Below are 230,686 nucleotides of genomic sequence, written 5' to 3' on the forward strand. Positions count from 1 at the left end.
TGGGCGCAAGAATTATCTCTTCGCCGGTTCCGACCGTGGTGGGGAAAGTGCTGCGCTCGTCTACAGCCTCATCGGCACGGCCAAGCTCAACGGCAACGACCCTTATGCCTACCTGCGAGCCGTAATCGCGCGCGTAGCCGACCATCCCATCAACCGCATCGAAGAACTGCTGCCCTGGAATCTGCCAGAGCTTCGTCCGGCGGACTGATCGCAACGCACATCGTCAAGGCGGTGTTGCCCGGACGCTTACGCCCTATCTATGTACGCCGCAGCTTGCACAGCCCACCGGCGGCTTCCTTAGGTGGCGGAAACCCCCTTGGTAGGCGGTTACGACTGAGTGCTTACCTTCAGAACGCGACTGAGATATCTTGGTAACCGCTAAATTATGTGACACCAGAGCCAGTCGAATAATCGAGAAACGAATACAATGAGGATTGGCAATACAGGAAAAGCGCGTTGTCTGGTCTGCGGCACGGAAATCAGCTCGTATGCAAAGACATGCCCCAAATGCAGAACCCCTCAGCCTCACAAGACGCTCGAAGGCTCGTTACAAGGCTTTCTTATCATATGCATCATCACAATTGTGGCACTATGGTTATTCTTTCAAGTTTTTAACACCTGACTCACTTAACAGGCAAAGCAGCTCATACATTAGGGTAGCACCCACTAGTGCCGTATTTCCGCTTGAATCAAAAGGAGGCGCAACCTCGACGACATCAGCACCAACCAGAGGTAATCCACGCAATCCACGTAGAAGTTGGAGAGCCTCGCGAGTTGAAATACCCCCAACCTCTGGTGTTCCGGTTCCTGGAGCAAAGGACGGATCAAGCGCATCTACGTCGAAACTCACATACGCAGGTCGATTATCAATTACGCGGCTTATCTCCCGGAGAACTCCGGCAACCCCGAGTTCCATAAATTCCTCCATGAAGATCACGCGCATTCCCTTTGCCAACGAATACTCCCATCCTTCCGCAGTGTTCTGCGCACCACGAATTCCAATCTGAATTGTCCTTTCCGGATCAATTAGCCCCGCGTCTGTCGCCAGCCGAAACGGCGCACCGTGATGAAATTTCGATCCTTTGTGAACACCCCAGGTGTCCGTGTGCGCATCAATGTGCACCAGTCCAAACGGCTCGTCACGATAAAGCCCCTTAAGAATAGGATAGGTGATTGAGTGATCACCCCCCGCACTTAACGGCAATACATTTTCCATTCTAAGCGCATGATAAAAATCATAAATCTCTTCCGCGACCGCCTCTAGGTCATAAACTGAAGAGAAGGTCACATCACCCACATCTGCAATCCGGCGAACTGAGTACGGATCAAACTTGGTTACATGGTGAATTGTCCGCATCATGCTCGACGCATTTCGAATCTCCCTTGGCCCATGCCGCGCGCCCGGCCTGTTCGTTACCCCGCCATCAAACGGAACCCCCACCAATGCGATGTCACAGCTGTCCAGCGACTCAACCATCGGACACCTGAAAAATGTACTTGCCCCCTTATATCTAGAGTCCATCATCGGTACTGTCGTCCGCCCGGTAACAATGCACTTCTCTTCGTAAAAATCTTTAATGCTCACGAAACCTCCAGAACCCAAAACATTTGCCATCAAACTTCTAGACCAAATGACAAGCCACACAGTGCCCAGGAGCAACTTCACGCAACACCGGCTCCTCCTCGAAACATTGGGCAACAGCAACAGGGCATCTTGTATTAAAGTTGCAACCAGTGGGTGGCTGCATAGGGCTAGGTACATCTCCCTTCAACAGGCTTCTTCTCCTCCTGAGTCGCGGATCCGTCACCGGCACAGCCGCCAAGAGTGCTTTCGTATAAGGATGTTGAGGCCTGCTGAACACGCTATCCCTATCCGAAAGCTCGACAAGTTTGCCCAGATACATCACACCTATCCGATGGCTAATATGGCTAACCACCGCTAGGTCATGGGCTATGAACAAATACGAAAAGCCAAACTCTTGCTGCAAATCCTTCATCAAGTTAATAACCTGCGCTTGTACAGACACATCCAGCGCAGATACTGGCTCATCAGCCACAATCAACTCAGGATTGAGAGCGAGCGCACGAGCGATCCCCACTCGTTGTCTCTGTCCACCAGAAAATTCGTGAGGATAACGCTGGGCCGACTCAGGACGTAAACCCACTTTTTCCAGCAACCCTAGAACTTTGTCACGCCTATCAGACTTAGAGAACGATTCAGTAAAGTTATCTAAAGGTTCCGCGACTATGTCTTCTACGATCATCCGCTGATTAAGTGACGAATATGGATCCTGGAAAATTACCTGCATGCTTCTTCTAAACGGTTGCAGCTCCTTCCGAGATAAAGGGACAAGATCGACCCCATTAAGCTTTATTTGACCTCCTGTCGGTTCTAAAAGCTTTAAAATCAATCTTCCAAGCGTGGATTTACCACAACCTGATTCCCCCACTAAACCAAGAGTCTCGCTTCTGTTTAAGTCAAAAGAGACTCCGTCCACGGCATAGACACTACCTACCTGCAATCCAAGCAAACCGCCCTTTACGGGGAAGTATTTCTTCAATTCAGTAACCTCAAGCACGGGCATATCTTCTTTCTCTTTCACTTGCTCCACCTTGGCAGTGCGCGACTCTCCCAACACGCAACCTGATGCCCAGCTTCCAACTCCATTAACTCTGGCCTATTGGAATTACAATTTTCAACCGCAAACTCACATCGATCACTGAATGCACACCCAGGCGGAAGATTGCTAACCGCCGGCACAATGCCCCGAATTTCATGTAACCGCTGATCAATCCCACTCTCTTGTAAAGAGGAAAAACTCGGCATCGCCCGCATCAATCCACGCGTGTATGGATGAGCCGGATTCTCAAATAGTTGCATAACCCCTGCTTCTTCAACTTTTCGACCTGCATACATGACTGCAACACGGTCCGCTATCTCAGCGACAACCCCCAAATCATGCGTAATGAGAATGATAGCGGTGCGAAACTCGCTTCGAACCTCCTCCAGCAAATCCAGAATCTGGGCCTGAATGGTCACATCAAGGGCTGTTGTGGGCTCGTCCGCGATAAGTACGCTCGGTTGGCAAGAGAGTGCCATGCCTATCATGACTCTCTGCCTCATTCCCCCAGACAACTGATGGGGATACTCCCTTAGCCTTTTTTCCGCTTCTGGAATATGGACTCGCTTCAAAACTCTTCTCGCTTCGACCCATGCAGCCTTTCGATTCATTCCCCTATGGAGCATGACAGCCTCAACAAGCTGGTCCCCGATTGTAAGCACCGGATTAAGAGAACTCATTGGATCTTGAAAAATCATTGATATTTCATTGCCGCGAATTCCGCGCATTTCCCGGTCTGTCAAGGCAAGTAGATCCTGCCCTTTGAAAAGTATTCTTCCTGATGCGTACTTCACCGACATTTCCGGAAGCAAACGCATAATGGATAGGGCCGTTACACTCTTTCCACAGCCAGACTCCCCCACCACCGCGAGAATCTCCCCTGGGCGCAAAGACAAACTGACACCGTCTACTGCCTTAGCGACTTGACAATCATTAAAAAAATAGGTTGATAAACTCTCCACCTGTAAAATCGCATCATCCGTTGTTGGACAGCTTAAACAATCGTCTTGAAACACGTCATTATCCTTCGAATAGTTTTAACGGGAGAAGTCCGCCACTAAGAACCTTTTTTAAAACCAATTTTTTTGAAAAGCACCCCTCACATACGAGGTCGCATTCGCGGATCTAAATGATCTCGTAGTCCATCTCCAAAAACATTAATTGCGAATACGGTGAGGGCGAGAAACAGGCCCGGGAAGGCTATAATGTGCATATTATCCAAGAAATGGATGCGCCCTTCCGCCATGATATTACCCCAGCTTGGGATCTCCGGTGGTGTTCCAGCGCCCACAAAACTCAAATAAGCCTCAAATATGACCGCCTGAGCACATATGTATGTCGCTTGTACAATTAACGCAGGCATCGCATTCGGCAGGATATGTCGAACAAGTATACGTAATGTCGAACTCCCCGACGCGATCGCTGCATGAACATAGACTTGATCCCTAAGAGTTAAAACGATCGATCTAACCAAACGGGTAACTCGGGGAATTTCTGGAATAACTAACGCCAAAATCACACTCGGCACGCTGCTGCCCCACAATGCGACCAGTGCAATTGCCAAAAGAATCGCAGGTATCGACATAAGCGCATCGAACACTCTCATTACAATCGCGTCGACGCTTCTAATGAATCCGGCAAGCAATCCGAAGATTAACCCTATAGTAGTTGCAAAAAAAGCAACCGATACGCCCACAATCAGAGAGATTTGTCCACCGTGCAAAACACGACTAAACATATCCCGGCCGTACATGTCCGTCCCGAACAAATACGATGCAGAAGGCCCTTGCAATCTGTCCATAGGCGTCTGTCGCGTCGGTTCAGCAAGGCCCAGCCACGGAGCAGAAAATGATAGGAGAACCATAATCAGAAGGACGATGACCCCAAAGAGCATCGATGGATTCTTCGCCCAAGCGAACCAACGGGATCGCGCTACGACAGGCGTCTTATCTACGCCGCCATCGCCTTCCAACGATCTTATCAAGCCCATTCGATTAGTCACTCATTGTTGAGATACAGTATCGTTAATATTTAATCCTTGGATCAAACAATACGTAGCTCAGATCAATCAATAAATTGAGGAACACGTAAATTAAAGAGAACAAAAGAATCATTCCCTGAATGACTGGATAATCTTTTCTTAACACAGCATCCACAGTAAGCCTTCCCAAACCAGGTATCGCAAACACACTCTCAGTGACCACAACGCCGCCGATCAGCAGTGCGATACCGAGGCCGATTGTCGTAACAATTGGGACCATCGCGTTCTTCAGGCCGTGCCTTATCAGCACCTTGTGAGTCGGCAATCCCTTCGCGAAAGCGGTCCTGATATAGTCCTCGCTAAGCACATCGAGCATCGTGGCACGTGTCATGCGGGCTATAAGTGCAACAAAGACCGCGCCAAGGGTAAGCGCGGGCAGTGCGAGATGCATTAATGCACTTCCGGGGTCTTTGAAAATACTTCTGTAGCCTTGTGTGGGAAAAATCTCGAGACTAACTGAGCCAATGTATATAAGCACATAGCCAAGCACGAATGCGGGTACTGAAAAGCCCAACACTGCGAGCGACATAATGGTCTTGTCTATCCACGTGTTGCGCTTCCAGGCAGCGAGGACTCCCATCGGTATCGCAAATGTAATCGCGATCAAAATAGTAAGAAGTGTCAATATCAATGTGGGCTCAATTCTTTGAGCAATTAGTCGAGTCACATCCTGCCCTGAGTAGATCGATTTACCGAGATCACCCTGAGATACACTGTGTAACCAGGATAGAAACTGCGTATGAAGCGGTCTCTCCAGCCCAAGCGCTCTTCTTATTTCCTGAACCTGTTCTGGCGTCGCGAAGTTACCTGCTATTATCTCCGCAGGATCACCGGGGCTCATATGTAATAGCATAAAGACGAAGAACGCCACAAACAGCATGACGGGAACTGTCGCAAGCACTCTCCTAAATAAGTAGCCGTACATAGATAATTCGCTCCATGCCCGTCAATTCGGATTCACGGAAATCATTTTTTTTCGAGTTATTCAGGAAGAGATTTTATCGCTTTTATTAGTACACTAGCCCGTACAGTACACCCAAATATCCCGGTTTCTGTGGTAATCATATCAATCGCTTTCTGATGTTTGTCGACAGAGACGGCGCCACATGCATCTTCCACAACGAGGCAATTGAAACCCCTGTCAATTGCCTCACGCACTGTAGAGTGAACGCATACTTCAGTAGTAACACCCGCGATAATCAGGTTCGATATACCTCTACTCCGCAGATGTGTCTCCAGATCAGAACAGAAAAACGTTCCCGTTCCCGGCTTATCAATCACTCGTTCATCCTTTAGCGGAGCGAGTTCCGGAAGTATTTCCCAACCAGGTTCTCCGCGGATCAATAATCTCCCTAGCGGCCCCACGGCTCCCACACCATCACCATTCTGTCGGCTCCTCCATAGTTTGTATGACGGGATATCGCTCAAATCTTCGGCATATCCTTCCCGGGTGTGTACGATGTGTATGCCCTTGGAGCGAAAAAGACTCAGTAAGCTCTTCACCGTCGGAATAGCCGCCCGGATACTCGTAAGATCATAACCCTTTCGTGCCACATAGCCTTCGGGATCACAGAAATCTCGTTGCATATCGATAACGATGAATGCAACGCTCTCCCTTACCAGCTCCCCCTCATGTGGAAAAACAAACGGAAACGCCGACACTTTAGCCATGGAAAACGCCTTCCTGTGGAAGTCTCATTCCGATCAGCACGTCCCGCGACACCAATCGTGCTAGCTTGTTGAGGTCATATTCTTCTGTACCAATCGGCCGCATCGGAAGCACGAAGTAACGCATGTCTGCTGTACTGTCGACCACCCTAACTTGCGTATTCGACGATAGGTGAGTGCCAAACTCGGCAAGTACTTCCCGCGGCTCCCGTACGACCCTTGAACGATAAGCCTTGCTCTTGTACCAGGAAGGCGGTAACCCAAGGAGAGCGCGGGGATAACAGGAGCAAAGGGTGCAGACAATCACGTAATGTACGTCGTCGCTGGCAGGTAGAATTCTCAAGTCGTGTGATGCATCGTATTTGATACCCTCACCCTTGATGGTTTCTATAGGGTTGGACAACAAGCGATTGCGAAACTCATGGTCTGTCCAAGCCAGAGAAACTAGACGCGCACCAGCTTCTGATGAGCGACTCTCCATATCATCGATTTGCGCCCATATTTCAGGGTCTGATATTAATCTTCGTTCAATTAAAATATTGGACACTGCCTTTTCAAGGTAATCAAACTCTGTATTCCTTTTTTCATCATTACCTAAGGGATGCGTATGACTCATAAACCCCTCTCATTATTTTTGTTAGAGTTCGACTTTAGAAGAATCATCGCGCTCTAACCAGTGTTCATACAAATCGACTACCACGCTATCTACAGAAGAATTCCCCCACAGAGTCTCAACATCGAAAGCAACCGCATAGAGCCGCTGACTTCTGGGCGGCCTCATTTCTGCGATATCCTCTGCACAAGGATAAATAGAGTAACAGCAAACCACTATCCCACACTTTTCAACAACATAATTCGGAAGCCGAAGATGGCCAGGTCTTTTCGGCTTTCTTACCCTTACACGACTACCAGTAGGAATCATTCCGTGGCTCTTTTTTCTGTGCTTTTTAGCCGCTCTACTTCTTTTTCGATAGACGCAGCATCTAGAACACCCTTTTCAATCAAAAGTACGCAGACCCCATTCAGCCATTTTTCATAGTAAGATGCACTTTCTAATATTTCAGGCGGCAACCTCTCTATCGCGTAGCGGTGCTCATCCATCGTGAATAATTTGCGATCACCTTTCGTTAAGCAGAAGACTAAAGCATCGACACGTTTCTCACTGAGAGTCAGTGGCTTTTCCTTCTTGTCAATAGCTCCCGCCTGATGGCCTCCCAGATTGTGCGCACCACTAGGTTCCTTTAAGGCTTTTATCATTCGATGACACTCCGTGATAGCGTACAATTTCCAGAGCTCTTTACGCGTTTTCCGGAAATTCTCTCAGTTACAATCTTTCTATTAGCGCGAGCCGTCATAAGGGCAGACGACTCGCGCTACTCCCTAGCAATGGAGCAAGTGAACCTAATCCACCATCACATTCCAAAAAAACGGTACTGGTGAAGATATGAACCCCTGGAGGTTACTCCTATACGCAGAAGGCTGAACCCATTGACCAACAGGCAGATAGATGCCGAAATCGTAGAGTGCCTGATGTAACTGTTCAGTTATGGCAGGGCGCTCTTCATCGCTTGCGCGGGCCCAGTCCAGACGCAACTGATCGATTTCTGCGTTCTCTGGCCAACCGAACCAAGACCCATCGTCAGTAGTTACCGCGACATTGCTTATTGGGTTGAGTACGTCTGCACCGGTCCACCATGTTCCGAATAGCGACCACCCCCCCTCCTCGACCGGACCACGGTTCGTCCGAAGGGAGAAGACGCTTGCCCAGTCGGTGGCACGTAACTGCACATTCATCCCTATATCCCGAAGCGCTTGCGCTGTCACGGTCGCCAACGCATGCATTGGCGCAAGGTCTGTTGGATCGAGGATAACGACACGCTCCCCTTGATAGCCGGCCTCTTCGAGCAGCGCGCGAGCTTTTTCTAGATTTTTGCCATTCGAATTCTCAGCACCAGTCTCGACTCCATAGGTCGTACCGCAGACGAAAAACGATCCACAATGGTCCACGAAGTACTCTGGATTGCCGACCATGGTGTACATGTAATCCCGCTGATCGGTTGCGTAATAGAGAGCTCTTCGAACGAGTTCATTATCAAAGGGAGGTTGAAGGAAATTTGGTCGCAACATGGCGTGCGCGCCAATTGGATCCAAAACCTCTACAATAATATCGTCATGCCGTTCCAGTTGGCCGATCAGATCGATTGGAGGCATTTCATAGAAATCCACCTCTCCTCTTCGAAGTGCTGACACAGCTGTTTGGGCATCGGGAATGTAATACCATTCCACGCGATCGACATGAACGACTTTGCCACCCGCTGCTAGACTGGCAGGTTCATCCCGAGGAACGTATCCGTCAAACCGCTCATAAACGGCTCTGTTACCTGGCTCATATTCCGACTCTACGAATACGAATGGCCCAGAACCGATAACGTCTGTAATTTGCTCATTTGGAGAGACGTTTGCGAGGCGCTCCGGCATCATAAAAGGAACGTTGCTTGAGAGCTTTCCAAGCGACTCCAATACAAGTCCATATGGTTCGTTTAAGGTAAGAGTAAACGTGGCATCGTCTACAACGTCCAAGCTTGACGTAAACCGCATGAGCATCCTGCCCATTCCGTCACGCGCACCCCAGCGCCTTATGGATGCTACGCAGTCTCGGGCAGTCACGGGTTCGCCGTCATGCCATATCAATCCCTCTCGGAGCGTGAAAGTATACTGCAAACCATCATCACTGACGCTCCAGGTGTCTACCATCTGAGGCTGGACTTCCAAATTCTCGTCTAGTGCAAACAAGGTATCCCAGACCATATAACCATGGTTTCGAACTATGTATGATGTTGTCCATATTGGGTCAAGCTGACTAAAATCTCCGTTGGGCACATAGCGAATCACTTTCAAATCAGAAGCCACGCTATTTGATAGTGAGGCCCCCATTAATATAATTAAAAAAGCGAGTACAGTAGCGAGCCTATTCTTGCGCATGCCTTTATCCTTGTATCAGTACTTATTCTCGTAGTGACCAACTACAATATAAGAATCCCTACATTAGGTGAGGCGTGTTTTTCGAAATGACTTTTGACACGCAGACTTGGTGCATGCAAGACAGGTGCCATTCTGGAACCTGCCCGCCTGATAAGGTTTTTCCAGAATAGATCTATGCAGCGTGACAAGCCGTCCAGTCCGCAAGGAGGTGAAACCGCACCAAAAGCGGGCGACGCGCATCTAGTTGGTGCATCAAACTGTATGGCAGGTTTGAGTTCCTATGGATTGCGAGGTGCCTTGTGGGGATGGGTTGCATGGTCCGGGTTTGCGATACAGTGCCTCCAACCGGCTCGAGGATTAGTGGCCGCTCGAAAGTTCAAGGCGTCGCCTCTGCACATGGAGCGGTGGTAGATACGGGAGTTCTTAAACACCGAATTGCAAGCGGTTCGCATCCGTCTTGAGCCGGGTGATGGCTTGCATCCGATCAATGCATTAAGGCAGTTGTGAGAGGCCGCCGCGCACTGCGGCATATAATTCAAATCTACGTCCTCATAGAGGCACCCGGGTATGGCACGACAGCCTGGCAATCTTGACGCTCCATTACGCGTCGGTCTGATTCTGCAGGAGTGCTTCACGCTCAACGCTTTCGCAGGGTTTATCGATTGCCTCAGACTAGCGGCCGACAAGGGCGGACGCAGCCGCCCCATCAATTGCGCCTGGCAGATCATGGGGGAGAGCGCTATAACCGCGAGTTGCGGCATGCGGGTTGTACCAGACACCGACATGACTGATCCCCGAGCTTTCGACTACATCGCTGTCTGTGGGGGTAACGCCTACCTTGATCCGCGAGAAGGACGTGGCCTGCATTCGTATCTGCGCCAGGCGGCATCGGAGTCCGTGCGGCTGGTGGGTATCTGCACCGGCACCTTTACTCTGGCCCGCGCCGGCCTGATGAACGGCTATCGCGCGTGTGTCCATTGGAATGTCTACGACGACTTCCGCGAGGAGTTTCCGCATATACGTGCCGTACCAGACCGACTATTCCTGGATGCGGGAGCCCGCATCACCTGCGCGGGCTCCAGCGGCGCCACCGATCTTGCGCTCCACCTCGTACGCCGACACTGCGGCGCCGACAAAGCCGCCCAGGCCATTCGGCACATGATGCTTCAGGAGGCTCGTCCGGCAAGTCACCCACAGGCACATTTCTACGCCGACCTGGCTGATGTCCGGGATAGCCGGGTCCGCCGGGCAGTCCATTTCATGGAACAATCATTGAACGAGAAGTTGACAACGGCGCAAATCGCTGCCCACGTCAACGTGTCATCACGGCAACTCGAACGCGTATTTCATGCCGCGCTTGGGGTCGCGCCATTAAGCTATTTCCGTGACATGCGACTGCGCTACTCACGCTGGCTATTGCAGCACTCTGAAGCGCATATTGCCGAGATCGCCGCTGAGGTTGGATTCGCCGATGGTGCCCATTTCGCGCGGGCCTTCCGCGGACGATACGGCCAGCCTCCGCATGCGGCACGCAGTCAAACCACGTCGATGTACGGGGCCGCCGCCGCGGACGCTCCCCGGATCACACTATAATGAAGTACTGAACCTGTCATTCCACCCTGACGCCACGCCAAATGACAGCATGTCCATGGTGTCGGTTTTTTACAATTTCGTGCCGGTTTTATTCTCGTCACTGCAACGATAGCCCTCTAGCCTCGACAGAGTCAGGCTTTCACTGAGAGCCCACAGGACACCTTCCAGGAGGCGAGACATGCACAAGAAACTATTTCTGAACCAATTGTTTACCGGGTTGATGGGAGCATCCGTCCTCGCGTTTGCCGGTGGCACGGCCGCCGACACGATCAACATGCGGGCCAACACCATCGGAGCCGAGGGCGGTATCCAGATGGAAGGACTGCGCACGCTTAAACAGGTCGTGGAGGACCGCACAGGTGGTCAGGTCAATATCCGCCTCCACCACTCCGGTGCCCTCGGTGATCAGGAGAGTGATCTGGAGTCGCTGCGTGCCGGTACGCTGGACATTTCCACCATCGAAACACCCATTACCTCCGTCGATCCCGTGCTGGGCCTGCTATCCCTGCCTTATCTGTTCCGTGATCGAGAGCATGTAGAGGCAGTCCTGTCAGGACCCGTGGGCGACGAATTCCGGGAGAGACTCCAGGAGCGAGGATATCGAGTACTGGGTTTCTACGAGGGTGGTTTCCGACACATCACCAACAGCCGCCGCCCGATCGTGGAACCAGATGATCTTCGCGGTGTAAGGATGCGCACACCCGGCAGCCCTCTGCGCATCCGCATATTTAACCACTACGGTGCCGACGCCGCCCCGTTGCCGTATCCGGAACTCTATTCAGCACTCCAGACAGGCGTATTCGATGGTCAGGAGAACCCGTTGGTTGAAGTTCGGGCGAGTCGCTTCTACGAGGTTCAGGATTATCTTTCGCTCTCCGGTCACGTTTACACCGTGGGCTTCATTCTCATGGGCGAGGAACGCTTCCAGTCGTTACCGGAAGACGTTCAGCAAGCGCTGCTTGAGGGCGGCGAGGCCGGAGGTGCCGCAACGGTTGCCTTTGGGCGAGAAGCCGACGAGAGCGTGGTAGAGCTTGCCGAGGGGCGCGGAATGCAGGTGAACGACGTCAATCTGGACGCGTTTATCGAAGCCTCATCTGTCATCTGGGACGATGAGGCAGAGCGCCTCGGCGGAAGTGCCGCCGAGCTGATAGAGGCCATCGTCAACACCGAAACGCCATAAGGATATAGCACGCACCGGGGGCATAAACCCGGTGCGTGCATCATGCCTCCAGTCCACGGACAAGTGACATGATAGACCGCGTTTTCGAGGCGATCTCTGCGCTGCTACTGGCTGCAACAGTCGTGATCACCTTCCTCACGGTTATCTACCGCTACGTCATTCAGAGTTCGCTTCCGTGGTCCTATGAAGTGTTGCTAGGCCTGCTCGTGTACCTCACGTTCTTCAGCGGTTTCCTCGCACTGCGTCAGGGTGCTCATCTGCGGATCGACGTGCTGGTCTCTCACATGCCCATGCGCCCCCAAATGGTGATTTACCTTTTCAACCAGTCGGTGATCATCGGTGTCGCAGTAGTGATGGTGATATGGGGCACGGAGCAGGCGATGAACTTTAGCGACCGCACCTCGCTGATGCTCGACATTCCGATGACCGTGTTCTACGCGATCATCCCGCTCTCCGGCGCCGCGATGACTCTGGAGTGTCTGCGACAGATCATTGTCGCGGTGGGCGCATATAGGCGGGGCCAACCCCCCTATCCCGCTGCCAACAAGGCCTCCCAAGGAGCAGAACCGTGACCCTCGCGCTGGTGCTTCTGCTGCTGCTCGGCTCCATCGGTCTCGGCCTCCCCATCGCCTTTGCCCTGGCCGCAGTATCTATCTGCGTGCTGGCCTTCAGCGGCGCCGATCTCTCTATCGTTGCCCAGCGGCTTTACCGGGGAACCAACTCCTTCCCGCTGCTCGCGGTACCGCTTTTCATACTTGCGGGCAGCATAATGAACCATAGCGGCATATCGGCCCGACTAGTCGATTTCGCCCGCACGCTTGTGGGCGCAATGCGCGGCGGCCTGGCTGCAGTGAACGTGGTCACGTCCATGTTCTTCGCCGGGATGAGCGGCACGTCCATGTCGGACACCGCGGCCGTGGGTGGGGTCATGATCCCCCAGATGATCAAGCGCGGCTATTCCCGCGCATTCACCGCAGCGGTCACGGCTTCGTCCAGCACCATTGGAGTCATTATCCCGCCCAGTGTGCCGATGGTCATTCTTGCCGCCTACATGGGCATATCCACGGGGGCGCTATTCGCCGCCGGCATCGTATCTGGCCTCCTGCTCGGCGTTGGCCTGATCGCAGTCGCGTGGATCGTGTCGATTCGCCGTGGGTACCCGGCAGAAGAGCCGTTCCGGGTAGGACCTGTCTTCCGCACTTTCATCAGCGCAGCACCCGCACTCATGATGCCGGTCATCGTTCTCGGCGGCATTCTCGGTGGCATCTTCACGCCCACCGAGGCGTCGGCAATCGCGGTGGTCTACGGGATAGTCATCAGCATGACCGTCTACCGTTCATTGAGTATCCGGCAACTCTATCGCGCGTTCGTCGAGAGCGCGGTGCTCACCGGCGCGGTGATGCTGGTCACTGCCACAGCGCACGTGCTGGGCTACACATTTACCTACGCTGCGCTCGCCGACACCCTGCTGATACCGATCAGCCAGATGGACATGGGGCCGGTCGTCCTGCTGGTCGTACTGGCGGTGGTCTTGATCCTCATAGGCACCTTCCTTGATGGCATCGCCATGATGTTCATCGTAGTGCCACTGTTCCTCCCGGCGACCCAGTTGCTGGGCATACCTCCACTGCAGTTTGCCATGGTGGTGATGATCTGCTGGGGCATCGGACAGCAGACGCCGCCTGTCGGCGCTGCCCTTTTCATTACCAGTGTCATAGCCCGCGTCGACGTCCTGCGTATCACTTACGCCAACATCCCTTTCATCGCGGTGATGGTCGTCGTGCTCGCTCTTGTGATCGCCCTGCCCGAGTTGATCGTGCTCGGCGTACCCAATTGGCTGGGCCTTTAGCCCGATTCGAATCGAGGAATTCGCACATGCGCAAGAACCATTTCATCGACGTCATCTACACACACACCGAGGGTGAGCCTACCTGCATCATTCACAGCGGGATTCCCTACCCCTTCGGCACGGATATCCTTGAGAAGCGCGCCTTTCTTCAGGAAAATCTGGATTTCGTGCGCACCGGCCTGATGCGAGAGCCCCGAGGCCATCAGGACATGTTTGGCGTCTTTCTAACACCTCCGTCCACACCCGACACCGACGCCGGGATGCTGTGGATCGACGGCGAGCGATTTGTGGAGATGTGCGGCCACGGCACCATTGCACTCTCCATGGCGATGGTCGCCCAGAACCTAGTGCTTCCAGATCCATCCGGGCTTACACGTATCCGATTCGAAACGCCACCAGGCCTCGTCGTCTCAGAGGTGAAAAGTGAAGGGGAAGACGTGTTGTGGACGCGTTTTGAGAACGTTCCTGCCTTCGTATTAGAGCAGGACATTCCCATTGACTTACCCGGATACAGTGGACTGATGGCAGATATCGTCTTTGGCGGAAACTTCTTCGCCATCATCCGGATTCCAAAGGAGAAACGCCCCATCTGCCCGGAAAACGGCAGCGCCTTCTCCGAGCTTGGCCAGATGGCCAAGGAGCAGATCAACGCCAAACTCGACGTCCGTCATCCAACCGCGCCACACATAAGCAAGGTACATTTCGCTACCTTCTGGCACGAGGGCGAACACGCCGACTCGCTCTACCGGAACGTACATGTCTTCTCCAACGGTAAGCTGGATCGTTCGCCCGGCGGAACCGGCACCAGCGCGATGATGGCCATGTTCGAAGCCCGCGGCGGAATCGGTCTGCACGAGAAAATCCGATCGGAGGGTTTACTAGGCAGTGGACGTTTCGAGGGTGAGTTAGTGGGCGAAACCAAGGTTGGCTCTCTGCGCGCCGTGCGACCAACTGTGAAGGGCACAGCCGAAATCATTGGCTACGCCAAGTGGCTCATCGATCGGCGCGATCCAGTCGGAGATGGCTTCGTCATCTCATAGCAGATCGAAGTCGAATCCGCCGCACCTGTTGAGTCTCAGACACGCCCAATAGGCCGCCACCGCATTGCGTTGGCGGCGGCCTGTTTGATACAGGCACGGCGGAGCCAGCAATGGTATGAGTCGGGGAGCGATAGAGGCTTAACCGATCAGTTCGGCATGGGGTTCTACCCCGTTTCCACGGACGGTATGTGCCCAAGCGCACAGATCCGAGATCAACCAGGTGTTTAGGCTCTTCCACGACAGGCAGGTCGGGATGACGCCGAAGGCTGCCATCCCGCCGCAATCGCGGACTCAGCGACGCGGACTTCCGGCAATGGACGTGCGACACACGACCACGCTAACGCCTCTGAGCCTGGCTCCGGAATGCGGGCCGCATGCAGCCGGAGAATCGGGCTGGATTGGGCCATACGACCGCAAAGCAGCATCCATATACGCCAACGATGGAATGTCATGAAACCCCGATGAGAATTCATGGTGAACACGCAAGACTGCGTATAAAGTCTCGCGGTCTCAACCGAGACAGCCAGCATTTAACCTAGAAGGAGGTTGATCATGGCGACGGGGATCAAAGGGTTGGGGGTACTTTTCTGTGCTGGCATGGGTGCGATGTTGCTTGGCAGCATCAGCGCGCAGGCCCTCGCCGAGGGAGATCGCAGCAAGTACTGGATCGAGCCGAACAGCGGCGAGGTCTGGCGCCTGAACGGACAGTGTCTGACGGTCCCCGGGTGGACAGAGTCGGATGCGATTGCCGAGTGCCACCCCGAACTGGCAGACGCCGCGGCAGCGCCCCAGGCGCAGCCACGCGTCGAGACGCGTTTCGAGACGGAGAGTGCGTCGGCACTGTTCGGCTTCAATGACAGCCAGTTGACCAACCAGGGCCGAGAGGCCATGCGCCGCGCGGTGCGAACGGCAGAGGGGGAGCGCATCGAACGTGTGCGTGTGGTTGGCCATGCCGATCGTATCGGACGCAGCGATTTCAACGACCGCCTCTCCATGGCGCGTGCTCGGACCGTGAGCGAATACCTCGGCAGCCTCTCCACGCTGCAGGGCGTTGAGATCGAGCACGAAGGTGTTGGCTATCGCGTGCCGGTGGTGGACTGTGACGAACAGGCTCGCGACGCACTGATCGAGTGCCTGGCGCCCAATCGACGGGTCGAGTTGGAAATCACCGTGCGTCGGGAAGTGCCGGTTCAGCAGTAAGCCTGTCCAGGCAGAGGGACACTTCCCTCTGCCTGTTCGCTGCCCTTCGTCGTCAAGTTGCCAGTGCTCCGAAACGCGCCTACCCAGGGAAATTCTGTTCTATTCGCAGGTTCGCGCTCGAATCAATTCTGGCAACCTGGCCAGGCGCAGTGACGATTCGGTAGCCGTCGACCGGGCCGCCAACGCACCAGGGGCGACAACGGGCCGAGCCCACGCGGTTGGCATCGCATTTCGCCGGAGCCCGGTAACAAGTTAGTCTGTATCCAATTTCAACGCCGTTTTCGATTCGCGTGCGCCGGACCGACTCGCTTGACTTCAAATTACCTCCGTTCCGTGCTGCTGGCCGAAGCATTGCGACACCATCAACGTGGCGCCAGCTTGCTGCTGGAAGATACCGACGCGCGTGACCAGGCCTTTCGTCAGGACAGCGGTGCCTGCGGACAGCTGCTGACCTGGGTGGAATGCCTCGCCGTCACCCCACGCCTCAAGGCGGCCCTCCAACGGCTGCATCGAGGCTTAATCATTGCGCTCCTCACCCCTGTCCTCCTCGGGCTGGCTGCTGGCATGTCCAGCGCTGGCGTCGCTCTCGGCAACCCGGCTGCCGGGCCCACCAATCTGCTGACCCTGTTCGCCACGTTGATTGCGGTGCCCACGCTCTTTCTCCTGGCATGGCTGTTGATCACCCTGTTTACGTTGCGACGTGTCTCCGGCCGACCGCGCGATGGACAGGTCGGTTGGTTTGGGGATGCACTCATGGCCCTTGCCGCTGCCATTGCCTCACTGGGCCCCGCATCATCAGCCGAGCGGGAGGACCGTCGGGCGATCGCACGCGCAATGATCGCGATGACCGGGAGCGGCTCATTGCGCCGTTGGGCGTTCGGCCTTGTCTCCCACGGTGCCTGGCTGGCGTTCGCGCTGGGGGCGTTGTTGGTCTGCGCGATTCGTCTCACCGGCGAGCAACATGATTTCGTCTGGGGCACCACGCTGCTGGCTGACGAGCAGGCGATCAATCTGATTCAGGCGCTCGCATGGTTGCCAGACTTGCTGAACCTGCCCGCACCAACGCCGGACATGGTCGCGGCGGCACGTCTGGGTACGGAGACTGATGCCTCCGACCGACAGGTTTGGGGCCGATTCATCCTGGTGATGCTCATTCTGACCACGATAGTGCCCCGGCTGTTGCTGACCGTTGTGTGCGCCCTGCGGAGCCGCTGGCTACTAGGCAGGCTGTCGTTGAATCTCGGCCACACTTTTTATCAGCGGGCGCTGCTGGAGCTGCGGCGACACCCGCGACAGCCGGATGGACCACCCCCGGCGGACGTGCTCTACCGGCCAGGCGGCAGCATTGAGGCACGCAGCTTTGGTCCCGCAGAGTATGTTGCCGTGCTGGGACTCGAGCTGGATGACAGCGGGCGATGGCCACCCCCCGTAGAACACTGGCAAGGCCTCGATCTGGGCCACATTGCCAGCCGAACCGAGGCCCGCCGGGCTCTCGCCGACTTGGCCGCACTCAGACCCGCCCCGCGCTTCGTGGTCGTCATGGCATCCATGATCCGTAGCCCGGATCGGGCCGCGATGGATCTGCTCTCCAGTGTGGCCCGGGCTGCAGGCGTGCCGGTTCTCCTGTTGCTGCTGAACGGCGAACGCCTTGAGCAACGCGAAGAAGACCGGGCACAGCGCCTGCGGGACTGGGCCGAACGGGCGCGACGCTCCAGCGTGCAGGGTGTTCGCGAAAGCAACTGGGACGACCTCCCGTCGTTAACGCGCCACAGGCTGGAAGCCGCGCTTGGCGGCGATCGCAGCGCCAGTGGAACCACCACCCCATGAGCGACAACCCGCATCCCATCCACTTGCTGGTGGCCGGCCATACCAATGTCGGCAAGACCTCATTGCTGCGCACGCTTGGACGCAGCACCGGCTTTGGTGACGTATCGCCCTCACCATCCACCACACGGCAAATCGTGCCGATAGAGCTGATCAGGACCGAGACACTCACCCTGACTGCCTACGACAGCCCGGGGCTGGAAAACGCCGGACGCCTGCTGGAGCAGTTGGACGACCAGACCAAAAACAGCCGCGACCAGTCTCAGGCCATCCGTGACCTACTTGCGACACCCTCGGCACGAGAAGACTTCGAACAGGAATGCCGGGTGCTCGCCCAGGCCTTGAAGAGCAACGCCTGCCTGGCGGTGCTCGACGCCCGGGAGCCGGTGCTCGAGAAGTACCTGGATGAATTGCTTCTGCTTGCCCGCTGCGGGCGCCCCCTGCTGCCCGTACTCAATTTCACGGTCAGCCAGGAGAGCCTGGAGCAGGAATGGCGGGAACGCCTTGCCACCATTGGTCAGCACGTGGTGATCGCCTTCGATGCGGTGGTCTACAGCATGGAATCGGAGCGCCGACTCTACCGGGGGTTGGCAACCGTACTACCGGATGCGGAATCTTCTCTGGAGACGCTGATCCAGCAACGCGAGAGCGACAGCGACTGGCGACTCGAGGCCGCCACACACGCCCTCTCCGAGGGTCTCATCGAGATTGCGGCGTGCCAGGAGCTCGCCCCGGCAAATCAACCCAGGGCACTCGCCTCCGCGGTGGACCGACTCACGCGCTACGTAGAGGTGCGGGAACGGCGCATGACGAAGGAAATTCTAGAGGCATTCAACTATGCCCCAGACATCCTCGGCAACGCCCTCCATCCGGACTACACGGACACAGGTCGCTGGAGCCTGCCGCCATTCTCGCGGGAGGCGGCCCGCTATTACGGCATCCGGGCGACCGGGCCAATCGGTGCGGGTGCTGTCGTCGGCAGTACGCTGGATATTGCCACCGGCGGTACCCTGCTCGGCGCAGGCACCGCTACGGGAGCCCTTGCCGGAGGCCTGATCAGCGCACACAGGGCGCTGTTGCGAGCCGGACGCAAATTGCTACGCCAACAGGAAACAGTGGCGCCGAATGACACAGTGCTGAACCTCATCGCCACCAGAAACCTGCAACTCATTACAAGCCTGCAGAGCCGAGGCCATGCCAGTACGAAACTTTTGAATTTGCCGCAGCCGGGCAAGTGGACTGCATTGGGTGACAGCTTGCCTACGCCGTTGCGAAGGGCAAGGGAGATGCCAGCCTGGTCGGATTATCAGAGCACCGCGGAAACCCTGACCAATCAGAACAAACAGCCTTCGTCAGGCATCGCCGTGGCCATGCAGAGCGCACGCCTGGCGAGTCGAGACCAGGCCAGGGAACATGCCATCGCGCGCCTGAAGGAGCATCTCCTGGACACCATGGAATCACAGGCTGGCGCGGGGTCTACTGCCGGGCGGTGATATTGCGTATCAGGGAGCGCCCGTTCCAGACGGGGTTGGGTGTGAACCGCTCCGTGCAGTAACGGACAGTTCTTCCATACGAAATCGCGTACACATCACACTGTACGCAAGCCACTCTGCGCGCAGCGATGCGATGTCCCAGAACCGCTCAACCGATAACCCCGCGCGTAATGGATCCAGGGTATCACCATGACACTTGAAGCCGGCGTTCTATCGACTATCGGCAATACGCCCCTCGTCGTACTCAAAAACCTGTACCCGACGGCGTCGACGGTAATCTACGGGAAACTTGAAATGCTGAATCCCGGTGGGAGCACCAAGGATCGAACAGCGCTTCTGATGTTATCCAAAGCCATGGAAAACGGAGAAATCGATCACAATACGACGGTTATTGAATCAAGCTCGGGCAATATGGCTATCGGTCTCGCCCTGATCTGCCGATACTTCAACCTGAACCTTATTGTGGTGACCGATCCCAAGATCAACCAGCACACCATTGCTATCCTGCAGGCCTACGGCGCTCACATCGATCGAGTAACGGAAGCGGACCCCGGCGGCAACTACATCAACAAAAGGCTGGCCCGGGTCCGACACTTGCGCAATGCCATACCGAACAGTTACTGGCCCAATCAGTATTCGAACGCCCTAAACCCCCAAGCCCACCATCAAACAATGAGCGAGATCGTCGCTTCCTGTCCCGAGCCCCCCGACTACATTCTCGTTGCAACGGGTACATGCGGCACATTAATGGGCTGTGCCAGCTATGTACGCGAACATCACCTGAAAACGAAGATTGTAGCGGTGGATGCCATGGGGAGCACAATCTTCGGGCACTCCAAAGGCAGGCGGTTGATACCCGGTCACGGATCAGGCCGAAAATCCGATTTTCTTGACGAATCCTGCATTGAGTATGTCTTCCGTATGTCCGATCACGATTGTGTCGTAGGCTGTCGGCGCCTGCTCCAGCGTGAATCCATACTTGCGGGCGGCTCGGCTGGTGCTGTCGTCATGGCTGCCGAGAAAATCCAGCCTCTCGTACCGAAGCACTCAACCTGTGCGCTCATTTTCTCCGATAGTGGGGAGCGCTATCTCGACACGGTTTACAATGATTCCTGGGTTGAGGAGACGTTTCATACAAAACACAAAACGGAACCCGTCCAATCGGGACCGATCTGCATCAGTAAATCCCGGCCTGAAGTGGTGGAGAAGCACGACACCCTCGCCGCGCAACAAGCGACGTAAATGAGGAACACCAACGCCACGCGGAAAGTAGCGATACTCGGTGGTGGTCCGAAAGGGCTTTACGGCTTCGAGCGGCTAGCAGCTTGGCTGAATGCCAATCAGCCATCAGAACGAATCGAAATTCATATATTCAACAAATCGGCGTCTTTCGGGGCTGGCCAAAACTACAGAGCGGATCAACCGGCGTACCTCCTCATGAACAACCCGGCGGGAGACGTCAATATGTGGAGCAGAAAGAACCCGCCCCCTGTAGTCCCGGAACCGATGACCCTCACCGAATGGCTGCGCCGGGAAACAGGTCTGGACTACTCAGAAAACGACTATGCCACCCGCGCCATGGCTGGCCGCTATCTTTCACATGGCTTCACCTCCATCGCTAAGCACCTGCCAAGAAACGTCCATGGCAGATATATCGTGGGCGATGTTGGTGATATCGCGAAAACGTCCGGCCAATACTCACTGCGTGTGAGAAAACACGGAAGTGAACGATACGTCTGGCACAAAGATGTATATGACTACGTTCTATTGGCGACAGGCCACCCAGAAAAGCGCACATCAAAGACGTCTTTACTCTCTGAGTCCATTATAAAGGATAAAAATAAAATTATTCCGTACATATATCCCACTGAAAATGCTTTCTCATTGATCCCGCCAAACTGTAACGTTGGCATGGAAGGAATGGGCTTGACGTTCATAGACGCCACGCTGGCACTGACCGAAGGTAAAGGCGGCCGTTTCGAGCAAAACGAGCGAGCTGACGGGCTTTTATATATCCCTTCCGGAAACGAACCATCTGTCATTTACCCTTATTCCAGAACCGGCCTGCCGATGATTCCGCGCAGGAGCGTGGCGACAAATAGTTGTGAGCTACGATTCTTTACGAAGTCTGCTTTCAAGCAATCAGAGCTCTGTGAAAAACTGTCCTTTGAACATCAGATCTGGCCGCTTGTGAAGCAGGATATGATCTATGCCTACTACCGCATTGCTATCAGGAACATCAATCAGTCAGCAAGATTGGCAGACTGCGCGACCTTCGAGGACGTCGAGCGCGTTGTCTCGGAATATCATGACGATAACCCTTCCGAGCAGCGCTTCGACGTAGAAATGTTCGTCAACCCCTTGCTCGAGCCGACTCCACGAGAGTTCGCAACACACGATGATTATGTGCAGACGCTATACGGCCACTACCTGCGGGAGGCGCTGAAGGGAGAGATGTCCAGCCCGCTGGCAGCAGTTACGGCAGTCTGGCGAAAAGCATCTCCGTATTTCACAGAGTTGTACGCCTTTGGCGGTCTCACCCCCAAATCCCAACAATATTTCGATGAATCAGTTCGCGGCAAGCTCAATCGCGTTACTTTCGGCCCACCCGTTGAAAGCGCAAAGAAAATCCATGCACTAATGGATTCCGGGTTATTGAATTTTGAATTTTCCCGCAACCCGGACATATCTATTGAGAAAGACAGTGATTCCTTTATTATAACTTCCGGAACGGGCAAAAAGCGATGCGCCATTCATTATCTGGTGGACGCACGCATCCCCAAGTTCAATCTTTCTGAATATCCTGACGCCCTATTCCGGAATTTGATAGATCGTGGATTGATTACCGCCTACCAAAACAATATAGAGAATGAAGTTTATTGCACGGGGGCAGTCAATATTACTAGGGAGGGGTTTGTTATTGATAGGAAAGGCTCCATCGATCGGGGTATCGCCGTAACCGGAACACCAACCGAAGGAATTACTTTCGATAACGATACGCTTTCTCGAACTCAGAACAATTTCACCGATAATTGGGCGGAGTTCGTCAGCAATGAATACGCAATGCCCGCACGCAATCGATATGCAAACTGACAATAATTCGGAATTCCTTCCGCCGCTTACGGCTATTGCCGCCCCATGGATGACAGAATTCCTGAGCGATCCCGCATTCCTCGACGAACTGCTTCAGCAGCATGGCTCACCTATCAATATAATTCACACCGGACCTTTTGGAGAAAACTACAATTACTTAATTCAGGCTATCGATAGACATCAATTGCCTCGACTTATTTTTTTTGCTAGAAAAGCCAATCGGTGCAAAGCATTTGTGAAGGAATCCAAGCGCCTTGGCCTCGGAGTAGATACGGCAAGCTATCAGGAACTCAAAGAGTGTCTGGAGCTGGGATGCGACCCCAGGAAGCTTGTCATGACGGCTGCGGTAAAAGATGAACCGCTCATGCGCTTGGCGATTGAACATGATGTGCTGATGGTCCTGGATAACGAAGATGAGTGTCGACTTGCAAACCAGCTTTCAAAAGAACGGGGCAAATTGACAGACATTGGCGTTCGGATTAGTGGATTCCATGACGAAGGCGAGAAGCTTTACAGCAGGTTTGGCTTTGATACGGGCCATGTGCTGGAATTTATCACGTCTCGCATCGGAAAAGAGAAAGACTACGGGAGCCTGCGGTTTGATGGATTCCATTTTCACTTGAATGGGTATTCCTCAAGGATGCGGAGTGAAGCTCTTTTACAATCCATTCACCTTGCGGACAACCTGCTTACCCAAGGCATTAGAACATCGTTCATCGATATGGGCGGAGGAATTCCAGTTAACTACCTCTCCTCCTCATCTGAATGGAAAACATTCTGGAGCGAACTTGCAAAAGCAGTCCTGCGGGAACGCAGTCCGATTACATTCGGGAACACAGGTCTTGGATATGAGCTGATCAACGGTCGACTGCATGGAAAACAAAAGGTTTACCCGTACTATAACGAGTTATCAAAAGGGGATTTTCTTGACGCAGTGTTGTCGTATCAGAAAACGTCAGGTGATACACCAGCCTCGCTACTGCACGCCAAGGGAATTGAGCTTAGAATGGAGCCCGGCAGATCCTTGCTGGACCAAACCGGCCTCACAATGGCCAAGGTCGTTCACAGAAAAAGGGATTCCAATGGCGATTGGCTGATCGGCCTCGCAATGAACAAAAGCCAGCTTGGCAGCTCCAGCGCAGATTTTTTATGCGATCCGGTTTTGGTTCAGAATGATAGAGATAAAAGTCAGACGAGACCTACACCGGTCTTTTTGACTGGAGGATATTGCCTGGAGCAGGACATCATCCTCCAAAGAAAAATAGTGTTACCTTGCCTGCCTAAAACAGGTGACATTCTAGTTTTTCTCAATACAGCAGGATACCTGATGCATTTCTACGAAACCCGCTCTCATTTGTTCGAATTCGCAAAAAATCTGGTAATGGAAGAGAATTCAGGGGCGCTTGCGGTGTACTAGGGAGACACTGATTCATTCGCACGCTCGCGTTGGTATGCGTTCCCTGCAGCACCAGGCGGCGTTCACTTCAACCAGGCAAGCACGTCATCGGCATTACGATCGGGCGGAAATACCGGATAAAACACCTTCCTTATCTCTCCGTCCACAGCGATGAGCGTGAGCCGTTTGTAAAGTTCCAGGCCCGCAACGGTGAACGTTGGAACCCGAAGTGCCTCTTTTAGTTGTAGTGAAGCATCACTCAGCAGCTGAAACGGCAGGTGCAGACGGTCTCGCGCCTCACGCTGATAATCGGAGGTCTGGGCGCTCAGCCCAAAGACGTCCGCTCCTAACTTCTGGAGTTCCAGGTAATGGTCGCGGAATCCGCAGGACTGTGGGGTACACCCTCGCGCACCGGGAATGCCATCCCATCCATCTGGCAAGGGTACGTCGGGTCGCCCGGTCATTGGATAGATGTAGAGCACCCAACAACCCCGCAGGTCACCCAGATTGACGACAGTGTCGTCCGTACAGGCCAGTGCGACATCGGGAATCGCTGTCCCAACGAGATGCGCGGCGGCACCGTCATCAACCGGCCTGGGCAGGTCAGACGGTAGCTGGGATAGATTCGTAGTCATGCAACTCAGTATCTCAAAGCGGTCTGCCGATGTGTACCAGTCGGTGTAACTGGGCCCAAGCCAGGGTCGCAGACGTCACTTTTGCTACTTGATGGAAAGCGATGTCAACGGCTGAACAGGAGAAAGCTCGCGGCGACGTAGATCGCGTAGAGGCCGACCAGTGTGCCGCCTTCCAGGCGGCTGAGACGGCGTCCGGTATATAGAAATAACAGCAGCAGAACGGACGCCCCCAACATGACCCATTGGTCGAACTGCAGAATGCGCTGATGGACAGGAAGGGGCTGCAGTAGCGCGGACACGCCGAGAATGCCCAACAGGTTGAAAATGTTGCTGCCAAGGATGTTGCCGACGGCCACATCAGCGTGGCGACGAAGGGCGGCGATCACGGAGATCGAAAGCTCAGGCAACGATGTGCCGACGGCGACCAGCGTCAAGCCGATCACGGCCTCGGAAACGCCCAGCGATTCCGCAATTCCGACGGCCCCGATCAACAGCAGTTGGGATCCACCGATCAACAGCGCCAGGCCCGCGATCACCGCAACTGCGATGCGCACGGAGGAGACAGGAACGCTGGAGACTTCATCCGCCTCCGCCTTGCGAAGGTCTGCGGTCGGTGCGTCATCGGCACGCTCAGTGACGTAGGCCCAGACCAGGTAAGCCACCAGCGCCGCCACCAGGATTGCCGCATCCATGCGCGCAAGAGCGCTTCCGCCAACCAGAACAATAAACAGGACGGCAGCTGCGACGCCGGTCACAGCGTCCCGCCGCAATGCCAGCGGCCTCACCGCCAGGGGTGTGATCAGTGCGCAAATACCCAGGATCAGGAGAATATTCCCGATATTGCTGCCCACCACGTTGCCGATGGCAATATCCGGTCGCCCACTCACCGCCGCATCCACGGAAACCACCAGTTCCGGCGCGGAGGTGCCGAATCCGACGATGATCAGCCCGCTGAGCAAAGGGGAGACACCAAGACGCTTGGCGGCACCCAGCGAGCCACGGATCAACGCCTCGCCTCCCGCGGTCAGCAGGGCCACACCCAACAGCAGAAACAGAATGTTCATCGCCCACCCAAGAATTCGAGAACCCGCAACGTTTCAAGACGCCTCTCACCCGTGCGGTCTACCGCTCATCCCCTTTGCACTGCCAGGCGAGCATAGCGGGCGTGAGCAACATTGTGATGCAAGTGGCCACGGCGAGGCCGCCGACGATCGCGGTGGAGAGCTGTATCCAGAACTGACCCGACGGCGCGCCGAAGTACAGGTCCCGGTCGAAGAAGTCCACCGTCATGCCAAACATCATTGGCAACAGGCCCACAACGGTCGTGACGGCCGTCAATAACACCGGACGAAAGCGCTCCGTAGCCGCACGCAGTGCGGCCTCCGCCGAGTCGAGGCCACTGCCGCGATGGGCATTGTAGGCATCGATCAGCACGATGTTGTTGTTCACCACAATACCCGCAAGCGCCATGATGCCGATGCCACTCATGACGATGGAAAACGGCTCCTGACGCAGCACCAGCCCCAACAGGACGCCCGCGATGGAGAAGACGATGGCCGAGAGCACCAGCGTTGCCTGGAAGAAGCTGTTGAACTGGGTCACCAGCACCAGAAACATCAGCGCGATGGCGGTCAGGAAGGCGATAACGAGAAAGGTGACCGTTTCCTGCTGATCCTCCACCTCGCCGGCAAAGCGAATCCCCACGCTGTCGCCGAACCCGGTCTCGTCAATCGCCTGCCGCAGCCGCGCGAGTTCCGCGGTGACCGTGGTCCCGGGCGCGATCCCGGCCGAGACGGTCTGGACGTTGCGGGCATCCACCCGATTGATCACTGACGGGGCCGGGGCCGGCACCAGTTCGACGAAGTTTGCAATGGGCACCATGCCGTTGGGGGTAGACACCCGAAGCTCGGCGAGCTGGGCGAATGTGCGCTCCTCCACGGGGTAGCGCAGGCGGATATCCACCTCGTCCGCGGCGAAGTCCGGCAGGTAGGAGCCCAGCAACAGGCCGGTGGTGAGCAACTGCACGGTGTTGCCCAGCGTGGTGATGTCGACCCCGTAGCGTGCAGCCTGCTCGCGGTCGACCTGCACGCGGACTTCGGGCTGGGGCACCGGCACATCGCTTGCGATGTCGACGAACGTGCCCTGTCCCGCCATCAATGCCTGCAGCCGGGCGGCAGCCGGGGGCAAATGCGCCCGGTCGGCGGCCGAGAGTTCCACCTGGACGGGGCGGGCAGCACCGGGGCCCGCCTGCTGCTCCTCGACCTGGATGCCGAGCCCGGGAATCTCTGAAGTCGTCTCACGAATGCGGTCGAGGATGACGGCAGCAGGCTCACGAACACGCCAATCGGTGAAGTCGATCTGCAATGTGCCGATAATGTCCGGTGCCAGGTTGGCCGACAGTCGTGCCTGAACCGAGCCGATGGTTCGGGCATAGACACGATCCACCCCGGGCTGATCCACCACCCGGTTCTCCACCAGGCGCACCAAACGATCCGCCTCGCGAACGGAGAGGTTGCCGTCGGCCTGGATCTGCACCTGCGCCCGCTCCGGCTCGACCGCCGGGAAAAAACTGACGCCCTTGCCCAGGGTGCCGTAGATGGCGAACGACCCCACCAGTACCAGCAGACTCAGGCCAAGCGCGAACCCGGGGTTGGCAACGCAGTACTGCAGGGCGCGGCTGTAGGCATGCACCCGGTTAGGGCCTTGTTGTGGCGCGAGAGGCGACTTGCCGCTGGGCACCAGTGACCCGATCACGGGCACGAACACCAGCGCCATCAGCAGCGAGGCGGATAGCGTGACGATGACCGTCGCCGGCAGGTAGAGCATGAACTGCCCGGCCACCCCGGGCCAGAACAACAGCGGGAAGAACACCGCCAGGGTGGTGGCGGTGGATGCCACCAGGGGCCACAGCATGCGTTGGGAGGCGGCCAGAAAAGCGGCCCGACGACTCCTTCCCTCATCCCGGTAACGCTCGGCGAGTTCCACGACCACGATGGCGCCGTCCACCAGCATGCCGATCACCAGAATCAGCCCGAACAGCACCACGATGTTCATGGTGAAGCCGATGAGGTTGATGACCAGAATGCCGGCAAGAAAGGACGTGGGAATGGCGATGGCGACCAGCAGCGAGGCGCGCAGGCCAAGGGCGACGATCACCGTCAGCATGACAAGTAGCACCGCGGTGATGACGTTGTTTTCCAGATCCCCCAGGAGGTTTTCGATATCTTCCGCCTGGTTTTGCAGATAATCCACACGCACCTGGTCGGGCCAGTCGGGACGTGTCTCCTCCACCGCTGCCTTGACCGCCGCCACGGTATTGATGATGTTGGCGCGGGCCTGCTTCTTGATGTCGAGCCCGATGGTCGGCTGCCCCTGGATACGGGCATAGCTCACCGGGTCCTGAAAAGTCTGCCGCACCTCGGCCACGTCTCGTACGCGCACCACGGTGCTGTCGATCACCTGCACCGGCATGGCCAGCACATCGGCCATGGTCTGGATGGTGCCGGGAACCGACACACCGACGCGGCCGGAGCCGGTATCGAACGCCCCGGCGGTAACCAGCTGGTTGTTGTCCCTGACCGCCTGGCTGACCTGTTGCGCCGAGATGCCGTAGGATTGCATGGCCAACGGATCGATGATGATTTCCAGCAAATCGTCCCGATCTCCCGAAAGCTCCGCCTCCAGCACGCCAGACACGGTTTCCAGCCGATCCTGAAGCTGGCGGGCGATGCGGATCAGTTCGCGCTCCGGCACATCCCCGGAAAGCGCCACCGTGAGAATCGGGAACAGGGAAAGGTCGATCTCCCGCACCGTGGGCGGGTCGGCTCCATCGGGGAGATCCGGCGCGGCGTTGTCGGTTTCGTCCCGCACGCTCTGCAGCGCCGACTGCTGATCGAAGCCGGCGTGGAATTCCAGCTGGATGGTGGCGAAACCCTCGCCGGCCCTGGCTATCATGCGGCGCAGCCCCGGAAGGGCGTGGAGCTGTCGCTCCATCGGCTCCACCAGCAGACGGGCGCTATCCTCGGTGGAGATACCCGGGTAGCTGATCGTGACGATAAACGTCGGGATGTCGATTTCCGGTGCTGCCTCCTTGGGGATGGTGAGATAGGAATAGGCACCGGCAAGGCCGACAATCACCAGCAGCAGCATGACCGTGCGCGTGCGATTGAAAATCGCTGCCAGGGCACCGTGCACTACGAGTCCCCCGGTTGCAGATACTCATCCGGGGTGTCGCGCACGTCTACCTGCTGACCGGGGCTCAGCAGCCCGCGACTGATGGTGACGATACGGGCGCGCTCCGGCAGGCCGGTGATCCAGATCGCATCGGCCCGGGCCCGCACCACTTCCACGGGCGAAAAGGTGATGCGGTCATCCGCGTCAACGGTCTGCAAGCCGATGCGGCCCTGGGCGTCCAGGCGCACCAGGGCGGCAGACACCCGGTGGGCATCAATAGTGTCGGTGGGCACAACCACTTCCACGCTGAGACCGGCCGGCAGCGGGCGTTCGCTGTTATCCACTTCGAGTTCGACACGAAACGTGCGGGTTGCCGCATCGGCAATGGGTGATATGAAACGAACAATACCGCTTCGCTCCTCCCCACCTATGAAGCGCACCGCCGCCTGCATGCCCGTGGCGAGTCGCGCCACCGCAGCCTGCGGCACCCGGACCACGGCGATCAAAGGATTGTTGTCGACAATCCGCAGCACCTCACCGCCGGCAGCCACGTAGGCGCCCACCTCTGTCTCCACACGGCTGACCACCCCGGAGATCGGTGCCCGCAACGAGGTGTTGCCAATCTCCAGCTCAATGGCGCGCAGATCGGCCCGGGCGGCTTCCAGCTCCGCCAGCCGCATCTGCACGTCTGACTGGGGCGCGAAGCCGCCTCGTGCGAGATCGAGGGCACTGTCGTAATTGCGCTGCGCCGACGCCACCTGCGCCTGCGCGCGGGCCAGTCTGGCCTCGCGGTCATCGGTGGACAAGCGTCCCAGCACTTCGCCGGCCTCCGCCTGGTAGCCGACCACCGTCATGGCCTCGACGATTCCGTCGACGCGGGCACGAAGAGTGACCACCTGGTTCGGCTCCACGTCCCCGTAGAGGACGATTTCCCGCGTGATCGGAACCGCCTCGCTCCAGCTCGCGGCGACGGTGGGGATGCGCGGCGGTGGTTGCGCCGAGTCGATGGCCAGGTCGCGGCCGATCATGCCGCTGCCAATCCAGCCAACCACCAGCAGGATCAGCGCGACAAATACCAGTGTGGTGGGGTTGGCGATCCTGCCGAATAATTCGTGGGGCTTTGCCATGTGTTCTCCCTGAACCGGCATAGGCAGCAACCTCCAATGCTGCGCTGCGGCGCGGTCAGTGACAAGCGCACGGACACAGCTTCCCGGAAATTTTACCGCTACCGCGGCACCGACCGCCGTGCGGCGCTAACGGGTAACGAGGTGCATCCAGCGCTGGGCAAAAGCATCGGCATCACAGGGCCTGTCATACAGAAAGCCCTGGGCCTTTCGGCATCCGATGGCCCGCAAGCCGGCCGCCTGCTCCTCGGTTTCGACGCCCTCAGCCAGCGTCGAGAGATGTAGACCCTCTGCGAGACTCTGCACCGCCTTGACGATGGCGTGACCGCCTTTTTCGCGCTGCATGTCCTGAACGAAAGCCTTGTCGATCTTGACGATGTCCACCGGCAGCGTGGCCAGGTAGGCCAACGACGAATAGCCGGTGCCGAAGTCATCGATTGCGATGCTGAAGCCGGCCAGTCGCAAGGCGCCGATAACTCTCGCGGCCGATGCCGGATCGCGCATCAATCCGGTCTCGGTGATTTCCAGGCAGAAATCGGTAGGGCTAAGGCCATGATCCCGGGTTTCCCGCTCCAGCAGTGTCACGGTATCCAGGGAGTCGAGCTGCTCGGCTGCAATGTTCACGGCCAGGCGGCCAGGCAGCTTCAGGCCAGCGGCACGCCACTCCGTGACCTGACGACAGGCGGCCCGAAACACCCAGGCGCCAAGCTGCAACATCAGGCCCCGCTCCTCGGCCAGGGGCAGGAACCGACCGGGGGAGACAGCGCCGAGTTTCTCGTCCTGCCAGCGCAGCAAGGCCTCGGCTCCGCACAGGGTGCCATCGCCGAGATGGACCTGGGGCTGGTAGTGCAGGGTCAGGGCGCCGGCATCCAGCGCCCGCACGAAGCTGTTGGACAAGGCCAGGTGGTTTTCGAGGGTCTGCCCCATGTCCGGGCTGTAGACGCAGTAGTCCCGACGGGCACGCTTCGCCGCATACATGGCGATATCGGTATTCTGCAGCAGTTGCTCCGGTGTCTCGCCCTGCTCCGGGGCAAGGGTGATGCCAAGACTGAGGCCGAGGGAGAAGTACTGACCGCCGATCTCCACGGGTTCGCGCAGCGTCTCCGCCAGGCGTCGTGCGATCGCGATGGCGCTGTCCCGATCAGCGTCCGGGGAAATCACGACAAACTCATCACCCCCAAGACGTGCCAGGGTCTCATCCTGGCGAACGACAGCCGCGAAGCGCCGGGCGACAACAACCAGAACCTGATCGCCGACATCATGGCCGAAACCGTCATTGATCTCCTTGAAACGATCGAGATCCATAAAGAGCAGGGCCAGGCGTCGGTCTTCACGATGCAGCCCCGAAACGGCGTGACGCAGTCGGTTGAGGAAAAGTGCCCTGTTGGGGATGCCCGTGAGCTGATCGTAAAACGCTGCCTGATGCATTTGCGCTTCGGCATGCTTGCGCTGGGTCACATCGGTGTCGATCTGCAGGATACGCACCTGGCCCTGTGATTCAGGCTCGGGCGAGAGCGTCCAACGGGATTCGATGATTCGCTGCTCGCCGCTGCGAGTCACCTTCGTGATTTCGCCGTTCCGGTACTTTTCACGCCACACATGCTCCAGCCACGCCGCCAGCAACTCCGGCGGCACGCCGAGCAGCTCGCCCATGTTTTCGCCCAGGGCCTCGGCCTGCGTCCAGCCATAGAGCGTGGTCGCGCCCTGGTTCCAGTAGGTGATCAGCCCGTGCCCGTCAGTCATGAGTATCGCGTCCTGGGTACTCTCGAGCAGTTCGGCCTGCTGGCGGATCCGTGTGTCCGCCTCCTGGCGCTCGATTTCGGCACCCGCCCTTGCGGCAAAGATGCTGAGTACGGACAACACGAAATCACTGTCTATCATGGGTTGACGGAACACAACGAACAACGTGCCCAGGGCACTGCCGTCACTACGCAACAGGCGGCATCCGGCGTAGGCCTCGAGCAACTTGCCCAGTGACCGGTGGGCTTCGGGATATTTGCCACGAAAACCCTTCTCCACAAGAAGATGCGGCTGATCGGCAAGCAGCTCCTCGGGGTGCCCGCTGATGGGAAACTGCTGCAACGTGCAGGGCTGCTCGTCCAGAACTGCAGCAACGGCAGTTGCCATTTCGGCATCGCCTTCGGGGCGAAAACGCGCTACCACGACGCCGTCGGCACCGAGCACGCTCGCGACTTTCAGGACCAGGCGATCCAGGTAGTCCCGCCCAGTCTGCCGGGAAATGGAGTCGGCGATCTCGGTCACGGCCCTGTTCATGCGCCGCTCGCGCAGTTGCAACCGCCGTGTCGAGATACCAAAGGCGAGGTTTTCCGCCAGCTCCACGAGCAGCCGCTTTTCCTCGTTGGATATGGCGATCGCCGCCGTCCCGTAGAGCACAAAAACGCCGAATACACCCTGTTCGTTCTTCAACGGCAGGGCCAAAACGCTGGCGTAACCACGCGCAAGCGCCCGATCGCGCCAGGGCGACATCACTGAAGCCTCGGCGACACTGTCAACGAACTGGGGTTCGGCCGTGCGAATGGCGAGGGCGGCGGGACCGCTGCCCAACGGCTGCTCCGGGTCCCAGCTCAGCTGGATCTCGGAGAGATAGTTCTGCTCATGACCAGCGCAGGTGACCGGAGTAATGGTCCTGAAGTCATCTTCCAGCGGGTAGCCCACCCAGGCCATACGATAGTTGCCAAGCTGTACCGCCACCCGGCACACGGACTCCAGCATCTCCGCCTCATCCCGGGCATGGATCAGAAGCTGGTTGCATTGTCCGATCATCCGCAATGCACGGGTCGTTTGCTCGAGCGTGGTCCGTTCCCGGTCAGGCCCGGGGGATTCCTGCATGACAAGCCAGTGATCGGCGTAGCCAGGCACGGGACAGAGCTTGAGCGCGATCGGGCCAGGTTCGCCGTCCTTCCGGCGCAGCGTCATGTCCAGCGAGAACGTGCTGCCGCCCCCATGCAGTTGTGCCAGCAGAACATGGGCTGCAGCGGGATGCTCCTCGCTTGGGACGAGCTCATCGAGACCGCATCCGACCAGGTCTGCTGCAGCGCGACCGGTAAACCGTTCGAAAGCCGGATTGACGTACACGATCGTTGGCCAACGGCGTTCGTTCCCACCGCAGTGGAGGAAGAAAAACAGATCGGGGGACGTCGCAGTGGCTGCGAATAGCATCTGTGCGACGCTGTCCGGCGATAGCGCTGAATTCAAGCCGTCTGCCTCGCAGTTTGTCGCGCCTAGCGCGATAGGTGGCGATTATGCAAGGCCCGCTTCAGCCTGGCGAGATCTTCTTGCACCCGCGCATGGAGCCTTTTCAGCAACTCCGGTGTAACCACACGCTCCGTCGCTTCCAGTTCCGAGCAAAGCGCCGCCACTTGCTCCAGCCCCAAATTCGCTGCCTGACCTTTCAACGCATGGAGGCCCTGCCGGAACGCATGGCGATCCTGACGCTCCAACGCCGCGCTCAAATCAGCGAGCAAAACCGGCACTCGGCCTTCAAACACCGCGAACAACTCCTCAGCCAGGGCGTGATCACCTCCGAGACGCCCAAGCAGAGCATTCAGGCCCTGCTCGTGGAACACACCACCGTTCTCGCTCAAACCGCCATCAAGTTGCTCGAGGACACGGCGCAGCATGGTGCGATCGAGAGGTTTGCGCAGGCATGCGGCCAGTCGCCGACGTACATCCTGCTCAAGTTCATCCGGCGGGCTGGCCGTCAGCGCAATGAGGAGCGGCTCATCCGCCATGCCTGCCACAGAATTGACGACCTCGGCACCGGAACCATCAGGCAGGTTCATGTCGATAAAGACCGCTTCATAGCGATTCTTCCCAAGCATGGCCGCTGCCTCGGCAACCGACCCCACAGCGGTGACCCGGTGGCCATCGCGCTCGAGCATCTGCCGGGCAACAATCTGGCTCAGTGGGTCATCCTCCACTACCAGAAGGTTCAAGCGCCGTGCAGAGCTGATCGTAATCCCGCCCACCCCGGTTTCGGATGGATTGGTGTGCAGGTCCGGCAGCATCACCGTCATTCGGCAACCACCGCCCGGGGCGTCATCGACCGCGATGGATCCACCCAGCCCGAGCACCAGATATCGGGCGATGGCAAGGCCCAAACCCGCCCCCTCGCGTGTCGCCGCCTGCATGCCGGGCACTTGCTCGAATGGCTCGAAAATGCGTTCCCGGTATGCTTCTGGTATCCCGGGCCCCGTGTCACTGACCTCCAGATGCCAGCCATCGTCGGAGGGCGTGCGCGCAACCGACAAGGTCACGCCACCGACCTGGGTGAACTTGACCGCATTGCCGAGCAGGTTCAACAGAACCTGCTGCAAACGCGTGTGGTCGGTGCGGATCAGGGATACGGGTGTCGGAGCAATGGTCGTCTCGAAACGGAGTTCTTTCTGATCAGCGAGCGGCTTGATGAGGCTCGCCGTCTGTTCGACCAGTTCCGTCAGGGACATTTTCTCGATCTTCAGGTCAAGCCTGCCAGCCTCGATGCGCGACAGATCGAGCACGTCGTCCACCAGGCGCAACAAGAGTTGCCCAGCCTGTTTGGCTGTCTGCAGATAGTGCAACTGCTCGCGGTCAAGTCGGGAGTCTTCCAACAAGGAAAGCATTCCGATGAGTCCGTTCATCGGGGTGCGTATTTCATGGCTGATCTGCGCCAGGAATCGTGACTTCTCTCGACTCGACGCCTCGGCAACCTCCTTTCGCCGCCGGAATTTTTGCGCCAGGCGCCGATTTGCCTCAGCGTCACGACTGCTCCACGCCGCGTTGATTTCCCCTCGCGCGATCTCCGCGAGGTCCTCGAGCAGGCGCTGCTGTTGCTCATCGAAGTCGCGGGGCTTTGTATCGAACACGCAAAAAGCACCCACCAGGCTGCCATCTGGGGCAGCCAGCGGCACGCCTGCATAGAAGCGGACATGCGGAGGTCCCGTGACCACCGGGTTATTCCGGAATGCCGGTGACTGCAGGGCATCGTTCACCACCAGCAAACGGCCCTCACTCACCGCATGGGCACAGAACGACACATCCCGGGACGTTTCCCGCACATCCAGCTGGTGGATGGACTTGAACCACTGTCTGTCCTTGTCGACCAGCGTAACCGCGGCATGCTCAGTGCCAAGGATAGCGGCGGCGAGCCTGGTCAGACGGTCAAATCTCGGCTCCGGGGCGGTATCCAGCAAGCCAAGCGTCTGCAGGGCAGCGAGCCGGGAGGATTCATTCTGGCAGGACGGCGCTTGGATCATGGGCTAAAACGAACTCTCTGGCCTTCGGCGACGGGATGATGGTTGCACCAGTCATCCAAGGATCAACGTCATCTGCCGTCAGGATAGTCATTGGTTGGCCTGATTGATGCGAACGCAGTCACTGCGCAGCATCACCCAATCCGCAGACATGTGTCCTGGTCCACTGTCGCCCAGCCATCCCTGCTGATATGGTGGTGAGCTCAGCAATCAGCAAGGTATGTGCCGGTGTCCAGCGGCGACAAGTTTCTGAAGGTAGCCCGATCGGCGGCCCTCACGGGCATCATCGGGTTGGTTGCGGTCTCCACTTACCTCGGTAAACCCTCGCAAGCGACCAGTGATCCACGCCCGCCCCCTGATCTCACTCCGAGCTATGCATTGACCCTATCCGACGACAACCAGACGGTGGAACTGAGCGGTCGAATTGATTTCGGTGCAACGGCACACCTGTCTTATCTGCTGGAACACATGCCCGAGGTCACCCTGATCCGCCTCAGCAGTGGTGGCGGCCAGATTGCCGAGGCTCGGGGCCTCGCGAAGGTCGTAGAGAGACTGGCGTTAGCCACAACCGTGGCCGAGGAGTGTTCCTCCGCTTGCACACTGGTGTTCGTGGCGGGGCAGCAGCGTCACGTGGAATCCGGGGCACGGCTGGGTTTCCACCGCTACAGTGTGCGCTCGGCTACTGCCGCTCAGTACATCGACCCAGCCCGGGAAATTGCCAGGGACATGACCCTGTTCCGTCGCGCGAATGTAAAGGAAGCCTTCCTGACCCAGATCCTGGATACGCCGGCGGAGAGCATGTGGTATCCAAGCCGCGGCGAACTGTTGGCGGCCGGGATGATTGATCCCCAGCCTTCTGACCTGCGCAACTAACCCTCTTCCTCGATTTTCCAGATCTTGACCTCGGTACCCTGCCAGTTGGCCTGGGGTTTCACCACCTTGAAGGCTTCGTGAATGCCTTCCTCATCCACCGCCCGCTCCAAGGCGAGCAGGGTGTTCACCTCGTGTTCACACAGACTGACGGCATACTCGGCCTCTTCGCGGGCGAACGGTAAGGCGGATTCCAGATCCGGGGCGCCGTAGGCATCAACGAAATGATGGGCCAGGCGTTCGATGACGCTCTTGTACTCCTGTTTGGACATCTCGGCGACAGTCACAACGGTGGCGACGCCGAAACTTTCCACGCCCAGGAAACCATGCCGAAAGGCCTGCTTGCGCTTACCCTCCAGGTTGACCGGATCCTCATCGGAAAACGTATAGACGAAACTACCGGGAACGGCGGGTTCACCCACCTGCGCCGCAAGCTCGTAGACATGCTCGTCGGTGTCGTCCAGTCGGGCGACTCGTGGAAACTTCATGCAGCAACTCCTTGGCGGAGCATTCCGGGTTCAGCGAATCAAAAAGGGACGACAGGTTACCCTGTCGTCCCTGGTGGAACCAGCGTGCCGGACGCGTCTAGTGTCCGGGCTGTCCCGCAGCGCCTGCCGGCGGCAGACCCTGCTTCTGACGACGCAGTTCTTCCTCGGAGACCGGCTTCTCACCCTTGGCCATCAGATCTTCGTACCACAGATCGTGGTGCTGCTTGGCCCAGTTGGTGTCCACACGTCCCCGGGTCATGCCTTCCAGAGCACCTTCAGTTCCGGCAGTGCCGATGTAGGCATGCCCGAAGAAGAGGGCGATCCAGACGAGCGACGCGATGGCATGCACAACCTGCGACCAGGCCATGATTTCACGGGTCTGGAAGCCAAGGTTGGGGAACAACAGGATGGATCCGGAAATGATCACGACCAGACCCAGGGTGAACACGCCCCCCCAGAACCAGACCTTTTCACCACCGTTCATCTTGCCGGCCGACGGATGCTTTCCGCCAATGATGCCCCCACCCTGCTTGAACCACTGCAGATCGGTCTTGTTGGGAATGTTGTGCTTTACCCAAAGGACGATCATGGCCAGAACACCGACCGAGAAAGCCGGGCCCACTGCGTTATGGACGTTGTAGGCAAGCTGCGCATAGGCTGCAAACCCGGAATGCCCGAACACCGGAATCAGTACATAGCGCCCGAACAGCAGGCTCAAGCCGGTAATCGCCAGGACAATGAAACTCAGGGCTGTGAACCAGTGAAGGAACCGCTCATACGCCTTCCAGCGCACGACGGTCATCCCGGAACGTCCGCCCTCGATCTTGACCCGCCCGTTTATGACGAAGAACAGGCTGATCAGTGCCAACACGACCACCAGCGCCCAACCCCCATAAGTCACCATGGGGCCTGTGCGGATCTGCCGCCAGTTTTCACCGACGTTGCTGATCATCGTATTGGTCACGTAGGGGCCTGTCTGGGTAGTGAAGCCACCCTCCCCCACGCGGGCATCCCGCCACATGTCCGAACGAGGATTGGTTGCCCGATCCTCGGCAAAGTCGCGGTCGGGACCATAAACCGCACTGGCATGTGCGGCCAGATAGCCCATCGACGGAAGCGCAATTGCCAGCGCGATGATGGCAAGCAGGCTCCACATCATTGCCCGCCATCTACGCTGACCCTTCGCGGATGCTGATTGCGAACTCATAGGCGTCTCCTCGCTTAACGATCTGTCTGACCGGAAGCCCGGTCACGCAAATCGCTAGTACGGGCCTGCACCGCTTCTTCTGTTGCGCTTTCATCATGCTTGCCCTTGTAGACACCGGGCTCATACATGGTGACGTCGCCACATGCGGTTAGCAGGAACAGGCTGCCCGCCCCAAACAGGGCGAGAAAGCTCTTCTTAGGCATGTTCTTACGCTCCTCTATGGTGTTTTCATATTTGCCGGAACGACGCTCGGGGGCGCATGACGCGCCCCCGAACCATGCCATCAGGCATCCTGCCCGTAAGCAGCCTGCCAGCCCCAGGTCTGCGGCCGACCACCACGGGTCATGACCCGCTTGCGGTAGATGTCAGCGACGATGTCGCCATCACCGGCCAGCAGTGCCTTGGTTGCGCACATTTCGGCACACAGCGGCAGCTTGCCTTCGGCCACACGGTTGGTGCCGTACTTGGTGAGTTCGGCCTGCGAACCCGCCGTTTCCGGACCACCGGCGCAGAAGGTGCACTTGTCCATCTTGCCGCGAACACCAAATGCGGTCTGCTGCGGATACTGCGGCGCTCCGAACGGGCAGGCGTAGAAGCAGTAGCCACAACCGATGCACAGATCCTTGTCGTGCAGCACGATGCCATCCGCAGTGGTGTAGAAGCAGTCCACGGGGCAGACAGCAGCACACGGTGCATCTGTGCAGTGCATGCAGGCCACGGAGACAGACTTCTCGCCAGGCCGGCCATCGTTCATCACGATGACGCGGCGACGATTGACGCCCCAGGGCACTTCATGCTCGTTCTTACACGCGGTCACGCACGCCTGACACTCGATGCAGCGTTCCGCGTCACAGAGAAACTTCATTCTCGCCATGACGGCTCTCCTCTCAATGCGTTATCAGGCGGGGATGACCCGGCAAAGCGTGGTCTTGGTTTCCTGCATCATCGTAACGGCGTCGTAACCGTACGTGGTCGCGGTGTTGGTAGATTCACCACGCACGTAAGGAGCGGCACCGTCAGGATACTTGCTGAGCAGGTCCTGACCCTGGAAATGACCACCGAAGTGGAACGGCGTGAACACCGTGCCGCGACCCACGCGGTTGGTCACCATTGCCTTGATACGGATACGTCCACCCTCCGGGCCTTCCAGCCAGACCGTCTGGCCATCTCGTACGCCGGCGTCGTTGGCATCTGCAGGGTTGATCTCGACGAACATGTCCTGCTTCAGCTCAGCGAGCCACGGGTTGGAACGGGTTTCTTCACCACCGCCCTCATACTCGACCAGTCGGCCGGAGGTATGAACCAGCGGGAACTCACGGCTATAGTCGCGAGCCTGGACGGACTTCCACCGCGTGGGCAGGCGGTAGAACACCGCACGGTCCTCGTAGGTGGGGTAATCCTCGACCAGGTCGTACCGCGGCGTGTAGAGCGGTTCACGGTGAATCGGCACACCGTCCGGGAAGTTCCAGACGTGGGCACGCGCCTTGGCGTTACCGAACGGGTGACAGCCGTGCTTCATGGCGACCCGGATGATGCCGCCGGACAGGTCGGTGGTCCAGGCACGGCCTTCGGCCATTTCCTTTTCCTCGTCAGTCAGGTCATCCCACCAACCCAGCTGCTTCAGCATCTCGGAGTCGAACTGCGGATAACCGCCCTCAATCTCCGCACCCTTCGACCAGGAATCCTCGGCCAGCAGGGTTTCACCGTCGCGCTCGGTCCCGAAATTGGCGCGGAAGTTGCCGCCACCGTCCAGGACATGCCGGCTGGTGTTGTACAGCACGTGCGTGCCGGGGTGCTTCATTTCCGGCGTGCCGTAACACGGCCACGGCAGGCAGTAGGTTTCACCGTCCAGCGGTCCACCTTCGGCCTTCAGGGTCACCACGTCGAAGTGACGCTGGTTGGCCATGTGCTCCTTGATACGCTCCGGGCTCTGGCCGGTGTAACCGATGGACCAGGTGCCCCGGTTGATTTCGCGCAGCACACTTTCAGGCACCGGCATGTTGTCCCGCACTTCGATGTTCTTGAACATCTCATCGGCGAAACCAAGCTTGGTTGCCAGACGGTAGGCAAGTTCGGCATCCGTCTTGTGCTCATACAGCGGCTCGATGACTTTTTCCCGCCACTGGATGGAACGGTTGGACGCCGTCACCGAACCGGCTTGCTCGAACTGCGTGGCAATCGGCAGCAGGTAGGTGTTGTTCTTCCGGTCATGCAGCACGGCGCTGACCGTGGGGTACGGGTCGGCAATGACCAGAAGATCCAGCATCTCGAAGGCCCGCTTCATTTCCGGACCACGGGTCTGGGAGTTCGGGGCATGGCCCCAGAACATCGCCGCGCGGATATTGTCCTTCTGCGCGATGTTGTCCGGATCTTCCAGTACGCCGTCGACCCAGCGCGAGACGGTGATGCCACCGGTGTTCATGTTCTGAACCGTGCCGCCCCGGCCATCGTCGTACTCGGCCTGGTCGAAGCGGTTCTTCAGCCACTCGTAGTCCACATCCCAGACGCGGCACCAGTGCTGCCAACCGCCTTCGGCGATCGGGTAGTAGCCCGGCAGGTTGTCGGGGTTCGGACCCACGTCGGTCGCGCCCTGCACGTTGTCATGGCCGCGGAAGATGTTGGCACCACCACCGTCGACACCGATGTTGCCCAGTGCCAGCTGCAGGCAGTTGTACGCCCGAACGTAGTTGCTGCCGATGGTGTGCTGGGTACCACCCATGCACCAGACGAAGGTGCCCGGACGGTTGTCCGCCATGGTTTTGGCGATGTCGTAAATGGCCTCTTCGCCTACACCCGTGACCCGCTCGACTTCATCCGGCGTCCACTTGGCAACTTCCTCCCGAACACGGTCCATGCCGTAGACACGCTGGCGGATGTATTCCTTGTCTTCCCACTCGTTCTCGAAGACGTGCCACAGGATGCCCCACATCAGCGCCACGTCGGTGCCGGAGCGGAACCGAACGTAGGTGTCGGCGTGGGCGGCGGTGCGGGTGAAGCGCGGATCCATGACGACCAGCTTCGCACCCTGCTCCTTGGACCGCAGGATCATCTGCATGGCCACGGGGTGCGCTTCAGCGGCGTTGGAGCCGCACATGATGATGCACTTCGACTTGAGGATGTCGTTGTAGGAGTTCGTCTGCGCACCGTAACCCCAGGTGTTGGCCACACCGGCCACCGTGGTGGAGTGGCAGATACGCGCCTGGTGGTCACAGTTGTTGGAACCCCAGAAGGCGGCGAACTTGCGCTGCAGGTAGGCGCCTTCGTTGTTCGCCTTGGACGAACCGGCAAACCAGAATGCATCGGGGCCGGACTCCTCGCGAATCTGCAGGAGCTTGTCGCCGATCTCCTCGATGGCCTGATCCCAGCTGATGCGCTGCCAGCGACCGTCTACCATCTTCATCGGATACTTGATCCGGCGAGTACTGTGGCCGTGGTTACGCAGCGCCGCACCCTTGGCGCAATGCGCACCGAGGTTGATCGGACTGTCGAAAGCCGGCTCCTGACCGACCCAGACACCATTGTGAACTTCAGCAATGGTGCTGCAGCCCACGGAGCAGTGACCGCAGATGGTCTTCACCCGACGGACCTCGGACTCCGGAGCCACGCGCCGGGCCGCCTTGGCCTTGCGCACCATCGTCAGCGGCAGCGTGCCGGCAACAACGGCGCCACCCACCGCAAGGCCGGAGCCCCGCAGGAAGGTACGACGGCCGATGGCCTTACCCAGCAGACCCGGCGCCGAGATGGCGGACGCCGAAGTGCTCTTCTTCATCAGTTTCATGGTGATCCTCCTCTACGGAAAGCGATCTCCTGACCATTGCCCGGAGGCAACGATCAGAAGTCCGCCCTCGCGTAATAATCCCGAATATGCTGGGTCTCGTGGTAACCACGCACCTCGTCAGTCACTTCCGTTGAAGTGTCCTCGGGTGCAGCAGCTGCCGCAGTTCCCAACCCGGCCGTCACGGCGACTGCACCACCCGTGGCAGCCATGGTCTTCAGGAACGTGCGCCGGGCTTCAAGGCCCGTCTTGTCCTGCTTTTTCATCGCTGGCTCCTCCTCACCATGGTCATTACGCAATTGCTTACCCTCTCGAAAGAACTCCCTGCATAAACCAGACCGCCCTGTCCCTCAGGTCGGCATCGCAAAGTACCGCTGCTCCAGCCGGACAAACGCTTCTCCGAGACAACCGACCGCCTTGTAGAAACCGGCCGACGGCGCCTCCTGGAGTTCGTGGAAAAAGCGCCCCATCCAGCGGTGGATGTGACGCTCGAAAAACTGCTTCTGCCACTCGAAGTCCACATCATCATCACCGATGACGACGGCCATGACTTCACAAATAGCCGCGACATGATCTTCTGGCTCGCTGACGCCCTTCTGGCGTTCGATGCCCAGGGCATCCATATCCTGCCGCAACAGGATCAACGGCCGCTCCATGAGCGAGCCGGTTTCAAACCAGGACGCATAAGGCGTGATCTCACCCCCGCCAACACCAATGAACACATCCTGGTATTCCTGATCAAGCGCCTGCCTCGAGGCGCGCTCTGCAGCGATGCGCAGCGTCGACCACGCATTGGCGATCTCGTCGCGATTGCGTTCGGCCGTTGTTTCGTCGATGCCTTTCAGCAGCGCCAGGATTTCATCCGACGGCGGCCCTGCGAGCAGATTGCCCAACAGGTTCCAGGTGCCAGCACGCAGCGCATCCGCACTGCGGTCCTCGGCTTCTGTCCTGGCAGTATCAGTTCCGGTCATTGATTCGACACCTCATTGCGGCCCATACCACTTGGGCTTGGAGCCCGCTTCGAAATCATCCTTGAACAGGTCCACCACCCGGCAATCACCGCACATTTTCAGGCGGCGCAAGGCCTCATCACCCTGGAACATGTGGTGGCTGCCCAGCCGCTCGGTCATGCGATTGATCACACTAGGCGTGGCGAAGGGCTTGCCGCAGCTGATGCAGCGGAAAGGCTCTTCCTCGTTCAGCACGCGCAGTTGACGGCGCTCTTCGCGATCGTAGAGGAATCTCGGCTCAAGCTGGATCGCGTCCTCGGGGCAGGCCGTCTGGCACAAACCGCACTGCACGCAAAGGTCTTCGACGAAACGAAGCTGCGGCTTGTCACCCGCATCGGTCAACGCCCGTGTCGGACAGACCTGTGGGCAGGACATGCAAAGCGTGCAGGCATCTTCATTTACCAACACCTGGCCAAACGGCGCACCCGATGGCAGAGCCACATTGTGCTGCTGCTCCGGCGCGTGCTCGAACAGATGGTCGATTGCAAGACGCAGCGTGCCGCGCTTCTCGTTGAATGTGTCGAACGTTGCAGGCGTCACCCCGAGACCATCGAAATCTGCCAGTGCGGCATGCGCGTCGGCGGCATCATCAAGCCACCGCAACGCATCGGCGCCATACCCCATACCCGCAAGCAACGGCTGCGCATAGCTGATCTGCTCGCGCATCGCCCGACGAACCATGGGTGCAAGCTGCTCGGTATCGAGCAACACGACCTGCTCCGCCCCATAGGCGAATGCGGAAAACCACAGGTCCATGCCCGCTGCACCAACCTCGGCAACCCGCACGGGAATGACGCGGTCAGGCAGTTCTGCGGCGATCCGGCGAAGACGCTCGACGCCTGCCTCTTCGTCGTGGAACAGCAGGATCGGCCGCTCACCGCCGGCTTCCCGATACGCCGCCAGCATCGCCTTGACCCGGGCAATCTGATCCCGCGGGCCCGGATACGCATAGATGATCGCGCCGGTGGGGCAGACACTTGTGCAGCTGCCACCGCCCTGGCACAGGTACGGATCGACCTCGATGGCATCACCAATCGAGCCGATGGCGCCGGTGGGGCAGGCATCGAGGCAGCGGGTACAGCCCGTCAGGCCGCTGTCGCCATGGGCGCAGATGTCAGGGTTGTAGTTGAAAAACTTGGGCTTTTCGAACTCCCCCGTCATTTCCGGAATTTCGTCGAGCGCCCGTTGCAGCCGCGGATCATCGTCGCCGACGGGGTAGTAACCAAACGGCGGCACCTCAAAACCAATGGCCGCTTCAGGCTGCAGATCAACGACCAGGTCGAAGTAGGGATGACCGGAATCATTCAGCTCCGAGATGTTGAGCGCTTCACCCTGCGCCGGTTGCAGATGAGCCACGAAATGCCCCAGGTGCCCCTGCAGGCTTGCCAGAGAACCCCGCAACACCACTACGGCGGGATCGTCGCGGACGGCCGCGAGTTCGGCGGACAGGGTGGCGGCGTCGGCCGTTACCACAACGGTAACGCGCAGATGCTTCTGCAGGCTGGCGGCCGCGGCCAATGCACCTTCTTCCGGCCCAACCACCAGCACATAACCCGCCGAGCGGTAGCCCACCAGCGAGGTTGGTTCAACGTCCACGGCAAGTGCCGCCTGCAATGCGGAATCGCGCGCCGCCGCGTTCTTGCCTGACGCCGGCAACGGCACACCCACATAGACGGAAAGGAACTCAGTCATGTCACCTCAGTCATTCTTAATGGCAGGTTCAGATGCGGGCGACCCGGACCTGCAACCTGCACCAAAGTTCTTGCAATATACGGGCCGGAAAAATCCGACCATTCAGGCAGAAAACGGTAAAGCGTCTCGCACCGATCAAGTGCGCTGCGTCAATTCGCACCATCAGCCCTGCAAACGATCGGGGCGCTCTGCCTCGGCTTGTTCCAATTCCTGGCTGGTCGTCTTCTCTGCCAGCTCTTCTATGTCAGGCAACTTTTCGCCGCGGGACTCCGCTGCGATGCGTGCCTGAGCATCCTCTTCCGACATTTCCAGACCCTTTTCACGCAGTCGATCCCGCAGCTTGGTGGCCTCCCGGGCGATGGCGGACTTCAGGTCATGCGGAACGATGTCACCCATGGGCGTGAAGTTGGTGTAGTCATCCGCATACTCGGCGCAGAGACAGACCTTGTTGAATTTGGCCGAATGAAACACCCGGGCCAGGGCTTTCATGCGCAGGGCAGGCGAGATGTTTTTCGCCATGAACATGCTGACGTCGGAATCCTGATCCAGGCTCTCGACCTCGGGCATGTCCTCATCGGTGAGTTCGTCGTAAGGCTTTCCAGTTCGCGGATCAACCTTGACCTCCGGCTCTTCCGGCCCCGCGACTGCATCTGTATCGACGGACTCCGCCGCAGGCTCCTCCTCAAGCCGCTCACCCTTGCCAAGGGCCTGCTTGCGGCGGGACCAGCGACTGAAAAAATCAGGCTCTTCCACGGCGGTTGCCGTCGGCACGGCATCCGCCCGCCACTTGAAGCCGTCTTTCTCTGTGCTCACTTGGTGCCTCCACTCCAGTCATCGTCGGGGCTGAAATCCCCAACCGCGGCGTCGTAGAGCGCTGAACTTCGCTTCTTGCCGCGTTTCTTTTTCTTTCTCGGAACATAATGCTTGGCGGCGAACTCGGCGAGCCAGACGCCGACCTCAGGCGGCATGGGGACCGTCCTCACCGCTTCGTCCACGGACCGCAGATCCGTGGAGTCCATGGCCTGCGCCTCGCCCAGACTCACGGTCACCTCAACTGGCAACAGTTCGTTGTCGTCGGTCCAGCGGACAACCACGTAGACCACCGGCGTCTCCTCGGCCAGGTTGAGGAAGTAATCCTCTGCTTCGGAGCGCTCCAGCCGTATCCGCAAGCCGCGCCACATGAAAAGCTCACCGTCCGGCCCCGAACGCATGAGCACTTTCTCCCGGGTATCGGAACCGAAGCGTTCTCCTACAAGTACGCCGCCAATCTGCCAGCGCCGATGGTCTCCACGGGCCTCGCCAGCGGGAGCGCCAACCACAACCGCAACCGGCAGCTCCTTGAGCCCGGACCACTCGCTTTGTGATGGCTGCTCCATACGTGCTCTCCCAGAAATGACCCAGACGCAGACCGTCGATTGCGATCCGCTAAGCAAAACACATACCACTCGCTTCCATATAAGCTTGCCACGTTTACGGGCAGGACGTGTAGTACCTCTGTAGTGGCATGGCACACAATCCGCCCCCACTTGACTTTAGACAAACTCCGGACCAATCGACCCCTGGCCATGAGTCAAAAATAACCAGCAAGGGATAAATGGGTACATTATCGACCATGGTGCCATGCACAATTCCTGTGATCCGCACCGTTTTCACCACACGCTACAACGTTCGGCCTACGCCGTGCCCATAGGCATGGTTCTTGTATCCACACGCCCAACAGCCGACACTAGTAGGTCGGCATGACCGGATACCACATAACAATTCGCAGGGGCCCTGCAAATGAGCGAGCTGCAAAACGGAGAAACCAAACTCGTCGATCGATTCGGTCGGCACGTGACCTATGTTCGAATCTCGGTGACGGATCGCTGCGATTTTCGCTGCGTCTATTGCATGAGCGAGGACATGACGTTTCTCCCCCGCGCGCAGCTCCTGACGCTGGAGGAAATGGCCCAAATGGGCCAGGCATTCACCGAACTCGGGGTCAGAAAGCTCCGCATCACCGGCGGAGAACCGCTGGTGAGAAATAACGTGATCTGGCTCTTCCAGCAGCTCGGCCAACTCCCCGGCCTCGACGAGTTGACCCTGACCACCAATGGCTCGCAGCTAGACCGCCTTGCCCAGCCGCTGCGTGATGCCGGCGTACGGCGCATCAACATCAGCCTCGATAGCCTTGACGCCGAGCGTTTCCGGCGCATCACTCGCGTCGGTGACCTCGATAAGGTCATGCGCGGTATCGATGCCGCACTTGAAGCAGGATTCGAGAAGATCAAGATCAACACGGTCGCCATGCACAACCGCAACGAGGATGAAATTCTCGACCTTGTCGATTTCGTCCACGCACGCGGAATGGACATCAGCTTCATTGAGGAAATGCCGCTCGGGGAAATCTCCCACGACCGGGCCGAATCGTACATGTCCTCTGACGAAGTGAGAGAGCGGATCGAGACCCGCTACCAGCTGACGCCCACCACGGAGACAACCGGTGGGCCGTCGCGGTACTTCAGGATCCCCGGCTCAAGCAGCAAGGTCGGTTTCATTTCTCCCCATAGCCACAATTTCTGCGAGAGCTGCAACCGGGTACGAGTTACCACCGAGGGTCAATTACTCCTGTGCCTGGGTCAGGAACACTCGATGGATCTCAAGAAAGTCATGCGCAGTAATCCCGGCGATATGCAGGCCTTGAAGCAGGCTATCATCGACTCCATGGCGATCAAGCCCAAGGGTCATGACTTCAACCTGGACGTCAAGCCCGTGCTGTTCCGGCACATGAGCGTGACTGGCGGCTGACAGGGGCCGCGCAGACAGGGAGGCACGACAGATGGATGCGCCTGCCGCGCAACCGCAAACAGGACCAGCAAGCGGCCATTGTGGCGGCACCCGATTGCGGGACGAGGCTCCGCCGCGCTTCATGAATGTTCGCCAGGTGGCGGATTACCTCCACTTGAACGAAAAAAAAGTCTACGCCCTGGTTGGCGAAGGCAATATCCCGGCAACCAAGGTCACCGGGAAGTGGATGTTCCCCCGGGATCTCATCGACCGCTGGTTGATCGAATCCAGTTACGGTGGCGTTCTCACAGACCGGCTGGCACTCGCGGGCAGTGACGACCCGCTGCTGTACCGGGCGATCATGCAGTTGGCTCGCGACATTCGCGCTCAGGCCCTGGTCAGCTACACACCCACTGGAGCCACCCTCGGTCTGGGACTGTTGGCCAGACACCGGGCAGACATGTGTGCAATCCACTGGGGTCCGGCACGGGAGAGCCAGCATCGACATGCCGCGCTGCTTAACCAGTACCCCCAGCACCATGACTGGGTCCTGGTCAGGGTGTTTCATCGCCAGCAGGGACTGATGGTGCGTCGAGAGCATCTCGCCGAACTGCCGGAGTTGCTGGAAGCGCCGCTGCGCTGGGCCATGCGGCAAGAAGGGTCGGGCTGCCACCGCTTTCTGCAGGAAGCGCTGGCCAGCCGCCAGGTCGACCTTGTAACCATTCAGGAACGGGCGACCTGCACCGCCCTCTCGGGACGAGACGCCGCGGCTGCACTCGCCATGGGCCGCGCCGACATCGCACCCGGCAGCCAGGGTATGGCCACCGAAGCGGGGCTCGCGTTCGTGCCGGTGGGCTGGGAGTCGTTCGACCTTGCTCTGTATCGCGGTGTGTACTTCCGCAAACTGTTCCAGCAGCTTCTGGAGGAACTCCGTCAACCACGCTGTCGGGCTCTGGCGGAAGAGTTGGGTGGATACGACTTCAGCGAACTGGGCAGAATGGTCTGGGCCGCCTGAGCGACGGCCCGGACGACTCAGGCTTTCAGGTCCAGCGCCTCACGCACGGCCGTCTCGATTTCCCGCTGCGAGGTCACGCCCACCTGCTTAAGGAATTTGCGGATCTGCATGTTCAGTTCTTCCGGATTCATGACTCTCTCCTCACTGTTGATCTGTGGCAACATCCGCCTCCGGCGGTCAAAACGCTGACAATACGACCAACCTTTCAGAAGGTGCAGTTGCATGAGCACACCACCGCGACAAGACCCGAGCTGCCAGGATGATAACGATCCCTCCTCACTGCGCATCGAACAGGCCTGGGCACGCATTCGCACCGACATCGCGCCCATCAAGGGTACGGAGCGGGTCGCTACCCGGGACGCGCTGAGCAGGATTCTGGCCGAGGATATTCACTCCCGCGTCAACGTGCCGAGCACCACCAATGCTGCCATGGATGGATACGCCATACGCGGCGACGATCTGCAGGCAGACGGCTCGGCGCGCCTCGAACTGCTTGGCAAGGCCCTTGCCGGCCACCCCTTTAGCGGCCAGGTGACCGCCGGCGGATGTGTGCGCATTACCACCGGGGCGTCCATGCCGGCGGGAGCGGACACCGTCGTGATGCAGGAACGGGCCACTGTTGACGGCGGCACCGTCATCATCGACGCCGGGCAGGAAGTCGGCCAGAACGTGCGCCAGGCCGGCGAGGATCTTGCCCAGGGTCAGCGCGTGCTGGCAGCCGGCCAGCGGGTTGATGTGCCGGAACTTGGCATACTCGGGTCCATGGGGCTGGTGGAGGTGTCTGTCCGGCGACGACTGCGCGTGGCCTTCTTTTCCACCGGCGACGAACTGATTGGCGCTGGCGAGCCCGCCGGCGAAGGAAAGATCTACGATAGCAACCGCTACACTCTGTTTGCCGCGTTGCAGGCCCTTGGCGTCGAAGCGACAGACATGGGCGTGGTCGAGGACTCTCCGGAGGCACTGGAGCAGGCTTTCACGGAAGCGGCGGGCTTTGCCGACGCCATCATCACCTCCGGGGGCGTTTCCGTGGGCGAGGCCGACTACATCAAGCAGATTCTCAACAAGCTGGGCAGCGTCAATTTCTGGAAGATCGCCATGCGCCCGGGTCGGCCACTGGCATTCGGCCGCCTGCGGGACGCCTGGTTCTTCGGGCTTCCTGGAAATCCGGTCTCGGTGGTCGCCACCTGGTACCAGTTCGTGCAACCGGCCCTGCGCCACCTTTCCGGGCAGGACATCACCCCACCGCTGCGCTTCCGCGTCCGCACGGCGGACCGGCTACGCAAGCGTCCGGGCCGCACGGAGTTTCAACGCGGCATCCTCCGTCAGGACGACAGTGGTGAGTTGGTAGTGCACACCACTGGAAGCCAGGGCTCAGGCATTCTCAGTTCCATGAGCGCGGCAAACTGCTTTATCGTCGTGCCCCACGACAGCGGCCCGGTTGCTGCCGGCGAATACGTGGAAGTGCAGCCTTTTCACGGAGTCATGGGCTAGGGAGACATTGCGCTCACGCGCCGCCAGGGTCAGCTGGCGGCGCAGAAGCCCTGGTAGTCCACGTAGCCCGGGAAAGCCTTGCCATCACCACAATAGGCACAGTCCGGATCACGATCCATGCGCAGTTCGGTGAACCCGGCACTGAGCGCATCGTAATAGAGCAAGCGCCCCACCAGTGGCTCGCCCACGCCGAGAATCAGCTTCACCGCCTCGATGGCCTGCAGTAGCCCGATGATCCCGGGCAGCACACCGAGCACTCCCGCCTCGGCACAGGAGGGTGCCAGCTCCGGCGGTGGCGGCTCGGGATACAGGCATCGATAACAGGGGCCGGGCCCCTGCTCCCGCCCGGGCCAGAACACGGTCACCTGGCCTTCGAAACGGAACACGGCACCATGGACATTGGGGATGCCGTGCTTCACGCAGGCATCGTTGATGAGGTATCGGGTGGGGAAGTTGTCCGCGCCATCGATGACGATGTCATAACCAGCGAACAGTTCGTCAACGTTATCGCTGCTCAGATAGGTTTCGTGGACCTGCACGGTGACTTCCGGATTGAGGGCATGAATTCCCGCCCTGGCCGACTCCACCTTCGGTGTGCCCACACGATCCTCGGCGTGAATCACCTGCCGCTGGAGATTACTCCGATCCACCACATCGTGATCCACCAGACCAATGGTGCCAACGCCAGCGGCGGCCAGATAGAGGGCCACCGGTGAACCAAGCCCCCCGGCCCCGATGAGTAGTACCTTGGCATCCATGAGCTTGAGCTGCCCCTGCTCGCCCACCTCGGGCATGAGCAGATGCCGGGAGTACCGCTCCCGTGCGGCCGGGCTCAATGTCCTCGGTATCTCGAACGGCAGACCGTCGTTCTTCCAACGGTTGAATCCGCCCGTCACGGAGTAGACGTTGCGGTAGCCGAGGCGCTGCAGATCCTCGGCGGCGAATAGCGAGCGGGTGCCGCCGCCACAAAGGGTGAGTACCGGCTGATCGAGATCCGGCACGGCGTCCTCGATGCGCAGCTCGAGAAAACCCCGCCCCATATGAAGCGCACCCTTGGGGCTGCCGGCAGCGATTTCATCCTGTTCACGGACGTCGATCAACGCGGCCCCGTCCGCCTGCAGGCGCGCCGCCTCGGCAGGATCGATTTCCCTGATGCTGGCACGCAGGTTCTCCAGCCGCCGACTACTGGCCTGGCCCATGCCGCCGGCCACCGCCGGAATGATGGACACCACGTCACCATCATTGACGGCGGCATCCAGGCCGCCGAGGGATGCGATGTTGGCGTTGCCGACGTACACGTTGACGAAACGCCGCAGCTCGCCTTCCGGGGTGAGGATTCTCTGCCCAAGACCGACGTGACTGTCACGCAATCCGTAGAGTATGTCCCTTACGGTTTCACCTTCTGCTTGCACGGCATCGAGGCCATCGGCAAAAGGGCGCAACGGCGTTGGAATTCGGACCGTGATCAGTTTCAAGACTCGATAACCTCCTCCACGAAGCCGGCGCCGTTCAGTCGCCACGCTCGCAGGTCAACCATGCAATCAGCCCGCGTCGCAGCGATCAGGTACGACCAACCGCCCCAGGCCATTTCAAGATCAGTCCGTGAAGGTTCCGCCGTTCCCTCGGGGTGACTATGCCAGATACCCACCACCTGCTGCCCGGTTGCCTCGGCCCTGCGCTCGGCTGCCAGGTAATCCTCCGGGTCGAGGAGGAATTCGCGCCGCGGATTATCGGCGCGGTTGGCGCAGGTGGCCACGGCTCGGACCGCGATTGCATCGCCGGTACCGTCACCGAGCAGCACCCCACAACCCTCGTGGGGATAAGCGGCAACGGCAAGCCCGGCAAGTTCTTCGCGAAGTTCAGGCCGCAGTGTAACGGTACGCATCCGTGGATTGTAACTGAACAGCAACGGAAAACTCTGCGTTCCCCTCGTGCAAAACTTCTGGTCCAATAGCCGGTTTTCATGTGCTGGACGAGGACGCCGATGACCGACGCCGCTTCGCCGCCCGGCGGACGGGCAACTCGCACCGTGCTACTGGTCGGAACCCAGAAGGGCTTGTTCCGACTCGAGGCGAACAAGGAGCGTACGCATTGGCAGATGCAGGGGCCGCTTATCCCCGGTTACGAAATTCTGCAGGCCTGGATCGATCCCCGCGATAGCCGCACGGGCTACGCGGCTGTGAATCACGTTATCTGGGGCAGCCACATCTATCGCAGCATTGATGCGGGGCTAAACTGGCAGCCGCTGGATGCCCTGCCCAGCCACCCCGCGGGTCGTCATCAAGAAGCGTTGCACGCCATTTGGTGCCTGACACCCGGGCTGGATTCCGCGCCGGGCACGCTTTACGCCGGCATCGACCCGGCAGGCCTTTTCGTCAGCAACGATGCCGGCGAAAGCTGGTCGTCGATGGACGGGCTCAACCTGCATCCCACACGCGATACTTGGGAGCCGGCCAAGGGCGGCTTTTCGCTGCATTCCATCCATCAATGCCCGACGGTGCCAGAGAGGCTCTATGCAGCGATCTCCGCCGGCGGCGTCTACCGCAGTGACGATGGCGGCGAGCAGTGGTACCCCATCAACAGGGACGTACGCGCCGAGAACCTGCCCCAGCGCTACGCCGAGAGTGGCCACAACGTCCATCGCCTGGTGGTGCACCCCAGGGACCCGGATCGACTCTACCGACAGTGCTACAACGGGGTCTATCGCAGCGATGACGGTGGCCTGCACTGGCAGGAGATCTCCGCGGGGCTACCCAGCGATTTCGGTTATGCGCTCGCTACGGAAGAAGATAATCCCGATAGCGTCTGGGTGGTGCCCATTGCCAGCAATCATCTTCGCACCACGCCGGATGGCCGGCTGCGGGTCTACCGCTCGCGAAACGGCGGAAATGACTGGACCGCGCTTACTGATGGCCTGCCCCAGCACCACGCCTACGTAACGGTGCTGCGCGAGAACCTCGCCCTGGACAGCCGCTCGCCCATGAGTGGAGCTTATCTGGGCACATCCAGCGGCCACGTCTTTGCCAGCCGCGATGGCGGCGACAGCTGGCAGTGCATCGCCGAGTTCCTGCCGCGCATACTGAGCGTCAAGGTCTGCGAGATCGACGAAGCACACGCGGAGGGCGAGCGATGAGCTCAAGCCTGCACCAGGCACTATGCGCCGAGCGCGGTATCGTCTGCGCCATTGGCGCCGGCGGCAAGAAGACCACGCTGTTCGCCCTGCTGGAAGGTGCGACCGAGCGCACCGGCCTGACCGCCAGCGTCTTCACGCCGGACTTCCCGGAAGATATCGACGCCAGCGTGCACGTCGAGGCACCAGAAACGCTGCGCCGCCTCCTGCCGACGGACCCGGCAATGCGGATTGCCTACGCACAGCCCACTGACAAGCCCCGCCGCGTCGGCCCCCTCTCTTTCGACGAGATCACGGCCCTGCACGCACTGGGCAAGTTCACGCTGACGCTGGTCAAGGCTGATGGCGCCAGGATGCGGCGCATCAAGGCCCCCGGTGAGCACGAGCCCCGGGTCGTGCCGGGCAGCACGGTACTCGCCATCACCTCGATTCAGTCACTGGGGCGACCGCTGGACGATCGGATCGCCCACCGCCCGGAGCGCATTGCCGAGGTGACTGGGCAACAGCTCGGTGAACCGATCAGCGGCACTCTGATCGCTCGTCTATATACCCGGCAAGGTGGGCTCGCCAATGGCACCGGCAACTCCACAGTGATCCCCGTCCTGAACATGGTGGATGATGCAGGTCTGCAGGCCCGGGCCCGGGAAGTCGCGCAAGCCATACTCGCCGAGAGCGAGCGGTATGATCGCGTCGTGCTGTTGAGCGCCAGGCGAAGCGGCCAACTCGTGGACATCATCCTGAGATAAGGCCGGAAGCGCTGCCCCGTCTAGTGCAAACGGTCGGAATTGACGTCCAGGGCTTCAAGGTGGCGCTGCAGCTTCTGCAGCGCCGGCGATAGCAGGCCAACCTTGCCTTCAACCTGGCGGCTGACCTGGCGAAGTATGGTCTTCGCCTCGTCAACCCGACCACTCTGCCGCAGCAAGGCGGCGAGCCGCGTGACAGCATTGATGTGCTGCATGTTATCGACGCCCATGATCCGGCCGGTCTGATCCACGGCCTCGCGCAGCATGGGCTCGGCGCGCACCGCGTCACCCTGATCCGCGTAGAGCCCGGCAAGCTCCGCCCGGGTCATCACGGTGTGCGGGTGCTGTTCGCCCAGTAACCGGCTCCAGGTCTCGAGATTACGCCGATACAGCCCCTCGGCCTCGGCATAATCGCCCTTCTCCCGGAGCAGGTCGGCGAGGTTGTTGACGCTGGTGGCGGTGGCCGGATGCTCCTTGCCGACAACCTTTTCCCAGGTCTCCACCGCCCGACGGTACATGGGTTCGGCCTCGGGATAACGCCCCATGGCGTCCAGCACACCGGCGAGATTGTGCAGGCTGGACGCGGTATCCATATGGTCATCGCCATAGACGGCCTGGCGAATATCAAGCGCCCGACGGAAGAGCTCTTCCGCCGCCTTGAACTGCTCCCGGGCATCCATGACCGTACCCAGGTTATGGGCGCTTGCCGCCGTGGCGGGATGGGTCGGCCCGAAGGCCTGCTCGGCAATGCCAAGCGCCCGCTGGTAGTAATCCTCGGCAGCGGTGAAATCCTGACCGGCGTAGAGCAGGCCGGCGAGGTTATCGAGGCATGCAGCCGTGGTGGGATGCGCGTTGCCATAGCTGCGCTCTGCGATGGACAGTGCCCGCTGATAGAGCGGTTTCGCCGCATCAAAGGCGTTATCGGCCTTGAGCACCGCCGCCAGGTTGATGAGGTGCGGGATCAGCGCAACATGGCGCTGCCCTCCGAGGGCCTGCTCCCGGCATTCCAGCGTGCGCCGATAGAGGCTGGCCGCTGCTGCGAGATCCCCGGCATACTCGAATTGTGTTGCAAGCGCATGACGGGTGTTTCGCGTCGCCGCTGCATCGGCGCCCAGCGTTGACTCGGCCTCGGCAAGCAGGGCTTCAAGCTCTTGCCTCGCCTGCTCGCTGGCCTGGCCGTCCGCAAGCGTGACGGCGAGGGCCACACGAAGGCCGATGCGCTCATCTGCGTCGAGTTCGGCCTTGAGGGCAACCGCTCGATCCAGCAGAGGCAACACTGACTCCCCGGGGGCGCCGGCGTCTTCCAGCGCAAGCGCGAGCCGGTAGATCAGACTCGCCAGCCGGCGTGGTTCGAGATCGCCGGCCCAGGTGTCGAGGGCCGCTGCATAGCGCGTGCAGACCTGCTCGAGTTCAGCCAACTGCGGCCACAACGTCACAAGCTCCTCGCGCCAACCTGGCTCCAGCAACGCCTCCAGCACCGCCGGCTGCAGGGTCATTTCCCAAAGCGCTTCCCAGTGGGCGGCCTCGGCCAATTGCCAGGGCAACTCGTCGAGCCCCCGCGCCGTCAGCTTTCCGGAAAAACACCGCTCCGCCAGACGCACATGCATCTGCTGACGCTCCACACCGTCAGGCAGCAAATGCCGCCGCACCGCATCCTGTGCCTCGGCACCAGAGAGCACGTAACGATCATCCACTCGATAGAGAAGAGTCCCGGCTGCCTGGGGCACAGCCAACCCCAGCGACTCCAGCTCCGCCTCAGAGAGACCGTAGCGCGACGCCCAGACTGCTGCCAACGCCTCCGGCAACTCCACGGCGGGTAGTGAAAGCGGCTCCTGCGCAGCTGCATCGATGGATTGGAAACCACGACCGACTGCCGCCCGCTGGGCGGCATCGCCTGCCACACCCACGACGAGACGCACGGCGGCCGGCAGGAATTCAGGCAGCCAATCCAGCACCGCACCTTCGTCAACCCCCTCCAATGCGTCCAGGTGGGGAATGACCACCACCAGCCGATCCCTCGCCGCCGCTCGCGCCAACCAGTTGGGGAGGATTTCGATCTGGGCGTCGGCGCTCGCCGGTATCGGTTCGCGAAAACCCTCCAGGCGTTTCAGGAAGTCCAGCAGGCGGCGCACCAGCACCGCCGGGCGACGGGCATCCCGGCAGGCATCCGGGAAATGGTAGAAAAGCCGCTCCGGGCCTTTGGCAAGCTGCCTGTGCAGCCATGCGGCGATGGCGGCACGACCGCCATCGCGATCACGAACCACCACAGGCGCGTCCGCTCGCTTGGCATGACGAATCAAAAAGCGCTCAAGCTCACGATCGCCGCTGGTGTTATCCGCCAACCAGGCGTTGTAGGCCGCCTGCATGCGATCGGCCGTTGCCGGGAACTCGGGTTTGCTCATGGTGAACCAGTCTCCGGGCCGGCAGAGAAGTAGCGCGCCTCCAGGGCCGCTCGCTCCTCCGGCGTATTGATGTTGAGGAATGTCTCCGGCGCATCATCGAAGTCGACAACAGCCATCGCATGCTGGGCGTACCAGCGGTCGATCTTGCGCTCACCACTATCAAGAAACTGCTGCAGGCTCCCACGCAGTTGACAGGGAAGCAGCGCGAAAACCGGTTGCAGGCGACCCGCGCCGGCAGCGACTGCAATGGTGGCTTTCTCTCGCTGCAGCGCGCTGAACAGTCGCTCGACCAGATCCGGCGGTACCAGAGGGGAGTCGCAGGGGACGGTGACGATATAACCGTCTCCCGCGGCATCCATTGCCGCCGCCATACCTGCCAGCGGACCGGCAAAATCGGCCATGGCGTCCGCAACCACCGGGTGGCCGAACTGGGCATAGACGGGATGACTGCGATTGGCGTTGATCAGTAGTCGGTCGACCTGCGGTCGCAACCTGCGTAGCACGTGTTCGACCATCATGGTGCCGCCGACCTCGATCAACCCCTTGTCGGTTCCCCCCATGCGGGTCGCGCGCCCACCGGCGAGCACAACACCCACTATTGTCGATTTTTCCACTTCTGGCTCCCGTCTCGGAGGCGCGAGGCGCACCATGTCGGCGCAGGATGTTAACACCCCCCGAAGTCGACGCTGAAACCGATCCGGGTACTACCGAGCCAGTTCGTCGCTTCCAGACGACTTCTCAACTACAGTATTCATGGTAAAGAGACATTCTGGCGCAATAGCTTGGGTGCCGACCATGGATATGGTACAAAATGCTACACGTCCCTCTGGGTATGTAGGATCACTTTCACCACCGATATTGGACGCGACGATATTGGATCGTCACAATACGGACCAATTCTGTCACAGAGCAGAGCCGTGAACGAATCCATCAGATTGCCACTTGCAGACTTCACTGGCCGGGGCCGGGCGGCGCCGGCGCCCAGCGCTGCGCTGGTGGTGGAAGACGACCCCAGCATTCGCGAGTTCATGCGCTTTGCCCTGTCCAAGTATTGCTCCTTCGTCGAAGTCGCCGAAACGCTGGTCGACGCCGAGGAGTTGCTGGCACGCTATCGCTTCGATCTGCTCATCGTGGACATCCGGCTGGGCAGCGCGTCCGGGCTCGACTGGATGCTGGAGCGACGCCGCGACGGTGACGGAACACCCGTCATCCTGATGAGCGGTTTCACCGACGACGCCGTCATCGCCCACGCTGCCACCCTGAGTGGCGCAGAGTTGCTCGCCAAGCCCTTCTCGGTGGATCAACTGGTTCAGGCGGTGGAACGGCTGTTGATCGGCGGCGCCGACCCTGCGGAGGCTGTGCCCGTCGAGATCGCCGAACGCAGCGTGGCTCCAAACGCGATTGGGCTCGACGGCATCATTGGCCACAGCGACGCGATGCGCAGCCTGCTCGCGCTTATTCGACGCGTCGCGGGCCGCAGCACCACTGTGCTGCTGGAGGGGGAATCAGGCACCGGGAAAGAGGTCATTGCCCGCTGCCTGCACCACTTCAGCGGGCGGCCAGGGCCCTTCGTCCCGGTCAACTGCGGCTCCATCGCCGCCGAGTTGCTGGAGAGTGAACTGTTTGGTCATGCCAAGGGAGCGTTCACCGGCGCCGCCCAGGCGCGAGAAGGCCTGTTCAGTTATGCGGACGGCGGTACGCTGCTACTGGATGAAATCGCGGAAATGCCGCTCCACCTGCAGGCAAAGCTGCTGCGTGTGTTAGAAGAGCGTGCCATTCGCCCGGTTGGAACAGAGCGCGAAATACCGGTGGACGTTCGAATCGTCGCCGCCACCAACCGCAGCATGGCGGAGGAAGTCACCGCCGGGAACTTCCGCGAGGACCTCTACTACCGCCTCAATGTACTGGCATTGAAGTTGCCACCGCTACGGGAGCGGGTGTCGGACATCCCCCACCTGATCAGACTCTTTTCCAACCACCTGTCACGGGAGTTGGCGCTGCCCCCACTGCGGCTAAGCGATGACGAGATCCGTCAGCTGCAAACCTACGCGTGGCCAGGGAATGTGCGAGAGCTGAAGAACCTCATAGAGCGCTCGATGCTGCTCGGACAGTCGCCTCTGCAGTGTCTTGAGCAGGCCAGCTTCGTCGCCCCGGTGACGGTGGGTGACAGCAACAGCGATAACGGTTACCCGCTGACCATGACCCTTGAGGATGTGGAGAAGAACCACATCCTCAAGGTGCTTCGAGACTGCAGCGGCAACAAGTCGGAGGCCGCCCGACGCCTCGGTGTCTCCAGGAAAACCCTGGAGCGCAAGGTCAAGGCCTGGAACGCGTCGACCGGTTGACCACCGGGCGGTGGGTCAACCGGCCAGGCCGTCGTCGTCCGTCAGTCGTTCTCGACGGTGATCTTGGGGAACTTGCTTGAGAAGTCCTTGCGCTGCTGCGAGAGCCGGGCGGCGATGCGCCGCGCAATCTCCCGGTACGACTGTGCCAACCGCCCATCCGGGTCGGCAATGACCGTGGGCTTTCCGCCGTCCGCCTGCTCGCGAATGTGGATATCCAGCGGCAAGGAACCAAGCAGTTCCAGGCCATACTGCTCGGCCATGCGGGCCCCGCCGCCCTCGCCGAAAATGTGCTCCTCGTGACCACACTGGCTGCAGATGTGCGTGCTCATGTTCTCGACGATACCGAGTACCGGCACGTTCACCTTTTCGAACATCTTGAGGCCCTTGCGGGCGTCCAGGAGCGCAATGTCCTGCGGCGTGGTCACGATGACGGCACCGCTCACCGGCACCTTCTGCGACAATGTGAGCTGGATGTCGCCGGTACCGGGCGGCATATCCACCACCAGATAATCCACATCCTGCCAGTTGGTGTCCCTGAGCAGTTGTTCCAGCGCCTGGGTCACCATGGGACCGCGCCAGATCATCGGTGTTTCCTCGTCGATCAGGAAGCCTGCCGACATGGCCTGCACGTTGTAATTGACCATCGGCTCGAGCTTCTTGCCGTCCTTGGAATCCGGCTTGCCGGCAATACCGAGCATTCGCGGCTGGCTGGGGCCGTAGATGTCGGCGTCGAGCACGCCGACTCGGGCTCCCTCGGCTGACAGCGCGAGGGCGATGTTGACCGCGGTGGTGGATTTGCCCACCCCGCCCTTGCCCGAGGCAACAGCGATGATGTTCTTAACACCCTTGACGTCGGTGACGCCACGCTGCCCGAGGTGTGAGGCGATGCTGGTCTCGCTGTGAATGTTCACTTCCTGTACGCCATCAACACGTCGCACGGCCTCGGAGACAGCCGCTTCCAGTTCCTTGCGAAATGTCTTGGCGGGGAACCCGAGTTTGAGCGAGATGCTGACCCGGCCACCGTCGATGGTGACGTCTTCAAGGCAGCCGGCGGTGACCAGATCCTTGGCCAGATGGGGCTCGACATAGCCTTTCAGTGCCTGCTCGATAGTCTCGCGAGACAGTGCGCTCATTGCATTGCTCCTCTTCTTGGGGTCTTTGTGCGGCGGCGCATTGCCACGCCGCCAGGATTCTGTTACTACCTAACGCCTACATCGCGTTGGTTAAACACGAAGGATGGCGCAAATGATACCGTATCGATCAGCGGTCTTGGTTCTTGTATTGCTCCTCGCCCTGCCCTTTACAAGCCCAGCAGCTCTTGCGTCCGACCGGGCCCTGATCAACGCCATCATCGACGGTCAACCGACCCGTGTATCCATCCTGCTGGACCAGGGCGTGTCGCCGGAAGTGGTGTCGCGAGAAGGCGAATACGATGGCAAGACAGCCTTGATGTGGGCCGCGGAACGCGGCGACAGCCGCAGCGTCGACCTGCTTCTGACCTACGGCGCCCAACCGGATCGCACCAACCCCAAGGGCGGCACCGCGCTCATGTATGCCGCCGTCGAAGGACAGGATGCAGTCATCGAGCGCCTGGTGGCAGCGGGGGCCGACCCGAACCACACCGTGCGTCACGGCTGGTCACCCATGATGCTCGCCACGGTGAAGGGCCACACCGATACCGTCAAGCTGCTGGTCTCGCTTGGCGCCAACCCCGACGCCCGGGATGTCTATGGCTGGACGTTGCTGATGCGTGCGGTGGAGCGCGGTGACGAACCCATGGTGCAGGCGCTGCTGGATGTGGGCATCAGCCCCACGGATGAGGATCACAGCGGCAACAATGCCATCAAGATCGCGCAGCGCACCGGCAATACCGACATCCTGCGCATGCTCGAGCGCTACGAACGCGGCGGCTGACGCCGCCGCCCTGCCCGCTAGCAACGCATGATGTTGTTGGTGTAGTCCGCGAGGGTCAAGGCGGTGACTTCACCGGTGAGCGGCTTCGCGCCATTGCCATCGGGATACTCCAGCGACAGCCGCGCCTCGAAATCCGAGAAGAACCGATCGAACAACTCCCCGCCCAGGGTGCCGACAGCGAAAAGCTCATCGGTCTCGTCGTCGTGTTCCATGATGATGCTGGCCAGGGGTTGCCGTGCCGGCCCTGAGATGACCTCGGCCCCCTGGGAGGGGTTGTACAGGCTGTTCTCAGCACAGCAACTGATGACACCGCTCTCCGGTTCATCGCCGTTGCGGGCCTGACGAAAACTGATATAGCTCAGTGTCGGTGTCGGGTGGGCAAGCTTATGCGCGCAGATTGCCGAGTAGGCCACCAGTTGCCGACGCGGACCCACCCCACCTGGCCAGCTATAGGGCTCACCATCGGCCGTCTTCAGGCCGTTTCGCGGCGGCATGGGCTCACCGAGGTTGATCAGAAAGCACGGGGTCGCCGCATAGGGATAGGGGAAGACGTACTGCTGCTTGTCGGGAAGCGTGGATGCCAGCAGCGGCGAGCCGTCGTGCCCAAGCAAGCGCACCCGCTCGTAGTGTCGCGGCCGCAATTCACCATTGCCCGCCGCCTGCGCGAGCCCCCCAGCGACTGCGACACAGCCCGCGCCAACGCCACAAGCCTGGATAAAGGATCGACGCTTCATTTTTCCTCCGACAGCAACCGATACAGACACGGTGGCCGTCCGAGGCCCGGGCCTTACATCCTTTGGCAGTTACGATACCCGGTGAGGGTCGCGGGTCAAGCGCCAAACCGACGGACGCTCAGACACGCTCGATCACGACAGCAATACCTTGCCCTACACCGATACACATGGTCACGAGCGCATAGCCGCCGCCGATCCGTTCGAGCTGGCGCATGGCAGTAAGCAGAGTCCGGGGGCCAGATGCGCCCAGGGGGTGTCCCAGCGCTATGGCACCGCCATTGGGATTGACGCGTGGGTCATCAAAAGCAACGCCGAGACCCTTCATGCAAGCCAGCGCCTGCGCCGCGAAGGCTTCGTTGATTTCGATCACATCCATGTCCTTCACTTCCAGACCGGCACGCGCCAGCGCCTTCGCCGAGGCGGGCACAGGACCATAGCCCATCGTGCGCGGTGGCACGCCGACCACGGCCGAGGACAGTATGCGGGCGCGGGGAACCATCCCCAGGCGTTTTCCAGCCTCCTTGGTGCCCATGACCATGGCCACGGCCCCGTCGTTGATCCCTGACGCGTTGCCGGCAGTGGTGACGCCGCCTTCGTTCAGAGGGCGTAGTTTGGCCAGGGATTCCAGCGTGGCCTGCGGCCGGGGATGTTCGTCGGCGGAGACCACGATGGGGTCGCCCTTGCGAACGGGAACACTGACTGGAGCGATTTCACCTTCGAAGAACCCATCTTCCAGCGCCCGAGCGTACTTCTGTTGGGACTCATGGGCGAACTGATCCGCTTGCTCTCGGGTCAGTCCATGCTCCTGTGCCAGGTTGTCTGCCGTCTTTGGCATGCTGTCGTCACCGAAGGCCTTTTCAATCGCCTTGTTGGGAAAGCGTGCCCCGACGGCGGAGTCGAAAATCTTCAAATCTCGGCTAAAAGGCGCTTCGGCCTTGCTCATGACCCAGGCTGCCCGGCTCATGCTCTCGACGCCACCCGCCAGCATGAGATCACCCTCGCCACAGGTCATGGCGTGAGCGGCGACTATGACTGCACCCAGGCCGCTGCCGCAGTTGCGCTGAATCACGGTGCCCGGAACCTCGATGGGCAAACCTGCCAGCAGTGCGGCATGGCGGGCAACGCAACGGCTGTCCTCGCCGGCCTGATTACCGCAGCCCATGATCACGTCTTCCAGCTGATCCGTGGGGACACCCGAATGATCCGCTACCGCCCGGATGACACCTGCCAGCAGGTCGTCGGGGCGGACCTTGGCCAACCCTCCGGCATGGCGACCAAAGGGAGTGCGGAGTCCGTCGTACAGATAAGCATTGAGCATGGGTCTCTCCTCATAACAGAGACCGGCATCAAGTGCCGGCCTTTTTGGTTTCTACTACTCCATATTGTTTACTAAAAAATCATTTAGCGATACAATTCGTGTTACATAATGATAAATAAACCATGATCGATCATGTGCCGCATTAAGGATGAGGTCCACCCATGACGCTGCGTTACGAGCAGGTCGCAGATATTCTGCGGCAACTGGATGCCGCCAAGGGGCATGACGTGGAAATCGAGACCGGGGACTGGCGCCTGGCCGTGACCGCATGGCCGCCACCCTCACCCACGGTTGCATCAGCCGCGCCGCCGGTTAGCGAAGGCGCAAGTGAGACGCGGCCGTCGCACCCCACACCACCCGCCTCGGCAGCAGACGCATCGCACACCACGTTATGCAGCCCGACGGTAGGCCGGTTTTGCCGCGGTGATCGCCAGCCCGGAGACAACGTCGGCGAGGGAGAGGTGATTGCCGTCGTCGAGTTATATGGCGGAACCCGCACGGAGATCGTCACCAGCAAGGCCGGTGTCCTGATTGAACTGCTGCCCGCCGACGGCAGCTTTGTCCAGTACGGGGAAATGATCGGCATTCTCCAGCAGGTCTAGCCGTTCTTCTGAGACCCCACGAGAGATGGGGCCAGGTGCAAGGAGGAGAGTTAACAGTCATGCGTAAACTTGAGCAGATGCTCAGTCCACAGTCCATTGCTCTGGTCGGGGCCTCAAAGAACCTGAACAAGCTGAACGGCCGTCCCCTTAAGTTCCTGCTTGAGAAGGGCTACGCCGGCCGCATTTTTCCGATCAATCCGAACTATGAATCGATTGCCGATCTGCCGTGTTATCCGGCGGTGTCGGCCGTGCCCGAACCTGTGGACCTGGCCGTGGTCATGGTCCCGGCGCGCCTGGTTCCGGACACGATGCGGGATCTCGCCTCAGCCTCTGTGCCGGCTGCCGTGGTCTTCAGTTCCGGCTTTTCGGAGACCGGTGGAGAGGGTGCTGCACTTGAGGAGGAAGTCCGACAGATCGCACGAGAGGGCGGAATCGCGCTCTGCGGGCCGAACTGTCTCGGGCTGATCAACAGTTTCGAAGGTGTGATGGCCTCCTTCAGCCAGTTTGCCAACGGCGAGACGCCTCCTGGGCCGGTGGGTTTCGTGACGCAATCCGGAGCGTTCGGAACGGCAATTGCCGCGCTGGCCCGAAATCGCGAACTCGGTCTTGGCTACTTCGTGAATACCGGTAATGAGGCAGGTGTTCACTTCAGCGAGGTCATGGAAGATGTGCTCGCCGATGACCGAATTTCTGTTGGTGCGGGCTATCTGGAAGGCCTTGCCGATGGAAACTGGTTTGCTCGCACCGCGCAAAAGGCTCTCGAGCTGAACAAACCACTGGTCGTCACCAAGGTCGGCAGAACCAGTGCGGGTGCCAAGGCTGCGGCCTCACACACCGGGGCGCTGGCGGGCGAGGATGCAATCTTCCAGGGTGTGTGTGACCAATTCGGGGTTATCCGAGCACCCGACGAGGAAGTCATGCTGGACGTGGTGGATGCCTTCGCATCCGGGGCTCGTCCCTCCGACTCCCGTCTCGGCATCATCACGCAGTCCGGTGGAGCCGGGGTGCTGATGGCCGATGGCGCCGAGGAGCGAGGGTTGACGGTTGCCGCGCTGCAGCCCGATACCACCCGGCGCCTGAAGCAGATAGTTCCAGCATTTGGCGCGGTCGGCAACCCGGTGGACATCACCGCTCAGTTCATTGCCGAGCCCGAGATCTTCCGGGACAGCGTGATCGCCGTCATGGACGATCCGGCAGTGGACATCGGGATTGTCTGGTTCCAGCTGATGCACGAATTCGTCGACCAGTTGATGGATGTGTTTCGCGCCATACGTGAGGGCGTCAGCAAGCCCGTACTGGTCTGCTGGGTAGCAGGCCCGGCTGATGGCATATCACAGCTTCGGGAACTGGGCTTTCCGGTCTTCCGCAGCGCCAGTGCCGCCCTCAATGCCGCCGGTGCCGCGGCCCGGTTCGGAAAGCATCGTGCCGCGTGGGAGTCGGAACGGAACGCGGCCGAACAGCCACTGCCGTCGCCGGTGGACCTGTCCGGCAAGGGCGTCCTGCCGGCCATGGAAACCTTCGAACTGTTAACGGCGCATGGCCTTTCGCTGACTCCCTCCAGGCTCTGTGCGACCGCCGAGCAGGCCATGGAGGCTGCGCAAGCGCTTGGCTTCCCGGTGGCGCTGAAAATCGAGTCACCACAGATACTCCACAAGACAGACATCGGCGGCGTGGTTCTTGGCCTCGCCGACTCCGACACCGTGCGCCATGGGTTCGACACCGTGATGCAAAGGGCGCGGGCGGCCCATCCGGATGCGACTATCGATGGTGTTCTCGTTCAGGCCATGCAGACAGAGCCCTCTGTCGAGTTGGTCGTTGGCCTGAAACAGGACCCGGTGTTCGGGATGGTCGTGATGCTCGGCATGGGCGGAACGGCATTGGAGGTGAATCCCGACGTGGTCTTCCGCAAGGCTCCGGTGAGTGAAGCGGAAGCCCTGCGTATGCTCGACCAACTGCGTGGCCGCGGTCTGCTCGGTGAGGTCAGGGGTCGCCCGGCGGTCGATCGCGCCGCAGTGGCGCGCCTGGTCGCGGCGACTTCGACTTTTGCCGCCGCCAACGCCGATCAGGTAGCGGAACTGGATATCAACCCGGTTCTGGCGAGCGCCAAGGGTGCCCGTGCGGTGGACTGGCTGTTAATCAGCAAAGGGGGGCCACGCCGATGAGTCTGACACCACAACAGGTTGTGGAGATTCTCGAGCGTCTTCGCGACAGCGACTGTGAATCGTTTCATCTGACCTTGGGTGACACCCGTATCGAGTATCGGCGATCCGGCGGACCGGGAGCTGCGGCGCCCACAACGGGAGCATCAGTCGAGCAATCCGCGGCAGCGGCGGCGCCAACGCCAGCACCGGCGGCCGGGACAAAGCCGACGACTGCCACTCCTAAGCGCGGTAAAGCCGCGGCCCCGTCGCAGGGTCAACAGATTGTTGCTCCCATGGCGGGGGTGTTCTATCGGCGTCCGTCGCCGGACGAGCCGCCGTTCGTCGAGGAAGGCAGTATTGTCAAAGCCGGTGATCCTGTCTGTGTCATTGAGGTCATGAAGCTTTTCTCCACGGTTCATGCAGAGGTAGCCGGACGGGTCATCGCGATTCATGTGGACGATGCAGAATCGGTGGACCCGAACACTCCCCTGTTCAGCATCGAGCCGGGCGACGGGTAATGGCGACCATGGCCGCGAGTGGAGGAAACAGTGTGAAGAGTGTCCTGATCGCCAACCGCGGCGAGATCGCCTTGCGGGTGGTCCGTGCCTGTCGGGCCGTTGGCATGCGGGCCATTGCCGTGTATTCGGAGGCTGATCGCCATCAACCACACGTCTGGGCGGCGGACGAGGCTGTCTGTATCGGACCCGCCCCTGCGGCCTCGAGCTACCTGTCGGTGGAACGCCTATTGAGCGCAGCCCAGGGCACTGGCGCCGACGCCATTCATCCGGGATACGGTTTTCTGGCCGAGAACGCCGGGTTTGCCCGTGCCTGCCAGCAGGCTGGACTGGTATTCATCGGGCCGACACCGGAGATCATCGATCTCATGGGTGACAAAGTCAGGGCCCGGCGTGCCGCGAAGAACGCGGGGGTGCCCGTGGTGCCGGGCACAGAAGACGGCTTTCTGCTTGACCAGCTGACGGACGCGCGCCGCCTTGCCGGTGATATCGGTTATCCCCTGTTGCTGAAGGCCGCCGCCGGGGGCGGCGGTCGGGGCATGCGCATCGTCCGCGAGGAAGACGCCTTCGAGGGCGAATTTCGCCAGGCCGCCCGTGAGGCCGAGGCCGCCTTTGGAGACGGAACGGTATTCGTCGAGCGCTATTTCGAGCGCGCACGGCATATTGAAGTGCAGGTGCTCAGTGATCGCCATGGCAACCATATTCACCTGGGTGAGCGGGATTGCACGCTGCAGCGCCGCCACCAGAAGCTTATGGAAGAGAGTCCATCGCCCGCGCTGACCGACGCGCAGCGCGAGGAAGTCTGCGACATGGCCGTGACCCTCTCCCGTGGCTTGCCCTACGAGAATGCCGGCACCGTGGAGTTCCTGTTCGACACCACCACCGGAAAGTTTCATTTCATCGAGATGAACACCCGGATTCAGGTTGAGCACCCTGTCAGCGAACTCGTCACCGGTGTAGACATCGTCGCGGAACAACTGCGCATTGCGGCTGGGGAGCCCATGAGCTGCGCCGCCGGTCTCCCGGGCGGATGGGGACACGCCATCGAGTGGCGCATCAATGCAGAAGACCCGGGACGCGACTTCATGCCGTCGCCGGGGCAAGTAGAGCAATGGGAGCTGCCAACCAGCGCGGCGGTCCGCTTCGATACCCATGTCTATCCGGGGTATCGGGTGCCTACCCATTACGACTCACTACTCGGAAAGCTTCTGGTGGCAGGCGATAACCGTGAGGATGCGCTTGCCCGGTCGCGGCGGGTACTGGAAGCATTCAAAGTGCGTGGCGTGAAAACCACGATCCCCTTTTATCTGCAACTGATGGACGAGGCGGACTTCGCGGCGGGAGATGTGCATACCCGCTGGGTGGATGAGAACATCGGGAGGCTCAATGGCGGCGCCAAAGACCATTAGACTGATTGACGTTACCCTGCGGGACGCGCATCAGTGCCTGTGGGCAACTCGCATGACCACGGCGATGATGAAACCCATCGCCGAGAACCTGGATAACGCCGGCTTCGAAGCCATTGATCTGGTGGGCGGGGCGGTGTTCGACGTGGCGGTACGCTTCCTCAGGGAAGACCCCTGGGAGCGCATGCGCATCCTGAACCAGTGGGTGAAAAAGACCCCGCTGATCCTTCATCATCGTGGGCAGAGCCTCTTTACGTTCAAGTATTTCCCGGACGATGTGGTGGCATTGACTGCCGAGCGAATGGCGGCCAACGGCATTCGCTACCACACCACGTACGACGCGTTGAACGACACCCGCAACCTGGAGGTACCCATCAAGGCCGCGAAGGCTGCGGGCATCTATACCGTGGCGGGGTTCGTCTACACGGTGAGTCCCGTCCACACCGATGAATACTACGTGCAGCGCATCAAGGAAATGATCGCGTTGGGCGCCGATGCCATCTTCCTCAAGGATCCGAGCGGCCTGCTCACACCGGAGCGGGCCATGACCCTGGTGCCCGCCGCCCGCAAGGCCTGCGGCAAACTACCCCTGCAGATACATACCCACTGCCTGTCGGGACTGGCGCCTTACGTCCTGTTGCGCTGTGCCGAATACGGCGCCGATGTTCTGCACACCGCGACATCCACACTCGCCAACGGTGCCTCGCATCCGGCAACAGAATCCGTCGTCCGCAATCTGCACCACTGCGGTTTCAACACCGAGATCGATCTCGCCCAGATCGAGGAGGCCGCCGACAAGCTGCGCTATATCGCGTGGAAGGAAGGCAAGCCAGTGGGTGAGATCAACGAATACGACGAATTTCATTACCAGCACCAAGTGCCAGGTGGAATGATCTCCAATCTCAAGTCGCAACTTGCCGAGATGGGCATGTCGGACCGTCTCGACGAGTTGCTGGAAGAAGCCGCACGGGTACGGGAAGAGTTGGGCTACCCCATTTTGGTCAGTCCCTTTGCACAGTACATTGCGACCCAGGCTTTCCTCAATGTGACCGGCAAGGAGCGATATGGGGCTGTAGCAGACGAAATCCGACAGTACGTGCTCGGTTACTTCGGCAAGGTCGCTGGCCCGATCGATCCAAACCTGTTCGACCGCATCACCCGGGGCAAGGAGGCGGTCACCGGTCGTACCGGCGACTACGTGGCCCCACAGGTGGAGGAATGGCGGAAACGCTACGGTCCGTTCAAGTCCGACGACGACCTGCTGCTGTCCATATTCTACAACGAACAGACCTACGGGGCTCTCAAGGCTGCCGGCCCCATCGACACCCGCTACGCGATGGGGGATTCGCCTGCGGGCGCCCTGGCTCAGGGGATTTCTGATCGACCCTGGATCCGATCGTTTTCGCTTCAGTCCTCCGGCTGAAGGACATTCCCGGCATGGATGCCGGGTTCTCTTACGCGAGTGGTGGAATCAGGCTCCGGGATCGGTGAACGTGACCTCAAGCTTGCGGGCGGCTTCCTTGATGGCAGGGATATGCCTGCGTGCCTCCGCCAGCGTAACGCGGGCCTCCGGGGCAGAGATGGCGACGCCTGCCACGACCTGGCCATTGGGGCCACGGATGGGAACGGCGACGCAGACGACACCGGACATGAACTCCTGATTGTCCACGGATACTCCCTCGAGCCTGATGGCGTCCAACTCGTTTTTCAGACGCTCGACACTTGTAATAGTGTTTTCCGTGTAACGGGTCAGCGGCAGCGTGGCGAGGTATTTCTCGCGCAGACGGTCGGTCATCTGACTGAGAAACATCTTGCCCAGCGCCGTGCAGTGGATGGGCACATGACTGCCCGGCTCGAAACGCAGGCCCAAGGGCCATTTCGCTTCCACGCGATCAATGTAGATAACCTGGCCATTTGCAGTGACCCCGAGGTTACAGGTCTCGCCAGTTGACTCGGCCAAGGCCTCGAGAATGCCGTGGCGTGGGCCCCGCGCAGCTGCAGCCGCCAGTACGTTCAGTGCCAGGGTCACCAAGCGGTCACCCTCTATAAGGCCGCTGCTGCACGGTTCGCGCTTCAGGAAGGCAAAATCCCGGAGGCTTGCAACGATGCGGTGCGCCGTGGGCTTGGCGAGCCCCAGACGTACCGCCACATCTGACGCCGACATCGGGTGGGTCTGGCCGACAATAGTCTCCAGAATGTCCATGGCTTTGGCCAGAGACCCCAGTTTATCGGGCTCCGTCTTCGCCGGGCGGGCACGTGCGGCACGCATATGTGGGCAATCTCCTTGGTTGAACAATGTGACAAGTCTACCGCGACTGCTTCACGTCAGCAGCAGGACCAGCCCCATGGTGAACAACGCGGTCAGTGCGATACGCCGAAACAGGCGTTCGTTCACGTACGGGAACAGTTTCCCCCCGCACCATACGCCCAGGGCAAAAGATGGAGCCAGCACGAGTGGTAGCAGTAATTGTCCCGGGCCAAACGCCCCGGCGAAAAAGAGCCCGATCAGCGACGATCCGGATATAACCACCACGAACAGTGTCAGGTTCGCGCGCGACAGTGGCGCCGGGTCCGGCCCGGACAGCAGATAGATAATGGCGGGTGGCGCGCCAATGCTGGTAGACGCCGTTAGTACCCCAGCGAGCCCGCCCACCGCGAATGAGGTTGCGCGGCGTGGTTCGCCGAGATAGCGGAATCCTGCAAGCAGCAGCAGCGAGAACGTAGCAACAACAACTGCGATGAGTTGCCTGGTCACGGCCGGATCCAGTGCCACGAGTATCCACGCGCCCAGGGGCGCGGTGGCGCAGGCCCCTATGCAGAGCGGCAGCAGCCGTCGGCGACTTGCCAGCCGAGCCGCTGCCGGCAGCATGGGTGCCGCCGCAAAGGTTTCAAGCAAGAGTGTGGTCACCACGGCCTCGTGGGGGCCGATGAGATAGGCAAGGGGCGGTGTCATCACGATGGCACCCCCGAATCCGGTGACACCGCGCATCAATCCGGCAAGGCCGGTGGCGGTGAGCGCTGCGAGCAAGATCCCGATGTCCGAAACGGGCTCCAACTTGGCTAGCTCAATGTCCGGCCGCCGTCCACATGGAACGTCTGGCCAGTAATGAAGGCACCTGCCTCAGAGGCCAGCAGAATCAGCGTTCCGATAATGTCCTCCGGCCGCCCGAACCGACCCATGGGGATGCAATCCAGCGCGTACTGTTCATTGCCTGAATCGGCCAGATAGCGCCGCGTCAGGTCGGTCAGCGTGAGTGCCGGTCCAATGGCATTGACCGTGACCTGATGGGGCGCCCACTCGAGGGCGAGAACACGGGTCAATTGCGTCAAGGCCCCCTTACTGCTTGCGTAGGCCGCGTATTGGGGGTTGGCAACCCGGCTTGAGACAGAGGACAGGGTGATGATTCGGCCTGCACCCGCCGGCACCATCACCCGGCCGGCCGCCTGGGCGATATTGAAGGCTCCACAGGTATTGATATCCATAACCGAACGAAAAGCGGCCGGATCCATATCGAGGGCCGGCGCCACATGAAAACGGCCTGCAGAATTGATGAGTACGTCGAGGCGCCCGTTGGCTGCAACGGCTTCCGCCACCGCAGCCTCACAGGAGTCGGGGTCGGCCACATCCAGGTGGCAAGCGTGGTGCCCTTGACCGGGGAGTGAATCCGCCACGGCGCGCGCCGCACTGGCGTTCAGGTCCGCGATAGTGCAATGAGCACCACGGCTGGCGAACGCTTCGGCAATGGCCCGACCGAGGCCGGCTCCTCCACCCGCGATCTGGACGCTACGCCCAGTGATGTCGAAAAGCGGATCCTGCGCACTCGACATGCGGTATACCTCCCATTGAATCAACGCTTTCCGGCAACAGTCCGCAGACGATAGTTTGTGTGCCCAACGCGTTTGCATATTGACCGAAAATCACATAGTGATAGTATCAATTTCATATAACGATTCAAAATTAACAAATATTAATGTCGGGCAATGAACTCGACACCCTGCCGAGGCTGCCAACAGAAGGGGTCCGGCTTCATGTCCAGGAGGAGATAGCGATGAAATCATTTGTCCTGAAAGGGGCCCTGGGGGCTCTCGCCCTCGGGCTCGGTGGCCTGTCCCTGTTTGCCACGCCCGTTGTTGCTCAACAAGCCGTACCGGTGCTGTTGTGTCCGCAAGGCTGTGGGCCTACGGAATCCGATACAATCCTGATGAACCAGATGATTCGGGACGGCTATCCGGTGGTGTTGCAGCCGCAGGAGACACCGGGCTACATGGCCAACATCCGGATGATGGCCGACCCGAGCATGTGGGAAACCACCGTTTTCAGCACCGAGGACCCGATCATTCAGCTCGCTTTCCGCGGCGGCACGGATGAGATCGAGGAATTCCTCCCGGAGCCGATCCCCATCGATTTTCGTCTGCTCTACGGTGAAGCCTGGTGGGGTCAGGGCAAGTTCTTCGTCACCTTCGATCCGAACATCCGCACCGTGGAAGACATGATGGGCAAGCGGATTTCTCTCGGCCTGCGGAGCCAGAGTGACTGGGGCTTTTTCTCACGCCTGTTTCTGGAGCATGGCTACGGAATCACGCCGGACAACAGCCGCATCAATCACATGACGCCGCCGGCATTGACGCAACAACTCATCGACCGCAACACCGATGTGGCCGTGAGCGTATTCGGCACAGAACCGCGTCTGGAGGAGTGGCTGATCGGCGGTCCCCTGCGCCAGCTGGAGGCAGCCGGGGAATTTCACTACATCGGCATTGAGCCGGAAATCGTCGACAAGGTGAACGAGAAGTTCGACACCACGTTCCTCTCTGTGGCCATCCCTGCCGGCACCCTGCCGCACCAGAACGAAGAGCTGAACGTGGCCGTGAATCGAGGCTTCAAGGCCGTCCATGAGTCCTTCTCCGAGGAGCTGGCCTACCAGATCGTCAAGGGTGTCCTGGAGTACGGGCCACAACTGCAGGATCTGCACCCCTTGTGGGACATCTGGTCGCCCGAGTTGATGCTGCACGGGCTGTCCGAGGAGAACACGCACCCCGGAGCCATTCGCGCCTACAAGGAAGCCGGGCTGTGGCATCTCGCCACAGAGACCTACGCCGACTACCAGGTAACGTACCCGGAAGCGCGCTAGGACGAACCGGCCATTCAGGCGCCTGTTTGCTGTCCCGGCAGACAGGCGCCTGATCTCCGCACCGTGCCGACCCAGGCAAGGCACGGGTTGCAGATCCAGGCAGCGTCACGAGGGCAGGCATGGAAAATCAGGGTAACGTGGCCGTCGGATGGATGGCGGCACGCCGGCTCACGAGCGTCTTGTTCACCCTGTTCGGGCTTGGGCTCACCGCCTATCTGGCGGGAGCAGCTCTGGGTTACTCGCCAGGTTCGTCCGAGCACTACTCCAATTTCATCTTCGCCATCATGGTGATGGCAGGTCTGTTGGCGATCCGTGTCCAACTGGATGAGAAAATCGCGTTCCAGGCCTCACGATTGTTCTGGTTCTGGCTGGTGCTGGGCATTTGCGGCCTCGTCCTGGGCACCTTCAGTTTCGGCTATATTCGCATTCACGCGGCCAGACTGGAGGTAGCGCAGCCGTTCTTCGCTGATTTCGATCTGACCGTTGGGTACATCATGATTGCGGCGGTGCTGATTCTGCACTGGCTGCACTGGGGTTGGCTGCTGACAACGATCATTGGCGCAGCCATTGTCTATTTTTTCTTCGGTCACAACATCAGCAATGTGTTGTTTACCCACCCGCCCTACAGCCCGGCCTTCGTACTGAACTACATGGGGCTTGGCACCACCCAGGGGTTCTACTGGCTGGCGCAAGTGGCCGCCGACGCGATCTACTTCCTGGTCCTCTACGCGGCCATTCTGCTCGGCGTCGGCATCCTCGACATGATCATGGAAATCGGTAAGGCAGGTGGCCGCAAGGTGCCTGGCGGTGCCGCATTCGCCTCCATCTTCGGTAGTGGTGTAGTGGGTTCCGTGATGGGGCAGGCGGTGTCCAACGTGGTGATGACGGGGCGTCTCACCATCCCGATGATGAAGCGCTATGGTTATCGACCGTCCATGGCCGGGGCGATCGAGGCGACGGGGTCCACGGTGGGGCAGATCATGCCGCCGATCCTTGGGCTTGCGGGGTTCATCATCGCGTCGATGCTGAACCGACCGTACATCGAGGTCGCGCTGGCGGCGCTGATCCCGGGGCTGCTCTACATGACTGGCGTACTGTTCGGGGTATTGGTATACGCCCGAAGAAACCAGCTCGCAAAGCTGACAGAGCCGGTCAACATGACGGTCGTGTATCGCCTGACACCGACTTTCCTATTCTCCTTCGGAGTCGTGCTCATCCTGTTGCTGGGTTATCGCTCTCCCGCCTACGCCGGCCTGATGGGCATTGGTGTCGCGTTGGTCTTGTGCTGCCTTCAGGGGCCATACCGGCCAAGCCTTGACGCATTGCGGAAGGCACTGGATGAAGGCTTTGTGCTGGTCACCGTGCTGTCCTTGCTGCTTATCGCCATCGGCGCCCTGGGGCAGACGGTGATGACGACCAATCTCTCAGGCCGCATCGGCGCAGTTCTGGTTCAGGTTCTGCCGGACATAGAAATTCTTTTGCTACTAGGCGCGATGGGGGTGTCGATCATTCTGGGGATGGGGCTGCCCACGCCGGTTGCCTATCTGGTTGCCTCCCTCGCGATGGTGCCGTTCCTGCAGCAGATCGGTGTGCCAGCGCTGCAGGCGCACTTCTTCGTGTTCTATTTTGCCGTATTCTCCACACTCACACCGCCGGTGGCGGTGAGCGTGCTCGCCGCGGCGAAGCTGTCCGGTGCCGGATTCTGGGCCACCGCACTGCATTCGATGAAGCTCTCACTTGCGACTTTCATCGTTCCCTTCGCCTTCGTTTACCGACCGGAACTCATGACCTTCCCCAGCGTGACGGGGGCAACACTGATTGCCATAGGGGAAGTCCTGCTGCTCCAGGGAGCATTCGCGCTTGCGGCCTACGGGTATCTGATACGCGCCCTGGCGGGCTGGGAGCGGCTGATCTTTGCCATCGTCGGAGTATGCGGCTTCATGTACCTGACCACCGATGTGCTGGCCTACGAGTTCGTGTTCTTCGGCGGGTCGCTGTTGCTGATTGCCTGGCTCTTCATCACGCGCAACAGGCAACTCGTTGTGGGGGATCAGACACTGTAGTCGCCACTTGCGGGGCACCCGAGGCTGGACTATAGATGCTCTGACAACAAAGAAAAAAACTGCGATTACGGTGCCATGACAACGGCCTCGATCGCGGATTGATGCGGAGGAGTCATGGTGTCATCCGAAGCGTCGCGTCGGCGCCTGACCGTGATTGTGCGGGTGGCGTTATCAGCCAGCGTGCTCGCCTTTTCCCTTTACTTCCTGAATATCCTGCTCGGCAAGTTCGCGGCCCAGCTCGGGGAGCTTGCTTCCCTGCGCGTGGCCCGGGTAGCTGAGTTTCTGCTGCTGTTTACATCGGCCGTGTTATTCGTGATCGCCGCCCTGGCAGCTGAGGCCAGAGACCGACCTGTCCCGTCAAGTCCAATACAACAAAGCGCAATAAAACAACGCGAGGAGTAGATCATGGACAAACAAAAGAGGATCAGTGGCGCGGTAGATGATGGGCCTGTCTCCGAGGAACGGCGACGGTTCTTCGAGCTCTGTGGCCGCTACGGATTCACGGCCGCTGTCGTGGCCGCCGCCGGCGGTGTGCTGTTGTCCCCGCAGGCATCGGCACAAACTGCGCAGGAAGAGCGCGAGCGGCGGGACGCCGCCCAGGTAACCATGACACTGGCGACGGAGTACCGCATCGGCGCGACCCGCTGGTATCCCTTGATGCAGTTGAATCTCAAGGAAAACATCCAGAACGCCACCAACGGCTACGTTTACGTAAGGCTGGCCCCCGCCGGTCAGCTCGGCATGGGGTCTGCCCTGGCTCAGGGCGTGCAATCCAACACCATTCAGGCGGCTCAGCACTCCATCGCCAATTTCTCGCCCTTTGCGCCAGAAGTGGATCTGATCAACATTCCTTACTGGTGTGGTCAGAACCAGGAGTTCGTCAACCTGGTCACCTCTGACGCCTGGAAGAGCGTGGTGCACCCCAAGGCTGAGGAACGTGGCTTCAAGGTCCTGCTGTATCTGGTGCTTGACCCGCGCACAGTTGCCGCCCGGCGAGGTCTGCAGCGCGCCCCATTAAAAACTCCAGAGGATCTGCGCGGCATCAAGTTCCGCGTGCCCGCCTCCGAGATCCTCCAGCAATTCTACACCCTGGCAGGCGCCAACCCGACGCCGGTTGCATGGGGCGAAACACCGTCCGCCATACAGCAGGGTGTGGCGGATGCCTTGGACCCGGCAGTGGTCGCGCTGTATTCCAACGGCTTCAAGGACATCCTCTCCTGGATCACCTTCAACAAGCCGGTGCCCGATTCTCAGGTGTATTCCTGCAATCTGTCCTGGTTCCGCGGGCTGCCATCGGAGGTTCAGGAGCAGATCGACTTTGCCAGCGAGATCACATTCCAGCAGAACCTTGCGCAGGTGCCAGCCTCACGCGCTTATGCGATGGCCGAGATGGCAGAGGCCGGCGTGCAGTTTTACACCCCAACCGACGATGAGTTGGCGCAATGGGTCGAGGCTTGCGGCGCCCAGCGCCCCGAATGGAATTCCATCAAGGAAGATCTGGCCGGGTCACTCGCCGCATTTGACCGCATGGCGGAGGCCGCCCAGGAGCGAGGGCGGTTCTACGTGCACGACGTCTGATCGTCGATGGCGACACCGGTCCGACGGGCCGGTGTCATGATCACTGCCAACTTCCGGAAGAACGCATGAGGAAGCTCTTGACCCTGATCGACAGGGACGGCGAGCGCTGGCTGTTGCTGGTGCTCTACATCTACGTAGTCGCGGTGATCTTCATCGAGGTGGTTCGTCGTTTCGTGCTGGACTATTCGTCGATCTGGGGCGAGGAGACGGCACGCTATGCATTCATTTACCTGGTGTGGATCGGGGCGGCGGCTGCTGTCCGGGATCGTGCCCATATACGAATCGATGTGCTGCTGACGTTTCTGCCTCCCCGGGCGCGGGCCGCGATATCCCTGCTGGGTGACCTGCTGGTGGGAGCCCTCGCTGCATTGATCTTCTATCTCTCCCTGCATCCGTTCCTGAGTGCGATCCAGTTCGGGTCCGTCACCGAAGGGCTTCGGGTCATGCGCGCCTGGGTGCTGTTCGCGATTCCGTTCGGCTTCGCGCTGCTAATGCTGCGCGTAGCGCAGTCGATCTATTTCGATCTTTCGGACCTGCGGGCGGGTCGCGCACCCCGTGCGGGCCGGAAGCTGTTCGACTGAGGGGGCGGACGCATGTATATACCGGAGGCCTTCGGCGCCACGGAACTGGGCTGGGAGATACTCGGCCCCTTGTTGCTCATGGCGCTGCTGTTCGCCTTGGCGGTGCCCGTATGGGCATCGCTGGGGCTGACCGCCGTGATCATCCTGTGGCTGACCGGCGCACTTCCCCTGGGCCTGATCGGCGAATCGGTGTTCCATGGTCTGGACGCATTTGCCCTGATTGCGATTCCCCTGTTCGTGCTCACCGGGGATGTGCTGGTGCGCACGGGCCTCTCCGTGAAGTTGCTGAACATCGCAGAAGCGACCATGGGCAGTGTGCGATCGGGGCTAGGAACATCAACCGTCCTGGGCTGCGGTTTCTTTGCCTGCATCTCCGGCTCAGACGCCGCAGGGGCGGCAGCGGTGGGGCGCATCACCATCAGTCGCCTGATCGACAGCGGATACTCTCCGGCTTACGCCTGTGCCCTGGTGGCTTCGGGTGCCTGTACCGGCATTCTCATACCACCCTCCATTGCCTACATCATCATCGGCATGGTGCTCGGGATATCAACGTCCACGTTATTTCTGGCAGCTGCCGTACCCGGTGTGCTGATCATGGCGTCCATCATGATCACCAATGCGATCATGAATCGGATCAACGGCTACGAGCATGCGCGCCGGCGATTCGTCTTTCGCGAGTGGCTTGCCGCCGTGTGGGACGGGCGTTATGCCCTGCTGATCCCTATCATCATTTTCGGTGGAATCTATTCCGGCATCTTCACGCCCACGGAGGCGGCGGCGGTCGCCGTGGTCACCACGATAGCCGTCGGCCTGTTCCAGGGCACTTTCCGGCTGCGGGACTTTCCGGGCACACTCGAAGGTTCGGCCAAAGTGTGTGGTGTGATCGTGCCGATTATTGCTGTAGCCCTGCCGCTGGCGCAGGTATTGGCAATCAACGACGTGCCCCAGAGCCTCATCGCCTCGGTCAATGCCCTCACTGAAAACCCCACGCTTATCATTCTGATGATGCTGGGCGTGTTCATTCTTGCCGGCTGCGTTATGGAAACTACGCCGAACATTGTGATTCTGGCCCCCATCATGTTGCCACTGGCCCAATCCATCGGCATGAATGACATCCATTTCTGTATCTTCATGATCACGTCCCTCGGAATCGGCTTTATCACGCCGCCGCTGGGTCTGAATCTGTTCGTGATCTCCGGTATCACTGGGCAGCCGGTGCTCTCCATTGCGGCGAAGGCCGTGCCCTTCGTGCTGGCCATGCTAGCGGTTGTCCTGTTGCTGGCCTTCGTGCCGGAGCTCTCCCTGTTTCTGTTGCGGTGAAGGGCGCCGTAAAACGAAATGGGGCCATGCCTCAACGCGGCATGGCCCCATCATTCGGGTAAACTTGGCGAGTCTCAGCGGGAGACGGCGGAATCGTCGTCAATGGCGGTATCCCGCTTGTCCATGTTGGCCTGCAGTCGGCGAGCCTGGCGTAAGATCAGGCTGGAGACCGCACTAAAGAGACTGAAGATGCCCGCCAACGCGGCATTCGCGACGTGCATCTCGACGACGCGACCGTTATGGGCAACGGCGATGGATTCCATGCCAGGCATCCTTGCGAGGGTATGCGCCGTGTCGCGGGCTTTGGTTTCAGAGTCACAATTCAGTTGGAAAGTGGGTTTCATCGGTTGGTTCCCCCGTTTGATGCAACGCAATATACTGGAAATGGTGCGCTGCAGCAAGCCATTTTCGGAGGACGCCCCTGCAGTCATCTTCTGCCAAACGCTTTGCTGGCGGGGCTCAAGGGGCGGGATCCGTCAGTTCATTCAGACCAATGAGGCACCAAGAACGTGGAATTCGCCGGTTCCGCCTTTATCGTGCTGGCAGCATCGATTCTGCAGGCCTGCACCGGGTTCGGCTTTTCCGTGCTTGCCACGCCATTTCTCCTGTTATCCTTGTGCTCACTGCACTGCTGATTCTGAACGTCACTGTGCGCAAGACCGATCGTCGCGACCGGGTGGCCGGCGGCGCCTCGGGGATGCTCACGGCCGCCATCGGGATGCCCGGGCCGCCTATCCTGCTGTACTTCGCTGGCTCGCGCCTCGAAAAGTCACTGTTGCGGGGGACATCGCTCGGTTGCGTTCTCTATATCTACTCCCTCGCCCTCTTCCTGCAGATCCTGTTCGGCTCCACCAACGCCACTATCTGGTGGACCGCGCTAGCCCTGGTGCCCGTTACCCTGTTCGGTACGTGGTTGGGAGAGCGCCTGTTCCATATGGTGAGTCAGGCTCTCTCCCGCATGGCGACCTACGTGATTCTGATGGTCACTGACGCCTATCTGCTATACACATCGCTGTCGGTTATACAGGGATAACCGAAGCCATACCCAACGGAGGGTGCCATGGGATCACCCATGAAGGTTCTGACCCGAGCCTCCGCGCTGGAGCTTGCAGGTTGGGTACGTCGCGGTGAACTCTCAGCCACCGAGGTCGTAACCGCGCATCTGGAACGTATCGATACGCTGAATCCACGCATTAACGCCTTCTGCACGGTGACCCACGAGTCGGCACTGGCAGCAGCACATGATCTGGATCAGCGACTTGCCGCCGGGGAACACGCCGGCTTGCTCGCCGGTGTCCCTATCGGGCTCAAGGACTTGACGCCGACGCGAGGTATTCGCACGACACGAGGCTCGCGACTGTTTGCGAACCACGTGCCGGAGGCAGACGCTGAAATCGTGCGGCGTCTGCGCCAGCAGGGCGCCATCGTGGTGGGCAAGACCAACACACCGGAATTTGGCCACAAGGGTGTGACCGACAACCAGCTGTTCGGGCCGACACGCAACCCATGGCGGCCCGATCTTGTCGCCGGGGGTTCCAGTGGCGGTTCAAGCGCGGCGGTGGTGGCAGGCATGGTGCCACTGGCGGAAGGTAGCGATGGGGCCGGCTCTATCCGGATTCCGGCGGCCCTCTGTGGCTGTGTCGGCATGAAACCGAGCTTCGGGCGTGTGCCGGATGTCGCGACGCCGTTCTCGAGCCATTCTCCGTTTTTCCACAATGGAGCGCTGTCGCGTTCGGTCGCCGATTGTTGCCTCATGCTGAAGGTGATGGCCGGGTTCTTTGCAGGGCATCCTTTCTCTGTCCCGGACGACGGCCTGGTCTGGGATATCGTGGAAGAGTCAGAGCCGCCCCTGCGCATTGCCTACAGCCCGGACCTTGGCTACTTCCCGATTGAGAGCGAGGTGGCGTCCCGATGTACGGACGCGCTTGCCCACCTGGAGAAGGCTGGTTGTCGGATCGAGGAGGTGTCGGTACCGCTTGATGCAAGCGTGGAAGACAGCTTCATGACCTTCTGGCGCTTGAAGAGTGTCGCACAGTACGGGCATCTGTCCTCGGACGAACTGGCCCTTCTGGAGCCTCGGGTCCGGCAACTTATCGCAGAGGGGCGTGAACTGGGCGCGAACGATCTTGCCCGGGCAAACCGCGAGCGCGAGCGGGTCTGGCAAGTATTTCGTTCGGTGTTCGATGCGTATGACCTGCTGTTGACCCCAACCACCGCGGTTGCGGCGTTCCCCCTGGACGGAGCCCCCCCAACCTTGATCAACCGTCAGCCGGTTAATCCGTTGATCGGCTGGTTCCTGACTTACCCCGTGAACCTTACGGGGCATCCCGCCGCGTCCGTGCCTTGCGGGATGACGGATGGCGGGCTACCGGTGGGCCTGCAGATCATCGGGCCACGGCTTGCCGACCGCTCGGTACTGACACTGGCGGCCATGGTGGAACGGCTGCTGCCATGGCCCATGCCGAGCGACCGGCTCTTGCGAGAAGAAACAGACGGGCGTGTGTGAATGGTGCCACACACCCGCCCTATCGGGCCCTTCAGTCGGACACGATCACACCGCAGGCAATCCGGGCCCCTGCCCCGCCAATGGGCTGGGTCACGTGGTCGTCCGGATTCTCGTGAATCACCAGCGCTGCACCATCGTCATCCAGCATCTGCGCACCGAAACTGCCGTCCAGGCTGGCGCGTTCGTTGAACAACTCGGCCCAGGCGTAGCCGTTGTCATGAACGTAGAAGTTGGTGAAGTCACCCGCATCGGGGCCATCCGGATTCATCAGGCCGTGGGTGCGCCCCTCGGGGTTGAGATGACCACCGGAGTCCTGAAAGCCGTGATCGTGATCATCACAGGTGCCGACGCTGTGGATGTGAATGGCCTTGGGCCCCGGGGGCAGGCCTTCCAGTTCCAGATTGAACAGCGTGCCATTCGGCCCCTGTCGAATAACCACCTGGCCGATCTCCTGCCCTTCATTATCGATCAGGTTGGCAGTCGCCCGTGCCGACACATGCTCATCCGTCGCTGCGCTGGCAAGGGACAGGGGAATCAGGGCAAGCAGACATGCAACGCCTGCGGTCAAGGTTCTCATGACTTTCTCCTCAAAGGTTCGAATCCATCCGAAAGTGTGGCCGAGGCCGGAGACGTGACATCACTGGCTTCGGTACGCCAAGCATAGGCGGCAGCGAAGACGGTGCAAGCCACACCCCAATGGGTTCGCCATCACTGGCGGTTGCGGAAATCCGCGGCTAGACTGTCGCCCCGCCATCGACGAGGCCATAGCGTTGCACCCCTACACATCCCGCCGGCAGCCCGACGACAGCCTGCTCCGCCCCGACATCCTGCTGGTTATCGCAGCCGCCGCATGCATCGTTGCGCTGGGCATGGGCATGCGTCAGGCCTTTGGGCTGTTCATGCCCTCGGTCACCGGCGAATTGGGAGGTGGCCGCGAGATGTTCGGCCTCGCCATCGCCCTGCAGAACCTCCTGTGGGGGCTGTCCCAGCCCGGGGTTGGCATGCTGGCGGACCGTTACGGTAGCCGTCTCGTCGCCGCCTGCGGTGGCCTGGATGCCAGCGTGGGTGCCGCCGCACTGGCGCTGGTGGGGCTGTTCAACATGATCGGCTCGCTCACCTTCGGCGGGCTTGGCGACCGCCTGCCCAAGCCCAAGCTGTTGAGTGCGCTCTACGCCGGGCGGGTGGTGGTGATCATCGCGTTTCTGCTGACACCGCTCACAACCGCCAGCACGCTGATCTTCAGTGCGGCAATCGGCTTTCTGTGGCTCGGCACGGTGCCGCTCACCAGCGGCCTTGTAGCGCAGATATTCGGCCCACGCTATCTCAGCAGCCTGTTCGGCATCGTGTTCCTGAGCCACCAACTCGGCAGCTTCTCCGGCGCCTGGCTGGGCGGCTGGATCTTCGAGATCGCCGGCAGCTACGACATGGTGTGGATACTGGCGGTTGTACTCGGCGTGCTGGCCACGGCCCTGCATCTGCCGATCTCAGACAAGGCATTGCCGAAACCGGCAACCGCCTGATCAGCGCTCGCGCATTCGCGGGATCAGCGAGACGAAATTGCAGGGTTTGGTGCGCAGGTCGAGCTGCGGTTGCAGGATGCCATCCCAAGCCGTCCGGCAGGCGCCGGACGAACCCGGCAGGCAGAACACCAGCGTGCCGTTGGCAACACCACCCACAGCCCGGGATTGCACCGTGGAGCTGCCGATGTCCTGGAACGAGAGATACCGGAACAGTTCGCCAAATCCCTCCACCTCCGCGTCAAGCAGGGGGCGCACCGCCTCGGGTGTGGTGTCGCGGCCGGTAATGCCGGTGCCGCCGGTGGAAATCACCACCCGCACCGATTCATCGGCGATCCAGCGGGACACTTCCGCCCGCACCTGGTAGATATCGTCGGGGACGATGCGCTTCTCCACCAGCTCATGGCCAGCCTTGCGCAGGCGCTCCACCAGCAGATCACCGGATTTGTCGTCCGCCTCGGTGCGGCTGTCGGAGACGGTGAGCACCGCGATGGGCAGGGCCAGGAATCCGTTGTCGTCAGGTTGCCGTTCGCTCATGGATCAGTCTTTCTCCTGTGCCGTCTCAAGCGGCACCCCATCCTGGAAGGCGGTGCTGCCGTCGGTGTAGAAGTCTTCCTTCCACACCGGTAACCGGACCTTTAGGGTATCGATGGCATACCGCGCCGCATCGAAGGCATCGCCACGGTGGTGCGCCCGAACCACCACCAGCACACTGGATTCACCGATTTCGAGTTTGCCGGTGCGGTGCACGATGCGGCACTCCTGCACGCCGAACTTGTCCCGGGTTTCCTGTTCCAGGTCCTCGAGAACCTTCTCGGCCATGGGCCCGTAGGCGGAGTAACTCATCCCGGCAACGCCACGGCCACCGTGGTGATTGCGCACGGTGCCGGAGAAAACCACCATGGCACCGCAGGTATCGTTTTCGGTCTCCTGCATCAGTGCATCGAGATCAAGGGACGCTTCGGTGATTCGGCTCATGGTGCTTCCTCCCGCAGGCCGTGGCTGCCGCCGCTGACCGGCGGCAGCAGCACCAGCGGCTTGTCAGTGTCGATGGCCTGGTTACGGCGCACGAGGCGATCCCCCTGGGCGCAGGCAAGGCGTGGCAGGTGGGGTTCCAGCGCCGGCACCTCCTGGCGCAGATGCTCCAGCGCATCGCCTACCGTGCAGCCGGGCTCAACGCCCGACAACTCCAGTCGCTTGCCGCCTGCAGCCTGTTGCAGCACGCCATAGAACTCGACAACGAGCATGTGGTCTCCCGGTATGAGGTGAACGTTGCGAGATTATGCCATAGCCCGGAGGCAGGCCCAGCGTCCCGGTAACGGGGCCGATATGTTACCTTTGGTGACCGAAATTCGCCTGGAGAACCCCCATGACCATTGATGACCTGGTCGAGAGTTTCGAATTCCTGGATAACTGGGAGGATCGTTACCGCCTGCTCATCGATATGGGCCGCGAACTGCCGGAGTTTCCCGAGGAGGCGCGGATCGAGGAAAACCGGGTCGAGGGTTGCACCAGCAATGTCTGGTTGGTCCACGATACCGAGGACGGCGCTGCGCCGCGTATTCGCTTCCAGGCGGACAGCGATGCCTTTATCGTCAAGGGGCTGATTGCGGTGATCCTGATGGCCTATTCGGGCCGCACGCCGGAGGAAATCCGGCAAACGGATATCGAAGCACTGTTCACCAAGCTCGGCCTGGAGCAGCAGCTCACGCCCAACCGCCGCAACGGCTTCTTCGCCATGGTGGAGCGCATTCACGAAATAGCGGATCGGGAAGCCGCCTGAAGAGAGGACCACCCGCCAGAGCAGGGGGTGGTCTGAGTAGCACGCCTAGGCGGGCTCGGTCACCACGGGGATCTTGCCGATCTTCTCCCGCCAGATGCGCGGGCCCGCCTCATGGACGGATTCACCCGCACTGTCCACCGCCACGGTGACCGGCATATCCTCGACTTCGAACTCGTGGATTGCCTCCATGCCCAGATCCTCGAAGGCCACAACCCGCGACTTGCGGATGGCCTTCGACACCAGGTAGGCGGCACCGCCTACCGCCATGAGATACACCGCCTTGTGCTTGCGGATGGACTCCACGGTGGCCGGGCCACGCTCGGCCTTGCCGATCATGCCGAGCAGGCCGGTCTTGTCGAGCATCATGTCGGTGAACTTGTCCATGCGGGTGGCCGTTGTCGGCCCTGCCGGCCCCACAACCTCATCGCGCACCGGGTCCACAGGCCCGACGTAATAGATGAAGCGGTTGTGGAAATCGACACCTTCCGGCAATGCCTCGCCGCGGGCGAACATGTCGGCAATACGCTTGTGGGCGGCATCGCGGCCGGTGAGCATCTTGCCGGAGAGCAGAAGCGTCTCACCCGGCTTCCACGACGCCACTTCCTCCGGCGTGACGGTGTCGAGATTGACCCGCCGCGCAGTGTCGCCAGCCGCCCAGGTCACCTCAGGCCAGTCGTCCAGGGACGGCGGATCCAGCGCCACGGGGCCGGACCCATCCAGCACGAAATGGGCATGCCGGGTGGCGGCGCAGTTGGGGATCATGGCCACAGGCAGGTTGGCAGCGTGGGTGGGGTAATCCAGCACCTTGACGTCCAGCACGGTGGTCAGCCCGCCCAGGCCCTGGGCGCCGATACCAAGCTGATTCACCTTCTCGAAGAGTTCGAGGCGCAGTTCTTCTGCGCGGTTGCTCGGCCCACGGGCCTGCAACTCGTGAATATCGATGGACTCCATGCAGGCCTGCTTGGCCAGCACCATGGACTTTTCCGCCGTGCCACCGATGCCGATGCCCAGTATGCCCGGCGGGCACCAGCCAGCGCCCATGGTGGGCACCGTCTTCAAAACCCAGTCGACAATACTGTCAGAGGGATTGAGCATGGCGAACTTGGCCTTGGCCTCTGATCCACCGCCCTTGGCGGCAAGCTCCACCTCGACCTTGTCGCCGGGCACGAGTTGCATGTGGATTACCGCAGGGGTGTTGTCGCCGGAATTGCGACGCCGGCCGGCGGGGTCTTCCAGCACCGAGGCGCGAAGGACATTGTCCTCGTTCTTGTAGGCACGACGCACCCCCTCGTTGACCATGTCCTCCACGCCCATGTCGGCGTCCCAGCGCACATCCATGCCCACCTTCAGAAACACCGTGACGATACCCGTGTCCTGGCAGATGGGGCGCCGCCCCTCCGCGCACATACGGGAGTTGATCAGAATCTGGGCCATGGCGTCCTTGGCGGCGCTGGATTCCTCACGCTCGTAGGCTTCGCTGACCGCGCGCACGAAGTCAGCCGGGTGATAGTAGGAGATGTACTGCAGGGCGTCGGCAACGCTCTGGATCAGGTCGTCCTGGCGGATGGTGGTCATCGCGCACCTCTTTGGTCGGCTGTGCACCGTCCAGGGGGCCGGCGCATGCGGCTTGGAGGGGTCACCGGCCAGAGCGGCCGGTGACGACTCGGTGCGAGGTTATACCATAGTTCGCTCCGGCTGGCTGCCGGCAGCGGTCACCCGATGGGGTGATGTCGGTGATGCGTGATCTCTGGCTGGCTGCTTCGTGCGGGGACTTCGGCAACCGAGGGACACAGGAGCTTCTCGATCGGCAATTCAAGCGCGCCGGCAAGACGAAACAGAATTGCCAGTGACGGATTGGCCTGCCCTGTCTCGAGCGAGGCGAGGTAGCGCTCAGACACCCCGGAGCGTTCCGCAAGCTCCCGGCGGGTGAGTAATTCGTTACCGCGGATCATCCTTACCCGGCGGCCCAGCGTTTTGCTGAATTCTGCCGCTTGCTGACTCATCATGCGCTGTCCCAACCCATTGGTTTCCTAGGCTTGCACAATGATGCCTGACCGGGTGGAGCGACAAATTGACGCAGGTCAACGGCGCGCCGGTGCGCCCGCCGCTGCCAGCACCGACACGGCCTGCGCGGCGGCACGGGCGCCGATATCGCGCAGCGCGGTGCCATCGGCGCGACGGCGGTTCCAGGCCAGTGGCGAGGTATGGGGCATGGGCACAACGGATACGCCACCGTAGCGCTGCAGCGGCTCACTACCCTGCAGGGTCGCCACCACGAACTCGAGATAGGGTTGCCGTGGAAGCGTGAGCAACTGCTCGGCAGCCGATTGCCCAACGGCCAGAATCACGCGGGGCTGCAGCGCGTTAACGGCGCCCTGCAGCCAACCGCTGCAGGCCTGGACTTCATCGCGGCGGGGCTTGCGATTCTCCGGAGGTCGACAGCGCACCACGTTCGTGCGGGCGTAATCGGCCCGGTGAAGGCCCAGTTCCAGCAGAACGCCATCCAGCGTGCGGCCGGCCCGGCCGACAAAACCCACGCCTTGCAGGTCCTCATCCCGGCCCGGGGCCTCACCCACCGCCAGAAGCCCCCCTGCAGCACCATCCGGCAAGACCACCTGCGTGCGCGTTTCACAAAGCCGGCAGGCCGTGCATCGGGCCGGGTCAGCGGACATGGTCGACTTCCTGGCCAAGCATCTCCGGGGTCACCAGCACCACCCCGCCCGGCGAGACATGAAAGCGCCGCCGGTCCTGCTCGGGATCGTGGCCAATGACCATGCCGTTGGGGATATCGCAGCCCTCATCGATCACCGCGTGGCGGATACGCGCCCCCTGCCCCACCGTGACCGCCGGGAGAATGACGGAATCCTCCACCAGAGAGTTGGGCCGCACGTGCACCTGGGAAAACAACAACGAATGGCGGACCAGGGATCCGGCGATGATATCGCCGCCGGAGACCATGGAATCCACCGCCATACCCGGCAGGTTCTCACCAGATACCGGCACGTTAATGAATTTTGCCGGTGGCAGCTGCGCCTGATAAGTCCAGATCGGCCATTCCTCGTCGTAGATATCCAACTCGGGTGAGGCGCCGATCAATTCCTGGTTTGCCTCGTAGAAAGCGTCCACCGTGCCCACATCGCGCCAATAGGGTTGTTCGTTGGTCTGCGGATCCCGGAACAGGTAGGCCGCCACCCGCGCGCTGCGAATGGCCTCCGGAATCACGTCGCGGCCGAAGTCTCGCGAGGAGTCTTGCCGTTCGGCGTCATGCCGCAGCACACGAAACAGATACTCGCGGTTGAACACGTAGATGCCCATGGAAACCAGCGCACGCTCCGGATCACCGGGGATGGCGGGTGGGTCGTCCGGTTTCTCGCTGAACGACTGGACGACGCCCTCCTCGTTCACCCGCATCACGCCGAAGGCCCGGGCGCGGTCGCGCTCCATCTCCACGCAACCCACCGTCATGTCCGCGCCGGACTCCACATGCCGGGCGATCATGGTGCCGTAGTCCATCTTGTAGACGTGGTCACCCGCCAGAACGAGTACGTACTCCGGGGCATGGGCCTGAATGATATCGATGCTCTGATACACGGCATCCGCCGTGCCCGCGTACCACAACGGCTGATCCAGCCGCTGCTGCGCCGGCACAAGTTCGACAAACTCACCGAACTCGCCACGCAGAAAGCCCCAGCCCCGCTGCACATGTTGAATCAGGGAATGGGCCTTGTACTGGGTCAGCACCTGAATGCGGCGAATACCGGAGTTGATGCAATTGGACAGCGGAAAGTCGATAAGGCGGAACTTGCCGCCAAACGGCACCGCGGGCTTGGTGCGCCAATCCGTGAGGTTGGCAAGGCGCCCACCCCGGCCACCGGCGAGAATCATCGCCATGGTGTCCCGGGTAAGGCGGCTGACAAAGCGGGGGTTTCTCTCCAGAAACATGCGTATTTATCCGTCTCCTGCGGTGGCCCACAGGCGGCCCGGCAACGGGCCGGCAAGGCGCCGGCGGCAAGAAGCAGTCGACCATTTTCAGACTGCGCGGCTTCAAGCATACTGGCCGCCGTCTTCAGTGCCAACGCACTTAACGGAACCGCCACAATGCGACAGACCACCCTCTACGCCTGCCTGCTGGTCGCTCTGATCGCCGCGCCGGCAGTGTCTCACGCCGTCTCGCTGATCACCATCGCGGAACGCGACGGCGCCATGACCCGCACCTGGATCGACGGCAGCCGGGTACGGGTGCAGGGCAGCGGCGACTCCTATCTGCTGCTGAACACCCGCTTCGAACGGTTCTATGCCGTCTTCCCGACGCGGCGCGACGCAATGAACCTCGCCGCGGACTTGCCGCAACTGCCCGCCGATGCGCCCGCCAACAACAACTACGCCACATCGCTTGAGCACACAGGCAGCGGCCCGCGCATCGCCGGCTACAACACCGAGCGCTACCGTATGCTGGGGAATCGCCGCACCTGCGGCTATGTGTATCTATCCCGAGACGCGATGGAGCGCGCAGCAGCAGCCGACTACCTGCGAACCATGAGCGAATTCAACCAGCGCCAACGGCTCGCCTCCCGCCGCGCCGGCGAAGACCTGGGGGCCTGCGAAGCCGCCCAGCAAACCGCCATGGCCAACTACCCGGAACTAGGCCTGCCCATGCGCACCGTCGACGAGCGCGGCACCGTCCAGCAGGAGGTCGTCTCGATCCAGACCCGCACCCCCGTAGAACACGGCTTCTTCGACCTCCCTCGATAAGCCCGGTCGGGCCGTGCCCACCGTAGGGTGCGTTAACGCGCAGCGCGTAGCGCACCGCTAGGTGAGCCGTGCCCGCTGTAGGGTGCTGTTAGCGCGCAGCGCGTAACGCACCGCAACCCACGCCCGATCCTTGTCGAGACGCTCAGAACTCCATCCTGAAGCCGACATCGACGGTATAGAGGCTGTACCCGCTGCGGCCCTCCACGCTCTCCAGGAACAGGTAGGCCGCGCGGCCGCGGGCGAACTGCGCGGTGAGCCCGCCGCCGATGTTCATGTAGGTGCGGTCCGGGTCATCGGTGCGCAGCGAGAAGCGGGTATTGGTGGGGTCCTCGATGAAGCGGGCATTGATGCGGCGGCTGTCGTCGCTGAACTCCCGCTCCAGACCCCAGCGCGTGGAGTACACCATCACACCCCAGGGATAGTTTTCGGCATAGGACAGCTGCACCGCGACTTCTGCGGTTTTCGACTCGATCGTCTGGCTGTCGATGCGCAACAGGGAACCAGCGCCGGGGTTGTTGGAATTGGTGGCGCGCTCGCGGTAGCTGTCGATCTCCACACGGACGTAATCCAGACTGGTCTGGAAACCCACGGTCCAGGGGCCGTCGCTCAGGTCGTAGCCCGCATTGAGGCCAACGGCGTATTCCATGCCGTCGGGCCGTGCCTTTGCACTCTGGCCATCGGGCCCGCTGAACACGGTCCGTACGGTGTCGTAGCGGTTGCGGCCCACGGTAACGATGCCATCGACGTAGAACGACCGGGGCAGGAAGTGCGTGCCGTAGAGCGACAGGCTGTAGCCGTCCACATCGACACCACCGGCGTTGTTGCGCAGATCGGTATCGGTGCGGGTGTAGCCCAGCGCCACGCCGCCGATGGTCTGTGGCGAGAAGCGGTAGTCGAGCCCGGCGGTGAGCCCGAGCGTGCGGCTGCGGAACCCCTGCTCGTTGTCGGTTTGCTGGCGATTGCCGAAGGCCGCCGAGCCGTTGACGAAAAAGCCGAAGTTGCTGAAGGCGAGGATATCGTCACTGGCGCCCGCGCCCAGCGCGTTGGTGAACAGGTTAACCGGCAGGCGTTCGCCATCCAGCGCCACGTTGAAGCCCCGGGCGCTGAAGCCCGTGGCGCCGGCACGCAGCTCGGTGATGCGTGAGCCCACGTTCTGCAATTGCTGGCGCATGGTCTGCATGGAGGCGCGGCCCTGAGCGGCGACTTCCTCCGGGGCAAGGCCGTCATAGATGGCGCCGGGGGTACCGGACTCGGCGGCGCGATCACAGGTGGCGATGAGGTCGTTCTGGCGACTGGTGCGCTCTTCCTCGGGAATTTCGCGAAGAGCGCCACAGGCAGCGTCCAGTGAGCGCGCAACACTACGCTGCCGCGGCGTGAGACCTTCCTGTTCGGAGAGGTTTTGCTGGCCCACCGTAATCGTGACGGGGATCTCGATGCCTTCGCTGTTTCCGCCATCGAACACGAGAATGCCGCCACTGAAGCTGTCACCATCCTCTGCCTCCGCAGGCACATCAAAGCTAAACGTGGCTACACCACTTGCCGCCTCGATCGCTGAGGGGGTGACAAAGCCGATGTCAGACTCAAGGAAAATCGGCGGGTTATCGCTGGAGACGGTGAATTCCCGCGTCACGGTCTCGCCGGCGGACGCGTTGGCGATGTTGATGCTATTTGGGCCTTGCGGTGGTGAATCTGGCTGTTCGAAGAACTCCACGGTCACGGGATCGTTGTTCACGACGATATCGAACGTCGGAGATCCGTTGGGGAAGCAGGTCCCTCCGGCCCCGCTGATGTTGACCTCGAAGATGCCGACATCTTCAAATTCGGGGCCGAGCTGGAAGATGGCAGTGCCATCATCCATGGTCTCGCCTAGCCCGTAGCTACCAGCCGCCACGCTCAAGTTAACGTCTTCGATCTGAGCAAGCTCGGTGTCTACGGGCACCGCAACGACACTCGCGGTCAACTGGCAAGCTTCCGCCAACTCGATCTGAGTATTCGCGATGAGTGCAACCGTGGCGCTGTAAGTTGTAGTACCTGACGCTATTGACGTTTGAGGGGCCGGCGAGAATCTGAGATCGGCGGACGCATGCCCGACCGCAGGGAGCGCGGTTGCGAGAAGCAGACATCCACCACCAAGCCAACGACGAAACGACGGTCGCCTATAGCAACCACGGTGCATTGGTCGGGCAAACGAAAGCCCACGAGCGAACGTAGATCGCAACGGCGAGTCCAAGGCCTTACCCCCAAATTAATTATTATTTCTGACTGTCCATTGTCGTCCCGCCCGTCGATGCCTGTTTCTGTGCGTCTGGCATCTGACGTCGCCGGGTGGGTCTGACGGTGTGCCATTGAGGTTAGCCGCAGCCCGTCAGCCCTGCAAGGTTTTGGCGACAGTGTGGTGCGTCGCGCGCGGTGCGCGATCCCACGTTCAATGGCCTCACCCAGCGCCAACCTCCGATTAACGTCCACCGCGGCCCTTTAGTAGGGTGTGTTAGCGCAAAGCGCGTAACGCACTACAACACCATTCACCACAGCCTCCAGACCATCAAAACGGCCACCGCCGGCGCGGCGGCTCTTCCCATGCCCACTCCCGCTCCAGGGTTCGGGCGTCCGGGTCGTAGCGGTAGACATTAATGCCACTGCCGTTGCGCTGCCCGGTGACCAGCACGTTCGCATCTGGTGCCGTGGCAATGCTCGCGTTGCGGGCGTAACTGCTCACTGAAGGGAAGGAATCATCTCCCAGGACGAAGATGATCTGGAAGAAGGGCGAGCGCACCCAAGATCCACATGCTCGCCTCCTCCACGTCCGACACGCCGCTTCGGCGCGGTCGAGCCCTCGTATAGCTCCTAACTTGCACGACCTATAAGGAGTGTTATCATTATTCGAAATAATTACTATCGATAAATAAGAAAGTAACTCTCAGCGTTCTCCACTCGGGAAGGTCCGGCAGTCGGAAACCACCTTGGGATGGATCAGCCGAGGGAATCTAAAAACGGAGGAGAGCAGACTATGAGTAAATCTGTGAATCGGTTATTCAATACCACCCTTGCTGGTGCCGCCGGCGCAGTGCTGGCTTTCGCGTCGGCGTTCGCCATAGCTGATCAGGAATTTAACGACTGGGGCTGGCCCCAGCCTTATGAGCAAATCTCGGAGGAATCCATTGATTGGCTGAAGGATCGTGGCTGGTGGCCAATCAGCATGGCTTATCAGGCGCCCTGGTCGGGTGCCAACACCCTTAACGTCGTCATGGTCCACGGCGGACTTCTAGAAGCGCGCGGCATCGAAGCGAATCTGACCTCTTTTGGCACTGGCCCAGAGATCAACGAGGTCATCGCTAGCGGCCGCGCCCAGGTAGGCATCGGCGGCAACTTCCCATTCACGTCGTTGGTGGAGCGCGGAGTTCCGATTCAGACCATCGGTGTACTGACGCCGAATTTGCTCCACGCCACAATTGTGCCGAACGACTCTGAGATCGAGTCCTTCGAGGACTTCGCCAATCGTGACAGACCGGCGGTGGTCGGCCTGGCCACCGGCTCATCGGCAGAGTTCTACTTCGTCCAGGCCGCAGCGGTACACGGGGTCGAGATCGGCAAAGACGTCCAGTTGCGCAACATGTCCCTTCCCGAACAGATGACCATGCCGCGCGGGCTTGACGCAGTGGTGCCTTGGGACGCGGCAGCCACCATCATCTCCGAATTCCATGAGCGTGGACGCGTCGTTGACACTATCTATTCCTACAACTTCTACCAGGGGAACCAGTACGTCCGTCAGGAACTCATCGACAACGTCCCAGACGTCGTCCAGGCGATTACTGACGCCTTCATCGAGGCCTCGCTGTGGATCCGACTGAATCCCGACCAGGCGGTGGATCTGCTGGCGAAGCAGCCGGAACTAGAGACCTGGGATCGGGAGCTTCTGGCACAGCAGACTGCCATGCACAACAACCTTTACAAGCCCACGGCTGCCTATCCGTTCGCAGAGTTCTGGTCCAAAGAGAACGAGCGCATCTCGAAGTGGTTATATGAGGGCGGCCGCCTCAACAGCATGGTTACCGCCGCGGACTACGAAGCGGCCTTTGATGCTTCCTTCATGGAAGAGACCTTCAACAAGTTGGGCTGGAAGGTCCCAGACCAGCCGCCTTTCCTCCCCGCAGGATGGGATCATGAAATCGGCGATCTGCCCTACCCGGAATATGACTCCTCGGCAACTCTGACTGATCCACAGCCTTGGCCCGAGCCCCAGGATCTGGTTGCGCCCTGGGAGTTCGATGGCACGCGTTACACGCCAGAGGACTGATCAGGCATGGCTCAGAGCATAACGGATGCGACCCGCAATGCCCCCCGGAGCAACCCTCTGCTCCGGGGGGTCATCAATACCCTGCTCTTCCTACGCCGCCTTACCCTGCTTATCACGCTCATATTGGTTTGGGAAGTGGTAGCCGGACACTTGTTGACCGGCCATACCGCCTTGCTAATGCCAGCACCGAGTGAGATCGTGACCGCCGCCTGGAATCTCATCTCATCTGGCCGGTTGCTCGATCACTCCCTCGCTAGCCTGAAACGGGTTGGTGTGGCGCTGCTCTATGCGAGTATCGCCATCCCCATCGGCATAGCTGTGGGCTGGTCACGCATTATTTACGAACAGATGAATCCGCTGATCGAGATCCTGCGGCCCATCCCGCCGCTGGCGTGGATCCCGCTCAGTATTCTCTGGTTCGGCATTGGCGATGGGCAAAACCAATTCATCATTTTCCTCGGTATATTTTTCCCCCTGCTGCTCAACACCATCGCAGGCGTCGCTAGTATCGAGACCAACCTGATTCGCGCAGCGCGGTGCCTCGGTGCAAGCGAAGCGAAGGTGCTGCTGCGAGTGGTCCTGAACGCCGCCCTTCCGCACATCGTAACGGGCATGCGCGTCGGCATCGGAGTCGGCTGGATGGCCTTGGTCGCAGCCGAAATCGTCGGTGCCACTTCCGGGCTCGGCTTCCTGATCAATGACGCTCGTACCCTGTTGCGCACGGACATCATTGCAGTAGGCATGCTGACGATCGGGATCATCGGTCTGCTGATCGACCTGGTAGTGCGAACACTGAGCGATATATTCCTGCCCTGGGTTCAGCAACGCGCCGATGACTAACTCAAGGAACATGCGCACATGACCACACTGACACTGTCCAATATTTCCAAGCTCTATCCAGCACGCGCCGGCGCCGACCCGCTGCTTGCCGTGGACGACGTGTCGTTCCGGGTCACCCAGGACGAGTTCTGCTCGATCCTGGGGAGCAGCGGCTGCGGCAAGACCACACTGCTCAAGATGATTGCCGGCTTCGAGAAACCAACTCAGGGCGAGATCCACGTAGGCGATTCAAGGGTCCGTGGGCCAGACTGGCGACGGACGGTCGTCTTCCAGGACTACGCACTCTTCCCCTGGATGACCGCCGAACGGAACATCGGCTTCGGCCTGGAAATGAAGGGGGTTCCGAAGCGTGAACGCGATCACATCATAAAGGAGCATATTGAATTGGTCGGCCTCCAAGGCTTCGAGAATGTCTACCCGCACCAGCTCTCCGGCGGCATGAAACAGCGTGTCGCCGTCGCCCGCGGCCTGGCGGTGGACCCGGACGTGCTACTTATGGACGAACCCTTCGCCGCTCTGGACGCCCAGAATCGGGAACTGATGCAGAACGAAATGCTGCGCATCTGGGAGTCGGAGCGCAAGATGGTCGTTCTGGTCACCCACAGCATCGACGAGGCGATCCGCCTCTCGGACAGAATCATCGTCATGACCAAGGGCCCAGGGCGCATTCAGGAAGAGATCAAGGTCAATGCGCCTAGACCGCGCCTTGAGGATGACCCGGAGGTGATGGCCCTGAAACGGCGAATTCGCGGACTCCTCGAGGGTAACGTTACCGAGGCCGCCTGATCGCCTCGGTGAGAGCATCGCCCCGAAATCTGACTGGAGAGAGAACTAGCCATGCGACTGGACGGATGTGTCGCCCTAATCACGGGCGCGGGCCGCGGCATCGGCCGAACGATTGCCGAACGATTTGCCGCGGAGGGCGCCCGAGTCGCCTTGGCTGATCTCAACGAGCAGGATCTGGAGACAGCCGCACACGCAATCGAAGACGCAGGCGGCGAAGCAATGACTATGGTGATGAACGTCACCGACGAAATTTCGGTCGCCACCGGCGTCGACTCGGTGATCGAGCGTTGGGAGCGGCTCGACGTGGCGATTCCGAATGCGGGTATACAACACCTGGCCCCTATCCACGAGGTGGAGTTGTCCGATTGGCACCGGGTGCTCTCAGTGCATCTGGATGGCGCATTCCTTGTCACCCGCGCCTCGCTTCGCCACATGTACCAACAGGGCAGGGGCAGCCTAATATACATGGGCTCGGTCCACTCCAAGGAGGCATCTGTCCAGAAAGGACCTTATGTGGTTGCAAAACATGGCGTCCTTGGCCTTTGCCGCACAGTTGCCAAGGAGGGAGCCGCCCATGGCGTTCGTGCTAATACCATCTGCCCCGGCTTCGTGCGGACCGAGTTGCTCGAACGTCAGCTACCTGATCTGGCGCGTACCCACGGGATTACCGAAGAGGAAGTGATCCAGAACATCTTCCTGAGCCACACCGTGAATGGTGAATTCGTCACTCAGGAAGATCTGGCGGAGATGGCGGTAGCCTTGGCCGCTTTCCCAACCAACGCCCTTACCGGTCAATCCATCATTGTCAGCCACGGCTGGCACATGGCGTAAGACAAGTATGCCGCCATGTTTTCCTAGGTTGAATACGGAACGCCTGTCTTGCCGGATGCGCGCTTCGCAGAAGCGAAATAGGAAACTCCCAGCTGGCACTTTGCCATGACTAATCTCGGCCAAGCCCGGCACTACCAAATAATGTCGCAATTGACCCTTTCGCTATCTGCTCAACGGTTGGGCACAACTTCACTTCGCCCGCGCTAGACTGTCGACTTGCATTGTTTCGAGATGAGGTAAGGTCATTGAACTGAGGAATAGTTCTCACCGAAAACAAAGATGGCTAGACATGTTTGAAAGGCTGGGCACTGTACGCTTAGAGTCTTATTAGGCTCGAAGTTCGACGGTAATCCTCGCAGTAATCGGTTATCCGTGACTTATCGTTTTCGATGGGTGTCGTCATGGAGCCCATAAGCAATCCTAACATCGCCAGCCAGTGCACGCGGTCGCCGAGATTAGCTACCCCCCTAATTGCGCAGGCCCACGGTTACGTTGCCCCGCTTGAGGCGCAATCTCCGGGCATTTACGCATGCTCCGTATTTCTAGATTGTGGTAACGATGTCAAAAGGCTTGGGATTGGCGTAAAGCTCGAATGTGCTAGTCACTCCTGGCCAATAACATTGTGTGGGACGTTCGGCTGAATACTCTCTTCCGTGGGCTAACTGTGATGTCTCACCGGGTTTTCCATGGGGCCTCTCCGAGGGATGCTGAGTTTGAGGACCTAGCAACCCAGAGGAGAATGACCCCGTGGACGTCCATCAGAATGCCGTGGTTACGCCCAAGGGTCGAGAGACCATGGTGTATCGAGTCCTTACCCTCGATTGGAGCTATCGGCGGTAGCGCAAGCCCATGGCGTCGATCCGAAGACCGTCAGGCGCTGGGTGAAACGCTATGAGAGCGAGGGCTTTCCAGGGCTTTGCGCTCGCTCCTCACGGCCCCGCCGTCAGCCTCAGCGTACCTCTGATGCTGTGGAGGCCACTGCCATCGAGTGGCGCCATCGGCGTTGGACAATGACTCACATCGCCGAGCGCGTCGGCGTCTCACGCGCCCCGGTCTCACGGATTCTGCGGCGTCATGGGCTGAACCGGATGTCGATGCTGGAGAGACCAGAGCCCCTGCGGCGCTAGGAGGCTGAACGCTTTATCCAGACCGCGCTGCACGAGTGGGCGTATGCGCACTGCTACAGCAGTTCCAATGAACGCTCTGAGCACTTACGGCGCTGCCTACATGACTACAACTGGCATCGTCGTCACGGTAGTCTCAAAGGTAAGACACCCATCAGCACCCTCGGACTAACCGGGGACAACCTCCTGAGACGCCACAAAGGCTTCCCTCCAACAGAAACTCCTCTGTTTGAAGTTCCTGTAGGGACTTCGCTCCGTCATCAGCGCTCAATGATGGTAGAGAAAACCCCACCAAGATGAGAATGGTCATCAGGGTTTTCACATATAGCTCCTGAGGTACACAACAGTGAGTGGATCGCCGGCACGATGATTGAATCATCTTGCCGGCCTCATAGCAGCGGACCAGCTACGCGGCGGACGAGACAAGTAATCATCTTCTCAGCAGGTTATCGCGAACACAGGATGAGATACCAACCGGTCATTTGACGTCCATCTTTGACACCCGCTCAAAGCCGGACGTACGCGGATGCCAAGGGAATCTCTGCAACGGGTCGGTCGCGCCTGTCCGACTGCCTCCATTGCTTGGCCAACTACTGACAATCCCCACGTAGGTCGGCCGGTGTTCGGTCAGTTTGAGGACATCGTCGAGTCCTGGCTCAGTAAACCAGCTCGTCATCGGCGCACATGAATGCGTATTGGCTCCAATGAAGTGTGTCATCAAGTGTCGTATCAGATGCGCTAACGTGGCAGCTTACGTTGAGTTGGAGATAGGAGAGTCCATTGGAAGGGCAAAGAACAGTGAGCGATATCGAGACTGAATGGACGGTATTGGCGGGTAAGGCGCTGCATGCGTCGGGTTTTTGGCTCGAATTCCACGGTAACCCGCGGAGCAATCAGTTCTCCGTTACTCACCATGTCGCGGGGGCGGCCCTGAAGCCTCTGGAGGTGGTTCGGTTGATCCGCTTGGGCACCGAACTCTACCGTGAACACACGGCGCCGTTGCAGGACAAAGAGTCCACAAGGTCGACTGAAGGTACGCCTACTCGCCAACATCAACTAAGTCCATAAGCACAGAGGAGTTATTCACTTCGCTAGTGTGGCGCGGCTGATGCAGTTAGGTGCTATTTCGCCCCGTCCGCCGCTTTCCTGAACTCCCCGCAGGCGATCTCTAGACAGATTAGTCCGGCTCCGGCGTCAGCAGACCATAGTCGGCCAACCTCGCCGCAGCCTCCGGCTGCTGCAGAAACTCGGCGAAGGCCGTCGCCATCGCGCTGTCAGCGTTGATAACCAGCACCCGGTACTCCAGCGGCTCGTGGCTTTCCGGGGCGATGAGTAGGGCGATGCCCCGCCGCCGCTCCTGGTGACGCAGGGCGAGATGGGCCGGCACCAGGCCGGCCCGTGCGGTACCACCGGTGACGTAGCGCATGGCCTGGGCGGCGTCATCTGCGACAACGAGATGGGGCTGGATGGCGGCCCATACGCCAGCCTCCAGCAATGCCTCACGGGCCGCACGCCCATGGGGTGCATGATCGGGGTCCGCGATCACGAAACGGCCCAGACGGCCCGCATCCATGGCCTGGGCCAGCGCCGACAGGCCGTCATTGGCCCGGAGCGCTGCACCTGCCGGAACAAAATAGGCCAGCTCGCCCAGGGCGATCACGTTACCGATGTCCGCGGCCAGGCCCTGGTCGGTCAGCCACTGGGCATGCTCGGCATCCGCAGCGATGTAGACATCCGCCGGCATGCCGGCGGCAATCCGGCGTGCGAGCTTGCCGGAGGCGCCGAATTCAATCCGGACACGCGCATTGCCGTTGTCGCGCTGAAAGTGCGCCACCAGATCATGCAGCACCGGGTCCAGCCCCCCCGCCGCCATGACGCGCATGGCCTGTTGGGCGTGGGCCGGTAGCGCCAGCCCGGCGGCGATGATGAGCGTGACAAAAATCCGGTAACACTGTCGCACGCTATTGCCCCCTGAAGTCGCCCTGCGAGCGTGATGCCGGCCATCAACTGTGAGCCGTTAGACGGTTCGCCGCCCCGCTGCGTGTTACTTTTTGCAAATAACCGCACTACGAGGGCCGTGATGGTGCTTCGACGACTCGCCCTGCTGTCGGCGCTGCTGCCTGCCTGCGTCGCCGCCCATGGCAGCACCCTGCATTTACAGATTATCGGCAGCGACGGCGCGGCGCTTGAGCATGCAGTGGCCTATTTCGATGTGGAAAGCGGCACGGCTACCGCAGGAACCCATGCCGAGATGGACCATCGCGACATGCAGTACCAGCCCCATGTGCTGCCAGTGCAGCGCGGCACACTGGTGGACTTCCCCAACCGTGATCAGGTGCGGCACCACGTGTATTCGTTCTCGCCGGCCAAGCGCTTCGAGCTGCCGCTCTACAGCGGCCGCCCGGCGGAGCCGGTGCTCTTCGATGTCGCCGGCTCCGTGGTACTCGGCTGCAACATCCACGACCACATGGTGGGTTACATACTGGTGCTCGACTCCGCCCATTTCGCCGCCGCCGGGGACGATGGCGGCTATCGCCTGACCCGGCCGTCCGACGCTGACGATGCGGAGCTGGTGATCTGGCATCCGGTGCTGGAGCGGCAAGGGGCCGTGCATCGCCAGGTTGTCGCGGCCGATGTAGGGGATCTGGTCGTCGAACTTGATGTGCTGGACGAGCCACCGGCGGGGCCGGAAGGTCTGCAACACCAGCGGCGGCGCGGGCTGGAAGAACGCTTCCAGCGCCATCGCGGTCACGACTAGGGTGGGCGACTTGTTACGCATTCGGCGATTCCGCACCAGGCTGCTCGGCCTCATGCTCGGTCTGCTGGCTGCCGCGCAGCTGGTGACCATCGTCGCGGTGCTCGGCACCACCGGCACCAACCTGAGCCGCCAGGCCCAGGATGAACTGGCTCTGGGTGGCCGGGTCTTTGCCGAGTTGCTGGCCAGCCGCAACCAGGAGCTGCTCACCACCACAAGCGTACTCACCAGCGATTTCGGCTTTCGCGAGGCCGTCGCCACCGGCGACGCCGACACCATCCGCTCGGCGCTGCGTAACCACGGCGGCCGGGTGGGGGCCGATGCTGCGATGGCCCTGGAACTGGACGGCAGCCTGATCACGGCGCTGGACGAATCCCTGGCGGAAGCGCAGTTCCCCTTCCCGGATCTGCTCCAGCAAGCACGGGAGGACTCCTTTGCCACTGGTGTGGTGCAGGTGGCAGGCAGGCCGGTCCAACTCGTGCTGGTGCCGGTGCTGGCACCGGTACCCATCGCCTGGACGGCGCTGGGCTTTGAGCTGGACGAGAATCTTGCGCTGGAGCTGAAGCAGCTCACCGGGCTGGATGTCACCTTCCATACCAGCCGCAGTGAGGGGACCGCGCTGGCCTCCACCCTGCCCCCGCGCCTGCATGAAGCCATGCAGCAGGGTCTGGCTGACATGGGCAGTGAAGACGGCCGGGCACGGCTGGTGGACCTGGGTGGCGAGAGCTGGTTTACGCTACGGGTGCCGCTGGACGGCGGTGACGCCAGCGTCACCGCCTACCTGCAGGCGTCGGAGACCGAAGTCCTTGCCCCCTACCGCACCCTGCGAAACCAGTTGCTGGCCATTGCCGGTGTCCTGCTGCTGGCCTCGCTGATCGCCGGGTCGCTGATGGCGCGGCAGGTGAGCCGGCCCGTGATGGCGCTAGCCAAGGCTGCCAGCCGTATCGCCGGCGGCCGCTACAACGAGACCGTGCCCCGTCCGTCCAATGACGAATTCGGCGATCTGGCCGATGCCTTCAACCGCATGCAGACGGGCATCGCCGAGCGTGAGCGGCAGATTCAGCACCAGGCCGACCACGACATACTCACCGGGCTGCCCAACCGCAACTTCGCCCGCGCACGGCTCGATGCCCTCACCACCGAAAACAGCCAGCCCTTCGCCGTGCTGCTGATCGATCTCAACCGCTTTGGCGAGGTCAATGACTCGCTGGGCTACACCATGGGTGACCGCATGCTCTGCGCGGTGGCGGATAGGCTCGCAGCGACGGTCAGCGACACTGGCTTTGCGGCCCGGACCGGCGGCAACGAGTTTCTGCTGGTGCTGCCCGGCTGGAACATTCGCCGCGTGGAGCGGGACGGCGAGGCGCTGCTGGAACAACTCTCCCGTCCCGTGGACCTGCCGGAGCTGCAGATTCCGCTCAGCCTGCGGGCCGGCGTGGTGTGCCACCCGGAAGACGCCGGGCGCGCGGACACCCTGTTGCGTCGGGCGGAGATCGCCCGTGAACGGGCGCGGTTGCAGCACACGGAACTGGCCATCTACGAGGCCGGGGAGGACGAGGCCCACCTGCGGCGGCTGAGCCTGGTGAACGATCTCGGCCCTGCCATCGCCAATGGAGAGATTAATCTGCTGTATCAGCCGCAGGTTTCGCTGACCGACGGCCAGGTGGTGGGCGTGGAGGCCCTGGCACGCTGGCAGCATGCCAGGCTGGGGCAAATCCGGCCCGATGAATTCATCATGCTGGCGGAGCAATCGGGCCACATTCACGCGCTGACCCAACTCGTCATTGATCAGGGCCTGGCCGAATGCCGCAGATTGCGGGATGACGGCCACCCGCTGCGCATGTCCATCAACCTGTCGGCGCGGGATCTGCTCGACCAGGCCTTGCTGGACACGGTGCGGGACTGCCTGGCACGGCACGATGTACCGGGTGACAGCCTCACGCTGGAGGTGACGGAGAGCGTGTTCATGGAAGACCCGGACCAGGCTACGCGGCAGCTAGAGCGGCTGCGGGGGCTGGGCATCAGCCTCGCCATTGATGATTTCGGCACCGGCTACTCCTCGCTGGCGCAGTTGAAACGCCTGCCGGTGCAGGAGCTGAAAATCGACCGCAGCTTCGTCATGAGCCTGCCGGGCGACGCTGCCGACGAGGCCATCGTGCGAACCACGGTGCAGCTTGCCCGACTGCTGGGGCTGAGCGTGGTTGCCGAGGGTCTGGAGACCGATGCCGCGGGAGCCCTGCTGGCGGAGATCGGCTGCGAGACCGGCCAGGGCTATGGCATCTCCCGCCCCATCGACGCCGATGCGCTGCGCGACTGGCTTGCAGCGCGGAGCGACCCGGGCTTGAGACAGGGCCAGTGCGGCCGATAGACAACGCCAGGCAATGCACCTGAAGGGGGGATGATGCGACGAAAACCACACTGGCGGCTTGTCTGCCTGCTGGCCCTGCTGGCGCTGCCAGGGCTGACCTTTGGCGCCGGCGGCCGGCTGGTGGCCACGGGTGGGCTGACCCAGATCGAGGGCACCGCCGGCGGCGGCCTGGTGCCCTGGGCGGTACTCGCGGGCTACGGCACCGCCGAACAGGTGGGCGGCACGGTGTCACTCACCCACACCAACGCACCGGACTTCACCCTGAGCACCCTGTCCGCCAACTACACGCTCTATAATCGGCTGGAGTTCTCCATTGCCCGCCAGAGCTTCACCATCGACAGCGGCAACCCCTTGCAGGACGCATTCGGGCTCGGCGGCACCCAGCAGATCGAGCAGGATATCCTGGGGATCAAGTACCGCGTGGTGGGCGACCTCATCTACGACCGGCTGCCCCAGGTGAGCATCGGCGTGCAGCACAAGCGAAACCGGGATTTCGACATCCCCGAGGCGGTAGGCGCCCGCAACGACAAGGACTTCGACGGCTACATCAGCGTCAGCCGGCTGTTCCTGGGCGCACTGTGGGGTCGCCACCTGCTGGTGAACGGCACGTTGCGGGCGACCCGCGCCAACGAGACGGGAATCCTCGGTTTCGGTGGACCGGAGGGCAACAGCCACGAGCTGATGCCGGAGCTGAGCGTGGCCGTGCTGCTGGACCAGCGCACGGCGGTGGGGCTTGAGTATCGCAGCAAGCCGGACAACCTCGGCCTGGATGAAACCCGCTGGGCGGATGTGTTCATCGCCTACTTCCCCACCAAGCACCTGGGCCTGGCGGCAGCGATTGTCGACCTGGGCACGGTGGGCACTATCGAGAACCAGCGCGGCCTGTTTCTCAGCGTGCAGGGGACGTTCTGATGAGGAAATGCAGCATGAAGGCAATCACCAGACATGGCCTGTGGCTCGGCCTGACAGCGGCGCTACTCGTGGGTTGTGCGAGTCAGCCGGCACAGGATGACAGCCTGTATCAGGACCTGGGCGGCATGACGGGGATCGAGACGCTGGTGGACGGCCTGCTATTCCGGATTTCCGAGGACAGCCGCATTGTCGATCAGTTTGCCGACGCCGACCCAGGGCGGCTTCATCGCACGCTCTCGGAGCAGATCTGCGAACTCGCGGGCGGCCCCTGCGTGTACTCCGGGGACGACATGGTCACGGTGCATACCGGCCGCAATATCAGCGAGGCAAGCTTCAATGCCCTGGTGGAGGATCTGGTGGAGGTCATGGAATACCAGCACATCCCGATCCGGGCGCAGAATCGCCTGCTGGCGCTGCTCGCCCCCATGCGCGGAGAGATTATCAGGCTGTAATCGGCTGTTCCGGCTTACCGGGGCGGGCAAAACCACTGCTGACACGGTGCGTTACGGCCTTCAGCCTAACGCACCCTACAGCCGGCCTCGATCAGGCACGGCTCACTGTAGGGTGTGTTAGCGCGAAGCGCGTAACGCACCGCAACGACGCCGGCCCTGGGGGAGGCGCATGCGCCTCCCGTTTGTGCCTGCGGGCGCAGCCCTACGCGCCGCCAACGAACGGCGGCGGATGGCCGTCGCTGCGGGTCGCCGCACTGATTTCGAAAATGCCCTCGACTTCCACCGCCGCGTTACCGGGCAGCGTGGCGACGCCAATCGCGGTGCGGGCATGATGGCCATTCTCGCCCATCAACTCGCCGATGAGATCCGAGGCACCGTTGATCACGCGGGGCACCTCGGCGAAATCCGCCGCCGCATTCACGTAGCCCGTCAGCCGGATGCAGCGCTGCACCCGGGTCCAGTCGTCATCAATCGCCAGAGCCAACGCGGCCAGCAGGTTCTGCATGCAGATGCGAGCCGCCTGGTAGCCCTCGTCAACCGACAAGCCCTCTCCCACCTTGCCGGTGTAGGCCATGCGGCCGTCCACCTGGCAGGTCTGGCCAGCGAGGAACACCAGGTTTCCGGTTATGTTGTAGGGGCGGAAGTTGCCTGCCGGCTGCGGGCAGCGGGGCAGCTTCAATCCAGCCCAGTTCATGGTTGCCATGACATCACTCCTCAACGCCGGAAGCGTGGCAACAGCAGGCCGGTGCGGCGTCTCCACGCGGCATGTTCAGCACCGAAGCGGGCCGCCATTTGCGCGTCCTCGATCTGCGCCTGGCGGACGATGGCTACCGAACCGGCCAGCCACAGCAACAGGCTGATCCAGCTCAGCGGGTAGAGCGCCAGCCCGGCATACAGGCAGCAGTCGCCACTGTACATCGGGTGACGAATGAACCGATAAAGGCCGGGGCGGCTCAAGAGACGCTCGGGGTGCTCCACCACGGCGTTACGCCGTTTGAGCACGACATAGTGAGACAGGCTGAGGCCGCCGCCGAACAGAATCAGCCCAAGGGACGCGGCGTAGGGCAGGCCGGGCAACCACGCGCCCGGCACGGGGTAAAAGCTGGCAGCGACATAGTGGCCGATGAGCCCGAAGCCGCTCAGCACCTTGAGCGTCCACCACGGGCGGCGCATCGACGAATCCCCGGCCTCAGGAGCGGGGCAGGGTCACGCCGCGCTGGCCCATGTACTTGCCCGCACGGTCCTTGTACGACACATCGCACACTTCGTCCGACTCGAAAAACAGCATCTGCGCCACGCCCTCGTTGGCATAGATCTTTGCCGGCAGGGGCGTTGTGTTGGAGAACTCCAGGGTGACGTGCCCTTCCCATTCCGGCTCAAGCGGGGTGACGTTGACGATGATGCCGCAGCGGGCATAGGTTGACTTGCCCAGGCACACGGTGAGCACGCTGCGGGGAATGCGGAAGTACTCGACGGTGCGCGCAAGGGCGAAGGAGTTAGGCGGTATGATGCAGACATCCGCCTTGATATCGACGAAGCTCTTTTCGTCGAAATTCTTGGGGTCGACGATGGCGGAGTTGATATTGTGGAAGATCTTGAACTCGTCGGCGCAGCGAACATCGTAGCCGTAGCTGGAGGTGCCGTAGGAGATGATGCGCCCCGTCTCCGGGGTTTCCCGTACCTGCCCCGCTTCGAAAGGCTCGATCATGCCCTGGGATTCCGCCATGCGGCGAATCCATTTGTCCGATTTGATTGCCATAGCGCGTCCGCGACCCCCGATAATAACGCGTGGATTGTACATGCCGGCCCCCGGCACCGCGACAGGAGAGCAGCACCCGATGGTGACTTTGCGTGACTTGATGAACAACCTCCCCCAGGTGGGACGGGTGGAGTGGATCGGCGTACGCCCCGAACGCGGCGCCCCGGTGTTGCCGCTGGATTCGGTGCAGGCCGTGACCGATCGCCACCTGGAAGGCGACCGTTACAGCGGCCGCCCCGGCAGCAAGCGGCAGGTCACCCTGGTGCAGCAGGAACACATCGCGGCCCTGCAGGGCCTGCTGGGCACGGCCGAGGTCGACCCCGCGCTACTGCGCCGGAACATCGCTGTCTCGGGCATCAACCTGCTGGCGCTGAAGGACAAGCGCTTTCGAATCGGCGACGCCGTGCTGGAATACACCGGCCTCTGCCACCCCTGCGCCAAGATGGAAGACACATTCGGAAGCGGCGGCTACAACGCCATGCGCGGCCATGGCGGCATCACCGCCCGCATTGTCGAGGGCGGTGCCATTCGCCTTGGCGACGCCGTCTCCCACATGCCTGACGCCAACTGACACCACGCGACCGCGACATGCACGACGACAACGACCTGCCGCCACCACCGGAAAAGCCCGATCCGCAGGACTGCTGCGGCAGCGGCTGCATCCCCTGCATACTCGAGGTCTACGAGGACGAGCTGGAAGCCTGGCGGGAGAAGGTCGCCGCCATCAAGGCCCGGCGCCGGGAGCGCACCTCCAGCGAAGGGTAGCATCGCACCCGCCCGCGCAGCACCAACGATCAACGTCACAACACGCCCCTGGCAAACTCCTCAGATCAGGGGAGTTTCCGCTTTCCCCTGCTGGCTATTCTCACTGTGCACGACATCGCCATGAGCAACGGCATGACGATGCGGCAGAACACAAGGGGGACGGCCAAGTGAAAAGACCAGGGTGGATCGTGGCGTGGGCGAGCGTGCTCGCCGGATGCGTATTACTGTGGGGGTGCAACAGCTCCGGTGGATCGGGTGGTGGCGGAGGCGGCGGCTCGGACCCCGACCCGACGATACTCAACGTCATCATTGATGCCGGCGGAGAGGTCGACCCGTCGAGCCAGGCGGTCGCCAGCGGTGAGCAGGGCAGCTTCACCATTGCCACCGACGTCAGCTTCGTCATCGCCAGCATCGACTCCCAATGCGGCGGCGCGCTCTCCGGCGACACCTACACCACCGACCCGCTGGAGGCCGACTGCACTGTCACCATCGCACTGGAGCGTCTCCTCGACCCACCAGCGGCGCTGGGCGGCGAAGGGCTCGACGGCAGCATCGCGCTGCAATGGGACAGCGTGGACAACGCCGACGGCTACAGCGTCTATTTCGCCGCCAGCCCCGATGTCTTCCCCGGCATGGGCAACGTAGAACAGCAGGGTGTCTCCGGAACCAGCACCCTCGTCGACGGGCTCGACAATGGCACGGCCTATTACTTCATCGTCATCGCCACCAATACCGACGGAGCGGAAAGCGAACCCAGTGCGGAACTCTCCCGCACTCCCTTCCCCACGGCGGAGATCGCGGTCAACGACACCGGCATGCAGGATTGCTCCGACGGCAGTACCACACTGCAATCGTGCCCCTTGTCATCCCATCCCAATCAGGATGCCGAATCCGGCCGGGACGCGCTGGCCGCGGACGGCACGCTTGAAAAATTCGGCGGCGGCGCCGCCGGCTTCGACTTCGTGAAGCTCGGCGCCAACGGGGCCGTGCTGGAGGACCAGTCGGCGACCGATTTTGCCTGCGTGCGGGATAACGTGACCGGCCTCTACTGGGAGAACAAGCTGTCCAACGGCGGGCTGCACGAGGCGAACGCCACCTATACCTGGTACGACCCCGATCCAGCCACCAATGGCGGCGTCGCCGGTACGCAGGACGGCGGCAACTGCAATGCCGGGCCCTGCGACACCCAGGGCTTCATCAATTCGGTGAATGCGGCCGATCTCTGCGGCTTCGACGACTGGCGACTGCCCACCGTGCTGGAATTGCAGTCCATCGTGCACTACGGGCGCACCACCGCTCCGGCGATTGACCTCGACTACTTCCCGCTGGTGGCCACCAACGACAGCGCAAGCCAGTACTGGACGGCGACGACCTTCGCGGGAAACACCCAACTGGCCCGCTGGGTACGGTTTTCCACGGGTCATTTCTTCGACAGTGGCGGGTCAACGAAGGCATCCGCTCTACGCGTGCGACTCGTTCGGGCCAGCACTGTGACGACCCCCTGACTGGAAAACCCGGAGACTGGAACAATGAACAAGACGACCCTTCGGACGAGTACCCTGTTCGCCCTGCTCGTCGGTGGCACCTTTGCCGGACACGCGACGGCCAATCAGGTCTGCCTCGAGAGTATCGCCGAAACGACACCGGAGAGCGCCTTCACGGTGCACGGTGATGGCACTGTCACACAGAACGAGGCTGGCCTGATGTGGCGGCAGTGCAGCCTGGGACAGACATTCAGCAACGACAGCTGCACCGGCAGCCCAACGGCCATCAACTGGCAGGATGCCCTGAATGCCGCGGACCAAAGCAGCTTCGCCGACCACGACGACTGGCGCGTACCAAACCTCAAGGAGCTGTCAGGTATCATCGAGTTCCGTTGTCGGGAACCCGCAATCAATCTGGAGATTTTCCCCAACACCCCGCCCAGTGGCAGCCCTGATTACTGGACCTCCACCCCCTTGTCGGTCTTTTCAAGCTCGATCTGGCGCGTGCTGTTTCGTGACGGAGCCATTTCCACAGGCTCTTCCACGACCGCCTCCGGACGGGCGGTCCGGCTTGTCAGGGATGTTGACGACTGATGGCTGACAAGTGGAGGCCCTGCGAGGCGCAGCCATGGCTCTGGCCGACCTCCATCAGTCGATAAACCAGTGTACCTTCCTGAAAAGGGCGTTTATCCTTCCACTCGCGACCTGACGCCTGGTACCAGACCTATCCCAGTGGCGAAGCAGGCCTTCGGCGACGCTTGGTGGGCCTCTCCGGCACTCGATCCAGCCAAACACAGGGGGTGGAGTCATTACTGACGCACTCAGACCAACCCATTGGAATATCAAGGGGATCACCGCCGCCCTGGCCGTGATCGGTTTGTGGGCGATGAGCCTGGGGGTGCTCCTGACCGCCGACCAGGCCCTGGTGTGGTGGGCTCCGCTGGCCGTGCTCATGCAGACCTTCCTGTATACGGGCCTGTTCATTACCGCCCACGACGCGATGCACGGGACGGTCGCGCCGGCCTTCCCACGGTTAAACCGGTTCATCGGCGCCACCTGCGTGCGGCTCTACGCTCTCTTCTCGTTTCAGCGGCTCCAGCAAGCACACTGGGCCCATCACCAGCACCCGGCCACCACAAAAGACCCCGACTTTCACGACGGTGAACACGACGGGCTTGTCCGCTGGTATCTCCACTTCATGATCGGTTACGTCTCGCCACTCCAGATCGTGGGAATGGCCGCTATCTTCAACGTGTTTCTCTTCGCGGCTGGCGTTCCGGTGGCCAACCTGATCCTCTTCTGGATCTTGCCGTCCCTATTAAGCACCCTTCAGCTATTTTATTTCGGCACCGTCCTGCCCCATCGCGAGCCTCGGAACGGCTACAACGACAGCCACCGGGCGCGGAGTAACGACTTCTCTCCCCTGGTCTCATTTCTGACCTGTTACCACTTTGGCTACCACTGGGAGCATCATGAACGCCCGGACCTCCCCTGGTGGCGACTCCCCCATTTTCGGCGCCGAACCACAGGGTGTTTCGAAGTCACGCAATGAGACCGATTGACGGGCCCGCGCGGTGAGGCCTGATGCCCATGATCGGACAGGACTGGAAAACCGCCTGCCGGTGACGGAACAAGCCTGAACCATGGTCGATCAGTCGAACAGGCACTGGTTTACCGGCGAAGCCAGGAGTTCGATGGCCTCTGCGTCATAGCTCTGCGCCACGTCATCGATGGTGACCACGAAGCTCTCGTCGCCCATTAACTGCACGCTGCCCTCCACGGCCCGCTCCGGATCCTCGTCGTCGGGGGAAGCGATGGTCAGCGCGCCGCCGGTGATGCCACCGCCACCGTCGGGTATTGCGGTCTCGATGGGCTCATCCACGGTCAGGGCGAAACGCCCGGCGACCGGGCAGCTCGGCCCCTCGCCGCCGGCCTGCAGATCAATGGCAATCTCCATGTTCCCGCCTCGCAGCAGTTGCACCCCCGGCTGCAGGATGATATCGAAATCACTACCGACGGTGCCGGTGACGGCCAGATAGGCAGCGATGCTGGTGTCGTCGTCCTGTTCACGGAGAAAAAGAAGGCTGTATTGACCCCGCCGGAACCGGAAACCGTTGCGGACCGCCGCCCGCACATCCCCCAGAATTCGATAGTCCAACGACTCGTCCGGGAGCCCGTTCACGAGGCGCCATGGGCTCTCCGGCGCCACACCGACCTGCACGCGAAACACCGACTCAAGCATCGGTTCGTTCACCGCCAGCCTTGTCGTGACGGCGATCTGGCCGTTGATTAATTGCGATGTGGCGGAGACCTCGTCCTCGATGGGGATTAAGTCATCCTCGTCGAACTCCTCCAGCAACCCATTCACCTGCTGTGATGCAGTCGCGGCTTCATTGGACTGCTGCACGCTGCATTGATCGAACACGAAGGTGACGGTTTGCAGGTCCAACTCCCCAAACCAGGTCGGATCCCGCTCCACGTCCATCTCCGACGTCAATTCCAGTTGCGATTCCTCCTCGCAGGCCAGCTCATCACTGAGGAACGGGTGCAGGAACTCTCCCGGGAGTAGTGCGGGCAACTCCAGGAAAAGCCCCAGTTCCCGCGCCAGCAGCCAGCGTTTTGCCACCTCGTCGTGGGAGGAAAGATCGGCCGGCGTGCGGGCGGCGGCGGCCAGCCGCTCCTCCAGCGGCTCCAACTCTGCGGTCTCAGCACCACCACCGCCGCCACCAGAGGACCCACCGCCCAAACAGCCCGCCAGCAGCAGCGCCGGAACGGCAACGGAAAGCGACCGCAACGGGTTCGATCGATGGGTCACTGTCATGTCAGCCTCCCTGCCTGCCTCAGGGGCAGGATGCATTGTCGAAGGTGCGATAGGTGCGGGCTCCGTCAATGTAAAGCCCGTTCTGGTACTGCAGCAGGTGCTGGCTCACGCTTCCGTCCTGCCAGCGCAGTTCGATGCCGATCAGATGACCCTGCTCGATGACCTGCCAGGTGCCGGCCTGGGCATCGCCGCCGCCACCGTAGGCACTCACGCCACCACCGCCGCCGCCGAAACTGCTGGCATCGCTGTAGAAGAACCGGCCATCGGAGCAGACGTCCATGGTGCGGCGGCTGGTGCCACCCATGTAGATACCGCCACTGTCGGAGGAGTAGCGGTCAAGCTGCTGCAGGCGTGTGCCCTGCAGGAACTGCACCCATTCCATCGCCTGGGGCGACAGCGATGCCTGATCCGCCTGTGCCACCGGCGCCTGCCCGACGAGCACCAAGCCAAGCGCCCCAAGAGCAATCGCCACCAGCGACCTCGCGCCTGTCATGCCGTCCATTGCCCTGCCCCCCCCCCACGATGCATCTTTCAAGAATAGGCGCCCGTGGCGGAAAGGCCATCCCCAGAACAGGGGAGTTCTTGCCACTTTTCCGCGACTTGGCCACCCCGTGTTTTACTCAACGCCGGTTTCCGGAGAAACTGAGGACTTCCGGTATGGGATGCAGGCGAATCCGCACCACCGGGGCGAACCAGAATGAAGACAGGACGAATGCCAGGGGTGGGGCATGGATGTTCATCGCCGACCGGCTGAGCGGCGGGCCGAGGCGAGGATTCAGCAACTCTGCTGTCTCGGTTTTTCAGAGCAAGTGGTGATTCCCTTGCTGCTGAGGGAAATCCACGGCCTGATTCCCTCCCACTGGAATCTCTTCTTCTGGTTCGACATCCAGGGCAACATCACCAACCTCTACAACGAGTACCCGCCCGCCATGGATGTGGCGGCGCTCTACCTCAACGAATTCCACAACGCTAAGGAACTGGAAGTCTTCCGCGGCTGGTCCCACGTCTGCCGCCATAGCCGCGATGTCAGCGAGTTTGATCGCTACTTCAATGTCCCGCGCCGCGAATTTCTCCGTCACGCCTTCTATCAGGAAGTGCTGAAACCGGCCCACATGCACTGGATGCTCCAGGGCGTGGTGCGCGACGGCGACCGGCCACTGGGAATGATCGGCCTGACGCGCTCCCCGGCAGACCCCTTGTTCGCGAAACGGGACTCGCGACTGCTACAGCGGGTCAACCCCTTCGTCGCCCACGCCATGATGAATGCCGGGCGCGAGGTGAGAGAGGACTGGGTGGACAGCGACGACGAAGGCCTGGTGATCTGCGATGAACGGGGCGCGATCCGCTACATGTCGGATCAGGCGCGGCTGCTATTGGTGCTCGCCCAGCGGGAGCGGTTCAGGCCCCGCCAGTCCCGACTGGATGTGACCGGGCGACTGGACCGCACGCTGCAGCGCCTGACCCATGCGCTGATCGGTGTCCGCGACCACCATCCGAACGCGAGACCGCCATCCATGCTCCGGGAGAATGCCTGGGGCCGCTTCCGCTTCACCGCGGGCTGGCTGAACGCCACCCGCGACGATAGCGGGCTGGTCGGCATAACGGTGCGCCGGCAGGAGCCCGTGCCGTTGAAGCTCATGCGCAAGGTTGAAACCCTGGCGTTGCCCCGAAGACAGGCCCAGGTCTGCCTGTGGATGGCCTGCGGGCACTCCTATGCCAGCATTGCTGACAGGCTTGGCGTCAGTGAAAGTACGGTAATCTCCCACGGGCGGGCGGTCTATAACCGTCTGGACGCCCACAACCGCAGCGAATTGATCAGCCGACTGCTCGCTGTCACCGAGCCATGAACCTCATCTGACCGGAGGCTTCGCCCCGCCACGGGAACGCTACGTCAGTTCTGCATCGGGATATCGTCTTTCCAGCGAAATCCCACGCCGCCGGCCAGCCAGACGCCATCCCTGTTGAAGGGGTGCGACGCGGCAACATTGATGTGCTGTGGCAGGCCGAAATGTGGCGCCAGCTCCCGGGGTGACCGGATGGTGACCCGATCCATGATCCGCAGGCCCTGCTGCTCGCTGGGAATGTGCGCTTCGGGAGAGGCCCGGTGCGCCAGCGCCCAGTTATCGATGATAATCAGGTCGCCATCGTCATACTGATAGTGCATGCCAAAGCCCTTCTCGAACGAGGCATCCAGCAAGTCGTTGTAGTCGTTGAACAGTTCCGTCATCTCCGCCGCGGTGAGCAGCCTTAACTGGTCGGTCGTGGCGGGTGTCGTCTGCAACTCCTCGATGGAAAGCCCTTCCTCGGGCAGCCGCTCGATGACCGCACCGGTCATGCCCAGGTGCAGCCAGACACTCTTGAGCCCCGACACCGGATGCCTGTGGACCACCGGGTGCGCCACACCCGAGGCGGAATTGACGGACACCAGCCGCTGCCAGAACGCCTGCTTGTCCGCCGGCAGCACATCAAAGGCCGCGCCCTGGTGCGCAAAGTGGGTGCCGCCGCCGTGCTCGGGCGCGCGTGCCATGTAATAGGCCGCATGCGAGAACGTCGCCGCCTCGAAACTGCCGTCGTTATGCCACTGCGGCCCGACTCCCAGGATGCCGTGCCGCCGGTCGTTGGACAGCCGGAAGATGTCCCGATGCATGCCGGGCGTGGCCGGGTGAACCCCATGCGTTGAATGGACGTCCCCGGCACCCCACCATTTGCTGGCCTCGACCAGTTCATCCACCGAGAGGCCCGGCTGGTGTTTGAATACCACGAAACCGCGATTCGCCATTTCCACCGCCAACGCCTCGATAACCGGCTCAGGCAACCTGGAGCGAACGTCAGCGCCAGAGACCTCCAGGCCGATCGGCTCCAGTGGCCTGACCGTCAATCCGGCCTCCTCCAGCAGCGCTGCGCGGCTTGGGTCCAGCGGTGGAATGGCGGGCGGCAAACGGCTGGACTGTTCTCCGGCCAGTTGCATAGGGTCTATCTCCCCGATGAGTGATTTGCCCGTACCCTAACGCAATGTGTTTCAGTGACAAGAGGTGACCAGGCCTGGGCCTCGCCCATCATTGGCTCGGTAATGGTGGTGAGGTCGACGCCTTACAGCCGGTGGCGGATGCTGAAGCCGCAGTGTATGCCAGGCGGTGCGCCGCACCAGCAGCAGTGCCGTTCCCGCGCCTGCTCGCCGCCATGGCGCCGGGACAGCCCACCCCGCGGCCCGGGAGTACCGCGCGCCCCGCCACACTAGTACACTCTCGGCGTCGGGTCATCAGGAAGACCGCCTTGCCTAGCCATCGTTTACCCAGTCGCTTCACGCTCTCACGCATAGTCGCGCCGCTACTTCTCGTACTCGCTCTGGGAGCCTGCGGTTCCGCCACCACGCTGCCGGACATGGCTGAAGCCGTGCCTGCGGATGGCGCGATCGTCGCCACCGACGGCTTCCGCTTGCCGCTGCGACAGTGGGAGGCCGAAGCCCCCACCCGGGTGGTCCTCGCGGTGCACGGTTTTGGTGACTACGGCGGCGGATTCGAGGCGCTGGCGGAGACGCTCACCGCCGAGGGCATGACGGTCTATGCCTACGATCAGCGCGGCTTCGGCGCCACCGGGGATCGCGGGCTGTGGGCAGGCCAGGAACGCATGACACAGGATCTCGCCGAAGTCGCCGACGCGTTGCGCCAGCGCCACCCCGAGTTGCCCCTCTACCTGGTGGGCAAGAGCATGGGGGGCGCGGTGAGTATTCTGGCTCTCACCGGGACATCACCGCCCCCGGTGGACGGTGTCGTGCTCATCGCCCCGGCGGTCTGGAGCCGCGATACCATGCCCTGGTATCAGCGCCTCGGGCTCGAGCTCGGAACCCATCTGGCGCCGGCCATGGAGCTGTCGGCGGAGCTGGCGGTCAACCTGGGGGTGGAGCCCACCGACGACCCCGACGTGATCGAGGCGCTGCGTGAGGACCCCTTGGTGCAGCGCAGCGCGCGGGTGGACACGATCCAGGGCCTGACTACCCTGATGGGCGACGCGCAGGCGGCCGCCCTCCGCCTGCGCGGCCCAGCCCTTGTTCTCTATGGTGAGCGCGACGAAATCATTCCTGCGGAACCCACCTGTCTGCTGTTCCGCAAGTTCGCCAATGCCGGTGCCCGCGACCTGCGTTTGGCCCTCTACCCGGACGGCTACCACATGCTTACCCGCTATACCGGGGCCGACAAGGTACACGCCGATATCGCCGCCTGGCTGAAAGGCGTCGATCAGCCGCTGCCCTCCGGCTCCGAGGTCACCCGTGCCGAGGCACTTGAGCGACTCTGCGACGATAGTATCCCTTGATCGCTATATAAACGGACACGATGGGCACCGCGCCCTGGCGCGGTGCCCATACGGCACGCTCGCCGTTATTTGGGGGCGGCCGGGGACAGGCCCTGCTCTTCGTAATAGCGCACGGCACCAGGATGCGTGGGGATTTCCCAGTCGATGTACATGCGCTCAAGGCTCATGTCCTGCAGAACGCGGGCGCCCTGCACGAGCTTGGACTTGTTCTCCGCCAGGGTCCGGGTCATATCGTAGACCAGATCGTCGCTCACGCCTGCACCCACCACCAGGACGTAATCATAGGCAAGCACCGGGGTTTCCTCGGAGAAGCCGGCCAGGCCATCCGCCGGAGGCTGATCGAAACGGTAGCCCTGGGGGAACGTCTCAAGTACGCGGCTCATGGCTTCATCGGAGGTGTCCAGCGGGATCAGCCGCAAACCACCGACGCTGGCGTCCACCTCGGAGACCTTGCCGGCACCCACTGCGTGGAAGAACGCGTCGGCACGTCCGGAGGCAAAATCGTCTCCGCCCCGATTGACGTTCGGCACGGAGACGGTGCGCACGTCATCCGGCGTCAGGCCGCCGTTGGCGAGCAACGCATTGACCACATCGATCATCGCGCCCTGGGCCATGTAGCCATGGGTCACGCGCTTCCCCCGCAGATCTTCCATGGTGTGGATGTCGGAGTCTTCCCGCACGAAGTAACCGACCTTCACCGGGAACAGCGTGGTGAGGATGCGCAGGTTTTCCTGGGGACGGCCATTGTCAGCACCATAGTAGATGCCCATGGCCTGGTTGATGGCAGCGAGTCCCAATTCTGCCTGCCCACTGTGCACCAGCGGCAACAGCGCACTCTCGCCGGTGTGTGGCTGGACCCGCGCACGCACATCCATTTCCTCACTCAGGACGCGGGCGATGCTGGAGCCAACGATATGGTTCAAGGACCCCTGCGTGGTGGTTGCCACCGTGACGTTGTCTGCGCTGGCCGTGGTGGAAAATCCGAAAACGCTCGCGCCCAGAATCACGGCCCCCAGGCCAAGACGCTTTGCAAACGACAGGGCGCTCCCTTGCTGCCGATACAACTTCGTCATCGCTGCTCTCCAATGATGGTGTTTTTGTAGATGGGACAGAAAATCGATTTTTTCTCTTTCTCTTGGATTCGCGGACCATCAATAGTATACAGTAGACGAAAATAGACAATCTGGTTTCGCAAATCCAGTGGCCCTGCCGATTGCGCCACTCCAATAATGACAATGCGAGGGCGATGGACGCCATGACGCTCACCGACGTGCTCGGGCGACGAACAGCCTTGGTCGTGATCGACATGCAGAACGACTACTGCCACCCGGACGGCTCCTTCGGCCGGCGTGGCGCCACGCTGACTCCTCCGCTGGCCTCTACAGTGGAGAACCTTCGGCGGCTCTCCAGCACCGCCCGCGAGTCTGGGGTGCCAGTGATCTTCATTCGTACAGGGCATGGCCCCTGGTCCGACTCCCCGACCTGGCTCGGGCGCCTGCGCGGCATTCCGGGTGTGGACAAGCTGCCAGTCTGCGCGGAGGGCACCTGGGGGGCAGAGTTCTATGGGCTGGATCCAGCGCCAGGGGACCGGGTGGTGACCAAGCATCGCTACAGCGCCTTCGTGAACACCCAGTTGCCGCTCTACCTGCGCTCGCTTGAGGTGCGCACCCTGGTGTGCTGCGGGGTGGTGACCAATGTCTGCGTCGAGTCCACCGCCCGCGAGGCCTTCATGAACGACTTCCACGTGGTGACGGTGTCCGACGCCTGTTCGGCCACATCCACGGAGGAGCACGAAGGGGCGCTGTTCAACCTGGACCGCTACTTCGGCCGCGTAGAGACCACGGACGCCATCCTCGCCTGCTGGCAGGAGAACCCGACAAGGGAAGTTGCCCGTTGAGCAGTAAGGCCCCATCGCCGGACGACGTGCTGGCCGCGGCCTTGGGGGAAGATGAACTGACGCAGCGAAGCCCGGCGCTGGAGCGTCTGATCCAGTTCCTGGCGCTGGCCCTGGTGGTGGGTGCCATCGGCTGGATCATCGACATTCCTCGCACCCTCTTCGATCTTTCCCTCTACACCGAACAGGTTCTGACCTACGGCCTGGCCCTCTCCCTGGCCCTGGTGTTTCTCAGCTATGACTACCGGGGCCGACCGCAGCTTCGACTCGTCTGGTATGACGCGTTACTGGGGCTGGCGGGGCTGATTGCGGCGCTCTTTCTGACGGTGCGCTATCCGGTGCTGGTCTACGAACTGGTCTTCCTGCCCATGGAGGGCGTGCTGGTAGCCAGCATACTGGTGCTGCTCACCATCGAGGGGGTGCGTCGGGCGGCGGGGACTGCGCTGGCCATCATCGTGAGTTTCTTCATCTTCTACGGGCTTTTCGGGCATATCTTCCCGGCGCCGTTCGATTCCAGCCCGACGAGTTTCGATCGCCTGGTAACCTATCTGGGCGTCGACACCAGCGCCATGCTGGGCATTGCACTGCAGGTGGCGGTGATCGTGATCATCCCGTTCATCCTGCTGGGTCGACTGCTCTCCGGCGTTGGTGGATCGGACTTCTTCACAGAACTCGCCATGTCACTGATGGGCCGGTATCGGGGCGGGTCCGGCAAGATTGCGGTGGTGGGGTCGACGTTGCTGGGCTCGGTGTCGGGTAGCGCGGTGGCCAATGTAGCCGGCACCGGGGTAGTGACGATTCCGCTGATGAAGCGCTCGGGTTTTCCTCCACACCTGGCGGGGGGCATCGAGGCGGTGGCCTCTACGGGCAGTCAGCTGATGCCGCCCGTGATTGGTGCCACGGCATTCCTGATGGCGGAGTTCCTGCAGATTCCCTACCGCGACGTGATGCTGGCGGCATTGGTGCCGATTCTGCTGTATTACGCAGCGCTTTTCATCCAGGTGGACCTGCTGGCCGCCCGCATGGGGCTCACCCCCTTGCCACGCTCGGAGTTGCCGCGTTTCTGGCCGACATTCCGAGCCGGCTGGCACTTTCTCATGCCCTTCGTGGTGTTTCTCGTGCTTTTGCTCAGGTTCAACAAGCAACCGGAGTTCGCTGCGCTGTGGGCCGTTGTCACCTTGCTGGTGCTGGTAACCGTTTTTGGCTACAAGGGGCGACGGCCGCGCATCGGTGACGTTGTTCGGGGGCTGGTAGACACCGGGCGCAGCTCGGTGGAGATCATCCTCATCTGCGCCGGGGCGGGCATCGTGATCGGTGTGCTGAACCTCACCGGCATGGCCTTCGACATGGGCATGGCGATTCTCCGCTTCAGCGGCGAGAACCTGTTGCTACTGCTTGGGATGGCGGCCGCTGCAAGCGTGGTGCTGGGCATGGGCATGCCCACGGTGGGTGTCTACGTGCTGCTGGCCACCCTGGTGGCTCCGGCGATGATCGAAGCAGGTGTCACCCCCATGGCGGCGCATATGTTCGTGCTGTACTTCGGCATGCTGTCCATGGTGACGCCGCCGGTAGCGCTGGCGGCCTTTGCCGCGGGTCACCTGGCCCAGGCGGACCCATGGCGCACGTCCATGGCCGCGGTGAAACTCGGCTGGACGGCCTATATCGTGCCGTTTCTGTTTGTGTTCTCGCCGGTGCTGCTGCTGGAACAGGGGGTGTCGCTGGACTTCTTCTGGATTCTCGCCTCGGCCCTGCTCGGTGTGTGGCTGGTCTCCGCCGCAATAGCCGGGCAGTTCTTCGGCCGAATCGGTGCGAGCTATCGCCTGCTGTTGACGGTGGCCGGGCTCATGGTGCTGGTGCCACCGAACGCGTTCGAGGGTGCGGTGATGGTTGAAGTCGCCGGTCTTGCGCTGGCCGCCGTGGCCGTGACCTGGCTTGTGATCGCCGCCCGCCGCGCGGCGCGGCGCAAGGGCGAATCGGTATGACTCCGCCAAGGAAGAGCTTATAGAAACGGACGTTGATTTTGAGCGCGCTGCCGAAACCGCGAATCTGCGACCGGTAACGGCAGCCAACCAGCATCCCGATGCCCGATGGTAAACCGGCCGTTAGACCCTCGATCCGATGCCCGTCCCACCAGGTCGGCGACGCAGCACCGCCAGGGGCCACGTGGCACCAACGCGATCCTGCGGATGTTCCGGCGCTTCCCTCTCAGCCCATGCAGTCCGGTAACTCCGGGCTCAGGCCACGGGGAGTAATCCCAAGATCGGCGAAGCTGCGGGCATCGTCACGGACCACGTTGTCGCCTGCCATAAGGTTGACCTGGTCCACGGTGATGGGCGGCTTGGGCAGGAGTGCGCTTGCGCGGGCAATGCCGCGCCAGATCGCGAATGGTACGGGTAACAGCAGACGTCGCCGGCCCCGATGGCGCAGGATAAGCCGGAGGATTTCCCGGTAGGTCGGCATCTCCGCGCCCCCCAACTCGAAGACGTCGCCGGGCGCCGTCGGTCGGGCCAGACTCGCTGCCACGGCCAGGGCCACATCCTCGACATGGACCGGCTGCAGGCGGGTGCCGCCATCCCCGAACAGGGGAACAATCGGGAGGCGCGTCACCCCGTCAAGCGCGGACAGGAAATGGTCGCCCGGACCGAAGATCACGCTTGGCCGCAACACGGTTGCGCCGGGAAACGCCGCCCGTACAGCATTCTCGCCACAGGCCCGCGCTCGCACATAGCGGGATGCGGATTGCGTATCCACACCGATGCCGGAGATGTGAACAAGCCGGTCGACGCCCGCCGCGGCCGCCAGGCGCGCGATACGCTCGGCGCCGTGCATGTGAATGGTGTCGAAATCGACATCGCGCGTCTCCACGTAAAGGGAAACCGCGTTGACCACCGCGGCGGCGCCGGCGACCGCCGTCGCGACCGCCGCTTCATCACGGATATCGACCGCACACCGCGTCACTGCCCCCGCAGGTTTCCCGGGCAAAGCGGCCACCTGCGGATGCCGCGCCGCCACGCGCACCAACCAGCCGCGGCGAACCAGCTCGGCCACCACGGCGCGGCCGAGAAAACCCGTACCACCGAAAACCACGACCGGTTGCTGCATGGCAAGTGCTTCTCTTTCCAGCCGGGACGAGACACCTTCGTGGCCGTGTGGATCGCCCGGTCGCTGGGCGCCCGCCAGGGCGTGTTCATGTTCCTGCGTACAGGCAGTATAAGCTGCCTGTTGTGCAGGCCTTCAAGCTGAGCGGCTGCGATAATCACGAGGGCCGGAATGACCGAATCACACCCGAGGCGACCAGCCCACCAACCACGATCAGCCCACAGGCGATGGCGACTGCCGGCGTCAATGGCGCCAGGCCGAACGCGATCAGCAACAGGGTCGATATCAGGGGCGCGAAGTACGCCAGCACGCCTAGCAGACTGATGTTGCCGTGCTTGGTGCCGTAGTCCCAGAAGAAGAAGGCGGCTCCGACCGGGCCGACACCGAGCCCCAGGATCGCGAGCCATTGCATGGCATCCGGCGTTACCCAGGTTTCGAACAGCATATGGCAGGCAAGAGCCATGACGGCGCCAACGGCACAGAATCCCGCCACGGCCTCTGTCGGCACGCTGCCGAAGCGCCGGTTCAGCACAGAGTAACTGGACCATGTGAGCGCGCACGCAGCAGCAGCGAAATAGCCATCGATATACGCGGCGTCGAGCTGGAGGCTGCCGCCACGCGTGACCAGCACGCCGGCGCCAAGCAGCCCGAGCAGCGCCCCGATCACATGCCGTGGCAGAAGGCGTGCACCGGGCAACATGCCGGCCAGGAGGACAATGAGCAGCGGCCAGAGGAAAGCGATGAGGCTGGCGTCAACCGGCGGTGCCCGCTCAAGTGCCACGTAGTAGAAGCCGTGGTAACCGAAGATCCCGAACGTACCCAGCAGCCATGGTGGAAGTGGTTGACGCAGATTGCGCAGGCGTTGTGGCGCGAACAGCGCAAGTGTGAGGAGGCTGCCACCCCCGGCCAGGCCGAGCGTCAGGGCCAGCAACTGGAAGCGGGGAACGCCGCTGGCACCGGTCGTGAACAGAGCCAGCAATGCCCAGAGGGCAATGGCAACAAAACCGGCCGCGGTTGCCGACGCGCTGGATTGCGACATGTTCGTTCTCGCGGGTCAGTGATCCGGGATTTCCTGCAGATGGTGACGCGCCAAGGAGCCCACGTCTTGACCTGGATTCCTCCGGATTTGACTCGGAGTGAGTGACCCCCGGGCGCGTATGACTCGGTCGCCCCGGCCAGCATAGCGGTGAAATCAGTGCTCGCGCGATTCGCTACGTTGCCGACGCCAACGGGCCGGCGGTTCGCCATGCATGCGGGAGAAAGCCCGTGTGAAGGCGCTCTGGTCACTGAAGCCGCTGGCAAGCGCGATATCCGCGATCGATCGGTTCGTGGACCTGAGCTGACGAGTCGCGTGGTCGAGCCGAGCGGCGGCGATCCACTCGCGTGGCGAGCAGCCCGCCTGCTCCTGGAACAGAGTGCGCACCCGGGCCGGCGACAGACCGATGGCAGCGGCCACGTCGCGGGTATACAGCTCCGCGCGAAGGTGGTTGTCAATCCAGGCCGTTGCCCGAGCAAACAGAGACGCCGCACGGGCCGCAGTCCCTTCGGGCGCTTCCAGGGTGTCGATCAGCAGCGCGGCCCAATGGCGGCGAAAGTGGTCGGAGAGCGAACCTTGCGCCAGGCGTTCGGTGATGAATGCCAGGTGATGGCGGACGCCTCGATTGATGGCCACGGCCGGTTCCCGGACGCAGCGTTCGAATAGCCGCGCATCGTGATCGGCGGCGATGTCGACGACGATAAAACGATTGGCGCCACAGCCAGAGAAACCGTGGTTCTCTCCAGCCGGGATGACCACGCCGGTGCCGACATCGACCATACGGCTTCCACGGGGTGTGTCGAGTTCCAGTACGCCCCTCAACGGCAGCACAATCTGATGAAAATCGTGGCGGTGACTGCGGTACTCGGCAGCGTACGTCCGCATGTCGATTGCCGGTACTGGTAGTCCGTGTGTGGTCATCAACGCGGCACCGTAGGAGTTTTTGCGAATCCGCGAGTTTAGCGAGCAACTGGGTCGGAGTCGATTCGGCAGACGACGGTGTGGACGGGTTTCAGCCGTGGCGCAACGACTTGCAGCATCGGCACCTTGCAATCACTGCCGATGGCGGATGCTGAAGCAGCGGTGGATGCCGGGGTTTCGCGCGAAATCCGGCGGCATGGACCACTTGCTGCGGTCCACCACCGTGTAGCGCTCCGATAGCGCAGGGTCGAGGCGGAAACGGCGGCGGTTGTTGGAGAAGATCAGTTCGCCCTGGGGGCTCAGCAGCGCCATGGCGGCGTCCACTAGCGCCACGTGGTCCCGCTGCACGTCCAGTGTGTCCGTCATGCGCTTGGAGTTGGAGAAACTTGGTGGGTCGAGCAGGATGAGATCAAACGGACCTTCCCGTCCCAAGGCGTCCCGCAGCCACTGCAGACAATCGGCGTGCACCAGGCGGTGCGGGCTTCCGGCGGTGATGCCGTTCGCCGCCAGGTTCTCCCGCCCCCATTCCAGGTAGGTGCGGGAGAGATCCACGCTCACCGTCTCCCGTGCGCCGCCCAGGGCGGCATGCACGCTGGCGGTGGCGGTGTAGCAGAACAGGTTGAGGAAGCGCGCGCCCCGGGACTGCTCGCCGATGTGACGCCGCACCACCCGATGATCGAGAAACAGCCCGGTATCGAGATAGTCGGTGAGGTTCACCCGCAGCCGGGCGTCACCCTCGATCACGGTATGGAAGCGCCCGCCGCGGCCCTGCTTCTCGTACTGATCACGGCCCTTCTGCCGCTGGCGCACCTTGAAGGCGATCTGCCCCGGCGGCGCTACCAGAACGTCGGGCAGCGCACCCAGCGCCTGCCGCAGCCGTTTTTCGGCATCCCGTTCGGACACCGTGGCCGGGGCGGCGTACTCCTGCACGTGCAGCCAGCGCCCTTCTTCCTCGGTGTCGTAGATGTCCACCGCCAGGGCGAACTCGGGAATGTCGGCATCGTAAACCCGAAAGCAGCGGATGCCCTCACGCTTGATCCAGTTGCGCAGGTGGCGGGCATTCTTGCGCAGGCGGTTGACCAGGGCCTCCGGCACGTGGACCTGCGGCGTCGGCTCGTCGGCCAGGACGAATCGCTCCAGCCGGCAGAGGATGGGGCCATTGCGCACCTGCCAGCTACGCTCCGGTCGCAGTCCGATTCGGGCATCGGAACCGGTTAGCACCACGGCCTGCCAGCCACCGAACCGGCTGCGCAGCACATCACCAAGGCGAGCGTAGAGCGGCGCCACGGTGGAGCGATCCTGCAAACGCTCGCCATAGGGGGGGTTGACCACCACCAGCCCAGTCACCCGGCCCACCGGCTCGGCGGCATCCAGCTCGCGCTTCTCGATATGCACATGGCCCTTGAGCCCGGCACGCTCCACGTTGGCCAGGGCGAGGCGCACGGCGGCGAGGTCCTGATCGTAGCCAACGATGGGCGGCAGCCTTGCAAGCCCAGCTTCCTGACGCTCCAGGGCCTCGTCCACCAAGGACTTCCAGACCGCGTCGTCGTGCCCGCGCCAGCCATGGAAACCGAAATGCGTGCGCAGCAGCCCCGGCGCCACGTCCCCCGCCATCCAGGCGGCTTCGATAGGAAAGGTCCCGGACCCGCACATGGGGTCGATCAGCGCACCGCCCCGGGCAGCGATGTCAGGCCAGCCTGCCCGCATGAGTATGGCCGCCGCGAGGTTTTCCTTCAGCGGCGCCATGGTGCCGGGGGCACGGTAACCGCGGCGGTGGAGGCTGTCGCCGGAGAGATCCAGGGCCAGGGTCAGTTCACGCTGATGCAGAAAGGCGTTGATGCGGACATTCGGGCGCTCGGTATCCACCGACGGCCGCTCGCCGGTGGCCTCGCGCAAGCGGTCCACGACGGCATCCTTGACCCGCAGCGCGCCGAACCGCGTATGGGATACCACCGGGCGAACGCCGCCGAAATCAACCGCCAGCGTCTGCTCTGCTCCCAGATGTTGGAGCCAGTCGACGCCCAGCGCCGCCGCGTAGAGTTCATCCTCGTTACCGATGCTGGCCTGCAACAGCGGCAGCAGCACCCGGTTGGCCAAGCGTGACCACAGGCAGATACGGTAGGCGGTCTCGAGGGAGGCCGCGCAACGCACGCCGCCGCGGGCCTCGGTGCAGTCGGCGGCGCCCAGGGAGGACATTTCTTCCCGCAGCAGGCCTTCAAAGCCGCCGGCGACGGTGACAAACAGGGGCTGGGTGGCAGTCATGGCAGGGACTCTACCGCAAAGCGCCGAGGGCAACATGGATAAGCCTCCGGCGGGAGCAGTGACGGGGTGAATCTGGCATAATTCCGCGTCCCTGTAGCGCAGTTCGAGACGAGGCTCCATGACACGCAAGATCCTGGTGACCAGTGCCCTGCCCTATGCCAACGGGCCGATTCACCTCGGCCACCTGGTGGAATACATCCAGACGGATATCTGGGTACGGTTTCAGAAACTGCGCGGCAATGACTGTGTGTACGTCTGCGCCGACGACGCCCACGGCACGCCGATCATGCTCAAGGCCCGGGAGCTTGGCATTACCCCGGAGCAGCTGATCGAGAAGATCGGGGCGGAGCATCGTCAGGATTTCGCCGACTTCCTCATCGAATTCGACAACTACTACTCCACCCACTCGGACGAGAACCGCTACTACTCCGAACTCATCTACAACCGCCTGAAGGCCGCGGGCCACATCACCAGCCGGACCATCAAGCAGGCCTACGATCCCAAGGAAAACATGTTTCTGCCGGATCGCTACATCAAGGGCGAGTGCCCACGCTGCGGGGCTGCGGACCAGTACGGCGATTCCTGCGAGGTCTGCGGCGCCACCTACACGCCCGCGGACCTCAAGAATGCGGTGTCGGTGATCTCCGGTGTCGCCCCGGAAGAGAAGGAATCCGAGCACTACTTCTTCCGGCTGCAGGATTTCGGAACCATGCTCAAGGATTGGGCCGATGGCGGTCACGTGCAGACCGAGGTCGCCAACAAGCTGAACGAGTGGTTCAAGGAAGGCCTGCGGGAGTGGGACATCTCCCGGGATGCGCCCTACTTCGGTTTTCGCATTCCCGAGACGGAAGACAAGTATTTTTACGTCTGGCTTGACGCGCCGATTGGCTACATGGCGAGTTTTCGCAACTGGTGCGACCGTAACGATGTGGATTTCGACGCCTACTGGAAGCCGGATTCCGACGCCGAGCTGTATCACTTCATCGGCAAGGACATCGTTTACTTCCACGCCCTGTTCTGGCCGGCCATGCTGCATGGAGCCGGCTTCCGCAAGCCGACGAAGATCTGCGCCCATGGCTTCCTGACGGTGAACGGGCAGAAGATGTCCAAGTCCCGCGGCACCTTCATCATGGGCCGCACCTTTCTCAACCACATGAACCCGGAGTATCTGCGCTACTACCTGGCTGCCAAGATGGGCAGCGCCGTTCACGATATGGATCTCAATCTGGACGACTTCATCCAGCGGGTGAATGCCGACCTGGTGGGCAAGCTGGTGAACATTGCCAGCCGCAGCGCGAGCTTCATCAACAAGCGCTTCGATGGCCGACTGGGGCCGCAGCTCGACAGCCCGGAGCTGTACCGTGACTTCGTCGCCAAGGGTGAGCGCATCGCCGAGGCCTACGAGAACCGGGAATTCTCCCGGGCGGTGCGGGACATCATGGCGCTGGCCGACCAGGCCAATCAGTACTTCGATGACCGCAAGCCCTGGGTGCTCGCCAAGGATGAGAAGACGCTGGATCAGGTGCAGGGTATCTGCACCATGACGCTCAACCTGTTCCGCGTGCTCATGACCTTTCTCAAGCCGGTGGTACCGCGTATCGCCGCCGAGGCGGAGGGCTTTCTCGACATCCCGCCACAGGACTGGCAGGCCGTGCGCAAGCCGCTGCTGGACCACGCCATCAAGCCGTTCAAGCCGCTGGCGACGCGGGTGGAGCAGGCATCGGTGGACGCCATGCTGGAGGAATCCAAGGGCACGCTGGAGGCGAAGAACACCGGCGCCAAAGGCAATGGGCAACTCGACAGGAATCCGATCGCGGAACAGATCGAGATCGACGCCTTCGCCCAGGTCGACCTGCGGGTGGCGCGCATTGCCGATGCGAAATACGTCGAAGGGGCGGACAAGCTGCTGCAACTGACCCTCGACCTGGGTGGTGAGCAGCGCAACGTGTTCGCCGGTATCCGCTCGGCCTACGAGCCGGACAAGCTCAAGGGCCGGCTCACCGTGATGGTCGCCAATCTGAAGCCCCGCAAGATGCGCTTCGGGGTGTCCGAGGGCATGGTGCTGGCGGCGGGCCCGGGGGGCAAGGATCTGTTCATCCTCGAGCCGGACAGCGGCGCCGAGCCCGGCATGAAGGTGAAATAGGCCGCCATGGGCCGGCAGGACCTCGCAGCGCGGGTCGATGACCTCTTGCCGCAGACCCAGTGCGGCCAGTGCGACTATGCCGGCTGCCGCCCCTACGCGGATGCCATCGCCGCCGGCGAAGCGGAGATCAACCAGTGCCCGCCCGGGGGACAGCGCACCATCGCCGCCCTGGCGGAGCTACTGGGTCGCGACCCCCTGCCGCTCAACCCCGACCATGGGGTGGAGGAGCGTCAGCCCACCGTGGTCTGGATTGACGAGTCGCAGTGCATCGGCTGCGCCCTCTGCATCAAGGCCTGCCCCGTGGATGCCATCGTCGGCGCCGCCAAGCGCATGCACACGGTGATCGAGAGCGAGTGCACCGGCTGCGACCTCTGCATCCCGCCCTGCCCCGTCGACTGCATCCATGTGCGCGTGACCGCGGACACCATGCCGCCACCGGACAAGGCCCTGGAACGCGCTCATCATGCCCGCCGCCGCTACCGGAATCGGCAACAGCGCCTGACCCGCCTGCAGCATGAACGGGAGCAGCGTCGCGCCGACAAGAAGGCCGCCATCGCGCCCATACCCGACGCTGCGACGGCCAGGGGCAAGGATGAGCGTCAGGCCGTGATACAGGCCGCCATCGCCCGAACCCGGGCAAGACGGGCCCGATTACGGGGCGGAGACTCCGACTAATCACCGGCTGCACTCGGCAAGGACCGGGGGCATACTGGACAGGCTGAAACACTCGCCCAGCGGGCCGGAGGTACAGGGTGACCAGGGACATTTTCTTGGCAGGCGTGTTGCTGCTGCTGTTTTCCGCAGGCGGCGTGGCGGCGATGGTGGGTATCTACCAGGCGGCAATCGAGCGCAGTGATCGAAACCGGGAACTCGCCCTGATGCGGGAAATCCAGCAACTGGTGCCCGACGACGCCTACGACAACGAGCCGGCGTCGGACAAGGTCGACGTACGCTCTTCCCGCCTTGGCACCATCGCCGAGATGCCGGTGTACCGGGCCCGCAAGGGCGGCGAACCCGCTGCTGCCATCATCTCTACCATGACCGCCGGAGAAGGGGGCAGCCTGGGACTGTTGATCGGGGTCTACCCCAACGGCACCGTGGCCGGCCTGCGGTTGCTACCGGGTGGCAACGCCGCGAATAACGCCGTGCCGAGCGAAACCACGGTGGCCGGCTGGGATCGCGAGCTTGCCGGCCGTGGCCTCGACGAACTCTCCCCGGAGGGCGCGATTCTCCGCGAGGAGGAAGCGGAAGACGAGGAGCAGCAGGCGGCCGAGGACGACGACGGCGAGGCGCAGGTGGCGGAGGCGGAGGCCGACCCCGCCCCGCCGGTGCCACCCGACGTGGTCCGCGCGGTCCGCTCCGTGCTGCTGTACGTGGAACAGCACGGTGAGACCCTGTTCGCCGAGCAGCCGCAGGATGTTGAGCAGCACGAAGTCGAAGACGACGGCCCCGCAACCTGAACCCTATCGAGGGAGCAATCATGTCCTACCAGTACATCAGCGTCGACTCAATCGAGCGTGTTGGACGCATCACCATCAATCGTCCCCAGGCCCTGAACGCACTGTCCGTCCCCTTGATGGATGAAGTCGGCGAGGCGATCAACGCCTTCGAGGCCGACGAGGGCATCGGCGCCATCATCATCACCGGCACGGAAAAGGCCTTCGCCGCCGGGGCGGACATCAAGGACATGGCAGGGCTCGATGGCGAGTCCGCCCTGGCCCAGGACTTCCCGTACAACGCCAGCGGCTGGCATGCGCTCAACCGCTGCCGCAAGCCGGTGATCGCTGCCGTGTCAGGCTTCGCCCTCGGCGGTGGCTGCGAGCTGGCCATGGCCTGTGATTTCATCATCGCCGCCGACAATGCCCGCTTTGGCCAGCCGGAGGTCAAGCTCGGCATCATTCCCGGCGCCGGCGGCACGCAACGGCTGATCCGCGCCGTCGGCAAGGCCAAGGCCATGGAGCTGTGTCTGACCGGCCGGATGATGGAAGCCGACGAGGCGGAACGCGCCGGGCTGGTCGCCTACGTGACGCCCGCCGACGAGTTGCAGACCCGCGCGCTGGCGACAGCCCAGACCATTGCAGCGCAGTCGTCCACGGGCACCGCCATGATCAAGGACTGCATCAACCAGGCCATGGAGATACCGCTGTCCAGCGGACTGGTGTACGAGCGACGCGTGCTGCAGGCGCTCTTCGGCAGCGACGATCAGCGCGAGGGCATGACCGCATTCGTGGAAAAACGCAAACCCGCTTTCAAGCGCAAAGGGCAATGAACAAGGACAAACGCAGCGAAATCTTCCGCCGACTGCGGGACGCAAACCCCTCCCCCACCACCGAGTTGCACTACACCTCGCCTTTCGAACTGCTGGTGGCCGTGGTGCTGTCTGCACAGGCCACCGACAAGGGCGTGAACAAGGCCACGGCAAGATTGTTCCCGGTGGCCAATACGCCGGCGGCGATCCTGGCCCTGGGGGAAGAGGGTCTCAAGGAACACATCAAGACCATCGGACTCTTCAACAGCAAGGCCGCGAATATCATCAAGCTCTGCGCGATCCTGCTTGAACAGCACGATGGCGAAGTGCCCCGGGACCGGGAGGCCCTGGAGGCGCTACCCGGTGTCGGTCGGAAGACGGCCAACGTGGTGCTGAATACCGCGTTCGGGCAGCCGACCATTGCCGTGGACACGCATATCTTCCGTGTGTCGAACCGCACCGCCATCGCCAGGGGCAAGACCGTGCTGGAAGTGGAGCGGCGGCTGGAGCGGTTGGTGCCAGTGGAGTTCCTTCAGGACGCCCATCATTGGCTGATCCTGCACGGCCGTTATGTCTGCGTGGCGCGCAAGCCCCGCTGCGCCGCATGCACCATCTACGATCTCTGCGAGTTCAAGCAGAAGACTGCCTAGCGCTGCCAACACCCCCGCCGTGGGCATCCTGCAGGCATTCAACGAACCGGCGCACCACCACGGAAGGCGCCGGTGAACGCCTGTAGATGGCGGCAAAGTCGCAGTCGTACTGGAACAGATCCGGCCGCAGTGGGCGCAGGTCTCCAGCCTGCTCGAAGCCCCTTGCGTAATGCTCCGGCAGATAGCCCAGGTAACAGCCGGACATGATCAGCATGGCTGTCCCTTCCTGATCGTAGGCATCGGCGTGGCGCTCGAGCCCCAGAGCCAGGGTCTGCACCATGTTCGGCGAATGAAAGCCGATGCCCGCATACTTGAGCCCGCGCACCCGCTCGGCGCTGATCTCTGCCTCAGGCACATCGAACAACGGGTGCAGGCGCCCGCAATAGAGTTGCATGGTCTCGTGGAATAACGGGTGATAGCGCAGGCTGGGCGAATCCCGATGGGTGGGTATGACGCCGATATCAAAGCCCCCCTCGATCACACCGGCCTCTATGAGGTTGGTGGGCTCCACGTGTATCTCAAGCCGCACTGCGGGTGCCATGGCATCAAACTGTCGGATGGCCTCGGTGAGGTGGGCGTTGTCATTCGTGAGGGTCTTGTCGAACACGGCAATGCGCAACCTGCCACGGAGTTGTTCCCGTAACTCGCTCACCGACATGCGAAAGTCATCCACGGCGCCAAACAACTGACGAGCCGCCGCGTGGACTTTTTCGCCCTCTTCCGTGAGACGGAAGCCGGAGCGACCACGTTCGCACAGGGTGGCACCGAGACGGGTCTCCAGATCCTTCAGATAGCGGCTGATGGTGGAGCGCCCGATATTGAGTTCCAACTCCGCAGCGGTCAGCCCGCCGCAGCGCGCAACCGCCAGAAAGATGCGCAAGAGTCGCAACTCATTGTCGCCAATCTGCCCCGGGCCTCGGGCCGGCAAGGGTTTTTGTTTCATAAGATGAGAACCAAAAGTCGTTACTTCGACATTTAAGCACGTATGGCCTTTGCCTACACTATTCAGCGAATCCATAGAATCAGGAGTCGGACCATGGCGACCGCCTCGGAACACGTGCTACCACCGAACGAAGACGATGCGCGCTGGGCGGGGTTGTCCAGAGCGGAACTGGAAGCCTACTGGATGCCGTTCTCCGGCAATCGGCAGTTCAAGGACGATCCGCGCATGATCGTGGGTGCCCATGACTGTTACCTGCGCAGCGCCGACGGCCGCGACATCCTCGATACGCTGTCGGGGCTTTGGTGCTGCAGCTTCGGCCACGGTCGCAGCGAGATTGCCGAGGCCATTGGCCGTTGCGCCAAGGAACTCGCCTACTCGCCACCATTCCAGTTCGGCCACCCCATGGCATTTCAACTCGCCAACCGGGTGCGTGAGCTGACGCCCGATGGTCTCGATCACGTGTTTTTCACCAACTCCGGGTCGGAATCGGCGGATACGGCACTGAAAATGGCGAAGGCCTACTGGCGACTGAAGGGACGGCCGGAGAAGACCCGCATGATCGGCCGCATCAAGGGCTACCACGGCGTCAACGTGGGTGGCACCAGCGTCGGTGGTATCGTCGGCAATCGCAAGCACTTCGGCAGCCTGATGGAATCCGACCACCTCTCGGCCACGCTGCTGCCGGAAAACCGTTTCAGTCGCGGAACCCCGGAGCATGGCGTCCATCTGGCCGATCAGCTGGAAGAGCTGGTCGGCCTGCATGATGCGTCCAACATCGCCGCAGTGGTGGTGGAGCCCATGAGTGGCTCGGCGGGGGTCATCGTGCCGCCGGCTGGCTACCTGAAGCGGCTGCGGGAAATCTGCGACAAGCACGACATCCTGCTGGTGTTCGACGAAGTGCTCACGGGCTTCGGCCGCACCGGCTCCGATTTCGGCGCCACGCTATTCGGTGTCACCCCCGACATCATGACCCTGGCGAAGAACATCACCAACGGCGCGGTGCCCATGGGCGCCGTGGTCAGCTCCGCCGAGATCTACCGCACCTTCATGGATAACGGCGGCCCGGACTATGTGCCGGAATTTCCCCACGGCTACACCTACTCCGCACACCCCATCGCCTGCGCTGCCGGTCTGGCAGCCATGGATATCTTCGAGCATGACAGGATGGCCGAGCGCGCCGGAGCGATGGCCCCCTATTTCGAGGAACAAGTGCACCAGCTCAAGGGGCTGCGGCACATCGTGGATATCCGCAACCTGGGCATGGCCGCGGCCATTCAACTGGAACCGCACCCCAGGGAAGCAACCCGCCGGCCTTTCGAGATTGCCATGCGCTGCTGGGAGAAAGGAATGTACGTGCGCTTCGCGGCGGATACCATTCAGCTCGGCCCGCCCTTTATTGTCGAGCGCGAACAGGTGGATCAGATGTGCAACATCCTGGCAGACGTGATTCCCACCATCGACTGAACCTTCTCAAGCCGCAATATAAACGGGGCGAGGCCACACCATGGCCTCGCCCCGTTTTTTCGCACTCCTGGATGTGTCAGGTCGCTTTCTGATCCTGCTGTTCGTCCACCACCTCGTCCGACAGTGGGTCCTTTCGCGGTGCGAGCTTCTTGTGACGCATCGCACCGATGACGATCATCGGCAGCACGATGGCGGCCGCCACCATGGCCACCGCGTCGCTTGGGTGGAACAGCGTGACGCCGCCGAGTATCGCCATGCCGATGACGACAGCGAAATTGGTGCGGTTGTCAGCGAAGATTCGCCCGAATACGGCGAAGGTCACCGCACAGGTCCCGATGGCCACCAGGGCGGTGTCGATGATCTGCGGCATCCCTGGGTTAACCACCATGTCGGAGCGCACGAAGATCGCGAAGGACATGATGGTAATGGGCATACAGATCTTCAACGCTTCCCACATGGTTCGCATGAAGGAGGCATTGGCGATCTTTGCAGCCACCGCTGCCGTCAAGGAAGTCGGCGGCGACAGCTCACCCCAGATTGCAAGCAGGAAGGCAAAGAAGTGCGCCACCCATGGATCCACGCCCAGGGTGCGTAATGGCGGCACGATGATCACCGCAACGATGATGTAGGTCGCCGTTGGCGGTAGCCCCGTCCCCACCAGCCAGCCGAAGATGAAGGCCATGATCACGGTGGCGACGATGTGGAAGTCACCGATGGCCAGCAACAGGCTACCCATGCGCGTGATGAAGCCGGTTACCGTGAACAGCCCGATCATGATGCCGAGGGTGGCCATCAGCAGGGTCAGGTAGGAGGTCATCTCCGCATGGGTCTCGATCGTGATGCGGAGGTTGCCGAAGATGGACTCCTCTGCCAGCAATGGATCCTTGAGCAGATACTTGAAGGCAATCCAGGTGAGCACCAGCAGGGTGAAGATCATCGCCGCAGTCCACAGTGCGGCGCGCATCGCCCCGTAACCGAAGCTGCCCATCAACAGGATCAGGAACGCGATACCGGAGAAGAATATCGCCGTGCGCACCCAATCGTACAAGGGCACATCCGGTGGCGTGATGGGCGTGGTGGGCAGCATTCGCACACTGAGCAGGTACACCGCCAGGATCAGCGAGGCGAAGTAGACAAACGCCACGGAGAACCCGCGGATGACGACTTCCCAGTAAGGCACACTGAGGAACTCCGCCATCAGGAAGCCGGCCACCGCCATCAACGGTGGCATGATCAGGCCACCCATGGAGGCCGCCGTCTCCACCGCACCGGCAAAGGTCGGCGGCACCCCGTAGCGCATCATCAGCGGAATGGTGAAGCTACCGGTCACTGCGGTGTTGGCGGCGCCTGAACCGCTGACCATGCCCACGGTGGTGGATGCCAGCACTGCCGTCTGCGGCACCGTGTGCCGCGAGCGGCCGGCAATACGTCGCATGACGTTGACCAGCGCTTTCTGGGCGCCGAAACCGCTAGCGGCAGCAGCCAGCAACAGGAAGGCGGCGATCAGCGTGAGTGCAAGTTGCGAGTAGCGGCCGTAGACACCGGTGGAGAATTCCACCGTGCTCGACGTGACCACCCGGTAGAACGACACCCCGGGGTGCCAGAAGAAATCGATCGGACTGAGATAGCCCCAGATGGTGTAGAAAATCAGGACGAAATTCACCCAGAACAGCACCGGGTGAATCATTCGCGAGAGCTCCATCACCAGCAGGAACATCAGCAAGCCGACGATGAAGTCGTGCCGGGTGTATGCCGCCTGCCGCCAGATGGCGATATCTTCGTAGTTGGTGGTGAAGTACCACATGGCGTACAGGCAAATGCCGATGTAAGCCACCACGGCCGCATGATTGAACAACGCGGGCAGGCGTGGATAGAAATAGTCATTCTGATAGAAAACCAGAATCTGAATAATCAGGGCGAGCGGCACGAGGCGCACGGCCAGATAGCGCGGTCCGCCAGAGCCGGTCAGGAAGTAGTCCAGCAGTGCGACGATCAGTGCGATGGAGAAGAGTAGCGTCAGGTTCCGGAGCGTCACCAGGTTTTTCAGCGCAAGCACGGTCTTTCCCCGCTGTCATGTACCAAAAAAACAAGGGGTGGGAGCCTTTTCAGCTCCCACCCCGTCCACCTGGCTCGCGCTTACTCCGCGATGATCCAGTCATCATTCCACTGGCCGTGCTCCTGGAGGAAGCGAGCCAGCCCCGGGTGCACCGGGATGTCGGGGTTCACGGCAACGCCGGCGGCCTGGGTGCCAACGAAGTCGGCAGCCAACGGACCGAAGCCGGGATCACCGTCAACGAGCGCGTCGGTGTTCTCGTACAGGGCCGTCAGGGCGCGGTACATAAGGTCCTCGTCCATGTCGACGCGCACGTTGTAGGCGAAGTAGATCGGCACCGCCCAGACGGACTCCTCACCAACGTCCTGGCTGAACGCTTCCGACGGATCGATCTGCACCGGTTCCAGGCCAGCGTCGCGCAGCCGCTCCCTTTCCTCTTCGGAGAAGTTGATGGCGGTCAGGTCGGCACGCAGTTCGGCTTCACGCCAGTAGGTGGGCAGGGACACACCGGCGGTGGTGTAGCCGGCAGAGCCGATGATGGTGCCCGCCTCGAAGGCGTCGGCGACGGTGGAGCTGTCGATCTCGATGTGATTGAACTCGTAGCCCAGGGCGGCAAAGATGCGGCCCATGTTGAGCCAGTTCATGAAGCCGGCGGGGGTGAAGAAGATCGGCTCGCCGTCGAAATCGGCATAGGATTCGAAGCGGTCGGCAATATCGCTCGGCACCAGCATGAAGGTTTCCATCGGGTACACGTACAGCGTGTGCACCAGACGACCCCGCTCGGGATCGTAGTTATCGTAGGGACGGTCACCATCGTAGAGGCTGCGCATGCCGACGTCGGCGGTGTAGGCGAACTCGCCGTCACCGTCCATCACCGAGCGCATGGCACCGGAGGTGGATGGATAGGGCTGCACGACCAGGGCGTAGTCACGGCCGAGCTCCCGCTGCAGCACGTCGGAGATAACGTTGCCCACGGCATAGCCGTAGGAACCAACGTTGGAAGTGGCGAAGCGCAGATTTTCCCGCGCGTCGACGGTCTGGGTAGCGGCACCGACCGTAAGGCCGACGGCGCAACCGATAGCCAGCACGGAGCTGGGAAGACGATTGCTGAAAAGAGACATGGATTACATCCTCCTGGGTCTTTTTTGTGTCTGCTTAAAGAAGCTAGCACCGAGTACCAAGTTTGGCCACGCTGGGGCCATGGACAGCCGCCTGGCATCCTGCCAGTTCCGGGTACCTCGATTCGGGGGAGATAGGCCGGGTTGTCATTCCGGTCATCCGTGAGATGGGTTTCCAATAATGTGCAAGGCGCGAACTGTAGTCAACCCGCGACGGAGGCTACGGTGCATTTCACACGTGCCCTGCAGTACCCTATGGATATGTTTTCACAAGACAGAAACGCGCTCCGCAAACAGTATTTCGAGGCCTGGCAGAAGCACCTCGGAGGCCTGCCGCTCACCCCTTTGGAGGCCATGATCGCCGATGTGATCGCGGACCATCCCGAGTATCACGACCTCCTGGAGAGCGAAGACCTGGCGCTGGCGCGGGAGTATTTTCCCGAAACCGGTGAAACCAATCCGTTTCTGCATATGGGCATGCATCTCGCGCTGCGGGAACAAGTGTCGACCAATCGACCCGCCGGCATTCGCGCCGTGCACAAGCAGCTTTCCCGAGCACTGGGCGATCCGCTAGAAGCGGAACATTTGATGATGAATCATCTTGCCGAGGCCCTCTGGCACGCCCAGCGTAACGGTCTGCCGCCCAACGAAAAGCAGTATATGCAGGGCCTGCGTGAACTGGCGAAGGAGCGTGGACGCAGGTAGCCCGGTGGCACCTCGACTGGCGCTCCGTTACCATGCCCGGTTCATGTATATGTAGAGGAAACCCCAATGCAGATCGCGAAGGACAAGGTCGTTGCCATCGACTACACGCTGAAAGACGATGAAGGCAGCGTGCTGGACACCTCCGAGGGCAAGCAGCCGCTCACCTACCTGCATGGTGCGAACAACATCATTCCCGGCCTGGAACGCGCCCTGGAGGGCAAAGGCGCCGGGGAAGAAGTATCCGTTCGGGTGGAGCCCGGCGAAGCCTACGGCGAACGCCGAGACGAGTTGATGCAACAAGTGCCGCGGGACATGTTCCAGGGCGTGGACGAGTTGCAGGTCGGCATGCAGTTCCAGGCGTCGGGACAGGATGGCCAGGGTACCGTCGTGACCGTCACCGCGATCGAGGGTGAACAGGTCACCGTGGATGCCAACCATCCCATGGCCGGTGTCGCTCTGAATTTCGATGTGACTGTCCGCGAAGTACGTGACGCCACCAGCGAAGAAGTCGAGCACGGTCACGCCCACTGAGGCGTACCGAGCCGGTTTCGCATCAGGGGGGGCGCTGATTTCCTCAGCGCCCCCTTGACCGCCGTCGCCCCGGTTAGCGGATGAAGCGCGGCATTACCTTGCGGAACAGATCGGTATCCGCACGGCCCAGCCACTCGAACGCCACCATCTCCCGGGTGACCACCCGGATACCTTCCATGCGCATGCGCTCGACAGCGTACTCCACGTCCAGTTGGCTGCGACTGGAGATGGCATCCGCCACCACGTAAACCTCGTAGCCTTCCTGAGTGAGACCCAGTGCGCTTTGCAGCACGCAGACATGCGCCTCGGTGCCCGCCATGACGATCTGGCGCCGTCCCAGGGAAGCGAGTACCCGGCGGATATGGTCCGACTCCATACAGGAAAAATGGATTTTCTCGAGGAGTTCGTCATCCAGGACCAGTGAACGCAGCTCCGGCACTGTATGGCCCAGGCCCTGGGGGTATTGCTCGGTGAGCCGGACGGGCAGATCCACTTCCCGCGCCAGCTTGACCAGCCAGCTGGCATTGGAGACCACCCGCTCGCCCTCGTGGATCGCCGGCGCCAACCGATCCTGCACATCGACCACCAGCAGGCAGGATGTGGATGCATTCATTCGCAAGACTGCTACTCCTCATACTCCGACAGATGGTCCGCATCGCTGGCGGACTCGTTTGTCTGCTCTTCGTTATCGGCCACGTTGCCCGGAACACCGACCCACTGTACCTGATAGAGATCCAGCCGCCGATCGCGGAAGTTTCGCACCGATCCCTCGTAGCGTAACTCGCGCAACTTTTCCAGATCCATGTCCACGATGAGCGTCATTTCGGTGTTCGGGGTTGCCTCTGACACCACGGCATCATGGGGAAAGGCGAAATCCGAAGGGGAGAACACTGCCGACTGGGAGTACTGGATATCCACATTCTCGACATTGGGCAGGTTGCCGCAGCTGCCGGTTATCGCAACGTAACACTCGTTCTCTATCGCCCGCGCCTGGGCGCAGCGGCGCACCCGCTGATAGCCGTTCTTGGTGTCGGTCCAGTAGGGCACGAAGAGAATCTTCATGCCCTGTTCCATCAACAGCCGTGACAGTTCGGGGAATTGCACGTCATAGCAGATGAGGATGCCGATCTTGCCCACATCGGTATCGAAGACCTGCAGCGCATCTCCGCCAGTCAAACCCCAGTAGCTGCGCTCATCAGGGGTGATGTGCAGCTTGTGCTGCGACTCCCAGGTTCCGTCCCGGCGGAGCAGAAACGAGACATTAAAAAGTTGCTGATCCCGATACACCGGCATGGAACCACCGATGATGTTGATGTTGTAACTCACTGCCAGGGACTGCATGCCTTCGCGAATCTCATCGGTGTACTGGGCGAGACCACGAATTGCCTCCGCCGGATTGTCCTGGTTGAAGTTCGACAGCAGCGCCGCATTGAAGAACTCCGGCAGGACCATGAAATCCGCGTTGTAACCGGCGAGTGCGTCGACGAAGAACTCGATCTGGGTCATCAGCTCTTCCACGGAGTGCATGGAGCGCATCTGCCACTGCACGGTGCCAACGCGGATGTTGGTCTTGCCGCCGCCGATCAGCGACTGCTGCTGATCCTCATAGAAAATGTTGTTCCACTGCACCAGGGTGGCGTAGGCCCGGGACTCCCGATCTTCCGGCAGATAGTCGGTGATGACGCGACGCACGTGGAAGTCGTTGGCGAGCTGAAAGCTCAGGATCGGGTCATAGACCTCCTGGCGCTTTACCAGAGCGATGTACTGCTCCGGGGTCATTTCACGGGAGTATTCCTTGTAACCGGGAATCCGGCCGCCGGCGATGATGGAGCGGCAGTTGAGGTTTCGACAGAGTTCCTTGCGCGCATCATAGAGCCGACGGCCGAGACGCATACCGGAATAGCGCGGACTGACAAACACATCCACGCCGTAGAGCACATCCCCATTGGGGTCGTGGGTGGAGAAGTAGCCGTCTCCGGTGATCTGGTCATACGTGTGCTTGTCGCCGAAGCGGCGATAGTCCACGCGGATGGTCAGGGCAGCAGCGACGACCTTGCCGTTGTCCTCGATGCAGATCTGGCCCTCGGGAAACCGGTTCAGCTGCGCCGCATACTGTTTGCGGGTCCACGCGCCCATGACCGGATAGACTTCGTCCATCACCTCCTTGACGTCCGGGTAGTCCTCGAAGCGCAGGTTGCGCAGGCGCAGATGATGCTCGTCGCCGTCGTCCTGGCCCGCTGGTCGCTGGTCGCGATCGTCACTCATGGCAAACTCTCTGTCGATGCTGCGTAAAACGCCCGCGTGTAGCGGGCGCGCTGATGCCTGTTACGGACCTGTCCTGCGGACGGTCAGTTCTCCGACGCTCTGTCAGATGACCGCCAGGGCCGCCTGGAAGTCCGGATCCTGCTTGATCTCGGGCACCTGTTCGGCGTGAATGACCTTGCCCTGCTCATCGATGACCACGACGGCACGGCTCATGAGACCGGCCAGCGGCCCATCGGTGATTTCAACACCATAGTCCTGGCCAAAGCCGTGACCCCGGAAGGTGGAAACCGGCTTCACCGCCTCCAGCCCTTCCGCCCCGCAGAAGCGCTTCATGGCGAACGGCAGATCCGCTGCGACACAGAGCACCACCACATTGCTGCGCTCGGACGCCTCTTTGTTGAAGCGGCGCACCGACTGGGCACAGGTCGGGGTGTCGATGCTCGGGAAGATATTCAGTACCAGCTTCTTGCCCTTGTAGTCGGCAAGCGTGGTGTCTTCAAGGTCCGTCTGGGTAAGACGGAAGTCAGGCGCCTGGCTTCCAACCGCCGGCAGTTCGCCAACGGTATGGATCGGATTGCCGGCCAGCATGATCTGGGCCATATCGACTCTCCTCGGATGATTGAGGTTCACGAAGATAAAAGGTGCCGCGGCGGCGACCGCCTCCACGGGGAGCCACAGTATCGGTGCAGCGGCCTTCGTATTCCAGCCCTACTTGAATGCGGACCACGCCTTGCGGATGCCGTCCTCAAACTCTTTCCAGGCTTTGTCTGCGCGACCACGGAAGTCTTCCCAGGCGTGCTCACTGGCCTGCTCCATCTCGCGAAACCGTTCCCGGGCCTCGTCCCGCTGCTTGCGCAGGGCTTCAATCTGATGCTCGTAGTCGACCTTGAGATCAGCTCGCGCCTGGTCGGCACGGGCCTGCATACGATCGATTTCAGCGTTCCATTCGTCGAGCTTCGCCTTGAACTTCTGAAGGTACTCGTCACGCTTGCTCATGCTGTTCTCCTCTCCGTGCGGAATAGATGCAAATGACCGGCGGGGCTCCGCCGCCTACTGAAGGGTAGTCGTGGAAAGACTTGCTGCAAGGCAGCGTTTTCAGCCGGGCAAACGGCCGTGCACGAGCATGTGCCGGTCACTGACGCGCTCGACGGTGAAGTCGCCGAGTCCGGCGGCGGCGAGCTGTCCGGACACTTCTTCCGGGGTGAATGCCGCAAGCAGGGAGTTATAGAAATCCGTCCGGAGCACCTCGGGCTCACCCACCGCGTAACGATCCACGATAGCGGCCGCGTCTTCCGGGGACTCCGGCCGGAACAGATCCATCACGAGTACCGGCGCAGCGGGTCGACCGACACGACGCAACATGTCCCAGAAGCCGGTGGGCTCATGCAGATGGTGCAGCAGGCTGTTACTGATGAGCCCATCGAAGGCACTGTCCGGCAACGCCGCGCCGGGCACCGAATCACGAATGAAGCTCACCCTGCCGGCCAGTGCAGGCGCCTGCGCAAGGGCCGCGCGCCCATGTTGCAGCATGGCCTCCGCACCATCCAGACCGACGATCTGCAGCGCCGGCCACCGACGCGCGAAGCGCAGCATGATGTCGCCCGGCCCACAACCCACATCAAGCAGCCGCCCATGGGGCTCGCCGAAATGCAGCAGCCAGAGACTCAGGAACTGCTCGTTCGGTTCGTCGAAGTCTGCCGCGGCGTAGGCCTGCGCCTGGCGGTCGTCATCCATGAGTTCGGGCTCGGGCGTACGCAACATCATGTCAGTCTCCTCCGGCGTTGGCCGTGGACAGCTCTTTCAGCAAACGCATGTCTTCGCGGGAGAATCCGGCATCGAGGCGGGCTGATTCGTTGAAGGGCCCACGAATCCGACCGTGCATGTACCGGCTCAGCAGATCACGAAAAATACGCTCTGCATCAAGGCCTCTCTGTCGACAGCAATAGGCGAACCAGGTTGAGCCAATACGCACATGATCCTGCTCTTCATCCAGGATGATACGCAGGCAGTCGACGGTTTCCGTGTCCTTGGCCGCCTGCAGACGCCGGATCATCCCCGGTGTGACGTCCAGACCGCGGGCTTCAAGCACCCGTGGCACCAGAGCCATGCGTACCATCACATCGTGAGCGGTGTCACAACAGGCGGCCCACAGCCCGTCGTGCGCCGGGAAATCACCGTAGTCATGGCCAAGCGACTGCAACCGACGCCGCAGCATGAAGAAGTGTCGCGCTTCGTCCTGGGCCACCCCAAGCCAGTCCGAGTAATACGTATCGGGCATGTCGCGAAACCGTTGCACCGCGTCCAGCGCCAGATTGATCGCATTGAATTCGATGTGCGCGATGGCGTGAATCAGAGCGGCGCGACCCGCCTCGGTGCTCAGCCGACGATGGACCAGATCCCTGGGCGGTACCAGCCCAGGGCGCGCCGGCCGCCCCGGCGCGTCCACGGGCCATGGCGGTTCGGATCCGCGACGACGCAGCCTGCCAGCGCTCCAGTCATTGCGCAGATCGTCAACCAGGACACCTTTGGCTTGCGGATCTCTGACGGCCAGTGCACGGGCCGCAGCAGCATACAGACAGGAATCAGCGCTGTCCGTTGATGCCTCAGTCATACGGTATTCTCGGTTCCAGCCATCGGAGAGCGGGCGCGGGCGAACCTGGAGATCGACAACGCCTCCAGATCGACACCGTGGCTTCGACCGGCAAGATCATCGGCGATGATGCGCCCCGTGATACCTGCCAGGGTCAGGCCCAGATGCTGATGGCCGAAGGCATAGGAGACCCGTTGGGCAACCCTCGAACGGCCGATCACGGGCAATGAGTCCGGCAATGTGGGGCGAAACCCCATCCATTCACTATAGTGGGCGCCGCGAAGTCCGGGAAAAAGGCGCTTCGCCAGGGTCACCATGCGCCCAGGGCGCTCCGGGTTGGCGGGCAATTCCAGCCCACCGAGTTCGGTGGTACCGGCCAACCGCACCCCGGCGCGCATGGGTGAGGTCACGAACTTGTGATCCCCGGACATCACCGGCATCGGCGGTGTGAAATCCGGCTGTTCAAGCATGGCGTGGTAACCCCGCTCCGTCTCCAGCGGCACCGGCTCGCCAAGGGCCGCCGCGAAGCGACCGCTCCAGATGCCGCAAGCCACCACCACGTGATCGGCGCGGATCGCGCCCTGATCCGTGCGCACATCAACTGCGTCATCACGGGGTTGCAGATCCTGCACCCGGGCCTGCTCGACACGTCCGCCAGCCGATACCAGGTCGGCCGCAAGCCGCTGAACCAGGCCTCCTGGATCTGAACAAGACACACAATCGGGGAACAGAAAGCCGCCGGCAACTTTCGGGCTCAGTTCGGGAATAACTTCTCGCAGCGCCGCAGCATCAAGCAAACGCCCGCTGACGCCCTGCCGCAGCCGCTCATCAAGCTCCCATTGGTCCTTGGAGAAGGACCGCTTGGACAGGTAGGCGGTGACCCAGCCGGTGCGTTTCACCAACTCCGCGGCGCGACTACCCTGGAGTAGCGGCTGATAGGCAGCATCGGCTGCCGCACACAGTTGGGTGAGAGCCTGCATGGCCGGACGCCACCGCGAAGGTCTCGCGCTGGCCATGAAGCGCGCAAGCCACGGCGCAATCCGCGGCAGGTAGCTCCAACGCAGGTCGAGACCGCTATCCTTTCGCAGCAACAGGCCCGGAGCCTTGCGCACGATTCCTGGCGTTGCCAGCGGTATGACGGAATCCGTGGCAAACACGCCGGCATTGCCGAACGAGCAGGCTTCGCCCGGGGGTTCGCTGTCAACCACTGTGACCTGATGGCCGTCGCGTTGCAGCCAGCGGGCACAGCAAATGCCGACAATGCCGGCGCCAATGACGACAATCTGGCGGGTTTCAGGCTGCAATGCGGCCTCGGTAATCAGGTGATTTGACAGGCTAAAATAGCAAACTGCCGGACCCATTGCAGGTCTGGTTTTGCTGCATCGCAACATTCCCTTTTGCTGATCCAGAACCCGCATGGCGCAAGCCTTTTCTGACTAATCTGACGGCCCAAGGCCGTTCGCGCTTGCAATTCATTGCGGGATCGGCAACTCTAAAAATCGAAAAACGAGACGATAGACGCCGGGCAGAACCGGTTAACAGGGGGGCGGGAATGGAATGAGCCAGACCACTGATCATGCACCGGGGTCTGCATATGTTCTCTTCGAGAATGTCCAGAAGAGCTACGATGGCGAAACACTCGTCGTCAAGGATCTGAACCTCTCCATCGCCAAGGGCGAGTTCCTCACCATGCTCGGCCCGTCCGGGTCCGGCAAGACCACTTGCCTGATGATGCTGGCAGGCTTCGAATCCGCCACGCACGGCAACATCGTTCTCAACGGTGAGCGCATCGACAATGTGCCGCCACACAAGCGTGGCATCGGCATGGTGTTCCAGAACTATGCGCTGTTCCCGCACATGAGCGTTGCCGAAAACCTGGCCTTTCCATTGAGTGTCCGTAATCGACCGAAGTCGGAGATTGAAGAGAAGGTCAAGCGGGCTCTCAACATGGTGGAGCTGCCGCACCTGGGCGACCGTATGCCGGCCCAGCTCTCCGGCGGTCAGCAACAACGCGTCGCCGTCGCCAGAGCCCTGGTTTTCGAGCCTGACCTGGTGCTGATGGATGAGCCGCTGGGTGCTCTCGACAAGAATCTGCGTGAGCAGATGCAGTACGAGATTCGCCATATCCATGACCAACTCGGGGTGACAGTGGTCTATGTGACCCATGACCAGTCCGAAGCCCTGACCATGTCGGATCGCATCGCCGTATTCGATGACGGCGTCATCCAGCAGCTGGCGCCGCCGTCAGAGCTTTATGAGCACCCGAAAAATGCGTTCGTGGCCGCCTTCATCGGTGAAAACAACACACTCAAGGGAACGGTGGAATCGCTGGACGGCGAGACCTGCGACGTGCGGCTGGAAGATGGTTCCGTCCTCAAGGCGCAGGCGGTAAACGTTGCCGCCGAGGGTGATCGCACGACCATCTCGCTGCGGCCGGAAAGAGTTGCGGTGGAACCGGAAAACGGCGAGTACCCGAACAACTTCGAGGCCGAGGTCCAGGAACTCATCTACCTTGGCGACCACATTCGCACACGCGTCAAGGTTTGTGGCAACAAGGAATTTATCATCAAGGTCCCCAACGCCCAGCGCAACAAACGCATGCAGGCCGGCGAAACCATGCGCGTCGGCTGGGCCATGGAAGACTGTCACGCGCTCAATGCGTCGTGAAACGAGCAGACCATTTGTTCTGGTGAAGACTCAACGCATGTTGGGTTGCCACGGGCAAATGCCGGCACCCGGACCCGGTGACCGGCGAACTGCAAAAAACCGAGAAACAGGAGAGTGGACGATGAAAGCGAAAACCTTGACGGTTGTCGGCGTGAGCGCTGCCGTTGCAACAGTCAGTGCTGCGGCGCTGGTCGCCCACGCCCAGGAGCGGATCGAACTGACCGTCGTATCCTGGGGTGGTGCCTACACTGCCAGTCAGAACCGTGCCTACCACGAGCCCTGGATGGAAGAGAATCCAAACTGGCGTCTGCGTGGCGACGACGGTTCCGCCAATGCCCTGGCTGGCCTGCGTGCCCAGCACCAGGCGGGTAACGTGACCTGGGATCTGGTGGACATGCTGCCCTCTGACGCGCAGCTGGCCTGTGACGAGGGCATCATCCTGCCCATCGATCACGATGCCATGCTGGAGCCTGCTCCCGATGGCACCCCGGCTTCGGAAGACTTCCTGCCCGGTTCCCTGGGCGAGTGCTTCATTCCGCAGATCGTGTATTCCACGGTGGTGACCTACAACACCGAGATGTTCCCGTCGGATGCGCAGCCACAGACGGTAGACGACTTCTTCAACGTCGAGGACTTCCCCGGCCGCCGCGCCATCCAGGACCGCCCCGCCGTTAACCTGGAGTGGGCCCTTTACGCTGACGGCGTGCCGCCGGACGAAGTCTATGACGTGCTGATGACGCCGGAAGGTGTCGATCGCGCGTTTGACAAGCTGGACACCATCAAGGAGCACCTGATCTTCTGGACCGAAGGCAGCCAGGCTCCGCAGCTGCTGGCCGACCGCGAAGTGGCCTTCGCCACCGGCTACAACGGCCGCATCTTCGACGCCTCGGAAGTGGAAGGCCAGCCCTTCGAGATCATCTGGGACGGTCAGGTGGTGGAATGGGACGGCTGGGTGATTCCCGACGGTCCCAAGGCCGATCATGCTCTCGAGTATGTTCGTTGGGCCACTGATACCCAGCGTCTTGCCGACCAGGCCAAGTTCATTTCCTATGGCCCGGCCCGTGCGTCCTCCAACGAACTGGTGGGTGAGCATGCGGATCTCGGAATCGATATGCGGCCTCATATGCCGACTTATCCCGAGAACTATCAGACCCCCATCATTCTCGACAACGATTTCTGGACAGACTACGGCGATGAACTGCGTGAGCGCTTCGCCAACTGGATGCTCCGTTAAATCGATTGCTTGAGTGCCGGGTCGGCGACATCTGGTCGTCGACCCGCTTTAGGGGGGAATCACCATGGCCACCACCACCGGCGACACGCTGCGATCCACTTCCTCGGACGCTGCGCCGGACAGGATGGTCACCGCTGACGGTGTACCGCTAAAGACCAGCCTGCGTCGCGCCGAACGTCGTCGCCGAACCATCGCATTCCTGCTGGTCCTGCCGCTGCTGACCTTCATCATGGTGTCGTTTGTCATTCCCATCGGGGAAATGATGTGGCGCAGTGTGGACAACCCCCTGATCGTCAATACCCTGCCAAGAACCGTTGAAGCCCTGCGCGACTGGGACGGCGAGGATCTGCCTCCGGAAGCCGCCTATGCGGCGATGGTGGAAGACTTGCGCGTCGCCCAGGAGGAGCGCGCCGTTGGTCGCCTCGCGGTGAGGCTGAATTACGAGATGAGTGGCGCTCGCAGTCTGCTGGGCGGCGCCGGCCGGCGAGCCGCGCAACTCGAGGCGCCCTACAAGGAAGCACTGATCGATCTCAACGCACGCTGGGGGGAGCCGAGAATCTGGCGGGTCATCCAGCGTGAAGGGCGCCCCCTGACGGCTGCCTATTACGTATCGGCACTGGATCTGACCTACGACGAGGACGGCAATATTGTCCGTCAGGACGAGCGACAGCGCATCTACCTGAGCCTGTTCACGCGCACGCTGATCATGAGCGTCGTCATCACCGCACTTACCTTGCTGCTCGGCTTCCCGATTTCCTACCTGCTGGCCACACTGCCGCTGCGCTACTCGAACCTGCTGATGATCTTCGTGCTGTTGCCGTTCTGGACGTCGCTGCTGGTCCGCACCACGTCGTGGATCGTACTGCTGCAGCAGCAGGGCGTGATCAACCACATCTTGGTGAACATCGGCATTCTTGACGAAAACATGCGCCTGCAGATGATCCACAACTGGATCGGCACGGTCATCGCAATGACCCACATCCTGCTGCCCTTCATGGTCTTGCCGCTCTACAGCGTGATGAAGACCATTCCACCGAGCTATATGCGGGCGGCGCGCTCATTGGGTGCCAACAACTGGACGGCCTTCTGGCGGGTGTATGTCCCACAGACCGTGCCCGGCATGGCGGCAGGCGGCATTCTGGTATTCATCATCTCCATCGGCTACTACATCACGCCGGCCCTGGTGGGTGGCCAGAGCGGACAGATGATTTCCAACCTGATCGCCTACCACATGCAGAGTTCGTTGAACTGGGGGCTGGCCGCCGCGCTCGGCACCATCCTCCTGGTGGGGGTGCTGGTGCTGTACTGGGCCTTCAACAAGGTATTCGGCGCCGACAACGTGAAGCTGGGCTGAGGGAGCACTGACGCATGGCACTGCCAACCTATGCCGGACCGCTGGAGCGAACCTGGTACTACACGTTCCGCATCATCTGCGCGTTGATCTTTCTGTTCCTGATCACGCCGATCCTGGTAATCATCCCTCTGAGCTTCAATGCACAGCCCTATTTCACGTACACCCGGGAGATGCTGACTTTTGACCCCGCCGGCTACTCGCTGCGCTGGTACCAAGACTTTTTCAGCAGCCGCAGCTGGCTGAACTCCATCAAGAACTCGTTCATAATCGGCATCTGCGCAACCCTGGTGGCGACGACGCTCGGCACCATTGCGGCGCTGGGGCTGTCAAAAAAGCACATGCCTTTTCGCGGCCTGATCATGGGCATCCTCATCTCGCCCATGATCGTACCGCTGATCATTTCCGCCGCCGGCATGTTTTTCTTTTATTCCAACCTGGGCCTGGCACAAACCTTCCCCGGGGTCATACTGGCCCATGCGGCGCTCGGCGTGCCGTTCGTGATCATCACGGTTACAGCGACGCTGGTGGGGTTCGATCACTCGTTGACGCGGGCGGCTGCAAGCCTTGGCGCGCCACCCACCACGGTTTTTCGCAAGATCACCCTGCCGCTCATACTGCCCGGGGTTATCTCTGGCGCGCTGTTCGCGTTCATCACTTCGTTCGATGAGATCGTGATCGTGCTGTTCGTCGCAGGCGTGGAACAACGCACCATTCCGCGGGAGATGTGGTCCGGGATTCGCGAGCAGATCAGCCCGACGATTCTCGCTGTCGCCACAATCCTGGTGCTGCTGTCCATCGCCTTGCTGACCACCATCGAGCTGCTGCGCAGGCGTTCCGAGCGCCTGCGGGGCATTCGTCCGCAATAGCAGGATGAGGGGCCTCTGTGATGGGACCTGTGGGTGGGAGAGCAGACCCTGGGCCGTGAACAGCCCCTTAGAGCGACACCTTCAGACTGATCACCACATCCATGACGTTGGTGCCAGTGGGGCCGGTGCGGAGCAAATCACCGCTGGCGTCGAGGAAAGTACCGCTATCCGCGGCATCGAGACAGTCATCCGGATCGAGCCCCGCCTGACGGCCCCGCTGGCAGGTCATGTTGTCGACTATGGCTCCGGCATCCTCTCCAGGCCCATCAGTACCGTCGGTACCCGCCGCCAGTAACCATACATCGTGCCCGCCTTCGAAGATCATGGCCGCCCGCAGCGCCAGCGCCTGGGCCCTGCCACCACGACCAGGCTTGTCCGGCAAAGCAACAGTGGGCTCACCACCCCAGACCTGGATACCCACGGGCCCGTGGAGTACCGCATGTGCAATCCGCTCAGCCGCCTCCAGCGCGTCCCCTTCCAGCAAGGCATCATGGGCTACCACCGGAAGACCGAGCTGTTCGGCTTTGCGAACCACTGCAGCCCGGGCCTGGGAGTTACTGGCGACAATGGTTCGCCGGATGGTTGCAAACGCGGGATCATCCTCAGCCGGCAGTGGCGGCGCTGCTGAAATCATTGCGTGAACCCAGTCCGGCAGGTCATCCGGCAATGGGGCCGCCGGACCGGGCGGCACCAGCAGGCCAGAGCCGATAACCCAGGGCTCGTCACCGGGCACATCGGAAATCAACAGCAGGCGGGTCCGTCGCCCCTGCAGATAGGAGGCCAGGCGGCCGCCCTTGATGCAGGAAATGCCCCGGCGGATCGCATTCATGCGGCCGATATCCAGATGCCTCGACAACAACCACTGGTTCAGCGCACTGAGCTCGTCCAGTCCGTAGCCCGACGGGAGCACATCAACCAGACTCGAAGCACCGCCCGAGACGAGCACGAGCAGCTGACGATCCCGGGGTTGCGCCGCAATGAAGTCGAGGAGGCTATCGCCGGCACGCAATGTGGTCTCATCGGGAATCGGGTGAGACGACTGCAGGCACGTGAGCCGCTCATCCAGGCGGCAGCGCTCCGACAGGTGTGCATGCTTGGTGATCACTAGGCCGGCGGTGAGCTGCTCGCCCAGCACGTCCAGTGCACCATGCGTCATGCTGCTGGCCGCCTTGCCGATTGCGATGAGGGCAACGTCGCCTTGCAAGCCATCGCGTTCGAGTTGATGACGCACCGCGGCAGCACCGGCCACCCGATCGAGTGCAGCCTGATACAACGACTCGAGAATCTGCCTGTGATCCTGCTGCATTATCGCCCCCTGCTCGCAGCCAGAGCCGGCTCCAGATCCCGTTGCAAGTCCGCGACATCCTCCAGCCCAACCGAAATGCGAATCAGATTCTCGTGGATCCCCGCCTCGGCACGTTCCTGCTCGGTCATACGGCCGTGAGTGGTGGTGGCCGGATGGGTAATGGTGGTCTTGGTATCTCCAAGGTTCGCGGTGATGGACATCAGGCGAACATTGTCGATGACGCGCCAGGCACCTTCACGGCCGCCAGTGACCTCGAACGACACGATGCCACCGAACGCGGTCTGCTGGCTGGCGGCAAGCTCATGCTGTGGATGGTCGTTCAGGCCGGGATAATAGACGTGGTCGACTCCGGGCTGCTCCCGCAACCAGTGGGCAAGCGCCGCCGCATTCTCGGATTGCGCACGCATCCGCAGACTGAGCGTTTCCAGGCCCTTGATGAAGACCCAGGCATTGAAAGCACTCATGGTCGGGCCGGCGGCCCGCAGAAATCCGAAGATTTCCTCGTCAACGAGATCGGCGGGCCCGATCACCGCACCGCCAACGCAGCGACCCTGCCCATCCAGATACTTGGTGGCGGAATGTATGACCAGGTCCGCGCCATACTCCAGGGGCCTTTGCAGCGCCGGGGTGCAGAAGCAATTGTCCACCACCAGCAGGCAGTCATGGGCGTGGGCCAGCTCTGCCAGCCGCCGGATGTCCGCCACTTCAGTGAGCGGATTTGACGGCGTCTCGAGAAACAGGATCCGGGTGCGCCCGGTAATGGCGCGCTCCCAGGCATCGTAGTCCGTCAGCGGTACAAAACTGGTTTCCACGCCGAAACGCGGCAGAAACTTGCCGAACAGGGATACCGTGGTGCCGAACACCTGACGCGCGCAGACAACATGATCACCTGACTTCAGCAGACTCATGCAGGTGGACAGGATGGCGGACATGCCAGAGGCGGTGGCTATGCAGGCGTCGCCACCCTCCATTGCTGCCAACCGTTCCTGAAACGTGCGCACGGTGGGATTGCTGAAACGGGAATAGATGTTGCCTTCCTCGTCTCCGGCAAATCGCCGGGCGGCCTGGGCGGCGCTGGTGAATGTAAAGCTGGATGACAGGAACAGCGGCTCGGATTGCTCCTGCTCGTTGGTGCGGTGCTGTCCGGCGCGCACAGCCCGGGTATTGAACCCATCAAAAGGGTAATCCTGATCTGACATGTTCGTCCTCACTGGACCTGGGGGGATACCGCTCAACCCTGATGGAGCTGATGCGCCAGGTCGGTCATGGGTTGACGCTCCGGCCCTGCGGACTTCGCCGTATCCGAACGCCGATCGGCCAGTGCCGCAAGGTAGTCAGCGGAGACATCCCCGGTGACATACTCGCCATTGAAGCAGGAGGCATCGAACTGCCGAAGGGTGGGGTTACCCTCCTGCACCGCGGCCACGAGATCGTCCAGCTCCTGGTAGATCAGGCGATCGGCGCCGATTTTCTGCGCGACCTCTTCCAGGGTTCGCCCGTGTGCAATCAGTTCGTGGGCGGCGGGCATGTCGATCCCGTAGACATTGGGGTAGCGAACCGGCGGTGCCGCCGAAGCGAAGTAGACCTTGCGAGCTCCCTGGTCCCGGGCCATTTCGATGATCTGTTCACAGGTCGTTCCGCGCACGATGGAATCGTCTACCAGGAGCACGTTCTTGCCCTTGAACTCCAGACCGATGGGATTGAGTTTCTGGCGAACCGATTTCCGCCGCTGGGTCTGCCCCGGCATGATGAACGTGCGACCGATATATCGGTTCTTGATGAAACCCTCGCGATAGGTAACTCCCAGATGATGCGCCATCTCAAGGGCTGCAGTGCGGCTGGTATCCGGCACGGGAATGATGACGTCGATATCGTGGTCGGGCCAGGTGCGCAGGATCTGCTGTGCCAGGCGCTCTCCCATGCGCAGCCGCGCCTTGTAGACGGCGACGCTATCGATGATGGAGTCGGGTCTCGCCAGGTAGACATACTCGAATATGCAGGGAGCATGTACCGGGTGCTCGGCACACTGTCTGGCGTAAACCGTGCCGTCCAGGGAGATGAACACGGCCTCGCCGGGTTCGAGTTCCCGCACCAGGGAAAAGCCCAGCGTATCGAGGGCAACACTTTCCGAAGCCACCAGATATTCGCTACCGCCGCCTTCGAGGCGCTGCTCGCCGAAGCACAACGGCCGTATGCCGCTTGGATCACGGAAGGCCAGAACGCCATAGCCATTGATCATGGCCACGGCGGCATAACCACCGTTACAGCGACGATGCACCGCCGCCACCGCCTCGAAAATGTCCTCTTCGCTGATGCGGAGCTTGCCGCTACGCGCCAACTCATGGGCAAACACGTTCAGGAGGATCTCGGAGTCGGACTCGGTGTTGATGTGGCGCCTGTCTTCGAGAAACAGCTCCCGCTTCAACGCCTCGGCATTGGTGAGATTGCCGTTGTGCGCAAGGCTGATGCCATACGGGGAATTGACATACAGCGGCTGCGCCTCGGCGGGACTGGAATACCCGGCGGTTGGATAGCGCACATGGCCGATACCGACATTGCCGCGCAACTGCAGCATGTGCTCCTGGCGGAAGACGTCACGGACCAGGCCGTTGTTCTTGCGCAGGTACAAGCGCCCCTGATCGTACGTCATGATACCCGCAGCGTCCTGGCCACGATGCTGTAGGACGGTCAAGCCGTCATAGAGCGCCTGATTGACGGGTCCTTGACCCACCATGCCGATAATGCCGCACATGGGTGTGTTCTACCTCGCTGCGTCGGAGCTGTCGCCGGAAGCACTATCTTCGCAGAATTCGCGCCAGTATTCCGGTGCGTGAGTGCCTTCGGCCACCGCCGAATCGTTATCGCCCAGAGGCGCATAGACCATCATGCCGTCAAGCCAGTCCTGTACGCCGACCCGACAGACCAGGGGCTGGATATGGGGTACCAGGGTGGATTCCTGCCACCAGGGCTCCCGCGGCAACGCCGTGAGTCCTGCGGCCAGCATCAGCACCGCAACAACCACCAGCCCGCGAGCCACGCCGAAGATAATGCCGATAAGGCGGTCGGTGCCGGTCAGTCCCGTTCGACCAACCAGCTGCCCCGCCAGGTAATTGATGATGGCGCCGATCAGCAGTGTGGTTACGAACAGCACCGTGAAGGCGATACCAAGCTGCAGGGTCGGCGAGGCAATATAGTCGTCCAGATACACCGTCAGCTGTGGCGAAAAGCGTATCCCGATCCAGAAGGCGGCGATCCACACCAGCAACGACAGTACTTCACGCACGAAGCCCCGTATCAGGCTGATAACCGCCGACAGAACAATGATCGTGAGTATGGCGTAATCGAGCCAGTTCATGAGCTTGTGACACCCAGGCTGCAGCCGCTGCGGATGGTAACAGACGCCCGCACCAGCCGCATCTGCTGCGAATCGGCTGGCGCCTGATCACGGGTTGGAGACAATGATTCCCTCCAGATTCTCCTGGTCGGCGAGGCGCGCGCTCAATGCTCTCGCCTCCTCGCGCTCGGCCACCGGCCCTACTCGCAAGCGATAGACAGTGCTGGATTCGCCGGACTGCGTCTCCTCCACATAGGCCGGATAGCCGGCGTTGCGGAGGCGATCACGCAGGGCGATGGCGTTATCCCGGCTGCGAAAGCTCCCCACCTGCACGGCATAGGCCCGACCCTCCGCCGGCGGTCTGCTTGGTACATCCTCGGCAGCAGGTATGTCAGGCGCGGGCACGGCATCATCCGCTTGCGGCGCTTCCTGCGCCTGCTCGGGCGCCGAATCCGGCACCGGAATCCGATCGAGCACCGGTGGCGGCGCATCGCCAGGCCGTGGCTCGGTTCGCGTGACCGTCTCGGCGGCTGGCCGCGGCGGCACTTCCACAGGCACGTCCAGCGAGCGGTGCTCCACTGGCCCACGCAACAGCATGGGTAGAAATATCACCGCCAGGGCGATGACGACCACGGCTCCGACCAGACGCTGCTTATGTCGCTGTTGCATGGTGTCTACGGCCAATGAAAACCTGGAGGCGAATCAACGTTCATGCTGCACTGCGCCGTGCAGACTGTCCACACCCCGGAACCGCATCGCCTCCTCCACGGTGCGAAATGAGCCGAAAACCACCAGTTCATCCACCGGCCCCAGGATTTGCCCGATTTCCCGGAAAAGCTGCTCTGGCGGCCCCGAGCCAAGCACACTTCCCGGAGGCAGATACGATCCCAGTTCGTCGGGAGTCCAGGCCTCCGCCTCCGGCAAGGCGAGCAGATACCAGCCATCGAAGAGATCCGCGAGCGGGGCCAGTACCACCGCCGGGTCCTTGCGCCGCATCATTGCCAGACAGGCCACGCGGCGTCCCGCCGTCTGCCGCCGTTGCAGGCTATCTGCCAGCACCGCCGCACTGTCGGCGTTGTGCGCCACGTCAAGCCACCATGCCGGGGAGCCGGACAATCGCTGCAGGCGGCCAGCGAGCCTGATCGTGGACACCGACCGGTTCCACAGCCCGGCGGATGGCGTAAACCCGGGCAGACCGCGCAGTGCACGGAACACGCCTGCGGCATTGGCGCGCTGGACATTGCCCGGCAGAGGGGGCGGTACCAGCCCCTCCATACGGCCCCGGTCATCCTCGTACCACCAGGTGCCGTTATCATCGTCGCCAGTCCGGTAGTGCTCGCCCGCAACCATGAGGGCCGCCCCCACTTCGGCGGCATGTCGGCGGACGCTGTCCGGGATGTCTGGCCCGGCGAACACAACCGGCACCTCAGTTCGCATGATGCCGGCTTTCTCACGGCCGATCATTTCCCGATCCGACCCCAGCCACTCGCAGTGATCCAGGCCCACCGAAGTGATCAGGCAGGCGTCCGGTTCGAAGATATTGACCGAATCCAATCGCCCGCCGAGGCCGACTTCCAGCAACTCGACATCAACACCCGTCTCGGCAAACAGCCAGCGTGCCGCCAGCGTTCCGAACTCGAAATAGGTCAGGCTGACGTTGCCCCTGGCAAGATCAATGGCTTCGAAGGCGCGGATCACCGAGGCCTCGTCCACCATGCGTCCATCAATGCAGATGCGCTCGCAGTAATGCAGCAGATGAGGAGATGTGTAGGTGCCGACACGCAGCCCGGCGGACCGCAGCATGGCTTCAGCGTAGGCGATGGAGGAGCCCTTGCCGTTGGTGCCCGCCACCGTGAATGTCCAGGCCCGCCGGGAGAGCAGGTCAAGCCGACCGGCGACGGTACGAATCCGCTCAAGGCTCATGTCGATGGCCTTGGGGTGCAGGGTCGCCTGCCACGTCAGCCAGTCGTCGAGGCAACTAAACCGGGAGTGCGCCATCAAGGCCTGCTCCTGGACTATTCAACCGGCTCCGGCTGATCCAGCCGTTTGATGTCCGGAGACGGCTGTCCGGTCAACATGGCGAGCAGCAAAGCCAGCCGATCACGCATTTCTCGACGGTCGACGATGATGTCGATTACGCCGTGATCCAGCAGGAACTCGGCACGCTGAAAGCCCTCCGGCAGGGTTTCACGGACGGTCTGCTCTATAACTCGGGGACCGGCAAAGCCGATCAGGGCGCCCGGCTCCGCAACGTTCACGTCACCCAGCATGGCGAGGCTTGCGGAGACACCACCCATGGTGGGGTCAGTCATCACAGAAATGTAGGGGATGCCGGCTTTGCGCAGACGACCAAGTGCTGCACTGGTTTTGGCCATTTGCATCAGCGAGAACAGCGCCTCCTGCATGCGGGCGCCGCCACTTGCCGAGAAACAGATCAACGGCGCGCGCTGCTCCAGCGACAGATTCGCTGCGCGCACGAATCGTTCACCGACCACCGAGCCCATGGAGCCCCCCATGAACTCGAATTCAAAGGCGCAGGCCATCACGGGCATGCCCCGCAAGCGGCCTTGCATGGCAACCAGGGCGTCGTCTTCCGCCGTGGTCTTCTGCGCCTGGGATAGGCGATCCTTGTATTTCTTGCTGTCCCGGAACTTGAGGATGTCCACGGGCTTGATGTCCTGCCCCAGCTCTACCGCAGAGTCCTCGTCGAGCAGGGCCTCGAGGCGCGCCCGGCCGGGGATTCGCATGTGGTGGTTGCACTTGGGGCAGACTTCCAGGCTCCGTTCCAGCTCCGGGCGATAAAGCACGGCGTTACAAGAGCCACATTTGGTCCACAGACCCTCGGGGACGCTGCGATTGCGCGTGCGCTCTCCGGCATCCGTGCGGATGCGTGAGGGCATCAGTTTTTCAAACCAGCTCATGAACGCTCCTCGGCCGAACGGACGTCCACTGCCACCCCGGCGTCGGCGTCGATGGCCTCGCGCATGGCAGCGAGCAAGCCCGTCACTTCGCGTACGGCAGCCGCATGATCATGCTGATTGGCCTCGACCAGGCGCACCAGCGCGCTTCCCACAACCACCGCATCGGCGATACGGCTCATACTTGCAGCCTTCTCAGGGGTGCTGATACCAAAACCGACGCCCACCGGCAGACCGGTCATACCGTGGAGGCTGTCGACGCGGCCCGCCACCGCTTCCAGGTCCACTGTGTCGGCACCCGTCACGCCCTTCAATGAAACGTAATAGACGAAACCGCGGGCATTGTCGCAGATGACATGCATGCGCTCGGCGGTGGTGGTGGGTGCCACGAGGAAAATCGGATCGAGTCCGGCGCCGGCCAGCAAGCTACTGAGGTCGTCCATCTCCTCCGGTGGCAGATCCACCGTGAGGACACCATCGACACCGACTGCAGCGGCGGCCTCCGCAAAGGTTTTTCCGCCCATGACCTCGATGGGGTTCATGTAACCCATCAGCACCACCGGCGTATCCTGGTCGGTCTGGCGGAACTGTTCGACCATGGCGAGCACCTGCCGCAGGCTGGTGCCATGGGCCAGGGCACGCTCACAGGCCAACTGAATCACCGGTCCATCACCGATGGGATCGGAAAACGGCACCCCCAGTTCCACAATGTCGGCGCCGGCTTTCACCAGACCGTGCATCAGGTCCACGGTCACGTCCGGATGTGGATCGCCGGCGGTGACGAAGGGAATCAGTGCCTTGCGCCCGGCCTGGCGCAGGGCCTGGAATCGCCGTTCGATGCGACTCATAGCTCGATACCCTCCCGCTCGGCAACGGTCTGGAGATCCTTGTCGCCACGTCCGGAGAGATTCACCACGATGGTCTTCTCCGGGCCGAGTTCGCGGGCGAGGGTCTCGGTGTAGGCCAGGGCGTGCGCCGTCTCCAGGGCCGGAATAATACCCTCGGTCCGGGTCACGGTGTGGAAGGCGGTCATGGCCTCGTCATCCGTCACCGATACGTACTGCGCCCGATGAATGTCCTTGAGCCAGGAGTGTTCAGGCCCGACACCCGGATAGTCGAGGCCCGCGGATACCGAGTGGGTGCCGCTGATCTGACCGGACGCGTCCTCCATGAGGTACGTGCGGTTGCCGTGCAGCACACCCGGTTTACCGGCGCAAAGCGGCGCCGCATGCTGGCCGGTGGACAGGCCGTAACCTCCAGCCTCCACGCCATACATGGCGACACTCTTGTCGTTGAGGAAGGGGTGAAAGAGCCCAATGGCATTCGATCCGCCACCGACGCAGGCCACCAGCGCATCAGGCAGACGTCCCTCCTGCTCGAGCATCTGCCGACGCGTCTCTCGGCCGATAATGGACTGGAAGTCGCGCACCATCATGGGATAAGGGTGCGGGCCGGCCACGGTCCCGATGATGTAGAACGTGTCGTCGACGTTGGTCACCCAGTCGCGCATTGCTTCGTTCAGGGCGTCCTTGAGGGTGCGCGAGCCTGACGTCACCGGCACCACCTTGGCGCCCAGCAGCCGCATGCGATAGACATTGGGCGACTGGCGCTTGATATCGTCGGCGCCCATGTAGACCACGCACTCCAGGCCCAGCCGTGCAGCGATCGTGGCACTGGCCACGCCATGCTGGCCGGCGCCGGTTTCGGCAATCAGCCGGGTCTTGCCCATGCGGGAGGCCAGCAGTGCCTGGCCGATGGTGTTGTTGATCTTGTGGGCGCCGGTGTGGTTGAGGTCTTCACGCTTGAGGTAGATGCGCGCACCCCCAACCTTGCGCGTCCAGCGCTGGGCAAAGTAAAGCGGCGACGGCCGACCCACGAACTGGGTGCAATCCTCGTCGAACTCCCGCACGAACTCGGGATCGTTGCGATAGCGAACGTAAGCCTCGGTCAGTTCGACCAGCGGGGCCATCAGCGTTTCCGGGACAAAGCGCCCGCCGTAGATACCGAAGTGGCCACGGGCGTCGGGAAACTGGCTGTAATCGATGGTTGGATCAACGGCCTGTGAGGGTGTGGACATCTTCAACCTCTTTCATGAATGCTGAAATGCGCCCGGCATCCTTGATGCCATGGGACGATTCGACGCCACTGCTGACATCGACCCCGTAGGGTCGGTGTCGGGCAATCGCAGCACCGACATTGCTTGGGTCTAGACCACCAGCAAGCACCAGCGGGCGGCTCAACTGGTCGGGAATTGCGTTCCAGTCAAAGACCTTTCCCAGGCCGCCGCGTTCCCCCGGCGCGTTGCTGTCCAGCAGAAAACCGACGGCCCCGGGATGTTCGGCGGCGTAGGCAGCCGGGTCGATCTGTCCTCCCATGGGGATGGACTTGATATAGCGCCGCGAGAACGACTCACAATAGGCAGCAGTCTCGCTCCCGTGGAACTGCAGCAAATCCAGCGGCGCGGTCTGCAGCACCTCTTCGACAAAGTCACGTTCGGCATCGAGGAACAGACCGACCATACTCACGAAAGGCGGCAGCGCCGCGATGATGTCCCTGGCCACGCCGGGACTCACGTTGCGCGGGCTAGGCTCGTAGAACACGAAGCCCAGCGCATCCACGCCGCTGGCAACGGCATACCGGGCATCTTCCAATCGGGTGATGCCGCACATTTTAACGCGCGTGCGAAAATTCAACAGCCCTGCCTCGGGGTGGTCGGAGCGCCTGGCCCCGCCTGAGCCTGGAAAAGTCACTAATGGTAACGCGGTCAACCGTCCGAGGGAAACCTGAAAGCCGGTGGAACCGGGGGGGCAGGCAATCCGAAATCCTCACCATATCGAACTGCAACGAAGTACAAACCATCCGCCGCCGCCGTGGGGCCAGCGCGTTTTCGGTCACGCCCCTGAAGGACGTCCGCCACCCAGTCCGTCGGCTTTTCAGCGGCACCAACAACCATCAGTGTACCGACAATATTGCGCACCATGTGGTGCAGAAAAGCGTTGGCGACAACATCGAAATAGATGAAGTCGCCATCCCGCGTGATCTGCAACCGGCTTAACGACCGGCGGGCATGCCTGGCCTGACATTCCACCGAACGGAACGCCGAGAAGTCCTGCTCACCCAGCAGGTGGGTGCCGGCCTGCTGCATGCGATCGGCGTCCAGCGGCTTCCAGGTCCAGCCGACCTTGCCGTGGAAAAGCGCGGGGCGCACCGGCCGATTGAGCAGGACATAACGATACTGGCGACTGACGGCGCTGAAACGCGCATTGAAGTGCTCGGGCACGGGTTGCGCCCAGCAGACAGCGATGTCGTCGGGCATCCCGGTGGTCGCGCCAAGCCGCCAGCCATGCATCGGCCTGTCGGCATCGGTATCGAAGTGAACCACCTGCCCCAGGGCATGGACACCGGCGTCGGTTCTACCAGCGCAGGTCACGGCAATCGGCGCGGCCGCCACTTTCGAGAGCGCCTGCTCCAGACAGGCCTGAATCGAGGGCGCGTGGTGCTGTGACTGCCATCCACGATAACGCCGCCCATCATATTCGACACCAAGCGCAATTCGCATGCTGCAACCGTTGCAATGCAGGGATAATAAACGCTCCGGCCGAGCAAAGCTCGGCCGGAGTATCACGCCCTTGGAGTCAGCTTAGGCCGGCAACGTCATGCCGACTGTCCGAGCAGTTCTTCGGCCTCCTGCTTCTGATCCGCACTGCCCTCTTCCATGACCTCCTCCAGGAGGCTGCGCGCGCCCTCGGAATCACCCATGTCAAGGTAAGCCCGGGCAAGATCCAGCTTGGTGCTGTTCTCGTCCGCTCCCTCGAAGAGGTCGTCCATGTCCTCGTCTTCGGCAGCTGCCTTGTCGTCGTTGCTCACGGCAAATCCCGACGCCGCTCCCGACACCGACCCAGAAGCCCGCTCAGCATCGCCAGCATCAATGTCGAAGTCGAGGTCATCAAGCGCGGAAGCATCATCCTCCAGTGCCACCTCGGCATCCAACTCCGCAGGAGCCGCCCCAAGGACGTCGTCACGGTCGTCCTTATCTACGGAATCGAGCTCGAAATCAAGCCCGGTCTCGTCGGCTGCACCCGAATCGGTATCGACATCATCGGAGGTCAGGGCAGCAGCTTCACGGCGCACCCGGTCTTCCTGCATGCTGTCGACGTCAAAATCCAGGGCAAACTCATCGTCCTCGGCAGCCGCCATCCCGTCCTGCCCGGCCTCAGAACCGGAGGCTGGAGAGCGCTTGTCCTGAATGGAATCGCCGTCATCGTCCAGGGCGAACTCCAGATCAGACAGATCGTCCTCCATGGACTCCAGATCGATAGGAGCGTCATCGCCAGCGTCTGATCCAATGTCGGTATCGGGGGACGCGGCAGCGGTGGATGACCGGGTTTCCTCCGGCTCCAGGCCGTCATCGCCGTCCAGATCGAAGGCCTGATCCAGGGCATCGGTCTCCTCAACCCCTGCCACAGGAGCATCTGCCAGGGGCACGCTGACCGGCTCTTCGGCCGGGAACAGCGGGTGCTCCGGAGCGATTTCACGTCCCATTTCGGCAGCACGCTGCCAGACAGGATCATCCTTACCATCTACCAGCGGATACAGGGCCTGGGCCTCAGCCTCAAACGCCGCCCGATCCTGATCAAGCGCATGGATTTCAAGCAACTTGAGGCGCATGTCGGTGTTGTCCGGCTCGACGATCAGGGCACGCTGCAATGTCTCCCGTGCCTGGTCATGCCGACCGTGACCCATATACATCTCGGCCTCGGCGATGGGGTCAGGTGCAGTTTCAGCTGCCACTGCGTCCACCGGCGCTCCGCGATCATCGGCGGCAGCGGCCGCACCAGCACCCATGACTGCCGCGCCACCCCCGGCAGCCATCATCGGCTCTGCCGCTTCAGCTGCTGCCCGACGACGCCGGCGGGCCATGACCAGCAGCAATAGCAGGAGTAGCGCAACCACACCACCTGCACTGGCGAGAATCCGCGGATCCTCCCAGGGGGCCGGGGGTGGCGCCGTGGCAAAAGGATCATCAAGCGGCGCCGAGGCCTGCGCTGGCGGATCAATAGCCGTGCCGTCGGGTTCTGGCGTACCCTCCGGTCCAGTTGCCGCGGTGTCTCCGGCCGGCGGTTCAACCGCGGCGATGCCCGCTGCCTCTTCGTCGAGAAACTCGTCTTCCAGCGCAGGGTCGTCCAGGGACGGCTCATCCATACCCGGGGCAGTCGCATCACCCACCATGGGTACGTCGGCAAACGGATCGGCCTCAGGTGCTTCCACCAGTGACGGGTCGGCCTGCAGATTGACGAGGCGCTCCAACGCTTCAACGCGCTGGCGCAATTCATCGTTCATCTGCCGGAGTTCGTCCGCCTCGGAGCGCAGTGACGCCTCCCTCTCCCGCAGGGCAGTGAGTTCACCTTCCAGTCGCTGCACGTCACCTTGCGCCTCGGACAGCGCATCTTCATCCACCGTGGCGGTGGGGTCATTGCCACCGGTTTCACCCGCGGCCACAACCTGGAGCCGGCCATCGGGCTCATCGTCCGACGGATCACGTGCGTCGGCGACGGTCGGTTCGTCGGCCGGCGCTGTCGGTTGCGGGGTTCTGCCTGCCTGCCATTCCTGGGTCTGGCGGGCAAATTCCCGGCGGGCGTCGGCGACGGTGAGCGATTCGATATCACTGCGCTCGGGCACACGCAGGATGACACCGGCGCGCAGGTTGTTGACGTTGCCGCCGCTGAACGCGTCGGGATTGGCACGCAACAAGGCCATCATCATCTGGTGAACGGACACGGAGTCATCCGGACGCGTTTCCACGGCAATGTCCCAGAGGGTCTGGTTGCGCTGGACGGGTCCGTATTCACGTGCCGTGGAGGACGGCGCCTCCGCCACCTGCTGTCGCGCCGGCCGGGCAGGCTCCGCCTGGGGCGCCGGGCTCGGTGCAGGCTCGGGTTCTGCCATCCGCGTTGGCGGGGCTTCGCGGGGCTGGTGCACAGGCGGATCAAGCAGGAGCGTGTACTCGCGGAGCAAGCGGCCGCCCGCCCAGCGCACTTCCACCACGAAGGCAAGGAAGGGCTCGCGCACGGTGTCTTCGGTGGTCACTGCGACGTAGCTGTTGCTGCCATCGCGAACCACTTCGAAATTGAGCCGGGAGAGGAAGAAGGGTCGATCCAGCCCTGCCCGCTGGAACGCGTCCGGGGTGGCAAGGCGAATACTGACAGTTTCCAGGTCCGCGGCGTCATCGGGAAGCAGCGGAATGCGTGCCTCCAGGGGTTCATTGAGCGCCGAGCGCGTCTCGATGCTGCCGATTCCCAGGGCCAGCGCCAGCGCCGGTGTCAGGGAGACGACGAATGCGGTCAGTTGAGCCAGTCTGCGAGCCATGGCAGTCCCTTTTCTTGGCGGTAACACCGTGCCTGGCGAAGGCGGCGCTACACGCTCGATGCGCATTAAATCGATCAGTGTGTTGTTGCAGTGTGTCGACGGAACCAGCCCCCGTCTGTGCACCGTTTCGCGAATCAGGGAAACGACAACACGTTACAGCGCATTTGTCACGGGCCTTCACACGAAAACGGGAAGCACGTCACCATGCTTCCCGTGGATTGGCAGATTTTTGTCGACCAGTGCGCCTGAATCAGCGCTCCTGCAGGATGCGAAGCATACGTCGCAAGGGTTCCGCGGCGCCCCAGAGCAACTGGTCGCCGACGGTGAATGCCGACAGATACTCCGGCCCCATGGCCAGCTTGCGCAGTCGACCAACTGGAATCTCCAGGGTGCCACTGACAGCCGCAGGCGTGAGTTCGCGGATGCTGTCCTCTTTTTCATTCGCGACCACACGGACCCAGGCGTTGGCCTCGGCGAGAATATCCTCGATTTCGTCCACCGGGACATCCTTGGTCATCTTGACGGTCAGCGCCTGGGCATGAGAGCGCATGGCGCCGATGCGCACACACAGACCATCGATGGGTATCGGGTTATGGCTGCGGCCCAGGATCTTGTTGGTCTCGACCCCTGCCTTCCATTCCTCCTTGCTCTGGCCGCTGTCCAGCTTCTTGTCGATCCAGGGTAGCAGGCTACCCGCCAGCGGTTGACCGAAATGTTCCCGGGGATAACCGTCCGAGCGGATGGCGTCGGACACGGCGCGATCCAGTTCGAGAATCGCCGTGGAGGGGTCGAGCAGATCGGTCGCGGCACCGTGGATGTAGCCCATCTGGGCCACCAGTTCGCGCATGTTCTGGGCACCGGCCCCGGACGCCGCCTGGTAGGTCATGGGGCTGATCCACTCCACCAGCCCCTGGCGGAACAGGCCACCAATACCCATGAGCATGAGGCTGACCGTGCAGTTGCCGCCGACGTAGGTCTTGACCCCATCCTTGAGCCCCTGATCAATCACATCGCGGTTGACCGGGTCGAGGACGATGATGCTGTCGTCGGCAATGCGCAGGGTGGATGCCGCGTCGATCCAGTAACCGTCCCAGCCGGCCTTGCGCAGGTCGGCGTAGACCGCGGAGGTGTAGTCACCACCCTGACAGGTGACGATCACATCCATGGTCTTCAACTGTTCGATGTCGTGGGCATCCTGCAGCGGCGGCACATCCTTGCCCACATCCGGGCCGGGTTTGCCGGTCTGGGATGTGGAGAAGAACACCGGCTCGATGTCCCTGAAGTCATCCTCATCTCGCATCCGCTGCATCAGTACCGAGCCGACCATTCCTCGCCAGCCCACAAATCCGGTGCGGTTCATTGAAACACCTCGTCGTTTCCGTTTCGCATGTCAGGCGGTCGGCGCAGGCGCAGACCTAGGCGCGCAAGGCTTCGACCACCGCGTTCCCCATGTCGCCGGTGCTGACGGACCGGGTGCCCGCGCTCTGGATATCCGGCGTGCGGAGGCCCTGATCCAGCACCTGGCCCACCGCCTGCTGTACGCGGTCGGCAAGATCGCCGCGACCCAGCGAGTAGCGCAACATCATGCCCAGGGACAGGATGGTGGCCAGAGGATTGGCCACGCCCTGTCCGGCAATGTCCGGGGCCGATCCATGGACCGGCTCGTAGAGCCCTTTGCCGCGCTCATCCAGCGACGCCGAGGGCAGCATGCCGATGGACCCGGTCAACATCGCCGCGCAATCCGAAAGGATGTCGCCGAACATGTTCTCGGTGACGATCACATCGAACTGCTTGGGCGAGCGCACCAGCTGCATGGCGGCGTTATCCACATACATGTGGGAGAGTTCCACGTCGGGATACTCTGCAGCCAGCCCCGTCATCACCTCTCGCCAGAGTTCGGTGACTTCAAGTACGTTGGCCTTGTCCACCGAGCATAGCCGCCCGCCCCGCTTCTGCGCGGTCATGAAACCCAGCCGCCCGATCCGCTCGATTTCGGACTCCCGGTAGACCAGGGTGTTGAAGCCTTCGCGCTCGCCACCCGGCAATTCGCGAATGCCCCGTGGCTGACCGAAATAGATGCCACCGGTCAACTCGCGGACGATCATGATATCGAGGCCCGATACCACTTCCGGCCGCAGTGCCGAGGCATCGGCGAGCTGCGGATAGAGAATCGCCGGCCGAAGATTGCCGAACAGGCCCAACTCGGAGCGAATGGCCAGCAGGCCGCGCTCCGGCCGCAGGGGCCGAGCCAACTTGTCGTACCGGGGCCCACCCACGGCCCCGAGCAGAATGGCGTCGGCTTCGCGGGCCATCGCCAGGGTATCGTCCGGCAGCGGCTTGCCCGCATGATCGTAACCGGCGCCGCCAATCAGACCATGCTCGACCTCGACCTCCAGGCCGAAGTCCGCACGCAGGCAATCCAGCACGCGAACCGCCTCGGCAACGATTTCCGGCCCGATACCGTCACCGGGCAGCACAAGAACCTTCTGACTCATGATCGGCTCCTGACTTCAGGCACCGAAGAGCCAGGGCGTCTCGGCCCGGCGCTTCTGCTCATAGGCTCGAATGGCGTCTGCCTGCTGCAGGGTAAGCCCGATCTCGTCCAGCCCGTCCACCAGCATGCGCTTGCGAAAGGCGTCGATCTCGAAGGAGAACGTCTCGCCCTCTGGCGCGCGCACCACCTGCTCAGGCAGATCCACCTCCAGGCTGAAGCCCGGCGTTGCTTCGGTGGCCTTGAACAACCGATCCACCACATCCTCCGGCAGAACGATGGGCAGCAGGCCATTCTTGAACGAGTTGTTGTAGAAGATATCGGCGAAGCTTGGTGCAATCAGCGCCCGAAACCCGAAGTCCAGCAAGGCCCAGGGGGCGTGCTCGCGGGATGAGCCGCAGCCGAAGTTGCGCCGTGCAAGCAGGATGCTGGCACCCTGGTACCGCTCCTGATTGAGCATGAAATCCGGGTTCAGGGGCCTGTTGCTATTGTCCTGCCCCGGCTCGCCCTGATCCAGGTATCGCAGATCGTCGAACAGATTGGGGCCGAACCCGGTCCGCTGGATGGACTTCAGAAACTGCTTCGGAATAATGGCGTCGGTATCCACGTTGGCACGGTCGAGAGGCGCCACCAGGCCCTTGTGGGTTACGAAGGCTTGCATGATCAGAAGCTCCTCACGTCAACAAAGTGGCCGGCTACGGCAGCCGCCGCCGCCATTGCAGGACTCACGAGATGGGTACGGCCGCCCTGGCCCTGACGCCCTTCGAAGTTACGGTTGGAGGTAGAGGCACAACGCTCCCCCGCCCCGAGCCTGTCAGCATTCATGCCCAGGCACATGGAGCAGCCGGGCTCGCGCCACTCGAATCCGGCGTCGAGGAAGATGCGATCCAGCCCCTCCTGCTCGGCCTGACGCTTCACCAGTCCGGAGCCTGGAACCACCAGGGCGAGCTTGATGGTGTCGGCGATCTTGCGGCCCTTGACCACCGCCGCCGCCGCGCGCAGATCCTCGATGCGGGAGTTGGTGCAGGAGCCGATGAAGATCTTGTCAGGGCGGATTTCCGTCATCGGCGTGCCGGGTTCAAGGCCCATGTACTCGAGCGCCCTTGCCATGGACTGACGACGGGTGGGCTCGGTTTCCTCGAAGGGGTTGGGCACGCGGCCACCAATGGGAACCACCATTTCCGGCGACGTACCCCAGCTCACCTGCGGCTCGATGGCGGTGGCGTCAACATGCACGACCTTGTCGAACTCGGCATCCGCATCGCTGTGCAGTGTCCGCCAGTAGGCAACGGCCTTGTCCCAGTTGTCGCCCTTCGGGCCGAACGGCCGATCCCGGAAGTATTCGATCGTGGTGTCATCCACGGCCACCATGCCGAACTTGGCGCCGGCCTCGATGGACATGTTGCAGACAGTCATCCGCCCTTCCACGGACAGCGCACGAATGGCATCACCACCGAACTCGATGGCATAGCCGGTACCGCCGGCGGTGCCGATCTGGCCAATCACCGCCAGCACGATGTCCTTGGCGGTGACCCCGGGACCAACCTGGCCATCGACACTCACCAGCATGGATTTGCTCTTCTTCTGCACCAGTGTCTGGGTGGCCAGCACATGCTCGACTTCCGAGGTGCCAATACCCTGAGCCAGGGCACCGACCGCGCCATGGGTGGATGTGTGGGAATCGCCACAGACAACGGTCATGCCCGGCAGGGTTGCACCCTGCTCCGGCCCGATGACATGGACAATGCCCTGCCGCGGGTCATTCATGTCGAACTCGGTGATGCCGTAGATCCGGCAATTTTCGTCCAGCGTGTCCACCTGCAGGCGGGACACGGGGTCGGCAATGCCCACGCTGCGATCCGTGGTGGGCACATTGTGGTCGGCAACCGCGAGGTTTGCGTCGATGCGCCACGGCTGACGGTCGGCGAGCCGCAACCCCTCGAAGGCCTGGGGCGAAGTCACCTCGTGAACCAGGTGCCGATCGATGTAGATCAGCGCCGTACCGTCGTCGTTGTCCTTGACGAGATGGGCATCCCAGAGTTTGTCGTACAGGGTTTTTCCGCTCATCGTTTGCTCTTCGCGTTGGGTTTTGCCAATGGTTCGATGGACAAATGCTAGCCGGCCATTATACCTCATGATTCTGATGAATTATTGCCGCGCTCGCCGGCGGCATTATCTGCCGGCAGGCTGAACCAGGCGATGACTGCAGCAACTGCCGCCATGACAGCCGCCAGGTGGAAGACCCAGGTGCCGCCGATCTCGTCCCAGAGCAGGCCAGCAACCAGGCTGCCCACAGCCACCCCGGCACCGAAGGTGATACTGCTGTACAGCGCCTGCCCCCGGCCCTGGTTACGACCGATGAAATAATGGTTGACCATGCTGATGCCCACCGCATGGTAGACACCGAAGGAGGCCGCATGCAGGAGCTGCGCAAACAGCAGCAGTGGTAGCACATCCGCCAGCGCGCCGATCAGCACCCAGCGCAACGCTGACAGGGCAAGGGCCACCGTCATCAGCACTCTTGCACCCACCGCCGGCAACAAGCGGTGCATGAAGAAGAACAGCACGATCTCGGCAATCACGCCCAGCGCCCAGAGCCCGCCGATGGCAGAGCTGCCGTAGCCGTGGCCGGCAAGATGAATGCTGAAAAAGGCGAAGTACGGACCGTGAGACGCCTGCAGGAGGAAGCAGGCGAGGAAAAAACCGACCACCGCCGGACGGAAGAACACACGGACAATGGGTTCTGTCTGTCGCGCGCTGACCCGCATCGGCGCCTGCGGCGCGATCTGCGCCGACACCCAAAGGCCGGCGAACAACAGCAGCATGGCAGCGGGGAGCATGTCGATACCGAAGCGGTCGATCAGCTCGCCGAACAGCAGCACCGTGACGATGAAGCCGATTGACCCCCAGAGCCGGATACGGCTGTAGCGGGGCGCGGCGGCACCCAGATGATTCATGGTGTTGGCCTCGAACTGAGGCAGGGCGGCATTCCAGAAGAAACTGAAGGCCGCCATCACCAGGGCCAGCCACCAGAACCCCTCGCCGAGCAGCACACCGGCGAAACTGAAGAGTGCGAACAGGGCACCCATGCGCACGATGGCCATGCGCTTGCCGGTGACATCGGCGATCCAGCCCCAGATGTTCGGCGCGATAATCTTGGTGGCGTGGAGTATGGCAATCAGCTGCCCGATCTGGGCAGCGCTGTAGCCCTGGGCGTCCAGGTAGGGCCCCCAGTAAGGGGCAAGAACGCCCAGTACGGCGAAAAAGAAGAAATAAAAGGCGGACAAGCGCCAGTAGGGCAGAGCCGGCTGCACGCCTCCCCCACCTGCTGATGATTGCCCGGCCGCCTTCGCGACGGCCTAGCCCACCTTGCCGGGGATCGGTGCCAGCGGAGGCGTCACGTCCTGGTTCTGGCCACGATGGCGCAGGGCATGATCGGCCAGCACCAGTGCCAGCATGGCTTCGGCGATGGGTGTGGCCCGTATGCCGACACAGGGGTCGTGTCGCCCCTTGGTGACCAGTTCCACCGGTTCACCGGCCTCGTTGATTGTCTTGCCGGGCACCATGATGCTGGACGTGGGCTTGAGCGCCATGCTCGCCACCACGTCCTGGCCAGTGGTAATGCCACCAAGCACGCCACCGGAATGGTTGCTGAGAAAGCCGTCGGGGGAGAGTTCGTCGCGATGCTCCGTGCCGCGCTGACTGACACAGGCGAAACCATCGCCGATCTCCACGCCCTTGACCGCGTTGATGCTCATGAGTGCCGCTGCAAGATCCGCGTCCAGCCGGTCAAAAACGGGCTCGCCCCAACCCGGCGGGCAGCCCGCGGCCACCACAGTGACCTTGGCACCCACGGAGTCCAGATCCTTGCGCAGCTTTTTCATGTACTCCTCGAGCACGGGAACCTGCGCGGGGTCGCCACAGAAAAACGGGTTGGTCTCCACTACATCCCAGTCCACCAGTGGCAGCTCGATGGGCCCGAGCTGTGACAGGTAACCGCGGATACGCACGCCGTAGCGTTCGGCCAGCCACTTCTTGGCGATGGCCCCCGCCGCCACCCGCATGGCGGTCTCCCGGGCGGACGAGCGCCCGCCGCCGCGGTAGTCGCGAAAACCATACTTCTGGGTGTAGGTGTAGTCGGCGTGACCGGGACGGAACTTGTCGGCGATGTCGGAATAGTCCTTGGATTTCTGGTCAGCGTTCTCGATCAGCAGCCCGATAGGGGCCCCGGTCGTACGTCCCTCGAACACGCCGGAGAGAATCCGCACCTGGTCCGGTTCACGGCGCTGGGTGGTGTAGCGCGAGGTCCCGGGCTTGCGCCGATCCAGATCATGCTGCAGATCGGCTTCCGACAGGGCCATGCCCGGCGGACAGCCATCGACAATGGCACCGAGCGCAGCCCCGTGACTCTCACCAAAGGTGGTGACCGTGAACAGGGTTCCGAAGGTATTTCCCGCCATGTTCTAGTGCCCCGTATCGCTTTGTTCGGCTTCAGCAAGCTGCTCGGCCGTCAGGAGAAAGACGCCGTGACCACCGCGGCTGAATTCCAGCCAGAGGAACGGCAGCCCAGGCCAGGTCTCGGCGACCGCCGGCGCGCTGTTGCCCACCTCCACCACCAGAACCCCACCCGGACTCAGTCTCGCAGCAGCGCCCTTGAGAATGTCGCGTACCACGTCGAGCCCGTCGTCACCGGCCGCCAGTGCGGCACGGGGCTCGTGATGATACTCCGCAGGCAGATCCGCCATGTCCAGGGCATCCACATAGGGTGGGTTGCTGACGACGAGGTCATACCGGTGCCCTGCATCAAGCCCCTGGTAGACATCCGCCTGCACGGCATGCACACGATCCTCCAGGCCGTGGCGGCGGATATTCTCCCGCGCCACCTCCAGGGCGGCCGGGCTGTTGTCGGCGGCATCAACCGCAGCCTCTTCAAAGACGTGGGCACAGGCAATGGCGATGCAGCCACTGCCAGTGCCGATATCCAGCACCCGCTCGACACTGGCGGGCTCGATCCAGGGCTCGAAACCGGCCTCGATCAGCTCCGCGATGGGAGACCGGGGAATCAGCACCCGTTGGTCTACGTGGAATGACAAGCCGCAGAACCAGGCCTCGTTGATCAGATAGGGCAGCGGCATGCGTTCGTTGATGCGCCGCTCGACCAATCCGAGGAATGTCATGGCCTCGTCCCGGGTCAGCCGTGCATCCCAGTAAGGTTCAGGAATCACCGAGGGCAAATGCAGTGTATGCAACAGCAGGGTGGCGGCTTCGTCCAGCGCCGTGGCATTGCCATGGCCAAAGTGCAATCCGGCCTCGCCGAATCGACTGGCGGCCCAGCGAACGTAGTCGCGCATGGTCTGCAGGCTGGCAACAGCAGTTTCTTTGTCGAGCATGGCAAGGCCTGGTTGGTCTGTTGAGCTTTCCCGCCCGGAACGGGGGCGATAGCATACCGTATTCCCGGCGCCGCGGCGGAACCCCGGACTGTTCTGCTGGTCCATGCGGCGGGCAGGCGGAATCGCGCCCCTCGAAGACCAACCCTGAAAGGATCCCGACCACCATGAGTGACACCCGCTCCAGAGCCCCCCTGATTGTCACCGCCCTGGCTGGCGTGATCGCCCTGGCCGCCGGCCTGTGGGCGTCTACCACGCTGTTCGCCCCGGCCACTCTGGACACGGACAGTCTGCACGGCACCTATCTCAACGGCGGTCGGGACATTACCGAATTCCAGTTGATCGATCATCATGGCGAGCCCTTCACCCGGGACCAACTGGAAGGGGGCTGGACGCTGTTGTTCTTCGGCTTCACCAATTGCCCGGACATCTGCCCGATGACCATGCTGGAACTGGGGCAGGTCCGCCGCCTGCTGGCCGATGAAGGCGTGCCGGACGTGGACCGCGTGCGCGGCGTGTTCGTGACCGTGGACCCGGCGCGGGATACCCCCGAGCGCCTGCAGCAGTACGTGCCATCCTTCGATCCGCAATTCGTCGGGGTCACCGGGGCCCTGTCCGATATCGACGTGCTGGCGCGGGATCTCGGCATCGTCCATATGCGCCACGACGAGGAAGACGACGAGGATTACATGGTGGACCATGGCTCGGCGGTGCTACTGATCAATCCGGATGGGCGTCTGCAGGCGCTGTTCCAGGCGCCGCATCGCGCCCGGCAGATCAGCAGTGACATGGCGCAGATTCTCGCGCATCACGGCCGAATCTGATTCCGGGATGCCATTGATGAGCGAAAAACCAGCGGGGCGATACGTCAGTGAGTCGCCAAGCACAGCAGATTGGCTGAAGACCCTGCCGCTGTATCCGCTGCCTCACCATGCAATCTCTCGGCTGATTCACCGGCTGACACGCGTCAAGGCCGCCTGGTTTCGGAGACCGCTGACGCGCTGGTTCGTCCAGCGCTTCAACGTCGACATGCGCGAGGCTGAGCAGACCGATCCACTGGCCTTCCCCACCTTCAATGCCTTCTTTACCCGGGAACTGAAAGCAGACGCGCGTCCGCTGCCGGACGACAAGCATGCCGTCTGCTGCCCCGCCGACGGCGCCATCAGTGCCCTGGGGCCTTTATCCGGTGATCGGATCATTCAGGCCAAGGGTCATGACTACTCGCTGCGCACGCTGCTCGGCGGTGATGCGACACAGGCAGCCTTGTTCGAGGACGGCAGCTTCATGACGGTGTATCTGTCGCCCCGGGATTATCACCGGGTGCACATGCCTCTCAGCGGTTCGCTGCGTGAAGTCACCCATGTTCCCGGCCGCCTGTTCAGCGTCGGCCGCCATACGGTGAAGACCGTCCCCGGACTTTTCGCCCGCAATGAACGGATTGTCTGCCTGTTCGAAACCGCCCATGGGCCGATGGCAGTGGTACTGGTGGGCGCCATCAACGTGGCCAGCATCGAGACGGTCTGGGCAGGGGAAATCACGCCACCACGCGGTCGTGACATACGCGGCTGGCGCTACGAACCAGGCAAGATCAATCTCGACCGGGGCGAGGAGCTGGGCCGCTTCAACATGGGGTCCACCGCCATCGTTTTGTTCCCACCGGGTATGGTGGAGTTCTCCGCCGGGCTCCGGGCCGATGAGCGGGTGCAGGTCCGCCAGGCTGTGGGGACGGTGGTCGGCGGGGAGCAGTAGACAACACCGGTTCGGTGCGTTACGCGCAAGCGCTAACGCACCCTACGTGTCGGATCGGGGAACGTTGGGCCGGTACGCCACTCATGGACACGCCGTAAACCCATCCATGGGGGCTCGACAGCGACATCCCTGTCGCTGACGGTCCATGAGTGGCGCACCGGCCCAACGTTTGTGCCTTGGCTTGGGGCGGAATCGGCTTCACCTAGGGTGCGTTAGCGCTTGCGCGTAACGCACCGGGTCGACGATCCCCGATCACCCCCGCAAGGCGAAAAGGATCAGGCCCAGCAGCAGCCCAACGGTTGCCGCCAGGGCTGCGCGCAGGAAGTGGCCGGCCTTGCCGGCCCGATCGCCGAAGCGATAATGGAAATGCTCTGACAGGATACCGCTGCGGTGCACCCGGAAATCCCGCAGCAGCAGGGTTTCCAGCGCGTCGATCATGGCCGGCGGCCCACACACCGCCCACTGGGCGGCCTGGCGTAGATCCTCCGGCAGAGTCGATTCCAGCAGACGGCGGTCAATAAACCCTCGCTCCCCGCTCCAGCCCTCCGGCGGTTCCTGCAGCACCTGGTGCACACGCAGGTCGAGACTGTTCGCCATGTCCGACAGCTCGCCGGCATAGAGAATCTGCCCCTCATGACGATTGGCCTGGAAAAGGATGATGCGGCGTTTCGAACCGGCATCCCGCAGACCACGAAGCAGGCTCATCACCGGTGCCATGCCAACACCACCGGCGAGCATGATCAGGGGTCGATTGTCATCCGCGTCCAGCGTGAAATTGCCGTAGGGCCCATCCAGGTACACCTGGGTGCCCTCGGGCAACTGGCCAATGCGGTCAGTGAAGTCTCCCGCTTCCTTGATGGTGAACGACACCAGCGGCCATTGCGCCGGTGCCGAGCTCATGGAGAACGGATGCTCGGTAATGCGCCCTAGCGGCCCGCCCACCTTGAACCAGGCGAACTGCCCTGCCTTGTACTCGAGACGTGCACCGGAATGACCGCCGTCGGTGTCCGGTTCCAGGTCTACAGTCCAGGTGCGATCGGCCTCCTGTCGGACCGCAGCGACACGATACGGGCGCCGACGCTGCAACAGCGGCGTAACCCAGTGCACATGGATCAGGGCGATGACGGCGATGGCCAGTGCAATGGTCCAGACGCCTGCAAGCAGCGGCTCACCGCTGTAGCGTCCGGCCCAGACGGTGTGATGCCAACCCAGCACTGCCACCAGCAGCGCCCCCACCGCGTGGCTGATACGCCAGGCCTCATAACTCCAGGACAACTGGTCCCGAACCGCTGCCATGAGGACAACAATGAACAGCGCCAGCCATGCGATCAGGCCGGTGATTCCTGGCCAGGTGGTGAGCTGCAGCCAGGTCTCCCGATCCAGATCACCAAGGGGAGCGACAACCCCCATGGGCAGGGAGTAGAGAAACGGATGAATCAGGATGAACGCCAGCAGGACGTGGGCCATGAACTGGTGGAAGCGCATGATGCTGTCCATTCCGATGCGCCCCGACAGGCCCTTGTGCCGACCGGACAGCACGAACTCGGCAAGCAGCATGGCGAAAGCGACCAGCGCCATGCCCGAAGCCAACTCGTCCCGCACCGGCCGCGGCGCCCTGTCCTGCATGCCGGCGAGCAGCAGCGGCATCAGCATCAGCGCCACGTAGGCGAGCAGCAGCCCGGCACCCAGCCCCACCCCACTCCTGATGATCCGTTGCGACACGCAGCACCCCCCATTCGTTTTCTGTTGTTACCGGCAGCATGCTGCAGAGGTGCGGGGGCGGGCTTGACCTGTATCAACGAAAACGGCCCCGAAGCAGGCTTCGGGGCCGATCTCAATGCCGAGAGAACAGGCAAACGCCTCAGGAGGCCGCGTCGAGTCCCGGCTCGTATCCGGCGGCACGGACACCGGCGACAACGCAGGCTTCATCCGCGTCCGAGGTATCGCCGCTGGCACCGATGGCGCCAATCACGTGGCGCTGTTCATCCAGCACCAGGACACCGCCGCCTACCGGGATGAAGCGACCGTCAGAGGCGGCGGCCACGCCACTGAGAAACGCGTCGCGACCCTTGTTGCGGGCACCAATGGTGCCGCTGCTGATGCCAATGCCCAGAGACGCGACGGCCTTGCCGCGGGCCACATCGGCGCGCAGGATGCCGGAACCGTCCTCGCGATCCATCGAGATCACGTGACCGCCGGTATCCACCACCACGACAGTCAACGGCTGCAGTTTCTGTCGACGGCCTTCGGCCAGCGCTTCGGCGATCATCACGCGGGCTTTTTCCAACGGCAATGTGGTCTTGATGGGAAATACGTCAGCAGGCATGGCTACAACCTCCGAAATGACTTTTGGAAACAGTTTCCATTATACATGAGTCGAGGGCACTCCGTCAGGGCCCGACTTGCACGCGCCCGGCGGGCAACCCTCAACTGTGCTGGCTGGGAAAAGCCAGCACGTCTTCGATCCGCTTGATCCCCAGTGCAACCATGAACAGGCGATCAAGCCCCAGCGCGACGCCGGCGCAGTCTGGCAGGCCCGACGCCAACGCCCCCAGGAAACGCTCATCCATCGGCGGTTGATGCAGCCCCTCGGACCCCCGGCGCAGCAGGTCCTCGGCAAACCGCTGCCGCTGTTCTCCCGCGTCGGTGAGTTCCTGGAAGCCATTGGCGATCTCCATGCCTTCCAGGAAACACTCGAAGCGCTGCGCCGTGGGCGGTGAGCCCGGCTCGATCCTGGCCAGAGCAGCCATGGACACGGGAAAGGCGTGGATCACGTCAACGCATCCATCCTTTCCCAGCGTGGAGGCAATCCGGTGAGAGTGAACCAGATCAAGCAGGCCGTCCCGGCTCAACCCCGCAGGCACATCAATACCCAGCGCCCGGCCGGTGCTTGCAATCTGGTCCCCGGGATCGTTGTGGGGATCGATCCCGAACGGCGCGAAGACCTCGGCATAGGTATGCATGCGCAACTGCCTGGCGCCGGCGACGACCGTAATCAGTTCAACCACTTCATCGATCAGGCTTCGATAGCCCCAGCCCGGCCGATACCATTCCAGCATGGTGAATTCGGGGTTGTGGCGCGGACCCTGCTCGCCGCCGCGAACCACCCGGCAGATCTGCCAGATCGGGCCGCTTCCGGCCGCCAACAGGCGCTTCATGGGAAACTCGGGGGATGTATGCAGGTAATGCGACGGTTGCCGGGGGTCGCCGTGGAGACAGACCTTCGCACTAAGCAGTGCAGGGTCCGTGGCCGCCGCCGTGGAAAGCAACGGCGTCTCCACCTCAAGCAGACCTCGCTGCTCGAAGAACTGGCGCACGCAGCGGAGCAACTCGGCGCGGCGGCGGAGCGTGTCGAGCGTGGCAGTCGGTCGCCAGTCCACCGCGCCCGGCACCATTGGCTGCCGCCTATTTCACCCGGCTGACGTAGTCACCGGTGCGGGTGTCGATACGCAGCACCTCACCTTCTTCGATGAACAACGGCACGCGAACCACTGCACCAGTCTCGAGTGTGGCGGGCTTGTTGCCGCCGCTGGAGGTGTCGCCACGCAAGCCGGGATCGGTTTGGGTAACGGTCAGTTCGACGAAATTCGGCGGCTCCACCTGAAGCGGCACGCCGTTCCACAGGGTTAGCTTGCAGAAGTCCTGTTCCTTGAGCCATTTCGCAGCATCACCCACTGCTGCCTCGGCAGCGGCGATCTGCTCGAAACTCTGGGGATCCATGAAATGCCAGAATTCCCCGTCGGCGTAGAGATACTGCAGATCCGTCTCCATGACGTCGGCTGCTTCCACGCTGTCGCCGGACTTGAACGTCCTATCGATCACCTTGCCGGTTTTCAGGTTACGCACCTTGACCCGGTTGAACGCCTGACCCTTGCCGGGCTTGACGAACTCGTTCTCGACGATGGTGTAGGGATCATTGTCGAGCATGATCTTCAGGCCGGACTTGAATTCGCTGGTGCTGTAACTGGCCATTGCGGTACCTGTTCCGTCTAGCGGTGGAAGCGCCCGCATCCTAGCGGAAAACCACCATGTCGATCCACTCTTGGTTAGAATGGCGCTGCCAACGAAGCCACCCTTCCCACCGCCCGGAGCCCGCATGTCCAAAACGCTCGCCGTGCGCGATCACCACCCGAACTGGCAAAAGCTTTACGCCGACGCGGTTAGCGACCCGGCCGAACTGCTCCGGCTACTCGACCTCGAACCGGAACTCGCCAATGGCATGGACGACGCGCAGCGGCAATTCTCGCTGCGTGTTCCACGTGGCTTCATCGCACGCATGGAACCGGGCAACCGCCATGATCCGTTGCTGCTGCAGGTGCTTCCCCTGCCGCAGGAAACCGCGCTCCAGCCCACGCAATTCATCGACGACCCGGTGGACGATCATGCAGCCATGCTCGCACCGGGCCTGCTGCAGAAATACTCGGGGCGGGCGCTGCTGGTGGCCACTGGTGCCTGCGCCATCAATTGCCGCTACTGCTTCCGCCGCCACTTCCCGTATGCCGATGCCAACGCCGCAAGCGCAAACTGGGGGCCGGCACTGGAACAACTTGCCGGCGACCGGGACATCACCGAGGTCATTCTCTCTGGCGGTGATCCACTGGTGCTCTCGGATCGGCGCCTGCGGGCGCTCACCGACCATCTCCGGGAATTGCCCCACATCAGAACGCTGCGCATCCACACCAGAATGCCCATCGTGCTCCCGGAACGGATTGACGAGGGGCTGCTGGAATGGCTGACCGGATTGCATCAGCAGATCGTGGTGGTCCTGCATGGCAACCACCCGGCGGAATTCGATGCCAACGTGGATCGCGCCTGCGGGGCGCTGCGGGGCGTGGGCGCTACGCTGCTCAATCAATCAGTCCTGCTGCGGCGGATCAACGATCGCGCCGACACGCTGATTGCGCTGTCCAGACGGTTGTTCGAAGCGCAGGTCCTGCCCTACTACCTGCACGCACTCGACCCGGTGCGAGGGGCCGCACATTTCGACGTGCCTGATGGCAAGGCCCGGAGTCTTGTCGAGCAGATGCGCCGGGCACTGCCGGGATACCTGGTCCCCACCCTGGTACGGGAAACACCCGGGGAGCCGAACAAGACCCCCTTGTAGCCTGGCTTTCCAGCGCCGCATATACTGGCCGCCGGGTACAAACATAAAAAACCATGACGAAAAGTAGCGCAGCAACGGCAACCACCACGGGCTTCGCCAGCGTAAATCCGGCAAGGCTACCCGCCAGAGGCGCCAATCGGCAGTTGTTCGATGAACGCGCGTCGGCGGTAGCAAGCTGGCAAGCCGGCCTGCCCCTGGCAGACATTCCGGAAACGGCAAGACTGCTGATGGACGGGCTTGATCGCTTGCAGGGCGCGGGACTGTCGCCGGGGCGACGCATTGCCATCCTGCAGCAGCTGGAGACCACCGCCGACTACGTGGTCGATGGTCTGCGCCGACACTACCTGCATCAGAGCTTTCCGCTGCCCGGTCGATCGCAACGTGCCGCCAACCTGTCCCGACATCTGCGGGAAACCATGGCCCGGGGCTACCGATCGGCATTGCTCTATGCGGAGACCCGTGGCGGCCTGAGCAGTCGAAGCCGGACACTTGCCCTGACGGCCCTGGCCCGATGCATTGAACAGTGCCTGCTGGAAAGCTGGCTGGTTTACGAAAGCCCGCCCATCGGTGCCTGGCGGCTGCTACACAGCATTCGACTGGAAGCCAGACGCCTGGGCCTGAACGCGCGACGCTGCCGCATGCGCACGGCAACGGTGACACTTGATCAACTCTATCAGCGAGCGCTGCTGACCTCCGCGGCCGGCCCTTATCGCATGGCCCGCAGCAGGGTGCTTCGGGCCCACGAACTGCTGCTTCGCGTGGCCCCGGATGCAGTACTCACCGCCCAGGCCGGCAACAGCGCGGAGAGTCCGCTGTATTTCGTGGACACCGACGGCGATCACGGCCCGCAGCCGGTAATATCCAACAACACTGGCGACGAAGCACGATACCTGTATCTCGGCACCGCCGCTGTGGTGGACAGCCTGCTGGAGCAGGCGAGTCCACGAGGGGTGCTTTGGTGGCAACGGCGGCCAGCGGCCGACGATGCGCACCTGCTGCGTTCACTGGCCGCCGCCTATGGATCGCCGAGACGGCGCCACTACCAGCGCTCAGGCTCACGCACCCGGGCTGTGGTGATTGTGGGTCTGACTCACATCCATCGCGCCTTGTCACAACAGCAGGCAGACCAGGACATCCCCCATGCCGCATCACAATTCGCCGGGCGCAATCTGCAAGGTCACGATGACCACGACGTCTGGAACCTGATCTACCCCGCGGAAGACGGTAACGGCCTGGCTCTGCAGGATGACGACCAGATTGATCTTCCGGCACCTGCACCCACCGACCAGTCGGAACACTTCTGGCAACTGGTTAATCTGAGTGCAGGCGGTTATTGCCTGCTCAGCGAGCCCGATACCGCATCGCGGGCGCAGGTCGGGGAACCGGTACTGATAACAGAACTCACCGGGTCGGGCGAGGCTCCCCGGCAACTCGGCATCATTCGCTGGCTGCGTCGCGACCCGGACGCCGGCGGCCAGATAGGCGTGCAGATCATCGCGCCGGAACCTCACCCGGTCTACACTCGTGCCGAGCAGGCAGATGGCAGGCTGTCAGATCCGTCCCGCAGCCTGCTTGTGCCGGCAGTGAAGGTAACCCGGCAACCGGTCACATTAATGACGCCGCCACTGCACTACCATTCAAGCCGTCGTGTCAGCATGCTGGGGCAGGGTAAGTCGGCCTACATGCGGCTGACGCGGGAACTCGAGCGAACGGACGGTCTTGCCCAGTTCGTTTTCGAACGAACCGAGGGCGCCAGCCGGGAGGCGGCCGATTCCGACGCCAAGGACAATCTCTGGGCCGACATCTGAGCGCGGACGGCCCACTAAACCAGACGTCGAGGCTCATGAACCAGGACGATATCCTGCGGCTATTGCTCGCTGACGACTCGCTGAATGATGCGGAAATGTACATCAGCGTTTTGCGCAACGCGGGGCATGCGGTGCGGGCGACTCGCATCGAGGACGACGAAGATCTGCGCGAGGCCCTGCAAGAAAAGCAGTTCGATCTGTTCCTCTGCAAACGCGGCCTCGAATTACTACCGATGGCCGAAGCGCTGCAGCAGATCCAGCAACTGGGCCGCGACATCCCGGTGGTTATCGTCGATGCCGACCCCACTCCCGACACCCGGCGGGAGAGCCTCGCCGCCGGTACCGCGGATCTGGTTGGCAGTGAAGACCTGAAGCATCTGCAACTGGTGGTGGACCGGGAACTCCAGCATGTACGTACCCGCCGTCGGCTCCGTCAGCTTGAGAAAGCACTCAAGGAGACGGAGCGCCGCTGCAGCACCCTGCTGGATAGTTCACGCGATGCCATCGCCTACGTCCATGAAGGCATGCACATCTACGCCAACCCCGCTTACCTGGAGAAATTCGGCGTAGAACAGTTCGAAGACATCGAGGGCATGCCCCTGCTGGACATGATCGCCTCAACGCACCAGTCCGGCTTCAAGGACTTCCTGCGCAACTACAGCAAGGGAGATCACAGCCAGCGGGACATGGAACTCGACATGGTTGCGGAAGACGCGGAACTGTCGGTCTCCGTGAACCTCTCGCCGGCCAGCATTGATGGCGAGCCCTGCACCCAGATACTGATTCGCGACCGCTCCGATACCCGCGACCTGGAGAGGCAGCTCGACAGCCTCAGCAAGCAGGATCTTGCCACCGGTCTGTACAACCGTACCTATTTCCAGGAAATACTGGCCGAAACCCTGGGCGGACTCGCCCCCGAAGAGGGCGAACCCGGTCACGGCCTGCTGCTTATCCAGATGGATAACAGTGACATGCTGCGCCAGCAACTCGGCATTAACGCCTTCGACAAGGTCATTGCAGACGCCGCGGCGATCCTCGGTAACGAAATGGATGCAGGCGCTACCGCGGCACGCTTCACCGATGACAGCATCATCCTGCTACTGCCCCGTGTCGGCGTGCATGAATCCGTTGCCCTGGCCGAGGCGGTGCGCCAACGGCTCGAAAATCACATCACGGAAATCCGCGACAAGACCGTCACGGCAACCTGCAGCATCGGGGTTGTGGTGCTGGGAGCAAACGCCGCCAGCGCCGATGCCGAGATCAACAACGTCAACCTGGCCTGCGAAACCGCCCGCAAGGCCGGTGGCAACCAGGTGCACCTGCACGCCGGCGGTGGGCGCGATGCCGACGAACAGGCCACCTGGCGGGATACCATTGAAGACGCGCTCGCGCAGAACCGCTTTTATTGCGTGTACATGCCGCTGGCAAGCCTGAAGGGCGAGGAAGGTGAACGCTACGAGGTTCGCGTACGCCTGCGCGGCGACGATGAGGAAGAACGGCTGCCCAAGGAGTTCATCACGCCCGCCGAGGAGCTCGGACTGATGACGGCCGTTGATCGCTGGGTGGTCAAACATGCAATCGAACAGCTCGCGGCACGCATCAGGCTCGGCCTCGATACCACACTGTTTCTGAAGATTTCCGGTGCAACGCTGGCGGACAAGGCGTTCTTGCCGTTTCTCGGCGAACAGCTCAAATCCGCTGGCGTCCCGGGAAAACACCTGAGCTTCCAGGTCAACGAGCCCGTGGCCGTCACCCAGTTGAACGACGCCCGGGACGTATTCCGGGGTCTCAAGGAGCTTGGCTGCGGCTTCACGCTGGATCACTTCGGCAGCGGCCTGAACCCGTTCCAGCTCGTCAAGCACCTGCCTGCGGACTACCTGAAACTGGACCGGTCACTGCTCGAACAGATGGATGAGTCGGAAGAGGCCGAGGAGCGCATCAAGGGGATCATCGAGAACGCCCACTCCATGCGCAAGCAGGTGGTCAGCGGCTACGTGGAGGATGCCGGTACCCTGGCGCGGCTCTGGCAACACCAGATCGATTTCGTGCAGGGCAATTTCCTGCAGCCGCCGACCCAGGAGATGAACTTCGATTTCTCCGGCATGGTGATCTGACGCGGCTTTCGGTTGCAGCAGGCCATCGGCGGGAGCGCCGACGGCCTGCTTCCTGCTCAGCCCTGGCGAACGCTACCCCGCAGCGCGGCGATGCGCTCTTCCAGCGGCGGATGGGACATGAACAGGCGGGCGAGCCCCGACTTGCCACCGTTGATGCCAAAAGCCCGCATTTCATCAGGCAGATTCGATTCACCGGCATTGCGGCGCAACCGTTCCAGGGCCGCGATCATTTTCTCGCGCCCGGCCAGCTTTGCCCCGCCGGCATCGGCACGGAACTCCCGCTGCCGCGAGAACCACATCACGACCACGGACGCGGCAATACCAAGCACCATCTGGGCGGCGAAATAGGCGATGAAAAATCCGGGGCCATGGCCACTTTCGCTCTTGAATACCGCCTTGTCGACAAAACGACCGATGATATGGGCAAGGAACACCACAAAGGTGTTCATCACGCCCTGCACCAGGGTCAAGGTGACCATGTCGCCGTTCGAGATGTGCGCGATCTCGTGACCGATGACCGCTTCGGCCTCTTCTCGGCTCATGCTTCGGAGCAAGCCGGTGCTGACCGCCACCAGGGAGCTATTCCGGCGTGCACCCGTGGCGAAGGCGTTGATCTCCGGCGCATCGTAGATGGCCACCTCGGGCACGCCCATGTTCTCCTGGCGTGCAAAGCGGCGCACCGTATCCACCAGCCATTGCTCGGTCTCGTTTCGCGGTTGTTCGATGACCTTCGCGCCGGTCATCCGCTTGGCGATCATCTTTGACATCGCCAGGTTGATAAAGGCGCCGCCGAAGCCAACCACACCGGCCACCAGCAACAGCCCCACGTAATCGATGCCGCCGGCGCCGTCCACTGTGGACACCCCGAACACGGCATAGAGAATCATCAGCGCCACACCCAGCACGGCCATAACGGCCAGGTTGGTCAGTACCAGCAGTCCGACTCGCTTCATGCTATCGACTCCGTCATGAACAAAAAGACACGTGACTCAACTGCCCCTTAGATAGGGTCAACGCGCCGGAGGTTCAAGCCGGCTCGATGGCACTTACCCGCTGGAAGCCCCGGGGAAGCACGGCACCCCGGCGTCCCCTGGCTGCCTTGAAGGCTTCCAGGTCACCAGACTTGAGAGTCAGCGTCCGTTTCCCGGAAGTCAGCAGTACGGCACCGTCAACGGCGATACTGGTAATGCCCACCAGCAACTCTTCGCGGGATCGTACACGATCCGACGGAATACCGATGATCTTGTTGCCCTTTCCCTTGCCAAGCCGCGGCAATTCGGCCACGGGGAAAACCAGCAGGCGACCTGCGGTGGTCACGGCCACCAACAGATCCTGCTCAGGATCATGCACCCTGACCGGCGCCACCATGGAGGCATTCGCGGGCAGGGTCAGCACGGCCTTGCCGGCCCTGTTCTTGGCCTGCAGATCACCAAGACTGGTCACGAATCCGTATCCCGCATCACTGGCCAGAATGAAGCTGTCCCGATCGTCACCGGCGACGACATGGCAGAAACCGGCCCCCGCTGGCGGAGTCAATCGCCCCGTCAATGGTTCCCCCTGGCTGCGCGCCGAAGGCAGGCTATGCGCCGGGAGGCAGTAGGAACGGCCGGTGGTATCAAAGAACACGGCCTGACGGTTGCTACGGCCGCGAACATGCACGAGATAGCCATCACCGGCCTTGTAGCTGAGTGCGGTGGGATCCACGTCGTGGCCCTTGGCAGCCCGAACCCAGCCCTTTTCGGACAGCACGATGGTGACGGGCTCACTTGGCACCAGGGCCGTCTCGTCCAACGGCCGCGCCGCACCGCGCTCGACAATGGGCGAACGGCGGTCATCACCAAACGCCTCTGCATCGCGAGAGAGTTCCTCACGGATCAGCCCACGTAGCCTGGCATCGGAGCCCAGCAGGGCCTGCAGGGATTTCCGCTCCTCGGCCAGTTCGTCCTGCTCGCCGCGAATCTTCATTTCCTCGAGCTTCGCCAGGTGACGCAGCTTCAACTCCAGGATGGCCTCGGCCTGGGTGTCGGAGAGCCCGAACCGCTCCATCAGCGCCGGCTTGGGCCGATCCTCTTCGCGAATGATGGCGATCACCTCGTCGATGTTGAGATAGGCGATCAGCAAACCATCGAGGATATGCAGCCGGGCCTCGACCTTGTTCAGCCGCCACTGCAGGCGACGCCGTACCGTGATGGTGCGGAACTCAAGCCACTGCAGCAGCAGGTCCCGCAAGGGCAGTACCTGGGGGCGGCCATCCAGGCCGATGACGTTGAAGTTCACCCGGTAGGTCTTCTCCAGGTCCGTGGTGGCGAACAGATGATGCATGACCTCGTCGGCATCCACCCGATTGGACCGTGGCACGATCACCAGGCGTGTCGGGTTCTCGTGGTCGGATTCATCCCGCAGGTCTTCGACCAATGGCAGCTTCTTGGCCTGCATCTGGGCGGCGATCTGCTCCAGCACCTTGCTGCCGGAGACCTGATAAGGAAGCGCGGTGACTATGATGTCACCTTCCTCCCTCTGGTAGCAGGCACGCATACGCACCCCGCCGTTACCCTTCTCATAGAGGGCCCGGAGGTCCTCCCGGGGGGTGATGATCTCCGCCTCGGTGGGGTAATCCGGCCCCTGGACATGTTCCAGCAGGTCATCCAGCGTCGAGTCCGGCTCGTCCAGCAGCCGGATGCAGGCGGCCACCAGCTCCCGGATATTGTGAGGCGGGATGTCCGTGGCCATGCCGACGGCGATCCCGGTGCCACCATTCAGCAGGACATTGGGCAGGCGAGCCGGCAGCAGCGAAGGCTCGTCCATGGTGCCGTCGAAGTTCGGCACCCAGTCCACCGTGCCCTGCCCCAGTTCGGAAAGCAGTGTTTCGGCGTACCGTGCCAGTCGTGACTCGGTATAACGCATCGCAGCGAATGACTTGGGATCGTCCGGTGACCCCCAGTTGCCCTGGCCGTCCACCAGCGGATACCGGTAGGAAAACGGCTGCGCCATCAGCACCATGGCCTCGTAGCAGGCCGAGTCGCCGTGGGGATGATACTTGCCCAGCACGTCGCCCACGGTCCGCGCCGACTTCTTGTACTTGGCCAGGGCGGAGAGACCAAGCTCGGACATGGCGTAGACGATTCTGCGCTGCACCGGCTTGAGGCCGTCCCCGACATTGGGCAGCGCCCGGTCGAGGATCACGTACATGGAGTAGTCCAGGTAGGCCTTTTCGGTGAATTCCCGCAGCGGGCGTGACTCGAAATCGGCGTAAACCACGTTGGAATCAGTCATGGTTACAACAACACCTCCGCAAGGTTGCCCTTGCTCTCAAGCCAGGCGCGGCGGTCCGCCGCCGCCCGTTTGCCCAACAGCATGTTCATGAGTCGATCCGTTTCTTCCGGCGAATCGATGGTCAACTGCAGCAGACGGCGGGTATCCGGGTTCATGGTGGTCTCGCGAAGCTGAATCGGGTTCATCTCCCCCAGGCCCTTGAACCGGGTCACCGAGACCTTGCCCTTGAGCTTCTCCGCCTCGATCCGATCGAGCACACCCTGGCGCTCATGGTCATCCAGGGCATAGAAGGTCTGTTTGCCCACATCGACGCGATAAAGCGGGGGCATGGCGACGAACACATGACCAGCCTCCACGAGCGCCTGGAAATGCTTCAGGAACAGGGCACAGAGGAGCGTGGCGATATGAGCGCCGTCTGGGTCGGCATCGGCAAGTATGCAGACCTTGCCGTAACGCAGCCCGGACAAATCGCTGGAGCCCGGTTCTATCCCCAGTGCCACGGCAATATCGTGGACTTCCTGGGAGGCCATCACCTCGGCCGGGTCTACCTCCCAGGTATTGAGAATCTTGCCGCGCAGAGGCATCACCGCCTGGAACTCCCGGGCCCTGGCCTGCTTGGCCGAGCCGCCGGCGGAGTCGCCTTCCACCAGAAAGAGTTCGGTGCGAGTCAGATCCTGTGCGCTGCAGTCGGCAAGCTTGCCCGGCAGCGCAGGACCCGAGGTCACCCGCTTGCGGGCCACCTTGCGAGAGGAGCGCATGCGACGATGCGCCGCCGACAGGACAAGCTGCACGATGCCCTCGGCGGCTTCCACATGCTGGTTCAGCCAGAGGCTGAAGGCGTCCTTGACCACCCCGGAGACGAAAGGCGCACACTCCCGGGATGACAGCCGCTCCTTGGTCTGACCGGAGAACTGCGGATCCTGCAATTTCACCGACAGCACGAAGGCCACCTGCTCCCAGACGTCTTCCGGGGCGATACGCACCCCACGGGGCAATAGATTGCGAAACTCGCAGAATTCCCGGATTGCCTCGGTCAAGCCTGTACGCAGCCCGTTGACGTGAGTACCACCCTGGGCCGTGGGAATCAGGTTGACGTAGCTCTCCTGCACACTCTCGCCGCCTTCCGGCAACCAGAGCAGCGCCCATTCAGCCTGTTCCGTGCTGCCTTTCATGCTGCCAACGAAAGGCTCTTCCGGCAGTCGGGGCAGGTCAACCAGCGCGCTGATCAGGTAATCGCGCAACCCATCCTCATAGCACCAGACGGTCTCTTCGCCGCTTGCCTCTTCCTTGAAGATGACTTCCAGGCCCGGACAGAGCACCGCCTTGGCGCGCAGCACATGCCGCAGCCGGGGTATGGAGAAACGCGCGGCGTCGAAATAGCTCGCATCCGGCCAGAATCGCAGCGTGGTGCCGGTATTGCGCTTGCCCACCTCGCCGATCACGGCCAGCGGCTGGGTGCGTTCGCCACCCTCGAACACGATGAGATGCTCATTGCCGTCCCGCCGCACCCGCACCTCAAGCCGCCGGGAAAGCGCATTGACCACGGAAACGCCAACCCCATGAAGGCCGCCACTGAACTGGTAGTTCTTGTGGGAAAACTTGCCCCCGGCATGCAGGCGGCTAAGGATGACCTCCACCCCCGGCGCCCCCTCTTCCGGGTGCATGTCCACCGGCATGCCGCGACCATCGTCACGGACTTCCAGTGAGCCGTCGCTGTACAGGGTGACGACGATCTGTTTCGCATGACCCGCGATCGCCTCGTCGACACTGTTGTCGATGACTTCCTGGGCAAGATGATTGGGCCGCGTGGTGTCGGTATACATGCCCGGGCGCTTGCGGACTGGGTCCAGCCCGGTGAGCACCTCGATGGATGCGGAATCGTAATTGCTCGCCATACCCGTCCGTCTTCGCTATGGGAATGTTCGAGGATCGGGCCGCCGGGAAACGAAAACGGCCGATCGACATCATGTGGCACGGCAGCATAGCGTATCTGGCCCATGGGCTGTACCGACCAGATTGCAGGATGGCGGATTGACCGGCCACAATCCCGTGGGGTACCGTTCCCTGCCATCTCCGGGGAGGCAGGTCATGGCGGAAACAGCAAAGGAACCCCTGGCCTTTGAACAGGCGCTGAAAGAGTTGGAAAGCCTGGTCGAGCGCATGGAACAGGGTGAATTGACGCTGGAAGAATCACTGCGTTCTTTCGAGCGCGGCGTGGAGCTCACCCGCCTGTGTCAGCGCGCCCTGAAGGACGCGGAGCAAAAGGTCGAAATACTTACCACAGAGGGCGGTGGAGAGCCCGGGGTCGAAGACTTTGAGCCCGAAAAACCGGACGCTTGATCGACTGCACCAGCAGCTCCCCCTCTACCGCGCCCAGGCAGAAGCGGCGCTTGACGGCGTACTGCCTCCGGAGAAAACGCCGCCGGCGCGGCTCCACGAGGCCATGCGTTACAGCGTGCTTGGTGGCGGTAAACGGCTCCGACCGTGCCTGGTCTATGCCGCTGGTGAAGCACTGGGTCTTGTCCGAGAACAACTCGACGGCCCGGCCTGCGCTGTAGAGTTGATCCATGCCTACTCCCTGGTCCATGACGACCTCCCGGCCATGGACGACGATGATCTGCGCCGCGGCAAACCCACCTGTCACAAGGCCTACGATGACGCCACGGCCATACTGGTGGGCGATGCCCTGCAGGCACTTGCGTTTCGATGCCTCGTCACCGGCCCGGCCGGCGATGCCGATGCCGCTCGCCGGCTCAGCATGATTGAGCATTTGTCCGTGGCGGCGGGCTCCCGGGGCATGGTAGGCGGCCAGGCCATGGACCTGGAAGCCGAAGGCCGCCGACTGGACCTGGCCGAGCTGGAGAATCTTCACATCCACAAGACGGGCGCGCTGATCCGGGTGAGCGTCCTGCTGGGCGCGCTGTGCAGCTGCGATGAAAGTGACCAGCGGGTCCAGGCCCTGGATCACTATGCCAAGTGCATCGGCCTGGCCTTCCAGATCCAGGACGATGTTCTTGATGTGGAAGGCAACACCGACGAACTGGGCAAGACATCCGGCGCCGACGAGAAGCGCGACAAGGCGACCTACCCGGCCCTGCTTGGGCTGAGGGAGGCCAAGCAGCATGCCGGGGTACTCATTGATGATGCTCTGGATACGCTTTCGGGTCTCGGCCCGGGGGCGGACACGCTGAGGGGCATCGCGCGCTATATCGTGGAACGCCGCAACTGAAGAGCGACGCCTTCAGGCAACCTCGCCAGTGGACAGCCTGCTCCGCACCGTTGCCACCAACTCCACCAGGCGCGGACCGATCTCCTCGTGAATTCGATCGGTGGGGAGTCGGAACGACGGTCCACCGCAGTTGAACGCAACAATGTCCGAGCCATCGTCGAGGGCCAGCGGCACACCCACGGCATTGACCTCTTCCTCCCACTCACCGGTTGACGTGCAGTACCCCAGTTCCTGATATTGCGCGACCGCTCGCTCGACACCAGCCCGGACTGTCGACCATTCCTTGCCGGCGCGACGCCTGAGATGGTCCATCAGGTAGTCGCGTTCATCCTGCGGCAGCGCCGCCAGAAGGGCCCGGCCGATACCGGTTGTGGCAACGGGGACGCGCGAACCCACCTGAAGGCGCAGGGTAAGCGCATGCCCGCCCTGGCAATGTTCCAGATAGACCACACTCAGTCGGTCACGACTACCCAGGGAAACCGAAGCGCCGGAGAAATCGGCCAACTCCTGCATCAACGGCCTCGCCGTCTGTCGCAAGCCCATGCTGGCCAGGCTGGAGTAACCCAGCGCCAGCACACCGGTACCGAGCTGATAGCGCTCCATCCTGTCCGAGTACTGGAGATAACCCAGCTTTGTCAGGGTGTAGGTGAGTCGAGACACCGTGGGCTTGGGGATGCCGGTCCTGGAGGAAATCTCCTGGTTGCTCAGCATGCCGTCCTGGGGCTTGAATGCCCGGAGAATTTCAAGGCCCCGGGCCAAGGCCATCACGAAGCTACGATCCTCTTTCGCATCCTGCAGGCTGGTGGAGAAATCCACCATCGTTACGGGCTTTTGTCGCATCGCCAATAGTGCGGTCCACACAGTAACCCGGTGGCAAGCCACCGCGGTGCCAGTTACCAGACCGATCAGGCCATGACCGGTCGCCCAGACGCTACGTCCTCTTGACCGCGTCCCTACGATCATTTTTTATCCACTACCTGATCCGGAGTCTACACCGCAAGCGGGCCAGCAGCGCAATCAGCCTTCGTCGGACAGGCCATCGCGCCCGGGCATGGCGACGAGCAGTGAACAATCAAGCTCATCCAGCAGGGAGACTCCCAGGCTTGTGTTCCACCAGCGCGCCAGGCGGCCACGGCGCCGGTGCCCGACCACCACGAGGTCGGCCTTGAGTTCCGTTGCCAGACGGCTGATCTCGATCACAGGCTCACCGCTGCGGCGGTGCCCTGCCACAGCAAGCCCGCGTTCCTTTAGACGACTCACACCCTCGTCGAGGATACCGTCAACGCGCTGCAGTTCCTCTTCGACCAGTTCGTCGGGATAGCCGGCCTCGATGAAACCGAATGCAGACGGCAGATGCACCACCGCAAGCAGATCGATCGTTGCGGCGTTCTGCTGCGCAATGGCAGCACCCTGTTCCAGAGCCTCGCGACCGCTCTGTGAACCATCGTATGCCATCAGAATACGCCGATAGACGTGAGACATGAGCACTCCTAGTGTCCCGAAACAGAAGTTCGTTGCATTGCTGAGCGTCACAGACGCCCCGGAACAAGGCGCAGCCCGCCGGCAAGGGTGACTCCCTTGCCAAGGGATGCAACACCGTACCGGGGCGTCTGTGACGTTCCCTGCGGGCGCCCCGGAGGCGCGCCCTGGCGGTGTTGGCGCTCTTGCAAAGGGAACGGCCATTCACTGCGAGCGCCGCCTTGCCAGGCCGCGCCTTCGGGGCGCAGAAATGCAGCGAACTTCTGTTTCGGGACACTAGTTTGGTACCTCTAGCACCAGTATCTGCCCGGTACTGCGCATCCGCAGCTGCCCCAGAAACGACATCCCCAGCAGCGGCTCGCGGGGAAACGCGCCGTCCAGCACCACGGCAACCACGTCGCGCCGCTCGATGCCGCCCAGACTCACCCGCGGCAGGGTCACCCGATAGCCGGTGGACTCGCCGGATGCCGTGGTCACACGGATCCGCAAGCCCTGACGGTAATCCACCCCGAGACTGCGAGCCAGATCGCCGCTGATGGCCACGGCAGATGCGCCGGTGTCCACCACGAAGCGCACCGGGACATCATTGATTCGACCATCGGCGCGATACATGCCGGAGCGATCCGGGCTGATGCGCACGTCCGTTGCGCCGGCGGAGCCCTGAAACGCCCCACCCACGCGATTGGTCAGGCCGAGTTCCAGCCGCTGTCCGTCATGATCGAATACGGCGCCGTCGCTGCTGGCGGACAGTAGACGCATGCCATTCGGCAACACGTCTCCCTCCCGCAACAGGTGGCGATCGCCGTCAAGCTCCACCATGGCCTGACCGCTGAACAAGGCGACCACATGCGGGTACGAGGCAGCACAGGTGGCCCAGGGCAGCACCAGAAACAGAAAGAGGGAAATCCTTGTCACGCTCCATACCCCACTCGTCACGCTGTCTCGTCCATTTACGCATGGCCGCCCGACAATGCAAGCGGTTCCCGCCGACCGACACAATGGTATGATGTTGCAAAATCTTGGGAGACCGCATTCATATGGCCAATCACGTGGTGACGCCGTTCCGGGACCCGGACCATGACCATGGGCTCTGCGTCGACGAAGCGCTGAAGCTCGCCGAGCATAACTGCGCCGTGAAAGGCGTGCGCCTCACCAGAATTCGCGCCCGTGTGCTCGAGTTGATCTGGCGTCGGCATGAGCCGGTGAAGGCCTACGACCTTCTGGACGAATTGCGCAGCGAGCGGCGTAGCGCAGCGCCTCCAACCATCTATCGGGCCCTGGATTTTCTCCTCGGAGAAGGGCTGATACACCGAATCGAATCGCTTAACGCCTATGTAGGCTGTGGCGATCCGGGTCATCCGCACCTCGGCCAGTTCCTGATCTGTCAGCAATGTAATGCAGTGGCGGAGATGAGCGACCCCGACGTGACTTCGCTTTTGCAGAAAAAGGCCGAGCACCTGGGCTTCAGCGTCAACTGGCAGACCATCGAAATCAATGGCCTTTGTCCGGAATGCCGCGAATCACCACAGGTCAGCGGCTGACCGATTTAGATGGTTGCGACCGACCGCCAAGCAGCCTATGGTCTAATCCACCTGTGCAGCGCGCCCCCTCGCGACTGCAGTGCGTAACAACGACACAAGGGCCCAGAAGATGCCGCTTCGCTCCGCCGGAACACTGCGCTCCGTGCTGTTGGCCACCTCGATCGCCTTGCTCGCCTCGCCACTCGCCGCACAGACAACGCGCGACCTGTCGGACATGTACAACCTTGCACTGGAGCGGGATCCGGTGCTACAGGCGGCCCGCAACCGCCTGCGCGCCAGCCAGGAGCTCACCCCACAGGCCCGCGCGCTGTTCCTGCCAGAGGTCAATCTGGATGCCGAGGCCAATCGGAACTGGGAAACCATCGATGGCACACCGGCGTTCGGTGACCTGGCCGCACCGGGTACATCGGACAGCCAGAGTCTGACCTACAATGCCTGGTCGGCCGGCATCTCGCTGACACAACCGCTGTTCCGGATGGAGAGCTTCGCGCTCCGCGACCAGGCGGCCATCGTGCTTGATCAGTCCAGCCTGCAGTTTGCCGAAGTCCAGCAGGATCTGCTGCTGCGTGTCAGCGAAGCCTATTTCGACGTGCTGCTGGCCCAGGACCAGGTTGGAACACTTGAGGCGGAACAACGCGCCATCGATACCGAGCTTCGCCGCGCACGGCGGGCTCTGGATGTAGGCACTGGTACCGTGACCGATGTCAACGAGGCCCAGGCCCGGTTCGACCTGGTGGAGGCCCGCATCCTGCGGGCACGCAACACGCTGACCATCGCGAGGGAAAACCTGCGCCGCCTCATTGGCGAGCAACCCGGCACGCTGGCAGGCTTGCGCGACGACTTCAGCGCCGAACCGCCGGCACCGACGGACCCCGCCGCCTGGGCGGATCGCGCCGAGCGCTACAACATCAGCGTTCGCCTGGCACAGCGGGATTTCGATAGAGCCCGTGAGGAAATCCGCGTGCAGCGCGCCGGCCATTATCCCCGGGTCGACTTCGTGGCCCGCCATGGGCGGAACTACCAGAGCGATTCACAGCAGTTCGACGGCAGCTTCGACACCGAAGTCTCCAGCATCGGCATCCGCCTGCAGATGCCTCTGTTCGCCGGTGGTGCAACGAGTTCCCAGGTGCGTCAGGCCGAAGCCGAGCGCGACGCTTTTTTTGACGATACGGTGGATGCCCGGCGCCAGGCGGCGCTGCAGGCAGAGTCCACCTATCTCAATCTTGCCTCGAACCAGCGGGAAATCAGCGCCCTGGAGCAGGCCCTGCGCTCCATCCGCAGCACCGAGGAGTCCACTCGTCGCGGCGTCGAGGTGGGCCTGCGCACCACCCTGGACCTGCTCAACGTACAGCGAGACCGCTTCGAGACGGAGCGTGAACTGGCGCAGGCACGCTACGAATACCTGCTGAACTACCTGCGCCTGCAGGTCGCCGTGGGCAGCGGGATCGACGGATCCAGCATTGATGACGTCAACTTCTTCCTTACCCGAGACGCCGATTAGCAAACCGCATCGCAGTGCCGCCGCCGCGCTGCTTCTGCTGTTCGGGCTGAGCGGCTGCGCTGTCATGGGCGGCGGCGGCACCGACCCCGGTTTCGGCGACGAAGCGGTGAGCGTGGAACTGACCGACGTGCCTTTCCACCCTGACGAAGCGCTGTATTGCGGGCCGGCGACGCTGGCCGAGGTGCTGGGTTACACCGGCGTTGCGGTGGAGCCGGAGGACCTGGTCGGCGGTCTTTTCATTCCAGAGCGGGAGGGCACGCTGCAGCTGGAAATGATGGCCCAGGCACGACGCCATGATCGGGTGCCCTATCGGCTGGACGGCAACGCCGCGACGCTGCTCGAGGAACTGCACGCCGGCAACCCCGTCATTGTCTTTCAGAATCTTGGCCTCGCTATCCGTCCGGTGTGGCATTATGCGGTCCTGGTCGGCTACGATGCCGACGCCGAAACGGTCGTACTACGCTCCGGTCCGGACGAAAGGCGTTTGCGAACCACGGCCTTTTTCCTCCGCTCCTGGGCACGAGGCGACCGCTGGGCAATCACGGTGACCAAGCCGGATCAGCCTCCGGCAACAGCGCAGCCCGTTCGCTGGCTGCAGGCTGCGGTCGATCTCGAGCAGACCGGCCGCCTTGCGGCCGCCGCAGCGGCCTACGAGTCAGGACGCGAGCGGTGGCCCGACGCAGTGGGCTTTCATCTCGGCCTGACCAACCTGCATTACCAGGCTGGCCGTCTCGAGCAGGCGGAAGACGCAGCCCGCCAGGGACTTGCGCAGTCAAATGACGACCAGGGCGTGCTCTGGAATAATCTCGCCGTCATACTGGCGGATCAGTTCCGCTGGGATGAAGCACGGGCTGCGGCCGGCGAGGCAATGACCGCAGGCGGCGAGTACAGCGATGCGTTTCGCCGCACTCTGGCCCGGATCAACTGCCGCGGTGACGAGAACTGCCTGCGGCAGCGACAGACAGCCGACTGAACGGAGAACCCTCATGGACAAGGCAACACGCACCGAACTTGAAGCGGCCGCATTCCGTCATCTCGTGTCACACCTGCGTGAACACACCGATGTACAGAATATCGACCTGATGAACCTGGCCGGCTTCTGCCGCAACTGTCTCTCGAAATGGTACAAGGCGGCCGCCGAAGAGCGCGGTATCGAGATGGACTACGAAGCGGCCCGCGAGGAAATCTATGGCATGACCTACGCCGAGTGGAAAGAGAAGTACCAGAAGTAGGCATGGAGATTCTGGATCCCACGGCATTGGCAGCGTTCATCCACGACTATCCGGCGTGGGTGGCGGCGATCCTGTTCCTGATCGTATTCATGGAGGCGATCATCGGGGTGGGCTACCTGGTACCCGCTGCCACCGTGCTGTTTTCCGTGGGAGCCCTGATCAGCGCCGGGGCCGTGTCGCCAATTGCGGCGGTGCTGGGCGCCAGTGTCGGCGCCACCATTGGTGGCTCCGCCAGTTACTGGCTCGGCCGGCAGGGCGCAGACCGCATACACGGCATGTGGCCATTCCGCACTCGCCCTGCGCTGTTGGAACGGAATCAACGATTCGTGGAACGCCACGGCGGCAAGAGCATTCTGCTCAGCCGCTTCACCAAGGCGCTACGCCCCACGGTACCCGCCGTTGCCGGGATGCTGGGCATGGAGCCCCTGCGTTTTGCAATCTACAACGTGGTAGGTGCATTCGCCTGGGCCTGCATCTATCTCGGCGTCGGTGTGGCACTGGGGGCGACGCTGGACTTCAGCCCCGCCCAGGCAATCCAGATCTCGGCATTGCTCCTGACACTGACCCTGTTTTTCGGCATCGCCGTGGCCCTCCAGAGACGGCGCAGGCAGGCGGTGGCCGGGGAAGATTCCTCGACCTGAGGAGTGCCCGGCTCTTACAGTGCCGGCTCTTCCTCCAGGGGCTTTACCAGACCGACGAACGGGTCCTGCTCGCCGGTGACAGGATCGGGCATATCAGAAGCCACCTTTCCACGCAGACTCTCGAAGTCGAACTGATCGGTGTCCGCCAGGTGTGACAGGCGGACATTCTGCATGCTTCTGAGAATCATGTTGAGGCGCTTCGGGTCCTCGGCATCCCAGGCCTGGATCATGCGCTTGATCTCGGCGCGCTTGAGGTTTGCCTGGGAACCGCAGAGATTACAGGGAATGATCGGGAACTCCCGCAGATCGGCATAACGCTGCAGGTATTTCTCCGGCACGTAGGCCAGGGGTCTTATCACCACGTGACGCCCGTCCTTGCTGCGCAGCTTCGGCGGCATGGTACCCAGCTTGGCGCTGTAGAACATGTTGAGAAACAGCGTCTCGATGAGGTCGTCACGATGATGCCCCAGGGCAATCTTGGTAACGCCCATTTCAGCGGCTGCACTGTACAGTGCGCCCCTACGCAGCCGTGAGCACAGCGAGCACATGGTCTTGCCCTCGGGCAGCACCCGCTTCACCACGCTGTAGGTGTCCTGCTCCAGGATGCGAAAGGACACGCCCAGGTTGTCCAGATACTCCGGTAGCACGTGTTCCGGCCAACCCGGCTGCTTCTGGTCCAGGTTCACCGCAATCAGTTCGAAGCGCACCGGCGCCCGCGCCTGCAACAGGCGCAATACTTCCAGCAAGCCGTAGGAATCCTTGCCACCGGACAGGCACACCATGATCCGGTCGCCATCCTCGATCATGCGATAGTCGCGGATCGCGTTGGCGGCCAGATAGGTGAGGCGTTTTTCCAGGTTCTTCAGGTTCATGGGCGGATCACGCAGTTATCCGGCATCGGGGCCGTGTTTATAACACCGGCCGGGGCCTGTTCCCAAATCGGGCCCAGGCTCAGAAGTCGAGGGTGGTTATCTCGCCATCCACAAGGGACACCGGTCCGATGGCATTATTGCGAAGCTCGTTGCGAACCGCCGTATCCACGGCATCCGGATCATCGTCCAGGGCCTGGCAGGTCCAGGAGAACTTCCAGTCCCCTGGTGGCAGCCGGGGCGACAGGAACCCAAGGGATTCGTTGGCAACGAAAGACACCACCGGCTCATTCACACTTCCACTGCCCTGTATGTCCAGCAGGTTGTTGCTTGAGGCATCGGGGGGGTAGACGTAGACCGCAACATCATCCACCTCGGTGTTGCTGCCACAGGTATTGGGCAGCGTGCCCTGAACGCGCCCGCCACGACCGCCATCGGTGCGCACCGCATAGCCCGCCGGGCGCATGCTGAAGCGGAGCTGGTCGGCGTCCTCGAAAATCAGCGACGACTGGGTGTGCACCACCAGGGTGATGGTCCGGCTGGTATTGCGACTGGTGGAAAACTCGACGTTGAAATCGGCGCGATCCTGGAAAAGGGCAAGCGGCAGAAGTCCGGAAATTGCATCATCAACGAAAGACTCGGTGGTACTGAAGCCATCTCCCAGGGCAAAGATTCGCACCCGCGAGTAATTGCCGCTGGGAACGGTGACGTTGTTCACCAGCAATTCGCCGTCTGCGGTCGAGAACAGGGACACGTCCCGTGGGTCCAGGTCGAAGCCGCTGACTCCACCGGACGCGCGGGACAGCTCAACCCGGAACACCGCCAGGACCACGTCGTTCAGCAGCGCCCCCTGGGAGCCGACGATGCGCAGCGTCAGCGTGCTATCACCGCTGCCACCACCACCATTGTCATCGTCGTCATCCCTGTCGCGGTCGAGAAGATAAAGCTGGCAACCGGCCAGCAGAAGGGCCAGGGACATCATGGAAAGCAGGAAACACAGACGCCATCTTGGGCTGGACATGCTTTAGGACATTCCCTGGCTGTAACATGCGCTGCCAGCCAGTCTAACGCCGCCCGCCCATGCAGGGCGAGCGGCACTTTCTCGACCCGACTCAGACGCGGAACTGGCGCACCTGCCCACGCAACTGCTCGGCAAGGCGGGCCAGTGAGTCCACTGCCTCGGTGGACTGCACGATACTGCGGGCCGATTGCTCCGCACCGTCATTGATCTCGTGAATGGTGCTGTTGATCTCCTGGGCCACCGCCGTCTGCTCCTCGGTGGCGCTGGCGATCTGCTGGATCATGTCGTTGATGCGATTAACCGCTGCGGTGATGCCGTCCAGGGCCTCCGCCGCCTCACCTGCCTGATCGACACTGCGCCGCGCCTGCTCGCCGCTGGCCTGCATCACCTGCACGGCCTCGTCGGCACGGTTCTGGAGCTGATCGATCACCGCCTGAATCTCGGCAGTTGACTGCTGGGTCCGGCTGGCAAGGGTGCGCACCTCTTCAGCCACCACGGTAAAGCCACGCCCGTTCTCGCCAGCCCGCGCCGCCTCGATGGACGCATTCAAGGCCAGCAGATTGGTCTGCTCGGCAACGCTGCGGATGACCTGCAGGACCGATCCGATCGTGTCGGTGTCTTTTTTCAGGGCGGTGATGACCTCGGTGGCGCCAGCCACCCCTTCGGCAAGCTGCTGAATCGCATTGGCGGTTTCGGTGACCACCCGACGACCGGCACCGGCCCGCTCAGTGGCATGCTCGGCACCATCAGCAGCAGCCTGGGTATTGCGCGCCACCTCTTCGACGGTGGAGGCCATTTCGTTCATGGCCGTCGCCGCATTGTTGATCTGACCGTGCTGCTGCTGCACACGGTGATCCGTTTCCTGGCTGATCTGGCTGAGTTCCGTGGCAGCGGACGCCAGCTCATCGGAGTAATCACTGATCTGCCCCAGCATCTTGCGCAGGTTACCCTGCATGCCGCCGATGGATGCCAGCAGGCTGTCATTGTCACCTTCGCGCACACCCAGGGGCGTGGTCAGATCACCCTGGGCAACCAGTTCCACCTTCCTCGCCGCGTCACCCGGGTCACCGCCCAGCGTGCGGGTCACGGAGCGCACGACACCGAGCGCCGCCAGCACGGATACCACCAGGATCGCACCGGCAATACCCAGGAGCAGCCAGAGAATATTAAGCACTGCAGCCATGGCTTCATGCTGGTTCACTTCCAGCACCAGGCCCCAGCCCAGCAGCGGAATGTCGTTGTAACTCCCCACTACCGGCGTGCCGGCGGCATTGCGGTACAATCCGGTCCCCGTGTCACCAGCGGCCACAGCCACTGCAGCCGCGGTTTCCAGCACCACATCCGCACCACCGGCGGACTCCACCGGCGTTACTGCCCGGCCGTCACGGTCCAGAAGGTAGATCTCCGACTGACCTTCCAGGCTGAGACCACTGACGCGCTGCATGATCTGGTCGAGATCCACGGCGCCGCGCATCACGGCAACCACCCGGTTGCCATCACGAATGGGAATGGCGACTGTGCTGACCCGGTTGCCGGTGGCACGGGACACCACCGGTTGGGAAAAGGTGTCCTGACCGGAAATGGCCTGCTGGAACCAGGCGCGATCGGGCACATTGAAGTTGGCCGCCTCCTGGGCGGAGAGCACCCGGGCCGCGCCGTCGTAGGAGACACCGGCGATACCCCGGCCATCAGGGCCCACCACGAAGATGGTGTCGTAATGCCCCTGGCTCGCGGCGATGCGCTCCAACAGGTGATTCAACTGTTCACGATCAAGCTGACGGGCGGCATCGAGGCTCGCCAGGAATCGCATTTCGTCCTGCCGCGACGTCAGCCAGTCCATGAAGGACTGCGCATTGCCCTCTCCCATGCCCGCCAGCCGGTTTACCACCGCCTGGGTATGGGAGTCACGGTACTGGACATAAACAATAGCGGTAATCGCCACGATGGAACCAAGCACCAGGGCCACGATCATCAGCGTCAACCGCGTGCCGAACCCCATGCCTGTCGTTTTCCCCGGTCCGTCTGCCTTGCTCATTCTTGTCGTCCCCTTGTTGACCTGTCTGTCAGAACATTCCCGGAACGCAGGCCTGCCTCCGGTGGCAGCGGAGCCAGCACCGGAAGACGCCAGCCGGCGATTGTCGTCGGCTGGACACTGGAGGCATGGGTCGAGAGGCGATCCGCAGGGCCTGTTGCCGGCCTTCTGAAGTGCGGATTGTGTTCTTGCCCGGATTGTGGTCTCCGGGCTCCACGAAGCTCAATAGAGGCAGTCCGGAATTGCGACGGGATTCACCAAAGCATCCGTCGAACCCGGAACTGCCTCACAATCAGGGACGTGGAGGAATCTTCAATCCTCAGGGAAAAGCTGCCAACGGCGGCAGGCCGAGGCGGTCAACGCCGCGCCCCAGGGCCTGCTCGACAGCAAGGCCAGCGGCGATGAGGGCGGGGTCGGCACCAGTGCCGGCCATCAAGGACATACCAACCGGCATGCGTGCTGCATCCAGCCCCACGGGCAGGGTGATGGCGCACAGCCCCAGAACGTTGGCGATACAGGTATTGCGCAAGGCCTTGAGGTTCTGTTGCGGATAGGCGCCTTCCGGCTCGAGCATCGCCAGGGTCGGAGGTGTCGAGGGCACCGTGGGGAACGCCATCACATCCACCTTGGCGAGCTGGGTGATTGCCGCCTTGCCGATGGCCGCAAACCGGTCGCGGCGCTGAATGTATTCCCAGGCAGGGAATGCCTTGCCCGCTTCCAGTCGTTGCCTGACGTTGGCATCCAGCGTGTCCAGCCACTCCGGAAGATCCCGTGTGAGAAACGCGTAGAGCTCGGGTGGAGTCAGCCCTCCCTGCCGGAAATAGCCATACGCTTCATCCAGGTCCGCCAGGTCCAGGGGCACCAGACGGGCACCAGCTGCCTCCAGCTCGGCAAGCGCCTGGCGCACGGTCTCGGCGACACCCGGATCCGTCTCCTCCCAGAAGAACGCTTCGGGGACACCGATGCGCAGACCAGCGACCTGGTCGCGGCGGGGCATGGCGCATTCCTCGATGGCCTCCATGGCCCAGACCGCATCCTCCACGCTTCTTGCCAGCAGGCCCGGCGTATCGAAGGACGCGCACAAGGGCACGATGCCCTCCAGCGACCAGCGCCCATGACTCAGCTTGATGCCAACGGTACCGGTCATGCTTGCCGGGATACGCACAGAGCCCGCGGTATCCGTGCCCAGGGCCAGCAGCGCCGAGCCCTCCATGAGGCTGACACCGGCGCCGGCGCTGGATCCACCCGGCACCCGGTGGACATCGGGAGACCAGGGGTTGCGCGGCGCACCCCAGTGGGGGTTGGTACCCAGCCCGCCGTAGGCAAACTCGACGGTGTGGGTCTTGCCGGATACCGGAGCAAGCTGGCGCAGCAGGCGATTCACCACCGGCCCCGCCTGCTCCCATTGGTCCGGTAACGGCATCGGCGAACCGGCATAGGTGGGCAGGCCGGGAACACCGTAGAGATCCTTCGCTGAGAAAGGGATGCCCTGCATGGGACCGAGGTCGCGCCCGGCCTCGAAAGCAGCCGCCGCGAGCCCGGCCTGCCTGCGCAGGCCGTCACCATCCCAGGTCTTGTAGGCGTTCAGCGACGATCCGAACCGGCCATGCCGCTCAGCACACCATTCCGCAACCGTCACCGGGTTGAGCCGTCCATCCCGATACCGTTGAGCCAGCGCTTCCAGACCCAGCCGTTCCAAGGGTTCCATGACCACGCCCTCCTTCAGGCGAACTTCTCGTCCATCAGCACCGAGGCCGCACCAGCACCCAGTACCTGTGCGAGATGATCCTGACTGATACCCGCGATGCGTTCCACCGTGCCGCGGGGGTCAGGATCGCCCATATCGAACGGCGCATCCGACCCCAGCACCACACGATCGGCCCCGGCGACATCCACCAGGTAACGCAACGGATCGGGATCGAACAGAATGCTGTCGAAGTAGAGTCGACGCAGCAGGTCTTTCGGCGGCGTCGTAGTGTTGACCCTGGCCTCTTCACGCACCCCATGACCGTGGGTCAGGCGTCCGATCAGGTAAGGCAGCAGCCCACCACCGTGGGCAAGAACCACCCGCAGATCGGGTAGTTCTTCCAGTACGCCGCCGAATATCAGGTGCGTACCACACATCAGCGTATCCACGGGATTGCCCACAAGATTGGTCAGGTAATACTGCTGCAGGCCATCCTTGTTACCGACATAGTACGGGTGAGCCAGAATCCACACGCCCAGTTCGGCGCAGCGCTTCAGCACCGGACGGAACCTCGGGTCAGCCAGGTTGACGCCTTCCACACTGGTGCCGAGGATCACCCCCTTCACCCCGTGTTCACGGACCACACGCTCGAGTTCGGCGACGGCGTCCTCGGGATAAGGCATGGGCAGGCTCGCCATGGGCCGGTAGCGGGCTGGATTGCTGGCGGCGTATTCGGCCACCGCATCATTGACCATGCGTGCCACGCGGACCGCGAGATCCCGTTCCGCCCAGTAGTAGAACAAGGGCGGTGCCGGAGAGAGCACGGCCACGTCGACGCGGTAGCCATCAAGCACGGCGGCCTTGGCCACCGGATCGTGGAACTCCTGCTCCAGGGGATAGACGTAGCCCTGGTCATGCTGGATCCAGGGGCGACCGTTCTTGTCCACCACTTTCGCCATCATGCCACGCCCATCCCGGTTAATGGCATCCACCGCCGCCTGCGGGAAAACATGGTTGTGCAGATCAACTGCCTTCATCAGCTGTACCTCTTGTCTGTGGCGTCATCGACAAACCAATCGAAGGGTTCATCGGAGGTATTGACGATGACACTCTGTGTCTTGGTGTAGGCCTCGTAGGTCACGATGCCGTTTTCCTTGCCCACACCGCTGTCCTTGAACCCGCCCCAGGGCGAGCTGGGATCAATGCGATGGTGGTCGTTGATCCAGACGATGCCCATGTCCAGCCGCCGCGCCACGCGGTGTGCGCGCGCCACGTCCCGGGTCCAGACACTGCCAGCCAGGCCGAAATCGGTGGCATTGGCCAGCTCCACGGCATGGGCCTCATCACGGAACGGCATCACGCAAACCACCGGGCCGAAGATTTCCTCCTGCTCGATGCGCATGCCCGGGCGAATGTCGGTGAACACCGTGGGCTGATGGTAATAGCCGCGATCCCAGTCGCCGCCGGTGAGCTGCTCGCCGCCGGCGGCAACGGTTGCGCCCTCCTCGCGACCAATGGCGACGTAGCGCTTGACGGTATCGAGCTGCCGGTTGGAGACCATGGGCCCCATTTGCGTGGCGGGATCCATGGGGTCGCCGATCACGATGGCATTGACCCGCTTGACCAGCTCGTCCACCACCTGGTCATGGATGGTGTCCTGCACCAGCAGGCGGGCGCCCTGTACACAGGTTTGTCCGCTGGCGATGAACGAGGCGAACAATGACCCGCTGACTGCGCGTCCGGCCCCCACGTCGTCGAATACCAGTACCGACGCCTTGCCGCCCAGCTCCGCCGCGAAGTTCACAAGGTTACGGCCCGCCGCCGCACCGATATGGCGGCCGGTTTCCGTACCCCCGGTGACATCGATCTTGGCGATGCCCCGATGCTCGGTGAGCGCCTTGCCTGCCGTCGGCCCGTAGCCCGTGACCACGTTGTAGACACCGGCGGGCAGGCCTGCCTCCTCCAGCAGATCACCCATCATCAGCGGCGTGATGGGCGCAACCTCGCTGGGCTTCACCACCACGCAATTGCCAGCGGCCAGCGCCGGAGCCAGCTTCTTGGTCAGAATGAGCATGGGGTGATTCCATGGCGTCACCAGTCCGACGACACCCAGCGGCCGACGCTGCGTGTAGTTGATGTACGGGCCACCGAAGGGGTGCAGCGCTCCCTCGTGGGTGCGGGCCACTGCCGCGTAGTACTCGTACCACTCGGGGAGCCGGGCAAGCTGTGCACGCATCTCACGGATGGCGCGACCGATCTGCTCCACCTCGCGGACGACGAAGTCATCCAGACGCTCCCGCATCAGCGCGGCAAAACGCTCAAGCACCACCGCCCGCTGCTGGGGCGGCGTGTTGCCCCAGATCGCCTGGGCCTCATGGGCCGCCGCAATGGCCGCGTCGATATCAGCGCTGTCACCCTCCGGCACCCGGGCAATGATCTCGCGGGTTGCCGGATTCTCCACGTCCAGCCACTGGCCGGAGTCCGCGGTAACCCGTTCACCGCCGACCAGCATCTTGAATTCCGGCACAGCCATCAGCGCATGCCCCCCCGGCCCGTGACGGCCGCGATCGCCTCATCACCGGACATGACCCAGCCAAAGGCGGCGCGCACGCAGGTCAGCGCCGCGGCGTGGGCCTCGGGCCCGTCCATGGTGTCGACGCACTCCTCCACGACAACGGCAGCGAAGTCGCGACAGCACGCCGCCGTGGTGGTGGCCAGCACACAGGAATTGGTATTCACGCCGGTAATCAGCAGGGTGTTGATTCCGTTGTTCTTCAGGGTGAACTCCAGGTCACTGCCGATGAAGCAATCGTAGCGACGCTTGGTGTTGACCACCCAGTCCCGCTCATCCAGCAGTTCGGGAATCACCTGGGTGCCCGGCAGCCCCCAGAGGTTGTGCTTGAGCACGTTCTTGCGGGTGGCGGATGGGTCCTCCGCCCGGGTGCGCCAGAACGGATTGGTACGGATTTCCTCCACCGAGCGATACAGCGTGAGCAGGTGCACCACGGGAATATCCGCCGCACGGCAATTGTCGAGAAAGCGCCGATTGGCGGCAATCACCGCCTCGGACTGCTCGGCGGGCAAGGGCATGGTGGCCACAGTCGGATCGAGGTGACCCCGATGCAGGTCGATTGCCACCACAGCGGGGCGTACTTCATCCACTCCGAAGTTCATGGACGTCTCTCCTCAGGTCGGATCCGGCGCCTCAGCCGTGAACGGCGCGGGGCAGCCAGGTGGTCAGGATGGGAATGTAGGTAATCAGCAACAGGGCTACGATTCCCAGGCCGATGAACGGCATCACGCTTTTCACCACCGTCAGGTAAGGCAGCCGGAAAGTGGTGATGCCGATAAAGATGTTCAGGCCGAAAGGCGGCGTGATCATGCCGATGGCAAGGTTGAATACCAGCACCGCACCGAGATGCACGGGATCAAGGCCTACCGCCATCGCCGCCGGCTGAATCAGCGGCGCGAGCACGATGACGGCAGAGTTGGGATCAATGAACATGCCGGCCATCAGGAACACCACATTGATCATGGCCAGCACGCCTTCGGTCGGTATCGCGGACATGACGGCGGCGATCTGCGCGGGAACCCGCTCCAGGGTGAGATACCAGGTCATCAGGCTACCAGCGGCGATGAGTATCAGCAGCGTGGCAATCATGATGGCCGAGGGCTGACTGATCTTGATCAGTTGCCACGGCTTGATCTGGCGATAGATCACCGTCTCGACGAAGGCGGCATAGACACAGGCCGCAGCCGCGGCCTCGGTCGGCGTGAATACGCCTCCGTAGATGCCGCCGAAGATGATTACGGGCAGGCCCAGCGCCCAGACGGAGCCCAGCAGGCGCCGGCCGACTTCCTTCAGCCCGGCACGCTCGCCGGAGCGAATATCGTTGCGCACCGCATAGATGTATGCCCAGGCGGAGATCAGAATCACGAACAGCACGCCGGAAGACAGCCCGGCAAGGAAAACCCGGGCCACTGACGTCGACGTCTGCACCGAGTAGAGAATCATGGCCACACCTGGCGGAATCATCATCGCCAGGGTCGAGGCGGACAGGATCAGCCCGACGGCAAAACCACGGTCGTAACCCGCCCGCAGCAGGGCGGGATAGACGATGGGTCCGATACTGACCACCGCCGCTGCGCCAATGCCGGAAATGGCGCCAAACATGGCGCAGGCCAACACCGTGGCAATGGCCAGCCCACCACGCAGGTGCCCGACCAGGGCTTCCATCAGCGCGACCAGGCGTCGGCCGATCTGGCCCCGGCCTATGATGTCCGCGGCAAAGATGAACAACGGTACTGCCAGCAGGGCGAACACGTTGACGCCTTCAACCATGCGCTGCGCCAGCACCCGGCTGGGCATGGGCGGACCGACGGTCTCGAAGGTCATGATGGTGGCGGCAAGCAGCGCCAGGAATATGGGAAACGAGAGAATGATCAGCGCAATGGCTGCGCTAAGCAGTATGGCGGCCGGCATCAGCGGGACTCCTGCGATTCGGACGCAACAACGGCCGCTTGTTCATCGGGACCACCCGCCAGCCCGAAACGCTCTGGCCTTGGTAGTTCGCCACCGGCAAGCCGGATGACAACCTGGATCGTATAGGCGAAAGCCATCAGCCCACAGCCCACGGGAACGGACATGTAAATCCAGCCCCGGCGGATGGGAAGACTGCTCATCATCTGGCCGGTGTTCATGATGAAACTGGCCAGATCCCAGCCGATCCATGCCATGAAACCCAGCACGACTGCGCCGACACAGCCAACGATGATGTCCAGCACGCGCACCGCAACACTCGGCAACAGACGGGCCAGCACATCCACGCTGACGTGGCGCTGCACTCGCACCAGGAGATAGCTGCCGAGGAAGGTCATCCAGACCATCAGGTACCGGGCCAACTCCTCGCCGCCGATGATGGCGATGCCCGCGAAGTAGCGGGACATGCTGTTGGTGAACAGCACCACCGTGATGATCAGCAGGGCAAGCCCCGCCAGCCAGGCGATGGTGTGATCCAGCAGCGTGAGCAGTCGACCCAGTACCCTGGTCATCACAGCCTCAGCGACCGATTTCTGATTCGATGGCCTCAAGGATGGTCTGGCCCTCGTCACCGGTGCGCTGCAGGAACAGCTCGCGGACCGGCGGCAACGTGGCCTCACGCAGATCGGAGATCTCGCCACTGCTGAGTTCGATGACCTCGATACCCGCCTCGACCATGGCCTCCAGGCCACGCTCCTCGAGACTCAGGGTTTCGGTCACCACAAGCTCACGGCCCTCTTCCACCGCAGCCTCGAGTTCCGCCTGACAGTCGGCACCCAGACCATCAAACCAGGCACGGGACACCATGAAGATCTGATCAAGGTTGCCGTGGTTGGTCATGATCAGATAGTCCTGAACCTCGTGAAAACCCATGACATAACTGGTGGTGATGGGGTTTTCCTGGGCAGAGATGGCGCCGGACTGCAGGGCGTTGTAGGTCTCGGGGAACGGCATGTCCACCGGCGTCATGCCCAGGGATTCCTGCTGTTTCACCAGCACCGCCGAGGGCATCACACGGGCACGCTTGCCCTGATAGTCGGAGGGCGCCCGCAGGGGGTCGTTGGCTGTCCACTGCTTGTAACCGGTGTGCCAGACAGCCATGGAATAGACACCCTGGCTTTCGGTGGTATCGAGCATCTGACGCATGGCGTCGCTCTGGTGGAGTTCAAGCAGCGTGTCGAGATCCGTCGGCCAGAAGAAGGGGAAATCCATCAGCCCCATGATGGGCTGGAAGCCCACCAGGAAGGACGCCGGCAACACCACTGCCTCGATGGATCCGAGCTGCATGCCTTCGATCAGGTCGGTGGTGCCGCCAAGCTGGGCCGAAGGGTAGACATTTGCATCCATCGGGCAGGCGTCGGAGTTGCGCATCAGGTCCGCCACATGGTTTGCCGCGGTGTCCCGGGGATCCCCCGGTGGCACCACGTGAGCGATCTTCAGCACCGGGGTATTGGCTTGCGCCGTGATCGGCGTCATGGCAGCACCAAAGGCGCTCAGGGCCAGCCCGGCTATCACGCCGGCTTGTAGCAGTGTGTTGCTCGTCTTCATCGCGTCGGTCCTCCAGGGTCACAGGGTGCGGGTCAGCCTTTCAGCAAGGCCCGCTGATCAATACCAAACACATCCGCAAGCCAGTCGTTGACCCGCTCCTGTCCCAGGGTCGGGTTGTCATGCTGGCAATGCTCGGCGCCGGTTTCTTCCTCTCCGATGAGGTCCAGCGTCACGTTGACGCCGTTCGCCTTGGCGTACTCGTAGACCTTGGTGGCCTGATCGACGCCAAGCACGTCGTAACCACCGTGGACGATCAGGTAGGGGCAACGAATCTTGTCGATCACGCCTTCCAGCTTGAAATCCTTGCCCTTCTCGAAGGCCTCCCGCATGTTGCTGACGCCGAAGACCCAGCGGATATGGCCAGCAAGGCCATGGCTGTCGTCCGCCTCGCCCCAGAGATCATTCACGCTCCAGATGGCGCCATGGGAAACAGCCGCTGCAAGGCGATGTTCGAAGGATGCGGCCCGGGCCGCGTAATAGCCGCCGAGGCTGGAGCCGCTCATGGCGATGCGCTTCGGATCGACGTCATCCCGCGTTTCCAGGTAGTCGATGCACTTACCCACCGGCACTTCGTAGTCGTAGCGATTGACGATGCCGTGCCGGCGAATGGTGCCGCCCTGCCCCGGTCCATCCACCATCAGCACCGAGATGCCGCGCTGAATGGCACCGTGGGCGACCATGAACCACATTTCATCCTTGAAGGAATCCAGGCCGCCGAAGCACATCAGCACCGGCTGCCGCTTTTCGGAGTTGACCGGCGAGCGCAGGAAGTAGGCGTACAGATTCTTGCCGTCCAGATAGGGAATCTCCACCGGCTCCAGGGCCGGATTGAGGTATTGGCCCCACTTGGCGGTGCACTCCTCCAGCTTGTCGAACACCGCCAGGCGGCGCGGATCATCGCCGGCCAACCAGAATTCCGCCTCGCGGTAGTAATCCACCGCCCGCAGCCAGGAGTTCTGCGCCGTCACGATATGTCCATTCGCCTCGGCGGCATCGCCGCGCTCGCGATTGCGGTCACCAACCCGCAGCCACTCGCGATGCCAGGACTCGCTATCGGAGGGGTCGATGCGACTGGCCACCTGAAAACATTCGCTGATGGCGCCACCACCTTCCTGGGTCTCGCCCAGCGCCCGACGGAACTGGTAGGACATCCAGGGGTAATCAGGCCAGTGGTGCCAGCCATAGGGCTTGTAGTGGGCCTCGCTGCGATCAGCAGCCTGGTTGATCAGTTTCTCTTCCATCGTCTTGGCTACTCCTGTTGTGGCAGTGTCTGGCTCGCTGCTCAGAATCCCGGCTCCTGCTGGCCGCGGAACCAGTCGGCGATACTCTCGCCGGTCATGAAGGCAACATCGTCAAACTGGCGAATGTGCTGATAGAGGCGCTCCATGGCGCCGATACGGTGGGGTACGCCGGTCAGGTACGGGTGCACACTGATCGCCATGACCCGGGCGGAATCCGCACTCTCCCGATACAACTGCTCGAACTGTGCAACACCTCGGCGGAACAGCTCCTCCGAGTCATGCAGCTGCACGGCGCTGATGACCACATCGTTGATCTCCACCGTGTAAGGCACGGAAATCATCGGCCCATGAGCGGTGCGCAGGTAGGTGGGCTGATCGTCCAGTACCCAGTCGGCAACGTACTCGATGCCCGCAGCCCGCAGGCGATCCAGGGTGGATTCGGTTTCGGTGAGGCCAGGACTTTCCCAACCCCGCGGGGCGCGGCCCGTCACCGACTTGATCGCGGCGATGGTGTCGGCGATGGCGGCATCCTGATCCTCCACACGGTGCATCGGCCCCTGGATGAAGCCATGGCCCATGAACTCCCAGTCCCGATCCCGGGCCGCCTCGGCGATGCGCGGATACTCACGACAGACGGAGCCGTTGATGGCGAGGGTGGGTGTGACGCCGTGGCGATCAAGCAGCTCGACGAAACGCCAGAATCCCACCCGCATTCCGTACTCATGCCAGGACCAGTTGGGGACGTCCGGCAGCAGCGGCTGCCCCATGGGCGGAGGAAGCACGGCCCTCGGCATGGCCCGGCCGTGGTGCCAGTGCTCGACGTTGACGATGGTCCAGATCGCCATGCGTGCCCCACCAGGCAGTTTCAAAGGCGGTCGGTCAACGATGGCGCTGTATGGGGCACGCTGTGGCGATGTCAGTGGCTCTCTCGGCATGGCTCCCCTCTCCGGGCCGGCGAAGTCGCGGCTGCGTCTTCACAGTGCATTCAAGCTGTTATTCAATTAGTAAAACACATAATCTCTAAATTCAAGTCGCTTGAATTTGATTGCCTTGAACGGAAATGCGTGCAAAATAAGCGGGACTCATGCTGACAGTGAGGCGCGGGAACCATGGCAGGGCAGCATGTCCAACCAATTCCGGTCACAGGAGACGAGGATCATCGACGGTGAGTAGCTCGACATCATCTGCACGATTGACCGGCATGGACGACTCACCCAGTCCGCGTGAGGAACCGCGGATCGGCACGCGACTCAAGCACACCCGCCTGACCCGAGGACTCACTCTGAAAGATCTCGCCGACACAGTGGGCTGTTCGGTCAGCGCGCTATCGAAGATCGAGAACCGCAGGGCAAACCCGTCAATCACGATGCTGCACAAGATATGCGGCGCATTGGGTACCAACATGGCGACCCTTTTCGCCGATGGTGTGGATGACGCATCGGTCGTCACCCGTGGCAAGGACCGCCCGGTGATAACCACCGATCAGTTGCGGCGGGGCCATGGGATCCAGCTACAGCGGCTGGTGCCCTACGCGCCAGGCTATCTCCTGCAGGGTAATGTTCACATGATCGAGCCAGGCGGCTACAGCAATGAGGGGTTGCAGCACGAGGGAGAGGAACTCGGCTATGTGGTCGAGGGCACGCTCGAACTCAATGTCGACGGCAAGACCTACATCGCCGAGGCGGGGGATTCATTTTTCTTCCGATCGGACAGCCCCCACAGCTACCGCAATCCGGGAGACACGGTCACTCGGGTCATCTGGGTGAATACGCCACCGACCTTCTGACTCCCCGGTTCAAGGAGCTGCCTGGCTTGCGGTGAGCGCCTGATCGATATCCCAGAGGATGTCGTCCGCCGTCTCCAGCCCGATGGACAACCGAATCATGTCCGGCCCCACCCCGGCGGCCACCAGTTGCTCGTCATTCAGCTGCCGGTGGGTGGTGGATGCGGGGTGGATGACCAGGGTGCGGGCGTCACCCACGTTGGCCAGGTGACTGAGGAACTGGCAGGCCTCGATGAAGCGCACCCCCGCCTCATGGCCGCCGCGAATGCCGAAGGTGAGAATTGCGCCGGCACCCCGGGGCAGGTAGCGCTGCGCAAGTTGGTGATAAGGGCTGCCGGGCAAGCCGGCATAACGCACCCAACTCACCAGCGGGTGATCCTCCAGGAACCGGGCCACTGCCATGGTGTTGGCGCAATGCCGGTCCATCCGTACCGGTAGCGTCTCGACGCCCTGCAACAGCAGAAACGCGTTCAACGGCGACAGCGTTGCACCCAGGGTGCGCAACGTCTCCACCCGCGCCTTGGTGACAAAGGCGAAATCGCCGAATGTCTCGTAGAAACGCACGCCATGGTACCCGGCGGAGGGCTCCAGCATTTGCGGAAACCTGCCGTTGTCCCAGGGGAATCGCCCCGACTCGACAATCACGCCGCCCATGGTGGTACCGTGGCCGCCAAGAAACTTGGTGGCCGAGTGCACCACGATGTCGGCTCCGTGATCCATGGGCCGGCACAGATACGGGCTCGCCAGGGTGTTGTCCACCACCAGGGGCAGGCCCGCCTCGTGGGCGATATCGGCGACCGCGCGAATATCCAGCACATTCCCCGCCGGGTTGCCGATGGTCTCCGCATAAAGGCACCGGGTGCGTTCGGTGATGGCACCACGAAAGTTGTCCGGATCGTCGGCGTCGACGAACACGGTATTGATACCCATCTTGCGGAAGGTCACATCGAACTGGCTGACGGTGCCGCCGTAGAGCGTTCTCGCTGCGACAATCTCGTCGCCCTGCTGACAGAGCGTCAGCAGGGCGGTCATCTGTGCCGCCATGCCGGAGGAGACGGCCAGGGCCGCCCGGCCACCCTCCAGCGCTGCCACGCGTTCCTCCAGAACAGCCACCGTAGGGTTGGTCATGCGACTGTAGATGTTGCCGAAGGTCTGCAGGTTGAACAGGCTGGCGGCATGGTCGGTGCTGTCAAACACGTAGGACGTGGTCTGGTAGATCGGCACCGCACGGCTGCCGGTCTCGGCGTCGGGAATCTGTCCGGCATGGAGACACAGGGTTTCGAAGCCGAATTGTCGGTCGGCCATCAGACACACACCTCGCTGTTCATTGGTTCACGACTTCAGACAGGCCGGCGGGCGGAGATCACCCCCGTGTTCACCCCCATCCAGCGTAGGCCGCCGAACAACCGCCCGTGCTCGATCTTCACGCAACGGTCCATGACGACGTCGAGCCCTGCTGCCCGGGCACGCTCGGCAGCTTCCTGGTTGATCACGCCGAGCTGCATCCAGACGGTTCGGGCGCCGATGGCGATGGCGCTGTCCACGATGGCGGGCAGTTCCTCGGCGCGGCGGAAGACGTCCACCATGTCCACCGGCTCGGGAATAGCTTCCAGACTCGGGTAGCAGGTCTCGCCCAGCACCTCGGTGTAGGCCGGATTCACGGGGATGATGCGATAACCGTGGTCCTGCATGTACTTGGCGGCGAAAAAGCTGGGGCGATACCAGTTGGCGGACAACCCCACCACGGCGATGGTTCTGGTGTCCCGCAAAAGGCGGCGAAGGGTGGCGATGTCAGCCATGGTCAGCAGCCATCGAACCGGGGTGGCCGCTTCTCGAAAAACGCTGTCACCGCCTCACGGTGCTCGGCCGATGCCAGCCCCTCGATAAAGGCCAGCTTCTCCGCGTGGATCACCTTACGCAGCTCTGCTTGCTCAGCCTCCGACCGCAATAATCGACGTGTTGCCTTGAGCGCCAGAGGCGGCATGGCGGCGAGCTTCGCCGCTCGCTCGGTAGCGCGCTGATCCAGTTCGCCATCGCCGCAGGGCTCCGACACGATACCCAGTTGAACGGCCCGGTCGAGATCAAAGGGCTCTGCCGTCAGCAGCGCATGGGAGGCCAGCACCCGCCCGGCAATCCGGGGCAAGAGCCAGGAGGCGCCGAACTCCGGCACCACGCCAAGCCCGGCGAAGGGCATGCAGAACTTCGCCGTACCACTGGCAAGCACCACATCGCAATGCAACAGCAGGGTCGTGCCGATGCCAACAGCAGCACCCCGCACGGCGGCAATCATGGGCTTGTCGAAGTCCGCCACCAGGTCGATGAGTTCCAGAACGGGTGGCTGGGCGCCGCGCTGCAGGAAGTCGCCCCAGGTGGCGAAGTCCTGCAGGTCGTTACCGGCGGTAAAGGCATCGCCCTCGCCGCCGAAGGCAAGCACCCTGACGCCGCTGTCGTCCCGCGCCTCACGCACGCCATCACAGATCGCCTCATACATGGGGCTGGTGAGGGCATTGCGTTTTTCCGGACGGTTGAAGCGAATCCAGAGAACCGCTCCCTCGCGCCGGATCAGGACGGCATCACTCATTCGAAAGTCTGCTTGTCCAGCCAGGGCATGATCCGCTCGAAGGCTTCCTCGATCTTGTCCATGGAGGTGCTGTAGCTGATGCGGAAGGAGTTCAGACAGCTCTCGCCAAAGGCATCCCCGGGAACCGTGCAGACCCCGGTCTCACGCAGCATCCGCATGCAGACCTTGGAGGCGTCGGTGCGTGCCGGCAGACTCGGGAACATGTAGAAGGCGCCCTGGGGCCAGTAGCCGGTAAGGTTGGGCGTGTCTCCCACAAGCTGTACCAGTCGATCCCGGCGGGCCGCATATTCCTTGACCATGTCATCGACGCAATCCATGGGGCCACGCAGGGCCGCCACGCCGGCCCATTGGGCAGGCGTGTTTGCCACGGTGGTGGTGAACATGTGATAGCGGCGCAGCTTGCGAATCGCGCCCTGACTGGAAATGAGCCAGCCGATGCGCAGCCCGGCCATGCTGAAGGTCTTGGAGAAGCTGGACACCATCATGACGTTGTCGAGGTCCGGCGCATAGCGCAGCACGCTGGGGAATTCGATATCATCCAACAGCAGGTGATCGTAGACCTCGTCGCTGTAGACGTAGATGCCGCGGTAGGCGGCCTCCTCCAGGATGGTCTCGATGGTCTCTCGCGGATAGACGGTACCCGTGGGGTTGCTGGGCGAGTTCAGCACGATACCGTAGGTGCGCATCCCCATGGCGTCGATGACTTCCTGGGGATCGAGCTGATGGCCGTTCTCGGCGCGGGTCGGAATGTATTTCACTTCACCGCCGTTCATGCGGATCAGCGGTGCATAGAGCAGGAAGGTGGGGTCGGTCACCAGAAACTGCCGACCGGGTGCCGAGGTGGCGGTCAGTGCCAGATACATGGCCTCGGTGGCGCCGGTGGTCACCAGGATGTTCTCCGGGGTCAGTGTGCGGTTGTAGCGCTTGCCGTAGTACTCGGCCAGGGCATCCAGCAGCTCCGGCAGTCCGGCATCCATGGTGTAGCCGGTCTGACCCTGTTCCAGGGCGTCGATGTGAGCATCGATGATATGCCGCGGCGTCGGGAAATTCGGCTGACCGATGGACAGGTGAATCACGTCATCCATCTTCGACGCCACGTCCACCATGCGCCGAATACCCGACACCGGGATTGCCCGCAGGTAAGGGCTCCAGGTGGAATCCCGCGTGTCATCGAGTTCAGTGAGATCGGTATCAACCGGATTGACTGCCATGCCTTGCTCCAAACGACCGAGTGTTTGCGTTACGGCCCTTCAGCGGGGCCTTTCCGGAGGACTATGGGCCGCGCCGCCAGCCCCGGTCAAGACTTATGCGCTCTACGCCTCATGCCCGGCAACACCGCGCCGTCCGTGTGATTTGCGGCAAGTCCGGTTGACGGGGTCGAGCGCCGTGTTTAACGTCCGGGAACTTACATTCTCCGGAGCCGGTGATCCATGACATCAACCGGCTTCATTCACGGGGGTCAGCATGATCGATTCACCTCTACTCCAGCACGTTCAGGGTTATATCAACGGCCAGTGGGTCGACGCCGACAGCGGCAAGCGCGTGGCAGTCACCAATCCGGCAACCGGCGAACTGCTGCACGAGATCCCCAACATGGGTGCAGCGGAAACGGAACGCGCCATTGCCGCTGCCCGCGGAGCGCTGGCAAAACCCGCAAGCCTGGATCAGCGCCGACAGTGGCTGGAGGCCATTGCCGCCGCCCTCACCGAACACCGGGACGAAATCGGCCGCATTCTGACGCTGGAACATGGCAAGCCGTTGGCCGAGGGCAAGGGCGAAGTCGACTACGCGGCAGGCTTTTTCGCCTATTGCGCCAAGCACGTGCACGAACTTGCGCCGCGCAAGCTCGACGAACAGCCACGGGGTTGCTCGTGGACAGTGCACTACCGCCCCGCCGGCGTGGTCGGGCTGATCACGCCCTGGAACTTCCCTGCCGGCATGATCGCGAAGAAGCTGTCCGCCGCTATTGCCGCTGACTGCCCATCGGTGATCAAGCCGTCTTCCAAGACGCCGCTGACCATGATCGCTCTGTTCACACTGCTGCACGATGTGGTCAAGCTGCCCGCGGGCAAGGTCAACCTGGTAATGGGCAGCGCCGGCCCCATCGGTGACACGCTCTGCGCCCACCCGGATGTGCGCGTGGTGAGCTTCACGGGTTCCACCGAGGTGGGCCGCGAACTCATCAAGAAGTGCGCACCCGAGGTGAAAAAACTCACCCTGGAGCTGGGTGGCAACGCACCCTATATCATCTTCGATGACGCCGACCTGGACGCAGCAGCAGATAACCTCATCGCCAACAAATTCCGTGGCGGCGGCCAGACCTGTGTTTGCGCCAACCGCATTCTGGTGCAGTCCGGAGCGGCGGACGCATTCGCCAGTCGGCTGCAGGAACGTGTGTCGAAGATGACTGTGGGAGACGGCATGGCCGAAGGGACTGACATCGGCCCACTGATCGATCGCAACGGTTTCGACAAGGTGCGCCGTCATGTGCAGGACGCCGTCGACAAGGGCGCGGAAATCGTCGCCGGAGAGTTGCCGAAAGCCATTGATCAGGACTGGGGCGGCTTCTTCCCGCCCACCATCCTGAAAGGGGCCACGCCGGAGATGGCCTGCTGGCGGGAAGAGACCTTCGGGCCGCTGGTACCGCTGGTGGAGTTCGCCGACGAGGCGCAAGCCATCGAACTGGCCAACGCCACGGAGTTCGGGCTGGCCAGTTACCTGTTCACCCGTGACGATGCCCGGGCAGATCGCGTGATTGCGCAATTGGAGTTCGCCCATGTCGGGCATAACACCGGCACCGGCCCCACGCCGGAGGCGCCCTTCGGCGGCATGAAACAGTCCGGCTATGGCCGTGAAGGCGGTCTGGAAGGACTGTTCGAGTTCATCGAGCCCCAGACCGTGCCAAGGGGCGCCTGATCGCCGCCGGAGTGACCAACATGCGCATACGCTTCTACAGCGCCCAGAAGTATGACGAGCAGTTCTTCACTGCCGCGAATGCGGCGTTCGGCTTTGAGCTCCACTTCAGTGAAGCCAAGCTCGACGCCGACACGGCCAGGCTCGCCAGTGGCGTCGATGCGGTCTGCGCCTTCGTCAACGACAACCTGGACCACGACTGCCTGGCGGCACTGAAAGAGGCCGGGGTGCAGGTCATCGCCATGCGCTGTGCCGGCTTCAACAACGTAGACCTGAACGCGGCCCGGGAACTGGGGCTCGCCGTTGTCCGTGTGCCGGCCTACTCGCCGGAGGCTGTCGCCGAGCACACCATGGCGCTGGCACTGACGCTCAACCGCAATACCCATCGTGCCTTCAACCGGGTTCGGGAAGGCAACTTCAATCTCAACGGGCTGCTGGGCTTCAACCTGCATGGACGCACGGCGGGGCTGGTGGGCACCGGGCGGATCGGCGTTGCCACCGCCAGGGTGATGTCGGGCTTCGGGCTGCGCCTGATCGGCTATGACGTCTTCGAGAACCCGGATTTCGTGGCGCTGGGTGGCGAATATGTGAGCCTGGATGAACTTTATGGTCAGGCGGACCTGATCAGCCTGCACTGCCCGCTCACCGAGGACAATCACCACATGATCAGCCACGACGCCCTGTCGAAGATGCGTGACGGCGTCATGCTGGTGAACACGAGCCGCGGCGGGCTGGTGGATACCCAGGCCGTCATCGAGGCGCTGAAATCGGGGCGTGTGGGGTATCTGGCGCTGGACGTCTACGAACAGGAAGGGCCGGTCTTCTTTCGCGACCTATCGGACGAAATCCTCACCGACGACATGCTCTCGCGCCTGCTGACCTTCCCCAATGTCCTGATCACGGGCCATCAGGGCTTCTTCACGGAAGAGGCCATGGCGCAGATTTCAGAGGTCACGCTGACCAACCTCGAGCAACTCCGCACCGGCAAGGAATGCCCCAACGAACTGACAGCCCAATTGGATTGAGCCGATCAGTGACCGTGGCCATGACCGTCGCGGTCATGGTCATGATGGTGCTCACCGGCCTCACCGTCAGGTCCATGACGGGAGACTTCGGCCATCACCGTCATTCGCTCGCCGTCGGCAAATACCAGTTCAAGTTGAATATCGTCCCCCGCCCGAGGGGCTTCGCCGGTGCGTCGCATCAACATGAGATGGTAGCCACCCGGCTGCAGTATGGCCTCCCCACCCGGAGGGATGACGATGGCGTCGCGGTGCTCCATGCGGGCAACGCCGTCCCTCTCAATGGATTCGTGAATCTCCACACGGCTGAAACCCGAAGTCTCGGCGGCAACGAGGCGCCGCTCCTGTTCGCCAGTGTTGACCAACCGCATGTAGGCCGCGGAATGCTCGGAAACGGGGGGTACTTCCCGCACCCAGGCAGATTCCACCAGCACCTCTGCCTGGACCCCGGCCACCGAGAGACCCAACAGACCAATCAGCAACATCCTGCGCAGCACTGCGCTCATCATCTGAACTCCTCGACCTTGCGGACAACCACCGGCGCGGAATCATAGCAAAAAACGAGGCAGGCGCTGCCCCCAGGGGTTTGCGCCCTCTAACTGGGCCGCCAGGCGGAACAGTTGATCCTCGCGCCCGAACGGCGCGGTGAAATGACTACCCACCGGCAACCCTTCACCACTCAGGAATAGCGGCACCGACATGGCAGGCAGACCGGTGAGGTTTGCGAGCTGTGTAAACGGTGTGCGTTCAAGGCTGCGCAAGGCCAGCTTCTCCACCATGCCGCTGTGCAACAGCAAGCGACCGGCGCGCAGCCAGAGCAATGGCCGAAGCGCCAGGCGCTCTAACCACGGCGTCTGCAGCGCACCGATCTGCGCAGGCGGTGTAGCCGTCGTCGGCGTCAGGTAGAGATCGTATCGGGAGAGGAACGCGCCCATGGCCCTGGAGAACGTATTCCAACGTGCATGGGCCCGAACGTACGCACCGCTGTCCAGGGCGCGGCCCAGCATGGCCAGTGCGCGGGTATCCAGCTCGAAACCGCGAACCGACCGCCCCCGCACCATGGCCGCCACCTGCCCGAAATAAAGCATGAGGTAGCAGCGTGCCAGCTCCATGCCGTCGATTGCCGGGGCTGCCTCTTCCACCTCGTGACCAAGCCCCTGTAGCAGCACGGCAGTCCGCTCCACGGCGCCGGCATGATCCGGATGTACCGGCCGGTCGATGGGAGAACGGACGCTGTAGGCGATGCGCAGGCGGCCGGGCTCACGGCTGCATTCGTCAAGATAGGGTCGCTCTGGAGGGGGGATGTCAAACGGCGCCCCGGCATCCGCACCGTGCAGGGCATCCAGCATCGCTGCACTATCCCGCACCGTACGCGTGATCACGTGATCACTGCACGCCCCCTCCCACACCTCGGCCACCGACGGCCCGGGCGGCACCCGGCCGCGGGAAGGCTTGAGACCAAACAGACCGCAGTGGGCCGCGGGGATCCGAATCGATCCACCACCATCGTTGGCGGCGGCCATGGGCACCACACCGGCAGCAACCGCCGCCGCAGCACCACCGCTGGAACCGCCCGGAGTGAGTGCCGTATTCCACGGATTACGCGTCGCTCCATGGAGGTCGTTCTCCGACACGGCTTTCAGCCCGAGTTCAGGAAGATTGGTCTTGCCGAACACCACCAGACCCGCCGCGCGGCACCGCTGGACGAACGTGGAGTCATGGTCAGCAGGTATGGCGGCGAAAGCGCGGCTGCCACAGGACGTGGGCAGGCCGCGCACATGGTGGAAGATGTCCTTAAGCAGGAACGGCACGCCGTGAAAGCGACCATTGCCTCCGGGTGTCGGCGGAACATCGGCGATCACGGCGTTAAGGGTCGGATTCACCGAATCCAGCCGTTGCCTGGCAAGATTCAGTAATTCTTCCGGGGTGACGTCTCCGCTACCAACGAGCCCGGCCATCCCGAGGGCATCGAGACGACCGTACTCGTCGAAATTCACGGAGCAGCTCTCAACTGATTACTGCAGCAGGCTCCTCAGCATCCAGGCCGTCTTCTCATGGACCTGCATGCGCTGGGTAAGCAAATCCGCGCTGGGTTCATCGTTTGCATTTTCCACTGCCGGGAAGACCTCCCGTGCCGTGCGCACGACCGCCTCCTGATCGCGCACCAGCTGTCGGATCATCTCATCCGCCGTTGGCGTCCCCGTCTCCTCCGGAATGGAGGTCAGTTGCGCGAACTGCGAATAGCTACCCGGCGCCGGGTAGCCAAGCGCCCGAATGCGTTCGGCAATTTCATCAACCGCCGTGGCCAGTTCGAGATACTGCTCCTCGAACATCTGATGCAGCGTCTGGAACATGGGTCCGGACACGTTCCAGTGAAAATTGTGAGTCTTGAGGTACAACGAGTAGCTGTCGGCAAGCAACCTCGACAGGCCGTGAGCAATCTGCTCCCGATTGGCTTCGCTGATGCCGATATTGATTTCCATTGGCTGCGTCATGGCGTGGTCACTCCCTTAGGAAAAACAACAAAACTATGATGTTAGTGTGGAACACAATCGTAATAGATGCCAATGAATAATAAGCGTCTATTTAATTGTTAAAAACTATCAAGCAAGCGCTGAAGTATTCACACTTCCTTAACCACCGGGAGACTTCACGATGAAAACTCTGGTCATTGGCGCCAACGGAAAGATAGGGCGCCAATTCTGTGTCCTGGCGGCGCAGTCGGGCCTGCCGATTCGAGCCATGATTCGTGACGGCGGCCAGGCTGATTTCTTCAATCAGCTGGGCGTGGAAACCGTCATCGCGGATCTGGAAGGCGATTTCGCCTCTGCTTATGAAAACTGCGAGCAAGTCATTTTCACAGCGGGGTCCGGCCCGACAACCGGCGCCGACAAGACGCTGATGGTGGACCTCTACGGCGCCATTCGCGCTGTCGATCTGGCTGATGAACGCGGCCTGGGGCGTTTCGTGATGGTCAGCGCCATGCGCGCCGCCAACCCGCTTGCCGCACCGGAAAAGCTCCGGCCCTACTGTGCCGCCAAGTTCGCGGCGGATCAGTATCTGCGCCATGCCGCTACAGAACATGTCATTCTTAAACCGGGTCGGCTGACGGATGAGCCGCCAAGTGGCTGCATCACGACGGATCCGGAAGCCGTGGAGCATATCGATATCTCCCGGGGCAATGTCGCCCATGCACTGCTGGCCGTAGCCCGCAACCGGGCGCTGCGCAATCGCGAGTACGATTTGCTGGACGGCGAGCAACCCATCGACACGGTATTTTCCTGACTGTCACCCCTTGCCGACATTGCGGCCAACGCACTTTTGCTCTGTCGCGGGACCGGGTAGATTGAGGGCGACGGTGGAGCGAGCTCCGCTTGGTCATCGCCAACTACTAAACAATACGGCCGGGCTACAAGCTCGCCGCCACTGGAGGTCACTCATGCAGTCATTGCTCCGACGAACCCGATTTCTGGCCTACCCGCTGATGTTCGTCTTCCTTGCCATGGGCCTCATGGCGCAGAGCGCATCAGCCGGTATCGTCGGAACCGATACTGTCCTCGCCGAACAGGCACAACTGGAGCGTGCCGCCGTGCTGGGCCTTCTGGACCGGGATGATGTGCGCGACAAGCTGATTGAATACGGCGTCTCACCGGAAGAAGCCAAGGAACGCGTTGCAAGCCTGACCGACCAGGAGGCGCTTGAGCTTGCCCAGCGGATCGACGACATGCCGGCCGGTGCGAGCGGTGCGGTCGTGCTATTGCTGGTGCTGATTCTGCTCATACTGCTGTTGCGATAGGTATCTCCGGCAATGCGGACGTGCCCATACCATAGCCGGCTCGCCGCCCCGCAGAGCCGCCCCGCCGGAGTTGCATTCTCCGGCGTGGGCATGCTCGTCACACTGGGCCTGATGCTGCTGTTGCTGGCCGGTTGTGCGACGCGCCCTGCCCAGCACACTGCGCTTTCACCCAGCACCACGGAACTGCCGTCAGCAATTGAACTCACCGACGTGCCATTTTTCCCCCAGGAAGCCTACCAGTGCGGGCCCGCCGCCCTGGCAACGGTCATGGCGTATCTCGGCGAGGACGTGGTGCCGGAGGATCTCACCCCCCGCATCTATCTGCCGGAGCGCGCAGGCAGCCTGCAACCGGAGCTGCTCGGTGCGACTCGCCGAGCAGGCCTGGTTGGCTATGTGCATGAGCCCAGCCTGGAAGATGTATTTGCCGAAGTGGCGGCTGGCCATCCGGTGCTGGTGATGCAGAACCTTGGCCTGCAGCGCTGGCCGGTCTGGCACTACGCGGTGGTGGTGGGCTTTGATCTGGGTGCCCGGGAAGTGGTATTGCGTTCCGGCACCACGGAACGGGAGGTCATGTCGCTGCGGGCTTTCGAGCGCAGCTGGCAACTTGCCGACCACTGGGCCATGACCGTTCACCAGCCCGGCGATTTTCCGAGCCGCGCGGAACCAGGTAACTACCTGCGCAGTGCGGCTGCTCTTGAGGCGGTCTCCCGGTTCACTGCTGCGGAGCAGGCCTACGCGGCGGCAACAGCTCGGTGGCCGGACAATGCCACGGGCTGGATCGGCCTCGGTAACGCCCATTACCAGCAGGACCGCTTTGACGACGCGGAAACAGCCTACCGCGAGGCGTTACGCCTGGATGAAGGCAGCGCCGCGGCCAACCACAACCTGGCCTGGGCCCTCATTCGTCAGCACCGCCTCGTCGAGGCATTCCCCGTCGCACGACGCGCGGCAGCCATGGCGGACGACGGACGGGATCACTACCGGGCGGCACTGAGCCACCTGGAATCCATCGACAACCATCACAATCTGCAAGAGTGAACTGACATGCGTGGCCACTGGATCTGCCAACTCTCCGACCTCGGTGCCGAGCGCATCAGGCAGGAGACCGGCTTTCACGGACAAATGCCGAGCACCAGGGTAATGATGCGACAGGAGGCACCGCTGGAGCAGGTGCGGGAAACAGCGCTGGATATCTTCGTGCTGCACCAGATACCACCGGTCACCCTGGAGCGCCGACAGGAATTACTGGCCCTGCTGGCCAATGATGACTGCGTGAGCTGTCACTTTGTCGGCTGGGATCAGGCCTCGCCAGACGACGTCAAGGGCTTCATCGAGCGTTAGACCCGAACGGCATCTCCAGTTCGACCTCAAGCCCACCCTCGAGCCGGATGTGGGCGATGACGGCACGACGTGCAATGGCAAGCCCAAGCCCGTGGCTCGCTACCCCACCTGGGCGCCAATCACGGCGCACAGGTTTTCCGCGCATCCCCGTCGCCCGGTTTTCACTACCGATGATCGGCCACACCTCCCCGCAAGCACACGCCTGTGACATCATTCGCACACTGCCATCCCGCCACCGGAAGACGAAATGCGATCGGTACTGCTTGCCCTGTGTCTGTTTCTCGCGCTGCCCCTGCCGGCGTCCGAGGCTCTCGCACCCCATACCGGCGAGATCATCGTGGCCTATCACGACGAGGGGTTACAGCTTGCGGATACCGGGCGACACCAGGTGCATGGGGCAGAGCGGCTTCGAGACCTGCCGATGCCGGCCACAGAAATCGTACGCCCCGCACCTGAAGAGCACTTCGAAGCGGTACTCGCGCGTTATCGCAACGACCCGGACGTCCGCTACGCCGAACCAAACTACATCGTCGAAACCCAGGCACCTCTGCCGTCCGGGGAACTGGTGGACGCGCAATGGTGGGTCTGCATCGAGCAGAACAGCGGCCAGTGCCTGGATGACACCGGCACCGGCGCCACCCTGCTACCCGCCGCCTGGCAGGCCTGGCGCGACGCCACCGGCGCAGGGAACCCCATTGGCAGCAGCGACGTCCTGGTGGCGATCATCGACACCGGTATCCGGGCCACACACCGTGATCTGCAAGGCAATGTGCTTGTCGAGCTAGGCTGCGAAATCCGGGGCACGAACACCAACTTCGACCCCAGCGCAAACTGCCCGTCGAGCCGTCGTGACTTCGAAGATCGCAACGGCCATGGCACCCATATCGCCGGCATCATTGGTGCCGTCACCGACGCTAGCGATTCCGTCGTTGCCGGTTTCAACTGGCGGGTCGGCCTGCTACCGCTCAAGGCCCTTGAAGATGTGGGTCGTGGCAATGTGGTGGACACCAGCAATGCGATCCTCTACGCAATGGCGCGTGCCGAGGGTCGGCCCCTGGTCATCAATGCCAGTTATGGTTACCGGCCTCCCAACGGGCAACCCAGCACCTATGAACTGGAGATACTGCAACGCGCCCGGGAACAAAACGTCCTGGTGGTTGCCGCCGCAGGCAATGACGGCGGCGATAATGACGACGGCACGCCGCGCTTCTTTCCGGCCAGCCACCGGCTGACCAATGTCATCGGCGTGGCCGCCTCGCTGCGCGACGGGTCCAGAGCCGCCTACAGCCGGTTTGGCGGCAACACCGTCTTGCTGGCGGCACCGGGAGGATCAACCCAGAGCAACGGCGGTGCGATTATCAGCACCTATATTGATCAGGACGATGACAACGCGCTGATCGACGGCTGGGCGGGCCTGTCCGGCACGTCCATGGCGGCGCCCATGGTGGTGGGAGCCGCGGCACTGCGTCTGTCCCTGACTCCGGATCTGGATGTCAAGTCTCTGCGGGAGATCCTGGTGAGCAGTGCGACCCGCGATGCCCGCTGGGACGGGGTCGTTCTGGCTGGGGGACGCCTCGACACGGCGGCGGCGATAACCGCCGACCAGACCAGTCTGGACCCGATGCCGGCCTCCCATGTCGTCGCTTTGCCACGGAATAATGGCAGTCGCGTCGAAGTCGCCTGGCTCGACAACTCCAACCGCAATGATGGCTACGTGGTGCAGCGCCGCGAAACGGCTGGAGACTGGGAAACCGTCTCACCGGTCCTGCCCGCCGATGCCGGCTCTTTCATGGACACGGCAATCGATGACCTGAGAGAGGCACGCTACGACTATCGGATCGCGGCCCTGGGCGGAAGCAGCGACGAGTGCTGTCTGTCAGCGGTGGTGAGTCTCGGCACAGCGCCACCCGTCAGAATGGACCGTATCGCGAGCAGTAGCAGCAGCAGCCCCTGCTTTATTGCCACCGCCGCCTACGGCACGCCCATGGCGGAAGAGATTCAGGCACTGCGCGCCTTTCGCGATGACGTGCTGCAGCAGCACAGACTGGGTCGCTGGTTCATCCATGGCTACGAATCGTTGAGCCCACCAGTCGCTGCGGTTATTGCCGAGCGGCCCCGGCTACGGGCACTCACCCGACTCCTGTTGCGCCCGGTCGTGGGTGCGGCGCGGCTCTGGCAGCGTTAGGAGCGCGTACCGGATCTCAAGGCACGAACAGCGAAACCACAATGGATACCGTGACAACGGCCACCACCGTGGACATGAAGATGACCGTGGATGCCTGGGTGACGGCCACCTGATAGCGTTGGGCCAACACGTAAACATTGGCGGCCACGGGCAGCGAGGCCTGTATGACCAGCACAGCCACCCACAGCGGCGGCAGATCCAGCAGTATTGCCACCGCCCAGACCAGCAACGGATGAACCAGCAGCTTTAAGGCGATCAGCACGCTGGTCTGACCCAGTTCCTGCCCGAGTCGACGCCCCGCCAGCGACGCACCCAGGGCAAACAGCGCAGCGGGGGCAGCAGCGGCCCCCAGCAAACCGAGATAGGCATCGACGGGGCCGGGCAAGCGCCAGCCGGTGGCACCCAGCAACACCCCGAAAGCGCTGGCCAGGATGATCGGGTTCCTCACCACGCCTGAGGCCACGGTGCGAGCAACCTGCAGCAGACCGCCCGTGCGCCCCTGATCCGACTCGATCAACGCGGTGGCGATCCCGATCATGATGATGGTATCGATCAGCACCACCACCACCGCCGGCAGAATCGCCTCGCTGCCCAGCGCAACGATGACCAGCGGCAAGCCGACAAACCCCACGTTGGAGAAGACCGAGCTGAGGGCCTGTAGCGCCCGCTCAGAACGACTGGAGTGAAACAGTCGGCCGGCAAGCAGATAGGTGGCAACAAAAAGGAGCAGGCTCGGACCGAGCCAGGCCAGAAGGAGTCGCGGGTCAGCAATGCGGTCTACCGGGGAATCGGCGATGCTGACCAGCAACAGCGCCGGCAGCGCAAAGTAGAAGACGAAGGTGCTGAGGCCGCTGATGGCGCTGGCGGGCAACAGACGACTCTGCCCCGCCGCGTAGCCAGTGAAAATCAGCGCGAAAAATGGCAGCGCGATGGTGATGACCGCCTGCAACTCAACCTCCGACGCCAGGAACGCTCAGCGCCGTGGAGGCGCAAGGCCCATGGAGCAGCCCTTATTTGCCGGCAGCGACCCGGGCCTGGTCCGGCACAGGGGCATCGACTTCGCCGTTGCGGTAATGCACCAGCTTCCAGTAGCCGAAAATATTGGCGTTACGCACGCCAATACGCTGGAAATCCTCCTGCTCCGGCAGGGAGGCAAGATCCATGTCGGGTCGAAAACCCAACAGCTTCGACAGGGGACGCAGACCTTTTTCGAGCCCACGCAACACCGGATTGGTGGATGCAAAGTGGTTGATGATGAGGATGTCCCCACCCGGTACGCAGACCCGCCGCATTTCGCTGATCAGCCGGTCCGGGTGAGGGACCACGGAAGCCACGTACATGGCAACCACGGCATCGAAACTGTTGTCGGGGAACTCCAGTGCCTCGGCATCCATGACCAGCAGATCCTCGACCTGGTCGAGCCCCTGCTCCCTGGCCCTGGCCTGCGCCTTGGCGAGCATCTCGGGTGAGATATCGATCCCGACAACCCGGCTCTCCTCCGGATAATAGGGCAGGGATAATCCCGTACCCACGCCGACTTCCAGCACCCGGTCCCCGGACTGGATATCCAGCGCCTGCATGGCGAGCTTGCGACCCGGATTGAATACTGGCCCAAAGATCCGATCGTAGTGATTCGCATATCGTCGATAGGCGCTGCGTATTGAATCCAGATCCATCCTCTTCACTCCCCCAGGCGGTGCCGGCAGGACCGCGGTGTCATGGTTGTCAGGCCCACACTCTAACGTGACGCAGCGGCGCGTGCACCCGCTAAGCGAATCAATGCTCGGCCGAGGCCTTCAGCGCCTCTACGAAAATGTCCACTGCTGCATCAACCTGCTGACGATTCACGGTGAGCGGCGGCAACCAGCGGACGATCTGGCCGCCATAGGCGCCGCAGCGAATCAGCAGCAAACCGCGCTTCTCGGCCTCCTGCAGAATACGCATGGAGCGGGGGCCGTCCGGCCGACCTTCGTCATCGACCATTTCCGTGCCCAGCATGAGCCCCTTGCCCCGCAGGTCCCCGATGGACGGGTCACTGGCCTTCAGCTCTGCCAGACGCTGCCAGAGGTGCTCACCCTGCTTCGCGGCATTCTCCACCAGTCCCTCTTCTTCAATCACGTCCAGCGTGGCCACCGCGGCGGCGCAGGCAACAGCGTTGCCGCCGTAAGTGCCCCCCTGGGACCCCGGCCAGCCTTTCTCCATGATGTCCAGCCGAGAGGCCAGCGCAGAAAGCGGGTAGCCGCTGGCAAGCCCCTTGGCGGTGATCAGCACGTCGGGCTTGACGCCGAAGTGCTCATGGCCCCAGTACTTGCCACTGCGGCCGTTGCCTGCCTGGACTTCGTCCATCATCAGCAGGATGCCGTGGCGATCACAGCGCTCCCGCAGGCCCTGCATGAAGGCATTGGTCGCCGGCACATATCCCGACTCACCCTGAATGGGCTCGATCAGCATCGCGGCAGTTTCCGCTGGCGACGTCTGGGTCGCGAACAGGTGATCGAGTTCACGCAGACAGAACTCGGTTGCCGTCTGCTCGTCCCAGCCGTAGCGATAGGTATTGGGGAACGGCGTCACCATGATGCCGCCCATCATCGGCTGCACGCCGGCACGCAAGCCGACGCTGGAGGTAGTCGCCGACAGGGCACCCATGGTCCGGCCATGGAAACCGCCCTGGAAGACAATGATGTTGGGCCGACCGGTGGCCTGCCTTGCCAAACGAATGGAGGCCTCGATGACCTCGGCACCGGAGTTGGAATAGAAGATCCGGTCGAGGCCCGCCGGCAACAGCTTGCCAAGCCGCTCGTTCAATTCCAGCATGGGCTGATGTTTCATGATGGCGGCCTGACCATGCACCAGGGTCGCAACCTGGCGCTGCGCCGCGGCCACTACCTTTGGGTGACAGTGGCCGGTGGAGGTCACCCCGATACCGGAGGTAAAGTCCAGGTACCGTCTGCCCTGTTCGTCAAACAGGTAAACGCCCTCTCCCCGCGTGGCAACAATGCCGCTTGACTGCTTCATCAGCGGAGAAATCTGACCCATCTGTTGAGCCATGGGGCACCTCCTTGGATATGGCATGCAAAAGTTTGCGCAGAGTCTATACCCCGCATACGGGGGCTTCAAACCCATGATCCAGTCCGTCGTACTCCAGGAAGGTTAGCCGAGACCGGCAATCACTGCGTCGGCGACGTCCGTGGTACTGCGGCGGCTACCGCCGTGGGCACGGAGGTCGGCCTCCACTGCTTCCCGCAGGCGAGCCGCCGCTTTCCTCGCGCGGGCGTCCTCTTCTCCCATCCAGTCCAGCATCATTGCCGCGGTCAGCAGCATGGCCGTGGGTCCGGCGATGTTCTTGCCGGCAATATCCGGCGCACTGCCGTGGGTAGGTTCGAACATGGGCGGCTGATGGCGATCCGACGGATTGAGATTGCAGGACGGCGCGACTCCCATCCCGCCGCAGAGCACCGCGGCAAGATCGGTCAGGATATCCCCTTGCAGATTGCTCGCCACCACCACGTCGAAAGCCCAGGGGCTGGTGACGAATTTCATGCAGGCCGCGTCCACCAGTTCGTGGTGGGTGGCAATCGCCGGGTAGTCCGCCGCCACCGCGGCGAAAGTCTCGGTGTACATATCGCCCCAGTACTGCAGGGCATTGCGCTTGGTGATCAGGCAAACCTGGGCCCGCGCAGTGCCGCCATCAGGCGACGGAAACTCGCGCTGACGCCGCCGCCCGGCCTCGCGCTCCGCAGCCCTGATAACGGCCCGCTCAAAGGCATGCCGGAAAATGCGCTCCGCGCCGCGGCGCGTGAACACCTCCATCTGTGTCGCCACCTCGTCCGGGGTTCCCGGCCGCAGGCGGCCACCCTGGCCGACATACTCGCCCTCGCTGTTCTCGCGAATCACCAGCATGTCCACATCCCGGGCACGATCGTCACGGATATATTGTGGCGCCCCGTCAAGCAGCACCGCCGGACGCTCGCAGGCCCACTGATCGAAACCCTTGCGCAGGGCGAGCAGCGGCTGCAACGAAACACCATCGGAGAGCAGGTAGCGGTTCGGGTCATGCAGCGGACCGGGATCGCCCAATGCGCCGAGCAGGATGGCGTCGTGGCCAGCGAGTTGTTCGCGCCAGTCTTCCGGCATCATGCGGCCATGCTCGCGGTGCCAGGCATGGCTGGGCCAGCCGTACTCCACCAGCTCCAGCTCCGGACCACCATCGTCGACCAGTGCCCGCAGGGCCCGCACCGTCACCTCCATGACCTCCGGCCCGATTCCATCCCCGGGCATGACCGCCACTTTCCAGTGACTGCGCTTACGTTCACGGCTCCACATGGCCTGCTACTCCTCCGACTTCGTGACCGAATGCCAAGGTGCCCGGCAGGGCGCCGGGTCCCGCCTACGGTCACCGACCCGCGCGGCTTTTGCAAGGGGCTCAATTGCCGCAACCACGCGTGACGCACCGCGGCAGGACTGGTAGAATTCGGACCAGTTTGGTCCACATGCCGATAGTCCTTTGGAGGCAGTTTCGATGTACCAGGTACGGGGTGACCCCGTCATATTCAGCCGTGACTGTGATGCCATCGTGATCCCGGCAGGAGATTCGGGCACGATTCCCCAGGGCGCAGAAGGCGTGCTGACCCAGGCACTGGGCGGCAGCTACACCGTCTATATCCAGGGCAATCTGTTTCGCATCGCCGGGCGTGATGGCGACGCCATCGGCCGGGATGTGGTTCCGCCACCGGAACTCGCCGAAGACGCCTCGGATTCGGACGTGGAGCAGCTGGTCTGGGATCAGCTCCACACCACTTTTGATCCCGAGATCCCCATCGACATCGTTGAGCTGGGGCTGGTCTATCGCTGCGATCTCATCCGGCTCGAGAATGGCCAGCGGGATGTTGAAATCGACATGACGCTGACCGCTCCCGGCTGCGGGATGGGCGAGGTCATCGCTGCGGATGTACGGGACAAGATCGAGATCATCCCCACGGTCAACCAATGCCGGGTGGAGCTGGTATTCGATCCGCCATGGAGTTCCCAGATGATGTCCGACGCGGCGAAGCTGCAGACGGGCATGCTCTAGTTGTCCCGAAACACGGTTCAGGCTCGTGCAAATCTGGCAGATTCAGTCGACTGACGGCGCGGGGCAATTGCGGCAGGCTTCCGCCTCATCCCCTGCCTGCGGCCCGGAAGACATCCGGGTCGCCGTGCGTTCGGTGGGCATCAACCGCGCCGACCTCCTGCAAATGCGTGGTCTCTATCCCGCGCCTCCGGGCGCTCCAGCGGATATCCCCGGCCTGGAGTACGCGGGAGAGATCGTCGAGACCGGCGCTCGTGTGCGGGCCCGGCAAGTGGGCGACCGGGTCATGGGCCTGGTAGCCGGTGGTGCATACGCAACCGAACTGGTCGTCCACGAGCTCGACACCCTGCCAGTGCCGGCTAATCTGGGCTGGGCCGAGGCCGCAGCCTTTCCGGAAGCCTACCTCACCGCATACCGCGCACTATTCCTGGAAGGCGGCATCCAGCCCGGTCAATGGGCGCTCATTCGCGCCGCCACCTCCGTCGTCGGCATTGCCGGGCTGCAGTTGCTCAGGACCTTCGGCAGCTTCAGCGTCGGCAGCAGCCGGCATCAGGAACGCCTGGACCAACTCGGGGCGGATATGCCAGATGTGCCCCTGGTCGATGCCGGCGACAACCTGCCCGAGGCAGTGAGGACAGCAACCGATGGCGGCGCCGACGTGGCCCTGGACATGCTCGGTGGCGAGGCACTGGCACAGGGGCTGGAGGCGCTGCGGGATGAGGGCTGCCTGGTTTTGATCGGCCTGCTTCAGGGCCGGAAGGTTCAGCTGGATACCGCGCGACTTCTGTTTCGAAGGCTGACGATCAGAGCCATGACCATGCGCACCCTGCCCCTGGGACGTCGCCTGCAACTGATGAGCGTGGCGCGGGAACGCTTGCTGCCGCACCTGGCGCGGGGAACCCTCAACCCCCGCGTCGCCGCCAGCCATGATTTCTCCCGGGCGCCAGAGGCCATCGCAGCCATGCAACAGGGTGAGCACGTAGGCAAGATTGTCCTGACCGTCGGCTAATCCCGTCCGCCGGGGAAACACTGGCATTCAGCGTTGATTCAGCCCCGGGCGTTCATTGTTCGGCATCAGGGCTGAAACGTCGCTTATCGGGTACAGTATCGAGAAGAGATGTGACGCCCATTCAACAGGGACGCCGGGTAACCAAAGCCCGGCCTCCAATCAGGCAGGATGAACGATCCGTGCGTTGCTCACTCCGGAACCTTCGAATGACTTTCGCGGCGGTTGTGCTTGCGGCCACCCTGCTAGGCCCCGTGCCGTCGGCGTTTGCGGACGACCCCCTGCTGACCCAGGACGAAGCGGTGGAACTGGTGCGGGCTCGCACCGACGGCCGCATCCTCGGTGTCGATACCGTCAACGAACGGCAATTCCGGGTGCGGGTTCTGGTCCGCCAGGGCGAGGTGCGCGTGTTCCGGGTCGACCGGGTCACCGGGCGGGTGCGATAGAGAGACACCGATATCCCTCATTAGGTGCCCGCCTGCCCCCCTTCCAGCAAGGCTGAGCGATGCCTTAGCTGCGCCGCCATGCTGGAAGCCTTCATGGCCTCTCCAAAGGTGGTGATTCCCTGGGCCTCCAGCCGATCGATAATGCGCACCAGGACCTCGGCGGTAGCCATGGTGTCCCCCATGGCCGTGTGGCGACCGGAAATACTGACGCCGTAGCGCTCACAGACCCCATCGAGGGAATGGTCCTCTTCATCGCCGTCCAGCATGGACGACAGAAGCAGCGTATCCAGCAGCGGATTGGGGAAGGTGACCCCGCACTCAGACTCCTTCACGCTGATGAACTTCATGTCGAAGGCGGCATTGTGGGCCACCAGGATGGCGTCCCCCGCGAAGGCATGAAATTGCGGCAGCACCACCTGGATGTTGGGTTTGTCGGCGACATCGGCGTCGGTGATGCCATGGAAACGAATCGAGTCCTCGGGAATCCGCCGCCCCGGATTGACCAGCCGCTCGAAGGTTTCACCAGTCAGAATGCGCCCCTTCACGACCCGCACGCCGGCGATGGAGATGATCTCATCGCCGCCGAGGGGGTTCAGCCCGGTCATCTCGCAATCGAACACCACGAAGCTGAGGTCGGCCAGTCGCCGCGAAGCGATTTCGTCGCTGCCCTCATGCTCGCGCATCAGGCCGAAGTCGTAGAATTCCGGCCGCGGCGGCAGTTTTTCCGGTTCACTCAGGAACTGTGGCCGCGCTGGCGCCGGCAGTGGCAGACGCAGCAGCGCCTGGCCCTTGCGGCGTCCCTGCTGACTCCACATTTCGCAACCGTGCCGCTCGAGAATATCCCGCAAACGCTGCTCGCCGCTGTCCTCGCTGCACCGGGTTTCCAGCCACTCGTCAAGCAAGCCATCGGGCACCGGTGAACCATTCCAGATGATATCCAGGTACACATTGCGATCGCCAAGCATGGACTCCACGTCGAACGCCTCCTCCCCACTATGGGCGTGGAGATGACGCACCAGGCAATCCAGCCCCTGAAGCAGGGACAGGCTGTCGCCGTTCAACCAGAGCGGCATGCCGGTGGCGGTGACATGCACCCTGGGGAGATCCTGCAACCGCTGCTCCAGGCAGCTCACCAGATCCGTGACCAGCACGTCGGCCATGGGCCAACGGCCAAGCAGGTGGCCGCGAATGCGTCCTGCGAGATCATCGAGTCGCTCGCTGAGCGCCTCACTCTCACTCAGTAGCACACGGTCGAATTCCCTGCGCTCGTCCGCAGCCATGTCGGGGAAACGCGCCATGGTCTCGGCCGCCGCCCGCAGATTGGCGGCGATGGAGCGCAAGTCCCGGGTCAGGGCGTGGCGCACAGCATCGCCGGCCGCGAGTAGCGCCACATCCTCGGATATATCCACCAGGGTGACCAGATAGCCGGTGATCTCACCCTGGCTGTCGAGTATGAGCGCCATCCTGCCGTGCAACATGACCCGGGCATCGGCACTGGTACAGACGAATGGCGCACTGAGAGCGCTGCGCTTGTCATTCTCGTCCCGATGACGCCGCTCCAGCCTGTCCAGGGTATGTTGTACCGGCGGGCGCGACAGGACATTGAACAGGGGACGACCGAGGCCGAGTTCATCCGGCAGACCAACGATGGACACAGCGGCCTGGTTGTAGAGCATGATTCTGTGCTGCCGGTTAGAGACCAGCACACCCTCGGAGAGCCCCTGCAGGATGACCTCTAGCCAGGTCTTCTGCTCGTCCATCCGGGCGGCGGCAGTCTCCATGGCCTTGCGAATCTCCCGTCGCGAGCCACGCAGCGCATCGGCAAGCGCGCGTATCGTCTCGGGGAGGGAACCTAGTGCATGGCGCCTTGGCAGAATCAGTTCCTGATCCGACCCGCGGGATTCCAGCAGCGCACGGATGCTGCGGTTGAGCTTGCGCGATGGCCTTAGCAGCAGGCGATCCAGACAGAACCAGCCAATCGCCACAAGGCCCAGCAGCCCGCCCCCGCCCAGCATGGCTAGAACCAATGGATCATTACCCGCCTCCCCAGCCCGCGAGGCGGCGTAGGTAACACCGATCAGGAGCACCAGGGCCAGGGTGATCAGGCCACCCAGGATGACGTTCAATAGCGTCCGGGACTGCGGCACTAGACTCCACTCCCCACGAGGTCGGCATGAAGACGCCGCAACAGGGCCTGCGAAGCCTTCATGCTGCGGACCAGGGTGTCGTTTTCCCGCCGGGTCAGGCTGTCCGGCGGCACATGCCGCCCCGGCGGACGCCCGGCACGCATGTCGGCGGCCTGCTGGCGCAGCAGCAGGAAGCACATGTAGCCATAGGCATGACTGAGGGCATCGAGATCATGCCGATCGAGTAGCCCCGCTTCGCCGAGCCGACCCAGGCGTTCCAGGGTTCCCGTCTCGGTTAGGCCACGAGACAGCGCGTACAGGCGAATCGCCTCGACGATGGGCATGATGCCGTTTCGCTTGATGTTGAGTTCGCCGGCGTGGGGCCCCTCGCCGCCTTCCGGAATGAGGCGATCGAACCAGCCGAGGCCAACCTCCTTGGTGGACTCGTTCAGGGTCAGGGCGCGGAGAAAACCCGGCGATCGGGCAACCGCATCCACCATGGCCTCGCGAACGGCGTCGGCCAGACTCAACTCGCCCGCCACCGCCCGCATGTCCAGCAATATGCAGGCATTGAGCAGCCCCTGATTCGAGCGGTGCCGCATCCAGCCGCGAATCTGCGCAAGCCATTGGGAGCGTGCCTTGCGCCACAGGGGATTGCTGGCCATGACGTGGCCGGTGCAAAGCGGGATACCGACCCGGTCAAGGCGAACCGCAAGACGATGGCCGAGTTCGGCGAAGTAGCTATCCACCGCTGCATGCTGCTCGTCAGGATAGTCGTCGATGACCAGGCCGTTGTCCTGGTCTGGTGCCAGCAGGCTCTCGCGCCGCCCGCCGGAGCCCATGACGATCACCGCGAAGGCAACCGGCGGACGCCCCCAGCCATCGGCATCCAGACCGGCAATCACACGGGAGAGCACACGACGGTAGAGGTCGTCATTGAGGGCGGAGAGCAATCGCTGGATGTCCGTTGCCGGCACCTTTTCCGCCAGCAGGTCCGCGGCGATGGCCACCTGGCTGCGCTTCAACGCGTCGAGAGCCTCGGTGGTATCCGCCTGGGGGAAGTTCGGCCCGCTGCCCAGAGACGACGGCAGAGCGGCGTCCATGAACTGCTCTGCCGACAGTAGGCCGACCAGCCCGCCATCGTCATCCACCACGGCCAGGGGGCGACCCTGCCGCAAGGTGCCAAAGAGTCGATAGAGTGGCTCACCTGCAGGGACGGCGCGGACGCCCTGATCCATGATCTCGCCCGCGGTCAGCGCAGGCGCATCCGGTCCGCGGAGCCTGGACAGCAGCTCCACCGGGCCGATCAGCCCACGGATCTGCCGCTCCCGGTCAAGTACCACTGCGTGACAGACAACCGCCTCTGCCAGCCGCGGCAGCAGCTCATGCAAGGGCGTGGTGACACCGCAGGTCACCGGCGCGCGCCGGGCGAGCCGGCCGGCGGTTAGCGTGAGCAGTGTCGTCAGGCGCGTCATGTCATCCTCCCAGCGCAAGCCGGAGTGCCCGGCGCGCGCGGCGGGTCACCGATACCGCCTGCTGCAGGTAGCGCCGCTGCAGGGGCCCGAGGCGTGCAAGAGCGATGCTGTTACTCAGAGCCTCGCCCTGGCGCAGGCAGTACGCGAGATGCTCGAGGCGCAATTGCGTGGCCAGGGCGTAGGCGGTGCTGAGATCTGCCGCCTCTGCCCGCCCCAGTGTCCCGGCCTGCTCGGCGGCCTCGAGTCTGTCCTGGGTATTACGGGCCAGCAGACCTCCCCGCAGAGCATAGTGCAAGGCCAGTTGCGACACTGGCAGAAGCAGCTTTTTCTTTAGCTCGGTGTATTCCTCGCTGTTGGCAATCAAGCGGCCTCGCAGTCGCTTGAGCAGCCCATCTCCCCCCGCAGCACCGCGCAGGACGTTCTCCCCCAGTAGACCCAAAAAGCGGGAATTGCCTGCGGCGGCAGCAAGAGCTTCATTGCGAATGGGGTCAAACAGGGCGGCATCGCCGTGTACCACCCGCAGGTCAAAGTAATGGGAGGCAAGCATGACGTCCCTGCCCTGGGGACGGGTGACCGTGTCGAGCAACCTTTCGCGCCAGGCGCGACAGTCGCGCCGCCAGTCAGCTTCCACCGGGCTGACACCCCCCGGGCAATGGGGGATTCCACAGCCGGCAAGCCCATCGGTGACAAAAACGGCCAGCTTCCGGAACCAGTCCAGCGTGTCGGCATCAAGACCGTCTGCGTGGATCAGGGCGTTATCCTGATCGGTATGTATGGTCTGCTCGCCCCGCCCCTGGGACCCACAGGCAAGCCAGGCATAGGCCGCAGGCGCTGGACCCATCTCCTGTTCTGCCAGGGTAATCAGCCGGCAGGTGCATGCGTCCACCAGTGCCGCGATTCGCCGCCCCTGGGCGACCGCATGCAGGCCGATGCCCAGCATGGCCAACTGCACTTCGGGCAAGGCAGCGGCAATGCGTTTCAGTTCGTCAACAGAACGGGCAGCGGCAATCCGCTTGCACAGTTCAGCA

213 protein-coding genes and 2 pseudogenes (1 of these 215 cut by a window edge) are annotated in these 230,686 nt (G+C 62.1%); 90 read left to right on the forward strand and 125 right to left on the reverse strand.

The window, feature by feature from the left end; genetic code table 11:
• A partial coding sequence (locus J2T57_RS03330; protein ID WP_253474220.1) for a transposase domain-containing protein occupies positions 1 to 208 on the forward strand: 208 nt, incomplete at its 5' end.
• 387 nt (positions 209 to 595) lie between these two features.
• On the opposite strand, the gene speB is transcribed toward J2T57_RS03330, so the two are convergent.
• The 10 genes from speB to J2T57_RS03375 form a co-directional block, all read right to left on the reverse strand.
• Positions 596 to 1,585 carry an agmatinase gene (gene speB / locus J2T57_RS03335; RefSeq protein WP_253474224.1) on the reverse strand — a complete coding sequence of 330 codons (990 nt, stop codon included), beginning with the start codon at positions 1,583 to 1,585 and terminating at the stop codon, positions 596 to 598.
• 37 nt (positions 1,586 to 1,622) lie between these two features.
• The gene (locus J2T57_RS03340) at positions 1,623 to 2,603 is read right to left on the reverse strand and encodes an ABC transporter ATP-binding protein (protein ID WP_436262680.1); all 981 of its coding nucleotides are present in this window, start codon (positions 2,601 to 2,603) and stop codon (positions 1,623 to 1,625) included.
• Positions 2,600 to 3,637, reverse strand: coding sequence for an ABC transporter ATP-binding protein (locus tag J2T57_RS03345; protein ID WP_253474227.1), 1,038 nt, complete (start codon positions 3,635 to 3,637; stop codon positions 2,600 to 2,602). The genes J2T57_RS03340 and J2T57_RS03345 overlap by 4 nt, the downstream gene beginning before the upstream one ends.
• Before the next feature lie 83 nt (positions 3,638 to 3,720).
• On the reverse strand, positions 3,721 to 4,593 hold the full coding sequence (locus J2T57_RS03350) for an ABC transporter permease (protein ID WP_253474230.1): 873 nt from the start codon (positions 4,591 to 4,593) through the stop codon (positions 3,721 to 3,723).
• 52 nt (positions 4,594 to 4,645) lie between these two features.
• On the reverse strand, positions 4,646 to 5,587 hold the full coding sequence (locus J2T57_RS03355) for an ABC transporter permease (protein ID WP_301289114.1): 942 nt from the start codon (positions 5,585 to 5,587) through the stop codon (positions 4,646 to 4,648).
• A 56-nt stretch (positions 5,588 to 5,643) separates the two neighbouring features.
• Positions 5,644 to 6,333, reverse strand: a complete 690-nt coding sequence (locus J2T57_RS03360) for a cysteine hydrolase family protein (protein WP_253474236.1) — start codon at positions 6,331 to 6,333, stop codon at positions 5,644 to 5,646.
• Positions 6,326 to 6,946, reverse strand: a complete 621-nt coding sequence (locus J2T57_RS03365) for a nitrile hydratase subunit alpha (RefSeq protein WP_253474239.1) — start codon at positions 6,944 to 6,946, stop codon at positions 6,326 to 6,328. Before J2T57_RS03365 ends, J2T57_RS03360 begins: the two co-directional genes overlap by 8 nt.
• A 21-nt stretch (positions 6,947 to 6,967) precedes the next feature.
• Positions 6,968 to 7,252 (reverse strand): SH3-like domain-containing protein, encoded by a 285-nt coding sequence (locus J2T57_RS22345; RefSeq protein WP_366519062.1) that lies wholly within the window; start codon positions 7,250 to 7,252, stop codon positions 6,968 to 6,970.
• A complete protein-coding gene (locus J2T57_RS03370) occupies positions 7,249 to 7,587 on the reverse strand; it encodes an SH3-like domain-containing protein (protein WP_253474242.1) in 339 nt (112 codons plus the stop codon). The genes J2T57_RS22345 and J2T57_RS03370 overlap by 4 nt, the downstream gene beginning before the upstream one ends.
• Positions 7,588 to 7,731: 144 nt before the next feature.
• Positions 7,732 to 9,312, reverse strand: a complete 1,581-nt coding sequence (locus J2T57_RS03375; RefSeq protein ID WP_253474245.1) for an ABC transporter substrate-binding protein — start codon at positions 9,310 to 9,312, stop codon at positions 7,732 to 7,734.
• Between the two features lie 567 nt (positions 9,313 to 9,879).
• Here J2T57_RS03375 and J2T57_RS03380 point away from each other — a divergent pair.
• The 11 genes from J2T57_RS03380 to J2T57_RS03430 all read left to right on the forward strand — a co-directional run bounded on the left by J2T57_RS03380 (position 9,880) and on the right by J2T57_RS03430 (position 24,001).
• Positions 9,880 to 10,905 (forward strand): GlxA family transcriptional regulator, encoded by a 1,026-nt coding sequence (locus J2T57_RS03380; protein WP_253474248.1) that lies wholly within the window; start codon positions 9,880 to 9,882, stop codon positions 10,903 to 10,905.
• A 178-nt stretch (positions 10,906 to 11,083) separates the two neighbouring features.
• Positions 11,084 to 12,085 carry a TRAP transporter substrate-binding protein gene (locus J2T57_RS03385; RefSeq protein ID WP_253474251.1) on the forward strand — a complete coding sequence of 334 codons (1,002 nt, stop codon included), beginning with the start codon at positions 11,084 to 11,086 and terminating at the stop codon, positions 12,083 to 12,085.
• Between the two features lie 68 nt (positions 12,086 to 12,153).
• Positions 12,154 to 12,657, forward strand: coding sequence for a TRAP transporter small permease (locus tag J2T57_RS03390; RefSeq protein WP_253474254.1), 504 nt, complete (start codon positions 12,154 to 12,156; stop codon positions 12,655 to 12,657).
• Positions 12,654 to 13,934 carry a TRAP transporter large permease gene (locus J2T57_RS03395; protein WP_253474258.1) on the forward strand — a complete coding sequence of 427 codons (1,281 nt, stop codon included), beginning with the start codon at positions 12,654 to 12,656 and terminating at the stop codon, positions 13,932 to 13,934. Before J2T57_RS03390 ends, J2T57_RS03395 begins: the two co-directional genes overlap by 4 nt.
• A 26-nt stretch (positions 13,935 to 13,960) precedes the next feature.
• The gene (locus J2T57_RS03400) at positions 13,961 to 14,974 is read left to right on the forward strand and encodes a proline racemase family protein (protein WP_253474261.1); all 1,014 of its coding nucleotides are present in this window, start codon (positions 13,961 to 13,963) and stop codon (positions 14,972 to 14,974) included.
• 552 nt (positions 14,975 to 15,526) lie between these two features.
• The gene (locus tag J2T57_RS03405; protein ID WP_253474264.1) at positions 15,527 to 16,174 is read left to right on the forward strand and encodes an OmpA family protein; all 648 of its coding nucleotides are present in this window, start codon (positions 15,527 to 15,529) and stop codon (positions 16,172 to 16,174) included.
• Positions 16,175 to 16,483: 309 nt separating this feature from the next.
• Entirely contained in the window at positions 16,484 to 18,001 is a 1,518-nt protein-coding gene (locus J2T57_RS03410; protein WP_253474267.1) for a DUF2868 domain-containing protein, read from the forward strand.
• A complete protein-coding gene (locus tag J2T57_RS03415) occupies positions 17,998 to 19,491 on the forward strand; it encodes a DUF3482 domain-containing protein (protein ID WP_253474270.1) in 1,494 nt (497 codons plus the stop codon). The genes J2T57_RS03410 and J2T57_RS03415 overlap by 4 nt, the downstream gene beginning before the upstream one ends.
• A gap of 189 nt (positions 19,492 to 19,680) precedes the next feature.
• A complete protein-coding gene (gene sbnA / locus J2T57_RS03420) occupies positions 19,681 to 20,733 on the forward strand; it encodes a 2,3-diaminopropionate biosynthesis protein SbnA (protein ID WP_253474273.1) in 1,053 nt (350 codons plus the stop codon).
• Positions 20,734 to 22,584 carry an FAD/NAD(P)-binding protein gene (locus J2T57_RS03425; protein ID WP_253474276.1) on the forward strand — a complete coding sequence of 617 codons (1,851 nt, stop codon included), beginning with the start codon at positions 20,734 to 20,736 and terminating at the stop codon, positions 22,582 to 22,584. It begins immediately after the preceding gene.
• The gene (locus J2T57_RS03430; RefSeq protein WP_253474279.1) at positions 22,544 to 24,001 is read left to right on the forward strand and encodes a type III PLP-dependent enzyme domain-containing protein; all 1,458 of its coding nucleotides are present in this window, start codon (positions 22,544 to 22,546) and stop codon (positions 23,999 to 24,001) included. The genes J2T57_RS03425 and J2T57_RS03430 overlap by 41 nt, the downstream gene beginning before the upstream one ends.
• Positions 24,002 to 24,063: 62 nt before the next feature.
• Here J2T57_RS03430 and J2T57_RS03435 read toward each other — a convergent pair whose 3' ends face one another.
• From J2T57_RS03435 to J2T57_RS03460, 6 genes are all read right to left on the reverse strand, one after another.
• A complete protein-coding gene (locus J2T57_RS03435) occupies positions 24,064 to 24,615 on the reverse strand; it encodes a peroxiredoxin (RefSeq protein ID WP_253474282.1) in 552 nt (183 codons plus the stop codon).
• 104 nt (positions 24,616 to 24,719) lie between these two features.
• The gene (locus tag J2T57_RS03440; protein ID WP_253474285.1) at positions 24,720 to 25,679 is read right to left on the reverse strand and encodes a calcium/sodium antiporter; all 960 of its coding nucleotides are present in this window, start codon (positions 25,677 to 25,679) and stop codon (positions 24,720 to 24,722) included.
• Positions 25,680 to 25,737: 58 nt separating this feature from the next.
• On the reverse strand, positions 25,738 to 28,809 hold the full coding sequence (locus J2T57_RS03445; RefSeq protein WP_253474288.1) for an efflux RND transporter permease subunit: 3,072 nt from the start codon (positions 28,807 to 28,809) through the stop codon (positions 25,738 to 25,740).
• The gene (locus J2T57_RS03450) at positions 28,809 to 29,915 is read right to left on the reverse strand and encodes an efflux RND transporter periplasmic adaptor subunit (protein WP_253474291.1); all 1,107 of its coding nucleotides are present in this window, start codon (positions 29,913 to 29,915) and stop codon (positions 28,809 to 28,811) included. Before J2T57_RS03450 ends, J2T57_RS03445 begins: the two co-directional genes overlap by 1 nt.
• Positions 29,916 to 30,041: 126 nt before the next feature.
• Positions 30,042 to 33,092 carry a bifunctional diguanylate cyclase/phosphodiesterase gene (locus J2T57_RS03455; protein ID WP_253474294.1) on the reverse strand — a complete coding sequence of 1,017 codons (3,051 nt, stop codon included), beginning with the start codon at positions 33,090 to 33,092 and terminating at the stop codon, positions 30,042 to 30,044.
• 62 nt (positions 33,093 to 33,154) lie between these two features.
• Positions 33,155 to 35,167 carry a GAF domain-containing hybrid sensor histidine kinase/response regulator gene (locus tag J2T57_RS03460; protein WP_253474297.1) on the reverse strand — a complete coding sequence of 671 codons (2,013 nt, stop codon included), beginning with the start codon at positions 35,165 to 35,167 and terminating at the stop codon, positions 33,155 to 33,157.
• 219 nt (positions 35,168 to 35,386) lie between these two features.
• Between J2T57_RS03460 and J2T57_RS03465 the strand changes: the two genes are divergently transcribed.
• Positions 35,387 to 36,037 carry a COG3904 family protein gene (locus tag J2T57_RS03465; protein WP_253474300.1) on the forward strand — a complete coding sequence of 217 codons (651 nt, stop codon included), beginning with the start codon at positions 35,387 to 35,389 and terminating at the stop codon, positions 36,035 to 36,037.
• On the opposite strand, the gene J2T57_RS03470 is transcribed toward J2T57_RS03465, so the two are convergent.
• The 10 genes from J2T57_RS03470 to J2T57_RS03515 form a co-directional block, all read right to left on the reverse strand.
• Positions 36,034 to 36,522, reverse strand: a complete 489-nt coding sequence (locus J2T57_RS03470) for a DUF6505 family protein (RefSeq protein ID WP_253474302.1) — start codon at positions 36,520 to 36,522, stop codon at positions 36,034 to 36,036. The two genes, J2T57_RS03465 and J2T57_RS03470, sit on opposite strands and share 4 nt — an antisense overlap.
• 97 nt (positions 36,523 to 36,619) lie before the next feature.
• Positions 36,620 to 37,729: a formate dehydrogenase subunit gamma gene (locus J2T57_RS03475; RefSeq protein ID WP_253474305.1), complete on the reverse strand. Its 1,110-nt coding sequence runs from the start codon at positions 37,727 to 37,729 to the stop codon at positions 36,620 to 36,622.
• Positions 37,730 to 37,743: 14 nt separating this feature from the next.
• Positions 37,744 to 37,932, reverse strand: coding sequence for a hypothetical protein (locus J2T57_RS03480; protein ID WP_253474308.1), 189 nt, complete (start codon positions 37,930 to 37,932; stop codon positions 37,744 to 37,746).
• 80 nt (positions 37,933 to 38,012) lie between these two features.
• Positions 38,013 to 38,603, reverse strand: a complete 591-nt coding sequence (gene fdh3B / locus J2T57_RS03485) for a formate dehydrogenase FDH3 subunit beta (RefSeq protein ID WP_253474311.1) — start codon at positions 38,601 to 38,603, stop codon at positions 38,013 to 38,015.
• Between the two features lie 24 nt (positions 38,604 to 38,627).
• A complete protein-coding gene (locus J2T57_RS03490) occupies positions 38,628 to 41,507 on the reverse strand; it encodes a formate dehydrogenase subunit alpha (protein WP_253474314.1) in 2,880 nt (959 codons plus the stop codon).
• Positions 41,508 to 41,560: 53 nt separating this feature from the next.
• A complete protein-coding gene (locus tag J2T57_RS03495; protein WP_253474317.1) occupies positions 41,561 to 41,770 on the reverse strand; it encodes a transcriptional initiation protein Tat in 210 nt (69 codons plus the stop codon).
• A gap of 84 nt (positions 41,771 to 41,854) precedes the next feature.
• Positions 41,855 to 42,475 (reverse strand): TorD/DmsD family molecular chaperone, encoded by a 621-nt coding sequence (locus J2T57_RS03500; RefSeq protein WP_253474320.1) that lies wholly within the window; start codon positions 42,473 to 42,475, stop codon positions 41,855 to 41,857.
• Between the two features lie 12 nt (positions 42,476 to 42,487).
• A complete protein-coding gene (locus J2T57_RS03505) occupies positions 42,488 to 44,206 on the reverse strand; it encodes a 4Fe-4S binding protein (protein WP_253474323.1) in 1,719 nt (572 codons plus the stop codon).
• Between the two features lie 162 nt (positions 44,207 to 44,368).
• On the reverse strand, positions 44,369 to 45,019 hold the full coding sequence (locus J2T57_RS03510; protein ID WP_253474326.1) for a DUF3306 domain-containing protein: 651 nt from the start codon (positions 45,017 to 45,019) through the stop codon (positions 44,369 to 44,371).
• On the reverse strand, positions 45,016 to 45,582 hold the full coding sequence (locus J2T57_RS03515; protein ID WP_253474329.1) for a DUF3305 domain-containing protein: 567 nt from the start codon (positions 45,580 to 45,582) through the stop codon (positions 45,016 to 45,018). Before J2T57_RS03515 ends, J2T57_RS03510 begins: the two co-directional genes overlap by 4 nt.
• A gap of 403 nt (positions 45,583 to 45,985) precedes the next feature.
• Here J2T57_RS03515 and moaA point away from each other — a divergent pair, with 403 nt between their 5' ends.
• Entirely contained in the window at positions 45,986 to 46,993 is a 1,008-nt protein-coding gene (moaA, locus tag J2T57_RS03520) for a GTP 3',8-cyclase MoaA (protein WP_253474331.1), read from the forward strand.
• 31 nt (positions 46,994 to 47,024) lie between these two features.
• Positions 47,025 to 47,987, forward strand: coding sequence for a substrate-binding domain-containing protein (locus tag J2T57_RS03525; protein WP_253474334.1), 963 nt, complete (start codon positions 47,025 to 47,027; stop codon positions 47,985 to 47,987).
• A 17-nt stretch (positions 47,988 to 48,004) separates the two neighbouring features.
• Here the strand turns inward: J2T57_RS03525 and J2T57_RS03530 are convergent, their stop codons facing one another.
• Positions 48,005 to 48,118: a DUF6494 family protein gene (locus J2T57_RS03530; RefSeq protein ID WP_253474337.1), complete on the reverse strand. Its 114-nt coding sequence runs from the start codon at positions 48,116 to 48,118 to the stop codon at positions 48,005 to 48,007.
• A 91-nt stretch (positions 48,119 to 48,209) separates the two neighbouring features.
• On the opposite strand from J2T57_RS03530, the gene moeA reads away from it, so the two are divergent.
• Positions 48,210 to 49,478, forward strand: coding sequence for a molybdopterin molybdotransferase MoeA (moeA, locus tag J2T57_RS03535; RefSeq protein ID WP_253474340.1), 1,269 nt, complete (start codon positions 48,210 to 48,212; stop codon positions 49,476 to 49,478).
• Between the two features lie 29 nt (positions 49,479 to 49,507).
• On the opposite strand, the gene moeB is transcribed toward moeA, so the two are convergent.
• Together moeB and J2T57_RS03545 are read right to left on the reverse strand one after the other, a co-directional pair.
• The gene (gene moeB / locus J2T57_RS03540) at positions 49,508 to 50,953 is read right to left on the reverse strand and encodes a molybdopterin-synthase adenylyltransferase MoeB (protein WP_253474343.1); all 1,446 of its coding nucleotides are present in this window, start codon (positions 50,951 to 50,953) and stop codon (positions 49,508 to 49,510) included.
• Entirely contained in the window at positions 50,950 to 51,363 is a 414-nt protein-coding gene (locus tag J2T57_RS03545) for a M67 family metallopeptidase (RefSeq protein WP_253474346.1), read from the reverse strand. Before J2T57_RS03545 ends, moeB begins: the two co-directional genes overlap by 4 nt.
• 99 nt (positions 51,364 to 51,462) lie before the next feature.
• On the opposite strand from J2T57_RS03545, the gene J2T57_RS03550 reads away from it, so the two are divergent.
• On the forward strand, positions 51,463 to 52,611 hold the full coding sequence (locus tag J2T57_RS03550; RefSeq protein ID WP_253474349.1) for a sialidase family protein: 1,149 nt from the start codon (positions 51,463 to 51,465) through the stop codon (positions 52,609 to 52,611).
• The gene (gene yqeC, locus J2T57_RS03555; RefSeq protein ID WP_253474352.1) at positions 52,608 to 53,354 is read left to right on the forward strand and encodes a selenium cofactor biosynthesis protein YqeC; all 747 of its coding nucleotides are present in this window, start codon (positions 52,608 to 52,610) and stop codon (positions 53,352 to 53,354) included. The genes J2T57_RS03550 and yqeC overlap by 4 nt, the downstream gene beginning before the upstream one ends.
• Before the next feature lie 20 nt (positions 53,355 to 53,374).
• On the opposite strand, the gene J2T57_RS03560 is transcribed toward yqeC, so the two are convergent.
• On the reverse strand, positions 53,375 to 55,753 hold the full coding sequence (locus tag J2T57_RS03560; RefSeq protein WP_253474355.1) for a tetratricopeptide repeat protein: 2,379 nt from the start codon (positions 55,751 to 55,753) through the stop codon (positions 53,375 to 53,377).
• Positions 55,750 to 56,367, reverse strand: coding sequence for a molybdenum cofactor guanylyltransferase MobA (gene mobA / locus J2T57_RS03565; protein ID WP_253474358.1), 618 nt, complete (start codon positions 56,365 to 56,367; stop codon positions 55,750 to 55,752). Before mobA ends, J2T57_RS03560 begins: the two co-directional genes overlap by 4 nt.
• Before the next feature lie 303 nt (positions 56,368 to 56,670).
• Between mobA and J2T57_RS03570 the strand changes: the two genes are divergently transcribed.
• Complete coding sequence (locus J2T57_RS03570; RefSeq protein ID WP_253474361.1) at positions 56,671 to 58,098, forward strand: sigma-54-dependent transcriptional regulator; 1,428 nt, start codon at positions 56,671 to 56,673, stop codon at positions 58,096 to 58,098.
• Positions 58,099 to 58,139: 41 nt separating this feature from the next.
• Here the strand turns inward: J2T57_RS03570 and apbC are convergent, their stop codons facing one another.
• The gene (gene apbC / locus J2T57_RS03575; RefSeq protein WP_253474364.1) at positions 58,140 to 59,231 is read right to left on the reverse strand and encodes an iron-sulfur cluster carrier protein ApbC; all 1,092 of its coding nucleotides are present in this window, start codon (positions 59,229 to 59,231) and stop codon (positions 58,140 to 58,142) included.
• 136 nt (positions 59,232 to 59,367) lie between these two features.
• Here apbC and J2T57_RS03580 point away from each other — a divergent pair, with 136 nt between their 5' ends.
• Positions 59,368 to 60,012 (forward strand): ankyrin repeat domain-containing protein, encoded by a 645-nt coding sequence (locus tag J2T57_RS03580; RefSeq protein WP_253474367.1) that lies wholly within the window; start codon positions 59,368 to 59,370, stop codon positions 60,010 to 60,012.
• Positions 60,013 to 60,029: 17 nt separating this feature from the next.
• On the opposite strand, the gene J2T57_RS03585 is transcribed toward J2T57_RS03580, so the two are convergent.
• Positions 60,030 to 60,746 (reverse strand): Rieske (2Fe-2S) protein, encoded by a 717-nt coding sequence (locus tag J2T57_RS03585; protein ID WP_253474370.1) that lies wholly within the window; start codon positions 60,744 to 60,746, stop codon positions 60,030 to 60,032.
• Between the two features lie 118 nt (positions 60,747 to 60,864).
• Complete coding sequence (locus J2T57_RS03590) at positions 60,865 to 62,064, reverse strand: 3-oxoadipyl-CoA thiolase (RefSeq protein WP_253474373.1); 1,200 nt, start codon at positions 62,062 to 62,064, stop codon at positions 60,865 to 60,867.
• Positions 62,065 to 62,225: 161 nt separating this feature from the next.
• Between J2T57_RS03590 and J2T57_RS03595 the strand changes: the two genes are divergently transcribed.
• Genes J2T57_RS03595 through J2T57_RS03615 form a run of 5 tightly spaced genes read left to right on the forward strand, consistent with a single transcriptional unit; the run spans position 62,226 to position 68,151 of the window.
• A complete protein-coding gene (locus J2T57_RS03595; RefSeq protein WP_253474376.1) occupies positions 62,226 to 62,666 on the forward strand; it encodes an acetyl-CoA carboxylase biotin carboxyl carrier protein in 441 nt (146 codons plus the stop codon).
• 59 nt (positions 62,667 to 62,725) lie between these two features.
• Positions 62,726 to 64,828 carry an acetate--CoA ligase family protein gene (locus J2T57_RS03600; RefSeq protein WP_253474379.1) on the forward strand — a complete coding sequence of 701 codons (2,103 nt, stop codon included), beginning with the start codon at positions 62,726 to 62,728 and terminating at the stop codon, positions 64,826 to 64,828.
• Complete coding sequence (locus tag J2T57_RS03605) at positions 64,825 to 65,325, forward strand: acetyl-CoA carboxylase (protein ID WP_253474382.1); 501 nt, start codon at positions 64,825 to 64,827, stop codon at positions 65,323 to 65,325. The genes J2T57_RS03600 and J2T57_RS03605 overlap by 4 nt, the downstream gene beginning before the upstream one ends.
• 32 nt (positions 65,326 to 65,357) lie before the next feature.
• Positions 65,358 to 66,731: an acetyl-CoA carboxylase biotin carboxylase subunit gene (locus J2T57_RS03610; RefSeq protein ID WP_253474385.1), complete on the forward strand. Its 1,374-nt coding sequence runs from the start codon at positions 65,358 to 65,360 to the stop codon at positions 66,729 to 66,731.
• A complete protein-coding gene (locus tag J2T57_RS03615; protein WP_253474388.1) occupies positions 66,709 to 68,151 on the forward strand; it encodes a pyruvate carboxylase subunit B in 1,443 nt (480 codons plus the stop codon). The genes J2T57_RS03610 and J2T57_RS03615 overlap by 23 nt, the downstream gene beginning before the upstream one ends.
• A 48-nt stretch (positions 68,152 to 68,199) precedes the next feature.
• Here the strand turns inward: J2T57_RS03615 and J2T57_RS03620 are convergent, their stop codons facing one another.
• Genes J2T57_RS03620 through J2T57_RS03630 form a run of 3 tightly spaced genes read right to left on the reverse strand, consistent with a single transcriptional unit; the run spans position 68,200 to position 70,556 of the window.
• On the reverse strand, positions 68,200 to 68,997 hold the full coding sequence (locus tag J2T57_RS03620; protein WP_253474391.1) for an IclR family transcriptional regulator: 798 nt from the start codon (positions 68,995 to 68,997) through the stop codon (positions 68,200 to 68,202).
• Between the two features lie 51 nt (positions 68,998 to 69,048).
• Positions 69,049 to 69,756, reverse strand: a complete 708-nt coding sequence (locus J2T57_RS03625) for a sulfite exporter TauE/SafE family protein (RefSeq protein ID WP_253474394.1) — start codon at positions 69,754 to 69,756, stop codon at positions 69,049 to 69,051.
• Positions 69,757 to 69,788: 32 nt separating this feature from the next.
• The gene (locus tag J2T57_RS03630; RefSeq protein ID WP_253474397.1) at positions 69,789 to 70,556 is read right to left on the reverse strand and encodes an SDR family NAD(P)-dependent oxidoreductase; all 768 of its coding nucleotides are present in this window, start codon (positions 70,554 to 70,556) and stop codon (positions 69,789 to 69,791) included.
• 221 nt (positions 70,557 to 70,777) lie between these two features.
• On the opposite strand from J2T57_RS03630, the gene J2T57_RS03635 reads away from it, so the two are divergent.
• The 6 genes from J2T57_RS03635 (at position 70,778) to J2T57_RS03660 (ending at position 77,402) form a co-directional block, all read left to right on the forward strand.
• Complete coding sequence (locus J2T57_RS03635) at positions 70,778 to 71,860, forward strand: TAXI family TRAP transporter solute-binding subunit (RefSeq protein ID WP_253474401.1); 1,083 nt, start codon at positions 70,778 to 70,780, stop codon at positions 71,858 to 71,860.
• 119 nt (positions 71,861 to 71,979) lie between these two features.
• Positions 71,980 to 73,923, forward strand: a complete 1,944-nt coding sequence (locus J2T57_RS03640; protein WP_253474404.1) for a TRAP transporter permease — start codon at positions 71,980 to 71,982, stop codon at positions 73,921 to 73,923.
• Between the two features lie 114 nt (positions 73,924 to 74,037).
• Positions 74,038 to 74,325, forward strand: coding sequence for a hypothetical protein (locus tag J2T57_RS03645; RefSeq protein WP_253474407.1), 288 nt, complete (start codon positions 74,038 to 74,040; stop codon positions 74,323 to 74,325).
• A 3-nt stretch (positions 74,326 to 74,328) separates the two neighbouring features.
• The gene (locus tag J2T57_RS03650) at positions 74,329 to 75,501 is read left to right on the forward strand and encodes a TRAP transporter substrate-binding protein (RefSeq protein WP_253474410.1); all 1,173 of its coding nucleotides are present in this window, start codon (positions 74,329 to 74,331) and stop codon (positions 75,499 to 75,501) included.
• Positions 75,502 to 75,566: 65 nt separating this feature from the next.
• Positions 75,567 to 76,082: a TRAP transporter small permease gene (locus J2T57_RS03655; RefSeq protein ID WP_253474413.1), complete on the forward strand. Its 516-nt coding sequence runs from the start codon at positions 75,567 to 75,569 to the stop codon at positions 76,080 to 76,082.
• A gap of 12 nt (positions 76,083 to 76,094) precedes the next feature.
• Positions 76,095 to 77,402, forward strand: coding sequence for a TRAP transporter large permease (locus tag J2T57_RS03660; protein WP_253474415.1), 1,308 nt, complete (start codon positions 76,095 to 76,097; stop codon positions 77,400 to 77,402).
• A gap of 74 nt (positions 77,403 to 77,476) precedes the next feature.
• On the opposite strand, the gene J2T57_RS03665 is transcribed toward J2T57_RS03660, so the two are convergent.
• Positions 77,477 to 77,665 (reverse strand): hypothetical protein, encoded by a 189-nt coding sequence (locus J2T57_RS03665; protein WP_253474417.1) that lies wholly within the window; start codon positions 77,663 to 77,665, stop codon positions 77,477 to 77,479.
• A gap of 230 nt (positions 77,666 to 77,895) precedes the next feature.
• Between J2T57_RS03665 and J2T57_RS03670 the strand changes: the two genes are divergently transcribed.
• Complete coding sequence (locus J2T57_RS03670) at positions 77,896 to 78,435, forward strand: sulfite exporter TauE/SafE family protein (RefSeq protein ID WP_301289116.1); 540 nt, start codon at positions 77,896 to 77,898, stop codon at positions 78,433 to 78,435.
• Positions 78,436 to 78,462: 27 nt separating this feature from the next.
• Positions 78,463 to 79,908: an amidase gene (locus J2T57_RS03675; RefSeq protein WP_253474421.1), complete on the forward strand. Its 1,446-nt coding sequence runs from the start codon at positions 78,463 to 78,465 to the stop codon at positions 79,906 to 79,908.
• A 31-nt stretch (positions 79,909 to 79,939) separates the two neighbouring features.
• Here J2T57_RS03675 and J2T57_RS03680 read toward each other — a convergent pair whose 3' ends face one another.
• Complete coding sequence (locus J2T57_RS03680) at positions 79,940 to 80,485, reverse strand: superoxide dismutase family protein (RefSeq protein ID WP_253474423.1); 546 nt, start codon at positions 80,483 to 80,485, stop codon at positions 79,940 to 79,942.
• Between the two features lie 193 nt (positions 80,486 to 80,678).
• Here J2T57_RS03680 and J2T57_RS03685 point away from each other — a divergent pair, with 193 nt between their 5' ends.
• Positions 80,679 to 81,428 carry an MFS transporter gene (locus tag J2T57_RS03685; RefSeq protein ID WP_253474425.1) on the forward strand — a complete coding sequence of 250 codons (750 nt, stop codon included), beginning with the start codon at positions 80,679 to 80,681 and terminating at the stop codon, positions 81,426 to 81,428.
• Here the strand turns inward: J2T57_RS03685 and moaB are convergent, their stop codons facing one another.
• Genes moaB through J2T57_RS03700 form a run of 3 tightly spaced genes read right to left on the reverse strand, consistent with a single transcriptional unit; the run spans position 81,429 to position 82,672 of the window.
• The gene (gene moaB / locus J2T57_RS03690; protein WP_253474427.1) at positions 81,429 to 81,962 is read right to left on the reverse strand and encodes a molybdenum cofactor biosynthesis protein B; all 534 of its coding nucleotides are present in this window, start codon (positions 81,960 to 81,962) and stop codon (positions 81,429 to 81,431) included.
• 3 nt (positions 81,963 to 81,965) lie between these two features.
• Positions 81,966 to 82,403, reverse strand: a complete 438-nt coding sequence (locus J2T57_RS03695; protein WP_253474429.1) for a molybdenum cofactor biosynthesis protein MoaE — start codon at positions 82,401 to 82,403, stop codon at positions 81,966 to 81,968.
• A complete protein-coding gene (locus J2T57_RS03700) occupies positions 82,400 to 82,672 on the reverse strand; it encodes a MoaD/ThiS family protein (protein WP_253474432.1) in 273 nt (90 codons plus the stop codon). Before J2T57_RS03700 ends, J2T57_RS03695 begins: the two co-directional genes overlap by 4 nt.
• A 122-nt stretch (positions 82,673 to 82,794) precedes the next feature.
• On the opposite strand from J2T57_RS03700, the gene J2T57_RS03705 reads away from it, so the two are divergent.
• Positions 82,795 to 83,208: a SufE family protein gene (locus J2T57_RS03705; RefSeq protein ID WP_253474435.1), complete on the forward strand. Its 414-nt coding sequence runs from the start codon at positions 82,795 to 82,797 to the stop codon at positions 83,206 to 83,208.
• A gap of 45 nt (positions 83,209 to 83,253) precedes the next feature.
• Here the strand turns inward: J2T57_RS03705 and J2T57_RS03710 are convergent, their stop codons facing one another.
• The 4 genes from J2T57_RS03710 to glgC form a co-directional block, all read right to left on the reverse strand.
• On the reverse strand, positions 83,254 to 84,783 hold the full coding sequence (locus J2T57_RS03710; RefSeq protein ID WP_253474438.1) for a fumarate hydratase: 1,530 nt from the start codon (positions 84,781 to 84,783) through the stop codon (positions 83,254 to 83,256).
• 137 nt (positions 84,784 to 84,920) lie between these two features.
• Positions 84,921 to 85,214: a helix-turn-helix domain-containing protein gene (locus J2T57_RS03715; RefSeq protein ID WP_253474441.1), complete on the reverse strand. Its 294-nt coding sequence runs from the start codon at positions 85,212 to 85,214 to the stop codon at positions 84,921 to 84,923.
• A gap of 75 nt (positions 85,215 to 85,289) precedes the next feature.
• Complete coding sequence (locus J2T57_RS03720) at positions 85,290 to 85,880, reverse strand: uracil-DNA glycosylase (protein WP_253474444.1); 591 nt, start codon at positions 85,878 to 85,880, stop codon at positions 85,290 to 85,292.
• Positions 85,870 to 87,150 (reverse strand): glucose-1-phosphate adenylyltransferase, encoded by a 1,281-nt coding sequence (glgC, locus tag J2T57_RS03725; RefSeq protein WP_253474447.1) that lies wholly within the window; start codon positions 87,148 to 87,150, stop codon positions 85,870 to 85,872. Before glgC ends, J2T57_RS03720 begins: the two co-directional genes overlap by 11 nt.
• A 156-nt stretch (positions 87,151 to 87,306) precedes the next feature.
• Between glgC and J2T57_RS03730 the strand changes: the two genes are divergently transcribed.
• Entirely contained in the window at positions 87,307 to 87,960 is a 654-nt protein-coding gene (locus tag J2T57_RS03730; RefSeq protein ID WP_253474450.1) for a hypothetical protein, read from the forward strand.
• A gap of 142 nt (positions 87,961 to 88,102) precedes the next feature.
• Here J2T57_RS03730 and J2T57_RS03735 read toward each other — a convergent pair whose 3' ends face one another.
• Both J2T57_RS03735 and J2T57_RS03740 read right to left on the reverse strand, forming a co-directional pair.
• A complete protein-coding gene (locus tag J2T57_RS03735; protein WP_253474453.1) occupies positions 88,103 to 89,920 on the reverse strand; it encodes an autotransporter outer membrane beta-barrel domain-containing protein in 1,818 nt (605 codons plus the stop codon).
• Between the two features lie 582 nt (positions 89,921 to 90,502).
• Positions 90,503 to 90,733 carry a hypothetical protein gene (locus J2T57_RS03740; protein ID WP_253474457.1) on the reverse strand — a complete coding sequence of 77 codons (231 nt, stop codon included), beginning with the start codon at positions 90,731 to 90,733 and terminating at the stop codon, positions 90,503 to 90,505.
• Between the two features lie 192 nt (positions 90,734 to 90,925).
• Between J2T57_RS03740 and J2T57_RS03745 the strand changes: the two genes are divergently transcribed.
• From J2T57_RS03745 to J2T57_RS22560, 6 genes and pseudogenes are all read left to right on the forward strand, one after another.
• Positions 90,926 to 92,254, forward strand: a complete 1,329-nt coding sequence (locus tag J2T57_RS03745) for an ABC transporter substrate-binding protein (RefSeq protein WP_253474460.1) — start codon at positions 90,926 to 90,928, stop codon at positions 92,252 to 92,254.
• Between the two features lie 6 nt (positions 92,255 to 92,260).
• Positions 92,261 to 93,094, forward strand: a complete 834-nt coding sequence (locus tag J2T57_RS03750; protein ID WP_253474463.1) for an ABC transporter permease — start codon at positions 92,261 to 92,263, stop codon at positions 93,092 to 93,094.
• Positions 93,095 to 93,112: 18 nt separating this feature from the next.
• Complete coding sequence (locus J2T57_RS03755) at positions 93,113 to 93,880, forward strand: ABC transporter ATP-binding protein (RefSeq protein WP_253474466.1); 768 nt, start codon at positions 93,113 to 93,115, stop codon at positions 93,878 to 93,880.
• Between the two features lie 51 nt (positions 93,881 to 93,931).
• Positions 93,932 to 94,711 carry a 3-hydroxybutyrate dehydrogenase gene (locus J2T57_RS03760; RefSeq protein ID WP_253474469.1) on the forward strand — a complete coding sequence of 260 codons (780 nt, stop codon included), beginning with the start codon at positions 93,932 to 93,934 and terminating at the stop codon, positions 94,709 to 94,711.
• A gap of 821 nt (positions 94,712 to 95,532) precedes the next feature.
• Positions 95,533 to 95,838, forward strand: a complete 306-nt coding sequence (locus tag J2T57_RS22555; protein ID WP_436262681.1) for a helix-turn-helix domain-containing protein — start codon at positions 95,533 to 95,535, stop codon at positions 95,836 to 95,838.
• A pseudogene (locus J2T57_RS22560) lies at positions 95,839 to 96,000 on the forward strand (integrase core domain-containing protein); the annotation flags it as partial.
• Positions 96,001 to 97,012: 1,012 nt separating this feature from the next.
• Here J2T57_RS22560 and modA read toward each other — a convergent pair.
• The gene (modA, locus tag J2T57_RS03770) at positions 97,013 to 97,795 is read right to left on the reverse strand and encodes a molybdate ABC transporter substrate-binding protein (RefSeq protein WP_253474472.1); all 783 of its coding nucleotides are present in this window, start codon (positions 97,793 to 97,795) and stop codon (positions 97,013 to 97,015) included.
• Between the two features lie 120 nt (positions 97,796 to 97,915).
• Here modA and J2T57_RS03775 point away from each other — a divergent pair, with 120 nt between their 5' ends.
• Genes J2T57_RS03775 through J2T57_RS03790 form a run of 4 tightly spaced genes read left to right on the forward strand, consistent with a single transcriptional unit; the run spans position 97,916 to position 102,322 of the window.
• Positions 97,916 to 98,593, forward strand: coding sequence for a methylamine utilization protein (locus tag J2T57_RS03775; protein ID WP_253474475.1), 678 nt, complete (start codon positions 97,916 to 97,918; stop codon positions 98,591 to 98,593).
• Positions 98,594 to 98,603: 10 nt separating this feature from the next.
• Positions 98,604 to 100,958: a putative bifunctional diguanylate cyclase/phosphodiesterase gene (locus J2T57_RS03780; protein ID WP_253474478.1), complete on the forward strand. Its 2,355-nt coding sequence runs from the start codon at positions 98,604 to 98,606 to the stop codon at positions 100,956 to 100,958.
• A gap of 30 nt (positions 100,959 to 100,988) precedes the next feature.
• Positions 100,989 to 101,870 carry a DUF3034 family protein gene (locus J2T57_RS03785; protein ID WP_253474481.1) on the forward strand — a complete coding sequence of 294 codons (882 nt, stop codon included), beginning with the start codon at positions 100,989 to 100,991 and terminating at the stop codon, positions 101,868 to 101,870.
• A 14-nt stretch (positions 101,871 to 101,884) separates the two neighbouring features.
• Entirely contained in the window at positions 101,885 to 102,322 is a 438-nt protein-coding gene (locus J2T57_RS03790; protein WP_253474484.1) for a group I truncated hemoglobin, read from the forward strand.
• 202 nt (positions 102,323 to 102,524) lie between these two features.
• On the opposite strand, the gene J2T57_RS03795 is transcribed toward J2T57_RS03790, so the two are convergent.
• Genes J2T57_RS03795 through dcd form a run of 3 tightly spaced genes read right to left on the reverse strand, consistent with a single transcriptional unit; the run spans position 102,525 to position 104,081 of the window.
• A complete protein-coding gene (locus J2T57_RS03795) occupies positions 102,525 to 103,025 on the reverse strand; it encodes a RidA family protein (RefSeq protein WP_253474487.1) in 501 nt (166 codons plus the stop codon).
• 11 nt (positions 103,026 to 103,036) lie between these two features.
• Positions 103,037 to 103,495 (reverse strand): methyltransferase family protein, encoded by a 459-nt coding sequence (locus tag J2T57_RS03800; protein WP_253474490.1) that lies wholly within the window; start codon positions 103,493 to 103,495, stop codon positions 103,037 to 103,039.
• A gap of 16 nt (positions 103,496 to 103,511) precedes the next feature.
• The gene (gene dcd / locus J2T57_RS03805; RefSeq protein WP_253474494.1) at positions 103,512 to 104,081 is read right to left on the reverse strand and encodes a dCTP deaminase; all 570 of its coding nucleotides are present in this window, start codon (positions 104,079 to 104,081) and stop codon (positions 103,512 to 103,514) included.
• Between the two features lie 79 nt (positions 104,082 to 104,160).
• Here dcd and J2T57_RS03810 point away from each other — a divergent pair, with 79 nt between their 5' ends.
• From J2T57_RS03810 to J2T57_RS03830, 5 genes are all read left to right on the forward strand, one after another.
• A complete protein-coding gene (locus tag J2T57_RS03810) occupies positions 104,161 to 104,652 on the forward strand; it encodes an MOSC domain-containing protein (protein ID WP_253474497.1) in 492 nt (163 codons plus the stop codon).
• 17 nt (positions 104,653 to 104,669) lie between these two features.
• Complete coding sequence (locus J2T57_RS03815) at positions 104,670 to 104,846, forward strand: oxidoreductase-like domain-containing protein (RefSeq protein WP_253474500.1); 177 nt, start codon at positions 104,670 to 104,672, stop codon at positions 104,844 to 104,846.
• 167 nt (positions 104,847 to 105,013) lie between these two features.
• The gene (locus J2T57_RS22350) at positions 105,014 to 106,351 is read left to right on the forward strand and encodes an Lcl C-terminal domain-containing protein (protein ID WP_253474503.1); all 1,338 of its coding nucleotides are present in this window, start codon (positions 105,014 to 105,016) and stop codon (positions 106,349 to 106,351) included.
• A 24-nt stretch (positions 106,352 to 106,375) separates the two neighbouring features.
• Positions 106,376 to 106,924, forward strand: coding sequence for an Lcl C-terminal domain-containing protein (locus J2T57_RS03825; protein ID WP_253474507.1), 549 nt, complete (start codon positions 106,376 to 106,378; stop codon positions 106,922 to 106,924).
• A gap of 274 nt (positions 106,925 to 107,198) precedes the next feature.
• A complete protein-coding gene (locus J2T57_RS03830; RefSeq protein ID WP_253474510.1) occupies positions 107,199 to 107,882 on the forward strand; it encodes a fatty acid desaturase in 684 nt (227 codons plus the stop codon).
• Positions 107,883 to 107,981: 99 nt separating this feature from the next.
• Here J2T57_RS03830 and J2T57_RS03835 read toward each other — a convergent pair whose 3' ends face one another.
• Both J2T57_RS03835 and J2T57_RS03840 read right to left on the reverse strand, forming a co-directional pair.
• Positions 107,982 to 109,151, reverse strand: coding sequence for a hypothetical protein (locus J2T57_RS03835; RefSeq protein WP_253474513.1), 1,170 nt, complete (start codon positions 109,149 to 109,151; stop codon positions 107,982 to 107,984).
• 19 nt (positions 109,152 to 109,170) lie between these two features.
• Complete coding sequence (locus tag J2T57_RS03840; protein ID WP_253474516.1) at positions 109,171 to 109,653, reverse strand: hypothetical protein; 483 nt, start codon at positions 109,651 to 109,653, stop codon at positions 109,171 to 109,173.
• A 226-nt stretch (positions 109,654 to 109,879) separates the two neighbouring features.
• Between J2T57_RS03840 and J2T57_RS03845 the strand changes: the two genes are divergently transcribed.
• Entirely contained in the window at positions 109,880 to 110,998 is a 1,119-nt protein-coding gene (locus J2T57_RS03845) for a helix-turn-helix transcriptional regulator (protein WP_253474519.1), read from the forward strand.
• Between the two features lie 44 nt (positions 110,999 to 111,042).
• Here the strand turns inward: J2T57_RS03845 and J2T57_RS03850 are convergent, their stop codons facing one another.
• Positions 111,043 to 112,119 carry a TauD/TfdA dioxygenase family protein gene (locus J2T57_RS03850; RefSeq protein ID WP_253474522.1) on the reverse strand — a complete coding sequence of 359 codons (1,077 nt, stop codon included), beginning with the start codon at positions 112,117 to 112,119 and terminating at the stop codon, positions 111,043 to 111,045.
• Positions 112,120 to 112,424: 305 nt separating this feature from the next.
• Here J2T57_RS03850 and J2T57_RS03855 point away from each other — a divergent pair, with 305 nt between their 5' ends.
• Positions 112,425 to 113,462: an alpha/beta hydrolase gene (locus J2T57_RS03855; RefSeq protein WP_253474525.1), complete on the forward strand. Its 1,038-nt coding sequence runs from the start codon at positions 112,425 to 112,427 to the stop codon at positions 113,460 to 113,462.
• Positions 113,463 to 113,527: 65 nt separating this feature from the next.
• Here J2T57_RS03855 and J2T57_RS03860 read toward each other — a convergent pair whose 3' ends face one another.
• On the reverse strand, positions 113,528 to 114,535 hold the full coding sequence (locus J2T57_RS03860; RefSeq protein ID WP_253474526.1) for a TAXI family TRAP transporter solute-binding subunit: 1,008 nt from the start codon (positions 114,533 to 114,535) through the stop codon (positions 113,528 to 113,530).
• Positions 114,536 to 114,708: 173 nt separating this feature from the next.
• On the opposite strand from J2T57_RS03860, the gene J2T57_RS03865 reads away from it, so the two are divergent.
• Together J2T57_RS03865 and J2T57_RS03870 are read left to right on the forward strand one after the other, a co-directional pair.
• Positions 114,709 to 115,359 carry a cysteine hydrolase family protein gene (locus tag J2T57_RS03865; protein ID WP_253474529.1) on the forward strand — a complete coding sequence of 217 codons (651 nt, stop codon included), beginning with the start codon at positions 114,709 to 114,711 and terminating at the stop codon, positions 115,357 to 115,359.
• On the forward strand, positions 115,356 to 117,338 hold the full coding sequence (locus J2T57_RS03870; protein WP_253474532.1) for a TRAP transporter permease: 1,983 nt from the start codon (positions 115,356 to 115,358) through the stop codon (positions 117,336 to 117,338). The genes J2T57_RS03865 and J2T57_RS03870 overlap by 4 nt, the downstream gene beginning before the upstream one ends.
• Positions 117,339 to 117,561: 223 nt before the next feature.
• On the opposite strand, the gene J2T57_RS03875 is transcribed toward J2T57_RS03870, so the two are convergent.
• From J2T57_RS03875 to rlmKL, 4 genes are all read right to left on the reverse strand, one after another.
• Positions 117,562 to 118,458 carry an NAD-dependent epimerase/dehydratase family protein gene (locus tag J2T57_RS03875; protein WP_253474535.1) on the reverse strand — a complete coding sequence of 299 codons (897 nt, stop codon included), beginning with the start codon at positions 118,456 to 118,458 and terminating at the stop codon, positions 117,562 to 117,564.
• A 154-nt stretch (positions 118,459 to 118,612) separates the two neighbouring features.
• Positions 118,613 to 119,494, reverse strand: coding sequence for an aromatic amino acid exporter YddG (gene yddG / locus J2T57_RS03880; protein ID WP_253474538.1), 882 nt, complete (start codon positions 119,492 to 119,494; stop codon positions 118,613 to 118,615).
• A 153-nt stretch (positions 119,495 to 119,647) separates the two neighbouring features.
• On the reverse strand, positions 119,648 to 120,376 hold the full coding sequence (locus J2T57_RS03885) for a helix-turn-helix transcriptional regulator (RefSeq protein ID WP_253474541.1): 729 nt from the start codon (positions 120,374 to 120,376) through the stop codon (positions 119,648 to 119,650).
• 168 nt (positions 120,377 to 120,544) lie between these two features.
• On the reverse strand, positions 120,545 to 122,674 hold the full coding sequence (gene rlmKL, locus J2T57_RS03890) for a bifunctional 23S rRNA (guanine(2069)-N(7))-methyltransferase RlmK/23S rRNA (guanine(2445)-N(2))-methyltransferase RlmL (protein WP_253474544.1): 2,130 nt from the start codon (positions 122,672 to 122,674) through the stop codon (positions 120,545 to 120,547).
• Between the two features lie 118 nt (positions 122,675 to 122,792).
• Between rlmKL and metG the strand changes: the two genes are divergently transcribed.
• The 5 genes and pseudogenes from metG (at position 122,793) to nth (ending at position 127,715) form a co-directional block, all read left to right on the forward strand.
• Complete coding sequence (gene metG / locus J2T57_RS03895) at positions 122,793 to 124,817, forward strand: methionine--tRNA ligase (protein ID WP_253474547.1); 2,025 nt, start codon at positions 122,793 to 122,795, stop codon at positions 124,815 to 124,817.
• 21 nt (positions 124,818 to 124,838) lie between these two features.
• Positions 124,839 to 125,285, forward strand: a pseudogene (locus tag J2T57_RS22110) (RnfABCDGE type electron transport complex subunit B); the annotation flags it as partial.
• Positions 125,286 to 125,569: 284 nt separating this feature from the next.
• Positions 125,570 to 126,277 (forward strand): RnfABCDGE type electron transport complex subunit G, encoded by a 708-nt coding sequence (locus tag J2T57_RS03905; RefSeq protein ID WP_253474549.1) that lies wholly within the window; start codon positions 125,570 to 125,572, stop codon positions 126,275 to 126,277.
• A 20-nt stretch (positions 126,278 to 126,297) separates the two neighbouring features.
• Positions 126,298 to 127,086, forward strand: a complete 789-nt coding sequence (locus tag J2T57_RS03910; RefSeq protein WP_253474551.1) for an enoyl-CoA hydratase-related protein — start codon at positions 126,298 to 126,300, stop codon at positions 127,084 to 127,086.
• Positions 127,083 to 127,715, forward strand: a complete 633-nt coding sequence (nth, locus tag J2T57_RS03915; RefSeq protein ID WP_253474553.1) for an endonuclease III — start codon at positions 127,083 to 127,085, stop codon at positions 127,713 to 127,715. The genes J2T57_RS03910 and nth overlap by 4 nt, the downstream gene beginning before the upstream one ends.
• Here the strand turns inward: nth and J2T57_RS03920 are convergent.
• Positions 127,696 to 128,658, reverse strand: coding sequence for a LysR family transcriptional regulator (locus J2T57_RS03920; RefSeq protein ID WP_253474555.1), 963 nt, complete (start codon positions 128,656 to 128,658; stop codon positions 127,696 to 127,698). The genes nth and J2T57_RS03920 overlap by 20 nt on opposite strands.
• 93 nt (positions 128,659 to 128,751) lie before the next feature.
• On the opposite strand from J2T57_RS03920, the gene aptA reads away from it, so the two are divergent.
• Positions 128,752 to 130,122: an omega-aminotransferase AptA gene (gene aptA, locus J2T57_RS03925; protein ID WP_253474557.1), complete on the forward strand. Its 1,371-nt coding sequence runs from the start codon at positions 128,752 to 128,754 to the stop codon at positions 130,120 to 130,122.
• A 76-nt stretch (positions 130,123 to 130,198) separates the two neighbouring features.
• Here aptA and J2T57_RS03930 read toward each other — a convergent pair whose 3' ends face one another.
• Entirely contained in the window at positions 130,199 to 132,178 is a 1,980-nt protein-coding gene (locus tag J2T57_RS03930; RefSeq protein ID WP_253474559.1) for a TRAP transporter permease, read from the reverse strand.
• 80 nt (positions 132,179 to 132,258) lie between these two features.
• Entirely contained in the window at positions 132,259 to 133,296 is a 1,038-nt protein-coding gene (locus tag J2T57_RS03935; protein ID WP_253474561.1) for a TAXI family TRAP transporter solute-binding subunit, read from the reverse strand.
• 258 nt (positions 133,297 to 133,554) lie between these two features.
• On the opposite strand from J2T57_RS03935, the gene J2T57_RS03940 reads away from it, so the two are divergent.
• A complete protein-coding gene (locus J2T57_RS03940) occupies positions 133,555 to 133,998 on the forward strand; it encodes a DUF1841 family protein (RefSeq protein WP_253475688.1) in 444 nt (147 codons plus the stop codon).
• Positions 133,999 to 134,064: 66 nt separating this feature from the next.
• Complete coding sequence (locus J2T57_RS03945; RefSeq protein ID WP_253474563.1) at positions 134,065 to 134,529, forward strand: FKBP-type peptidyl-prolyl cis-trans isomerase; 465 nt, start codon at positions 134,065 to 134,067, stop codon at positions 134,527 to 134,529.
• Between the two features lie 73 nt (positions 134,530 to 134,602).
• On the opposite strand, the gene J2T57_RS03950 is transcribed toward J2T57_RS03945, so the two are convergent.
• From J2T57_RS03950 to J2T57_RS03980, 7 genes are all read right to left on the reverse strand, one after another.
• Complete coding sequence (locus J2T57_RS03950) at positions 134,603 to 135,142, reverse strand: hydrolase (RefSeq protein WP_253474566.1); 540 nt, start codon at positions 135,140 to 135,142, stop codon at positions 134,603 to 134,605.
• A gap of 11 nt (positions 135,143 to 135,153) precedes the next feature.
• Positions 135,154 to 136,794, reverse strand: a complete 1,641-nt coding sequence (locus J2T57_RS03955) for a bifunctional GNAT family N-acetyltransferase/carbon-nitrogen hydrolase family protein (protein WP_253474569.1) — start codon at positions 136,792 to 136,794, stop codon at positions 135,154 to 135,156.
• A gap of 102 nt (positions 136,795 to 136,896) precedes the next feature.
• Complete coding sequence (gene tpx / locus J2T57_RS03960) at positions 136,897 to 137,394, reverse strand: thiol peroxidase (RefSeq protein WP_253474572.1); 498 nt, start codon at positions 137,392 to 137,394, stop codon at positions 136,897 to 136,899.
• 108 nt (positions 137,395 to 137,502) lie between these two features.
• Positions 137,503 to 137,790, reverse strand: coding sequence for a sll1863 family stress response protein (locus J2T57_RS03965; protein WP_253474576.1), 288 nt, complete (start codon positions 137,788 to 137,790; stop codon positions 137,503 to 137,505).
• A gap of 99 nt (positions 137,791 to 137,889) precedes the next feature.
• Positions 137,890 to 138,558, reverse strand: coding sequence for a class I SAM-dependent methyltransferase (locus tag J2T57_RS03970; RefSeq protein WP_253474579.1), 669 nt, complete (start codon positions 138,556 to 138,558; stop codon positions 137,890 to 137,892).
• A gap of 1 nt (position 138,559) precedes the next feature.
• Positions 138,560 to 139,405: a ferritin-like domain-containing protein gene (locus J2T57_RS03975; RefSeq protein ID WP_253474582.1), complete on the reverse strand. Its 846-nt coding sequence runs from the start codon at positions 139,403 to 139,405 to the stop codon at positions 138,560 to 138,562.
• Positions 139,402 to 140,688, reverse strand: a complete 1,287-nt coding sequence (locus J2T57_RS03980) for an NAD(P)/FAD-dependent oxidoreductase (protein WP_253474585.1) — start codon at positions 140,686 to 140,688, stop codon at positions 139,402 to 139,404. The genes J2T57_RS03975 and J2T57_RS03980 overlap by 4 nt, the downstream gene beginning before the upstream one ends.
• A 253-nt stretch (positions 140,689 to 140,941) precedes the next feature.
• Here J2T57_RS03980 and J2T57_RS03985 point away from each other — a divergent pair, with 253 nt between their 5' ends.
• From J2T57_RS03985 to J2T57_RS04000, 4 genes are all read left to right on the forward strand, one after another.
• Positions 140,942 to 142,051 carry an ABC transporter ATP-binding protein gene (locus J2T57_RS03985; protein ID WP_253474588.1) on the forward strand — a complete coding sequence of 370 codons (1,110 nt, stop codon included), beginning with the start codon at positions 140,942 to 140,944 and terminating at the stop codon, positions 142,049 to 142,051.
• Positions 142,052 to 142,172: 121 nt separating this feature from the next.
• The gene (locus J2T57_RS03990; RefSeq protein ID WP_253474591.1) at positions 142,173 to 143,285 is read left to right on the forward strand and encodes an ABC transporter substrate-binding protein; all 1,113 of its coding nucleotides are present in this window, start codon (positions 142,173 to 142,175) and stop codon (positions 143,283 to 143,285) included.
• Positions 143,286 to 143,349: 64 nt separating this feature from the next.
• Positions 143,350 to 144,639, forward strand: coding sequence for an ABC transporter permease (locus tag J2T57_RS03995; RefSeq protein ID WP_253474595.1), 1,290 nt, complete (start codon positions 143,350 to 143,352; stop codon positions 144,637 to 144,639).
• 14 nt (positions 144,640 to 144,653) lie between these two features.
• Positions 144,654 to 145,505 (forward strand): ABC transporter permease, encoded by an 852-nt coding sequence (locus tag J2T57_RS04000; protein WP_253474598.1) that lies wholly within the window; start codon positions 144,654 to 144,656, stop codon positions 145,503 to 145,505.
• Between the two features lie 67 nt (positions 145,506 to 145,572).
• On the opposite strand, the gene J2T57_RS04005 is transcribed toward J2T57_RS04000, so the two are convergent.
• The 19 genes from J2T57_RS04005 to prmB form a co-directional block, all read right to left on the reverse strand.
• Positions 145,573 to 146,811 carry a glycerate kinase type-2 family protein gene (locus tag J2T57_RS04005; protein ID WP_253474602.1) on the reverse strand — a complete coding sequence of 413 codons (1,239 nt, stop codon included), beginning with the start codon at positions 146,809 to 146,811 and terminating at the stop codon, positions 145,573 to 145,575.
• Positions 146,811 to 148,010, reverse strand: a complete 1,200-nt coding sequence (locus J2T57_RS04010; RefSeq protein WP_253474606.1) for an O-succinylhomoserine sulfhydrylase — start codon at positions 148,008 to 148,010, stop codon at positions 146,811 to 146,813. The genes J2T57_RS04005 and J2T57_RS04010 overlap by 1 nt, the downstream gene beginning before the upstream one ends.
• A gap of 32 nt (positions 148,011 to 148,042) precedes the next feature.
• On the reverse strand, positions 148,043 to 149,563 hold the full coding sequence (purF, locus tag J2T57_RS04015; RefSeq protein WP_253474609.1) for an amidophosphoribosyltransferase: 1,521 nt from the start codon (positions 149,561 to 149,563) through the stop codon (positions 148,043 to 148,045).
• Between the two features lie 9 nt (positions 149,564 to 149,572).
• Positions 149,573 to 150,166, reverse strand: a complete 594-nt coding sequence (locus J2T57_RS04020) for a CvpA family protein (RefSeq protein WP_253474611.1) — start codon at positions 150,164 to 150,166, stop codon at positions 149,573 to 149,575.
• A gap of 87 nt (positions 150,167 to 150,253) precedes the next feature.
• Entirely contained in the window at positions 150,254 to 150,814 is a 561-nt protein-coding gene (locus tag J2T57_RS04025) for an SPOR domain-containing protein (protein WP_253474614.1), read from the reverse strand.
• A gap of 33 nt (positions 150,815 to 150,847) precedes the next feature.
• The gene (locus J2T57_RS04030; RefSeq protein WP_253474617.1) at positions 150,848 to 152,143 is read right to left on the reverse strand and encodes a bifunctional folylpolyglutamate synthase/dihydrofolate synthase; all 1,296 of its coding nucleotides are present in this window, start codon (positions 152,141 to 152,143) and stop codon (positions 150,848 to 150,850) included.
• 17 nt (positions 152,144 to 152,160) lie between these two features.
• On the reverse strand, positions 152,161 to 153,066 hold the full coding sequence (accD, locus tag J2T57_RS04035) for an acetyl-CoA carboxylase, carboxyltransferase subunit beta (protein ID WP_253474620.1): 906 nt from the start codon (positions 153,064 to 153,066) through the stop codon (positions 152,161 to 152,163).
• Positions 153,063 to 153,911, reverse strand: a complete 849-nt coding sequence (gene trpA / locus J2T57_RS04040; RefSeq protein WP_253474624.1) for a tryptophan synthase subunit alpha — start codon at positions 153,909 to 153,911, stop codon at positions 153,063 to 153,065. Before trpA ends, accD begins: the two co-directional genes overlap by 4 nt.
• Positions 153,908 to 155,140, reverse strand: a complete 1,233-nt coding sequence (gene trpB, locus J2T57_RS04045) for a tryptophan synthase subunit beta (protein WP_253474627.1) — start codon at positions 155,138 to 155,140, stop codon at positions 153,908 to 153,910. Before trpB ends, trpA begins: the two co-directional genes overlap by 4 nt.
• On the reverse strand, positions 155,115 to 155,732 hold the full coding sequence (locus J2T57_RS04050) for a phosphoribosylanthranilate isomerase (protein WP_253474630.1): 618 nt from the start codon (positions 155,730 to 155,732) through the stop codon (positions 155,115 to 155,117). The genes trpB and J2T57_RS04050 overlap by 26 nt, the downstream gene beginning before the upstream one ends.
• 95 nt (positions 155,733 to 155,827) lie before the next feature.
• A complete protein-coding gene (gene truA / locus J2T57_RS04055) occupies positions 155,828 to 156,622 on the reverse strand; it encodes a tRNA pseudouridine(38-40) synthase TruA (RefSeq protein WP_253474632.1) in 795 nt (264 codons plus the stop codon).
• A 95-nt stretch (positions 156,623 to 156,717) separates the two neighbouring features.
• Positions 156,718 to 159,429, reverse strand: coding sequence for a FimV/HubP family polar landmark protein (locus J2T57_RS04060; RefSeq protein WP_253474634.1), 2,712 nt, complete (start codon positions 159,427 to 159,429; stop codon positions 156,718 to 156,720).
• Positions 159,430 to 159,679: 250 nt separating this feature from the next.
• Positions 159,680 to 160,789, reverse strand: coding sequence for an aspartate-semialdehyde dehydrogenase (gene asd / locus J2T57_RS04065; protein ID WP_253474637.1), 1,110 nt, complete (start codon positions 160,787 to 160,789; stop codon positions 159,680 to 159,682).
• 55 nt (positions 160,790 to 160,844) lie between these two features.
• Entirely contained in the window at positions 160,845 to 161,924 is a 1,080-nt protein-coding gene (leuB, locus tag J2T57_RS04070; RefSeq protein ID WP_253474640.1) for a 3-isopropylmalate dehydrogenase, read from the reverse strand.
• A gap of 15 nt (positions 161,925 to 161,939) precedes the next feature.
• Entirely contained in the window at positions 161,940 to 162,581 is a 642-nt protein-coding gene (gene leuD / locus J2T57_RS04075) for a 3-isopropylmalate dehydratase small subunit (protein ID WP_253474642.1), read from the reverse strand.
• 2 nt (positions 162,582 to 162,583) lie between these two features.
• Positions 162,584 to 163,987 carry a 3-isopropylmalate dehydratase large subunit gene (gene leuC, locus J2T57_RS04080; protein WP_253474645.1) on the reverse strand — a complete coding sequence of 468 codons (1,404 nt, stop codon included), beginning with the start codon at positions 163,985 to 163,987 and terminating at the stop codon, positions 162,584 to 162,586.
• A gap of 65 nt (positions 163,988 to 164,052) precedes the next feature.
• Positions 164,053 to 165,234 carry an MFS transporter gene (locus J2T57_RS04085; RefSeq protein ID WP_253474648.1) on the reverse strand — a complete coding sequence of 394 codons (1,182 nt, stop codon included), beginning with the start codon at positions 165,232 to 165,234 and terminating at the stop codon, positions 164,053 to 164,055.
• A 45-nt stretch (positions 165,235 to 165,279) separates the two neighbouring features.
• Positions 165,280 to 166,380, reverse strand: a complete 1,101-nt coding sequence (gene aroC, locus J2T57_RS04090; protein WP_253474651.1) for a chorismate synthase — start codon at positions 166,378 to 166,380, stop codon at positions 165,280 to 165,282.
• Positions 166,381 to 166,383: 3 nt separating this feature from the next.
• Positions 166,384 to 167,310 (reverse strand): 50S ribosomal protein L3 N(5)-glutamine methyltransferase, encoded by a 927-nt coding sequence (prmB, locus tag J2T57_RS04095; protein ID WP_253474654.1) that lies wholly within the window; start codon positions 167,308 to 167,310, stop codon positions 166,384 to 166,386.
• Between the two features lie 164 nt (positions 167,311 to 167,474).
• Here prmB and J2T57_RS04100 point away from each other — a divergent pair, with 164 nt between their 5' ends.
• Positions 167,475 to 168,131 carry an SCO family protein gene (locus J2T57_RS04100; protein ID WP_253474657.1) on the forward strand — a complete coding sequence of 219 codons (657 nt, stop codon included), beginning with the start codon at positions 167,475 to 167,477 and terminating at the stop codon, positions 168,129 to 168,131.
• A gap of 16 nt (positions 168,132 to 168,147) precedes the next feature.
• The gene (gene asd / locus J2T57_RS04105; RefSeq protein ID WP_253474660.1) at positions 168,148 to 169,056 is read left to right on the forward strand and encodes an archaetidylserine decarboxylase; all 909 of its coding nucleotides are present in this window, start codon (positions 168,148 to 168,150) and stop codon (positions 169,054 to 169,056) included.
• 252 nt (positions 169,057 to 169,308) lie between these two features.
• On the opposite strand, the gene J2T57_RS04110 is transcribed toward asd (J2T57_RS04105), so the two are convergent.
• The 4 genes from J2T57_RS04110 to efp all read right to left on the reverse strand — a co-directional run bounded on the left by J2T57_RS04110 (position 169,309) and on the right by efp (position 173,028).
• Positions 169,309 to 170,778: a ferredoxin reductase family protein gene (locus J2T57_RS04110; RefSeq protein WP_253474663.1), complete on the reverse strand. Its 1,470-nt coding sequence runs from the start codon at positions 170,776 to 170,778 to the stop codon at positions 169,309 to 169,311.
• Between the two features lie 139 nt (positions 170,779 to 170,917).
• Positions 170,918 to 171,382 carry a GlcG/HbpS family heme-binding protein gene (locus tag J2T57_RS04115; protein ID WP_253474666.1) on the reverse strand — a complete coding sequence of 155 codons (465 nt, stop codon included), beginning with the start codon at positions 171,380 to 171,382 and terminating at the stop codon, positions 170,918 to 170,920.
• Positions 171,383 to 171,482: 100 nt separating this feature from the next.
• Positions 171,483 to 172,451 (reverse strand): EF-P lysine aminoacylase EpmA, encoded by a 969-nt coding sequence (gene epmA, locus J2T57_RS04120; RefSeq protein WP_253474668.1) that lies wholly within the window; start codon positions 172,449 to 172,451, stop codon positions 171,483 to 171,485.
• A 10-nt stretch (positions 172,452 to 172,461) separates the two neighbouring features.
• Positions 172,462 to 173,028, reverse strand: a complete 567-nt coding sequence (efp, locus tag J2T57_RS04125; protein WP_253474671.1) for an elongation factor P — start codon at positions 173,026 to 173,028, stop codon at positions 172,462 to 172,464.
• A gap of 124 nt (positions 173,029 to 173,152) precedes the next feature.
• On the opposite strand from efp, the gene epmB reads away from it, so the two are divergent.
• Genes epmB through J2T57_RS04140 form a run of 3 tightly spaced genes read left to right on the forward strand, consistent with a single transcriptional unit; the run spans position 173,153 to position 178,082 of the window.
• Positions 173,153 to 174,160 (forward strand): EF-P beta-lysylation protein EpmB, encoded by a 1,008-nt coding sequence (gene epmB / locus J2T57_RS04130; RefSeq protein ID WP_253474674.1) that lies wholly within the window; start codon positions 173,153 to 173,155, stop codon positions 174,158 to 174,160.
• Between the two features lie 53 nt (positions 174,161 to 174,213).
• Positions 174,214 to 175,968, forward strand: coding sequence for a cyclic-di-GMP receptor FimW-related protein (locus tag J2T57_RS04135; protein WP_253474677.1), 1,755 nt, complete (start codon positions 174,214 to 174,216; stop codon positions 175,966 to 175,968).
• 35 nt (positions 175,969 to 176,003) lie between these two features.
• Positions 176,004 to 178,082 carry an EAL domain-containing response regulator gene (locus J2T57_RS04140; protein WP_253474680.1) on the forward strand — a complete coding sequence of 693 codons (2,079 nt, stop codon included), beginning with the start codon at positions 176,004 to 176,006 and terminating at the stop codon, positions 178,080 to 178,082.
• Positions 178,083 to 178,138: 56 nt separating this feature from the next.
• On the opposite strand, the gene htpX is transcribed toward J2T57_RS04140, so the two are convergent.
• The 3 genes from htpX to parE all read right to left on the reverse strand — a co-directional run bounded on the left by htpX (position 178,139) and on the right by parE (position 183,250).
• Positions 178,139 to 179,035, reverse strand: coding sequence for a protease HtpX (gene htpX / locus J2T57_RS04145; RefSeq protein ID WP_253474683.1), 897 nt, complete (start codon positions 179,033 to 179,035; stop codon positions 178,139 to 178,141).
• Between the two features lie 73 nt (positions 179,036 to 179,108).
• Entirely contained in the window at positions 179,109 to 181,355 is a 2,247-nt protein-coding gene (parC, locus tag J2T57_RS04150; RefSeq protein ID WP_253474684.1) for a DNA topoisomerase IV subunit A, read from the reverse strand.
• A gap of 2 nt (positions 181,356 to 181,357) precedes the next feature.
• Positions 181,358 to 183,250, reverse strand: a complete 1,893-nt coding sequence (parE, locus tag J2T57_RS04155; protein WP_253474686.1) for a DNA topoisomerase IV subunit B — start codon at positions 183,248 to 183,250, stop codon at positions 181,358 to 181,360.
• Positions 183,251 to 183,443: 193 nt separating this feature from the next.
• Between parE and J2T57_RS04160 the strand changes: the two genes are divergently transcribed.
• Both J2T57_RS04160 and ispA read left to right on the forward strand, forming a co-directional pair.
• Positions 183,444 to 183,695, forward strand: a complete 252-nt coding sequence (locus J2T57_RS04160) for an exodeoxyribonuclease VII small subunit (protein ID WP_253474688.1) — start codon at positions 183,444 to 183,446, stop codon at positions 183,693 to 183,695.
• The gene (gene ispA / locus J2T57_RS04165) at positions 183,670 to 184,584 is read left to right on the forward strand and encodes a (2E,6E)-farnesyl diphosphate synthase (protein ID WP_253474690.1); all 915 of its coding nucleotides are present in this window, start codon (positions 183,670 to 183,672) and stop codon (positions 184,582 to 184,584) included. The genes J2T57_RS04160 and ispA overlap by 26 nt, the downstream gene beginning before the upstream one ends.
• Positions 184,585 to 184,596: 12 nt before the next feature.
• Here ispA and J2T57_RS04170 read toward each other — a convergent pair whose 3' ends face one another.
• The 3 genes from J2T57_RS04170 to J2T57_RS04180 form a co-directional block, all read right to left on the reverse strand.
• Positions 184,597 to 185,424 carry an IclR family transcriptional regulator gene (locus J2T57_RS04170; protein ID WP_253474692.1) on the reverse strand — a complete coding sequence of 276 codons (828 nt, stop codon included), beginning with the start codon at positions 185,422 to 185,424 and terminating at the stop codon, positions 184,597 to 184,599.
• Between the two features lie 177 nt (positions 185,425 to 185,601).
• The gene (locus J2T57_RS04175) at positions 185,602 to 186,066 is read right to left on the reverse strand and encodes a universal stress protein (RefSeq protein ID WP_253474694.1); all 465 of its coding nucleotides are present in this window, start codon (positions 186,064 to 186,066) and stop codon (positions 185,602 to 185,604) included.
• Positions 186,067 to 186,339: 273 nt separating this feature from the next.
• Positions 186,340 to 186,978 carry a retropepsin-like aspartic protease family protein gene (locus J2T57_RS04180; protein ID WP_253474696.1) on the reverse strand — a complete coding sequence of 213 codons (639 nt, stop codon included), beginning with the start codon at positions 186,976 to 186,978 and terminating at the stop codon, positions 186,340 to 186,342.
• 122 nt (positions 186,979 to 187,100) lie between these two features.
• Here J2T57_RS04180 and J2T57_RS04185 point away from each other — a divergent pair, with 122 nt between their 5' ends.
• The 5 genes from J2T57_RS04185 to J2T57_RS04205 all read left to right on the forward strand — a co-directional run bounded on the left by J2T57_RS04185 (position 187,101) and on the right by J2T57_RS04205 (position 190,978).
• Positions 187,101 to 187,604: a Fur family transcriptional regulator gene (locus J2T57_RS04185; RefSeq protein ID WP_253474699.1), complete on the forward strand. Its 504-nt coding sequence runs from the start codon at positions 187,101 to 187,103 to the stop codon at positions 187,602 to 187,604.
• A gap of 109 nt (positions 187,605 to 187,713) precedes the next feature.
• Positions 187,714 to 189,105, forward strand: a complete 1,392-nt coding sequence (locus tag J2T57_RS04190) for a TolC family outer membrane protein (protein ID WP_253474702.1) — start codon at positions 187,714 to 187,716, stop codon at positions 189,103 to 189,105.
• The gene (locus J2T57_RS04195) at positions 189,068 to 190,078 is read left to right on the forward strand and encodes a PA2778 family cysteine peptidase (RefSeq protein ID WP_253474705.1); all 1,011 of its coding nucleotides are present in this window, start codon (positions 189,068 to 189,070) and stop codon (positions 190,076 to 190,078) included. The genes J2T57_RS04190 and J2T57_RS04195 overlap by 38 nt, the downstream gene beginning before the upstream one ends.
• A 13-nt stretch (positions 190,079 to 190,091) precedes the next feature.
• Positions 190,092 to 190,337, forward strand: a complete 246-nt coding sequence (locus J2T57_RS04200; protein ID WP_253474708.1) for a DUF1244 domain-containing protein — start codon at positions 190,092 to 190,094, stop codon at positions 190,335 to 190,337.
• Between the two features lie 2 nt (positions 190,338 to 190,339).
• The gene (locus J2T57_RS04205; protein WP_253474711.1) at positions 190,340 to 190,978 is read left to right on the forward strand and encodes a DedA family protein; all 639 of its coding nucleotides are present in this window, start codon (positions 190,340 to 190,342) and stop codon (positions 190,976 to 190,978) included.
• A gap of 14 nt (positions 190,979 to 190,992) precedes the next feature.
• Here the strand turns inward: J2T57_RS04205 and ttcA are convergent, their stop codons facing one another.
• The 12 genes from ttcA to J2T57_RS04265 all read right to left on the reverse strand — a co-directional run bounded on the left by ttcA (position 190,993) and on the right by J2T57_RS04265 (position 204,761).
• Complete coding sequence (gene ttcA / locus J2T57_RS04210; RefSeq protein ID WP_301289117.1) at positions 190,993 to 191,850, reverse strand: tRNA 2-thiocytidine(32) synthetase TtcA; 858 nt, start codon at positions 191,848 to 191,850, stop codon at positions 190,993 to 190,995.
• A 79-nt stretch (positions 191,851 to 191,929) separates the two neighbouring features.
• Positions 191,930 to 192,868, reverse strand: coding sequence for a hypothetical protein (locus J2T57_RS04215; protein ID WP_253474714.1), 939 nt, complete (start codon positions 192,866 to 192,868; stop codon positions 191,930 to 191,932).
• Positions 192,869 to 192,959: 91 nt separating this feature from the next.
• Positions 192,960 to 194,903: a methyl-accepting chemotaxis protein gene (locus J2T57_RS04220; RefSeq protein ID WP_253474717.1), complete on the reverse strand. Its 1,944-nt coding sequence runs from the start codon at positions 194,901 to 194,903 to the stop codon at positions 192,960 to 192,962.
• 316 nt (positions 194,904 to 195,219) lie between these two features.
• Positions 195,220 to 196,608, reverse strand: a complete 1,389-nt coding sequence (locus tag J2T57_RS04225) for an amidase (protein WP_253474720.1) — start codon at positions 196,606 to 196,608, stop codon at positions 195,220 to 195,222.
• A 14-nt stretch (positions 196,609 to 196,622) separates the two neighbouring features.
• Positions 196,623 to 197,624, reverse strand: coding sequence for an amidohydrolase family protein (locus J2T57_RS04230; RefSeq protein ID WP_253474723.1), 1,002 nt, complete (start codon positions 197,622 to 197,624; stop codon positions 196,623 to 196,625).
• Positions 197,624 to 199,120 (reverse strand): aldehyde dehydrogenase, encoded by a 1,497-nt coding sequence (locus J2T57_RS04235; protein WP_253474726.1) that lies wholly within the window; start codon positions 199,118 to 199,120, stop codon positions 197,624 to 197,626. The genes J2T57_RS04230 and J2T57_RS04235 overlap by 1 nt, the downstream gene beginning before the upstream one ends.
• Positions 199,120 to 199,761, reverse strand: coding sequence for a cysteine hydrolase family protein (locus tag J2T57_RS04240; RefSeq protein WP_253474729.1), 642 nt, complete (start codon positions 199,759 to 199,761; stop codon positions 199,120 to 199,122). Before J2T57_RS04240 ends, J2T57_RS04235 begins: the two co-directional genes overlap by 1 nt.
• Before the next feature lie 31 nt (positions 199,762 to 199,792).
• Positions 199,793 to 201,070, reverse strand: a complete 1,278-nt coding sequence (locus J2T57_RS04245) for a TRAP transporter large permease (protein WP_253474732.1) — start codon at positions 201,068 to 201,070, stop codon at positions 199,793 to 199,795.
• Positions 201,070 to 201,639, reverse strand: coding sequence for a TRAP transporter small permease (locus J2T57_RS04250; RefSeq protein WP_253474734.1), 570 nt, complete (start codon positions 201,637 to 201,639; stop codon positions 201,070 to 201,072). Before J2T57_RS04250 ends, J2T57_RS04245 begins: the two co-directional genes overlap by 1 nt.
• Before the next feature lie 7 nt (positions 201,640 to 201,646).
• Positions 201,647 to 202,675, reverse strand: coding sequence for a TRAP transporter substrate-binding protein (locus tag J2T57_RS04255; protein WP_253474737.1), 1,029 nt, complete (start codon positions 202,673 to 202,675; stop codon positions 201,647 to 201,649).
• A gap of 32 nt (positions 202,676 to 202,707) precedes the next feature.
• Complete coding sequence (locus tag J2T57_RS04260) at positions 202,708 to 203,916, reverse strand: alpha/beta hydrolase family protein (RefSeq protein WP_253474740.1); 1,209 nt, start codon at positions 203,914 to 203,916, stop codon at positions 202,708 to 202,710.
• A 41-nt stretch (positions 203,917 to 203,957) separates the two neighbouring features.
• Positions 203,958 to 204,761 carry a polysaccharide deacetylase family protein gene (locus tag J2T57_RS04265; RefSeq protein WP_253474743.1) on the reverse strand — a complete coding sequence of 268 codons (804 nt, stop codon included), beginning with the start codon at positions 204,759 to 204,761 and terminating at the stop codon, positions 203,958 to 203,960.
• Between the two features lie 356 nt (positions 204,762 to 205,117).
• Between J2T57_RS04265 and J2T57_RS04270 the strand changes: the two genes are divergently transcribed.
• On the forward strand, positions 205,118 to 205,702 hold the full coding sequence (locus J2T57_RS04270; RefSeq protein WP_253474746.1) for a cupin domain-containing protein: 585 nt from the start codon (positions 205,118 to 205,120) through the stop codon (positions 205,700 to 205,702).
• 9 nt (positions 205,703 to 205,711) lie between these two features.
• On the opposite strand, the gene J2T57_RS04275 is transcribed toward J2T57_RS04270, so the two are convergent.
• The 4 genes from J2T57_RS04275 to J2T57_RS04290 are packed head-to-tail and all read right to left on the reverse strand — an operon-like array spanning position 205,712 to position 209,491.
• The gene (locus tag J2T57_RS04275) at positions 205,712 to 207,004 is read right to left on the reverse strand and encodes an O-acetylhomoserine aminocarboxypropyltransferase/cysteine synthase family protein (RefSeq protein WP_253474749.1); all 1,293 of its coding nucleotides are present in this window, start codon (positions 207,002 to 207,004) and stop codon (positions 205,712 to 205,714) included.
• A gap of 35 nt (positions 207,005 to 207,039) precedes the next feature.
• Positions 207,040 to 207,498, reverse strand: a complete 459-nt coding sequence (locus J2T57_RS04280) for a CoA-binding protein (RefSeq protein ID WP_253474752.1) — start codon at positions 207,496 to 207,498, stop codon at positions 207,040 to 207,042.
• A gap of 2 nt (positions 207,499 to 207,500) precedes the next feature.
• Positions 207,501 to 208,280, reverse strand: coding sequence for an enoyl-CoA hydratase (locus tag J2T57_RS04285; RefSeq protein WP_253474755.1), 780 nt, complete (start codon positions 208,278 to 208,280; stop codon positions 207,501 to 207,503).
• Positions 208,277 to 209,491: a pyridoxal phosphate-dependent aminotransferase gene (locus tag J2T57_RS04290; RefSeq protein WP_253474758.1), complete on the reverse strand. Its 1,215-nt coding sequence runs from the start codon at positions 209,489 to 209,491 to the stop codon at positions 208,277 to 208,279. The genes J2T57_RS04285 and J2T57_RS04290 overlap by 4 nt, the downstream gene beginning before the upstream one ends.
• A 253-nt stretch (positions 209,492 to 209,744) precedes the next feature.
• Between J2T57_RS04290 and J2T57_RS04295 the strand changes: the two genes are divergently transcribed.
• On the forward strand, positions 209,745 to 211,196 hold the full coding sequence (locus J2T57_RS04295) for an NAD-dependent succinate-semialdehyde dehydrogenase (protein WP_253474761.1): 1,452 nt from the start codon (positions 209,745 to 209,747) through the stop codon (positions 211,194 to 211,196).
• Positions 211,197 to 211,216: 20 nt separating this feature from the next.
• Positions 211,217 to 212,218 (forward strand): 2-hydroxyacid dehydrogenase, encoded by a 1,002-nt coding sequence (locus J2T57_RS04300; RefSeq protein WP_253474764.1) that lies wholly within the window; start codon positions 211,217 to 211,219, stop codon positions 212,216 to 212,218.
• Positions 212,219 to 212,223: 5 nt separating this feature from the next.
• Here J2T57_RS04300 and J2T57_RS04305 read toward each other — a convergent pair whose 3' ends face one another.
• The 3 genes from J2T57_RS04305 to J2T57_RS04315 are packed head-to-tail and all read right to left on the reverse strand — an operon-like array spanning position 212,224 to position 214,698.
• Positions 212,224 to 212,724 carry a copper chaperone PCu(A)C gene (locus J2T57_RS04305; protein ID WP_253474767.1) on the reverse strand — a complete coding sequence of 167 codons (501 nt, stop codon included), beginning with the start codon at positions 212,722 to 212,724 and terminating at the stop codon, positions 212,224 to 212,226.
• A 39-nt stretch (positions 212,725 to 212,763) separates the two neighbouring features.
• Positions 212,764 to 214,173, reverse strand: a complete 1,410-nt coding sequence (locus J2T57_RS04310; protein WP_301289164.1) for an amidase — start codon at positions 214,171 to 214,173, stop codon at positions 212,764 to 212,766.
• 57 nt (positions 214,174 to 214,230) lie between these two features.
• Positions 214,231 to 214,698, reverse strand: a complete 468-nt coding sequence (locus J2T57_RS04315) for a Dps family protein (protein ID WP_436262682.1) — start codon at positions 214,696 to 214,698, stop codon at positions 214,231 to 214,233.
• A 172-nt stretch (positions 214,699 to 214,870) separates the two neighbouring features.
• Here J2T57_RS04315 and J2T57_RS04320 point away from each other — a divergent pair, with 172 nt between their 5' ends.
• The 5 genes from J2T57_RS04320 (at position 214,871) to J2T57_RS04340 (ending at position 219,537) form a co-directional block, all read left to right on the forward strand.
• Positions 214,871 to 215,500, forward strand: coding sequence for an SDR family oxidoreductase (locus J2T57_RS04320; RefSeq protein WP_253474775.1), 630 nt, complete (start codon positions 214,871 to 214,873; stop codon positions 215,498 to 215,500).
• Between the two features lie 154 nt (positions 215,501 to 215,654).
• The gene (locus J2T57_RS04325; protein WP_253474778.1) at positions 215,655 to 216,011 is read left to right on the forward strand and encodes a PA2779 family protein; all 357 of its coding nucleotides are present in this window, start codon (positions 215,655 to 215,657) and stop codon (positions 216,009 to 216,011) included.
• Between the two features lie 12 nt (positions 216,012 to 216,023).
• Positions 216,024 to 217,049 (forward strand): PA2778 family cysteine peptidase, encoded by a 1,026-nt coding sequence (locus J2T57_RS04330; RefSeq protein WP_253474781.1) that lies wholly within the window; start codon positions 216,024 to 216,026, stop codon positions 217,047 to 217,049.
• 6 nt (positions 217,050 to 217,055) lie between these two features.
• On the forward strand, positions 217,056 to 217,352 hold the full coding sequence (locus J2T57_RS04335) for a hypothetical protein (protein WP_253474783.1): 297 nt from the start codon (positions 217,056 to 217,058) through the stop codon (positions 217,350 to 217,352).
• 247 nt (positions 217,353 to 217,599) lie between these two features.
• The gene (locus J2T57_RS04340; RefSeq protein ID WP_253474786.1) at positions 217,600 to 219,537 is read left to right on the forward strand and encodes a S8 family serine peptidase; all 1,938 of its coding nucleotides are present in this window, start codon (positions 217,600 to 217,602) and stop codon (positions 219,535 to 219,537) included.
• A gap of 16 nt (positions 219,538 to 219,553) precedes the next feature.
• Here J2T57_RS04340 and J2T57_RS04345 read toward each other — a convergent pair whose 3' ends face one another.
• The 4 genes from J2T57_RS04345 to J2T57_RS04360 form a co-directional block, all read right to left on the reverse strand.
• Complete coding sequence (locus J2T57_RS04345; protein WP_253474789.1) at positions 219,554 to 220,486, reverse strand: AEC family transporter; 933 nt, start codon at positions 220,484 to 220,486, stop codon at positions 219,554 to 219,556.
• A gap of 61 nt (positions 220,487 to 220,547) precedes the next feature.
• Entirely contained in the window at positions 220,548 to 221,213 is a 666-nt protein-coding gene (locus J2T57_RS04350) for a class I SAM-dependent methyltransferase (protein WP_253474792.1), read from the reverse strand.
• Positions 221,214 to 221,313: 100 nt separating this feature from the next.
• Positions 221,314 to 222,585, reverse strand: a complete 1,272-nt coding sequence (locus J2T57_RS04355) for an aspartate aminotransferase family protein (protein WP_253474795.1) — start codon at positions 222,583 to 222,585, stop codon at positions 221,314 to 221,316.
• A 102-nt stretch (positions 222,586 to 222,687) separates the two neighbouring features.
• Entirely contained in the window at positions 222,688 to 223,860 is a 1,173-nt protein-coding gene (locus tag J2T57_RS04360; RefSeq protein WP_253474798.1) for an isocitrate/isopropylmalate dehydrogenase family protein, read from the reverse strand.
• 196 nt (positions 223,861 to 224,056) lie between these two features.
• Here J2T57_RS04360 and sufT point away from each other — a divergent pair, with 196 nt between their 5' ends.
• The 3 genes from sufT to J2T57_RS04375 all read left to right on the forward strand — a co-directional run bounded on the left by sufT (position 224,057) and on the right by J2T57_RS04375 (position 226,057).
• The gene (gene sufT, locus J2T57_RS04365; RefSeq protein WP_253474801.1) at positions 224,057 to 224,608 is read left to right on the forward strand and encodes a putative Fe-S cluster assembly protein SufT; all 552 of its coding nucleotides are present in this window, start codon (positions 224,057 to 224,059) and stop codon (positions 224,606 to 224,608) included.
• Between the two features lie 25 nt (positions 224,609 to 224,633).
• Complete coding sequence (locus tag J2T57_RS04370) at positions 224,634 to 225,614, forward strand: zinc-binding dehydrogenase (RefSeq protein ID WP_253474804.1); 981 nt, start codon at positions 224,634 to 224,636, stop codon at positions 225,612 to 225,614.
• Between the two features lie 206 nt (positions 225,615 to 225,820).
• Positions 225,821 to 226,057 (forward strand): PepSY domain-containing protein, encoded by a 237-nt coding sequence (locus J2T57_RS04375; RefSeq protein ID WP_253474806.1) that lies wholly within the window; start codon positions 225,821 to 225,823, stop codon positions 226,055 to 226,057.
• A 20-nt stretch (positions 226,058 to 226,077) separates the two neighbouring features.
• Here the strand turns inward: J2T57_RS04375 and J2T57_RS04380 are convergent, their stop codons facing one another.
• The 3 genes in view from J2T57_RS04380 to J2T57_RS04390 are tightly spaced (at most 1 nt apart) and all read right to left on the reverse strand, a layout consistent with a single transcriptional unit that may run on beyond the window.
• Complete coding sequence (locus J2T57_RS04380) at positions 226,078 to 228,204, reverse strand: 3'-5' exonuclease (protein WP_253474808.1); 2,127 nt, start codon at positions 228,202 to 228,204, stop codon at positions 226,078 to 226,080.
• On the reverse strand, positions 228,204 to 229,658 hold the full coding sequence (locus tag J2T57_RS04385; RefSeq protein ID WP_253474810.1) for a DUF294 nucleotidyltransferase-like domain-containing protein: 1,455 nt from the start codon (positions 229,656 to 229,658) through the stop codon (positions 228,204 to 228,206). Before J2T57_RS04385 ends, J2T57_RS04380 begins: the two co-directional genes overlap by 1 nt.
• 1 nt (position 229,659) lies before the next feature.
• Positions 229,660 to 230,686, reverse strand: partial view of a DUF294 nucleotidyltransferase-like domain-containing protein gene (locus tag J2T57_RS04390; RefSeq protein ID WP_253474812.1) — the 3' portion only. The gene runs 65 nt beyond the window's last position; only the last 1,027 of its 1,092 coding nucleotides appear in the window; its start codon lies beyond the right edge, outside the window — the gene reads right to left on this strand; it ends in the stop codon at positions 229,660 to 229,662.

It is taken from the genome of Natronocella acetinitrilica, from assembly GCF_024170285.1.
Taxonomy (GTDB): Bacteria; Pseudomonadota; Gammaproteobacteria; order Nitrococcales; family Aquisalimonadaceae; genus Natronocella; species Natronocella acetinitrilica.

Bases quoted from the DNA above. Each gene is read 5' to 3' on its own strand.
- J2T57_RS03355 (WP_301289114.1), bottom strand. From the start codon at position 5,587: ATGTACGGCTACTTATTTAGGAGAGTGCTTGCGACAGTTCCCGTCATG.
- J2T57_RS03360 (WP_253474236.1), bottom strand. From the start codon at position 6,333: ATGGCTAAAGTGTCGGCGTTTCCGTTTGTTTTTCCACATGAGGGGGAG.
- J2T57_RS03365 (WP_253474239.1), bottom strand. From the start codon at position 6,946: ATGAGTCATACGCATCCCTTAGGTAATGATGAAAAAAGGAATACAGAG.
- J2T57_RS22345 (WP_366519062.1), bottom strand. From the start codon at position 7,252: ATGATTCCTACTGGTAGTCGTGTAAGGGTAAGAAAGCCGAAAAGACCT.
- J2T57_RS03370 (WP_253474242.1), bottom strand. From the start codon at position 7,587: ATGATAAAAGCCTTAAAGGAACCTAGTGGTGCGCACAATCTGGGAGGC.
- J2T57_RS03375 (WP_253474245.1), bottom strand. From the start codon at position 9,312: ATGCGCAAGAATAGGCTCGCTACTGTACTCGCTTTTTTAATTATATTA.
- J2T57_RS03380 (WP_253474248.1), top strand. From the start codon at position 9,880: ATGGCACGACAGCCTGGCAATCTTGACGCTCCATTACGCGTCGGTCTG.
- J2T57_RS03385 (WP_253474251.1), top strand. From the start codon at position 11,084: ATGCACAAGAAACTATTTCTGAACCAATTGTTTACCGGGTTGATGGGA.
- J2T57_RS03390 (WP_253474254.1), top strand. From the start codon at position 12,154: ATGATAGACCGCGTTTTCGAGGCGATCTCTGCGCTGCTACTGGCTGCA.
- J2T57_RS03400 (WP_253474261.1), top strand. From the start codon at position 13,961: ATGCGCAAGAACCATTTCATCGACGTCATCTACACACACACCGAGGGT.
- J2T57_RS03405 (WP_253474264.1), top strand. From the start codon at position 15,527: ATGGCGACGGGGATCAAAGGGTTGGGGGTACTTTTCTGTGCTGGCATG.
- J2T57_RS03415 (WP_253474270.1), top strand. From the start codon at position 17,998: ATGAGCGACAACCCGCATCCCATCCACTTGCTGGTGGCCGGCCATACC.
- sbnA (WP_253474273.1), top strand. From the start codon at position 19,681: ATGACACTTGAAGCCGGCGTTCTATCGACTATCGGCAATACGCCCCTC.
- J2T57_RS03425 (WP_253474276.1), top strand. From the start codon at position 20,734: ATGAGGAACACCAACGCCACGCGGAAAGTAGCGATACTCGGTGGTGGT.
- J2T57_RS03430 (WP_253474279.1), top strand. From the start codon at position 22,544: ATGAATACGCAATGCCCGCACGCAATCGATATGCAAACTGACAATAAT.
- J2T57_RS03435 (WP_253474282.1), bottom strand. From the start codon at position 24,615: ATGACTACGAATCTATCCCAGCTACCGTCTGACCTGCCCAGGCCGGTT.
- J2T57_RS03440 (WP_253474285.1), bottom strand. From the start codon at position 25,679: ATGAACATTCTGTTTCTGCTGTTGGGTGTGGCCCTGCTGACCGCGGGA.
- J2T57_RS03450 (WP_253474291.1), bottom strand. From the start codon at position 29,915: ATGGCAAAGCCCCACGAATTATTCGGCAGGATCGCCAACCCCACCACA.
- J2T57_RS03455 (WP_253474294.1), bottom strand. From the start codon at position 33,092: ATGCTATTCGCAGCCACTGCGACGTCCCCCGATCTGTTTTTCTTCCTC.
- J2T57_RS03460 (WP_253474297.1), bottom strand. From the start codon at position 35,167: ATGATCCAAGCGCCGTCCTGCCAGAATGAATCCTCCCGGCTCGCTGCC.
- J2T57_RS03470 (WP_253474302.1), bottom strand. From the start codon at position 36,522: ATGAAGTTTCCACGAGTCGCCCGACTGGACGACACCGACGAGCATGTC.
- J2T57_RS03475 (WP_253474305.1), bottom strand. From the start codon at position 37,729: ATGAGTTCGCAATCAGCATCCGCGAAGGGTCAGCGTAGATGGCGGGCA.
- J2T57_RS03480 (WP_253474308.1), bottom strand. From the start codon at position 37,932: ATGCCTAAGAAGAGCTTTCTCGCCCTGTTTGGGGCGGGCAGCCTGTTC.
- fdh3B (WP_253474311.1), bottom strand. From the start codon at position 38,603: ATGGCGAGAATGAAGTTTCTCTGTGACGCGGAACGCTGCATCGAGTGT.
- J2T57_RS03490 (WP_253474314.1), bottom strand. From the start codon at position 41,507: ATGAAACTGATGAAGAAGAGCACTTCGGCGTCCGCCATCTCGGCGCCG.
- J2T57_RS03495 (WP_253474317.1), bottom strand. From the start codon at position 41,770: ATGAAAAAGCAGGACAAGACGGGCCTTGAAGCCCGGCGCACGTTCCTG.
- J2T57_RS03500 (WP_253474320.1), bottom strand. From the start codon at position 42,475: ATGACCGGAACTGATACTGCCAGGACAGAAGCCGAGGACCGCAGTGCG.
- J2T57_RS03505 (WP_253474323.1), bottom strand. From the start codon at position 44,206: ATGACTGAGTTCCTTTCCGTCTATGTGGGTGTGCCGTTGCCGGCGTCA.
- J2T57_RS03515 (WP_253474329.1), bottom strand. From the start codon at position 45,582: ATGGAGCAGCCATCACAAAGCGAGTGGTCCGGGCTCAAGGAGCTGCCG.
- moaA (WP_253474331.1), top strand. From the start codon at position 45,986: ATGAGCGAGCTGCAAAACGGAGAAACCAAACTCGTCGATCGATTCGGT.
- J2T57_RS03525 (WP_253474334.1), top strand. From the start codon at position 47,025: ATGGATGCGCCTGCCGCGCAACCGCAAACAGGACCAGCAAGCGGCCAT.
- J2T57_RS03530 (WP_253474337.1), bottom strand. From the start codon at position 48,118: ATGAATCCGGAAGAACTGAACATGCAGATCCGCAAATTCCTTAAGCAG.
- moeA (WP_253474340.1), top strand. From the start codon at position 48,210: ATGAGCACACCACCGCGACAAGACCCGAGCTGCCAGGATGATAACGAT.
- J2T57_RS03545 (WP_253474346.1), bottom strand. From the start codon at position 51,363: ATGCGTACCGTTACACTGCGGCCTGAACTTCGCGAAGAACTTGCCGGG.
- J2T57_RS03550 (WP_253474349.1), top strand. From the start codon at position 51,463: ATGACCGACGCCGCTTCGCCGCCCGGCGGACGGGCAACTCGCACCGTG.
- yqeC (WP_253474352.1), top strand. From the start codon at position 52,608: ATGAGCTCAAGCCTGCACCAGGCACTATGCGCCGAGCGCGGTATCGTC.
- J2T57_RS03560 (WP_253474355.1), bottom strand. From the start codon at position 55,753: ATGAGCAAACCCGAGTTCCCGGCAACGGCCGATCGCATGCAGGCGGCC.
- apbC (WP_253474364.1), bottom strand. From the start codon at position 59,231: ATGAGCGCACTGTCTCGCGAGACTATCGAGCAGGCACTGAAAGGCTAT.
- J2T57_RS03585 (WP_253474370.1), bottom strand. From the start codon at position 60,746: ATGAAGCGTCGATCCTTTATCCAGGCTTGTGGCGTTGGCGCGGGCTGT.
- J2T57_RS03590 (WP_253474373.1), bottom strand. From the start codon at position 62,064: ATGCTCAATGCTTATCTGTACGACGGACTCCGCACTCCCTTTGGTCGC.
- J2T57_RS03595 (WP_253474376.1), top strand. From the start codon at position 62,226: ATGACGCTGCGTTACGAGCAGGTCGCAGATATTCTGCGGCAACTGGAT.
- J2T57_RS03600 (WP_253474379.1), top strand. From the start codon at position 62,726: ATGCGTAAACTTGAGCAGATGCTCAGTCCACAGTCCATTGCTCTGGTC.
- J2T57_RS03605 (WP_253474382.1), top strand. From the start codon at position 64,825: ATGAGTCTGACACCACAACAGGTTGTGGAGATTCTCGAGCGTCTTCGC.
- J2T57_RS03615 (WP_253474388.1), top strand. From the start codon at position 66,709: ATGGCGGCGCCAAAGACCATTAGACTGATTGACGTTACCCTGCGGGAC.
- J2T57_RS03620 (WP_253474391.1), bottom strand. From the start codon at position 68,997: ATGCGTGCCGCACGTGCCCGCCCGGCGAAGACGGAGCCCGATAAACTG.
- J2T57_RS03630 (WP_253474397.1), bottom strand. From the start codon at position 70,556: ATGTCGAGTGCGCAGGATCCGCTTTTCGACATCACTGGGCGTAGCGTC.
- J2T57_RS03635 (WP_253474401.1), top strand. From the start codon at position 70,778: ATGAAATCATTTGTCCTGAAAGGGGCCCTGGGGGCTCTCGCCCTCGGG.
- J2T57_RS03640 (WP_253474404.1), top strand. From the start codon at position 71,980: ATGGAAAATCAGGGTAACGTGGCCGTCGGATGGATGGCGGCACGCCGG.
- J2T57_RS03645 (WP_253474407.1), top strand. From the start codon at position 74,038: ATGGTGTCATCCGAAGCGTCGCGTCGGCGCCTGACCGTGATTGTGCGG.
- J2T57_RS03650 (WP_253474410.1), top strand. From the start codon at position 74,329: ATGGACAAACAAAAGAGGATCAGTGGCGCGGTAGATGATGGGCCTGTC.
- J2T57_RS03655 (WP_253474413.1), top strand. From the start codon at position 75,567: ATGAGGAAGCTCTTGACCCTGATCGACAGGGACGGCGAGCGCTGGCTG.
- J2T57_RS03660 (WP_253474415.1), top strand. From the start codon at position 76,095: ATGTATATACCGGAGGCCTTCGGCGCCACGGAACTGGGCTGGGAGATA.
- J2T57_RS03665 (WP_253474417.1), bottom strand. From the start codon at position 77,665: ATGGAATCCATCGCCGTTGCCCATAACGGTCGCGTCGTCGAGATGCAC.
- J2T57_RS03670 (WP_301289116.1), top strand. From the start codon at position 77,896: ATGAGGCACCAAGAACGTGGAATTCGCCGGTTCCGCCTTTATCGTGCT.
- J2T57_RS03675 (WP_253474421.1), top strand. From the start codon at position 78,463: ATGGGATCACCCATGAAGGTTCTGACCCGAGCCTCCGCGCTGGAGCTT.
- J2T57_RS03680 (WP_253474423.1), bottom strand. From the start codon at position 80,485: ATGAGAACCTTGACCGCAGGCGTTGCATGTCTGCTTGCCCTGATTCCC.
- moaB (WP_253474427.1), bottom strand. From the start codon at position 81,962: ATGAGCGAACGGCAACCTGACGACAACGGATTCCTGGCCCTGCCCATC.
- J2T57_RS03695 (WP_253474429.1), bottom strand. From the start codon at position 82,403: ATGAGCCGAATCACCGAAGCGTCCCTTGATCTCGATGCACTGATGCAG.
- J2T57_RS03700 (WP_253474432.1), bottom strand. From the start codon at position 82,672: ATGCTCGTTGTCGAGTTCTATGGCGTGCTGCAACAGGCTGCAGGCGGC.
- J2T57_RS03705 (WP_253474435.1), top strand. From the start codon at position 82,795: ATGACCATTGATGACCTGGTCGAGAGTTTCGAATTCCTGGATAACTGG.
- J2T57_RS03710 (WP_253474438.1), bottom strand. From the start codon at position 84,783: ATGACCACCATCCGCCAGGACGACCTGATCCAGAGCGTTGCCGACGCC.
- J2T57_RS03715 (WP_253474441.1), bottom strand. From the start codon at position 85,214: ATGATGAGTCAGCAAGCGGCAGAATTCAGCAAAACGCTGGGCCGCCGG.
- J2T57_RS03720 (WP_253474444.1), bottom strand. From the start codon at position 85,880: ATGTCCGCTGACCCGGCCCGATGCACGGCCTGCCGGCTTTGTGAAACG.
- glgC (WP_253474447.1), bottom strand. From the start codon at position 87,150: ATGTTTCTGGAGAGAAACCCCCGCTTTGTCAGCCGCCTTACCCGGGAC.
- J2T57_RS03730 (WP_253474450.1), top strand. From the start codon at position 87,307: ATGCGACAGACCACCCTCTACGCCTGCCTGCTGGTCGCTCTGATCGCC.
- J2T57_RS03745 (WP_253474460.1), top strand. From the start codon at position 90,926: ATGGATCAGCCGAGGGAATCTAAAAACGGAGGAGAGCAGACTATGAGT.
- J2T57_RS03750 (WP_253474463.1), top strand. From the start codon at position 92,261: ATGGCTCAGAGCATAACGGATGCGACCCGCAATGCCCCCCGGAGCAAC.
- J2T57_RS03755 (WP_253474466.1), top strand. From the start codon at position 93,113: ATGACCACACTGACACTGTCCAATATTTCCAAGCTCTATCCAGCACGC.
- J2T57_RS03760 (WP_253474469.1), top strand. From the start codon at position 93,932: ATGCGACTGGACGGATGTGTCGCCCTAATCACGGGCGCGGGCCGCGGC.
- J2T57_RS03775 (WP_253474475.1), top strand. From the start codon at position 97,916: ATGGTGCTTCGACGACTCGCCCTGCTGTCGGCGCTGCTGCCTGCCTGC.
- J2T57_RS03785 (WP_253474481.1), top strand. From the start codon at position 100,989: ATGATGCGACGAAAACCACACTGGCGGCTTGTCTGCCTGCTGGCCCTG.
- J2T57_RS03790 (WP_253474484.1), top strand. From the start codon at position 101,885: ATGAAGGCAATCACCAGACATGGCCTGTGGCTCGGCCTGACAGCGGCG.
- J2T57_RS03795 (WP_253474487.1), bottom strand. From the start codon at position 103,025: ATGGCAACCATGAACTGGGCTGGATTGAAGCTGCCCCGCTGCCCGCAG.
- J2T57_RS03800 (WP_253474490.1), bottom strand. From the start codon at position 103,495: ATGCGCCGCCCGTGGTGGACGCTCAAGGTGCTGAGCGGCTTCGGGCTC.
- dcd (WP_253474494.1), bottom strand. From the start codon at position 104,081: ATGGCAATCAAATCGGACAAATGGATTCGCCGCATGGCGGAATCCCAG.
- J2T57_RS03810 (WP_253474497.1), top strand. From the start codon at position 104,161: ATGGTGACTTTGCGTGACTTGATGAACAACCTCCCCCAGGTGGGACGG.
- J2T57_RS03815 (WP_253474500.1), top strand. From the start codon at position 104,670: ATGCACGACGACAACGACCTGCCGCCACCACCGGAAAAGCCCGATCCG.
- J2T57_RS03825 (WP_253474507.1), top strand. From the start codon at position 106,376: ATGAACAAGACGACCCTTCGGACGAGTACCCTGTTCGCCCTGCTCGTC.
- J2T57_RS03835 (WP_253474513.1), bottom strand. From the start codon at position 109,151: ATGACAGTGACCCATCGATCGAACCCGTTGCGGTCGCTTTCCGTTGCC.
- J2T57_RS03840 (WP_253474516.1), bottom strand. From the start codon at position 109,653: ATGGACGGCATGACAGGCGCGAGGTCGCTGGTGGCGATTGCTCTTGGG.
- J2T57_RS03845 (WP_253474519.1), top strand. From the start codon at position 109,880: ATGGATGTTCATCGCCGACCGGCTGAGCGGCGGGCCGAGGCGAGGATT.
- J2T57_RS03850 (WP_253474522.1), bottom strand. From the start codon at position 112,119: ATGCAACTGGCCGGAGAACAGTCCAGCCGTTTGCCGCCCGCCATTCCA.
- J2T57_RS03860 (WP_253474526.1), bottom strand. From the start codon at position 114,535: ATGACGAAGTTGTATCGGCAGCAAGGGAGCGCCCTGTCGTTTGCAAAG.
- J2T57_RS03865 (WP_253474529.1), top strand. From the start codon at position 114,709: ATGGACGCCATGACGCTCACCGACGTGCTCGGGCGACGAACAGCCTTG.
- J2T57_RS03875 (WP_253474535.1), bottom strand. From the start codon at position 118,458: ATGCAGCAACCGGTCGTGGTTTTCGGTGGTACGGGTTTTCTCGGCCGC.
- yddG (WP_253474538.1), bottom strand. From the start codon at position 119,494: ATGTCGCAATCCAGCGCGTCGGCAACCGCGGCCGGTTTTGTTGCCATT.
- J2T57_RS03885 (WP_253474541.1), bottom strand. From the start codon at position 120,376: ATGCGGACGTACGCTGCCGAGTACCGCAGTCACCGCCACGATTTTCAT.
- rlmKL (WP_253474544.1), bottom strand. From the start codon at position 122,674: ATGACTGCCACCCAGCCCCTGTTTGTCACCGTCGCCGGCGGCTTTGAA.
- metG (WP_253474547.1), top strand. From the start codon at position 122,793: ATGACACGCAAGATCCTGGTGACCAGTGCCCTGCCCTATGCCAACGGG.
- J2T57_RS03910 (WP_253474551.1), top strand. From the start codon at position 126,298: ATGTCCTACCAGTACATCAGCGTCGACTCAATCGAGCGTGTTGGACGC.
- nth (WP_253474553.1), top strand. From the start codon at position 127,083: ATGAACAAGGACAAACGCAGCGAAATCTTCCGCCGACTGCGGGACGCA.
- J2T57_RS03920 (WP_253474555.1), bottom strand. From the start codon at position 128,658: ATGAAACAAAAACCCTTGCCGGCCCGAGGCCCGGGGCAGATTGGCGAC.
- aptA (WP_253474557.1), top strand. From the start codon at position 128,752: ATGGCGACCGCCTCGGAACACGTGCTACCACCGAACGAAGACGATGCG.
- J2T57_RS03935 (WP_253474561.1), bottom strand. From the start codon at position 133,296: ATGTCTCTTTTCAGCAATCGTCTTCCCAGCTCCGTGCTGGCTATCGGT.
- J2T57_RS03940 (WP_253475688.1), top strand. From the start codon at position 133,555: ATGTTTTCACAAGACAGAAACGCGCTCCGCAAACAGTATTTCGAGGCC.
- J2T57_RS03945 (WP_253474563.1), top strand. From the start codon at position 134,065: ATGCAGATCGCGAAGGACAAGGTCGTTGCCATCGACTACACGCTGAAA.
- J2T57_RS03950 (WP_253474566.1), bottom strand. From the start codon at position 135,142: ATGAATGCATCCACATCCTGCCTGCTGGTGGTCGATGTGCAGGATCGG.
- J2T57_RS03955 (WP_253474569.1), bottom strand. From the start codon at position 136,794: ATGAGTGACGATCGCGACCAGCGACCAGCGGGCCAGGACGACGGCGAC.
- tpx (WP_253474572.1), bottom strand. From the start codon at position 137,394: ATGGCCCAGATCATGCTGGCCGGCAATCCGATCCATACCGTTGGCGAA.
- J2T57_RS03965 (WP_253474576.1), bottom strand. From the start codon at position 137,790: ATGAGCAAGCGTGACGAGTACCTTCAGAAGTTCAAGGCGAAGCTCGAC.
- J2T57_RS03970 (WP_253474579.1), bottom strand. From the start codon at position 138,558: ATGATGTTGCGTACGCCCGAGCCCGAACTCATGGATGACGACCGCCAG.
- J2T57_RS03975 (WP_253474582.1), bottom strand. From the start codon at position 139,405: ATGACTGAGGCATCAACGGACAGCGCTGATTCCTGTCTGTATGCTGCT.
- J2T57_RS03985 (WP_253474588.1), top strand. From the start codon at position 140,942: ATGAGCCAGACCACTGATCATGCACCGGGGTCTGCATATGTTCTCTTC.
- J2T57_RS03990 (WP_253474591.1), top strand. From the start codon at position 142,173: ATGAAAGCGAAAACCTTGACGGTTGTCGGCGTGAGCGCTGCCGTTGCA.
- J2T57_RS03995 (WP_253474595.1), top strand. From the start codon at position 143,350: ATGGCCACCACCACCGGCGACACGCTGCGATCCACTTCCTCGGACGCT.
- J2T57_RS04000 (WP_253474598.1), top strand. From the start codon at position 144,654: ATGGCACTGCCAACCTATGCCGGACCGCTGGAGCGAACCTGGTACTAC.
- J2T57_RS04005 (WP_253474602.1), bottom strand. From the start codon at position 146,811: ATGCAGCAGGATCACAGGCAGATTCTCGAGTCGTTGTATCAGGCTGCA.
- J2T57_RS04010 (WP_253474606.1), bottom strand. From the start codon at position 148,010: ATGTCAGATCAGGATTACCCTTTTGATGGGTTCAATACCCGGGCTGTG.
- purF (WP_253474609.1), bottom strand. From the start codon at position 149,563: ATGTGCGGCATTATCGGCATGGTGGGTCAAGGACCCGTCAATCAGGCG.
- J2T57_RS04020 (WP_253474611.1), bottom strand. From the start codon at position 150,166: ATGAACTGGCTCGATTACGCCATACTCACGATCATTGTTCTGTCGGCG.
- J2T57_RS04025 (WP_253474614.1), bottom strand. From the start codon at position 150,814: ATGCAACAGCGACATAAGCAGCGTCTGGTCGGAGCCGTGGTCGTCATC.
- J2T57_RS04030 (WP_253474617.1), bottom strand. From the start codon at position 152,143: ATGGCGCACTCCCGGTTTAGTTGCCTCGACGACTGGCTGACGTGGCAG.
- accD (WP_253474620.1), bottom strand. From the start codon at position 153,066: ATGAGCTGGTTTGAAAAACTGATGCCCTCACGCATCCGCACGGATGCC.
- trpA (WP_253474624.1), bottom strand. From the start codon at position 153,911: ATGAGTCGCATCGAACGGCGATTCCAGGCCCTGCGCCAGGCCGGGCGC.
- trpB (WP_253474627.1), bottom strand. From the start codon at position 155,140: ATGTCCACACCCTCACAGGCCGTTGATCCAACCATCGATTACAGCCAG.
- J2T57_RS04050 (WP_253474630.1), bottom strand. From the start codon at position 155,732: ATGTGCGGCATCACCCGATTGGAAGATGCCCGGTATGCCGTTGCCAGC.
- truA (WP_253474632.1), bottom strand. From the start codon at position 156,622: ATGCGAATTGCGCTTGGTGTCGAATATGATGGGCGGCGTTATCGTGGA.
- J2T57_RS04060 (WP_253474634.1), bottom strand. From the start codon at position 159,429: ATGGCTCGCAGACTGGCTCAACTGACCGCATTCGTCGTCTCCCTGACA.
- asd (WP_253474637.1), bottom strand. From the start codon at position 160,789: ATGAACCGCACCGGATTTGTGGGCTGGCGAGGAATGGTCGGCTCGGTA.
- leuB (WP_253474640.1), bottom strand. From the start codon at position 161,924: ATGAGTCAGAAGGTTCTTGTGCTGCCCGGTGACGGTATCGGGCCGGAA.
- leuD (WP_253474642.1), bottom strand. From the start codon at position 162,581: ATGCAAGCCTTCGTAACCCACAAGGGCCTGGTGGCGCCTCTCGACCGT.
- leuC (WP_253474645.1), bottom strand. From the start codon at position 163,987: ATGAGCGGAAAAACCCTGTACGACAAACTCTGGGATGCCCATCTCGTC.
- aroC (WP_253474651.1), bottom strand. From the start codon at position 166,380: ATGGCGGGAAATACCTTCGGAACCCTGTTCACGGTCACCACCTTTGGT.
- prmB (WP_253474654.1), bottom strand. From the start codon at position 167,310: ATGCTCGACAAAGAAACTGCTGTTGCCAGCCTGCAGACCATGCGCGAC.
- J2T57_RS04100 (WP_253474657.1), top strand. From the start codon at position 167,475: ATGAGTGACACCCGCTCCAGAGCCCCCCTGATTGTCACCGCCCTGGCT.
- asd (WP_253474660.1), top strand. From the start codon at position 168,148: ATGAGCGAAAAACCAGCGGGGCGATACGTCAGTGAGTCGCCAAGCACA.
- J2T57_RS04115 (WP_253474666.1), bottom strand. From the start codon at position 171,382: ATGCCTGCTGACGTATTTCCCATCAAGACCACATTGCCGTTGGAAAAA.
- epmA (WP_253474668.1), bottom strand. From the start codon at position 172,451: ATGGTGCCGGGCGCGGTGGACTGGCGACCGACTGCCACGCTCGACACG.
- efp (WP_253474671.1), bottom strand. From the start codon at position 173,028: ATGGCCAGTTACAGCACCAGCGAATTCAAGTCCGGCCTGAAGATCATG.
- epmB (WP_253474674.1), top strand. From the start codon at position 173,153: ATGTCCAAAACGCTCGCCGTGCGCGATCACCACCCGAACTGGCAAAAG.
- J2T57_RS04135 (WP_253474677.1), top strand. From the start codon at position 174,214: ATGACGAAAAGTAGCGCAGCAACGGCAACCACCACGGGCTTCGCCAGC.
- J2T57_RS04140 (WP_253474680.1), top strand. From the start codon at position 176,004: ATGAACCAGGACGATATCCTGCGGCTATTGCTCGCTGACGACTCGCTG.
- htpX (WP_253474683.1), bottom strand. From the start codon at position 179,035: ATGAAGCGAGTCGGACTGCTGGTACTGACCAACCTGGCCGTTATGGCC.
- parC (WP_253474684.1), bottom strand. From the start codon at position 181,355: ATGACTGATTCCAACGTGGTTTACGCCGATTTCGAGTCACGCCCGCTG.
- parE (WP_253474686.1), bottom strand. From the start codon at position 183,250: ATGGCGAGCAATTACGATTCCGCATCCATCGAGGTGCTCACCGGGCTG.
- J2T57_RS04160 (WP_253474688.1), top strand. From the start codon at position 183,444: ATGGCGGAAACAGCAAAGGAACCCCTGGCCTTTGAACAGGCGCTGAAA.
- J2T57_RS04170 (WP_253474692.1), bottom strand. From the start codon at position 185,424: ATGCGACAAAAGCCCGTAACGATGGTGGATTTCTCCACCAGCCTGCAG.
- J2T57_RS04175 (WP_253474694.1), bottom strand. From the start codon at position 186,066: ATGTCTCACGTCTATCGGCGTATTCTGATGGCATACGATGGTTCACAG.
- J2T57_RS04185 (WP_253474699.1), top strand. From the start codon at position 187,101: ATGGCCAATCACGTGGTGACGCCGTTCCGGGACCCGGACCATGACCAT.
- J2T57_RS04190 (WP_253474702.1), top strand. From the start codon at position 187,714: ATGCCGCTTCGCTCCGCCGGAACACTGCGCTCCGTGCTGTTGGCCACC.
- J2T57_RS04195 (WP_253474705.1), top strand. From the start codon at position 189,068: ATGACGTCAACTTCTTCCTTACCCGAGACGCCGATTAGCAAACCGCAT.
- J2T57_RS04200 (WP_253474708.1), top strand. From the start codon at position 190,092: ATGGACAAGGCAACACGCACCGAACTTGAAGCGGCCGCATTCCGTCAT.
- J2T57_RS04205 (WP_253474711.1), top strand. From the start codon at position 190,340: ATGGAGATTCTGGATCCCACGGCATTGGCAGCGTTCATCCACGACTAT.
- ttcA (WP_301289117.1), bottom strand. From the start codon at position 191,850: ATGAACCTGAAGAACCTGGAAAAACGCCTCACCTATCTGGCCGCCAAC.
- J2T57_RS04215 (WP_253474714.1), bottom strand. From the start codon at position 192,868: ATGTCCAGCCCAAGATGGCGTCTGTGTTTCCTGCTTTCCATGATGTCC.
- J2T57_RS04220 (WP_253474717.1), bottom strand. From the start codon at position 194,903: ATGAGCAAGGCAGACGGACCGGGGAAAACGACAGGCATGGGGTTCGGC.
- J2T57_RS04225 (WP_253474720.1), bottom strand. From the start codon at position 196,608: ATGGAACCCTTGGAACGGCTGGGTCTGGAAGCGCTGGCTCAACGGTAT.
- J2T57_RS04230 (WP_253474723.1), bottom strand. From the start codon at position 197,624: ATGAAGGCAGTTGATCTGCACAACCATGTTTTCCCGCAGGCGGCGGTG.
- J2T57_RS04235 (WP_253474726.1), bottom strand. From the start codon at position 199,120: ATGGCTGTGCCGGAATTCAAGATGCTGGTCGGCGGTGAACGGGTTACC.
- J2T57_RS04240 (WP_253474729.1), bottom strand. From the start codon at position 199,761: ATGAACTTCGGAGTGGATGAAGTACGCCCCGCTGTGGTGGCAATCGAC.
- J2T57_RS04245 (WP_253474732.1), bottom strand. From the start codon at position 201,070: ATGCCGGCCGCCATACTGCTTAGCGCAGCCATTGCGCTGATCATTCTC.
- J2T57_RS04250 (WP_253474734.1), bottom strand. From the start codon at position 201,639: ATGACCAGGGTACTGGGTCGACTGCTCACGCTGCTGGATCACACCATC.
- J2T57_RS04255 (WP_253474737.1), bottom strand. From the start codon at position 202,675: ATGAAGACGAGCAACACACTGCTACAAGCCGGCGTGATAGCCGGGCTG.
- J2T57_RS04260 (WP_253474740.1), bottom strand. From the start codon at position 203,916: ATGGAAGAGAAACTGATCAACCAGGCTGCTGATCGCAGCGAGGCCCAC.
- J2T57_RS04265 (WP_253474743.1), bottom strand. From the start codon at position 204,761: ATGGCGATCTGGACCATCGTCAACGTCGAGCACTGGCACCACGGCCGG.
- J2T57_RS04270 (WP_253474746.1), top strand. From the start codon at position 205,118: ATGGACGACTCACCCAGTCCGCGTGAGGAACCGCGGATCGGCACGCGA.
- J2T57_RS04275 (WP_253474749.1), bottom strand. From the start codon at position 207,004: ATGGCCGACCGACAATTCGGCTTCGAAACCCTGTGTCTCCATGCCGGA.
- J2T57_RS04280 (WP_253474752.1), bottom strand. From the start codon at position 207,498: ATGGCTGACATCGCCACCCTTCGCCGCCTTTTGCGGGACACCAGAACC.
- J2T57_RS04285 (WP_253474755.1), bottom strand. From the start codon at position 208,280: ATGAGTGATGCCGTCCTGATCCGGCGCGAGGGAGCGGTTCTCTGGATT.
- J2T57_RS04290 (WP_253474758.1), bottom strand. From the start codon at position 209,491: ATGGCAGTCAATCCGGTTGATACCGATCTCACTGAACTCGATGACACG.
- J2T57_RS04295 (WP_253474761.1), top strand. From the start codon at position 209,745: ATGATCGATTCACCTCTACTCCAGCACGTTCAGGGTTATATCAACGGC.
- J2T57_RS04300 (WP_253474764.1), top strand. From the start codon at position 211,217: ATGCGCATACGCTTCTACAGCGCCCAGAAGTATGACGAGCAGTTCTTC.
- J2T57_RS04305 (WP_253474767.1), bottom strand. From the start codon at position 212,724: ATGATGAGCGCAGTGCTGCGCAGGATGTTGCTGATTGGTCTGTTGGGT.
- J2T57_RS04310 (WP_301289164.1), bottom strand. From the start codon at position 214,173: ATGGCCGGGCTCGTTGGTAGCGGAGACGTCACCCCGGAAGAATTACTG.
- J2T57_RS04315 (WP_436262682.1), bottom strand. From the start codon at position 214,698: ATGGAAATCAATATCGGCATCAGCGAAGCCAATCGGGAGCAGATTGCT.
- J2T57_RS04320 (WP_253474775.1), top strand. From the start codon at position 214,871: ATGAAAACTCTGGTCATTGGCGCCAACGGAAAGATAGGGCGCCAATTC.
- J2T57_RS04325 (WP_253474778.1), top strand. From the start codon at position 215,655: ATGCAGTCATTGCTCCGACGAACCCGATTTCTGGCCTACCCGCTGATG.
- J2T57_RS04330 (WP_253474781.1), top strand. From the start codon at position 216,024: ATGCGGACGTGCCCATACCATAGCCGGCTCGCCGCCCCGCAGAGCCGC.
- J2T57_RS04335 (WP_253474783.1), top strand. From the start codon at position 217,056: ATGCGTGGCCACTGGATCTGCCAACTCTCCGACCTCGGTGCCGAGCGC.
- J2T57_RS04340 (WP_253474786.1), top strand. From the start codon at position 217,600: ATGCGATCGGTACTGCTTGCCCTGTGTCTGTTTCTCGCGCTGCCCCTG.
- J2T57_RS04350 (WP_253474792.1), bottom strand. From the start codon at position 221,213: ATGGATCTGGATTCAATACGCAGCGCCTATCGACGATATGCGAATCAC.
- J2T57_RS04355 (WP_253474795.1), bottom strand. From the start codon at position 222,585: ATGGCTCAACAGATGGGTCAGATTTCTCCGCTGATGAAGCAGTCAAGC.
- J2T57_RS04360 (WP_253474798.1), bottom strand. From the start codon at position 223,860: ATGTGGAGCCGTGAACGTAAGCGCAGTCACTGGAAAGTGGCGGTCATG.
- sufT (WP_253474801.1), top strand. From the start codon at position 224,057: ATGTACCAGGTACGGGGTGACCCCGTCATATTCAGCCGTGACTGTGAT.
- J2T57_RS04375 (WP_253474806.1), top strand. From the start codon at position 225,821: ATGACTTTCGCGGCGGTTGTGCTTGCGGCCACCCTGCTAGGCCCCGTG.
- J2T57_RS04385 (WP_253474810.1), bottom strand. From the start codon at position 229,658: ATGACGCGCCTGACGACACTGCTCACGCTAACCGCCGGCCGGCTCGCC.